Origin of the sequence: Streptomyces sp. NPDC006476, from assembly GCF_040612015.1 — a bacterium.
Taxonomy (GTDB): domain Bacteria; phylum Actinomycetota; class Actinomycetes; order Streptomycetales; family Streptomycetaceae; genus Streptomyces; species Streptomyces griseorubiginosus_B.
In genome coordinates this window covers 112,946-274,507 of sequence record NZ_JBEXPK010000006.1, presented here as the reverse complement: position 1 = coordinate 274,507, position 161,562 = coordinate 112,946, and the positions used below count along the sequence as shown (strand labels likewise).

Annotated in this window: 142 protein-coding genes, 7 pseudogenes and 1 riboswitch (1 of these 150 running past the window's edge); of the genes and pseudogenes, 73 read left to right on the top strand and 76 right to left on the bottom strand. The window is 70.7% G+C overall.

What is annotated here, in order from left to right; all coding sequences use genetic code 11:
- Nucleotides 1-91: 91 nt before the first annotated feature.
- The 12 genes and pseudogenes from ABZZ74_RS09650 to ABZZ74_RS09595 all read right to left on the bottom strand — a co-directional run bounded on the left by ABZZ74_RS09650 (nt 92) and on the right by ABZZ74_RS09595 (nt 10,182).
- Nucleotides 92-2,281 carry an MMPL family transporter gene (locus ABZZ74_RS09650; protein ID WP_356762864.1) on the bottom strand — a complete coding sequence of 730 codons (2,190 nt, stop codon included), beginning with the start codon at nt 2,279-2,281 and terminating at the stop codon, nt 92-94.
- 121 nt (nt 2,282-2,402) lie between these two features.
- A pseudogene (locus tag ABZZ74_RS09645) lies at nt 2,403-3,022 on the bottom strand (hypothetical protein).
- Nucleotides 2,968-3,195: pseudogene (locus tag ABZZ74_RS09640) on the bottom strand (VOC family protein); the annotation flags it as partial. The pseudogenes ABZZ74_RS09645 and ABZZ74_RS09640, both read right to left, overlap by 55 nt.
- Before the next feature lie 54 nt (nt 3,196-3,249).
- Nucleotides 3,250-4,215 carry an alpha/beta hydrolase gene (locus tag ABZZ74_RS09635; RefSeq protein WP_356762862.1) on the bottom strand — a complete coding sequence of 322 codons (966 nt, stop codon included), beginning with the start codon at nt 4,213-4,215 and terminating at the stop codon, nt 3,250-3,252.
- Nucleotides 4,216-4,354: 139 nt separating this feature from the next.
- A complete protein-coding gene (locus ABZZ74_RS09630; RefSeq protein WP_356762860.1) occupies nt 4,355-4,783 on the bottom strand; it encodes a hypothetical protein in 429 nt (142 codons plus the stop codon).
- Nucleotides 4,768-5,214 carry an MFS transporter gene (locus ABZZ74_RS09625; protein WP_356762878.1) on the bottom strand — a complete coding sequence of 149 codons (447 nt, stop codon included), beginning with the start codon at nt 5,212-5,214 and terminating at the stop codon, nt 4,768-4,770. The genes ABZZ74_RS09630 and ABZZ74_RS09625 overlap by 16 nt, the downstream gene beginning before the upstream one ends.
- A 74-nt stretch (nt 5,215-5,288) precedes the next feature.
- Nucleotides 5,289-5,885, bottom strand: a complete 597-nt coding sequence (locus tag ABZZ74_RS09620) for a hypothetical protein (RefSeq protein WP_356762858.1) — start codon at nt 5,883-5,885, stop codon at nt 5,289-5,291.
- Nucleotides 5,882-7,192: a hypothetical protein gene (locus ABZZ74_RS09615; protein ID WP_356762856.1), complete on the bottom strand. Its 1,311-nt coding sequence runs from the start codon at nt 7,190-7,192 to the stop codon at nt 5,882-5,884. Before ABZZ74_RS09615 ends, ABZZ74_RS09620 begins: the two co-directional genes overlap by 4 nt.
- Nucleotides 7,189-7,983: an ABC transporter ATP-binding protein gene (locus ABZZ74_RS09610; RefSeq protein WP_356762854.1), complete on the bottom strand. Its 795-nt coding sequence runs from the start codon at nt 7,981-7,983 to the stop codon at nt 7,189-7,191. Before ABZZ74_RS09610 ends, ABZZ74_RS09615 begins: the two co-directional genes overlap by 4 nt.
- A 49-nt stretch (nt 7,984-8,032) precedes the next feature.
- Nucleotides 8,033-8,833, bottom strand: a complete 801-nt coding sequence (locus tag ABZZ74_RS09605) for a hypothetical protein (protein WP_356762852.1) — start codon at nt 8,831-8,833, stop codon at nt 8,033-8,035.
- Nucleotides 8,830-9,369, bottom strand: a complete 540-nt coding sequence (locus tag ABZZ74_RS09600; RefSeq protein WP_356762850.1) for an RNA polymerase sigma factor — start codon at nt 9,367-9,369, stop codon at nt 8,830-8,832. Before ABZZ74_RS09600 ends, ABZZ74_RS09605 begins: the two co-directional genes overlap by 4 nt.
- A 111-nt stretch (nt 9,370-9,480) precedes the next feature.
- Nucleotides 9,481-10,182 (bottom strand): NTP transferase domain-containing protein, encoded by a 702-nt coding sequence (locus ABZZ74_RS09595; RefSeq protein ID WP_356762848.1) that lies wholly within the window; start codon nt 10,180-10,182, stop codon nt 9,481-9,483.
- Nucleotides 10,183-10,432: 250 nt separating this feature from the next.
- On the opposite strand from ABZZ74_RS09595, the gene ABZZ74_RS09590 reads away from it, so the two are divergent.
- The 5 genes from ABZZ74_RS09590 to ABZZ74_RS09570 all read left to right on the top strand — a co-directional run bounded on the left by ABZZ74_RS09590 (nt 10,433) and on the right by ABZZ74_RS09570 (nt 26,556).
- Entirely contained in the window at nt 10,433-11,638 is a 1,206-nt protein-coding gene (locus tag ABZZ74_RS09590; RefSeq protein WP_356762846.1) for a glycosyltransferase, read from the top strand.
- 77 nt (nt 11,639-11,715) lie between these two features.
- On the top strand, nt 11,716-12,105 hold the full coding sequence (locus ABZZ74_RS09585) for a signal peptidase I (RefSeq protein WP_356762844.1): 390 nt from the start codon (nt 11,716-11,718) through the stop codon (nt 12,103-12,105).
- A 249-nt stretch (nt 12,106-12,354) separates the two neighbouring features.
- Nucleotides 12,355-16,338 (top strand): amino acid adenylation domain-containing protein, encoded by a 3,984-nt coding sequence (locus ABZZ74_RS09580; protein WP_356762842.1) that lies wholly within the window; start codon nt 12,355-12,357, stop codon nt 16,336-16,338.
- A 29-nt stretch (nt 16,339-16,367) separates the two neighbouring features.
- The gene (locus ABZZ74_RS09575; protein ID WP_356762840.1) at nt 16,368-25,643 is read left to right on the top strand and encodes an amino acid adenylation domain-containing protein; all 9,276 of its coding nucleotides are present in this window, start codon (nt 16,368-16,370) and stop codon (nt 25,641-25,643) included.
- Nucleotides 25,644-25,683: 40 nt separating this feature from the next.
- Complete coding sequence (locus tag ABZZ74_RS09570) at nt 25,684-26,556, top strand: TauD/TfdA family dioxygenase (RefSeq protein ID WP_356762838.1); 873 nt, start codon at nt 25,684-25,686, stop codon at nt 26,554-26,556.
- 81 nt (nt 26,557-26,637) lie between these two features.
- Here the strand turns inward: ABZZ74_RS09570 and ABZZ74_RS09565 are convergent, their stop codons facing one another.
- Nucleotides 26,638-27,567, bottom strand: coding sequence for an NADP-dependent oxidoreductase (locus tag ABZZ74_RS09565; protein ID WP_356762836.1), 930 nt, complete (start codon nt 27,565-27,567; stop codon nt 26,638-26,640).
- A gap of 90 nt (nt 27,568-27,657) precedes the next feature.
- Between ABZZ74_RS09565 and ABZZ74_RS09560 the strand changes: the two genes are divergently transcribed.
- A complete protein-coding gene (locus ABZZ74_RS09560) occupies nt 27,658-28,038 on the top strand; it encodes a helix-turn-helix domain-containing protein (RefSeq protein WP_356762834.1) in 381 nt (126 codons plus the stop codon).
- An 85-nt stretch (nt 28,039-28,123) separates the two neighbouring features.
- On the opposite strand, the gene ABZZ74_RS09555 is transcribed toward ABZZ74_RS09560, so the two are convergent.
- From ABZZ74_RS09555 to ABZZ74_RS09515, 9 genes are all read right to left on the bottom strand, one after another.
- Nucleotides 28,124-30,460 (bottom strand): glycosyltransferase family 39 protein, encoded by a 2,337-nt coding sequence (locus tag ABZZ74_RS09555; RefSeq protein ID WP_356762832.1) that lies wholly within the window; start codon nt 30,458-30,460, stop codon nt 28,124-28,126.
- Between the two features lie 165 nt (nt 30,461-30,625).
- Complete coding sequence (locus ABZZ74_RS09550) at nt 30,626-31,318, bottom strand: VOC family protein (RefSeq protein ID WP_356762829.1); 693 nt, start codon at nt 31,316-31,318, stop codon at nt 30,626-30,628.
- A 36-nt stretch (nt 31,319-31,354) separates the two neighbouring features.
- Entirely contained in the window at nt 31,355-31,525 is a 171-nt protein-coding gene (locus tag ABZZ74_RS09545; RefSeq protein WP_356762827.1) for a hypothetical protein, read from the bottom strand.
- Nucleotides 31,501-31,911, bottom strand: coding sequence for an ATP-binding cassette domain-containing protein (locus tag ABZZ74_RS09540; RefSeq protein WP_356762825.1), 411 nt, complete (start codon nt 31,909-31,911; stop codon nt 31,501-31,503). The genes ABZZ74_RS09545 and ABZZ74_RS09540 overlap by 25 nt, the downstream gene beginning before the upstream one ends.
- Nucleotides 31,904-33,232, bottom strand: coding sequence for an LLM class flavin-dependent oxidoreductase (locus ABZZ74_RS09535; RefSeq protein ID WP_356762823.1), 1,329 nt, complete (start codon nt 33,230-33,232; stop codon nt 31,904-31,906). The genes ABZZ74_RS09540 and ABZZ74_RS09535 overlap by 8 nt, the downstream gene beginning before the upstream one ends.
- The gene (locus ABZZ74_RS09530) at nt 33,229-34,284 is read right to left on the bottom strand and encodes an aliphatic sulfonate ABC transporter substrate-binding protein (protein WP_356762821.1); all 1,056 of its coding nucleotides are present in this window, start codon (nt 34,282-34,284) and stop codon (nt 33,229-33,231) included. The genes ABZZ74_RS09535 and ABZZ74_RS09530 overlap by 4 nt, the downstream gene beginning before the upstream one ends.
- A gap of 43 nt (nt 34,285-34,327) precedes the next feature.
- Nucleotides 34,328-35,059, bottom strand: a complete 732-nt coding sequence (locus ABZZ74_RS09525) for an ABC transporter ATP-binding protein (protein ID WP_356762819.1) — start codon at nt 35,057-35,059, stop codon at nt 34,328-34,330.
- Nucleotides 35,056-35,952, bottom strand: a complete 897-nt coding sequence (locus ABZZ74_RS09520) for an ABC transporter permease (protein ID WP_356762817.1) — start codon at nt 35,950-35,952, stop codon at nt 35,056-35,058. Before ABZZ74_RS09520 ends, ABZZ74_RS09525 begins: the two co-directional genes overlap by 4 nt.
- Entirely contained in the window at nt 35,949-36,845 is an 897-nt protein-coding gene (locus ABZZ74_RS09515; protein WP_356762815.1) for a TauD/TfdA family dioxygenase, read from the bottom strand. The genes ABZZ74_RS09520 and ABZZ74_RS09515 overlap by 4 nt, the downstream gene beginning before the upstream one ends.
- Before the next feature lie 731 nt (nt 36,846-37,576).
- Here ABZZ74_RS09515 and ABZZ74_RS09510 point away from each other — a divergent pair.
- The 10 genes from ABZZ74_RS09510 (at nt 37,577) to ABZZ74_RS09465 (ending at nt 48,740) form a co-directional block, all read left to right on the top strand.
- Entirely contained in the window at nt 37,577-38,683 is a 1,107-nt protein-coding gene (locus tag ABZZ74_RS09510) for an LLM class flavin-dependent oxidoreductase (RefSeq protein WP_356762813.1), read from the top strand.
- Nucleotides 38,680-40,080, top strand: coding sequence for an NtaA/DmoA family FMN-dependent monooxygenase (locus tag ABZZ74_RS09505; protein WP_356762811.1), 1,401 nt, complete (start codon nt 38,680-38,682; stop codon nt 40,078-40,080). The genes ABZZ74_RS09510 and ABZZ74_RS09505 overlap by 4 nt, the downstream gene beginning before the upstream one ends.
- Nucleotides 40,081-40,172: 92 nt before the next feature.
- Nucleotides 40,173-41,096: an LLM class F420-dependent oxidoreductase gene (locus ABZZ74_RS09500; protein WP_356762809.1), complete on the top strand. Its 924-nt coding sequence runs from the start codon at nt 40,173-40,175 to the stop codon at nt 41,094-41,096.
- A gap of 44 nt (nt 41,097-41,140) precedes the next feature.
- Nucleotides 41,141-41,965 carry a DUF1684 domain-containing protein gene (locus tag ABZZ74_RS09495; RefSeq protein WP_356762807.1) on the top strand — a complete coding sequence of 275 codons (825 nt, stop codon included), beginning with the start codon at nt 41,141-41,143 and terminating at the stop codon, nt 41,963-41,965.
- A gap of 51 nt (nt 41,966-42,016) precedes the next feature.
- Nucleotides 42,017-42,129: riboswitch (SAM riboswitch) on the top strand.
- A 34-nt stretch (nt 42,130-42,163) separates the two neighbouring features.
- Complete coding sequence (locus ABZZ74_RS09490) at nt 42,164-42,280, top strand: putative leader peptide (RefSeq protein ID WP_023551189.1); 117 nt, start codon at nt 42,164-42,166, stop codon at nt 42,278-42,280.
- Nucleotides 42,281-42,506: 226 nt separating this feature from the next.
- Complete coding sequence (locus ABZZ74_RS09485) at nt 42,507-44,126, top strand: ABC transporter substrate-binding protein (protein WP_356762805.1); 1,620 nt, start codon at nt 42,507-42,509, stop codon at nt 44,124-44,126.
- A 3-nt stretch (nt 44,127-44,129) separates the two neighbouring features.
- Complete coding sequence (locus tag ABZZ74_RS09480; protein WP_356762803.1) at nt 44,130-45,089, top strand: ABC transporter permease; 960 nt, start codon at nt 44,130-44,132, stop codon at nt 45,087-45,089.
- Nucleotides 45,086-46,000: an ABC transporter permease gene (locus ABZZ74_RS09475; protein WP_356762801.1), complete on the top strand. Its 915-nt coding sequence runs from the start codon at nt 45,086-45,088 to the stop codon at nt 45,998-46,000. Before ABZZ74_RS09480 ends, ABZZ74_RS09475 begins: the two co-directional genes overlap by 4 nt.
- The gene (locus ABZZ74_RS09470; protein ID WP_356762799.1) at nt 45,997-47,685 is read left to right on the top strand and encodes an ABC transporter ATP-binding protein; all 1,689 of its coding nucleotides are present in this window, start codon (nt 45,997-45,999) and stop codon (nt 47,683-47,685) included. The genes ABZZ74_RS09475 and ABZZ74_RS09470 overlap by 4 nt, the downstream gene beginning before the upstream one ends.
- Complete coding sequence (locus ABZZ74_RS09465; protein ID WP_356762797.1) at nt 47,682-48,740, top strand: LLM class flavin-dependent oxidoreductase; 1,059 nt, start codon at nt 47,682-47,684, stop codon at nt 48,738-48,740. The genes ABZZ74_RS09470 and ABZZ74_RS09465 overlap by 4 nt, the downstream gene beginning before the upstream one ends.
- Here ABZZ74_RS09465 and ABZZ74_RS09460 read toward each other — a convergent pair.
- Entirely contained in the window at nt 48,722-49,780 is a 1,059-nt protein-coding gene (locus tag ABZZ74_RS09460) for an NADP-dependent oxidoreductase (RefSeq protein WP_356762795.1), read from the bottom strand. The genes ABZZ74_RS09465 and ABZZ74_RS09460 overlap by 19 nt on opposite strands.
- A gap of 100 nt (nt 49,781-49,880) precedes the next feature.
- Here ABZZ74_RS09460 and ABZZ74_RS09455 point away from each other — a divergent pair, with 100 nt between their 5' ends.
- The 6 genes and pseudogenes from ABZZ74_RS09455 (at nt 49,881) to ABZZ74_RS09430 (ending at nt 56,481) form a co-directional block, all read left to right on the top strand.
- Nucleotides 49,881-50,783 carry a LysR family transcriptional regulator gene (locus ABZZ74_RS09455; protein WP_356762793.1) on the top strand — a complete coding sequence of 301 codons (903 nt, stop codon included), beginning with the start codon at nt 49,881-49,883 and terminating at the stop codon, nt 50,781-50,783.
- A 102-nt stretch (nt 50,784-50,885) separates the two neighbouring features.
- A complete protein-coding gene (locus ABZZ74_RS09450; RefSeq protein WP_356762791.1) occupies nt 50,886-53,774 on the top strand; it encodes an AAA family ATPase in 2,889 nt (962 codons plus the stop codon).
- A 70-nt stretch (nt 53,775-53,844) separates the two neighbouring features.
- Nucleotides 53,845-54,399 (top strand): annotated as a pseudogene (locus ABZZ74_RS09445) (protease pro-enzyme activation domain-containing protein); the annotation flags it as partial.
- A gap of 278 nt (nt 54,400-54,677) precedes the next feature.
- Nucleotides 54,678-55,520, top strand: a complete 843-nt coding sequence (locus ABZZ74_RS09440; protein WP_356762880.1) for a S53 family peptidase — start codon at nt 54,678-54,680, stop codon at nt 55,518-55,520.
- 180 nt (nt 55,521-55,700) lie between these two features.
- Nucleotides 55,701-55,838, top strand: a complete 138-nt coding sequence (locus ABZZ74_RS09435) for a hypothetical protein (protein ID WP_356762789.1) — start codon at nt 55,701-55,703, stop codon at nt 55,836-55,838.
- Between the two features lie 142 nt (nt 55,839-55,980).
- Nucleotides 55,981-56,481 carry a MarR family transcriptional regulator gene (locus ABZZ74_RS09430; protein WP_356762787.1) on the top strand — a complete coding sequence of 167 codons (501 nt, stop codon included), beginning with the start codon at nt 55,981-55,983 and terminating at the stop codon, nt 56,479-56,481.
- 4 nt (nt 56,482-56,485) lie between these two features.
- On the opposite strand, the gene ABZZ74_RS09425 is transcribed toward ABZZ74_RS09430, so the two are convergent.
- From ABZZ74_RS09425 to ABZZ74_RS09405, 5 genes are all read right to left on the bottom strand, one after another.
- Complete coding sequence (locus ABZZ74_RS09425; protein WP_356762785.1) at nt 56,486-57,619, bottom strand: PP2C family protein-serine/threonine phosphatase; 1,134 nt, start codon at nt 57,617-57,619, stop codon at nt 56,486-56,488.
- 108 nt (nt 57,620-57,727) lie between these two features.
- Nucleotides 57,728-58,171: an anti-sigma regulatory factor gene (locus ABZZ74_RS09420; protein ID WP_356762783.1), complete on the bottom strand. Its 444-nt coding sequence runs from the start codon at nt 58,169-58,171 to the stop codon at nt 57,728-57,730.
- Entirely contained in the window at nt 58,171-58,473 is a 303-nt protein-coding gene (locus tag ABZZ74_RS09415) for a hypothetical protein (RefSeq protein WP_356762781.1), read from the bottom strand. The genes ABZZ74_RS09420 and ABZZ74_RS09415 overlap by 1 nt, the downstream gene beginning before the upstream one ends.
- Nucleotides 58,470-59,366 carry an STAS domain-containing protein gene (locus tag ABZZ74_RS09410; protein ID WP_356762779.1) on the bottom strand — a complete coding sequence of 299 codons (897 nt, stop codon included), beginning with the start codon at nt 59,364-59,366 and terminating at the stop codon, nt 58,470-58,472. Before ABZZ74_RS09410 ends, ABZZ74_RS09415 begins: the two co-directional genes overlap by 4 nt.
- Nucleotides 59,367-59,498: 132 nt before the next feature.
- Nucleotides 59,499-60,668, bottom strand: coding sequence for a PP2C family protein-serine/threonine phosphatase (locus ABZZ74_RS09405; protein WP_356762777.1), 1,170 nt, complete (start codon nt 60,666-60,668; stop codon nt 59,499-59,501).
- A 197-nt stretch (nt 60,669-60,865) separates the two neighbouring features.
- On the opposite strand from ABZZ74_RS09405, the gene ABZZ74_RS09400 reads away from it, so the two are divergent.
- Nucleotides 60,866-61,300, top strand: a complete 435-nt coding sequence (locus ABZZ74_RS09400; protein ID WP_208778237.1) for a MarR family transcriptional regulator — start codon at nt 60,866-60,868, stop codon at nt 61,298-61,300.
- Between the two features lie 439 nt (nt 61,301-61,739).
- Complete coding sequence (locus ABZZ74_RS09395) at nt 61,740-64,937, top strand: alpha-L-rhamnosidase (protein ID WP_356762775.1); 3,198 nt, start codon at nt 61,740-61,742, stop codon at nt 64,935-64,937.
- A gap of 445 nt (nt 64,938-65,382) precedes the next feature.
- Here ABZZ74_RS09395 and ABZZ74_RS09390 read toward each other — a convergent pair whose 3' ends face one another.
- On the bottom strand, nt 65,383-65,679 hold the full coding sequence (locus ABZZ74_RS09390; RefSeq protein WP_356762773.1) for a hypothetical protein: 297 nt from the start codon (nt 65,677-65,679) through the stop codon (nt 65,383-65,385).
- 36 nt (nt 65,680-65,715) lie between these two features.
- Entirely contained in the window at nt 65,716-65,853 is a 138-nt protein-coding gene (locus ABZZ74_RS09385; RefSeq protein ID WP_356762771.1) for a hypothetical protein, read from the bottom strand.
- A 182-nt stretch (nt 65,854-66,035) separates the two neighbouring features.
- On the opposite strand from ABZZ74_RS09385, the gene ABZZ74_RS09380 reads away from it, so the two are divergent.
- Complete coding sequence (locus ABZZ74_RS09380; RefSeq protein WP_356762769.1) at nt 66,036-67,115, top strand: right-handed parallel beta-helix repeat-containing protein; 1,080 nt, start codon at nt 66,036-66,038, stop codon at nt 67,113-67,115.
- A 63-nt stretch (nt 67,116-67,178) separates the two neighbouring features.
- Here the strand turns inward: ABZZ74_RS09380 and ABZZ74_RS09375 are convergent, their stop codons facing one another.
- Together ABZZ74_RS09375 and ABZZ74_RS09370 are read right to left on the bottom strand one after the other, a co-directional pair.
- Nucleotides 67,179-67,445, bottom strand: a complete 267-nt coding sequence (locus ABZZ74_RS09375; protein ID WP_356762875.1) for a hypothetical protein — start codon at nt 67,443-67,445, stop codon at nt 67,179-67,181.
- A 57-nt stretch (nt 67,446-67,502) separates the two neighbouring features.
- A complete protein-coding gene (locus ABZZ74_RS09370) occupies nt 67,503-68,378 on the bottom strand; it encodes an alpha/beta hydrolase (protein WP_356762767.1) in 876 nt (291 codons plus the stop codon).
- Between the two features lie 200 nt (nt 68,379-68,578).
- On the opposite strand from ABZZ74_RS09370, the gene ABZZ74_RS09365 reads away from it, so the two are divergent.
- The 4 genes from ABZZ74_RS09365 (at nt 68,579) to ABZZ74_RS09350 (ending at nt 72,563) form a co-directional block, all read left to right on the top strand.
- Complete coding sequence (locus tag ABZZ74_RS09365) at nt 68,579-70,078, top strand: MFS transporter (protein WP_356762765.1); 1,500 nt, start codon at nt 68,579-68,581, stop codon at nt 70,076-70,078.
- A gap of 119 nt (nt 70,079-70,197) precedes the next feature.
- On the top strand, nt 70,198-70,767 hold the full coding sequence (locus tag ABZZ74_RS09360) for a TetR/AcrR family transcriptional regulator (protein ID WP_356762763.1): 570 nt from the start codon (nt 70,198-70,200) through the stop codon (nt 70,765-70,767).
- 181 nt (nt 70,768-70,948) lie between these two features.
- On the top strand, nt 70,949-72,073 hold the full coding sequence (locus ABZZ74_RS09355; RefSeq protein ID WP_356762761.1) for a 4Fe-4S binding protein: 1,125 nt from the start codon (nt 70,949-70,951) through the stop codon (nt 72,071-72,073).
- Between the two features lie 112 nt (nt 72,074-72,185).
- Nucleotides 72,186-72,563 (top strand): hypothetical protein, encoded by a 378-nt coding sequence (locus tag ABZZ74_RS09350; RefSeq protein WP_356762759.1) that lies wholly within the window; start codon nt 72,186-72,188, stop codon nt 72,561-72,563.
- An 18-nt stretch (nt 72,564-72,581) separates the two neighbouring features.
- On the opposite strand, the gene ABZZ74_RS09345 is transcribed toward ABZZ74_RS09350, so the two are convergent.
- Both ABZZ74_RS09345 and ABZZ74_RS09340 read right to left on the bottom strand, forming a co-directional pair.
- Nucleotides 72,582-73,406, bottom strand: a complete 825-nt coding sequence (locus ABZZ74_RS09345) for an SAM-dependent methyltransferase (protein WP_356762757.1) — start codon at nt 73,404-73,406, stop codon at nt 72,582-72,584.
- A 51-nt stretch (nt 73,407-73,457) separates the two neighbouring features.
- A pseudogene (locus ABZZ74_RS09340) lies at nt 73,458-74,437 on the bottom strand (DJ-1/PfpI family protein).
- Nucleotides 74,438-74,572: 135 nt separating this feature from the next.
- On the opposite strand from ABZZ74_RS09340, the gene ABZZ74_RS09335 reads away from it, so the two are divergent.
- Both ABZZ74_RS09335 and ABZZ74_RS09330 read left to right on the top strand, forming a co-directional pair.
- On the top strand, nt 74,573-75,211 hold the full coding sequence (locus ABZZ74_RS09335; protein ID WP_356762755.1) for an HD domain-containing protein: 639 nt from the start codon (nt 74,573-74,575) through the stop codon (nt 75,209-75,211).
- A 52-nt stretch (nt 75,212-75,263) separates the two neighbouring features.
- Nucleotides 75,264-76,184: an NADP-dependent oxidoreductase gene (locus ABZZ74_RS09330; protein WP_356762753.1), complete on the top strand. Its 921-nt coding sequence runs from the start codon at nt 75,264-75,266 to the stop codon at nt 76,182-76,184.
- A 316-nt stretch (nt 76,185-76,500) separates the two neighbouring features.
- On the opposite strand, the gene ABZZ74_RS09325 is transcribed toward ABZZ74_RS09330, so the two are convergent.
- Both ABZZ74_RS09325 and ABZZ74_RS09320 read right to left on the bottom strand, forming a co-directional pair.
- The gene (locus ABZZ74_RS09325) at nt 76,501-77,490 is read right to left on the bottom strand and encodes an aldo/keto reductase (protein WP_356762751.1); all 990 of its coding nucleotides are present in this window, start codon (nt 77,488-77,490) and stop codon (nt 76,501-76,503) included.
- A gap of 113 nt (nt 77,491-77,603) precedes the next feature.
- Complete coding sequence (locus ABZZ74_RS09320) at nt 77,604-79,067, bottom strand: carboxylesterase family protein (RefSeq protein ID WP_356762749.1); 1,464 nt, start codon at nt 79,065-79,067, stop codon at nt 77,604-77,606.
- Nucleotides 79,068-79,241: 174 nt separating this feature from the next.
- Here ABZZ74_RS09320 and ABZZ74_RS09315 point away from each other — a divergent pair, with 174 nt between their 5' ends.
- Both ABZZ74_RS09315 and ABZZ74_RS09310 read left to right on the top strand, forming a co-directional pair.
- Entirely contained in the window at nt 79,242-79,868 is a 627-nt protein-coding gene (locus ABZZ74_RS09315; RefSeq protein WP_356762747.1) for a SigE family RNA polymerase sigma factor, read from the top strand.
- 17 nt (nt 79,869-79,885) lie between these two features.
- Nucleotides 79,886-80,584: a hypothetical protein gene (locus ABZZ74_RS09310; RefSeq protein WP_356762745.1), complete on the top strand. Its 699-nt coding sequence runs from the start codon at nt 79,886-79,888 to the stop codon at nt 80,582-80,584.
- Between the two features lie 43 nt (nt 80,585-80,627).
- Here ABZZ74_RS09310 and ABZZ74_RS09305 read toward each other — a convergent pair whose 3' ends face one another.
- Nucleotides 80,628-81,191 (bottom strand): MBL fold metallo-hydrolase, encoded by a 564-nt coding sequence (locus ABZZ74_RS09305; RefSeq protein WP_356762743.1) that lies wholly within the window; start codon nt 81,189-81,191, stop codon nt 80,628-80,630.
- Between the two features lie 218 nt (nt 81,192-81,409).
- Between ABZZ74_RS09305 and ABZZ74_RS09300 the strand changes: the two genes are divergently transcribed.
- Together ABZZ74_RS09300 and ABZZ74_RS09295 are read left to right on the top strand one after the other, a co-directional pair.
- Nucleotides 81,410-82,426, top strand: a complete 1,017-nt coding sequence (locus ABZZ74_RS09300) for a winged helix-turn-helix domain-containing protein (protein ID WP_356762741.1) — start codon at nt 81,410-81,412, stop codon at nt 82,424-82,426.
- 201 nt (nt 82,427-82,627) lie between these two features.
- Nucleotides 82,628-83,188 carry a hypothetical protein gene (locus ABZZ74_RS09295; RefSeq protein ID WP_356762739.1) on the top strand — a complete coding sequence of 187 codons (561 nt, stop codon included), beginning with the start codon at nt 82,628-82,630 and terminating at the stop codon, nt 83,186-83,188.
- 21 nt (nt 83,189-83,209) lie between these two features.
- Here ABZZ74_RS09295 and ABZZ74_RS09290 read toward each other — a convergent pair whose 3' ends face one another.
- A complete protein-coding gene (locus ABZZ74_RS09290) occupies nt 83,210-83,494 on the bottom strand; it encodes a hypothetical protein (protein ID WP_356762737.1) in 285 nt (94 codons plus the stop codon).
- Nucleotides 83,495-83,754: 260 nt separating this feature from the next.
- Here ABZZ74_RS09290 and ABZZ74_RS09285 point away from each other — a divergent pair.
- From ABZZ74_RS09285 to ABZZ74_RS09270, 4 genes and pseudogenes are all read left to right on the top strand, one after another.
- Nucleotides 83,755-84,345 (top strand): annotated as a pseudogene (locus tag ABZZ74_RS09285) (ATP-binding protein); the annotation flags it as partial.
- Nucleotides 84,346-84,356: 11 nt separating this feature from the next.
- Nucleotides 84,357-84,497 (top strand): annotated as a pseudogene (locus ABZZ74_RS09280) (hypothetical protein); the annotation flags it as partial.
- A gap of 101 nt (nt 84,498-84,598) precedes the next feature.
- Nucleotides 84,599-84,823, top strand: a complete 225-nt coding sequence (locus ABZZ74_RS09275) for a hypothetical protein (RefSeq protein WP_356762735.1) — start codon at nt 84,599-84,601, stop codon at nt 84,821-84,823.
- Between the two features lie 232 nt (nt 84,824-85,055).
- A complete protein-coding gene (locus tag ABZZ74_RS09270; protein ID WP_356762733.1) occupies nt 85,056-85,604 on the top strand; it encodes an N-acetyltransferase in 549 nt (182 codons plus the stop codon).
- Nucleotides 85,605-85,636: 32 nt separating this feature from the next.
- On the opposite strand, the gene ABZZ74_RS09265 is transcribed toward ABZZ74_RS09270, so the two are convergent.
- Entirely contained in the window at nt 85,637-86,998 is a 1,362-nt protein-coding gene (locus ABZZ74_RS09265) for a serine/threonine-protein kinase (RefSeq protein WP_356762873.1), read from the bottom strand.
- A gap of 417 nt (nt 86,999-87,415) precedes the next feature.
- On the opposite strand from ABZZ74_RS09265, the gene ABZZ74_RS09260 reads away from it, so the two are divergent.
- The 4 genes from ABZZ74_RS09260 to ABZZ74_RS09245 are packed head-to-tail and all read left to right on the top strand — an operon-like array spanning nt 87,416 to nt 90,421.
- Nucleotides 87,416-88,762 (top strand): GH25 family lysozyme, encoded by a 1,347-nt coding sequence (locus ABZZ74_RS09260; RefSeq protein ID WP_356762730.1) that lies wholly within the window; start codon nt 87,416-87,418, stop codon nt 88,760-88,762.
- Between the two features lie 25 nt (nt 88,763-88,787).
- Nucleotides 88,788-89,183 (top strand): hypothetical protein, encoded by a 396-nt coding sequence (locus tag ABZZ74_RS09255; protein WP_356762728.1) that lies wholly within the window; start codon nt 88,788-88,790, stop codon nt 89,181-89,183.
- 24 nt (nt 89,184-89,207) lie between these two features.
- Entirely contained in the window at nt 89,208-89,630 is a 423-nt protein-coding gene (locus ABZZ74_RS09250) for a hypothetical protein (protein ID WP_356762726.1), read from the top strand.
- Nucleotides 89,631-89,671: 41 nt separating this feature from the next.
- The gene (locus tag ABZZ74_RS09245) at nt 89,672-90,421 is read left to right on the top strand and encodes a D-Ala-D-Ala carboxypeptidase family metallohydrolase (RefSeq protein ID WP_356762724.1); all 750 of its coding nucleotides are present in this window, start codon (nt 89,672-89,674) and stop codon (nt 90,419-90,421) included.
- Between the two features lie 61 nt (nt 90,422-90,482).
- Here ABZZ74_RS09245 and ABZZ74_RS09240 read toward each other — a convergent pair whose 3' ends face one another.
- The 3 genes from ABZZ74_RS09240 to ABZZ74_RS09230 all read right to left on the bottom strand — a co-directional run bounded on the left by ABZZ74_RS09240 (nt 90,483) and on the right by ABZZ74_RS09230 (nt 95,663).
- Nucleotides 90,483-91,511, bottom strand: coding sequence for a helix-turn-helix domain-containing protein (locus tag ABZZ74_RS09240; protein ID WP_356762722.1), 1,029 nt, complete (start codon nt 91,509-91,511; stop codon nt 90,483-90,485).
- A 125-nt stretch (nt 91,512-91,636) separates the two neighbouring features.
- Nucleotides 91,637-94,963, bottom strand: coding sequence for a TIM-barrel domain-containing protein (locus tag ABZZ74_RS09235; protein WP_356762720.1), 3,327 nt, complete (start codon nt 94,961-94,963; stop codon nt 91,637-91,639).
- 136 nt (nt 94,964-95,099) lie between these two features.
- Nucleotides 95,100-95,663, bottom strand: a complete 564-nt coding sequence (locus tag ABZZ74_RS09230; protein WP_356762717.1) for a dihydrofolate reductase family protein — start codon at nt 95,661-95,663, stop codon at nt 95,100-95,102.
- Between the two features lie 239 nt (nt 95,664-95,902).
- Here ABZZ74_RS09230 and ABZZ74_RS09225 point away from each other — a divergent pair, with 239 nt between their 5' ends.
- The gene (locus tag ABZZ74_RS09225) at nt 95,903-98,080 is read left to right on the top strand and encodes an ATP-binding SpoIIE family protein phosphatase (protein ID WP_356762715.1); all 2,178 of its coding nucleotides are present in this window, start codon (nt 95,903-95,905) and stop codon (nt 98,078-98,080) included.
- 42 nt (nt 98,081-98,122) lie between these two features.
- Here the strand turns inward: ABZZ74_RS09225 and ABZZ74_RS09220 are convergent, their stop codons facing one another.
- From ABZZ74_RS09220 to ABZZ74_RS09210, 3 genes are all read right to left on the bottom strand, one after another.
- Complete coding sequence (locus tag ABZZ74_RS09220) at nt 98,123-99,307, bottom strand: type III polyketide synthase (RefSeq protein ID WP_356762713.1); 1,185 nt, start codon at nt 99,305-99,307, stop codon at nt 98,123-98,125.
- Nucleotides 99,308-99,542: 235 nt separating this feature from the next.
- Nucleotides 99,543-99,821, bottom strand: a complete 279-nt coding sequence (locus ABZZ74_RS09215) for a GlsB/YeaQ/YmgE family stress response membrane protein (protein WP_356762711.1) — start codon at nt 99,819-99,821, stop codon at nt 99,543-99,545.
- A gap of 84 nt (nt 99,822-99,905) precedes the next feature.
- A complete protein-coding gene (locus ABZZ74_RS09210) occupies nt 99,906-100,196 on the bottom strand; it encodes a hypothetical protein (protein WP_356762709.1) in 291 nt (96 codons plus the stop codon).
- 153 nt (nt 100,197-100,349) lie between these two features.
- Between ABZZ74_RS09210 and ABZZ74_RS09205 the strand changes: the two genes are divergently transcribed.
- Both ABZZ74_RS09205 and ABZZ74_RS09200 read left to right on the top strand, forming a co-directional pair.
- The gene (locus tag ABZZ74_RS09205; RefSeq protein ID WP_165954836.1) at nt 100,350-100,496 is read left to right on the top strand and encodes a hypothetical protein; all 147 of its coding nucleotides are present in this window, start codon (nt 100,350-100,352) and stop codon (nt 100,494-100,496) included.
- 92 nt (nt 100,497-100,588) lie between these two features.
- The gene (locus tag ABZZ74_RS09200; RefSeq protein ID WP_356762707.1) at nt 100,589-101,074 is read left to right on the top strand and encodes an ATP-binding protein; all 486 of its coding nucleotides are present in this window, start codon (nt 100,589-100,591) and stop codon (nt 101,072-101,074) included.
- A gap of 81 nt (nt 101,075-101,155) precedes the next feature.
- On the opposite strand, the gene ABZZ74_RS09195 is transcribed toward ABZZ74_RS09200, so the two are convergent.
- Both ABZZ74_RS09195 and ABZZ74_RS09190 read right to left on the bottom strand, forming a co-directional pair.
- The gene (locus ABZZ74_RS09195) at nt 101,156-104,506 is read right to left on the bottom strand and encodes a lectin (protein ID WP_356762705.1); all 3,351 of its coding nucleotides are present in this window, start codon (nt 104,504-104,506) and stop codon (nt 101,156-101,158) included.
- A 285-nt stretch (nt 104,507-104,791) separates the two neighbouring features.
- The gene (locus tag ABZZ74_RS09190) at nt 104,792-105,175 is read right to left on the bottom strand and encodes a helix-turn-helix domain-containing protein (protein WP_356762703.1); all 384 of its coding nucleotides are present in this window, start codon (nt 105,173-105,175) and stop codon (nt 104,792-104,794) included.
- 97 nt (nt 105,176-105,272) lie between these two features.
- Between ABZZ74_RS09190 and ABZZ74_RS09185 the strand changes: the two genes are divergently transcribed.
- On the top strand, nt 105,273-106,100 hold the full coding sequence (locus tag ABZZ74_RS09185; protein WP_356762701.1) for an NAD(P)H-binding protein: 828 nt from the start codon (nt 105,273-105,275) through the stop codon (nt 106,098-106,100).
- A gap of 113 nt (nt 106,101-106,213) precedes the next feature.
- On the opposite strand, the gene ABZZ74_RS09180 is transcribed toward ABZZ74_RS09185, so the two are convergent.
- Nucleotides 106,214-107,782, bottom strand: a complete 1,569-nt coding sequence (locus ABZZ74_RS09180; RefSeq protein ID WP_356762699.1) for an MFS transporter — start codon at nt 107,780-107,782, stop codon at nt 106,214-106,216.
- A gap of 248 nt (nt 107,783-108,030) precedes the next feature.
- Between ABZZ74_RS09180 and ABZZ74_RS09175 the strand changes: the two genes are divergently transcribed.
- Nucleotides 108,031-108,327, top strand: coding sequence for a hypothetical protein (locus ABZZ74_RS09175; RefSeq protein ID WP_356762697.1), 297 nt, complete (start codon nt 108,031-108,033; stop codon nt 108,325-108,327).
- Nucleotides 108,328-108,420: 93 nt separating this feature from the next.
- On the opposite strand, the gene ABZZ74_RS09170 is transcribed toward ABZZ74_RS09175, so the two are convergent.
- Nucleotides 108,421-108,738 (bottom strand): hypothetical protein, encoded by a 318-nt coding sequence (locus tag ABZZ74_RS09170; RefSeq protein WP_208783661.1) that lies wholly within the window; start codon nt 108,736-108,738, stop codon nt 108,421-108,423.
- Nucleotides 108,739-108,799: 61 nt separating this feature from the next.
- Nucleotides 108,800-109,807 (bottom strand): YihY/virulence factor BrkB family protein, encoded by a 1,008-nt coding sequence (locus tag ABZZ74_RS09165; RefSeq protein WP_356762694.1) that lies wholly within the window; start codon nt 109,805-109,807, stop codon nt 108,800-108,802.
- A gap of 267 nt (nt 109,808-110,074) precedes the next feature.
- Here ABZZ74_RS09165 and ABZZ74_RS09160 point away from each other — a divergent pair, with 267 nt between their 5' ends.
- Together ABZZ74_RS09160 and ABZZ74_RS09155 are read left to right on the top strand one after the other, a co-directional pair.
- The gene (locus ABZZ74_RS09160; protein WP_356762692.1) at nt 110,075-110,683 is read left to right on the top strand and encodes a hypothetical protein; all 609 of its coding nucleotides are present in this window, start codon (nt 110,075-110,077) and stop codon (nt 110,681-110,683) included.
- Nucleotides 110,680-111,474, top strand: a complete 795-nt coding sequence (locus ABZZ74_RS09155; RefSeq protein ID WP_356762690.1) for a fibronectin type III domain-containing protein — start codon at nt 110,680-110,682, stop codon at nt 111,472-111,474. Before ABZZ74_RS09160 ends, ABZZ74_RS09155 begins: the two co-directional genes overlap by 4 nt.
- A 17-nt stretch (nt 111,475-111,491) precedes the next feature.
- Here the strand turns inward: ABZZ74_RS09155 and ABZZ74_RS09150 are convergent, their stop codons facing one another.
- From ABZZ74_RS09150 to ABZZ74_RS09130, 5 genes are all read right to left on the bottom strand, one after another.
- Nucleotides 111,492-112,406 (bottom strand): hypothetical protein, encoded by a 915-nt coding sequence (locus ABZZ74_RS09150; RefSeq protein WP_356762688.1) that lies wholly within the window; start codon nt 112,404-112,406, stop codon nt 111,492-111,494.
- A 4-nt stretch (nt 112,407-112,410) separates the two neighbouring features.
- Nucleotides 112,411-113,469, bottom strand: a complete 1,059-nt coding sequence (locus tag ABZZ74_RS09145; RefSeq protein ID WP_356762686.1) for an NlpC/P60 family protein — start codon at nt 113,467-113,469, stop codon at nt 112,411-112,413.
- Nucleotides 113,470-113,745: 276 nt separating this feature from the next.
- Nucleotides 113,746-115,344: a hypothetical protein gene (locus ABZZ74_RS09140; RefSeq protein ID WP_356762684.1), complete on the bottom strand. Its 1,599-nt coding sequence runs from the start codon at nt 115,342-115,344 to the stop codon at nt 113,746-113,748.
- Between the two features lie 235 nt (nt 115,345-115,579).
- Complete coding sequence (locus ABZZ74_RS09135; protein ID WP_356762682.1) at nt 115,580-116,278, bottom strand: NAD(P)H-binding protein; 699 nt, start codon at nt 116,276-116,278, stop codon at nt 115,580-115,582.
- 62 nt (nt 116,279-116,340) lie between these two features.
- Nucleotides 116,341-117,084, bottom strand: coding sequence for a helix-turn-helix domain-containing protein (locus ABZZ74_RS09130; RefSeq protein WP_356762680.1), 744 nt, complete (start codon nt 117,082-117,084; stop codon nt 116,341-116,343).
- A gap of 300 nt (nt 117,085-117,384) precedes the next feature.
- Here ABZZ74_RS09130 and ABZZ74_RS09125 point away from each other — a divergent pair, with 300 nt between their 5' ends.
- Complete coding sequence (locus ABZZ74_RS09125) at nt 117,385-118,047, top strand: Tat pathway signal sequence domain protein (RefSeq protein WP_356762678.1); 663 nt, start codon at nt 117,385-117,387, stop codon at nt 118,045-118,047.
- A gap of 231 nt (nt 118,048-118,278) precedes the next feature.
- Here ABZZ74_RS09125 and htpG read toward each other — a convergent pair whose 3' ends face one another.
- From htpG to ABZZ74_RS09110, 3 genes are all read right to left on the bottom strand, one after another.
- The gene (gene htpG, locus ABZZ74_RS09120; RefSeq protein WP_356762676.1) at nt 118,279-120,186 is read right to left on the bottom strand and encodes a molecular chaperone HtpG; all 1,908 of its coding nucleotides are present in this window, start codon (nt 120,184-120,186) and stop codon (nt 118,279-118,281) included.
- A 258-nt stretch (nt 120,187-120,444) separates the two neighbouring features.
- Complete coding sequence (locus ABZZ74_RS09115; protein WP_356762674.1) at nt 120,445-121,113, bottom strand: hypothetical protein; 669 nt, start codon at nt 121,111-121,113, stop codon at nt 120,445-120,447.
- A 142-nt stretch (nt 121,114-121,255) separates the two neighbouring features.
- On the bottom strand, nt 121,256-121,474 hold the full coding sequence (locus tag ABZZ74_RS09110; RefSeq protein WP_356762672.1) for a hypothetical protein: 219 nt from the start codon (nt 121,472-121,474) through the stop codon (nt 121,256-121,258).
- A 205-nt stretch (nt 121,475-121,679) separates the two neighbouring features.
- On the opposite strand from ABZZ74_RS09110, the gene ABZZ74_RS09105 reads away from it, so the two are divergent.
- From ABZZ74_RS09105 to ABZZ74_RS09095, 3 genes are all read left to right on the top strand, one after another.
- Nucleotides 121,680-121,901: a hypothetical protein gene (locus ABZZ74_RS09105; RefSeq protein ID WP_356762670.1), complete on the top strand. Its 222-nt coding sequence runs from the start codon at nt 121,680-121,682 to the stop codon at nt 121,899-121,901.
- An 86-nt stretch (nt 121,902-121,987) separates the two neighbouring features.
- The gene (locus ABZZ74_RS09100; protein WP_356762668.1) at nt 121,988-123,640 is read left to right on the top strand and encodes a serine/threonine-protein kinase; all 1,653 of its coding nucleotides are present in this window, start codon (nt 121,988-121,990) and stop codon (nt 123,638-123,640) included.
- Between the two features lie 87 nt (nt 123,641-123,727).
- Nucleotides 123,728-124,129: an OsmC family protein gene (locus ABZZ74_RS09095; protein WP_356762666.1), complete on the top strand. Its 402-nt coding sequence runs from the start codon at nt 123,728-123,730 to the stop codon at nt 124,127-124,129.
- 9 nt (nt 124,130-124,138) lie between these two features.
- Here ABZZ74_RS09095 and ABZZ74_RS09090 read toward each other — a convergent pair whose 3' ends face one another.
- Both ABZZ74_RS09090 and ABZZ74_RS09085 read right to left on the bottom strand, forming a co-directional pair.
- Nucleotides 124,139-125,191, bottom strand: coding sequence for a DUF6745 domain-containing protein (locus tag ABZZ74_RS09090; protein WP_356762664.1), 1,053 nt, complete (start codon nt 125,189-125,191; stop codon nt 124,139-124,141).
- Nucleotides 125,192-125,213: 22 nt separating this feature from the next.
- On the bottom strand, nt 125,214-125,540 hold the full coding sequence (locus tag ABZZ74_RS09085) for a hypothetical protein (RefSeq protein ID WP_356762662.1): 327 nt from the start codon (nt 125,538-125,540) through the stop codon (nt 125,214-125,216).
- Between the two features lie 171 nt (nt 125,541-125,711).
- Here ABZZ74_RS09085 and ABZZ74_RS09080 point away from each other — a divergent pair, with 171 nt between their 5' ends.
- From ABZZ74_RS09080 to ABZZ74_RS09060, 5 genes are read left to right on the top strand one after another with little or no spacing between them, the layout of a single operon-like run.
- Nucleotides 125,712-126,671, top strand: coding sequence for an STM4015 family protein (locus tag ABZZ74_RS09080; protein WP_356762660.1), 960 nt, complete (start codon nt 125,712-125,714; stop codon nt 126,669-126,671).
- Nucleotides 126,672-126,679: 8 nt separating this feature from the next.
- Nucleotides 126,680-127,834, top strand: coding sequence for an STM4014 family protein (locus ABZZ74_RS09075; protein ID WP_356762658.1), 1,155 nt, complete (start codon nt 126,680-126,682; stop codon nt 127,832-127,834).
- Nucleotides 127,831-128,646, top strand: coding sequence for an STM4013/SEN3800 family hydrolase (locus tag ABZZ74_RS09070; RefSeq protein ID WP_356762871.1), 816 nt, complete (start codon nt 127,831-127,833; stop codon nt 128,644-128,646). Before ABZZ74_RS09075 ends, ABZZ74_RS09070 begins: the two co-directional genes overlap by 4 nt.
- The gene (locus ABZZ74_RS09065) at nt 128,643-129,980 is read left to right on the top strand and encodes an STM4012 family radical SAM protein (protein WP_356762656.1); all 1,338 of its coding nucleotides are present in this window, start codon (nt 128,643-128,645) and stop codon (nt 129,978-129,980) included. Before ABZZ74_RS09070 ends, ABZZ74_RS09065 begins: the two co-directional genes overlap by 4 nt.
- 10 nt (nt 129,981-129,990) lie before the next feature.
- Nucleotides 129,991-130,851 (top strand): STM4011 family radical SAM protein, encoded by an 861-nt coding sequence (locus ABZZ74_RS09060; protein ID WP_356762654.1) that lies wholly within the window; start codon nt 129,991-129,993, stop codon nt 130,849-130,851.
- On the opposite strand, the gene ABZZ74_RS09055 is transcribed toward ABZZ74_RS09060, so the two are convergent.
- Nucleotides 130,843-131,388 (bottom strand): hypothetical protein, encoded by a 546-nt coding sequence (locus ABZZ74_RS09055; RefSeq protein WP_356762652.1) that lies wholly within the window; start codon nt 131,386-131,388, stop codon nt 130,843-130,845. The genes ABZZ74_RS09060 and ABZZ74_RS09055 overlap by 9 nt on opposite strands.
- A complete protein-coding gene (locus ABZZ74_RS09050; RefSeq protein WP_356762650.1) occupies nt 131,385-131,915 on the bottom strand; it encodes an ATP-binding protein in 531 nt (176 codons plus the stop codon). The genes ABZZ74_RS09055 and ABZZ74_RS09050 overlap by 4 nt, the downstream gene beginning before the upstream one ends.
- A gap of 197 nt (nt 131,916-132,112) precedes the next feature.
- On the opposite strand from ABZZ74_RS09050, the gene ABZZ74_RS09045 reads away from it, so the two are divergent.
- On the top strand, nt 132,113-132,343 hold the full coding sequence (locus ABZZ74_RS09045) for a DUF397 domain-containing protein (RefSeq protein WP_133043820.1): 231 nt from the start codon (nt 132,113-132,115) through the stop codon (nt 132,341-132,343).
- 99 nt (nt 132,344-132,442) lie between these two features.
- Nucleotides 132,443-133,363: pseudogene (locus ABZZ74_RS09040) on the top strand (helix-turn-helix transcriptional regulator).
- Between the two features lie 12 nt (nt 133,364-133,375).
- On the opposite strand, the gene ABZZ74_RS09035 reads toward ABZZ74_RS09040, so the two are convergent.
- Nucleotides 133,376-134,194 carry an SAM-dependent methyltransferase gene (locus ABZZ74_RS09035; protein WP_356762647.1) on the bottom strand — a complete coding sequence of 273 codons (819 nt, stop codon included), beginning with the start codon at nt 134,192-134,194 and terminating at the stop codon, nt 133,376-133,378.
- Nucleotides 134,195-134,401: 207 nt separating this feature from the next.
- Here ABZZ74_RS09035 and ABZZ74_RS09030 point away from each other — a divergent pair, with 207 nt between their 5' ends.
- Nucleotides 134,402-136,546 (top strand): serine/threonine-protein kinase, encoded by a 2,145-nt coding sequence (locus ABZZ74_RS09030; RefSeq protein ID WP_356762645.1) that lies wholly within the window; start codon nt 134,402-134,404, stop codon nt 136,544-136,546.
- Here the strand turns inward: ABZZ74_RS09030 and ABZZ74_RS09025 are convergent, their stop codons facing one another.
- The 5 genes from ABZZ74_RS09025 to ABZZ74_RS09005 all read right to left on the bottom strand — a co-directional run bounded on the left by ABZZ74_RS09025 (nt 136,547) and on the right by ABZZ74_RS09005 (nt 142,672).
- On the bottom strand, nt 136,547-137,119 hold the full coding sequence (locus ABZZ74_RS09025; RefSeq protein WP_356762643.1) for a phosphatase PAP2 family protein: 573 nt from the start codon (nt 137,117-137,119) through the stop codon (nt 136,547-136,549).
- The gene (locus tag ABZZ74_RS09020) at nt 137,112-138,470 is read right to left on the bottom strand and encodes a diacylglycerol kinase family protein (protein WP_356762641.1); all 1,359 of its coding nucleotides are present in this window, start codon (nt 138,468-138,470) and stop codon (nt 137,112-137,114) included. The genes ABZZ74_RS09025 and ABZZ74_RS09020 overlap by 8 nt, the downstream gene beginning before the upstream one ends.
- Nucleotides 138,471-138,621: 151 nt before the next feature.
- Entirely contained in the window at nt 138,622-140,181 is a 1,560-nt protein-coding gene (locus ABZZ74_RS09015) for an APC family permease (RefSeq protein ID WP_356762639.1), read from the bottom strand.
- Nucleotides 140,182-140,344: 163 nt separating this feature from the next.
- Nucleotides 140,345-141,820, bottom strand: a complete 1,476-nt coding sequence (locus ABZZ74_RS09010; protein ID WP_356762637.1) for an MFS transporter — start codon at nt 141,818-141,820, stop codon at nt 140,345-140,347.
- A 117-nt stretch (nt 141,821-141,937) separates the two neighbouring features.
- Complete coding sequence (locus ABZZ74_RS09005; protein ID WP_356762634.1) at nt 141,938-142,672, bottom strand: DUF4097 family beta strand repeat-containing protein; 735 nt, start codon at nt 142,670-142,672, stop codon at nt 141,938-141,940.
- A gap of 395 nt (nt 142,673-143,067) precedes the next feature.
- Here ABZZ74_RS09005 and ABZZ74_RS09000 point away from each other — a divergent pair, with 395 nt between their 5' ends.
- On the top strand, nt 143,068-144,270 hold the full coding sequence (locus ABZZ74_RS09000) for a carbohydrate-binding protein (RefSeq protein WP_356762632.1): 1,203 nt from the start codon (nt 143,068-143,070) through the stop codon (nt 144,268-144,270).
- A 70-nt stretch (nt 144,271-144,340) separates the two neighbouring features.
- Here the strand turns inward: ABZZ74_RS09000 and ABZZ74_RS08995 are convergent, their stop codons facing one another.
- Both ABZZ74_RS08995 and ABZZ74_RS08990 read right to left on the bottom strand, forming a co-directional pair.
- Nucleotides 144,341-144,769, bottom strand: coding sequence for a hypothetical protein (locus tag ABZZ74_RS08995; protein WP_356762630.1), 429 nt, complete (start codon nt 144,767-144,769; stop codon nt 144,341-144,343).
- Nucleotides 144,770-144,823: 54 nt separating this feature from the next.
- Nucleotides 144,824-145,720: a PfkB family carbohydrate kinase gene (locus ABZZ74_RS08990; RefSeq protein ID WP_356762628.1), complete on the bottom strand. Its 897-nt coding sequence runs from the start codon at nt 145,718-145,720 to the stop codon at nt 144,824-144,826.
- A 76-nt stretch (nt 145,721-145,796) separates the two neighbouring features.
- Here ABZZ74_RS08990 and ABZZ74_RS08985 point away from each other — a divergent pair, with 76 nt between their 5' ends.
- Together ABZZ74_RS08985 and ABZZ74_RS08980 are read left to right on the top strand one after the other, a co-directional pair.
- Nucleotides 145,797-146,264: a MarR family transcriptional regulator gene (locus ABZZ74_RS08985; RefSeq protein ID WP_356762626.1), complete on the top strand. Its 468-nt coding sequence runs from the start codon at nt 145,797-145,799 to the stop codon at nt 146,262-146,264.
- A complete protein-coding gene (locus ABZZ74_RS08980) occupies nt 146,261-148,006 on the top strand; it encodes an MFS transporter (RefSeq protein ID WP_356762624.1) in 1,746 nt (581 codons plus the stop codon). The genes ABZZ74_RS08985 and ABZZ74_RS08980 overlap by 4 nt, the downstream gene beginning before the upstream one ends.
- A 4-nt stretch (nt 148,007-148,010) precedes the next feature.
- Here ABZZ74_RS08980 and ABZZ74_RS08975 read toward each other — a convergent pair whose 3' ends face one another.
- From ABZZ74_RS08975 to ABZZ74_RS08965, 3 genes are all read right to left on the bottom strand, one after another.
- On the bottom strand, nt 148,011-148,859 hold the full coding sequence (locus ABZZ74_RS08975) for a lysozyme (protein ID WP_356762622.1): 849 nt from the start codon (nt 148,857-148,859) through the stop codon (nt 148,011-148,013).
- Nucleotides 148,860-148,920: 61 nt separating this feature from the next.
- Nucleotides 148,921-149,091, bottom strand: a complete 171-nt coding sequence (locus ABZZ74_RS08970; protein WP_208778614.1) for a hypothetical protein — start codon at nt 149,089-149,091, stop codon at nt 148,921-148,923.
- A 90-nt stretch (nt 149,092-149,181) separates the two neighbouring features.
- Nucleotides 149,182-150,099 carry an SGNH/GDSL hydrolase family protein gene (locus tag ABZZ74_RS08965; protein WP_356762620.1) on the bottom strand — a complete coding sequence of 306 codons (918 nt, stop codon included), beginning with the start codon at nt 150,097-150,099 and terminating at the stop codon, nt 149,182-149,184.
- Nucleotides 150,100-150,507: 408 nt separating this feature from the next.
- Between ABZZ74_RS08965 and ABZZ74_RS08960 the strand changes: the two genes are divergently transcribed.
- The 4 genes from ABZZ74_RS08960 (at nt 150,508) to ABZZ74_RS08945 (ending at nt 154,868) form a co-directional block, all read left to right on the top strand.
- Nucleotides 150,508-150,942, top strand: a complete 435-nt coding sequence (locus tag ABZZ74_RS08960) for a DUF485 domain-containing protein (protein WP_356762619.1) — start codon at nt 150,508-150,510, stop codon at nt 150,940-150,942.
- The gene (locus tag ABZZ74_RS08955; RefSeq protein ID WP_356762618.1) at nt 150,939-152,549 is read left to right on the top strand and encodes a cation acetate symporter; all 1,611 of its coding nucleotides are present in this window, start codon (nt 150,939-150,941) and stop codon (nt 152,547-152,549) included. The genes ABZZ74_RS08960 and ABZZ74_RS08955 overlap by 4 nt, the downstream gene beginning before the upstream one ends.
- Before the next feature lie 230 nt (nt 152,550-152,779).
- Nucleotides 152,780-153,331, top strand: coding sequence for a hypothetical protein (locus ABZZ74_RS08950; protein WP_356762616.1), 552 nt, complete (start codon nt 152,780-152,782; stop codon nt 153,329-153,331).
- Between the two features lie 211 nt (nt 153,332-153,542).
- Nucleotides 153,543-154,868 (top strand): alpha/beta fold hydrolase, encoded by a 1,326-nt coding sequence (locus ABZZ74_RS08945; protein ID WP_356762615.1) that lies wholly within the window; start codon nt 153,543-153,545, stop codon nt 154,866-154,868.
- Between the two features lie 22 nt (nt 154,869-154,890).
- On the opposite strand, the gene ABZZ74_RS08940 is transcribed toward ABZZ74_RS08945, so the two are convergent.
- Entirely contained in the window at nt 154,891-155,571 is a 681-nt protein-coding gene (locus ABZZ74_RS08940) for an alpha/beta fold hydrolase (protein WP_356762614.1), read from the bottom strand.
- Nucleotides 155,572-155,729: 158 nt separating this feature from the next.
- Between ABZZ74_RS08940 and ABZZ74_RS08935 the strand changes: the two genes are divergently transcribed.
- Entirely contained in the window at nt 155,730-156,452 is a 723-nt protein-coding gene (locus tag ABZZ74_RS08935; protein ID WP_356762613.1) for an FAD binding domain-containing protein, read from the top strand.
- Between the two features lie 5 nt (nt 156,453-156,457).
- Here ABZZ74_RS08935 and ABZZ74_RS08930 read toward each other — a convergent pair whose 3' ends face one another.
- Nucleotides 156,458-156,976, bottom strand: coding sequence for an AAA family ATPase (locus ABZZ74_RS08930; protein WP_356762612.1), 519 nt, complete (start codon nt 156,974-156,976; stop codon nt 156,458-156,460).
- A gap of 85 nt (nt 156,977-157,061) precedes the next feature.
- Between ABZZ74_RS08930 and ABZZ74_RS08925 the strand changes: the two genes are divergently transcribed.
- Nucleotides 157,062-158,834: an MOSC and FAD-binding oxidoreductase domain-containing protein gene (locus tag ABZZ74_RS08925; RefSeq protein WP_356762611.1), complete on the top strand. Its 1,773-nt coding sequence runs from the start codon at nt 157,062-157,064 to the stop codon at nt 158,832-158,834.
- Nucleotides 158,835-158,837: 3 nt separating this feature from the next.
- On the opposite strand, the gene ABZZ74_RS08920 is transcribed toward ABZZ74_RS08925, so the two are convergent.
- A complete protein-coding gene (locus ABZZ74_RS08920; RefSeq protein ID WP_356762610.1) occupies nt 158,838-159,578 on the bottom strand; it encodes a GntR family transcriptional regulator in 741 nt (246 codons plus the stop codon).
- Nucleotides 159,579-159,787: 209 nt separating this feature from the next.
- Between ABZZ74_RS08920 and ABZZ74_RS08915 the strand changes: the two genes are divergently transcribed.
- On the top strand, nt 159,788-160,939 hold the full coding sequence (locus ABZZ74_RS08915; RefSeq protein ID WP_356762609.1) for an extracellular solute-binding protein: 1,152 nt from the start codon (nt 159,788-159,790) through the stop codon (nt 160,937-160,939).
- On the top strand, nt 160,936-161,562 hold the 5' portion of the coding sequence (locus ABZZ74_RS08910) for an ABC transporter permease subunit (protein ID WP_356762608.1). The gene runs 276 nt beyond the window's last position; 627 of the gene's 903 nt are visible here — the first part of the coding sequence; the start codon lies at nt 160,936-160,938; its stop codon lies off the right edge, out of view. The genes ABZZ74_RS08915 and ABZZ74_RS08910 overlap by 4 nt, the downstream gene beginning before the upstream one ends.

The following is a 161,562-nucleotide window of genomic DNA, read 5'->3' as shown; positions in this document are numbered from 1 at the left end:
ATCCACCGCCATCGGGATACCTCATTCCCCCGGCATAGCGCGGCCCACGACAACCGTCACGACCCGACGTAACCCACACCGTTAAAGATCTCTAGCTACGGCGTCCGGCCGGGTCGTGGGCGACGGTGTCTCCACTGGCGGCGGACTCCGGTCCGGCATCGATGGATCCGGTGTCCGGGACGGCGCCTTCCTGCGCCCGGTCGGCGTGCCCCGGCCACCAGGCCGCGTGTCCGATCAGGGCGGTGAGGCTGGGCGTGAAGAACATCGCCATCACGAAGGCGGCGACCGCGATGCCGAAGGAGACCGCGAAGCCCATCTCCGTCAGCAGCGAGTTGCCGGCCAGCATCATCGTGGCGAAGGTCGCCGCCAGGATGAACCCGGCCGCGGCCACCGTCGGCCCGGCGTGCCGGAGTGCCATGCCGGCCGCCTCCCGGGGTTCGCGGCCCTCGCGGGCCTCCTCCCTGAGCCGGGCGATCATGAGGATGTTGTAGTCGGTGCCGATCGCGACCACGAACAAATACATGATCACCGGGAGCATGAACATCAGGCCGGACTTGCCCTGTGCCTCCTGGAAGATCCACACGGTGGCACCGAGGGTGGCACCGAAGCCCAGACCCACCGAGGCGATCAGGTACCAGGGCGCGACCACGCTGCGCAGCAGCAGCCCCAGGATGACCATGATCAGAACGGCGGCGACGGGGAAGACGGTCCGGTAGTCGTGGTTGACCGCCGTGTCGATGTCCTTGTAGATCGAGGACATGCCACCGACCAGTGCCTTGGTGCCGTCCGGAGCGTTGGTGTGGGCGACGTCGCGCACCTCGCTGACGGCGTCAATCGCCTTGTCCGTGGACGCCTCGTACTTGAGGGTGACCGTGAAGTCGGCGGTCGTGCCGTCCTTGTTCAACTGGTTCATCCGCGCGGAGGCGACACCGTCCACCGCGCCGAGCTTCTGCGCGTAGGCGGTGAAGACGGACTTGTCCAGCGGCTTGCCGTCGGTGCTGGACAGGTAGACGTCCGTCGGCGCGGCGGCACCCGCCGAGTATGCCTTCTGCATCTGGTCCTGGACGACCATCGACTCCTTGGTCTTGGGCATGGAGCCCGAGGCCAGGTCGAAGGTGGCGTGGAAGCCGAGGATGCCGGACGACAGGGCGAGCAGGATCAGACCCGAGAGGGCGGCGGTCAGCGCCGGGCGGCGCTGCACCCCCCGGCCCAGGGCCGCGAACCGGGCGTTGTCCGGCTCCCGTCGCCAGGACTTGGAGGGCCAGAACACCTTTGGCCCGATCAGCGAGACCACGGCCGGGATCAGGGTCAGGCCGGCGATCAGCGTGACGGTGACCGCGATGGCCAGGGCTGGGCCCATCTGCTTGAGGAAGCCCAGCGTGGACAGCGCCAGCGCGAGGAAGGCGATGATGACCGCGCCGGCGGCGGAGGCGATGGCCTCACCGACCCGCCCGACCGCGTTGACCATGGCCTGCTTGGGTTCGTCACCGGCGCGCAGGCGTTCTCGGTAGCGGAACATCAGGAACAGGAAGTAGTCCGTGCCCACGCCGAACAGCACCACGATGAGGATCGACGAGATGGAGCTGTTGGCCTGCAGATCGAACAGCTTGGTGGCATAGGCGATCAGACCGTTGGCGATCGCCGACACCAGGCCGATGGTGATCAGCGGCAGGATGGCGAGGATCGGCGCACGAAAGATGATCAGCAGCGTGACCAGGATGATCACGAACGTGCCGATGCCGATCAGCGCCTCACCGCGCTTGGAGGAGTCCTGCTGGTCGAGGGCCTGTGCCGCCGACCCGCCGAGCTTCACCTCCAGGTTGGTGCCTTTCGCCAGCTGTTTGACGTCGTCGCGTAACACCTTGGCGGCGTCGGCCTGTTTGGGCTGGCCGGCGTTCTTGCTGTCCATCTGGACCAGGGTCAGGTCATACCTGCCGTCCTTGGACGGCTGGCCGGGGACGACCTTCTGCACCTGGTCGATGTGCTTGTTGCCCAGCTCGGTGGTGATCCGGGCGACGTCCTGCTTGTCTTCGGCGGTCAGCTTTCCGCCGTCGGTGCGCTGGTAGAGCGCGATCGCGGACGGGGTGAAGGCGCTGGGGAACGCCTTCTCCTGCAGGTCCGCGGCCTTGATGGACTCGTAACTCTTGGGCAGGAAACTGCTCTCGTCGCTGTTCGAGGGCAGACTTGGAGCGGTGGCGACGATGGCCACCGCGGCGATCAGCCATGCCACGATCGTCCAGACGGGATGTCGGACGACCGCGGTGCCAATACGTCGGAACATGCGGAAGGTCCTCCTGGGGCAGGAAGATCACCGCAGCCCGGGGAGCGGACCCTGGCATCGGCGACCCCGACCGGCACGCAGGGCACTCCCCCCAGTGCACCGGTCGCTCGGTTGTCTTCGGTCACATCGTAGTGACCTTGGAGAAAGATCTCTCGTGGGATTCGGCCGCGTTGTGAGTGCGGCGGAAGGCGCCCGGGCTCGTGCCCGTGTGGCTGGGGCGATGACGGCGACCGGCTCGTCGGTGTGGGCGAGCAGGCGCCGCGCCTGGAGGGCGACACGGGTGTCGATGACCTGTTTGACGGGCTGTCCGGTGGCCGTGTGGAAGGCGCGGGAGCGTAGACCTCGCCGCCCGCGTGCGGATCACCCTCGTTCCCCTGCTGCGGCAGCCGGTCGATGTGCGACAGGACGGTGGCGAGCAGGAGTTGGAGGATCTCCTGGGACACGGTGCCGTCCGGGCGGGTGAACTCGAAGCGCATCCTGCTCAGCAGGGCGGACAGGTTGGCGTAAGAGCACGTGGGTGCCGAGCAGTGTGCCCGGGCGGCAGGGGTGGGTGACGAAGTCGACGGCGTGTTCCCCGCTGCCTTCGGTGATGAGGGTGACGGTGTGAAAGTCGACCCGGTGGACGCGCTGAAGGCCGCCGTCGGCCATCCGCTCGTGCAGGCTCGTCAACTCGGTCAGCTGCGCACTTCTTCGACTCGCCCGCTGAAAGGTCGCGGGCCGACACCGGTGGGGTCGGTGCAGGCGAACGCCGTTCCCTGACGCTCGGGCGGCAGCGAACGGTCGAAGTCGCCCCAGGAGGCGAACCCTTCGGGCGGCGGCGGCACGACGTACCCCAGCACCTCGCACCAGAAGCGGGCCACGCGTCCGGGATCCGCACAGTCGAAGGTCACCTGGAACTTCTTGATCGAAGACATCGGCGCACCACAGCAGGACCTTCGGACCGCCGTGATCAGAGGACGACGAGGGTGTCACTCGCCCAGCAGCCGGCGCAGCCACCGCAGTCGTGCCGCTTTCGCGTCCCGGGAGAGCGCGGCCTGCGGGACCATGCCGTCGAAACCATGGAATCCGCCGGGCCATACATGCAGTTCGGCGATGCCGCCCGCCTGCCAGATGCGGCTCGCGTAGGCGACGTCCTCGTCTCGGAACGTCTCGGCCGAGCCGACGTCGATGAAGGCCGGAGGCAGCCCGGACAGGTCGTCCGCCCGGGCGGGCGCGGCGTACGGGGAGACATCGGCGCCACCCCGCGCCTCGCCCAGCAGCGCTCCCCACCCCGTCTCGTTGGACGTGCGGTCCCACACGCCCACACCTGCCATCTGGTGGGCCGAGGGGGTGTCGTTGCGGTCGTCGAGCATCGGGCACATCAGTACTTGCCCGATCGCCTGCGGTCCGTTGCGGTCGCGGGCGAGCAGCGCCACGGCCGCAGTGAGCCCTCCTCCGGCACTGCCGCCCGCCAGGATGACGCGGTCCGCGTCTCCGCCGATCTCCTTGGCGTGCTCGGCCGTCCACAGCAACCCCGCATAGCAGTCCTCCACCGGGGCCGGGTGCGGGTGTTCGGGAGCGAGCCGGTACTCCACGGACACCACGACCAGATCCAGTTCCTCCGCCCAGTCGAGCGGTATGCCCAGCCGGTGGGAGCCCGCCACCATCCCGCCGCCATGGATGGTGTAGACGATCGGCCGTGGTTCGGTCGCGGTGGTGGGCCGGCAGATCAGCAGTGGCACCTCCGGCGCGCCCGGCGGACCAGGGACCGTGCGTTCCTCGACCTCGAAGCGTCCGCCGCAGGCCAGCTCCTCGTTGGTCGGCGGCGGGAACGGGCCGTCCGTGCGCCGTCCGGCCTCGATCATGTCCAGCGTCACCGTGGGTGGCAGCCAGGCGCGGATCGCCTCGAGCTCAGGGGCGAGTTCGCGGTCGAAGGGCGGGCGGCGCATGACCATCGGAGGTCCTCCTCATGGCGGGTACGGTGCCGCGGTGATCGCGGGCTTCCGACGCGGCCCGGGTGATGTCGTCGTGGCGGCGACAGCGTCCAGGGCCACGTCGACGACTGCCCCCGATCGTTGCGAGCAGGCCGACGAGTCAGGCGGCTGAAGCGGTCGGCTCGGCAGGGAGGGCGTCGGCGAGCGGCGAGGGCTCCGCCGTTGACACGGGCTTCTGCCCGAAACCTGGAGCCTTGGGCAGCCGTGGCACCCAGGCCAGGCCGATCACCGCCGCGAGCAGCATGAAGCCGAACAGCAGGCCGAAGAAGAGCCGGGTGTGGCCCAGGGCGAAGGCGGGCGTACCCAGTGCGGTGAGTCCGGTGACGGCCCGGGTGAAGGCCATGGTCACGCCGGTGGCGGTGGCGCGCAGGAGGGTGGGGAACAGCTCCTGGGTCCAGACCTTGTAGACAGACTCACCGGCGAAGGCGTTGCCGAGACCGGACAGGAGCATCACGGCGATCAGCGTGAACCTGTCGGCGCCGAACACGGCAGGCAGCGCCCACGCGATGACGATCAACGCCGAGCCCACGGCGAACCAGGTGTGGCGAGCGGGCTTGTCGACGACCGCCGGTCGCGAGCAGGGGCCAGCACGACGACCGCCACGAGGAGCAGGTGGGCGAAGAGGATCCGGCCGCCCGCAAGGCCCCGTGCCCCCATGATGGAGCTCAGGGCGAGTACGGCCACGATCCCCGCGAGCCAGAGCATGCCGGAGAACACCACCATGGTGGCCTTCCTGCCCGGCGGTGCCGCATCGTTGGCGAGCGCGAGAGACACGGGCAGGTCGGCACCGATGGCCACGCCCGTGGCCAGGACGCCGGCGTACAGGAGAGCCGGTCCCGCCGCAATGAGGAGCAGCAGGACGCCGACGGCGTCGAGCAGGAGGGAGGAGGTGAAGATCTTCCGGCGGCCGAACAGGTCGCCCGGCCGGCCCCCGAAGAGCGCGCCGGCCGCGAACGCCAGGGTCTGCAGGCCCAGCAGGGTCCCGACGGTCCCGGGACCGAGCCGGAGAGGAGCCGGCCTCGAACGGGCTCTGCTCAGACGGGTTCCGGCGATGTTCGGTGGCGTGGGCCTCGGCTGACGTAGGCGGCGGTTCCTGCGGTGGCGAGAAGGGCCGCGACCATGGCCGCCGGTCGGCTGTCGGAGGCCTGCGTCTGCCAGGTCAGCGTCTCCCCCACCGTGCCCATGCCCGGGAACACCACCGCGCCGAGTGTCCACCCGAGGGGCAGGAGCCATGACTGGGCGGTGCCGACCGCTGCCGCCCCCAGGGCGGTCAGTCCCAGCAGGCCGGCCGCGTCACGGAACACACATCCAACGGGACCGAACCGCGTGCCGGTCAGCAGCGTGACCAGCAGGAGCATGAGTACGCAGGTCAGGGCGCCGGCCAGGTGGGACATCCGCAGACTTGCCCATGGCCTCGCCGCCGTACGGTCCAGGGTGTCGTCGGGGCCGCCCAGGGTGGTGGTGACGACGGAGACCAGGAGCAGGACCGTCAGAACGAGTACGGTCCGCCCGACCTCGCCCTGGCCGCCGAAGACGGTTGCCAGCAGCCATGCGATGACGGTGCTCGCGGTCGCCGCGCCGAGCGCCGCCGGCACCTGGCGTGAGCGGACGTAGAGCTTCAGCCCTCTCATCGGGCACCTCGGGTCAGAAGGTCCGTCGTAACCCGGCATTTCTGGGCAGCCTGATAGACGGCGCTCACCCGGGCTCCGGCTTCGGCCCGCGGCAGGGTCCGCAGTGCCGTCCAGAGCTTGACGGCGTCCGGGTCGACGTATTCGAGGCCGTCGGGACCGGCGGTCGGCTTCCGGTCGAGCAGCCAGAAGGCCGCGGCGGTGGCGACTGGAAAGTTCGATCTGTCACCGCAACTGCGTGGGCCGGTGAACGCTCCTGTGAGCATGGTCTGTTCGAGCCGGCCCGGGTGGGCGAGGTGGCCGTGCTGGTCCACCGTGATCCTCATCAGCACGGTGTCGGCCCGCGACTTCGGTGAGGTGGGAGGGAAGAGTGTGCTGGTGTCCTCGTGCGCCTCGACGGCCGATGTCCTCGAAAGGAGGGCCAAGGCGCGCCGTGCCACTGGGGCGACCTCGGAAAGCAACGCTTCGTGCGCCCTGCTGAGACAGACCCGTGGGGCGTCGGCGGTGCAGACCAGTTCCTGGGCCACGGGGTCGAGCCTCCCGCGCTCGTAGGCATCGCCGGTCGGGACGACCAGGGCCGCGGCGGTCGCCCCGATGGCCAGCGGCACCAGGGCGGTGAACGCGAGCCTACGGTTCTGGACGGCGAAGAGCACGACGGCCGCCCCCGCGATCGCGGCCATCCAGAGCCCCTGACCGGCGCTGACTTGGTCGTCGACGGTGTCGTAGTCGCTGAAAATGCTCATTCCCATGCTCGGGGAGAACGCCGCCGTCATCCCGCCGTCCGGAAGGGCATGGGGGGCGAGGATGAGCAGTGCGAAGCCGATCACGGCGAGCGCGGGCGCGGTGGCGAGCGCCGGCACCTGGCGTCCGACGGCGAGCCCCAGCCAGACGGAGGCCATCATCGCGACCAGCCCGACGGCTACGACGACATACGCGGCCGGCGGCAGGTAGCGTGCCGTGTCGGCGATCCGTGGTGCCGCCGCGAGGAGCGTGACCAGGTACGCGACGATCACCGCCAGGCCGGTCGTGACCAGGATCGGCACCATGCGCTGCGGTCGCGGGCGGGACGCGCTGGCGAACAGTTCGTCGACGTTGGCCCGGTGCACGCGATAGGACTGCCAGGCGCCGGCGGCCATCGCGAGGGGCGAGAGCAGCGCGAGGTATTCGCGCTGCGTCATGGCCAGCGCCATCCAGCCGGTGGACCAGCGTGATGTGGTCGCCTGGAGGAGGATCGTACCGGCGACGGTGATCAGGAACGCTGCGCCGAGAGCGGCGGACCGCCGGAACTCGATGCCGAGGATACGGTTCATGCGTTGCTCCGGTGCCGGCGCAGGAGGGCGGAGTAGCCGCGTTCCGCCGGGCTGTCGCCCGCGTCGCCCTCTCCACCTCGGGCGATCAGGTCGTCGGGGGTGCCCTGGAAGAGAAGACGGCCTTCGTTCATGAGGATGACGTCGGTGCAGGCGGCGACGACATCCTCGACGAGGTGGGTGGAGACCAGCACACAGCTGTCAGTGCCCAGGTCACGCAGCAGGTCACGGAAGTCGAGACGCTGTTCGGGGTCGAGTCCGACGGTCGGCTCGTCGAGGAGCAGCAGCTCGGGGTCGTTCACGATGGCCTGGGCGATGCCGGCCCGGCGCACCATGCCGCCGGACAGTGTCTTCATCTTCTTGTCGGCCTTGGCCGTCAAACCCACTCGGTCGATCGCGCGTTGCACGGCGTCGGGGATCGCTGTCTTCGGCATTTCCTTGAGCCAGGCCATGTACGCAACGAACTCGCGGACGGTGAAGCGCGGGTAGAAGCCGAACTGCTGCGGCAGATACCCCAGTCTGCGGCGTATCCCGCGCAGGTCGGCACGGCCCTCGGCCTGCGCGCCGAGCAGCGCCAGCGAGCCGGCGGCGGGCTTGACGACGGTGGACAACGCGCGCATCAGTGTGGTCTTGCCGGCGCCGTTCGGGCCGAGCACACCATGCACTCCGGTGCTCAACGCCAAGTCGAGTCCGTCGACGGCCAGATGCCGGCCGGCCCGGACCCGCAGGCCTTTCGCGTGGACTGGCCAAGGATGAAGGGTGGGGGCCGTTTCGGCAGCACTCATCGGCCGCATGGGTTTCTCCTGTTGGTCCTGTTGGTTCTGTGATTTTGTTGACGGAAAGTCAGTTGCCGCTGCGCAGGCGGCGGAAGGGGGAGGCAGCGAGCGGGGTGAACGCGGCAAGAGCCACGGTCGTCACCGCCCAGACGACGGTGCTGCCCGGCTGCAGTACCGGTGACAGGGACCGCGCCGCCACGCTCGGCAGCAGGACTGCCGCGCACCAGGTCAACGCAAGGGCCATCGCCGCGCGTTGTACACCGATGAGGGCGCCGAGCACGAGGGTGGCTGCCGTGAACGCCAGGCACGGCAGGAGGGTGAGAGCCAGCGAGGTTCCGGTACTCGCCCCCGCCACCAGCAACGCCGGAAGCACGACGAGGAGCACCGCGAGTGTCCGCCGCAGAACCATGGCCAGGCCGGCCGCGGGTGTGGCGGCGATCAGTTCCCAGGCCGGATCGGTCCGACGGCTCCAGGCCACCGCGACGCCGGGCAGCGGGGCCACCGGAGCCAGCAGCAGCACGAGCGACGGCAGGCTCGGTTCGGCGGCGTCGAGGAGAACGCCGCAGCCCAGCACCGCGGCGGTCACCGCGAGCCATGGCAGCAGCGTCCAGGCGAGCCAACGTCGGTGGACGGCCCCTGCGCGGGTACGTCGCCGGGCCGGCGACGGGCTCGCTTCGAGCGCCCGGTCGAGCGAGACGGCGACACGATCGAGCAGATCCCTCGTGGCAGGGGTGGCGTGGGCGGCCAGTTGCGCACGGCAGTCGGCGCACACGTCGAGATGGACCTCGATCGACCAGAGCGCGGCGTCGTCGAGCCCCGAGCCGCCGTCCGCGTAGCGGGCCAGAAGCATGGTGGTGGGATGAGTCATGACAGCGCCTCCCGCAACGCGATCCGGGCCCGACGTGCGCGGGTCTTGACCGTGCCCTCCGGCACGCTGAGCAGCACCGCCGTCTGTCGCACCGACAGGTCGTCCAGCACCATGGCCTGCAGCACCTGCCGCAACTCCGGCGGCAGCCGCAGCAGCGCCTGTTCGAAGTTCTGGTCGACGCGGGTCGCCATCACCTCGTCCTCGGCGGCCGGAACGGTCGTCTCGAGCAAGGAGACGGTCGGCACCCGCTCCTGACGGGCGCGCCGACGGAAGGCGTCGACGAGTCGGTTCGCAGCGATCGTCCAGAGCCAGCCGACGGCATTGCCCTCGGTCACTGAGCCCGCATAGCTGCCGGCCGCGCGCCACACCGCCAGATAGGTCTCCTGGAGCACGTCGGCGACGACGTCCTCGTCCGCGCAGCGACGGCGCAGCCGCACCGCCAGCCAGGGTGAGGTACGCCGATACAGCTCGTCGAACGCCGCCCGGTCACCGTCGGCGACGCGACGCACGAGTTCCGCCTCTTCGAGGCCTGTCATGCCTTTCACGATCAGGGAGACGAAACGATCTTCCATTCAGGTTCTCGCACGCCTCGCCGCTGAAGAGACGCGCCCATCACGGAACCAAGCCCTCGCTACGCGACAGCCAGGTCAGCCCGCGGGAGTGTTGTAGTTGACGATTCCCTCGACCATGAGAGCGACCGCACCTGCCAACGGGTTCGTTCCTGTGCCCACGACGTCGGGCAGCCTGTGCGCCTCGCTCTCCGTGACGGCCACCATGCCCCAGAACGCGTTGAAGCCCGAGGGATCGGCCGGCTTGTCGGTGGCCGCCCCCACGGTCAGCACCCCGCCCGCCTCGGCCACCGCCAACGCGCCCATCTGCCGCAGCGTGTCGTGATCCCGTTCCTCGGCGGCCACCACGCTCCAGCCCGCCACCTCCACCTGCCGTAAGGCGTCGAGGAGTTTGCCCGGCGTGTCCGACCCGGCGACAACGATGTCGGGCAGGACGAGGGCCACCGGTCCCTGGGTCATCGGCAGTGCGGAGCGGATCGCCCCGTCGAGACCGGGCCCGAATGACTCGTCCTGGTAGACGAAGACCATCTGGAAGGTGCCGGCATAGCGGGCGAGATAACTCACCGTCTCCAGCTTGTGCGTTGCGAACACGACGACCAGGCGTACGTTGAGTCCGCTCTTGGCGAGTTCCACCACGGCTTCCAGGCTGCGGTCCAGCACGGTGACCCCGGGAGCCAGACAGTGCAGTTCCTTCGGATAGGGAGCCCCGAAACGCGTTCCGTATCCGGCACAGGGCAGGATGACCGAAACATCGGGTACGGATGGGGACGAACTCTGCATCGCGTAGCACTCCGGTCGTGTGGACGATGGGTGACCTTGCACAACTCGCCGAGCACAGACTGCCCAGGGCCGACCGACGCCGAACCTCAGGCATCACATGCACCGGCACGCGACCGCAGCCACCGAGACGTCGGCTCCCGGTAACTCCCGAAGGTCCAACTGTGAGGCAGAATCGTCGAGTTGACCGGAGCGATCAAGCGCGATGAGGTGAGGTGACCACCGCGGAAGACCCGACGAAAGAGGACTCTCCATGCGGGTGCTGTTGTCCACATACGGGACACGGGGCGATGTCGAACCGCTGCTGGCCCTAGCGGTGCGGTTACGGGCGTTGGGCGTGGCGGTGCGGATGTGCGCCCCGCCGGACGAGGAGTTCGCCCAGCGGCTGGCGGGTATCGGGGTGGAGTCCGTGCCGGTCGGGCCACCTGTCCGGGAGTTGATGCGCGGCAAGACCCTGCCGTCGGCGACGGATCTGACCCGCTACCGGAACGAGTTGGTCGAGACCCAGTTCGCCGCCTTCCCTGCGGCCTTCGACGGATGTGACGTGGTGGTGGCGGCGGGCCTGGGGCAGGTCGGCGCGCGGTCCGTGGCCGAGGCCGCGGGGATCTCCTACGTGTACGTCAGCTACGCGGCGGTCCACCTGCCGTCGCCGCACCATGCGCCGCCGCCGCGGCCGGGCTGGCCGGAGCCCGAGGTCGCCGACAACCGGACCCTGTGGGAGGTGGACGCCCAGAACGTCAACGCGCAGTTCGGCGAGGCGCTCAACCGCCACCGGGCGGCGCTCGGTCTGCCGCCGGTGGACAACGTGCGCGATCACATCCTCACCGACCGTCCGTGGCTCGCGGCCGATCCCGTACTGGGGTTGTGGCCGGAGACCCCCGGCCTCGATGTCGTACAGACGGGTGCATGGACGCTCCCTGACGAACGCCCCCTCCCGGCGGACCTGGTGAGGTTTCTGGACGCGGGCAGTCCGCCGGTCTATGTGGGCTTCGGCAGCCTGTCCCCGGCCGAGGGCATCGGCGGCATGGCCGTCGAGGCGATCCGTGCTCTGGGGTACCGCGTGCTTGTGTCCCGGGGCTGGGCGGGCCTGGATCTCGTCGACGACGGGGACGACTGCTTCACCATCGGCGAGGTCAGCCATCAGAGTCTGTTCGGCAGGGTGGCGGCCGTGGTCCACCACGGGGGCGCGGGTACCACGCTGACGGCGGCGCGGGCGGGCGCGCCGCAAGTGGTGATACCGCTGCAGCTGTCGGACAACCCGTACTGGGCCGGCCGGGTGGCGGCACTGGATCTCGGTGCGGCCCTCGACGGTGTGGCCACGACCGTCGAGTCGCTGGGCATCGCGCTCAAAAGCGCTCTGTCGCCGGAGACCCGGGCGCGAGCGGAGTCCTTGGGGAGCCGTATCCGCAAGGACGGAGCGGAGGTGGCCGCACATCGGTTGGTCGACCGGTGGCGGTGACCGGCACGGGTCTGCTGGTGCGCGGTTGATCACTCCGAGCGCCGGGACAGCGCCCTCGATTGCTAGCGTTCGCGTTCATGGACGACGGTGTGTATGTAGGCAGTGCGGGCAAAGACGCGGCGATGGACCGGGGGTGGCTGCTCGGGCACTTCAAGGAGCAGGGCGATCCCCGGCACAGTGACGCGGTCGAGGTGAAATGGGGCGTCCATGCGCGCGGCGAGCAACGCGCGCAGTGGGTGAAGGGCGAGATGCGGACAGCTCTGCTGGTCCTCATCACGGGACGCTTTCGTCTGGAGTTCCCCGGCCGCAGCGTGGTGCTGGAACGGCAGGGCGACTACGTCGTGTGGGGCCAGGGGGTGGACCACTCCTGGTTCGCCGAGGAGGACTCCGTGGTGATCACCGTGCGATGGCCTTCCGTGGCTGGATACGCCGTCCCCGACGGAAAGAGCGAGGAACGACCGAAGTGAACCATTGGCCGCGTGTGGTCCGCTATCCCATGCAAACCCCTTAATGTCGCTTGCCGAGCGCAAACAGGGTTCCATCGGTTATTGGTTGTGGCGTTGGTCACCGTTGACCGCTTAATCGGAGCACATTTAGCATCACGGAAATGATCCCGTCTGCTGAGGCTGCAACGCCTTCATTCCGGACGTCAGCCTGATACTCCGGTAACGCCGCGACCGACGTCCGTCGCGTTCTCTTCTCGTGAAGGGTAATCCGTGAATTTACCCCGAATCGCAGTCAGTAATCGTTCCGGCGAAGAGACAGAATCCGCGCCATTGTCGCTGGCGCAGGAGCGTCTGTGGGTCATGGCGCGCATGGACGGAGACGCCAGCGCCGCCTACAACGAGCCGATGCCGTTCGACATCCGGGGACCGCTGGACCGGGACCTGCTCATCAAGGCCCTTCATCTGCTCGCGGCCCGGCACGAGGCCCTGCGCACCCGACTGGTCCCCTCCGAGGGTTCGGCTCTCCAGGTCGTCGATCCGCCGGACACGGGGTTCCCGGTGACCTTCGAGGATCTGACCGAACTGCCCGACGCGGCCGAACAGTTCACGCGCATACGGCTGGAGGTGGAGGGCACCCCGTTCCGCCTGGGCGAGGAACCCATGGCGCGCGGCTGCCTGATCGCGCTCCAACCGAAGCATCACGTACTGATCCTGACGGCACATCACATCATCTTCGACGGCTGGTCCCGGTCCCTGCTGCTGAAGGAGCTGGGCCTTGTGTACGACGCCCTTCAGCGGGGGCAGGCCGTCTCGCTGCCCGAACTGACCTGGCAGTACAGCGATTACACGCGGTGGCAGTGGGAGTGGATGTCGGGAGACGAGCCCACCTCACAGGCCGACTACTGGACCGCCGCGCTGGCTGACAGCCCGGCCGTGATCGCTCTTCCCACCGATCGACCCCGCCCGCCCGAACAGGACTTCCACGGCGCCCGGTTGCCCGTGATTGTCGACGAGGACCTGACGCGGGCCCTGCGCGCGCTGTCGTCCGACAACGATGTCTCCCTCTACGCAACCGTCCTGACCGGCTGGTCCGTGCTGCTGTCCCTGCTCTCCGGGCAGGACGACATCGTGGTCGGCGCTCCCACGTCGAACCGGCGACGCGGGGACGTCGAGGGTCTGATCGGCTTCTTCGTCAACACCCTCGCCCTGCGCGCGGACCTCTCCGGCTCCCCCACCGTCAGGGACGCCCTGAAGCGGGTGAACGAGCGGATCCGTGACGCCCTCAAGCACGTCGACCTCCCCTTCGAGCGAGTCGTCGAACTGGTCAACCCACCGCGGAGCCCCGCCTGCACGGCCCTGTTCCAGACGATGTTCGCCTGGGTCCCCTCCATGCGGAAGGAACTCGAACTCCCGGGTCTGGAGGTCGAGTTACGAGAAGACGCCGCCCACGTTCCCGCGAAGTTCGACATGGTCCTGGCCCTGGCCGACGAGGGCCGGCAGCTCACCGGCGAGATCGACTACGCGGTGGCGCTCTTCGACCGGGCGACGATCGAACGGTATGTACGTCAATTCCAGCGCGTGCTGCGGCTGATGACCGAGCGGCCCGATGCCGAGATCGCCGACCTGACACTGCTCGACGAGAACGAGCAGCGGGCACTCCTCGCCACCTTCAGCACCGGGCCCGCCGTGACCGGCCCGGCATCGGCGGGTGTGCTGGAGCGCTTCGCCGCGCAGGTCCGTGAACGACCGGGCCAGTGTGCGACGGTGGCCGGTGGCGTCGAGCTGGACTACGCGACACTCGACCGCCGAGCCAACCGTCTCGCCCACGCGCTGATCGCCCGCGGTGCCGGTCCTGACCGTGTGGTGGGCCTGCACTCCGGACGCACCACCAACCTCGTCGTCGGTGTGCTCGGGATCCTCAAGTCCGGAGCCGCTTACCTGCCCCTCGACCCCGGCCAGCCCCCAGAGCGGCTCGCGGCCATGGTCAGCGACGCGGCACCGGTCCTCGTGCTGACCGACCGGAAGAGCGCCGTGGACGACGGACAGTTGTGGGAGCGCCTGGCGACCGTAGAAGCCGAGGGGGCCCACGACGATGCGCCCGCCATCGGCACGGACGCGGCGCGGCTCGCCTACGTCATCTACACCTCGGGATCGACCGGCAGGCCCAAGGGTGTGGCGGTGACCCACGGAAGCGTCGTCAATCTCTTCGACCACTGGCGCGACCTCATGGGGGACGCCCCCGGCGAGGCCTCGTCGGCCTGGTCCAGCATCGGCTTCGACGCGTCGGTGCACGAACTCCTCGTCCCGCTGACCACCGGCGCCGTCCTCCACCTGGTCCCCGACGAACTCCGCGGAGACCCCGGGGCGTTGCTGGCGTGGATGCGCGAACGCAAGGTCACCCAGGCGTTCCTGCCTCCGTCCTACGTCCAGTGGATCGGCGAGGACCCGAGCGCGCGCCTCGCCGGATCGAGCCTGCGTCAGCTCCTCACCGGTGTGGAGTCCCTGCCGGAGACCACCCTGCACCGCATGCGTGAGCTGCTGCCCGGCCTGCGCATCTGCTTCGGCTACGGCCCGACCGAGGCCACCCTCTACTCCACCGCCTACACCGACCCCCAGCCGTACGAGCGGTCGTGTCCCATCGGGCGGCCGCTGCGCGGCACTCGTCTGTACCTGCTCGACGACCGGATGCGTCCGGTACCCGTGGGAGTCACCGGAGAGGTCTACCTCGGTGGAGCGAGTCTGGCCCGCGGCTATCTCAACCGCCCCGACCTCACCGACGAGCTCTTCGTGCCCGACCCCTTCGTCCCCGGTGAACGCCTGTACCGGACCGGGGACTTGGCACGGTGGCTGCCGGACGGCAACGCCGAGTACGTCGGCCGCCGGGACGACCAGCTCAAGCTACGCGGATTCCGCATCGAACCGGGAGAGGTCGAAGCGGCGCTGCTGGCGGTCCCCGGGGTGCGGGAGGCCGTCGTTCTGGCCGATCGTGACACGCCGGGTGGTCCTCGCCTGGTCGCCGGCGTGGGATGTGACGCCGAGCGCACGCGGATGCCGCACGAGTGGCGTGCGGCCCTCAAGGACCGCCTGCCGGACTACATGATCCCCGCCGCCGTGGCCGAGTTCCCGCGGCTGCCGTTGAACAACAGCGGCAAGGTGGACCGGACGGCGGTGCTGCGCGCCGCTACGGAGGCCAACGCGGGCCGGGTCAACACGGCCGCGCCCCGCGACCACGTCGAAATGGCCCTGTACCGGGTGTGGCGGCGGATCCTGCTGCATCCCGACATCGGTATCGGTGACAACTTCTTCGAGCTGGGCGGCACTTCGATCTCGGCGATCAAGATGGCGTCCGCCGTCCACGAGGAGCTCGGTGTCGCCCTGCCCGTCCGGGACGTCATGCTGCACCCGACCATCGAGGCGCTCGCCGAGCGCGTGCGCGCCGACGGCGGCGACGCCGCGCAGTCCGCTGAGCTCAGCAGCCTGGTCGAATTCCGCGCGGGCGGCGGGCGAGAGCGCGTGGTGTGCGTACACCCCGCGGGCGGCACCGCCTTCTGTTACCTGCCCCTGTCCGCGGAACTGGCCGACGACATAGGCGTCGTGGGGCTCCAGGCTCCCGGCATCAACCCCGGCGAGTCCACCCTGCCCGGCGTCGAGGCCATGGCCGAGGAGTATCTGCGGCTGGTCGGACCCCGCACCGACGAGGCACTGGTGCTGTGCGGGCTCTCCTACGGCGGTCTGATCGCGTACGAGATGGGCCGCCGCCTGGTGACGGCCGGACACGACAAGGTGAGCGTGGTCCTCCTCGACACCCACGGCGCCCAGGACGACGAACAGCGCGCCGCGATCGCGCCGGTCGGCATGGCGGAGTTCCGGGAGAAGCTGGTGCGCTTCAACGGCATGTACCCGGGCATCGACGACGAGCAGGTGGCCCGGTACCTGAACGTCTACAACCACCACCGTGAGACGGGGCGCGACTACGTCGTACCCGCGTCGCCCGCCCGTGTCGTGCTGTTGCAGGCGACTGCCGTGGAGGACGAAGAGGCGGACGTCGAGCATGCCGCCGCTCGTCTACGCGCGTTCTGGCGGCAGCGCGTCAACGGTGAGTTCGTGGTCGAGCCGGTCGCCTGCGGTCACTGGGACATGTTGGAGAGCGACGAACTGCCCCGCGTCGCAGCCGTCCTGGCCGCCGAACTGGACCGGCTGGCCGCCGTCCCCGGCCCGGGCGCCCCTTCAGGCACGTCGGAGGATGCACGATGAAACCGCGCGTCGAAACGTCCCCCACTGACGTGTCCGAGCACCTGAGCGATCCGACCGGGTTGGCGCTCGAGATTCACCGCCGTGCCCTGCGCACGCCACACGCGGAGGCCGTCGTCGACGGCGACGTCCAGCTCGACTACGCGGCGTTGAACGGGGGAGCCGCCACCGTCGCCCGGGAGCTGGCGCGTCTGGGAGTCACCGCGGGTCAGGCCGTGGCGGTGGCGCTGCCGCGGTCGTGGCGGCTGGTCTGCGTGATGCTGGGCATTCTGCGGCTGGGGGCGCAGGTCGTGCCCCTCGACACGCAGAGCCCCGCCGAGCGCCGTCACTTCATTCTCGAGGACTCCGCCGCGGTCGCCCTGGTGCATGAAACCGCCGAGAGCTTCACCGAGCTCCCGACGGACATCAAAGCGCTCGGCGCGGACACGCTTCTGCCCGAACTGCCTGACGCAGCCGTCTCCTTGGAGGCTCCGGCCGCCCCGGGCGAGGTGTCCTTCCTGTTCTACACCTCCGGAACGACCGGACGCCCGAAGGGCGTTGAGATCCGTGACGCCGGGATCCGGCGCCTGGCCCAGCCCGGCTACATCCGCATCGCGCCCGACCTGCGCTATGCCTGTCTGGCCAATCCCGCGTTCGACGCGCTGAGCTTCGAAGTATGGGTGCCCCTGCTGACCGGCGGCTGCTGTGTGATCCTGAGCGACGCGGACGTACAGGCGCCCGAGCGGCTCGCCGCGGCACTACGGCACGGACGCGTGGACACCGTCTTCGTCACCACGGCCCTGTTCAACGCGATGGTCACGGCTGTGCCGGACTGCTTCGCCGCAGCCGGACAGGTTCTGGTGGGCGGTGAGCAGCTCAACGCACAGGTGATGCGCCGCTGGTACCGGGACAACGCCGACAGTGGCACCCGCCTGTTCAACATCTACGGACCCACGGAGTCCACCACCTTCGCCCTGTGCCATCCCATCCCGCGGGACTTCGACGGGGACGTGGTGCCGATCGGCCGGCCCCTGCCGCAGACCGGTGCGGTTACGGTCGTACCGGGCCAGGAGCGGGTGACCGCGCCGGGTGAGGTCGGCGAACTCCTGTTGAGCGGAGCCGGACTCGCCGTCGGATACCGCAACCTTTCCGACGAGACGGAGCGGCGCTTCGTGCGCCTGCCGTGGCTCGACGGCGGCGAGGAGACGTACTACCGCACCGGTGACCTCGTTCGTGCCGACGGCGGGGGCCTGGTGGAATACGTGGGCCGAACCGACCGCCAGGTCAAGGTCCGTGGCTTCAGGATCGAGCCCGGCGAGGTGGAACGGCGCGTCCTGACCCACCCGGCGGTCCAGCGGGCCCATGTGTGCACGCGCCCCGCGGGCCGGGAGGGGCCCAATGAACTCCTGGCGTTTGTCGTCCTCGGCCAGGAACTGTCCTACGAGGAGTTCGACGGCCACCTGGCGGCACAGCTGCCGGCCTACATGCGCCCCCACCGGATCCATCTCGTGGCCGACCTCCCCCTCAACGCCAACGGCAAGGTCGACCAGCGCGCCCTGCTGGAGCAGACCGCCCCGCCATGGCGGTCCACCGCCGCCGACTCCGACGCCCCGGCCACCACGGAGACGGAGCGCCAAGTCATCGAGCTGGCCGAGGAGATACTCGGCACCACCGGCCTCCGGCTCGGCGACCGGTGGATCGCCGTCGGCGGTGACTCGCTGAAGGCGCTGCGGTTCTGTTTCGCCGTACGTCAGCGCTGGGGCCGCGAGCTGACCCAGTCGGCCGTCCTGCAGGGCGACCTGGCCGCCGTCGCCCGGTCGCTCGCCACGGCCGGTCCCGGCGAGGAGAGCGCCTTGCCGACACCGGTGGTCTCCGGTGCCCGCTCGGCGCCCGCCACCAGCGAACAGCAGCGGCTGTGGCTGATACAGCGCCGCAGTCCCGACTCCCGGGCGTACTCCGTCAACCAGGCCTTCCGCGTGGACGGACCCGTCGACACCGCCGCACTCCGGCGGGCGCTGCGCAGCCTCGTGGCACGACACGCGGCGCTGCGGACGGGCTTCCACCTCGGGCCGGAGGGCCTGGAGCAGACCGTCGGCGAACCGTACGACCCCTGGCACGAGCCAGGTCCCCGCCAGGTCTGGGAGGAGGAAGAAGCGCACGCCTTCGCCGACACCTTCTTCGCCGAACCCTTCGACCTCGCCGTCCCCCGCATGCTCCGAGCCTGCTGGCTACCGCGTGACGGCGGCGGCACGCTCCTGCTGCACCTGCACCACATCGCCGTGGACGGCTGGTCGTTGAGCGTCCTGCTGCACGACCTGTCGGCCGACTACGCCGGAAGCGACCGGCCCGAGGCACCCTCTCCGACCCCGCTGGACTTCGCCGTCTGGCAGCGCGACCGCTTCGCGAGCGCGGCCTACCGGACCCAGCGCGATGAACTCCTCGCGTTCTACCGCGGTTTGAAGGAGCCGCTGGAGGCGCTGCCCATGCAGGACGCGAGTACGGCACCGCGGGCACGCCTGCTGCACACGTCCCTCGACGTCGTTCGGCGGGCCCAAGTCGACCAGCTGTGCTCCGAGTTCGGGCTGACCCGGTTCCAGGTTCTGCTGAGTGTGTTCTCCTGGTGCCTGTACGGCGTGACCGGCCTGGTCCGCCCGCGCATCGCCGCCCCGGTCGCGGGCCGCCCGGTGCGCGAGTTGGAGAACAGCGCGGGCATGATGGCGAACACCGTGCTGCTGCCCCTGACCGTCGCGCCCGGCGAGGATCTGCGCTCACATCTCGCCCGCACGGGAAACGACACCGGGCAGGTGTTGAGGCGTCAGGACGTGGCGTTCACCGACGTGCTGACCGGCTGGGAGGGCGTCGGCGACACCACTCCGTTCGACTTCCTGTTCGTGCTGGAGAACACCGACTTCGGGGCGTTGCGGCTGTCCGGCTGCGCCCAGCGCCCCCTGTGGTGGGCGGCGCCGGAGGCCAAGTGCCCGATGACGGTCTCCGTGGTCGAGCATGCGGACGCGCTCGACGTGCTGTGGGAGTACGCCGAGGACCGGTTCACCGGCGAGGACGTGGAGGCGATGGCGGAGCTGTTGCGGCGGGGCGTGGACGCGCTCGCGTCCGGTGGCCGCCGTACCGCCCGTGAACTCGTCCTCCCCTACCGGGACTCCCTTCCGCGGCACGGGCGCGGGCCCGCCCGGGAACCCGGCTTCACCACGATCGCCGAAGGCTTCAGCCGTCAGGTCGCCCGCACTCCGCACGCCCCCGCCGTCGTCACGGCCGACGGCGAGACCGTGAGCTATGCGGAGCTCGACGCCCGTGCGGCAGCACTCGCCGCGGAGCTGGCCGACCGCTACCCGATCCCGGCCGACGACAGCCCGTGCCGGGCGGCCCTGTACCTGGAGCCGTCCGCCGAACACGTGGTGGCGCTGCTGGCGCTGGCCAGGCTGAACGTCACCGCCGTCCCCCTCGACCCCTCCTACCCGGCCGACGTGCTGCGCCGCGTCCTGGAACGGATCGACCCCCTGTGCGTCCTGACCAGACGGGACGGCTCGCCGGCGCTGGACACGCTGCTCCCGGACGGTGTGGCCCGCCACCTCGTCGTACCGAAGGCGGGCTCGGAGCCGAGAGCAGGCGACGGCACGGGGGCTTCGTACGCCGGGGACACCCGACGCACGGTCGGTGCGCCGGTCCACAGCGGCGCTCGCCCCCTGTACACGCTGTTCACCTCCGGCTCCACCGGCGTCCCCAAGGGCGTGCAGATCCAGGACCGCACCCTGTGCGATCTGATCAGGTGGCAGTCCGGTGCCGGCGGCCTGACCGCCCCCGCCGCCACCCAGCAGTTCTCGATGCTGTCGTTCGACGTGTCCTTCCAGGAGATCTTCGGGACCCTGTGCACGGGCGGCAGCCTCCAGCTCATCCGTCCCGAGTGGCGTCAGGACGTGCCCGCGCTCCTGGACCGGCTGGACTCCGCGGGCGCCGAGCGGATCTTCATGCCCTACGTGGCTCTGCACCTGCTCGCCGAGTACGCCGTCCGCCTGAACAGGTATCCGTCCCGGTTGCGTGAAGTGGTCACCGCGGGCGAGCAGTTGGTGTGCACCGACAGCATCCGGCGCTGGTTCGCCGGGCTTCCCGGCGCGCGGCTGTTCAACCACTACGGGCCGACGGAGACCCATGTGGTCAGCGCCCTGTGCCTGGAGGGAGATCCCGGGCACTGGCCGGAGCGGCCCGCCATCGGACGTCCGGTGACCGGGGCCGACCTGCGGGTGGTGGACGCCCAGGGCGACCCGGTCCCGGCCGGGTGCACCGGCGAACTGTTGATCGGCGGCACCATGACCACCCGCTGCTACCTCGACGAACCGGAACTCGACGACACCCGCTTCGTCGAACTCCCCGGCGCCGCGGGCCTGTTCTACCGCAGCGGCGACCGGGCGTTCTTCGACCGCGAGGGCCTGCTGCACTACGCGGGCCGCGATGACCAGCAGATCAAACTGAGCGGGCACCGGCTCGAACTCGGTTCCGTCGAGGCGGCGCTGCTGCGCCATCCGGCGGTGGTCAACGCCGCCGTCGCCCGTGACGGGGACCGGCTCACGGCCGGTCTGGAGATCCGTGGCGAAGCACCTTCCGCCGACGAGCTGACCGCGCATCTGTCCGCCCTGCTGCCCTCGTACGTACGTGTGGAGCGATTCCGCAGGCTGGATCGACTGCCCCGCACCCCCAGCGGCAAGCTCGACCGGCAGGCCGTGCTCGGGGCACCGGGGGAAGAGTTACGTCGTTCGGCCACTGCCCGCACGGGCCTGTCGGCCGAGGAGGAGCGCCTCACCGCTGCCTTCGAGGAGGTCACCGGGTCGGTGATCGCACCGGACCAGACCTTCTTCGAGGCAGGTGCCTCCAGTCTCGCCCTGATGCGCTTCCACCTGCGCTGCACCACGGCACTCGGTCTGCGCTTCAGTGTCGCGGACCTCTTCGAGCACGTCACCGTCCGCTCCCTGGCCCGGCACCTCACCGCCCCGCGGCCCGAGACCACACCGGCCGTGCAGAACGAGGGGTCGTGGGCACCCGGCGAGCCGATCGCGGTCGTCGGTATGGCGGTGCGGGTGCCCGGTGCCCCGGACCTGGCCGCCTTCTGGGAGCTGGTGGTCTCCGGCGGCACCGGAATCCGCCGCGTCGACGCGCCGGAAGGATTGGTCGGCGTGCACAGCACGCTCGACGGCATGCTCGACTTCGACCCGGGCCACTTCGGCATCAGCCCCCAGGAGGCACGGCTGATGGACCCCCAGCAGCGTCACCTGCTGATGGCCGGCGTGCAGGCCCTGGCACACGCCGGAGTGGCGGACACCTCGGCCGCACGGGTCGGCCTGGTGGCGGGTGCGGGAGAGAACACGTACTTCCAGTCCCTGCTGCGCGAGGGGGACCCCGACCGGCTGCCCGACGGCTTCCAACTCGCCCTGCACCATGACAAGGACTTCCTGGCCACCAAGGTCGCCTACCATCTCGGGCTGACCGGACCCGCCTTCAGCGCCCAGACGGCCTGCTCCAGCTCCCTGGTCGCCGTGCACCTCGCCGCCGGTCTGCTCCGGCAGGGCGAAGCCGACGTGATGCTGGCCGGAGGAGTCCTCATCGACCCTGGGCTGACCGGCGGCTATCGCTACCGTCCGCAGCACATCTTCTCCGCGGACGGCGACTGCCGTCCCTTCAGCGACGACGCCACGGGCACGGTCGGCGCGAGCGGTGTCGGCGTCGTGGTCCTCAAGACGCTGCGGCAGGCACGGCGGGACGGCGACACCGTCTACGCACTCATCACCGGCTCCGCGATCAACAACGACGGTGCGCAGAAGATGAGTTACACCGCGCCGTCCCTGGCAGGACAGCGGGAGGTGATCCGCACCGCCCTGTCCCGCGCCGGACGCACAGGCGCCGATGTCGGCTATGTGGAGGCCCACGGCACCGGCACCCGGCTCGGCGACCCGATCGAAGTGGGGGCGCTACGGCAGGCGTTCGACGTCACTGAGTCCGGCCGCTGCGCTCTGAGCTCCGTCAAGAGCCAGCTCGGCCACCTCGGCGCGGCCGCCGGAGTGGTGGGGCTCGTCCGCGCGGTCCTCGCCGTGCACCACGGGACGCTCCCGCCCAACCTCAACTTCCGTGCCTTCAACCCGGAGATCGGGCCCGATCCCACTCCGTTCCACATCCCGACCGAAGCCACACCCTGGCCCGAGGGACGCCACCGGGTGGCCGCTGTCAGCAGCTTCGGCATCGGCGGCACCAACGCCCACGCCATCGTCGAACAGGCCACCACGCCCGACCCGGCAGCGACCTACGAGGTCCCCGCCTGCCTCGTGCTGTCGGCCTCCAGCCCAGACGCCCTGGCCGCCGACGCCGCCCGCATCGCCGACTACCTCCAACTCCACCCCGAGCGCCACGAGTCAGTGCTGCGCCATCTGCAGGCCGGGCGGGTCGTTCACCAACTGCGGGCCGCGGCACTGGTCGCGGACGCCGCCGCGGCCGAGCGCTGGCTGCGCGCGGTGGCTGCGGGAGCGGTGCCGCCCGGTACCGCGGACCCGGACGCCGTGCCGGTCTCCGCGGCCGGCCGCACGGCCCACGACCTCGCCGCGGACTGGGCCGCAGGACGCCCGGTCGACTGGGCGGCCGCGGGCTCCGCTCCGGCGCCCTGGGACTTCCCTCCCCCGTCCTTCTGTCTCGCGACATACGACTTCGACCGGCGATCCGAGAATCCGCGCGAAGCCCGGGCCGTCACACCCCGGCGGCTGCCCCGGGAGAACTGGCTGCACCAGCCGCACTGGGTGCGCCTGCGCCGTGCCACCCTCGCGGACACCACCGTGCCGAACGGGAAAGCGTCCGCCGTGGTCGTCGTAGCCTCCCAGAACACTCCGCCGGCAGCGCTGGCGCCCTTCAGAGCCGTGGCGCCACGAGTGATACAGGTCCGTCCGGCCGACAGCTTCGCCCGCACAGGAGCTGACTCCTACGCCGTGGACCCGGCCGATCCGGCAGCTGTGCGCCGGCTGCTCGATGCGCTGTCCGAGGACGGTGTCCCGCCCTCCCTCGACATTGAGTGGGTGCACGCCCTGCCCCTGGGCGTGACAGGGCCGGTCGGTCCTGGCACCTTGGAACGCGCCAGGCACGCCTGCCTGGACAGCACGGCGGCCCTGGCCCAGGCGCTGGCCGGGCGCAGCGACTCCCCACGCGTGTGGTGGCTGTCGTACGGCGCCCGGCCCGTGACGGGAACGGTGGACCGACCCGAACTGGCCCTCCTGGCCGGGCCGGTCGAGGTCTCCCATCAGGAGTCGGCCCTGAACGGCCACTGGCTCGACCTCCCCGACGGCGACCTCACCCGCTGGGCCGGGCACGTGGCCTCGGTCATCGCCGAGACACCTGAGGCCGGTCATCCGGACGGACCGGCCCTCCCCCGCCGACTCGCACTGCGGGAGGGTTACTGGTGGCGGCCCGGCACGGTACCCGTACCGGCGCCGGAGGGTGTGCACTCCCGGGTACCGGCCGCATCCGACACCGTGCACCTGGTGCTCGGCGGCACGGGCGGCATGGGCCGGGCCATCGCCGCCTGGCTGCTCGAACACACCCGCGGCAAGGTGCTGTTGCTGTCGAGGAACCCGCGCCTGCCCGAGGAACTGAACGGGTGGGCCGACCGTATCGGCCTCATCCCGGCGGATCTTGCGACCATGTCCGTTCACGACGTGGCCGCGGCCGTCGCGGAGCACACGTCACGGCTGGACGGCGTCGTCCACGCGGCCGGTCTCGGACATGGCGGGCTGCTCGTACGACGTGACGCCACCGCGATGCGCGAGGCCGCGGCGGTGCGCGAAAGGGGCGCACTCGTCGTCGAGCACCTCATCGGCGCCTTCCGCCCGGAGATCGCGGTCTACTGCTCCTCGATGTCCGCCGAGCTCGGCGGTGTCGGCCAGAGCGACTACGCGGCGGGCGCGAGCCTCCTCGACGGCTTCGCCCACCACCGGGCCACCGAGACGGAGACGACCGTCAGGATCGGCATTGACTGGGACATCTGGCGGGAGACCGGCATGGCGACGAGGGTCCCGGCCCCGGACAGCCGCCATCAGGCCCACCTCGCCGTCGGCCTGAGCGTCGAGGAGGGCAAAGCGGTCTTCGGCCATGCCCTCGCCCTGCAACTGCCTCAACTCCTCGTGTCCACAACCGATATCGAGGCCTCCCGAACCTTCTACGCTCCTGCCGGGATCACGGATCGCTCCTCACCGGCGCGCGTGGCAAACGCGCAGAAGGAAGTCCCCCACTCAGGAGGTACCCGAGAGCGGGCGGACGCCATGGCCCGGACGATCAAGGAGCTGCTCGGCGTGGACGAACTGGACCCCGAGGACTCCCTCTACGACCTGGGCGCCGACTCCCTGACCCTGATCAGCGTGATCGCCCAGATCGAGGACGACTACGGCGTCGAGTTCGACCTGGCCTCCTTCAGCCACCGCGTCAGTCTCACGGAGATCCTCAAACACATCGAGGCCGCCCTCACGTCCACCGAGCCCACCGCCGGGACGGCGGCCATGACCTCCACCGTCGTCCTCGACATCTGGCAGGAAGGAACCGGTCCGGACGTCCTGTGCCTGATCCACCCCGTGGGCGGAGACATCCAGGCCTACCGCCCCCTCGTGGCAGCGCTCGGACCCGCCCCGACGGTGTGCCTCATCGCCGACCCGGCACTCCGCGACGCCGGCATGCCCGCATGGTCACTGGCCGAGCGAGCCCATCACTACGGCGCGGCGTTGCGCGGCCACTTCGGCCCAGGACGCGACCACCGGCTCCATCTGGCCGGATGGTCCTACGGCGCCCGTGTGGCGATGGAGATGGCGGCCCTCGCCGAGGCGGCCGGCCGGCCACCGCACTCGCTCCACCTCCTCGATCCGCCACCGCCCCAGGCAGAAGCGCTGGTGTCCGCCTATGACGAGACCCAGCTGGAAAAGGTGTTCGCCGCCGAACTCGGCGCCGGCGCCGCCTCGTTGCCGACCGAGCACGCGCAGGCGTACGCCGAGAGGCTGGCCCGCTGCTGCCGCGCGAACCTGCGCAGCCTCGGGGAACATCGCGTACGGCCGCTCGTCTCCGTCCCCACCTGTCTCTGGTTGGCCGAACACCCCACCGCGGGCATGCCCACCCCCGTGGCCCCTCAGGAGGCGGAGCGGCAGTGGAACACCTGCCTGCCCCCGTCCGCCGTACGCAGGTATCTGCCCACGGACCACTACGGCATCGTGGCGGCACCCCACGTGGACACGGTGGCCGAGACCATCAGGGCGACGCTGTCCTCCCTGGATGCCCTTACCCACCGCACCGCCGACCTGTAAATCGCCCCGCGTAAATCCCCCCGCGCCCCTGGAGGACGACATGGAATCGTACGAGCTCGAAGCACTGGAAGCGGTGACCACGCGTCCCACACACCCCTACCGCACGATCACCGTCGAAAGAATCACCCCCGTCCTGGGAGCGGAGGTCTCCGGCGTCGACCTCTCGCAGGAGATCCCGCCCGAGCAACTGCGGGACATCCGAGCCGCCTTCCGCGACCACCATGTCCTCGTCTTCCGCGACCAGACCATCACCGCCGAGCACCACAAGCGTTTCGCCGCCGCCTTCGGCGAACTGCGCCCGGTCAACCCGCCTCCGCCCGAGGGCGATCCGTACATCCTGGAGATCCGGACGACCTCGGCCGCGGCGGACGTGGCCGGCAACGGCTGGCACGCGGATGGCACCGCCGACGCCGAACCGTCACTGGGGTCGATGCTCTACATCACCGAGACACCGGAGCCGGGGTGCGGCGGCGACACCCTCTTCGCCAACATGCACCTCGCCTACGACATGCTCTCCCCGGCCATGCGTGCCCTGCTGGACACGCTGACCGCGATACACGACGGCGCGCAGGCCCTGGCCGGCTACACACCGCCGCCGGACTACGTCATCCCGAAGAGCGAACACCCGGTCGTCGCCCGGCACCCCGAGACCGACCGCAAACTCCTGTACGTCAACAAGGCCTACACCAGCCGCATCCCGCAGCTCTCGGCCGACGAGAGCCGCGCCCTGCTCGAGGTCCTCTTCGACATCATTGCCCGCAGGCCGGTCCTGCACTGCCGCGTCCGCTGGACCCCGGGCACCCTGGTCTTCTGGGACAACCGCTGCGTCCAGCACCACGCGACCTACGACTACTACCCCTACGCCCGCTACGGCCAGCGCGTCGCCATCAACGGCGGCCCGGTCAAGGGCTGATGTGTGTGCTCGCCGCCGAGCAAGGGCGAGATGTCCCAGCGTTGAGTCGAGTACCCGCTCGGGTTCGGCCCCGCGCGGGGATCAGAGGGTGAGGACGAGCTTGCCCTGGAGGTGACCGCCGTCGAGCAGTCGGTGCGCGTCGGCGACGCGCTCGAACGGGAACGTCTCCTGCACGTGGACCCGGAGCCTGCCCTGTTCGACGAGTTCGACGAGACCTCGCAGGGCGACCGGATCGGGTTCGACCGCGATGCCGCTGAAGCGCATGCCGGCCGCCTCGTACCTGGCGATGAGCTCCGAATCCTCCTCGGCGACCGCCGTCACCAGGTGACCGCCCGGGCGGAGCACTTCGAGCGACCGCTCGACGGTGTCGCCGCCGATCGTGTCGAGCACGACGTCGATGTCGCGGACTGCCTCGGTGAAGTCGACCGCCGTGTAGTCGATCACCTCGTCGGCGCCGAGGTCCTCGACGAACTTCCGCTTGCTCTCGCCGGCGGTCGTGATCACGTACGCACCGAGCGCTTTGGCGATCTGGATCGCGACGTGGCCGACGCCGCCGCCTCCGCCGTGGACCAGGACGCGGTGACCCTCGGTCACGCCGGCGAGGTCGACGAGGCCCTGCCACGCCGTCAGCCCGACGACCGGCAGCGCAGACGCCTCCACGTGCGAGAGCCGCGCCGGCTTGTGTGCCAGGTGCAGCGCAGGCGCGGACACGACCTCGGCGTAGGCGTTCGCCGGCCGCGGGAACAGCGGCATCCCGAACACCTCGTCGCCGGGCCTCAACCGCCACGTCCCCGGTGCCTCCTCGACCACGCCGCTGATGTCCCAGCCCAGAATGAACGGCGGCTGGCCGATCAGCGGGAACTCGCCGGCGCGCAGGCGCGCCTCCAGCGGGTTCAGCCCGATTGCCTTGACGCGGACGAGAACCTCGGTCGGCAGCGGCTGGGGCTCGGGAGCGTCCACGATGGTGAGCACCTCGGGACCGCCGAGCATCTGTTGGGTGATGACGCGCATGACTCTCCTGGCTCGAAGGGGGGTTGGGAAAGCCAGGCTAGGTTTCCGACAGGAACCAGCAGGTTCCTGTCGCGCGGGTACCTTGGCGCCATGTGCGGTTTCGGTACCGGTGATGTCTTCCTCGCCGACTGTCCGGCTCGTCTGGCGGTCGAGCTGATCGCCGACAAGTGGACGGTGGTCGTGCTCTCCGGCCTCAGCAGGGGCCCAGTGCGCCACGGCGAGCTGGTCGGGCTGATCGGTGGCATCTCCCGCAAGATGCTCACCCAGACCCTCCGACGGCTCGAGGCGCACGGGCTCATCCGCCGCCACGCCTACGCGGAGGTGCCGCCCCGCGTCGAGTACGAACTCACGCCGCTCGGGGCGACGCTGATCGATCCGATCCACACGCTGACCGAGTGGGCGAGGGCGAACGGCGACGCCGTACTCGACGCCCTCGACGCCCATGCCGAAGCGGTCACTCCCGGCGACTGAGCCTCCCGCAACGTTGAGCATGGTCTCGTCCGCGCCCGAGATCGGCCCGGCCGCCCCCAGTTGCGGGAGCGGCCGGGCGCTTGTTCTATTTTCCTGGCTCGCACAGGTAGAGGGTCTGCCCGGTGGCCGTGGTCACCGCGGCCCGTTCCGACAGGGCCGGGCTCCCGGCCGTGGCAGCCGAGCCCCCGTACGCCGAGGCCGGGACCTTGGTGCAGGTGGCCTGTACCCAGGTGGTGATCTGCGCGGCCGCCGTCTGCTCCGTCGCCCCGGTCCCGGCCGCCGTCCCGTCACCGGTGACGCCCGGCACGGCGCCGGCGCCACTCCCCCGTCCGCCGCCACCGAGCAGTACGTAGCGCACCTTGCCGCTGTCGACCAGCTGGCGGAACCGGTTCTCGGTCGGGGACGGCACCCGGCCACTGAAGCCGCCGACCGGCAGGACCTTCGCGCCGGTCGCCAGAATGTACGGCGACGCCGTGCTCCAGCTGGTGGTGGCGAACACATAGGCCGCCGAGCCGTCATGGGCGCGCGTGTAGGCGAGCAGCCGCCGCTGTGCGGGGGTCAGCGCACCGCCCGAGGCCGCGCCACCGAAACCGCCCATGCCACCGGCGGTCCGGGTCCGCCCAGCGCCGCCCGCGCCGCTGCGGGCCACTTGCCTTGACGTCGCGCCGCCGGCCCAGGCCATGTGCCCGAAGCGGGCCGACCCGGGCCATGTCGTTCCGAAACCGCGGCCGGTGCCCGACGGACCGACCGCGCCCATCACGCTGGTGCGGTACGACGGGGCGAAGACCTGCACCGCCCACGCGCTCGGCGCCAGGAGAAGAGCCGCCAGTGCGGCGGCGAGACCGCCGAGCGCCAGTCTGCCGCCGGCCCGGCGCCCGCCCGGACGCGCCATCAGAAGCAGGGCCAGTGCCGCGACGGCGAGCACCACCACCGCGGGCGCCAACCACGGTGCGAAGGACGTGAACTGGTCGGCGAGATGCACCGCCCAGGCCGCGGTCACCGACACCGCGCCCGGCAGCACCCAGGCGCGCGGTCCACCGGCCCGGAAGGCGCGCCACATCAGCACCGTCCCGGCACCGGTGAGCGCGGCGAGCGGTACGGCGATGACGCCCATGTAGTACGTGTGCCCGGCGACGCTGCCGGCGCTGAAGACCAGGAAGTACACGGCGAGCCAGGAGGCCCACAGAAGGTATCCGGCGCGCAGCCGATCGGTGCGCGGCCGACCCCGCGCCCACAGCAGCCCGCACATCGCGGCGATGGCCGCGATCGGGTAGAACCAGCCGGTCTGAGAGGCGAGCGACGTGCCGAACATCTTCGACCAGCCGTTGTCGTCACCACCGAACCCGCCACCGCCGCCACTCCGAGGAGCAGCCGCGCCGAGGGCACGATCGCCGCCGTAGGTGTGGAGACCGGCGTGAGCGCGGGAGCCGCTTCCGGCACCGGGGGCGCCGTACGCTCCCGGGCCGGCCGACGAGGCCGATCCCCGGCCCGTGTCCTGGCCGGAGGTGCGCACATGACCGTTGCCTCCACCCTGGGAGGCGGAAACGCTGCCCGTGGAGGCCGCGCTGATACCCAGGGAGGAGAAGCGGGACAGGAAGTTGTAGCCGACCACCATGCTGAACGCCGAGTTGTTGGTGGTGCCGTCCACATAGGGCCGGTCCTTGGCCGGGGTGAGGGTGACGGCGAGGATCCACGACGCCGACACAGCCGTCGTGACCAGGGCAGCGACGCCGAGGTGGGCCAGCCGTCGGCGCAGCGTGAGCGGTGCCGAGATCAGATACACGACGGCGAGCGCCGGCAGTACGGCCCATGACTCGAGCATCTTTGCCTGGAAGCCGATGCCGACCCAGACTCCGGCCATGACCAGCGGCCGGAGCCGGCCGTCGCGCGCGGCCCGCTGAGTCGCCTCGGCCGCGAGCAGCAGGCACAGCGTGAACATCGGGTCCTCGACGGAGGTACGGAACAGCCCGACCGCGACGGGGGTCACCAGAAACACCGCGCCGGCGATCACAGCAGCGTGCGCGCCCGCCCAGCGAGTGACGATGCGATGGAGAACAAGCAGGCTCGCGACGCCTTCCAGAACCTGCGGAAGGGTCAGCACCCACGCATGGAATCCGAAGACCCGCGCGGACAGCGCCTGCGGCCAAAGGAACCCCGGCAATTTGTCGAGCGTGATGGAATTTCCGGGATCGAAGGACCCGTAGAAGAAAGCCTTCCAGCTCTCCGTCATGCTGCGGGCCGCACTCGCGTAGAACGTGTGGTACTCGCTGCGGTCGATACCCCAGGCATAGAGCACGACGGCGAGCACGACGAGAACCAGCAGCGCAGGGCGTGCGTACGCAGGCTCACCCTCGGGTGATCGCCATGGCGGGCGACGGTATGAGCCGACGGGCGGGGTTGCGTTGAGGACGTTCGAGGCCATGCGCAGCAGTTTTGGTCACGGCATCTCCCCGCACCGCCGACACCGCCCCGTTTCAAGGAAACTCTCACCGCGACAAGGGGAATTCTTTAAGCGCATTGCACGGAAATGACACCGGTCGAGTGAAGCCCTTACTCGCAAGGGAACCAGTTCTCATCTGACAGGGGCTCAGCCCTCTCTGCCCTGCCATGTGGTCACGCAGGCCTCGTTCCCCTCCGCGTCGGAAAGGACCCAGAAGGCCGGGGCACGGGCTGCGGACACCAGTCGGCCGCCCGCCGCCAGCGCGGCGTCGACCCGCAGGGACGCCTCGTCGTGCGGGACGCTGACGTCCAGGTGGACCCGGTTGCGCTGTGGGCGTGCTCGGTCCATCTGCTGGAACCAGACCGCGGGCCCCACCCGGAACGGGTCGACGAGCGGATCTTCCGGTCCTGCGCCGCCCAGTTCGTCGGCGTAGCCCAGGATCGCCTTCCAGAAGGGCCGAATCCGGGCGATGTCCAGCGCATCGATCGCGATCTCCACGAGCTGGACGGACCGCTGTGCGCCGGTCCCGATCCCGGGCTCTGTCCGCAGCCCGGCTTCGCGAACCGTCGCGGAGATCCGATGGGCGAGTTCGACGTCCCGGTCGGTCACCGCCGCGTGGGTCCGGGACTGCAGGGTGAGCACGACCAGATCGGGGCGGGCATCGAGGAGGAGATGCCGGTCGGCAGCGTCACCGCACACTGCCACGACGTCCGACGTCACACTGATTCCCTGGGCCAGGGACCGGACCGGGACGGACGTCTGCAGGGTGCCCAGGATGTAGCGCCAGCCGTCGTCGTGCACTGCTTCTGACGCTTTCCGTCGGCTCAGTCGTTGCTCCACCACGCCATCCTCGCAGGTCAGGCCGGCCCGGGCCGGTCAGTCCGGGTACTCCGGTCCGATAGCCGTGAGGGCGCCGAGCGTCCTGCCCCTGCCCCAGCCGAGTTCGCGCCGGTATCCGCCGAGCAGCCCCGAACCCTCCAGATCGGTCACATCGCGGAAGCGCGAGTCGGCGGCGACCGCGGTCACCAGCGGCGCGACGCGTACCATCCAGTCCCGGTCGGCCAGATGACCACCGAGTGCCTCGCGGCTCGCATGAACCGGTCGACGTTGATCTCCTGCGCGGCCAGGCCGAGGAGCCTGCGGGCCTGACGGCTGCGGTGGTCGTGGCCGAAGACGGAGAGGCTGCCGGCCGTGGGGCGGACGATGTTGCACACCGAGCCGATCAGGGTGGTCTTCCCGGCGCCGTTCGGGCCGAGCAGCCCGAAGAACGCGCCGTCGGGTATCTCCAGGTCGAGCCCGGACACGGCGGTGAAGCCGCCCTCGTAGGTCTTGCGCAGACCCTCCACCCGCAGGGCGGGCGGGTTCCCGCCGCTCCGGGAAGACGGAGCGGCGGGAGGCGCGAGCGGGGCGGGCCCGCCAAGCGGGTCAACCATGGAACTGGTTGGCGGGGACCGGGAGCCCGTAGTGCTCACGCAGGGTCGTGCCCTCGTACTCCTCACGGAACAGGCCCTTGCCGCGCAGGATGGGCAGCACGTGCTCGACGAAGGCCGCCAGGCCGGACGGCAGGGCGGGGGCCATGATGTTGAACCCGTCCGCAGCACCGCCCTCGAACCAGGCGATGATCGTGTCCGCGACCTGCTCGGGCGTGCCCACGAACTCGAAGTGGCCGCGCCCGCCGCCGAGCCGGGAGATGATCTGCCGGACCGTCAACTGCTCACGCACCGCGAGCTCGATGATCAGGTCGGAACGGCTCTGCGAGCCCTCCAGCTTCGGCCTGGCCAGGATGAAGTCCGGTAGCGGAGCGTCGAGTTGGAAGACCGACGGCTCGGTCTCGAACACGGCGGCCAGCTGACGCAGCCCGTACTCCGGGACGCGCAGTTCGTCGAACTGCCGCGCCAACGCCCGAGCTTCCTCCTCGGTCGACCCGATGTAGGGGACGATGCCCGGCAGGACGATCACGCCGTCCGGGTCGCGGCCCGCCGCCACGGTCCGTGCCTTGATGTCCGCGTAGAAGGCGGCCGCGCGCTCGTACGTCGTGTGGGCTGTGAAGATGGCCTCGGCGTGGCGGGCGGCGAAGTCCTTGCCGTCCTCCGAGGACCCCGCCTGGACGAGCAGCGGGTAACCCTGCGGTGGACGCTCGACGTTGAGGGGGCCCGCGACCTTGAAGTACCGGCCCTGGTGGTCGAGTCGGTGCAGCAGCGTGGGGTCGGCGTACCGCCCGGTGTTCTTGTCCGCGGCGACGGCCTCGGACTCCCAGCTGTCCCACAGCGCCTTGGCGACCTTCAGGAACTCGTCGGCGCGGGCGTAGCGTTCGGCGTGGCCGGGACGGTCGTCGAGGCCGAAGTTGGCCGCCTCGTCCGCCCCTGCCGAGGTGACGATGTTCCAGCCGGCGCGGCCGCCGCTGACGTGGTCGACTGAGGCGAGGCGACGGGCGAGGTTGTACGGCTCGTTGTATGTCGACGACACCGTGGCGATGAGGCCGATCCTGCTGGTCGCCTGGGACAGCGCGGTGAGCAGGGTCAGGGGTTCGAGCTGGCCCGGGGGCCGGAACTCGCCGGTGCCTATGAGGGCCGGGCCGTCCGCGAGGAACAGCGAGTCGAACTTGGCGCTCTCGGCGAGCTGCGCGAGCTCGATCCAGTGCCGCAGGTCGAAGTCGGCGCGGGGGTTGCTGTGCGGGAGCCGCCAGGCCGCCTCGTGGTGGCCCGCCTCCATGAGGAAGGCGTTGAGGTGGAGTTGACGTTGTGGCGCGCTCATGAGCCGACCTTCAGCTTGGAGCTGTCGTAGCCGGCCGGAAGAAGGTTGTCGGTGATCGACTTCACGTCGACCGTCTTGGTGATCTGGCCTGCCTCCAGGAAGGCGTCAGCGAGCTTCTGCTCGGCCGCGATGTCGGCCGCCTCCACCGGTGTCACGCGGGTCTCGAATGCCTTGACGGAGGCCTTGGCGTCGTCCAGCGGGATGCCCTCCTCCTTGGACAGTGCCTCGGCGTACTTGTCCTCGTGCTTGATCGCCCAGGCGAACTCGCCGGCCAGCCGCTTCAGGACGTCCGTGAGCGCCGCCCGCTTGGTCTTGTCGTTGAGCGACTTCTCGCTGGCGACGTAGTAGCTGCTGGTCTGGTCGATCGGCGGCAGGCCCTTCGCCAGAATGCGCGCGCCGTTCCTGACCGCGATCGCGGACTGGGGATTCCAGATCGACCAGGCGTCCACCTTGCCGGTGTTGAACGCCGTGGCGCCGGCCGCCGGGTCGAGGAAGACGAGGTGCACGTCCTTGGGGCCGAGGCCGACGCTCTTGAGCGCGTTGAGGGCCAGGCCGTGGGCCGAACTGCCCTGCGGGACGGCGATCTTCTTCCCCTTGAGGTCCTTGAGCGACTTCAGCGGCGATCCCTTGGGAACGATGATGTTCTCGTTGGACTGGGTGGGCGCGAGCGAGCGGTTGACCGCGACGACCTTGAAGCCGTACTCCTTCGCGGCGCCGGTGATCGGCGGCACGTCGCCGACGCTGCCGAGGTCGATGTCGCCCGAGGCGGCGGCCTGCACGAGCGGCGGGCCGTAGGTGAAGCGGGCGAACTTCACCTTGTAGGACGCGTTGTCGAACGCGCCGGTGATCCGCGCCAGTTCCTGGCTGCCGTCACCGCCGTTGTCGCCGATGGTGAAGGTGTACTTGCTCCACTCCGGGTGCTTGGCGTCGCTCGCGTCGACGGCTTTGCTCAGCGGCGGGGTGGAGTCCGAGGAGGATCCGCAGGCGGCGAGAGCACCCGCCAGGGCGAGCGAACCGACGGCGCCGATGAGTCTGGTCGTTCTCTTTCGCATGGGTTGCCGTGCTTTCTGTGCTGGGTGAGGGTTTCGGGAAAGGTCAGTGCTGGCCGGCGAGGCCGAGGTCGTCCAGGAGCCGGGCGCGGAGTTCCTCCCGGGCGACGCTCGCCTCTCGGTCCGCGGCGGCGAGGCTCACCGTGTGCGAGCTGCCGATGCGTCCGTTGCTCATGACGACGATGCGGTCCGCCAGGGCGATCGCCTCGTCGACGTCGTGGGTGACCAGGAGCATGGCCGCGTGGTGCTTGCTGCGCAGCGCGCGTACGAGGTCGTGCATGCGCAGTCGGGTAATGGCGTCCAGGGCCGCGAACGGCTCGTCGAGCAACACCAGTTCGGGCTCGGAGACCAGTGCCCGCGCGAGCGACACCCGCTGGGCCTCGCCACCGGAGAGCTCCTTGGGCCAGGCCTTCTCGCGGCCCGAGAGTCCGACCTCGGCGAGCACCTCGCGGGCCCGCTGGTCGGCGTCGGGGCCGTGCAGGCCGAGCGTGACGTTGCGCAGCACCCGCTGCCAGGGCAGCAGCCGGTCGGCCTGGAAGACGATCGCGCGCCGTGCCGGGACCTCCACGCGTCCGCCGTCGGGCCGGTCGAGGCCGGCGAGCAGCCGCAGCAGGGTGCTCTTGCCGCAGCCCGAGGGGCCGAGCAGGATCACCAACTCCTCTTCCTCGATGGTCAGATCGAGGCGGTCGAGGACTCGCCGGTCACCGAACTGCCGTACCACCTGCTCGACGACGACCCCGGTCCGACGGCGGGGCTCCGTCGTGATCGTGCTGCTCATGACGCCTCATAACTGGGTCGCCACCGCAGCAGCACCCGCTCGAGAGCCCGGACGAACTGGTCGGCGACCAGACCGAGGAGCGAGTAGATCACCAGCCCCACAAAGACCTGGTTGGTCTGGAGATACGTCTGCCCCTGCGTGATGAGGAAGCCAAGTCCCTTGTCCGCGTTGACCGTTTCGGCGGCGACCAGTCCCAGGACGCTGTACGCGAGGGAGAACCGGAGGCCGACCAGGAACCCCGGCAGGGCTCCGGGCACCAGTACGCGCGTGACCAGGCGCCAGGTGCCGGCGCCCGTCGTGCGCGCCATCTCGATCAGCCGCTGGTCGACGCCCCGTATCGCGGCGAACAGGTTGAGGTACATCGGGACGCCGGCGCCGAAGGAGATCAGCAGGACCTTGGTGAGTTCGTCGATGCCGAACCACACGATCATCAGCGGCAGCACGGCGAGGAGGGGGATCGTGTTGAGTACCTGCACGAGCCCGTTGAAGAGGTACTCGCCGCTGCGCAGCAGCCCGCCGAGGACGCCGGTGACGACGCCCACCGTGAGACCGATCGCCAGGCCGATGCCGGCCCGCTGCAGCGATATGGCCAGGTCGGGCCCGAGGACGCCCTGTTGCCACAGGTCGACGGCCGACTTCACGATCGAGGTGGGCGCCGGGGCATAGGTCTTGGACACCACGCCTGCCCGGGCCAGCGCCTCCCAGGCGACGAGGATCACGACCGGAGTCGTGTAGATGCCCAGCGGCCAGCGCAGGCGCTCGCGGAGTGTGCGCAGCGGTGTCCGTCGGCGGGCGTCGCGCGGGAGGAACACCTCGCGTTCCCGCGCGTTGGTCGTCGTCGCCGCGTCCAGGCCCTTCACGACAGCCGGTGCCGGGATGCGGATCTCGGTCATGCCGCCACCGCCAGTACGCTGCTGTAGTGCGAGGCGTCGCCGAGGAGTTGCTCGCTGCGGCGGCCGTCGACTCCGGCGGGCACTTCCCCGGCGACGGTCACCCGGTTGAGGCGGCGCGGGTGGTCGTCGTAGTTGTCCACGCCGTAGTGCTGGGTGATCCGGTTGTCGAAGATCAGCAGCTGGTTCGGGGACCAGGTCCAGCGCAGGACGTTCTCCGGGCGGGTGACGTACGACTGCAGGATGCGCAGCAGATCCGCCGAGTCACTGCCCGACAGGCCGACGATCCGCTTGGCGAACCCGCCGATGAACAGCCCGCGTTCCCCGGTCAGCGGATGCACCCGCACGACCGGGTGCTCGGCCTCGTAGGGCGTCGAGACGAAGGCGCGGTCATACGCCCGCCGTTCGGCGGTGGTGGGCTCGGGGCGCGCGTAGTCGTACTGATTGGTGTGCACGACGCGCAGGGTGTCGGCGAGGCCGCGCAGTGGTTCGGGCAGGTCGCGGTAGGCCGCGGCGGCGTTGGCGATGAGTGTCTCGCCGCCGTAGGGCGGGATCTGGATGGACCGGAGCGTGGTCACCTGAGGCGGGTTGACCACGAAGGTGACGTCCGTGTGCCATTCGTTGGCCTTGGACGTCTCGCTGTCGACGGCGAGCACGTTCGTCGTGCCGTCGGCGGCCGGCACATTGGGGTGGGCGGTCGTCAGCTCGCCGAACCAGCGGGCCACACGCTCCTGGCCGGCGTTGTCGAGCCGCACGTCGTCGAACACGATCGCCTTGTGCTCGTTGAGGGCGTCGCGCAGCGTCGTGACCGTCGCGAGGTCGGGGGGCGCCGTGAGATCGACGCCCTCGACGACGGCGCCGATGCGGCTGGTGAGCTTACGGATGGACGGAGGCATGAGGGGGTCCCTCCCGGACAGACGGGCACACGCGAACGGGCGCAGGGGATGACGTAACGGGGGTGAAGGGGAAAACGCGTGGTCGCAGGGCCGCCACAGGCGCGTTCTCAGCGACCGTGTCGGCGTACGCGAACAGGCTCCCGACTCATGCGAGAAGGAGAGGAGACGGGGAGCCCTCAGGAGGTGAGTACGACGGTCCTGCGGGGAGAGACATCACGGTGTGGGCGGCTCAACGCCGCTTCACGCCGACGCGCACCGAATGCGCGCGAGGCTGTCGCCGGGGACCACTTGCCGGGTCAGCGACAACAAAACGCGCTGGAGACGTGCGCCAGATCGATGTGGCGCCGCCGAGTGAGGTCCACGCGCGGGTTCATGAGACGGGAGTTCAGCAGAAGCCACCACGGTGGTCAATAACTTCCCGGACGGGTCTTGCATTGCGGACACGGGGACCTTCTCCGCTTCTTTCCGACCTTGACATCCGCGGGGACGGGCGACGTACGTTGAGGCGGAGAGTTCCTGATGGGTGGAGGCTTCCATGCACGTACCGAGCGCGCCCTCGCGCCGTGCGTGCACCGGTGCGCGGCTGATCACCCGGCGGCATGTCGACTACTGCCGTACCTCCTCCGCGGTCTGTCCTTCCGTATCCGTCTGATCCCCTGCCGGCCCTTCCCGCCGGCTCTCGCGCCGTGGCCCGTCGGCCGCGCATCGTCGTGTTTCCCGGAAGGAACCCCATGTCCGGCCCTGCCCTGCAGCTCGCCGTCGAGATCGACGGCGACGGCGCCCACCCCGCGGCCTGGCGCCGCGCCGCCCACTCCCCCGATCAGTTGCTCACCCCGCGCCGCGTGGCCGGTGTCGCCGCCGTCGCCGAGAACGCCGGGTTCACCCTGGTCACCCTGGACGACGGCGCGCTGCCCCCCGGCGCGGCACCGGATCCGGTCGGCCGTATCGGCGCGGTGGAGCGGGCGGCTTTCATCGCGGCGTCCACGAGCACCGTAGGGGTCGCGCCCGTCGTGTCGGTCACGTATGCCGAACCCTTCCACGTCTCTAGTCAGTTGGCGTCCCTGGACCACATCTCCGCAGGTCGCGCCGGGTGGGTGGTGGCGGAGGACGAACGTCCCGAGGCGGCCCGTGCCTGGGGGCGCCCACCGGTCGCCGACGCCGAAGCGCGGGCCCGGGAGTCCCGTGACGGTATCGAGGTGGCCCGCGCTCTGTGGGACTCATGGGAGGACGACGCGGTCATCCGGTCCGTGGCCACCAGCCGCTACCTCGACCGCGACCGGCTGCACTACATCGACTTCACCGGCGAGACGTACGCCGTCAAGGGCCCCGCGATCGTGCCACGCCCGCCCCAGGGGCAGCTCGTCGTCCTGGGCCGGACGGACCGGGTTCCCGCCGCACAGCTCGACGTCGGGCTCGTCGAAGGGCGCGATATGGCGTCCGTCGCCAGGGCAGCTGCCGTCGCCGGTACGCCCCGCGTCTTCGCCGAGGTCGAGGTGGCACTGGACACCCCGGGCGCCACGGCCGCCGAGCGCGTCGCGGACCTCGAACGGCACGCGGCATGGAGCGACCGCGGGCGACTGCGGCACATCGGTAACGCCGACCAACTCGTCGCTCTGCTCGGCGAGTTGAGCCATCACGTCGACGGGGTACGGCTGCATCCGCTCGTGCTGGACGAGGACCTGTCCGTCCTCTCCCGACTCGTCCTGCCGGCCCTGTCCGAGCGACGCCTCGTCGCCCGTCCGCTGCCCGGTACGTCCCTACGCTCGACCCTGGGTCTGGAGCGCCCCGCCAACCGCTACGCCGTCGCGGCCCCCGCCGCCCAGGAGGACGCACGATGACCCGCACCGACCCCCTCGACGTCCCCCGGCCGCACGCCCAGCTGCACTTCGGCGTCTTCTTCCAGGGCGTCAACCACTGGACCATCTGGTCCGCCCCCGACAGCGGCTCCCAGATCGACCCCGCCTCCTTCCGCAAGGTCGCCCAGACCGCCGAACGCGGCCTGTTCGACGCCTTCTTCCTCGGCGAGGGCCTGCGGCTGCGCGAGGTCGACGGCCGGATCCACGATCTGGACGTGGCCGGACGGCCGGACGCCATCACCCAGCTGGCGGCGCTGGCCGCGGTCACCCGCCGGATCGGCCTGGTCTCGACCTCCAACTCCACCTTCAACGAGCCCGCCGACCTGGCCCGCCGCCTCTCCGGCCTCGACCTCCTCTCCGAGGGCCGCGCCGGCTGGAACGTGGTCACCACGGACAATGCCTGGACCGGCGCGAACTTCCGCCGCGGCGGCTACCTCGACCACGCCGACCGCTACCGGCGCGCCGAGGAGTTCCTCACCGTGGCCCGTGCCCTCTGGGACGGCTGGGAGGACGGCGCCGTCGCCGACTCCGCGACCGCCCGCGCCTGGTCGGCCCCCGGCTCCGTGCATCAAGTGCGCCACAAGGGCCCGCAGTTCGACGTCGACCTCGCCCCCACCCTGCCCCGCAGCGCCCAGGGTCACCCGGTGATCTTCCAGGCCGGTGACTCCGGCGAGGGACGCGACTTCGCCGCCCGCAACGCCGACGTCATCTTCTCCGCGCACGGCAACGACTTCGACGACGCCCTGGGCTTTGCCGATGACCTCCGACGGCGGCTGCGCGCGGTCGGGCGTCCCGACGACGATCTGCGGATCCTGCCCGGCACCGAGATCATCATCGGCGCGACGGAAAAGGAGGCCCAGGAGAAGAAGCAGTGGATCCGGCTGCAACAGGTCACCCCGGCCACCGCGTTGGGGATCGCCGGGCTGCTGTGGGGCATCGACCTCTCCGACCGTGACGCCGACGGGCCGCTGCCGAAGGAGGACCCGGTCGTCACCGAGAACGACGGCTCCTTCGGCGCCCGCCGGATCGCCGACCCGCGTGCGGTCGTCGCGGAGTGGCGGGCGAAGGCCGAGGCGCACGGCTGGTCGCTGCGTGAGACCGTCATCGCGCTGGGCCCACAGCGCGGGCACGTCGGTACGCCGTCCGGCCTCGCCGACAAGTTCGCCCACTTCGTACGGCACGGCGCGGTCGACGGCTTCAACGTCACGCCGTACCTGATTCCCGACGGCCTCGACGACATCGTCGACCTGCTCGTCCCGGAACTGCAGGAACGCGGGGTCTACCGCACCGAGTACAGCGGGACCACGCTGCGCGAGAACCTCGGCCTGCGTGAACCGCTCACCCACCGGTCCGCCCCGGACCGGCGGCAGGCGGGCTGAGCCCCCACGCCGGGTCTCGTACACATGACTGACAAGAAGCTGTCACACATGAACCGGAATGCGATTCCGGCCGACACCCGTTCTGAACCGACATGACGGTTGGAGTAGTACTCACCGCGTCCGACGCGCCGAACCAGGTCGACGCCGCCGTACGACTGGCCCATGAGGCAGCGGAGTCCGGTGTCACATCGGCCTGGTTCGGGCAGACCTTCGGCGCGGACTCGCCCCAACTTGCGGCGATCGTCGGGCGCGAGGTGCCCGCACTGCAGGTCGGCACCTCCGCGATCCCCGTCTTCGGCCGCCACCCGCTGCTCGTCTCCAGCCAGGCCCAGACCGCCCAGGTCGCGACCCACGGCCGCTACCACCTCGGTCTGGCCCTGGGCACGAAACTGCTGACGGAGACCGCCTTCGGCCTGCCCTTCGAGCGGCCCATCGCCCGGCTGCGCGAATTCCTCACCGCACTGCGGCAGTTGACCGAGACCGGCACGGCCGACTTCCACGGTGAACTGCTGACCGCCACCACCCCGCTCCCGGCGCGGGTACCGGGTGCCGAGAGAGGTGTCCCCCTGCTGGTCGCCGCGATGGGTCCGCAGGCGCTGCGGGTCAGCGGTGAACTGGCGGACGGGATCCTGCCGTACCTGGCGGGACCGCGCGCCCTGGCGGACCACATCGTGCCCGCCCTGACCACCGCCGCGGAGGCCGCCGGCCGCCCCGCGCCCAGGATCGTCGCCCTGGTGCCGGGCGTGGTCACCGACGACGTGGAGCCAGTACGGGCCAAGGCGACCGAGAACCTCGCCTTCTACGAAGACATCCCGTCCTACGCGCGGGTCATCGAACTCTCCGGCGCCCGACGAGCCGCCGACCTCGCCGTGATCGGCGACGAGCGTGCCGTCGAGGCCGAGGTGCGCCGTTACCGCGACGCGGGCGCCACCGAGGTCGTGTTCTCGGGCACCGAGATCGCCGGAGAGGCCGACCGCCGACGCACCTGGCGACTCCTCGGCGAACTCGCCCGCTGAACCAACCCGAAGACCCGACAGCCCCCTGCACGAAGGAGATTCCTTTGACCACCGAGGCCACCACGACCGACCTCCACACCTTCACCGAGACCTGGCTGGAGTGGTACCGGGCCCAGGAGGCCCGACTCTCCGCCCCGCACGGGTTTCTGGCGATCACCGGCCAACACTGGCTCGACGACCGCCCCCAGCGTTTCCCGGACGCCCCCGGCGCCTGGCACACCGGCCCCGACGGGGTCGTCGTCACCCTCGACGACGGCGAGGAACTGGTCGTCGACGGAACCACGGTGCGCGGTGAACACCGCTTCGGCGTGCTGCCCGAGCGCGGCGGCGTCAACGCGGTGTGGGGAGACGCCGTCATCGAGGTCGCCAAGCGCGGCGGCCACGACATCGTGCGCCCCCGACACCCGGACGCGCCCCGGCGTACGGCCTTCACCGGAACGCCGGCCTACGCACCCGACCCGCGTTGGGCCGTGACCGGCCGCTACGTCCCCTTCAACACACCCCGGCCGACCACCGTGGGAGCGGCCGTCGAGGGCCTGGAGCACGTCTACGACGCTCCGGGCAGGATCGACTTCGAGCTGGACGGACGCCAGCTGTCCCTCACCGCGTTCCCCGGCGCCGGCGAGGGCCGGCTGCTGGTGCTGTTCACCGACGCCACCTCCGGGGTCACCACGTACGCCGCCAACCGGGCCCTGTGGCTGGAGCCGCCCGCCGCCGACGGCCGGGTCGTCCTGGACTTCAACCGCGCCACGAACCTGCCGTGCGCCTACACGGACCTGGCCACGTGCCCGCTGCCCCCGGCCGAGAACCGGCTGCCGGTGGCGATCGAGGCCGGTCAGAAGATCCCCCGCGAGCGCGGCGGTTCGTGAGCCGGGCCCGGCCATTGACCAACGGCAAGATCTCTCCGTACGATCACGAGTGGCATTGAGTGTCAGCGTCAAGCCCTGGCTCGCTGACCGGCAACCCTCCCACGCGGTGGGGTGCTCCAGGTGAAAGCCCGGCGGGATCACCGATGATCCCGCAAGCGCGTGGCCCCGTGACCGGGGCCGGACAGGTGGAGGACCGACATGCGGCACGGTGGTGACCTCAGCGCCCGTTTCGCCGGCGCCACTGTGTTCTCCCGGCTCTCGCGTCGGCGCCACATCGATCTCAAGCGCTCGACCAGCTGTCTCTGTCAGGCCTGACGCGCCTTTTCCGCGCTGGTCGCCGTCCGGCACCAGTCGCCGCCGCATCCGTCTGCGCCTGATCCCCGTACTTCGTTTCCGCTGATCCCCGTTCTTCCTTTCCGCTGATCCCTGTCTGCCCAGCGCTCCCCGACATCGGCATCACGCCGATCGGGTCCGCACGCCCCCGCACGGCCGAGTCCCGTACCACCGCCGTGCCTGGTGACACGAGTAGGAGAAGCCCTCCGTGATCGCACTTCCCCATGTCAGAACCTCTCGGTGGGCGGCACTGACCGCCCTTGTGACCACCGGCGCCCTGCTGACCGCCTGCGGATCGGGCGGCGGCGACGGCGGCAGCGGCACCGGACAGCCCAGGTCCGGCGGCACCCTGACCTTCGCGGTGGGATCGGACTCCGGCTGCGTGGATCCGCAGCAGGTCGCCAGCAACGAGACCATCTACTCGGTACGCCAGATCGTGGACTCCCTGACGGACCAGGACCCGAAGACCGGCAAGATCGTGCCGTGGCTGGCGAAGAGCTGGGACGTCAGTCCCGACACCACGACCTTCACCTTCCATCTGCGTTCCGGAGTGACCTTCAGCGACGGCTCGAAGCTGACCGCGCAGGTGGTCAAGGACAACTTCGACGCGGTGCCGAAGCTCGGCGCCCTGGGCACGCTCGCCGAGGGCTACCTGAGCGGCGTCAAGAGCACCACCGTGGTCGACCCGCTCACCGTGAAGGTGACCTTCAGCCAGCCCAACGCCCAGTTCCTGCAGGCCACTTCAACGCACTCGCTCGGCATCGAGTCCTCGGCCAGCGTGAAGAAGACCCCGCAGCAGAAGTGCAGCGAGGGGGTGACCGGCTCCGGACCGTTCGTGCTGAAGCAGTACGTGCAGAACCAGTCCCTCACACTCGCCAGGCGCACCGGATACGCCTGGGGATCATCACTGTGGTCCAAGAAGGGCGAGGCATATCTCGACAAGCTGGTGTTCAAGGTCGTGCCGGAGGCGGGTGTGCGGGCCGGCAGCCTGCAGTCCGGTCAGGTGGACGCCGTCTCCAGCGTCGGCAAGGCCAACGAGGCGGCCCTCAAGGGCGGTCAGGTCACCCTCCAGCGACGGGCCAACCCCGGGGTGGTGTTCGGTCTCGGCCTGAACAACTCCCGGCCACTGCTCAAGGACGCCAAGGTACGCCAGGCGATCCTCCACGCCATCGACCGGCAGCAGATCGCCGACACCGTGTTCCCGACCGGCACCCGGCCGGCCACCAGCATCCTCGCGCACACCACACCCGACTACACCGACCTCGCCTCCGGCCTGACCTTCGACGTCACCAAGGCCAAGTCCCTGCTGGACGCGGCCGGCTGGAAGACCGGAAGCGACGGCATCCGCGCCAAGGGCGGCCAGAAGCTGAGTCTGACGATCAAGTGGTTCCCCAACGCGGCCACCAACCAGCCCGCGCTGGAACTCATTCAGCAGCAGCTCAAGACCGTCGGTGTCGATGTGGCCCTCAAGCAACTCCAGGTCACGCAGTTCGCGCCGACACTCCAGTCGGGCGACTACGACGCGGTGTGGGGGAACGTGACCCGCGCCGACCCCGACATCCTGCGCAGCTCCTTCTCCACCAAGCTGGCCAACTTCTACCACCTTTCCCCGAGTTCCCTGGACACGGCACTGTCCGAGCAGGCCGCTACCGTCGACCCGGCCAAGCGCGGGCAACTGGTCACCGAGGCACAGCAGTTGATCGTGCAGAACGCCTACTACGCTCCGGTGGTGGAGCTCCAGACCCAGCTGGGCGTGTCGAAGAAGGTGCACGACCTGGACTTCGACGCCTCCAGCCGGCTCCAGCTGCACGACACCTGGATCGGCTGACGCATGCGCCGCTATGTGGTCAAACGGCTCGCGCAGGCGGTCGGCGTGCTGTGGGCGGCGTACACGGTCTCGTTCCTGGTGCTGGACTACCTGCCGGGCGACCCGGTCACGGCGATGGCCAGTGCCGGGATGGACTCGGGGCAGGTCGACCCGAAGAAGATCGCCGCCCTGCGGCACGAGTACGGCTTCGACAAGCCGGTGCTGGTGCAGTACGCCGAGTACCTGGGCCGGGCGGTGCGCGGGGACTTCGGCGACTCGGTGTCCACCGGTCGTGCGGTGACCTCGACGCTGGCCGACGCCCTGCCGCAGACCCTGCAGTTGACCGGCGCGGCCCTGCTGCTCGCGGTGCTCCTCGGCGGCGGTCTGGCGGTGGTGGCGACGTACACCACTCAGCGCGGGCTGCGGCAGCTGCTGCTGTCGCTGCCGCCGCTGGGGGTGTCCGTCCCGACGTTCTGGGTGGGGCTGCTGCTGGTCGAGTTGTTCTCCTTCCGGCTGCACTGGTTTCCCGCGTTCGGCAACGACGGCCTGCGGGGGCTGGTGCTGCCGGCCCTGACGCTGGCGGTGCCGACCGGGGCGCAGGTCGCCCAGGTGCTCGCCAAGAGCCTGCTCACCGCACTGGACCAGGCGTACATCGAGACAGCGCGGGCCAAGGGCGCCGACCGGTGGCGGGTTCATCTGCGGCACGCCCTGCGCAACGCGTCCTTGCCGGCGCTGACCGTCGTCGGCCTGCTCGTGGGGCAACTGATCGCCGGTTCGGTGGTGGTGGAGACCGTTTTCTCCCGCGACGGCCTCGGCCGCGTCACCGCGGCGGCGGTCACGGCCCAGGACATCCCGCTCGTGCAAGGGGTCGTGGTGTTCGGAGCGCTGATCTTCGTGACGACGAACCTGGTCATCGACCTGGTCTACCCACTCCTCGATCCACGGATCGTGGTGGCCTCGGACGGAAGGGCGGCCCTCGCATGAGCCAGAGCCTCGTCGACGACACCGCCCTCGGCCTGGCCCGGCCGGTCGACACGGCCCCCGGCCCCGAGCCGGGGAGCCGCGGCGACGTACGACGTGTGCTGCGGTTCCTGGCCCGCCGACCGGGCCTGCTGCTGTCGGTCGTCGTCCTCGTCCTGGTGGTGCTGGCCTCGTTCTGGCCGGGACTGTTCACCTCTCAGGACCCGCTGAAGGGCGTCCCCGCACAGAACTTCCGCGGCCCGAGCGCACATCACTGGTTCGGCACGGACGAGTTGGGCCGCGACGTGTTCTCCCGAGTCGTCCACGGCGCCCAACTGTCCCTCAAGGCGACGCTGATCGCCGTCCTGGTCGCGTTCGTGGTCGGCGGACTGCTCGGGGTGGTCGCCGGGTTCGTGGGCCGCTGGGTGGACGACGTCCTCATGCGCTTCGTCGACGTACTCCTGTCCATCCCCGCGCTGTTCATGTCCCTCGCGCTGGTCACCGCGCTGGGCTACGGCACGGTGAAGGTGGCGGTCGCGGTCGGCATCGCCAGCGTCGCCTCGTTCGCGCGGGTGGCGCGCGCGGAGGTGCTGCGGGTGCGGCAGGCGGTGTTCGTGGAGGCCTCGCGGGCGAGCGGGGCGCGCTGGTACTCGGCGCTGGGCCGGCATGTGCTGCCCAACGCGGCGGGCCCGGTGATCGTCCTGGCCACCCTCGACTTCGGCTCCTCCATCCTGGCCGTCTCCGCCCTCAGCTTCCTCGGTTACGGCGCTCCCCCGCCCGCCCCGGAGTGGGGCACGTTGATCTCCGACGGCCGCAACTACCTCGCCAACGCCTGGTGGCTGACCGCGCTGCCCGGACTGGCCATCGCCGCGACCGTACTGGCAACCAACCGCATCGCCCGCGCGCTGGACGGCGAATGGTCCCGACAGCCATGACCGACGAACGTGAGGACGGCGAGGACGTGACCACACCACTGCTGGAGATACGCGGTCTGTCGGTGTCGTACCGCACCCGGGGCGGCACGGTCGAGGCCGTCCGGGGCGTGGATCTCGACGTGTGGCCGGGACAGGTGACCGCGGTGGTCGGCGAGTCAGGCTCCGGGAAGAGCACGACCGCGCACGCGATCACCCGGCTGCTGTCGGCGAACGGCCGGATCGACGCGGGCACCATCCGCTTCGGCCGGCACGACCTCGCCACCCTCTCCGAGGCCGAACTGCGCACCGTCCGCGGGGCACGCATCGGGCTGGTGCCGCAGGATCCGACGGTCTCCCTCAACCCGGTGAGGCGGATCGGTGACCAGGTCGCCGAGGTGCTGCGCATCCACGGTCTGGCGACCCGCCGATCGGCTCCCGCCGAGGCGGTCGAGGTCCTGGACCGGGCCGGGCTGCCCGACGCGGCCGTACGGGCGCGGCAGTACCCGCACGAACTGTCCGGCGGGATGCGGCAACGCGCCCTGATCGCCATCGCCATCGCGGCGCAGCCCGAGCTGATCATCGCCGACGAGCCCACCAGCGCGCTCGACGTCACCGTGCAACGGGTCATCCTGGACCATCTTCAGACCCTGACCCAGGAACTGGGCACCGCGGTCCTGCTGGTGACGCATGACCTCGGGGTCGCCGCGGACCGGGCCCAGCGGCTGGTGGTGATGTCCCGGGGCGAGGTCGTCGAGGCCGGCCCCACCGGTGACATCCTGGCCGGCCCGCGGGACCCCTACACCCGGCACCTGCTGGCCAGCGCCCCGAGCCTGACGACCGCCCGACCCCGCACCCCGGTCTCCGCCCCCGTGGCGGAGACGGCACCGCTGCTCGAAGTACGCAACCTCGTCAAGGAGTACAGGCTGCCCCGCGCCGGTGACGGGCCCCGAACCCTGCGCGCCGTGGACGACGTCAGCCTCACCCTCCGACGCGGCCGGACCCTCGCCCTGGTCGGCGAGTCGGGCTCGGGCAAGTCCACCACCGCCCGCCTGGTGCTGCGCCTCACCGACGCGACCGCCGGACAGATCCTCCTCGACGGCACCGACGTCACCGCCGCCAAGGGCGCACAGGCCAGGCGGTTGCGCCGCCGCGCCCAGCTCGTCTACCAGAACCCCTACGCCTCCCTCGACCGCCGCTTCTCCATCGCCGAGGTGATCACCGAACCGCTGCGCGCCTTCAAGGTCGGCGACCGTGCCTCCCGGCTCGACCGGGCCCGCGAGCTCCTCGACCGGGTGGCCCTGCCCGCCGCCACGCTGGAGCGCCGGCCGGCGGAACTCTCCGGGGGACAACGCCAGCGCGTGGCGATCGCCCGGGCCCTCGCCCTCTCCCCCGACCTCGTGGTCTGCGACGAGCCGGTCTCCGCGCTCGACGTGTCCGTCCAGGCCCAAGTCCTCGACCTGCTCGCCGAATTGCAGGCCGACACGGGGGTGGCGTACCTGTTCATCTCGCACGACCTGGCCGTCGTACGCCAGATCGCCCACCAGGTCGCGGTCATGCGGACCGGCCGGATCGTCGAGACCGGACCGCCCGAGAAGCTCTTCACCGACCCCCGCCACGAGTACACCCGAGAACTCCTTTCCGCCATCCCCGGCGGCCGGCTCCCCTCCCCCGCCGAGACCGCCACGAGCCGAGGAGCAGCGTCATGAGCACTCCCGCCATCACCTCCTTGGCCTTCCTCACCCCCGGCAACTTCGCCGACGACGACCCCTACACCGGCCTGGAGGAGACCCTCCAGCTCTTCGAGTACGGCGAACGGCTCGGCTACGACGGGGCCTGGATCCGCCAGCGCCACCTCGAACACGGCGTCGGCTCCGCCGCGGTGTTCCTCGCCGCGGCCGGCCAGCGCACCGAGCGGGTCGAGCTGGGGACCGCGGTCATCCCCATCGGTTACGAGAGCCCCTTCCGCCTGGCCGAGGACCTCGCCCTGGCCGACGTCCTGTCCCGCGGCCGCCTCCAGGTCGGCTTCAGCACCGGTATGCCGCACGCCGAACTCCTCGGCGACCTGGTGTACGACGGCGACTGGCGCGGCTTCGACCTGTCGTACGGCAGGATCGCCCGCCTGGTCGACCACCTGCACGGCGATTACCTCGGCGGCCCGGACACCGTGATCCACTCGCCCGGCAACGTCCAGCGGCCGCGGCTGCAGCCCCACAGCCCCGGTATGGTCCAGCGGATCTGGTACGGCGGAGGCAGCCTGCGCTCGGTCCGCTGGGCCGCCGAGAACGGCCTCAGCCTGCTGTCCGGCAACATCGTCTCCGGCGAGGACACCGACGACTTCACCACCGCCCAGGCGAACCTGCTCGCCGAGTACCGGCGCACCCTCGGCGACGACCGGCGGACGACACGCGTGGCACTGGGGCGGGTGATCGTGCCGTACGACAGCGCCGACGCGGCCACCCGGACCCGCTACCGCGACTACGCGGCCAGTCGGCACGCGCGCACCCTGAAGCCGCAGACCGTCGCCGCGCTGGGAGGGAAGCGGATCCTGTTCGCCCCTGACGTGGTCGGCACCGCGGAGCAGATCCTGGAGCAGCTGACGGCCGATCCCGTCCTCGCGCAGGTGTCGGAACTGCGCCTGGAGCTGCCGTACGAGTTCCACCGGGAGGAGTACGAGCAGATCCTGCACGACGTACGGCACCTGATCGCCCCTGAGTTGGGCTGGCGCGCCACTGTCCCCGCGGTTCAGGAGGCGAGCCGGTGAGCCCTGGCCCCTTGCGCCCGGTCCGCCTGCAGGTGCACTCCCGTATCCCGCACGATGGTCTTGCCGGTGTTCCGGCCGCGCAGCATGTCCAGGAACGCCTGCACGATGTGCTCGAAGCCGTCCACCACCGTCTCGTCCAACGCGAGCCGGCCGCTCTGCAGGTGGGGAACCGCGAAGTCGTACAACTCCTCCTGCAGATCGAGGTAGTTGCTGACCAGGAAGCCCTCCATCCGAAGGCTTTTCTCCACGAGGTCCGCGTAGTTGAAGCGCAGCGGCGGCACTTCGGGGGTGTTGTACTGGCCGATCGTGCCGATGCGGACGATGCGTCCGAACGGGCGCAGCGCTCCCACAGCCGCGGCCAGTTGCTCCCCGCCGACGTTGTCGACGAACACGTCGATGCCGTCCGGTGCGGCCTTGGCGAGCAGGTCGGCGGCGGGTCCGTCGTGGTAGTCGAAGGCGGCGTCGTAGCCGACTTCCCGGGTGAGGTGCCGGGCCTTCGCCGCCGATCCGGCACTGCCCACGAGCCGTCCGGCACCGAGCAGCCGGGCGAATCGCCCGGTCGCCGTGCCGACCCCGCCCGCCGCCGCCGTCACGAACAGGTCCTCGCCCTCCTGGAGCCGGGCGACGCGGGTCAGGCCCGCATAGGCGGTCAGGCCGGTACCCCCGAGAACGCTCAGGTACGCGGTCAGGGGCACCCCCTCGAAGCGGGGCAGACGGCGTGTCTCCTCGGGAGTGACCACGGAGTGCGTGCGCCAGCCCCGCCGGTGGAACACGATCTCGCCCTCGGTCAACCCGGGGGTGCGCGAGGCGATGACCCGTCCGATGGTGCGGCCCTCCAGCGGCGCGTGGAGCGCGAAGCCTCCGGGCACGTCGTCCATCATCTCGCGGTGGTAGGGGTCGACGGACCAGTAGAGGTTTTCCACCAGTGCGCTGCCGGCCGCCGGTTCGGGAGGCGGGGACTCGACGAAGGTGAAGTGCTCGGCGGTGGGAAAGCCGTGCGGGCGGGCGGTCTGGTGCACGGTGAGCGCGGTCTCGTTCATGACCGGACCGTAGGGCGGGAATGCGCCTGGTGGGCAGCAGGTTGAGCTCATGCGACGCCCCGTTCCATGAGCAGTTCTCATACGGTGAGGTGAGCGCCCCGTGGCCCGCACGACCGACTCCGATCTCGCCCCGCACGAACTGCGCGTGCTGGTGGCGATCGCGGACACCGGCGCCTTCTCGGCCGCGGCCGGGGCACTCGGGCTCACGCAGTCCGCGGTCTCCCACTCGGTGCGCGGCAGCGAGCGCAAGATCGGTGCGGTGCTCTTCGAACGCGGCCGCGGCGGCGCCCGCCCCACCCCGGCCGGGCAGAGAGCCGTCGCACACGCCCGCCGCGTCCTGCGTCTGCTGGACGTCCTGACCGCCGAAGCGCGCGGTGCCGCCCGCTCCGACGCGGCGCGGGGGCAACTGCGCATCGCGGCCTTCCGCAGTGCGGCTCTCCATCTGCTGCCGCCCGTCCTCGAGCGGCTGCGCGCCCGGCATCCGTGGATCGAGCCGCGGGTGCGGATCGTCCGCGAGGTGGGGCGCGGCACCGCGGGCGAAGTGGCCGACGGGAAAGCCGACTTGGCCCTCGCCACGCTGGGCGGCTCCGTCGCGCTCGAGCCCGGCCTCGTCACGAGCGGGCTCTTCGAGGAGCCGTACGCCCTGGTGCACGCGGCGGGTCACGTCGCCCCGCGTTCACTGCCACTGGTCGACTGGGCCGAGAACTGCGGCTCGTACACCCGCGACTGGTGGACCGCACAGGACTGGATCCCGGAGGCGACCGTCGTGGCCGAGGACGACGGAGCGGTTCTCTCCCTGGTGAGCGCGGGGCACGGAATGGCGATCATGCCCGCGCTCTCCCTGTCCGGCGCACCGGACTCGGTCAGGATCACCGAACTCGGTCCCACGCGCCCGACGCGCCGGGTCGGCTACGTCACCACCCCCGAACTGGCCAGGTCGGCCGTCGTGCGCGCGCTGGTGAGGGAACTGCGGGCCGCCGTCCCCCAAGGAGCGGGTGTTTGATCGGGCCGGGGCGGCGGCCTCGTGATCGACGGGCGTGACAGAGGTCATTGACAAGCGGAATCGGTGAGGTTGTCATGAACACATGATTCGAGGTCGTGAGATGTGCGGGACAGCCGGTGGGCGAGCTCCGCGGCGGCGCGGTCACTGACCTTGCGCTCCGAACTGCTCGACGCCGCCCGGGCCGGGTTGTCGGCCCGCTCCGGCGTCCTCTTCCACGGTCCCGCAGGAATCGGCAAGTCCGTCCTCGTGTCGGCGCTGACCACGGACGCGGTCGGCACGGTTCTGCGCTGCTCGCCCGCCCAGGAGGACAGCGAGCTGCCGTTCGCCGGGCTTGCCGACCTTTTCGCACCGGTGCCGCGCAGCCACCTGGACGCGCTCGCGCCCGAGCTCCGGCGTGCACTGGACGCGGCCCTGTTGCGCGGACCGGAACCGCGGGACGGGCGCGGCCGGCTCGCGGTGCGCGCCGCCGTCCTGGAGGTGCTGCGGACCCTGGCCGACGCCGACCCGGTCGTCCTCGTCGTGGACGGTCTGCAGTGGCTCGACGAGCCGACCGCCGAGGCGCTCGCCTTCGCCGTACGGCGCCTGGAGCGCCTGGATGTAAGGATGGTGGCCGCCGAGCGGGTGGCCGAGGGTGAACAGCCCGAGTGGCTGCGCTGCTGCCCGCCGGGCACCGCCGAACTCTCGGTGCCGCCGCTGACGGACGAGGAAGTGGCCGACCTCGTCCGGGACGGTACCGGTGCCGATCTGCCGCCGGCGATACTGCGGGCCATCCAGGACACGGTCGTCGGAAACCCCTTGTACGCACTGGAGTTGGCGCGGGCCGCCCTGCTCGGACCGGCGCGCGACGGCTTCGGGCTGCCGCTGCGCGTGCCCCGAAGGCTGCGCACCCTGCTGGTGGGGCAGACACGTACCCTGCCGGAGCCCGTGCGACGCACTCTCCTCGTCGCCGCCACCGCCGCTCACCCCAGCCTCACGCTGCTGCGTGCGGCAGGTCTCCCCGGCCCCGCCGAGGCTCTCGCGGACGCCGAACGGCTCGGCATCGCGACGGCGGACGCGGAAGGCACCGTACGGTTCGGCCATCCCCTGATCCGGACCGCTGTCCACGCCGACGCGACAGAGAGCGCGCGCCGACAAGCGCACGCCCTGCTGGCCCGCGCGGTCACCGAGCCCGTGGAGCGGGCCCGCCATCTCGCCCACGCCCACCCGCACGAGGACGAGACCACCGCCCTGGTCCTGATGACCGCCGCAGAGTCCGCGCGACTCGACGGAGCCCTCGGAGCGGCCTGCGAACTGGCCGGCCTCGCCGCCCGCCGCACCCCCGGCGACCGGCCCGCGGACCGGGCCGAACGGCTTCTGGCAGTGGCCGACTTCGCGTGTGACGCAGGGCAGTCGGAGAAGGCGGGCCAGGCGGCGGAGACCGTTCTCGCTGTGGGCTCGGCCCGGCAGCGGGTCCGGGCCCGCCTGATCCTGCTGCGTAGCGCCGGGCAGGCACTGGAGGGTACCCGCACCCTGATCGAAGAGGGTCTGCGGGACGCCTACGGCGACCCGGAGGCCGAGGCATGGCTGCACCACTGGGCGGCCGTACGAGGCCTGTTGTGCGGGGAGTTGGAGAAGGCAGCCGGTCATGCCCGGCACGCCGCTCGGCAGGCCGGCACGGCGGGTGACACGGAGACCCGCATCGGGGCGCTCGCCACGCTGGCCAGGGTGCGCTCCCTGGCGGGCGACCCGCTCGCCGCCGACGTCGCGTTGCAGGAGGCGCTCGCCCTGGCCGGGGGTGCGGAAGGCGGCCCGCAGAGCTGGCGGCTGATCCGGATGCGGGCGATCCTGGCCCTGGACTCCGACCGGGTGACCGAGGCCCGCAAGCAGGTCGGCGAACTCCTGAACAGAATCGCGGAGTTGGCGGGCGTCGAGGAGGTCATGGCGACCTTGGTGGCGCTGACCCGGATCCAGGTGCGCGCCGGACTGTGCCGCGAGGCCGTGGACACCGCGGCCCGCTGCTCGCAGGTCATGGCCCAGTCGGCCCCAGCGCTGTACGCCGCCGCGCTCGCGGCCACCGCGGGCGGCCCCGTCGAGGAGGCCCGGCGCCTGGCCGCACAGGCGGTGGCCGCCTCCGAGGCCGACGGTGACCGGCTGTTCCTGCTGCGCGCGCTGGCCGCGCTCGGGCAGGCGCAGCTCCTCGGCGGCGACCCGCACGGGGCGGCGGCCGCGGTGGAGGCGTTGCGGCGCGTCAGACAGCTGGGCACGGCCATGGGCGCCGCCGATCCGCCCCTGCTGCACTGGTACGCCGACCTGGCCGAAGCCCTCGTCGTGCTGGGCGAGACGGACGAGGCCGGGGCGGTGCTCCGCGAAGCCCGTGCGCGCGTCTCACCCCGCATGCCCGCCAGCGTGTGGGCAGCTCTGGAGCGGTCGGAGGGACTGCGCGAGGCCGGCCTGGGCCGGCCGAAGGAGGGCGCGGCGCGACTGGGTGCGGCCGCGGACCGGCTGCGTCAACTTTCCCTGCCGGTCGACCTGGTGCGCACTCTCGTCGCGCTCGGCACGGTCGAGCGCCGTTCCCGTCGCCGGAGCGCCGCTCGCACCGCCCTCGGTGAGGCGCTGGAGGTCGCCACCCGTGTCGGCGCCGCTCCCCTGGCAGCCCGGGCGAGGGACGAACTCGCCCGCGTGGACGCCTCGAGCCGTGAGACGGGGCCCGACCTGACGCCCACCGAGGCCAGGATCGCAGAACTGGTGGGCGGCGGGGCCACCAACCGGGAGGTCGCGGCCGAACTGTTCATCAGCGTCAAGACCGTTGAAGGGACCCTGTCGCGGGTCTACCGCAAGGTCGGGGTCCGCTCGCGCACCGCGCTCGCCCACGCGATGGCGGTCGCCGTCATCGCCTCCGGGGCCGCTGTGAACACCAGCGACGACGGGCAAGTGGAGCGCCGGGAAAGGGCAGTGACGGTTGCTCAGCCCACCGGCGCACAGGGTCGTCGCGCTGTGGACATACACCGTTGACATGACATCCGCCGTTAACACGTAACGCAAGGGTTCCCCCGCTTATGAGGGTGGGGCCAGAGTTCCTACGGTGAAGCCGTTCCGCTTCCGGGACAACTCCCCCACTTTCCGGAGGACTTCAGTGAAGTCTCGTCTGAAACTGCTCGGGCTGCTCGCCGCGCCGGCCCTCGTCACCGCAGTCGTCCCCGCCGCCTACGCCGCGAACGCCCCGCACACCACGCGTGCCGCCATCGCCGGAGACGTTCTGCCGGGCCTGAAGCAGAACGCGGACCGCACCGGGAACGTCGTGGCCGGGAAGCGCATATCGGTGGCCATCAGCCTGACACCCAGAGGCGGCAGCGCTCTCGACACGTTCGTGGCCAAGGTCAGCGACCCGCACTCCGCCTCCTACGGTCACTACCTCACCAAGAGCCGGTTCGCGGCGCGCTTCGGTCGCACCGACGCGGAGATCGGGCAGCTCAAGGACTACCTCCACGCGCAGGGCCTCACCATCGGCAAGGTCCACTCGGGCAACCTGCTGATCGACGCGAGCGGCACCGCCGCGCAACTGGAGAAGGCCTTCGGCACCAAGCTGTCGACCTGGAAGGACGCCAGGTCGGGGCGCTCCTTCTACGCCAACGACAGCGCGCCGACACTGCCGTCCGGTCTCGCCCACCTGGTCAGCGACGTGGCCGGCCTCAACAACCGCGTGCAGCTCCACCACCAGGCGATCACCCGGACCGTCTCCCCGCACAACGGCCCCGGCGGCGGCTACACACCGGCCCAGCTCAACGTGGGTACAACGTCTCCGGCAGCTACACCGGAAGCGGCCAGAAGATCGCCCTGCTGGAGTTCGACGGCTTCCAGCAGTCCAACATCACCAAGTACGACACCAACTACGGCCTGGGCTCGCCCACCCCGACCGTGCAGAAGGTCGACGGCGGCTCCGGCGCTCTCGGCGACGGGCAGGTCGAGGTCGAGCTGGACATCGAGGTGCTGCACGCCATCGCCCCGAAGGCGAACGTCACCGTCTTCGAGGGCCCGAACTCCGACGCCGGCGAGGTCGACACCTACCAGGCCATCGTCGACAGCGGCATCTCGACCACCTCGATCAGTTGGGGTGCCGCCGAAAGCGCCCGCACCACGTCCAACATCAACGCGGTGGACGCCGTCTTCAAGGCGGGCGCGGCCCAGGGCCTCGGCTTCTACGCCGCCTCCGGTGACGACGGCTCCGACGACGCGGGCGACGGTGGCACGTCCGTGGACTACCCCGCCAGCGACCCGTACGTCACCGGTGTCGGCGGCACCAAGCTGACCGTCACCTCCGCCAACGCCTGGAGCAAGGAGGTCGCCTGGTCCGGTGGTGGCGGCGGCAAGTCCTCCGTCTTCAAGATCCCGAGCTGGCAGACAGCGGTCCAGAAGAGCGCCGGCGGCGGCTACCGTCAGGTGCCGGACGTCTCCGCGCACGCCAACCCCAGCCCCGGTGTGTCCATCTACTCGCAGGGCTCCTGGTCCTCGGTCGGCGGCACCAGCGCGGCGGCCCCCGAGTGGGCGGCGTTCGCCGCCCTGTACAACCAGCAGGCCGCCGCCGCGGGCAAGGCCAACCTCGGCTTCGCCAACCCGGCCCTGTACTCGGCGAGCGGCACCGGTTTCCATGACATCACCAGTGGCAGCAACGGCGCCTACTCCGCGTCCACCGGCTGGGACTTCACCACCGGCTGGGGCTCGTACAACGCCGCGACTCTGGCGAGCAAGCTGCTCGGCTGACATCGAACGTCCGACACACAGCGCGGGCCCGCCCCGGCCCCGGCCGCGCCGTCGTCCCTGCCGAAACTCGTCGACCTCGTCCGCGAACACCTGGCCGGCCAGCAGGAGCCTCGCTCCGCCGCCGAAGTCGCCACCGCACTGCAACAACAGCACCCCGAGCGGGACATCAAGACCAAGATCGTGCGCCTCACCCTTGAGGGACTGGTGGCCAGGAACCACGCCCAGCGCACCAAGCAAGGCCGCTCCGTCTTCTACACCACCCCGGAAACCGACGAGCCCGCCCCGCAGAACGAGCCGGAGACCTCCCAGCCCGCCTGACAGCCACTGCCCCGCAGAGCCCTGCGTATGTGCGGAAGCAGCAAGAGACGATCAGGAGGTGCTTGCTCGACGGCTCTTCGGGTACCGCGTTCAGTGAGGGTGGCATCCGCACGGGCAGGTGGTTACTGAAAGTGATGTGGGCGTGACTCGTCTCAGTGGCTCGGGAGACGACCGGTCGAACGGATCAGGAGAGGATCCCCGGTCCGTCGCGCTGGAGATCGCGGATGCCGTGGACGCTCTCGCGGACCTGTGGTCGGTGGCCGCCCAGGGAGCCAGCCTGCGGCTGTCGCCGCACCAGTTGCGGGCCCTGCGGATCCTGGAATCGGAACCGGGGCTCAATCTCACCGCTCTGGCCGAGGGCATGGACATAGGGCCGCCCACCGCCAGCCGGCTCTGTGACCGGCTGGAGGCGGCCGGCCTGCTGGAGCGTCTGCTGCATCCGCACAAACGACGCGAGGTGCAACTGGTCCTCACGAACCGGGGCCGGCAGGTGCTCGCCGAAGTGGCCGCGCGCAGATCCCAGGCGCTCGCCATGGTTCTCGCGGCCATGGACCTCGGCGAGCGGACGGCGCTGAGCCGGGGTATCCGGGCCTTCCTGACGGCTCGGGACCGCGCCGACAAGGAAGGCGACGGCTCCCCGTGAGACCTCAGTTGCGGGGGCCGTTCCAGTCGAGACAGACCACCGCGGCATCCGTGGCCAGATCGCTGCTGCCGTAGTGCTCGACCAGCCCGGCGACGATCGCGCGTGCCGTCTCGTGCGGTGCCGTCGGGCGGGTGGCACTCAGGATCTGGCGCAGGGCACGTTCGCCGAAGAGATCGCCCATGGCGGAACGCGTACCGTGCACCCCGGTGCTGACGGCGATGAGGCGGTCTCCGGGCCGGACCTGGAACGTCTGCTCCTCGTAGAGGGTCTCCTCGAACATCCCCAGCGGCAGCTGGGCCGTCAGTTCGATCTGCTCGGTGCGCCCGTCACGCTGGCGGAACAGCTGGGGCGAGCCCGCGTCGACCGCGCACACGGTGCCGGTGGCCAGCTCGAACCGCAGCAGCAGTGTGGAGGCGTAGACCTTGCCGCCGTACTGGGCGTAGACGGCCTGGTCGGCCAGGCACGCCTGGTCGGCGAGGGCGATGTCGGCGCGGCGGGCGTTGCGCAGGGCACCGACCGCGAGACTGGTGAGCAGAGAGGCGTCGATCCCCTGTCCCATACCGTCGGTCATGGTGAGGACGAGATGGTCCGCGCCGGCGGACCAGTCGAAGTTGTCGCCACCGATGGCGTAGGCGGGTTCGAGGTGGGCGCCGATGACGTACTCCTCGCGGGCGCAGCCCCCTCCGGGGAGGAGTTGCCACTGCATCTCGGCGGCCAGCGTGAGCCGGCGGGTGCGGCGGGCCTGGAGGTAGACGTCGGTGTCACGGCCGGCGGTGATGACCTCATGGCCGAGCGCGGTGGCGAAGTCACCCAGCTGAAGCACCGTGTCCGGATCGGGGGCCCCGGCGGGCAGTCGTACGGAGAGGACACCCAGACGGTCCCCGCGCACCGTGATGGGCAGGTGTGCCACATGGCCCGTCGGCTCCTGCGCGACTTCCAGCACCGGTTTCTGGGTGCGGAAGGCGCTGCCCGCGGGCCCTTCGTGAGCGGGGACGGGGCGGTGGGTGTGCGGCAGGTGGGAGACCGCTTGCAGGACCGTCAGGCCGTAATCCGCGAGGAGCAGTGTCACCTCCTGGGCGCCGACCCGCTCGGCGAGGAGGCGGCGTGCGGTGGCCACCAGCGCATGGGGGGCTGCCATACGCAATGCGGCTTCCGCTGAGGGAAGCGGTTCAGGCGTTCTCACGGTGTCCACCCTCTCGCCTCGTCATCTCCACGCTATCGCGCGATGTCGCGCTTCCCACCTTGTTCACGCCCCACCAAGGCGGGGTGCGGGCAGGCCGGGGACCCAGGTGGTGATGGTGACGGTGGTGCCCTCGCCGGGGCGGCTGTCGAGGGTGAACTCCTGCACCAGCCGCTCTGCTCCGCTCAGTCCCAGACCCAGGCCGCCGCTGGTGGTGTAGCCGTCGGTCATGGCCTGGTCGACGTCCCGGATACCGGGGCCGGTGTCGACGAAGCTGAGCCGCAGTCCGCGCCGGGGGGCGTCCTCGAGCACCGCGATCTCCAGCCGGCCCCCACCGCCGTGGACGAGGGTGTTCCGGGCCAGTTCGCTGGCCGCGGTCACCAGCTTGGTCTGCTGGACCAGGTCGAACCCGAGGCCGACGGCCGCGCGGCGCACCTGCTGACGCACCCACGCCAGATCCGCGTCCGAGCGGATCGGCAGAGGCGTGGAGGAGGCGGGTGGGGCATGCATCACGCACCCTCTTCCGGGTGGGCGGACGGAGCTGCCGCGCACGTGACCGCCGACGACCGGGCGTGCGCGGCCGTCCTGGCCCGAACAGGCTTGTGGGAGGAGGCGCCGGCGCCCCGGCCGATGATGCCGCTGATGTCGAGCAGGCCCACGTCCATCACAACCGGACCGCACCCCCGGGGACGGACGCCTTGGCGCGGGAGTTGTCCGGCCATCCCGTGGCACGGCTCGTCAGGGGTGGCCGACAGGACGTCCCCGGGCACCGCCTGCGGCACCGGGCCCGCACGGGTGGCGGCGCCGGTCACTGCGGGCTCGCTCCCGCGAGGGAGTGTCGGGAGACGACGACACCCTGCTCGGTGAGGGCGTGGGCCAGGGCGTCGGCGAGACCGGCCCGCGTGACGACCGTCCCGAGGTCGATGCCCAGATGGACGATGGTCTGCGCGATGGCCGGACGGATGCCGGACACGATGCACTCCGCGCCCATCAGACGGGCCGCGGCGATCGTCTTCATGAGGTGCTGTGCCACGAGCGAGTCGACGGTCGGCACGCCGGTGATTTCGAGGATGGCGTACGCGGCCCCGTGCTCGACGATCGCCTCCAGCAGACTCTCCATCACCACCTGGCTGCAGGCGCTGTCCAGGATGCCGATCAACGGGACGGCGACGACGCCCTCCCACAGCTTGATCACCGGGGTGGCGGCCTCGAGCAGCTGCTGGTGCTGCCGGGCGATCACCTGCTCGCCCTCACTCACCGTCGTCTCCAACACCACCAGGCGGAGCGTGCCCATCAGGGCCGTCAGCGCGAGGGCGCAGTCATGTGCGGGCCCCTCCGCGGAAGCGTCGAACTCGGCTCGCAGCAGGGCGATGACCGGCGCGCGCAGGCCGGCGACCTCGCTGTCGATCTGTGCGGGGGTGAATCCGGCCCGGCCTCGGGAGGCGGACATCCGGCCGAGCTGCTCTCTGACGGCGGTGAACCCCGGAGCCGCGAGATCCTCCAGCCGTCCGGAGCCGGCCACCTCGGCCAGTGCGTCCACGACGGCCCCGGACGCATCGACCGCCTCGTCCCGGGCGACGGTGAACACCGTACGGAACAAGGCCGCGTCGGCCCATCGCTGGGCGATCTGCTCCCGGCGCCGCCGCAGAAAGTCAGCCAGTCCGCCCGCCGCATCGGAAGCCGTGTTCTGCTCCGCCACCTGCATCGTCTCCCTGCTGCGAGGCTGCGACCCGCCGAGCGGCCGACCATCCGGCAATTGTTGCCGCATGACAAACATTAGCGGGCGTGTACGCGCCCCACAACACCGCCTGCCGCCGCCGGGCGGTCCGGTGGACCGTCAATCCAGCGCCCTGCCGCGCCAGTCCAGGCATACGACCAGTGCGTCATCGTCCGGCACGGCTCCGCCGCGGTGGCCGGTCAGCTCCCGCAGGATCGCGCGCGGCACCTCGGCGGCAGGCAGCAGCCGGGTGGCCTGAACGGCCCGGGCGAGAGCCTCGTCGCCGTACGTCTCCCCCTTCGGCGAGGCGACGGCATGGACGCCGTCGCTGACGAAGACGAGCCGGTCACCAGGCTCGACGTGGAAGTCCTGCGCCACGTAGTCGGTCTCCTCGAACATGCCCAGGGGCAGCTGGGCGTCGAAGTCGACGGGCTCCACGCTGCCGTTGCGCAGCCGCAGCAGCCTCGGGGAACCCGCGTCCACGACGACGGTACGGCCCGTGGTCAGGTCGAAGTCGAACATCAGCACCGACAGATAGCAACGCCCTTGGTAGTGCGCGTAGATGGCCTGGTCGGCCAGGGCCGCCTGGTCGGCGATGGAGATGCCCGCGCGGCGGGCGTTGCGCAGTGCGTTGATGGCCAGGTTCGTCAGCAGGGAGGCCTCTATGCCCTCGCCCATACCGTTGGTGACGTACAGCATCAGGTGGTCGGCGGAGACCGACCAGTCGAAGTTGTCCCCGAAGATGGCGTAGGCGGGCTCCAGTTGGGCCGCGAGGTCGTACTCCGGCCGGGAACACGAACGGCCGGGCAGGAGCTGCCACTGCATCTCGGCGGCCAGGGTCAGCCGGTCCTTGCGCCGCGCCTGCAGGTACAGGTCGGTGTCGCGCTCGGCCACGATCAGTTCGTGTCCCAGCACATTGGCGATCTCGGCGAGTTCGGGTTCCCACTGGCGGGCGACATCACTGCCGGACAGGGTCACGGACAGCACGCCGAGCCGGTCGCCGCGCACACTGACCGGCAGATGCAGGCGGGTCCGTCCGTTCCGCCCTTCCTCCAGATACGGCCGCTGCGACCCGAAGGCCCGGCCGGCCGGGCTGTTGTGCACCGACACCGGCTCCGGCGTGTGCGGCAGGACCGATACGGGCCGCAGCACGGTCAGTCCGTAGTCGGCCATGTACAACTCGACGCTCTGCGCGTCGTACTGCTCGAGCAGCGCGGCGCGTACGGCGTCGAGCAACTCGTGGGGCGCCGCTGTACGCAGAGCGCGTTCAGCGGCCACAAATCTCTTCATGATGAGGGAAACACCAATCCTTCGCCGGACGACCTGGTTCACGCGCAAGGCCGAGCTGCCGGGTGCGCCACGTCGGGCGGACCGTTGTCTCGGTGGCCGGGGCGCGTGGCTAGTACGCTGACAGGCACCCCAGTGCCTGCGAGAGAGTGATCGTGACTGCCTTCCGCCGCCCCCCGGAGCCCGATGAGGTCGCGCGTGTGACCACCACGGCCGTTGAGCTGCTGGAGGTCGTGTGGGGCCGGGCCTCGACGGCGCCCACCTCCGCGTCCCAGCTGCGGGTGCTGCACATCCTGGAGCACCAGGACGGCATCAGGCTGCGCACACTCGCCGAGTCCCTCGCCTCCACCCCGCCATCCACCAGCCGGCTGTGCGACCGGCTGGTGGCCGCCGGGTTCGTCGAGCGGGAGGTGAGCGCGGAGGACCGGCGCGAGGTGCGGCTGCACCTGAGCAACCGGGGCCGCGCCTTCCTCGCCGACCTGCGCGCCCGCCGGGAGAGGGAGCTGCAGACGGTGCTGCGGGATATGCCCGCCGCCAAGCGGGTCGCGCTGCTGGAGGGGCTGGAAGCGTTCTGTGCCGCCGCGGCGACGCAGATACACGACGACGTCGCGGATTCGGGCAGCCGAACCGCCTGAACCGTCGTTCGCGACGCATGTGTCACCGTCGGCTTTCGACGTCGGTGACCAGCACACGGAGTGGCCTCCGTCCACCGGAGCATTCCAGGTCCTTCCCGCGTACGTCCGACCCGCTTACTTTGTTGCCTCACGGCTACTATTGTCAAACAGCAACAATGCGCCGGAGGGCTCCTACGCGAACTCGGATACCCCGACTTGGGGGAGTTCTGCCACGGTTGTGCTCTATGTCTCTCGAACGAGTGGACGGACCGACGGATTGAAACCGTTCAACTGCCCGGTCCGTCACCCATCCCGTCGCTGACGCCGTGCGGCACCTCGAAATGCCCACGTGTGAAAAAGCGTTGCACGACGATTGACCCTCACCTCACCCGGCTCTAGGTTTGCCACGCCTCATCCATTTGAATCGATTCATTCCTTTGCCTGTGTGTGAGGAGTCGTGGTGATCAGCAGGAGGAACATTCTCGCGACCGCCGCCGCGGTGGTCGCTGCGGCGGCGGTCGACAGCGGTTCGGCCATGGCCGCGCCGGGGTCCGGACCGGCACGGAGCGCCGGCCCGCGTGTCACCGGACCCAGCGTCGAGTACGTCCGGCACCCCCTGGGCATCGACACCCCGCGCCCGCGCCTCAGTTGGCCGCTGGCCGCCGAGGGCACAGGGGTGCGGCAGAGCGCCTACCAGGTCCGGGTCGCCACCAGCCCCTCGGGGCTGGCCCGTCCGGACGTCTGGGACAGCGGGAAGGTCGACTCCGCCGACTCGGTGCTCGTGCCGTACGCGGGACCGGCCCTGAAGCCCCGTACCCGCTACCACTGGTCCGTGCGGGTCTGGGACGGCGACGGCCGGGTCTCCGCCTGGAGCGAGCCCTCGTGGTGGGAGACCGGGCTCATGGACACCAGGCAGTGGACCGCCGACTGGATCTCCGCCCCGGCGAGCCTCACCGACGCGCCGTCCTTCGAGGGCGGTTCCTGGATCTGGTTCCCCGAGGGCGACCCGACGAGCAGCGTGCCGGCGGCCACCCGCTGGTTCCGCGGCAGAGCCGACCTGCCCGACGCCATCACATCGGCGACGCTCGCCATTACCGCCGACAACGTCTACGCCGTCTGTGTCAACGGCGTCGAGGTGGCCCACACCGACCTCGACACCGACAACGAGGACTGGCGCCGCCCGGCCGTCGTCGACGTGATCGACCAGGTGCGAGCCGGGGAAAACGTTGTCGCCGTCTCCGCCACCAACGCGACCGTGGGCCCGGCAGGGTTGCTCGCCGTCCTCGTGGTCCGCACCGCCTCCGGTGAGCAGAAGGTGTTCACCGACGGCTCGTGGAAGGCCACCGACCAGCAACCGGCGGACGGATGGCAGCAGTTGGGCTTCGACGACAGCACCTGGCCGGCGGCCGGGGTGGCGGCGGCCTGGGGTTCCGGCCCGTGGGGGCGGGTCGTCCCGGTGTCGTACGCCGTCACCCAGCTGCGGCACACCTTCCACCTCCCGCGCAAGAAGGTCGTCCGCGCGCGTCTGTACGCCACGGCGCTCGGGCTCTACGAGGCCCACCTCAACGGCAGCCGGGTGGGCACCGACCAGCTCGCCCCCGGCTGGACCGACTACCGCACGCGGGTGCAGTACCAGACGTACGACGTCACCGAGTTGCTCAGACCGGGCGCCAACGCCATCGGCGCCTACCTCGCCCCCGGCTGGTACGCAGGCAACGTGGGCATGTTCGGGCCCGGCCAGTACGGCCCGCACCCGGCGCTGCTGGCGCAGTTGGAGGTCGAGTACGCGGACGGGACCAGTGGCCGCGTCACCTCCGGCACCGACTGGCGGGCCGCCGCCGGTCCGATCGTCGCCGCCGACCTGCTGAACGGCGAGACGTACGACGCGCGCAAGGAGACCCCCGGCTGGACCTCGCCCGGCTTCGACGACGGGAGTTGGCTCGCGGTCCGCGGCGAGGGCGACATCGGACCGGGTCTGATCGTCGCCCAGGTCGACGGACCGGTGCGTGTGGAACGGGAGTTGACGCCCAAGGCGGTGACCCGGCCCAGGCCCGGCGTCTTCGTCTTCGACCTGGGGCAGAACATGGTCGGCTCGGTACGGCTGCGGGTCTCCGGTGCCGCGGGGACGACCGTCCGGCTGCGGCACGCCGAGGTCCTCAACCCCGACGGCACCGTCTACACCGCGAACCTGCGCAGCGCGGCGGCGACGGACACCTACACCCTCAAAGGCCGCGGCGAGGAGGTCTACGAACCCCGCTTCACCTCCCACGGGTTCCGGTACGTGGAGGTGACGGGGTTCCCCGGCACCCCCACCGCGAAGACCGTCACGGGTCGGGTCATGCACACGGACGCCCCCTTCACCCTCGACTTCGAGACCGACGTCCCGATGCTGAACCAGCTGCACCGCAACATCACCTGGGGGCAGCGCGGAAACTTCCTGTCCGTGCCCACCGACACCCCGGCGCGCGACGAACGGCTCGGCTGGACCGGCGACATCAACGTCTTCTCGCCGACCGCCGCCTACACCATGGAGTCGGCGCGGTTCCTGTCCAAGTGGCTCGTCGACCTGCGGGACTCGCGGACCCCGGCGGGCGCCTTCCCGGACGTGGCCCCCGCGGTCGGCACCCTCGGCAGCGGTACGGCTGGCTGGGGCGACGCCGGTGTCACCGTCCCCTGGGCCCTCTACCAGGCCTATGGCGACCGGCAGGTCCTCGCCGACGCCTGGCCGTCCGTCCGGGCCTGGCTCACCTACCTGGAGCAGCACAGCACCGGCCTGCTGCGCCCGGCCGAGGGCTACGGCGACTGGCTGAACCTGGACGACGACACTCCCAAGGACGTGATCGCCACCGCGTACTTCGCCCACAGCGCGGACCTCGCGGCCCGGATGGCCACCGAACTCGGCGAGGACTCCCAGCCGTACCGCGATCTCTTCGGACGGATACGAACGGCCTTCCAGAACGCCTACGTCAGCTCCGACGGCCGGGTGCGCGGCGACACCCAGACGGCGTACGTCCTGGCCCTCTCGATGGACCTGCTGCCGGACGCGTCCCGCAAGGCGGCGGCCGACCGGCTGGTGGCACTGATCGAGGGCCGGGACTGGCACCTGTCCACCGGGTTCCTCGGTACGCCGCGGCTGCTGCCCGTCCTCACCGACACGGGACACACCGACGTCGCCTACCGCCTGCTCCAGCAGCGCTCCTACCCCAGCTGGGGCTACCAGATCGACCAGGGCGCGACCACCATGTGGGAGCGCTGGGACTCCATCCGGCCCGACGGCAGCTTCCAGGACGCGGGCATGAACTCCTTCAACCACTACGCCTACGGCTCGGTGGGCGAGTGGATGTACACGAACATCGCCGGCATCGCTCCGGGCCGGCCCGGCTACCGGGAGATCGTCGTCCACCCGCGACCGGGCGGCGCGGTCACCTTCGCCCGCGCCACCTTCACCTCGGTCCACGGCCCCGTCTCCACCCGGTGGCGGTTGCGGTCCGGCCGCTTCACCCTGACCTGCGAGGTGCCCCCGAACACGACCGCGGAGGTCTGGATCCCGACCTCCGGCCCGGCGAAGGTCACTCACACCCACGGCAGGTTCCTGCGCCGGGAGGACGGCTGTGCCGTGTACCGGGTCGGCTCCGGTACCCACACGTTCACCGCCTGAACAGCCGTCCTGAGTACGGGGGTTGACTCTGGCGGTTCCGTCGGCGGCGCGGATGTCAGCAGGTCGCCGACGGAACCGCATCATTGGTCCGATGTATCTACGCCACAGTCATTGACCTCTCACCCCCCTGCCCCTACCTTTCCTGCATGTTTTTGACAAGAGAACAGACGCATGCCGCGAGATCCGCCGGACCCCTGGTCTTATTCATCGGGTCTTATCGAGTCCTTGCGGCCTTCTTCTGCGCAGTCCTGTCCCTTGGAGCGCTCACCGCACCCGCGCACGCCGCGACCGCGGTCACCTACTTCGTCTCGCCCAGCGGCAGTGACAGCAATCCGGGGACCAGCGCCGACGCCCCCTTCCGCACCCTCACCAAGGCTCAGACGGTGGTCCGGTCGATCGACAAGTCGACGTCAGGTCCGATCACCGTGACGCTGGCCGGAGGCGTTTACCGGCTGGCCAAGACACTCACCTTCAGCTCCGCGGACTCCGGCGGAGGCACGGCCGGCACCGTCTGGTGGAAGGCGGCAGCCGGGCAGAGTCCGGTCATCAGCGGCGGTGTCCAGGTCACCGGCTGGACGCGGACCAGCGCCGACAGCAGCGTCTGGTCGGCCCCGGCCCCCAGCGACCTGGACACCAGGCAGCTGTACGTGAACGGCGTACGCGCCCAGCGCGCCACCGGCTCTCTGCCGGTGTCGGTGAAGCAGACGGCGACCGGGTACACCACGGCGTCCGGCGACCCCATGGCCGGCTGGCGCAATCGGTCGGCGATCGAGTTCGTCTACCGGGGCGGGCTCGGACTGTGGACCGAGCCGCGCTGCCCGGTCGCCTCGGTCACCAGTACCGTCATCACCATGGCCCAGCCCTGCTGGAACAACTCCACCCAGCGGGTCATGCGCACCGACGACTCGGGCCGCACCTACAACCTCGTCGGCCGCAAGTCGATCACCGAGGCGCCGACCGCGGTGGAGAACGCCTACGAACTCCTCGACAAGCCCGGCGAGTTCTATCTGGACAAGACCGAGCACCGCTTCTACTACATCCCGCGTTCCGGGCAGAACCTGACGACCGCGGACGTCGAGGCACTCGCTGGACACACTCGTGGCGACCTCCGGAAAGGCCTCGGACGAACCCAGTCACATCGGCTTCCAGGGCATCCAGTTCAGCTACGCGAACTACACGACCTCCAACACCGGCACGGGCTTCTCCGAAATACAGGCGACGTACCAGGTCACCGGCACCACGGGCTACGCCACCCAGGGGCTGTGCACGTTCGTGTCGGGCGGCACCTGCCCGTACGGCAACTGGACGAAGATGCCCGGCGCCGTGCGGTTCACCTACGACAGCAGCATCCACTTCGACCACGACTACTTCGTCCATCTCGGCGCGGCCGGACTGGACCTCGGCAACGGTTCGCAGAACGACACCGTCACCGCCTGCGTGTTCACCGACATCTCCGGCAACGGCCTCGACCTGGGTGGCGTGGACATCCCCCAGCCCAGCAGTGCGGCACAGCACACCAGCGGAATCACCGTGAAGGACAGCCACTTCTACGACACCGCCACCGAGTACCACGGCGGGGTCGCCATCGACGCCGGATACATCGAGACGTCGACCATCACCCACAACCAGATCGATCATGTGCCCTACACGGCCATCTCCATCGGCTGGGGCGGCTGGCCGGACAAGGTGAGCCTGCCCGCACAGCCCAACTACTCGAACAACAACACGATCTCGTACAACCTGATCCACGACCACATGTCGCTGCTCGGCGACGGCGGCGCCGTCTACACGAACGGCATCACCGGCACCTCGATGGCGAACGGCGAGAAGGTCGTCGGCAACGTCGTCCACGACCAGCTCAACACCTCGGGCGGCCATGTCCTGTACACCGACAACGGCGCCACCTATGTCTCGATCCTCGGTAACGCGGTGTGGAACATCAACGTCTCGCCGTGGGGCAGCAAGCACGTGAACTACACGGCGGGCGACGGCACGTACGACCCCACGGACATCGAGGGCAACTACTGGCCGAACGGTCCGTCCGACTACGACAACAAGAAGGTCCTGATCAAGAACAACCACGCTGTCACCGGGTCGGCGCAGGTTCCGTCGAGCATCATCGCGGCGGGCGGCATCGAGTCTCAGTACCAGGCGATCCTCTCCTGGCAGCCGGCCTGACAGGAAGAGACCGGCGAAGAAGCATGGGCCTGCCCCGGAGAGCGCGGGGCAGGCCCACCACGGTCAGCGGTGGGCGGCGCGGTTCATCTCGACGACGTCCTCCAGGGTCAGTTCGGTGCAGTAGACGGGGCCCATCGACAGCTGACGCCAGGAGCCGGCCGGCGCTCCCGCGTCATCCTTGACGGCGTCGTCAAGTGCCACGGCGCGGGCGCCGGTCTCCAGCACGCCGGGCGCGACGGCGTCCGGCCCATGGGCGCCGGCCACCTGGACGTCGTGACCGGCCGCGCCGAGCTTGCCCGCGAGGTTGCCCCCGATCGCTCCGGCGCCGATGACAGATATTTACATTGATTTATACCTTTCAAAGACGTACGGCATTCACAGCGACGGTCAGGCCACCGTGTTCAGCAGGTCGGCCACTACGTCCGGGCGTTCCAGAGCGATGAAGTGGCCTGCCTTCGGCACCTGGATGAAGTCGGCGGCCGGCAGCAGCTGTCGGTTTGCCTCGCGGTCCGAGGGGCGGGACCAGTCCTTCTCGCCGTAGACGAAGTGCACGGGCGCCTTGACCCCGGGGTAGCGCGAGCGGGCCGCGATGAGGCTGGGCAGGGCCTCGTACACGCCCCGGGCGACGGTGGGGTAGCCGGGGCGGCGGCCCACCTGGAGGAGTTCGTCCACGTAGTCCCCCCGCAGTGCGCTCTTGTCGCCGAGGCCCCCTTGGAGGATGGCGCGCAGGGCAGGCTTGGGTTCCACCCCGGCGATCACCGGGCCCACTCCGGGTGTGAGGACGCCGCTGACCACGACGCGGGCGAGGAGGCTCGAGCGGGCGATTCCGCCGCGGAAGTCGTAGGTGTTCACGGCGACGACGCGGCGCACCCGCTCCGGCAGATCGGCCGCGGTGGTCAGGGCGAGCACCGCACCCATGGACTCTCCCACCAACGTCACGTCGTGCAGGTCGAGTTCGGTCAGGAGCCGCTCGACGCCCGCGCGCATGGCCGGCTCGTCGTACGACGCTCCGGGCACGACCTCGGAGTAGCCCATGCCCGGCAGGTCCAGGGCGTGGACGGTGTACCGGTCCGCGATCAGTGGGATGAGGTGGCGGAAATGCTCGGCCTGCGTGCGCACGGTGTGCAGCAGGACCAACGGGGCACCGCTGCCCGCCTTGAGGTAGCGCAGGGTTCCCTCGCCGCCGCGCCCCGCGCGCGGAGCGATGGTGTGGCTCGTGGTCCCCGGGATCTGGATCGAGGGACGTGACTCGTGGACGGCCATCTCGCGGACTCCTTGTGGCGGGAAACCGATCAGTTCCAAGAAGGTAAACCGATCGGTTTCCGTGCGCAAGTCCAGCAGGGTGCTCTGGTATCGCCGGAGCGTGCCGCACTTGCGCCGAGGAAACCGATCTGTTTACCTGAGCGGAAACCGATCGGTTTCCGACCCGCGGGTCGGCCATCAGCCAGCAACCAAGGGGAACAGTGAGTACCACCTACGACCGCGGGGCACCCGCCTCCGGGACATCAGACTCGGGCCGGCGCGGCTCACATGCCGTGCGCTGGTGGGTGCTTGTCGTGCTGGGCACGGCGCAGCTCATGGTCACGCTCGACGCGACCGTCGTGAACATCGCGCTGCCCGCGGCGCAACATGACCTCGGCTTCAGCGACGGCAGCCGGCAGTGGGTCATCACGGGCTACGCCCTGGCCTTTGGCAGCCTGCTGCTGATCGGCGGCCGACTCGGTGATCTGCTCGGCCGACGGACCACCTTCGTGACCGGCCTGATCGGTTTCGCGGGCGCATCCGTCCTGGGCGGTGCGGCCGGCAACTTCGGCATCCTCGTCACGGCACGGGTGGCCCAGGGACTCTTCGCCGCGTTGCTCGCGCCCGCGGCACTCTCGCTGCTCAGCGTGACCTTCACCGACCCGGCCGAGCGGCCGAAGGCCTTCGGCATCTTCAGCGCGCTGGCCGGTGCCGGCGGCGCGGTGGGGCTGCTGCTCGGCGGCATGCTCACCGAATGGGCGTCGTGGCGCTGGGTCATGTACGTCAACGTCGCCTTCGCGGCGATCGCACTGGTCGGCGCGGTGCTGCTGCTGGCCAAGCCCGCGGTGACCGAGCGGCCCAGACTCGACATTCCCGGCACCGCCGCCGTGAGCGCGGCCCTGTTCGCCATCGTCTACGGCTTCGCACACGTCGAATCCACGAGCTGGACCAACCCGGTCACCCTCGGCTCCATGATCACCGGTGGGGTGCTGCTCGCGGTGTTCGTGTGGCTGGAGTCCCGGGTCGCCCATCCGCTGCTGCCGCTGCGGCTCGTGCTGGACCGGACCCGCGGTGGTTCGTTCCTGGCGGTGTTCGTCATCGGCATGGGGATGTTCTCGATCTTCCTGTTCCTGACCTATTACCTCGAGGCCGGCATCGGCTACTCGCCGATCAAGACCGGTCTGGCATTCCTGCCGATGGTCGCGAGCATCGTCGCCGCCTCGACCACGGCGCCTTCACTGCTGCTGCCCCGGGTCGGTCCGAAGATCGTGATCAGCGCGAGCTTCCTGGTCGCCGCATCCGGTATGGCCCTGCTGACCCGGCTCGCACTGGACAGCACCTACGTCGCCCACATCATGCCCGGCATGGTCCTGCTGGGGCTCGGCCTGGGCGGAGTGATGACCACCGCGTTCCAGGGCGCGACCGCGGGCATCCACCACGAGGACTCGGGCGTCGCCTCGGCGCTGATCAACACCGGCCAGCAGGTGGGCGGTTCGATCAGCACGGCACTGCTGACCACCGTCGCCTCATCGGCCACGGCCGACTACCTGTCCTCGCACAAGCCGGGCGCACTGACCGTGGCCCGGGCCGGGGTCGAGGGCTATACGGCCACCCTGGCCTGGGGCGCCGGGTTCTTCGTGATCGGTGCTGTCCTTGCAGCCCTCCTGATACCGAGTGCGCCGCTGGCGCCGTCGGAGGGCGAACCGGTGGTCGCCCACTGAGCCCGGATCCGCAGGTGAGACATGCCCTGTGCTGATGGGTGCCGCGCTCCCAAGGCACCCATCAGCAAGGCGTAAACCGATCGGTTTTCAATGGGGCGGAATCGAGTTAACCTCGCACCATGACCACCGAGGCGAAGTCAAGCTCCCGAGAGCGGCTGCTGGAGGCAGCAGCCAGGCTCACCTACCGAGACGGCGTCAACATCGGCGTCGACGCGCTGTGCAAGGCGGCGGGCGTGTCGAAGCGCTCCATGTACCAGCTGTTCGAGAGCAAGGACGAGCTCCTGACGGCGAGCCTGGAGGAAAGGGCCGCCTCCTACGTGGCGACGCTCCTTCCCGCGGCGGACGACGACCGTCCACCCCGCGAGCGGATCCTGCACGTCTTCGAACAGGCGGAATCACAGGCAGGCGCACCCGACTTCCGGGGCTGCCGGTACCTCGCCGTGCAGATCGAGCTCAAGGACCAGAGCCACCCCGCGAGCCGGGTGGCCCACCGGGTCAAGGAGAACCTGACCTCCTTCTTCCGCACCGAGGCCGAACGGGGCGGGGCGAGCGATCCGGACCTGCTGGCCCGGCAGCTCAGCCTGGTCTTCGACGGTGCCAGCGCCCGTGCGGGAATCAGGGCCGACACCGCGGCAGGGCTCGTCGTCCCCACGGTGACCACGCTGCTCGATGCGGCAGGCATGCGCTGACGCGGACGCCCGGCCGGTGCACGACCTCCGGAGCCCGCCGAGCCTGCCCCTCCCGAGAGGCAAGGAGACCCACGTAGGGCTTGCACGCGAAAACCGATCAGTTTACGTTGAGTGAAACCGAACGGTTTCCCACCGTGGGGCGGGGACTCGACCTCGCGACGAGATGCACGAGGAGCGTCGGATGACGACCACCGCGCACGATGCCGAGGGACAGTCGGCGCAGCCGAGGCTTCCGGCGAAGCTGGCCGCCCACCCATCGGTGCGGGCCGTACTCACCCGGCGCGCAGCCGGTGACGCGGACGGCCCGCCGCGGGTGATCGACGCGGCCTGGCTGCGCGCGCTGTGCCTGGCGGCCGGCGCGGACGACGCCGCCGCGGTCAGTCTGGACCACCCGGACCTGGCCGGAGAGCGCGAGCACGTACAGGCCGCGCTGCCCGGCACCCGCAGCCTGATCGCGATGGCGGTCCGGATGAACCGCGACAACTGCCGCTCCCCGGCGCGCAGCGTGGCCAACCAGGAGTTCCACCAGACCGACGAACAGGCCAACCACGCCGCCCGCAGCGTCACTCGGGCCCTCCAGGACGCCGGTTACCGCGCACTCAACCCCTCCGTCGGCTTCCCGCAGGAAATGGACCGCTTTCCTCGTGAGCGGATCTGGGTGGTGGCGCACAAGACGGTCGCGGTGGCCGCCGGACTCGGCGTGATGGGCCTGCACCGCAACGTCATCCACCCGACGTTCGGCAGCTTCGTGTTGCTGGTCACCGTCCTGGTCGACGCCGAGGTGAGCGAGTACGGCCACGCACTGGACTACAACCCCTGTATCGACTGCAAGTTGTGCGTCGCCGCCTGCCCGGTCGGTGCGATCGCCAAGGACGGCGCCTTCGACGCACTGGCCTGCACCACGCACAACTACCGCGAGTTCATGAGCGGTTTCACCGACTGGGCGCAGACCCTGGCCGACAGCGAGGACGCCGCCGACTACCGCTCCCGCGTCACCGATTCCGAGAACGCCTCCCTGTGGCAGAGCCTGTCCTCACCACCCGGCTACAAGTCCGGCTACTGCCTGGCCGTCTGCCCCGCCGGCGAGGACGTCCTCGGCCCCTACCTGGACGACCGCAAGGCCTTCATGGACACGGTGCTGCGCCCGCTCCAGGACAAGAAGGAAACCCTGTACGTCCTGCCGGGCTCCCCCGCGCAGGAGTACGCCCGGCGCCGCTTCCCCCACAAGCCGGTCAAGGAAGTCACCGGCGGCTGGCAGCCCCCGGCGAAACGCGCGGTGTCCACCGACCGGGACACACGTACGTGACCACCCTGCTGGACGCGGAAGTCATGGGCCGCCGAGTCCCCCGCCCAGAACACTCGCGGTCCCGTCGACAGCGGTACCCGGGGCCGTGTGCACGAGCGAGTATCGTCCGCACATGGACACCACGGCTCAACCCCGCGTCCTCGTCATCGGCCTTGATCCCTACCGCGTGCCGGGGCCGTGGGATCCCGAACCAGTGGCCAAGGCGATCGAAGTGGGACTGGCCAAGTTCGCCGAACACGGCGTGGGCGTGGAGACCTGCCTGGTCGGCCTGGACGGAAGTGACGACGTGACCGCGGTCGTCGAGAACGCGCTGCGAGCCCGTCGGTGGGAGTGCGTCGTCATCGGCGGTGGCCTCCGGCACTCGGACGATCAGGCCGAACTCCTCGAGCAGGTGATCAACCTGGTCAGGCGGCACGCACCCGACGCGGCCATCGCCTTCAACAGCACCCCGGCCACCACTTACGAGGCCGCCGCCCGTTGGATCGGGTGACGGCATCACCTCCGGCGATCACCGCTGGGCCTTGCGGGCCAGTCCCGCCGCGATGAGGTGTTCCCAGACCGTGAGCTCGCGTTGGCCGTCACCGTTCCACGGGCTGTCGTTCTCGTCGGGTCGCCACAGGGACGCGGGGACGATGCCGGGGTCGAGGATCTCCAGGCCGTCCAGCAGAGCTGCGATCTCCTCGTCGGTGCGCCAGCGGCCCCGGCCGAACGTCTGCTGGAGGACCTTCTCGGCCTCCACCGTCTCCGCGTTGTTGCCGGAGCGGAAGTGGCTGACGAAGAAGTAGCTTCCCGAGGGCACCTGTTCGCGCCAGTAGCGGACGATGCCGGCCGGGTCCTCGTCGTCGTTGACGTGGTGGAGGATGGCGCTGAGGATGACCGCGACGGGCTGGTTGAAGTCGATCAGTTCCAGGGTGTCGGGGTGGGTGCGGATACCTTCGGGGTCGCGCACGTCGACCGCGACGACGCGGGTCCGTTCGTTGTTCTCCAGCAGTGCGCGACCGTGGACGAGCACCTGGGGGTCGATGTCGACGTACACGACCCGGGACTCGGGCGCGTTGCGCTGCGCGACCTGGTGGACGTTGTCGGCGGTCGGCAGACCACTGCCCAGGTCGATGAACTGCCGTACGTCCGTGGTCCTCGCGATCTCCCTGACCGCCCGGGTCAGGGCCGCGCGGTTGGCGAAGGCGATGGCCACCGAGCCGGGCAGGTCGCGCTTGAACACGTCGCCGATCTCCCGGTCCACGGCGTAGTTGTCCTTGCCGCCCAACAGGTAGTCGTAGACGCGGGCGATGCTGGGCTTGGTCGGGTCGATGGAGGAGCCTTCGTGGGTCATGACGGCCATTCTTCCCGCAACTTCGCCTGCTCACAGCCGTTTTGCTGCGAACTACTCGGCCCGCTGCTCGGGGCGCCGTGCGGTGACGAACCGGCGCTGGTAGGCCGCGGGGCTGATGGACATCTCCCGCGCGAAGACCCGGCGAAGGCTTTCGTAGCTCGGGAAGCCGGCCAGGGATGCCGCCTGGGTCGCGGTGTGCCCCTGGACGAGCAGTGCCTTCGCGATGCCGAACCGGATCGACTCGACGTACCGCGCCGGGGTGGTGTCGAGCTCCTCACGGAACAGCCTCGTTAGGTGGCGCGTACTGACATTCAGACGGGCGGCGAGTTCGGCGAGGGAGTAGTGGCCGGCCGGATCCGCCGTGACCATGTCCACCACCCTGCGCAGAGCGGGCGAGCGGGGCGGAGAACCCTGCAGGGGCGCGGAGAACTGGGACTGGCCTCCCGGCCGTTGCAGGTAGACCACCAGGGAACGGGCCACCGCACGGCTGACGTCCGGGCCGTGGTCCTCCTCGACCAGGGCCAGGGCGAGGTCGATGCCCGCGGTGACACCCGCGGAGGTGTACACCGTGCCGTCGCGCACGTAGATCGCGTCGGGTTCGACCCGGGCCTGCGGACACCGGACGGCGAGTTCACCGGCGATCTTCCAGTGGGTGGTCGCCCGCCGGCCGTCCAGAAGTCCGCTCGCGCCGAGCACGAAGGCACCGGAGCACACGGAGGCGAGGCGGCCGGAACGGGCCGCCAGGTCCCTGGTCGCATCGACCAGATCGCGTGTGACCGGCGTCCGGGGATAGACGTCTCCGCCCGGTCCAGGAACGTGTCGGGGTCCGGTTGCGTGACGGCGGCGCCGTCGACGGTGATCCTCATCCCGATCGAGGAGGTGACGTCGGAGCCCGTCGTCGACACCAGGAAGGTCCGGTAGTCGGCACCGAGCAGATTCGCTTCACCGAACACCTCGGCGGGGCCGACGACGTCGAGCAGTTTCACGCCGTCGTAGACGAGGATCGCCACCCGATGCGTGCCGGAGCTCACCGGCCCATCCTGGGATGACCTGATTCGAGTGGTTCATGGCCGGACCGAGGCGGCGCGGGGGGCCAGGGGGTCGGCACCGTGAAGAACGGACGCACGGTCCACTCGGAGCACATCGCACAGGAAAGCACGGACACCATGACCGACATCATCGCAGGGGTGGAAATCCCCGAGACCTCCGCCGTCGCGGAGGCCACGGATTTTCTGCGCGAGAAGACGAATCCCCTGATCTTCCACCACTCTCGGCGTGTATTCCTCTTCGGTTCCCTCCACGCGCGTGAGCTGGACCTCCGGCCCGACCCCGAGTTGCTCTACATCTCGGCGATGTTCCATGACGCGGGCCTTCTGATTCCGTTCTCGGACAAAGAGCAGCGTTTCGAGCTCGACGGCGCCGACCACGCGCGGAGGTTTCTGAGCGATCGCGGCTTCTCGCAGAGTGCCGCCGAGGTGGTCTGGACGGCGATCGCCCTGCACACGACACCCGGGATTCCCGGTCGGATGGGCCCCGAGACGGCTGCCACCAACTACGGCGTGCTGACCGACGCGATCGGCTGGGGGCTGGACCGGCTGGCAGAGGACGAGGTGGAGGAAATCGTCGCTGCTCATCCGCGTGGTGAATTCAAGAAGGAGTTTCTGCAGGCTTTCGTCGACGGCCTCAAACACCGCCCGGACACCACGTACGGCACGGTCAACGCGGATGTCCTGGAGCATTTCGTTCCCGGATTCCGCCGTACGTCCATGGTCGAGCGCATCATGGACGCGCCCTGGCCGCACTGACCCTGCCCTTTCCACCTCCCGTTTCCCGTCCCGCACCACGAAAGGAATGCTCGTGCGAGCCATCACCGTCCAAAACCGCGAAGCCGGGGTCACAGGGCTGACCCTGGCGGACCTTCCCCACCCTCACGCGGCCGAGAACGACGTCATCGTGCTCGTGCACGCCGCGGGCTTCACCCGGGGAGAACTCGACTGGCCGGCGACCTGGACCGACCGGGCCGGCCGCGACCGCACCCCGAGCGTGCCCGGACACGAGGTCTCGGGGGTGGTGACGGATCTCGGATACGGAACGACCGGCCTCACCGTCGGTCAGCGCGTCTTCGGGCTCACCGACTGGGCCCGCAACGGATCGCTCGCCGAGTACGTCGCCGTGGAAGCCCGCAATCTCGCCCCGCTGCCAGCCGACGTCGACCATACGGTGGCGGCCGCCCTGCCGATCTCCGGACTGACCGCCTGGCAGGGTCTGTTCACCCACGCGCGTGTCGTCGCCGGCCAGACCGTGCTGATCCACGGCGCCGCCGGAGCTGTCGGCTCGATCGCCGTCCAGCTCGCCCGCGAAGTGGGAGCCCGCGTGGTCGGCACGGGCCGCGCCGCCGACCGGGAAACGGTGCTCGACCTGGGCGCGCACGCGTTTCTCGACCTGGGGACCGACCAGTGGCAGGACGCCGGGCAGGTCGACGTCGTGTTCGACGTGATCGGCGGCGCCGTCCTGGACCGCTCGGCTCGGCTGGTGCGCCCCGGCGGCACGCTGGTCACCATCGCCCATCCGCCCACCGTGCGGCCGGACGACGGGCGGGCCGTCTTCTTCGTCGTGGAACCGGACCGCGGCCTCCTCGCCGAGCTTGCCGAGCGGCTGCGCGACGGCCGGCTCCGGGTGCGGGTGGGCGCGGTTCGGCCGCTGGCCGAGGCAGCCGCCGCGTTCACCCCGCACCAACGCGTCCCGGGCCGCACCATCATCCGGATCGCTGAGGACTGAGGACGCCAGGGCACCCCGGCCGGACGAGGGCGGAAGTGGTGCTGGTCACAATTCAACTATTCCCACGTTCGGTCGGGTTAGGAATCCGAGAGCGGGGCAGGCGCGTGACGAGTGGCACGGCGACCGCACCTCCCCCCTGGTGACGGAGCCGGTCACCTCACGCGCGGTTTCGCGGCACTCCCCCCCCGCCGCGGAAACCGCGCGCCGGAGGTCCTTGCGGCACACGGCACGAGAGGCTCCCCCACCTCTACTCCAGCCGCAAGGACCTCCCACCGCGCCCGGTCCGGACATCCAACTGGCGCCCGGGGTCCACGGGTCAGCGATTGACGGACCGCATCCCCGCCTCGTCGTACCGCTCTCCCGCCGCCTCGGGCAGCTCCGCCTCGATACGAGCCAGGTCGTCCTTGGTCAGGGCGATGTCGACCGCGGCGGCGTTCTGCTCCAGGTAGGTGCGCCGCTTGGTGCCCGGGATCGGCACCAGGTCCTCACCCTGGGCCAGTACCCAGGCGATGGCGAGCTGGGCCGGTGTGACGTCCTTCTCGGCGGCGATCTCCTTCACCTTGGCCGCCAGCCGGAGGTTGGCCTCCAGGTTGGCGTCCTGGAAGCGGGGGTTCTGGCGACGCCAGTCGTTCACGTCCAGATCGTCCGGCGAGGTGAACCGCCCGGCGAGGAACCCGCGTCCGAGCGGCGAGTACGGTACGAAGCCGATGCCCAGCTCGCGGCAGGCGGGCAGCACCTCGGCCTCCACGTCTCGCGACCACAGCGAGTACTCGCTCTGCACGGCGGTGACCGGGTGCACGGCGTGGGCCCGCCGGATGGTCTGCGCGCTCGCCTCGCTCAGCCCGATGAAGCGCACCTTGCCCTCGGCCACCAGTTCGCCGAGCGCGCCGACCGTCTCCTCGATGGGCACGTTCGGGTCGACCCGGTGCTGGTAGTACAGGTCGATGTGGTCGGTCCCGAGCCGCTTCAGTGAGCCGTGGACCGAACTGCGGACGTGCTCGGCCGAGCCGTCCTGCGGCCCGACCGTGCTGATGTCGCCCGGTACGGCGTCGTCCATGCGGTAGTTGAACTTCGTCGCCAGCACGTACTCGTCACGGTGCCCCCGGATGGCCTCGCCGACCAGGGACTCGTTGGTGAGCGGTCCGTACATCTGCGCCGTGTCGAGGAAGGTCACCCCCAGATCGAGGGCCCGTCGGATGGTCGCGATCCCCTCCTCCTGGTCGGTGGACCCGTAGAAGGCGGACATGCCCATGCATCCCAGGCCGATGGCCGATACCCGCAACTCCCGCAGACTGCGCTTCTGCATGCTGTGGTCCAGCCTTTCCTGCACTCGTTCGAGCGTGGTTCAAAGGACACGAGAAGGCGCCCCGGTGAGACAACCCGCCGGCACCGGCCTCGTGCGCCGCTGTGTCTTCGACGCTACGACTTGGAGCGCACTCCAGGGCAAGTCCGCCGGGGATGGTCCTGCCATATGCGCCTCGAATCCCCCAGCGGGTACGGCACGTCGCTGGGCGGCGCGTCCCAGACCCGGGTGGTGGGGCTGTCGGGGGTGAAGCGGGGCCAACCCGGATCGCCGGTGGCGGCGAAGGACGTCCACGCCGTGCGGATGCGTTCGGACAGTACCGCGCATTCGGTGGGCGGCGGGGAGCCCAGCAGGCGGGCCGCCGGGCGGGTCGCCGTCGTACCGAAGACGAACGGGATGTCGACCCCGTGGGCGGCCCCCAGGGTGGGCCCCTGCCAGGCGAAGTCGTAGAGCCAGGTTCGCCCGCCGCTGCGTGCGTGGGCCTCGGCCACCCATGTGGTGGGCATCCTGACGAGGGCGTCGGAGAGCATCACCGTGAACAGGTCCGGATCACTCAGGTGGGGATGGGCCCGGCGGTAGTCGTCGGCCGACTGCTTCTCCAGCCCGATCGCCTCCGCCACGACCGCCAGGTCGACGTCCGGCGGGGGCGGCGCGCCCTGACCCCGGAATTCCTCGTGGGTGAAACCGCAGACGAGCTCCACGTCCTGGCCCGCGCCCTCCCGCAGCGCCGCCCATACGGGCCCGGTCACGAGGTCACCGTCGACGACCGGCGCGAACGCGGTCAGCCCGTCCCGCTCGCGCAACGGCTCGTCCTGGACGGCCAGGACGGTCTCGGGTGGCGCGGCGGCGAAAGCCTCTCGGGTGGCCGGGATGCCTGCGGCCCGAGCGATCGTCGTGGTGACCGCTTCGGCCTCGGCGACGGTACGGACACCGGCGGGGATGCTCTGGGCGATCGCCCGCCGGAACAGGCCCCGCGCGGCCGGGGCGCCCATGAGCAGGGCGATGGAGGCCGCACCGGCGGACTGGCCGAAGAGCGTGACGTTGGCGGCATCACCCCCGAACGCGGCGATGTTCTGCGCCACCCATTCCAGGGCCGCGATCTGGTCACGCAGCCCCCGGTTGTCCTCGGTGCCGGGCAGGTGCCCGAAACCCTCGAAGCCGACACGGTAGTTGAAGGTCACGACCACGACACCGGAGGCGGCCAGGGTGGCGCCGTCGTAGTGGGGCATGCTCGCCGCGCCGTGCTTCCACAGACCGCCGTAGATCCACACCATGACCGGCAGCCCGGCGGAGCAGGGGGCGGGCGTCCACACGTTCACCGTCAGGCAGTCCAGGCCGTCACCGGGCCGCCACATCGACGGAGCGCGAGGGGTCGGCGCCACTTGTGGAGGCGCGGCACCGAACGCGACGGCGTCCCTCACCCCGTCCCAGTGAGGTGCGGGCACCGGGGACCGGAATCGCAGGGGTCCTTCGGGCGCGGCGGCGAAGGGCACGCCGAGGAAACGTGTGATCCCGTCCTGGACCGCTCCCCTGACCTTGCCGGCCGCGGTCACCCCGACCGGCCCCGCCGAACGCTCCATCACAACGCCTCCCGTGACCCCGCGGGCAACGGAGGCGATTGTACGGAGCGATGCCGCCGACTCGGTCGGCGTGCAACCCCCGTGCTCCCCCAGCGGTGTTACTGGATGGAGTTCGTGTGCTCCATCGACCTGCGCGCGAACAGTGGAAGGAAACGGGGTAACGGGGTGTGCGCGATGACTGGCGCCTGGACGCCTGCCGCGTCCGGAAGAGGAACGGCCCGGGGTTCGCACCGGGACGCGGACGACAGCACGGACGCGGATCACGGGAAGGACCTGCCCGAGGACGGCCCGGACGACTTCGAGACCTACGCGGCCGCCCGCTGGCCCCGGTTGCTGCGTACCGCCTATCTCCTGACCAACGGTGACCACCACGAGGCGGAGGACCTGGTCCAGGTCACCCTCGCCAAGGTCTATCTGCGCTGGCATCACATACGCACCCTGGACGCACCCGACCAGTACGTCCGGCGCGCACTGATCAACAACAACAACACCCGGCACCGCAAACGGCGCGTCGTACAGCTGCTGACTCCCCACCTGCCCGAGCAGCGGACCCCGGCGGACGGCGCCGGCGGCCAGGACAGCTACGACACCCGCAGCGAGCTCCTCACCGCGCTCGCCACGCTCCCGCCCCGTCAACGGGCCGTCGTCGTGCTGCGCTACTGGGAATGCCTCAGCGAACAGGAGACGGCGCAGGTCCTCGGCTGCTCCGTCGGCAACGTCAAGAGCCAGGCCAGCCGCGCGCTGAAGAAGCTCCGTGACTGCTCGGCGCTGTCGGACTACGCCGCCGCGGCACAACGGTGAGAGGGAACGGCACAGACATGAAGACCGACTTGTCACCGCAGCCGCCGGTGCCGGAGCTGTGGCAGGCACTGGACGAAGCCACACGAGAATGCGCCGGCACCGCGTTCCCGCGGGAGCGGATCGTCCGGCGCGGAGAGACTCTCAGACGACGGCGACGGCTGACCGTGGTCACCCTCAGCGCGCTGCTGCTGGTTCCGCTGGGCATCGGAATCGCCTCGCTGCCGGCATCCTCCGGCTCGGACGCCGTCACCGGTGACGCGGTGCAGCCGCACGAGTCCGCGAGCAGCGGCCCGGGCGTGCGCGTCGTACGACCCGGAGAGCGGATCGAGGCGGGACTGGGCGTGTGGTACATGCTGAAACCGCGCGAGATGTGCGACGCCCGCGCAGGCGACGAGAAACCCGACTGCGTCGGTCCGCTCGACGTGGAACAGCCGGACGCGGTACCGATCACCCACGACTGGTACCCCCTCGAGCGGGGGGTGGTGCACATCCTCGCCTACACCGGGAAGAAACCCGCGGCCCGGATCACGATGACGGAGAGCGGCCGGACCACCGACCTCCCCATCGTGCGGCTGGCCGGACGTCCCGCCTACGTCACGGCGTACGCCGTCAGCGCACCTCAGCACGGCAGCACCGGGGCCGTTCAGCTCACCGGCGGCCCCACCTTCCGTGTCCTCGACGCCGCCGGCACGGAACTGGCGAGATGGGACCGATGAGCGGCGTACCGCGTGACCGGCGACGGGTGCCTGCGCCGACTCCTCAGACGGGTGTCGACGCCGACGGCGTGAACGGTGCCCCGTGCCCCGGCACGATCAGCGCCGGGCCGAGGGCGAGGACCTTCTCCCTGGCAGCCCGCAACTGCTCGCGGTCCGGGGCGAAGGGATCGTCCGCCGGCCCCTCGGCGGTCCACCACAGATGGGTCAGGACCACGAGGCCCTCGTCGGTCGTGACGACGGTGCTGATGTCCTGCGGGGTGTGTCCGGGCGTCGTCATGAGCTTGATCGACGGGGAGAGGTGGTAACCGTCCGCGTCCCGGTCCTCCCAGATGTCGTCGCGGTAGATGGCCATGTGGTCGTGGAAGCGGGCTGCCGGAAACAGGGCGGCGTTCAGCGTGTGGTCCGGGTGGTGGTGGCTGAAGACGACGTCGGTGACGTCCTCGGGGCTCAGTCCGTGGTCCCTCAGCGGATCCAGGATGAGCCGGCGGTCGGCGACCATGCCGGGATCGACGACCACGACGGTCGCGCCGTCGACGAGCAGGCTGACCGTGCCGGCCACGCGCGTGTCGGCGTATCCGGTGGTCAGTAGTCGGAAGGCTGCGGGCATGAGGCGCTCCTCGGAGAATGGGCCTGACAGGCAGTATGCAGCCGCGATTGCTGCAGGGAAGGAACGCTCGACCGCCGCCCAGCACCCGGACCGGAACCAGAGGTTCCGCACGAGGCGGCGCCGCAGTCAACCAAGGGCACTGGCCACTCGTCCCCCTTGATGGACCCGTATCACGCATCGCCTCGACCAACCCCCCACCACCATGAAATGAGGCCTGCATGCTCCGCATCCACTTCACGTCCCTCGACTTACAGAGCATCCGCGTGGCCCGTCGCCCCGATCCGCTGTGGGAACTCGTCTGCGCCGCCTGCCGACTGGTCACCCAACAGGGGCCGCTCGAGTTCGGCGCGTGGCGCCGCGGTGTCCTGCAGCGGACGGCCCGCGATCCGGAGGCGCGCCGCGCCCTGCATCTGCTGGGGACGCTCGTCCCGCCCGTCGGCTACATCCCCGACTTCCTCACCCCGTCCGTCTCGGACGAGGGTCTGCCCGCAGCTCTGGAACAGGTGCGGGCCACACCCCGCGCCCGGCTCCAACAGGAGCTGGCCATTCTCGCCGGGGCCCGCCCGCTTCCGGCGTGGACCGCGACGCTCGGCAGGCCGGGAGACCGAGGCATGGGTTCCCTGGTCAAGGCGTTGGAGGTCTCTTCCAAGGCCCTGCTCGAACCGCGGTGGGGCCTGGTTCGCCGAGCCGTGCACGCCGAGGTCGATCTGCGGGCCCGTACCCTCCTCGACGGCGGAGTCCGTGCTCTGTTGGAGAGTCTGCGGCCGTTCGCCCGGTGGAACCCACCGGTTCTGGAGGTTGACTATCCCGCCGACCGGGACCTGCATCTGGACGGCCGGGGTCTGCTGCTGCTCCCTTCCTACTTCTGCTGGCGCAGGCCCACCGCGCTCGCCGATCCGACGCTCGGCCCGCTGCTCGTCCTTCCGCTCACCGCCCGGCCGTTCGACACGGTCGCCCTCAACGGTGGCGGTCTGGAGCGCCTGTTGGGTCGTACCCGGGCCTCCGTGCTGGCCCAGGTGGCACGCGGCCGCACCCGCACAACCTCCGAGGTGGCGGAAGCGGTGGGCATCGCCCTCCCCAGCGCCAGCTACCAGCTCGCCGTCCTGCGGGACGGAGGACTGGTGGCGAGCCAACGGGAGGGCCAGTTCGTACGGCATTCCGCGACGGCCATGGGCCACCAACTGCTGGACACGGACGCACGCTCGTTGACGGGAACGGATCCGGCCCACCCCTGACGGGCGCGGAAAACACCGGCCTTTCGGGGGTTGCGTTCCGCCGTGATCCGGCAGCGAACACCGGCAAGTGATTCGCCAGGGTCCGCCACCCCTTCCGCCAGGTGGAAATATCTACCAGCATGAATATGCCGGGCCTGGCCGTCCCGGCTGTGTGGGAGGAGTCTGTCCGCTTGCGCGGGCAACGGGAAGCCGGAGGACACCATGCAGACCGCCATGCGGCAGGCCACCGAGTGGCTCGCGGCCGCTGCGAACGATCCACGCGAGTGCAAGCGGCAGTGGCACAGCGAGTCGGGTATCGCGGTGCTCGCGTGCGGCCGGTTCTGGGACGTGCTCAGCGTGCCCGAGGAACTGGCCATGCCCGCCCTGGACGCCCTGCTGGGCATCCCGCAGCCACCCGGTCCCGCGCTCGCGGACGTGTGTGCCCGCCGGGTGGCGTTCTTCCTGCCGCCCGATCCCACGGGCCGCTGGATCGGTTCGGGCATCCGCTACTCGGGCAAGGGAGCGTGGGTGGCGGTCCCGGCGCCGTACCGTGCCGTCGGACGTCTGCGCTGGGTGATTCCGCCGAACGGGAGCGGCGCACTGTTCGTGCCGGCCGCCGTGGAACTGGCCCTGCAGCTGGCCCTGGGCCGGCTCTCCTCGCAGGCCCGGTGGCGACGACGGTGCCCCACGTGCGGGGCGACGACCCCCGACGGCCTTTTTTCGGCCGTCGACGGGACCGTCGGTCATCCGCGGAGCACCACGCCGGACGCCGCGAGGCCGTGAACGCACCGCTGTGAGGCTGCGTCAGCGTGCGGGCATCTGATCAGCGGGCTGCTCCGCTCGCAGTTCGGCGTCGCGTTCCCAGCGCGCCGCACGCACCGGGCCCGATTGGTGCGCCGTGATCGCGGGAGTGATGGCCGTGAGCAGCGTCCACTGGGGATCACGAGCCCCGGGTACCGTGCGGTCGCGAGCCCGCCACTCCCTGATCAGCGCGGCGTAGATGGGCGGATCCTCCTGCGGCGCCGCGAGGCAGGTGCCGTACGACGTCTGCTGTTCCTCGTCCTCCGGGACGAGGAGCCCGGTGCTCACGGTGCGGTCCATGCTGGAGGCAACGCGCCCGCGTACGCAGGTGGTACGTCTTCGCTCCGCTATGGCCCCATCGGATGAGGCCGGGTCCTTCGATAGGGGCGATGTACTTGTCCGACGAGATCACCATCAACTCCCGTGGAGCGACTCAACGGCCCCTGTCCGCCCCGCAGTTCGGCCACTCGCTGGCGTGACGGTTTGTCGGCTTGTTCGGTTTCGAGAGGACTGTGGTGGGGCAACACCTAGCGACTAGGGGGAAGCCCATGCGGCAACGCTCACCTCAGACTCTGCAAGTCGCGGTCCTGGTCTCCGCCGCGTTTCTGGAAGTCGCGGCCAACTTCGCCGCGAACGCGGTCCAGTCGCCGGTCGTGCGCTCCCTCGACCGGCTCGCGCCGTTCGTGGTGATCGTCCTGCTGGGTGTGGTCGTCGTGGGCCAGGTGGTGGTCCACCGGCAGACGCATCCCGCCGCGCCGCAGCCGGCCTGGGATCCGCAGGACACCCCCTATCCGGGGCTCGCGGCCTTCGGCCGGTCGGAGGCGGCCGTGTTCTTCGGGCGGGACGAGGAGGTCACGCAGATCGTCCGACGGCTGAACACGTCCGCGCCCGATCCGCAGGAGCGGTTCGTGTGTGTCACGGGGATGTCGGGAAGCGGGAAGAGTTCGCTGGTGCATGCCGGGGTGCTGCCGCGTCTGTTGCGCTCGCGGTGGACCGTCCTGCCGATGATGGTGCCCGGCGCCGAGCCGCTGCAGCACCTCGCCGGCAGTCTCGGGACTCGTACCCCTGGCGGCGTGCTCCCCGGCCGCACGCTGCTGGTGATCGACCAGCTCGAGGAACTGATCACCGACTCCCGGAAGCCGTCGACGCGATCACCTGGTCTCCCGACGGCACCCGGCTCGCCACCAGCTCCGCCGACTGGACCGTACGCGTCTGGGACACCGCCACCGGCACCCTCCTGCACCTCCTCGGGGGCCATGACGCCCGCGTCCGCGGCCTCGCCTGGTCCCCGGACGGCAGCCGCATCGCCACCTGCTCGGACGACCGCACGGTGGGTCTGTGGAATCCGTCGCTCGGCGGGGACAGCAGGGTGATCGGCATCCACCGCGACCGATGCACCTCCGTCGCCTGGCTGCCGGACAGCCGCCGGGCTCCGCCGCCGAGGACCGTACGATCCGGATCTGGGCCGCCGAAAGGGACATCGCCTGCCTCCTGTCGGCCGCTCGTGATCGGATCTTCCGCTCCCTGACACCGGAAGAACGCCGAGCCCACCTGCTCTCCGAACCCACCTCGGCCCTCACGAACGCGGGACTCCCCGCCACGACGACCACGACGTAGCCCACAGGAGACGACCGGGCGTGGCGTGGTCGTCATGTCCCGGGACGGCTGTTGAGAGGGAGCTGACCCCGCCCGACGGCGAACAGTGCGTGGCCGGACGGACCTACCAGGCGCAGCGCGGTCACCCCGCTCTACACAGCACGATCCACTCCTACGGAAGGCGTCGGGCCGCGTGTCGTTCCTGCTCCAAAACCGTGTGCGAGCCGCCCCGAGGGGCCTTTACCCTCCGGGCATGGATCTTCGCGCAGAACTTCCGACCGACAGACCGGCCGTACGGAACGTTCACCTGCGGGCGTTCGGTGACCATGGCCTCGTCGTGGCCGACCTGGTCGACACCCTGCGGAGCACCGTCACGCCCGAGGACGGTCTCTCGCTGGTCGCCGTGGAGGGCGGACAGGTCGTCGGGCACGTGATGTTCACCCGCAGTCTTCTCGATGCCCCTCGCCGGCTGGTGGACGTGCACGTCCTCAGTCCGCTGGCCGTCACGCCGGAGTTCCAGCGGCGCGGTATCGGCTCGGCCCTGGTCCGGCACGGACTGGAGGTCCTCGCCGAACGGGCCGTTCCCCTCGTCTTTCTGGAGGGCGATCCGGGCTACTACTCGCGTTTCGGCTTCGTGCCCGGCGGTGGCCTGGGCTTCCGCAAGCCGTCCCTGCGTATACCGGACGCTGCCTTTCAGGTCATCAGGTTCCCGGAGCACGAGCCATGGATGACGGGGACGCTGGTCTACGCGGAGCCGTTCTGGCGGCATGACGCAGTCGGCCTGCGCGACCCCGAGGCGTAGGGTCGCGAGCGCCCGAGGACGGGGACGGCCCACTAGCGATCTCCATACGCGCGGTTGTCCTTCTTGCCCTTCCCCCCTTTGCCCTGCCCGGGCAGATCACTCGGGGACTTCTTCTTGCCCCGTGCCGTGGCATCGACTGGCGTGCCCTTGCCGGATGCCGATGCGGCGCGGTCGCCCGGATGGCGGCCCGGGCCGCCATCCGACGAGGGGTGAGCGCCGCCGCCCGGGGCCCCGTCCCGAATCGGGTGGGCCGAGAAGGACGGGGTCGACGAGCGCGTCGGTGTGGCGGGGCTGTGGTCATCGCCTGTGGGAGTGCCGGGGGATGACGGCACGGCCGGACTGCTGGCCGACGGAGCCGCTTCGCCGGTGGCGCCGTGCTGCGAGAGGCCGTCGGTGACGACGAGACCCGCGGTGACGACGGCGGCCAGTGCGGCCGCGGATCCGCACATCCCGAGGCGGCTGCGGGCGAAGGCGGGCCGAAGTGCCGCCCAGGAGAGGCCGAGCGGCTTCGCGTCAGGCAGGAGGCCGTGGTGGGTACCCCCGGCGTCTGCGTACTCCGCGGCCGCAGGCACGACGCTGCTCACGGCCGCGCACACAGTCCGTTCCGCGGCGTGCGGCACCGCAGTCGGCTGAGCCAGGATTCGTGCGCAGTCGTGTGCCGTGGGGCGGGTCTCTTCGTCCAGGGCCGTCATCTGACGCAGCAGGGTGGCCAGTTCGGCGGGCAGGAAGTCCGGAATGGCGGGCGGGCGATGCACCCGGGCTATGGCCGCCTCCAGGGGCGTGCCGTCGTATTCGAGCCTGCCGGTGAGGCATTCCAGGAGGACCAGGCCGAGCGCGTAGACGTCGGCGGGGCGCCCCACGGGCCGGCCGAGTACCTGCTCAGGGGACAGATAGGCCGCCGTGCCGACCAGGGTGCCGGTGGCGGTCCGGGTGGTGGCGTCCAGGCGCCGGGAGATCCCGAAGTCGGTCAGATGAGGTCGGCCGGAGGCGTCCAGAAGGATGTTGGACGGTTTGACGTCCCGGTGGATGATCCCCTCTTCATGGGCGTGCGCGAGGGCGTCGGCGAGTTCGGCACCGAGCGCTGCGGTCGCCTCACTCGACAGAGGGCTCTGCGCGAGGCGGGCTTTGAGGGTGGGGCCGTCGACGAGTTGCATGACCAGGAACGCCTCGCCGTCGTGGCGTCCGGCGTCGTACGCCGTCACCAGCCCCGGATGGTGCAGCCGGGCCAGAATGACCGCCTCGCTGCGGAAGTCCTCCTCCGTGTCGAAGCCGGTGCCGGCGCGGAAGATCTTGACGGCCACCGGTCGTCGCAACCGCAGGTCGAACCCCCGGTGGACGTCCGCCGCGCCTCCCGAGCCGATCAGCGCGTCCAGACGGTAACGGCCCGCCAGAATCCGGGCGAAGCGCCCGGACGGCCGGGCGCCGTGCGCCTCACGCAACCCCACCTCGATCTCCCCCTGCCTCACAGAACAGCACCGCCGGACACGGCCGCCGACCGGCCGCCAGTCGCAGGTACCCCTCCAGCTCCCGCTTGCACAGAGAAGACACATCTTCTGTCGCTCGACGGAACCCGCGAGAACCCGATGGACCGTTTCCGTCAGCGCGGGTGACCGATCGCGACGGAAATCCGGCGTCTTTTGTCTCCGTCGGCGTCCCACATTCGTCCCACCGCGGACCCTTCTTCGCAGGTCACACCCCTGAGACCATCCCGGCGTCCCAATCCGGGGGTGACGGGGTCCGGTTGGGGACGGGCGCTGCCAGCATGATCCGCGCCGGGGGCTCCCGGCCACTCATCAGAGGGGGAACACCAGATGGGACGAAGGACGCTTCTGCGGGGTCTGACCCTCGCCGTGGCAGCGGTCCTGCCCCTGTGCGGCACGGCGGTCGTGCAGGCGGCAGGGTCCGCCGCCACCGCGATCGCGGTCTGCGGGCACACGAGCGAACAGCCCACACTGCAGCGGGGATCGACGGGGGACGCGGCGGTCGAGGCGCAGTGCGAACTCAACCTGGCGACGAAACCGAGCCGGTACACGCCGATCGCGGCGGACGGCTCGTTCGGGCCGGCGACGGAGACGCGGGTCAAGGAGTTCCAGCGGTGCGCCGGGCTGGGCGTGGACGGTGTCCTCGGCCCGCAGACCTGGGCGGCGCTGAACACCTGGGCCGCCGGACCGCACACCTGCGCCACCCAGGGCACGGCGAGTACGGCGCAGTCGACCGTGTGCGGCCACACCGACACGCGGCCGACGCTGCGCAAGGGCGCGAACGGGGCCGAGGTCAAGGAGGTGCAGTGCCGGCTGAACCTGGCCATGGAGCCGTACCACTATCCGCCGCTGACCATCGACGGCGACTTCGGGGGCGGGACCGAGGGCCGGGTCATCGAGCTCCAGCACTGCGCCGGCCTCAGTGCCGACGGCGTCGTGGGACCCAACACCTGGGCCAAGCTGGTGGATTGGTCCAGCCGTAACACGTACTGCACTCCCCCGCGCCCGGCCGGCTACTCCATCGACGGCCTGGACACGGCCAAGTACCAGCACCCGGGCGGTGCGCCGATCGACTGGAAGGCCGTGCGGGCCTCGGGTGTCGAGTTCGCGACGGTGAAGGCGACCCGGGGCATGAACGTCACCGACGAGTACCTCGCCACCGACCTCCCGGCGGCCAGGGCGGCCGGGCTGGCCGTCGCGCCGTACCACTTCTACACGGGCAGTGCGCCGGACACGGGTGCCGCGCAGGCCGACCGGTTCATCGCCGCCGTACGCGCGACCGGCTACACCGGGCAGCGGGCGGGCGACCTGCCCCCGATCTTCGACCTGGAACGCATGGACGACGGCACCGGACGCTGCCCCGTCTACGGCACGGTCGCCGACCTCAAGGCCTGGCTCGACCGGGTCGAGGCCGCCTTCGGCCGCACTCCGATCATCTACACCCAGAAGTCCTTCCTGGACGACTGCCTGGGCTCGACGACCGCCTTCGCCCGCTATCCGATGCAACTCGCGGACTACCGCCAGTCGATCACCCAGCCGCCGCTGCCGAACGGCTCCACGACCTGGACGATGTGGCAGTACACCGACGCCGCACTGTTCCCGGGCATCCAGGCACCCGCGACCGCGGACGTGTTCAACGGCACCCAGGCCGATCTGGACCGTCTGGCCAATCGCTGACCCCGCCCGCGACAGGAGAACCCGCATGACCACCCGGTTCGCACGCGCGCTTCCGGTCGCGCTGCTCGTGGCCCTGGGCCTCACCGCACCGACGACCGCCTCCGCCTCGGCCGCTCCGGCCGCCGCAGCGACCTCCTGCTACGGCGGGGCGGTCACCGTGCACTACGGGGACGCACTCGAGTTCGGCCCCTACTGGACCACGAGCCGCTGCAACGACATCAACATGCGCGTCATCGGCGGAACCGCCGACTACGTCAACGCCTGCGTGAAGTTCGCGAAGTACGGCACCTGCAACCACTGGACCAGGGTCGGCCGTAGCTGGACGACCATCGCCACCGACGTCCTGGACGACACCAAGTTCACGGTGCCCGCCGGCGTGCCCCTGGAGGGCGACGACGCCGTCATGCAGATCGCCTACTGACCCCCCTCATCCACGGAGACCACCATGATCAGCACAAGGACGTTCGCCTCGGCCCTGTTCACCACGGCCGCGCTGCTGACGGCGGGCGTCGCGCCCGCGTCGGCGCAGCCCTCGGCCGCTGCCGCCACCAGCTGCTACGGCGGGGCCAAGACCCTGACGTACCACTACCAGGCGGCCGCCAAGGAGTACGGCACCTACACCACGACCTCGCGGTGCAACGACATCAACATGCGCCTCCTCACGGACGGGCCGCAGGGCATCTACCTGGACGCCTGTGTGGTGTTCGTCGACCACACCAGCAAGTGCAACAACGACGACGCGTACACCACGCACGGCACCGAGTGGGCCACCGTCGCCACCGACGTCAAGGACGGCACCCACTTCGTCCTGCGCGTGCACGCCTACGACATCGACGCGCAGAACGTCACCTTCCAGATCGCCTACTGACCGCTCGCCCCTTACCGCTCACCGTTCCCGAAAGGACGACCATGGCTTCCTCCTTCCGTCCCATGAACCGCCGCACCATGCTGCGGGGCACGCTGGCCGCCGGCGCCGGCGTCGCGTTCGGCCAGCTGTTGTTCTCCGGCACCGCGCAGGCCTATTCGTGGTCGCGCACCCTGAACCAGGGCGACAGCGGCGCGGACGTGACCGAGCTGCAGATCCGGGTCGCCGGCTGGGCGGCGGACAGCGCCAGCCACAGCCGGGTCAGCATCGACGGCGACTTCGGCCCCGGTACGGCGGCGGCCGTGCGCCGGTTCCAGGCGGCGTACGGCCTCTCCGTCGACGGCAGTGTCGGGCCCAACACCCAGGCCAAGCTCAACTCGCTGGAGCAGTCGGACGGTTCGACGCTCCACTTCAACTGGAGCGAGTTCGTCAACCAGTCGGACGGCACCTTCAACGGCGGCAAGCTCAGCGCCTCGCAGGTGAAGGAGAACGTCCGCCGCTGCATGTACAAGCTGGAGGCGCTGCGCAAGAAGCTGGGCGACAAGCCGATCACCGTCAACTCCGGCTTCCGCAGCATCGCGCACAACGCCGAGATCGGCGGCGCCAGCGACAGCATGCACCTGTACGGCACCGCGGCCGACCTCGACGTGCCCGGCGTGGCCAACAAGACCGTCTACCAAAAGGCGGAGACCTGCGGGTTCTCCGGGCTGGAGACGTACAACACCGACCACCAGCACGTCGACAGCCGGGCCGACCTCGGCCGTGACTGGTGGTGGGAGGACGGCACGGTCTGACGCCGCTGTCGGGGGAGTGGAGCTCCGGATGTCGCCGCGGCGGCGCCCGGAGCTCCACGCTTCAGCTCTTCGGCGTGTTCTTGAGGGCCGCCTGGCAGGAGGGCCAGTCATGGAAGTCGTGCCGTACGGCCCACAGCCGGTGGGCGGCCTTGATGTTCCAGTCCGGGTCGAACGCCCGCAGCGGTGTGCCGCCGAGCTCGCGCAGGCGGGCGTCGGATATCTGGAAGACGCCCCAGTTGCGGCTGCCGTTGGTGTTGGGCAGGACGTACAGGGGGTCGAGGAAGGAGGCGCAGCGGGCGATGGCCACGGCGGTGTCGGGGTCTTCGACGAACACCTCCCGGATCCGCTTCGCCACCCGGTCCGGCGACCAGGTCACCATGCTCACCTTCTGCGCGTACAGCGCCTTCTTGGTGTCCTCGTCGACCACGCCCCTGGCCGTCACGCCCGCCAGCACCTGGAAGGCGGTCACCCTGCGCAGGGTCTCCGGCCCGAAGTCACTGTCGACAGCGAGCTTTCCCTTGGCCCGCACCAGCAGGCTCTGCACCTCGCGCACGCACTCGTCGTGCTCCCCCATGCTCACCGTCGCGCATCCCGGGGAGTCCAGCACCCTGTCCCCGGTCGGAGCGTCACCGGCAGTGTTCTCGGAGGGTAGCCACACGAAACCGGCCACCAGCATCACCGCGACGACGGCGGCCAGGATCGCCCATCGGGGCGACAGCTTGCGGGGCAGCCAGGACCGTCGCGACACCACGTCCTGATCGAGGGTGATCTGCGGCGGCGTGACGTCCTCCGGTGCGGGGCCAGTCTGCACCTCCTCCTCGGCAGTGGGCTCCGGCGTGTCCCGTTCGCTGTCCGCCAGAGCCCACAACCGGTGCAGCTCGCGCAGCTCCTCCGCACTCGCACCGCACACCTTGGCGAAGGCGTGCACCACCCGGTAGTCCGCCGGGACGCTGAGGCCGGAGCAGTACCGATGCAGGCTGGAACCGCTGACGCCCGCCTCCTTGCCGAGGCGGTCGTATCCCCGGCCACTGCGCTCTTTCAGCATCCGCAGGTATGCGGCGAATTTCTCGGTTCGCGGAGAGGCAGCCACAGATCCACCCTTGTTCAAGCCCCTACTGACGGGTAGAAGTTACACCGCGGAAGGGAAGTGGCGAGTCTTTTCCTGTGAGGCGCCTGTCTGCAATTCCCTTGTAAATGACACCGTTTGAAAAAGCGTCAACCCCTCTCTCCCCTCGCGGAAAGGGATTTCGCAACCGAGTCCTGGTAGGTGACGCTGATCGGGCCGTGGACGGTGTGCCGGGGAAGGGTGATCGTAAGTGTTCCGGTGGAGCCGTCCCAGCGGTAGTCGCGCGGGGTCAGCCGCACTCCGGTCGCGCTCACCTTGGTCGGCGCATGGGTGGTGCCCAGGACGGACAGGGTCCAGCGGCGGCTTTGCACCTGATCGTGGAAGGAGCCCCGCGCCGGGCCGATCGACACGGTGTGGCGCGTGCCCTTGTCCTCGTACCGCACGGTCGTGGTGGCGCTGTGTCCCTTCCGCCCGGTGGCTCCGTCGTCCTCGTACAGGCGGTACGAGCCCGACGCGCCGGAGGCGACGGTCAGGGTGACGTCGGTGAGCGGGTTGCGGTCGTTGTCGGTGACGTCATGGGTGCGGGTCGGCAGGATGCCGCCGGCCCTGACGAACACCGGCATGGTGTCCAGGCCGGTGGTGATGGTCTGGGTGGTGCCGCCCTGGTAGGTCCTGCCGGTGAAGTAGTCGGTCCACCGGCCGGGCGGGAACCACACGCTGGTGGTCGCCGTCGCGCCCGGTGTCGTCACCGGGGCGACCAGGACGTCGGAGCCGTAGAAGTACTCGCTGGTGGCCGTCTCGTAGGCCCGTGCCTCGTCCGGATACTCCAGGTAGGTCGGACGGACGATCGGCACACCGGTCCGGTTCGCCTCCGCGGCCAGTGCGTATGTGTACGGCACCAGGTTCTCGCGGAGGTTGAGGAACCTGTCGGCCGACTTCCGTGCCTGTGTGCCGTACTGCCAGGGCAGCCGGTCGCTGTGGTTGCTGTGCAGCCGGTCGATCGGCTGGAAGGCGCCGAACTGCACCCAGCGCGCGTACAGGTCGTCCGGGAGCTTGTGCGTGGTACGGGTCTGGCCGCCGTCGGTGTAGGTCTCCGAGCCGGTCAGCCCTGTCGTGTCGTTGTGCCCGCCGATGTCATGGGTGATGGCCGCCGTCCCGGTCGCGGCGGACTCCCCCGGCGTGTAGCCGACCTCCAGCTTCAGCGTGCCCCAGGTGGAGGCGGTGTCGCCGGTGAAGTGCACGGTGGTGCGCTTGTCAGCCCAGGGTCCGGTCGGCAGCGCCTGCTGGCCGCTGTAACCGCCCGCCTGGAGGGAGCCGTAGGCGCGGGAAAGGACGAATCCGCGGCTGTTGGTCTCCCCGGTGAGTCCGGCGTACTGCTGGTTGATCCAGGCGTCCGGTGTGACGCCCCGCAGTGACGACTGGGAGGAGTCGCAGCACCAGTCGAGCCACCAGAAGTCGTTGCCCTGCTCGTCCAGGGTCCGGTGCAGGTCCAGGTACGCCTTGAGTTGGTCGGGGTCACCGAAGTCGAAGGTGTAGCAGTTGTCGTCGACCGAGGCTGCCGAGGCGCAACCGCCCTTCGTGAGCTTGCCCTTGGCCGTGGCCTGCGCCCGGGCGAACTGCGGGTCGGAGGCGAGGATGCTCGGGTGCACGTTGAGGGTGTTGTGCAGCCCCTGCGCGGCCGACCAGTCGAAGAAGCCCTTCGGGTCGGGGAACTTGGCCGGGTCCATCTCCCAACCGCTCCAGGTGTTCACGGCCTTGAAGTCCGTGTCGGTCACCAGCACGTCGAGCGGTACGTGTTCGGACCGGAAGGCAGGAAGGATCGTGTGCTCGTAGTCCGCCGCGGTGCGGTCGATGTACTCCGAGTACCACACGCCGTATGCCCACTGCGGCAGCAGCTGGGGTGGGCCGGTCAGGGTGGCCAGGTCGGTGAGTGCCTGCTTGTAGGCGTGGCCGTAGCCGAAGAGGTAGCCGTCCTGATAGGGCGAACCGCCGTGCGAGGGCCGCGAGGTGGCCTTCTTGGAGGCGGTGTCGTAGAGCGCCGAGGGGGTGTCGTCCAGCAGGTACCAGCCGTCCCGGTGCAGCAGACCGGGGGTGGTGACCGGGGCACTGCCGTCGCCGTTCACGCCGTCCAGACCCCGGCGGTAGCCGCCGAGGGCGAGGTGCGGCGCTGGTGCGGCCTGCTGCGGGGCGGCCACGGAGACGGTGTCGAGGTTGACGTGGCAGCTCGCCGCCTCGGGGCAGTCGAGGGTGACGTCGTTGTCGCCCGCCTTCAGGGCCATGGGTACCGACGCGGTCGCCCAGGTGTCCCAGTCCTGTGTCGCCGGCAGTGTCAGGGGGGCGGTGGCGCTGCCGGCGGAGACCGAGGCCGTACGGGTCTGGTGGAGGCCGTCGCCGCCGGTGCCGTTGGCGTAGCGCACCCGCAGGGTGTAGGTGCCGTCGGCCGGAACGCCGACCACATGGGTGGTCAGGCTCGAGCCCTTGTTGAGCTCCGCGACGAAGCCGTTGCCCGCGTATCCCGTGTGGTCGGTGGCGCTGACGGCGCTGCCGCCGGTCCTTCCGGCTTCCGCCTCGCAGCTCGTGCCGAGCGGGCAGTCGGTGATCGCCGTGCTGTCGACCGGCGGATAGGCGTCACCGGGGTGGACCAGGGCGACGCTGTCGACGTTGACGTCGCCGCTGTCCGAGGCGGTCCGGGTCAGGGCGATCGTGTGGTGGCCGGCGGTCAGGTCGAGGTGCGCGGTGGCCAGGCTCCAGGTGTCCCAGTCGGCCGTGGTCGGCAGGGTGACCGTCCGGGGCTCGCCGCCGTCCACCGAGAGGGTCAGCGTACGGGTGCGGGTCTGGCCGTCCGCGCCACGGGAGTTGGCGTACCGCAGGCCGAACTGGTAGGCACCGGCCTGCTTGACATCGATGTCAGCGGATGCCGAGCTGCCGGTGCCCTCGAAGCCCGCGGCGAAGCCGATGCCGGTGTGACCGGCGTGGTCGGCCGCCACGGACAGCCCGTTCAGCTGAAGGCTCTCCGCCTCGCACAGCGCGCCGACCTCGCAGGTCAGCCGCTGCCACGGGGTGGCGGTCACCGGGGTACCGCCGGCAGTCAGGTGAACGGACAGGTTACGGGCGTTGAAGGGCCCGGAGCCCACCTGATAGCGCAGGGTCAGCGCCCTCGTCCTGATGGTCAGCCAACCTCCGGACGTGGTGGCCGTGTAGGCGGCCGGGTCGAAGCCGCCGCGGCCGATCGCGTTGAAGGTCGGGGCATCGGTGAACGCGCCGTCGCCCGCGTACTCGGTGCGGATCAGCGTCGGCGAGAGGATCTCGAACCGCGCGTCCCCCGACCTGACGGTCGGAATGCGATGCCCCTGCGAACTCCCGGCCGACGCCGGCGGGGCCCCTGCCAGCGTCGCGGCGGCGATGGCGAGAGCGGCGGCCGCGCCCACCCGCCGCCGTATGGATCCGAGCCGTCGTCTCTTCGATGCGGCTGCCATGTCAACTCCGTTTCCCTGCAAGCCGGATGACACCTACGTGCTCGCGTTGGGTGTGCGAGTGGCGCGAGGGTATGTCGTTGACAGCGGTGCTGATAAGACCCCTGCACGTCGATGTCGGACGGGACGGGGACGGCGGCTAGCGCACCACCCGGTGGCGCAGGTGGACGAACCGGGAGCTGAAGGTGCGGGTCTCGACCAGTTCGAGGTCCACCCGGCGCTCGTGCCGGGGGAAGTATGGAATGCCTCCGCCGACCAGTACCGGGTAGAGGATGGTCCGGTACTCGTCGATCAGACCCGCGGCGGCCACTTCGGCGGCAAGGGTGGCGCCTCCGATCGCGATCTCGCCCTCGCCGGGCTCGTTGCGCAGTCGTTCGATCTCCTCCGCCACGCTGCCGGAAGCCAGGCGGGCGTTTCCCTGCACCTCGTGCAGTGTGGAGGAGAACACCACCTTGGGAAGCGGCTTCCACAGCGCGGTCCACTCCAGCTCCGCCTCGCCGAGCGACGGATCCTGGTCGGCCGTCTCCCAGTACAGCATCGTCTCGTACAGCCGTCGTCCCATCAGGTGGACGCCGACGTCTCGGATCTCCTCGATCCAGAAGCGGAAGACGTCCGGGTCCGGCGCCGTCCAGTCGAAACGGCCGTCCGGTCCGACGATGTAGCCGTCGAGCGACATGCTCATCGAATAGGTCACGCTGCGCATCAGAAGCCCTCCTCGGTGACGGGACCGAGACTAGGGCCGCCAGGAGATCATTTCCTTGAGAGACATCAGGGCGTGCGCGTTTTCCCGGCCCGGGCTCCTTCGCCGGCGGCTCCCCCTACGGTCAGGACGGCGTTCTGTGCTATCCAAGAGGTGTGCGGTGAGGGATCTCGGGGCTCGATCGCACGTACTCGGGAATGCCTCTCCGGCGTGTGCCGGAGTCAGCGAGCTGAGTGAGCCGCATGGACCCCACATCCCCCTCTTCGCCCGACTCGCCGTTCGACATGGTCAGCGGCGCCCTGGCGGACTACGTCCCCCGGGCGGGAGCCAGTGCGGCCCGGGACCCCGCCGGTGCGCAGAGCGCCCGCCGTGGCCAGGGATCCGCAGGTGAGGGGCGTGAGGGTGGAGGTCAGGAACAGATCCTAGCGGTGGTCAACCTCGACCGGAATCTGACGATCACCAGCTGCAATCTGGACGCGGCCCCTTTCGCCGGTGTCACCGCCGCGCCGGGCACGGCCTTCTCCGCGCTGCTGCCTCCCGAGGACGTACCGACCGTCACCCAGAGGCTGCAGAACGTCATCGAGACGCAGGAGGCGCACGTCGCCCGGGTGCAACGCCTGCGGCGGGACGACGGCACCGACCTGGTGGTCTCGATGAGCATCCTGCCCGCCGCGGCGTCACAGGGCGGGCTGACGGTCTCCCTGATCGCCATGGCCAGACGGCTGCATCTGTACGCCTCCGCCGCCGCGATCGGGACGTCCCTGGACATCGGCGAGACGGCGCAGTCCCTGGCCCAGTCCCTGTTGGCCTGGGGTGACGTGGCCGCCGTGGACTTCGATTTCGCCGTGTGGACGGGAGAGGCGGTCATCGAGCAGGCGCACGAGCGCATCCGGCTGCGTCGGGCGGCCCTGGCGCCGGACCGGGCCTGGCCCGAGGGGTATCTGACGCGCGGGGACAACCTTCCCCGCGAGGCGAGCCGTCTGCTGGTGGGCGCGGTGACGCGCGACGACGTGCCGCAGGCCATCGTCATTCCCGACCGTGCGGCGATCGAGCGGGTGCTCGGCGATCCCCGGCTGGTGCGCGCCTTGGTGCCCGGCAACCTGCCCGCGAGCGTGGCGTGCATACCGCTGGTGGTCAGAGGGCCGGAAGGCACTCCGGGACCCATCGTGCTGGGGGTGACGGAGGTCTGGCGCCGGCCGGAGCATCCCTTCCGTGACAGCGAGCTGCTGGACCTGCAGGAACTCGTGGCCAAGACCGCCCGGCACGTGGATCTGGCCCGCCAGCATCAGCGGGAGCACGCCCAGGTCCTGGCGTTGCAGCGCCGACTGCTGCCGCGGACCGGCAGCGACACCATCGAGGTCGCCAGCGTCTACCAGCCCACCACCCCCGACAGCGCGGGCGTCGGCGGGGACTGGGTGAACAGCTTCCCGCTGCCGGGCGACCGTACCGCGCTGGTGGTCGGCGACGTGGTCGGGCACGGTCTGGGGGCCGCGGCCGCCATGGGCCAGCTGAGCATGGAGGCCCGCGCGCTGCTGTCGGCGGGGCTGGGCCCGGACGAGGTCCTGGAGCGTCTCGACGAGACGGTCACGCTCCTCGACGACACGGACGCGGGCCTGGCGGCCGGCTACAGCGCGCTGGGCTCGACGTGCTGCATCGCGGTCTACGATCCCGTCGACCACCGCGTCGTCATGTCCAACGCGGGGCACCTGCCCCCGATCCTCGTTCACCCGGACGGCTCAGCCACCACCGTCACCGCACAGCCGCACCCCGGGCTGGGTGCCGAGTTCGCGGTGCGGGAGCCGTTCGACCTGCAGTCGTTCGCCGCACCGCCCGGTTCGCTCCTCGCCCTGTACACCGACGGTCTGGTGGAGGACCCGGTGGCCTCCATCGATGAGGGAATCGGGCGGCTGGGGGAAGCGGTGCGTGAGGTGCACCCCTGGGACGATCTGCAGCAGGCCGCGCGTCGCGTGGTCGCCGAGCTGGCCCCGCAGGGTCGCCTGCGCGACGACGTGACCCTGCTGCTCGCCCGTACGACCGGCCGGCGCAGCCGGGACACGGCGACCTGGCGGCTGCCCGCCGCCGACGACACCGCCGCCCGCGCCCGCGCTCTGGTCGCCGCCCTGCTGCGGCGATGGCGCATCAGCGACCAGGGCCGGGACAGCGCGCTGCTGGTGATCAGCGAGCTGGTCACCAACGCCGTCCTCTTCGGCACCGGGCCCGTCACGATACGGCTGGTCAGAGCCGGCCACCGCCTCACGTGCGAGGTCGGCGACGCGGGCAACGGCCGGCCGCGTCTGCGCCGCGCCGAGTTGCTCGGTGACAGCGGGCGCGGCCTGCACGTGGTCCACAAGCTCACCACGCGCTGGGGCGTGCGGTGGACCGATGCCGGAAAGGTCGTCTGGGCGGAACTCGACGTGTAGGGCGGCTGCCGGGACGAGCGGGGCGGGTCCCCGGTCACCGCCTCACAGCCACTCCCCCTCCACGGCCGTGGCGGTCAGTCCGGGCGCGGCCGCGTAGAGCACGGTGCGACTGCCGGATTTCTGGCCGGCGTCGTACGCGCGCCGCAGGATGTCGAGTACGGCGGCGCCGCCGCGGTTGCCCGTGGTGTAGCCGGCCCGGCTGTAGGCCAGCAGTCCCCCGGGCCAGCCGTCGGGCATCGTCTGTTCCATGTACTCCAGCACCCGGGTCCCGCCGGGATGGGCGAGCAGGAGATCGGGGTGCCACGGGTGCCGGTCGTCCTGGTGGCGTACGCGCAGCCATGCCCACATCGCGGCGACCGTCTCCTGGACGGCACGCGGTCCTCGGCGGTCCATGACGAAGTGGGTCCCGTCGGCCCGGGTGTCCAGGCGGTGCAGGTCCGTGGTCCCGGGCAGGGTGTGATGCCAGGCCGCATCCAGGCGCAGGATCGATTCTGCTCGGGGGCGGCCGGTAACCACCGCGGCAACGGCGGTGTCCGCGAACAGCAGCCGGACGATGAGGGATTCCAGCGTGTCGTCGGCTGGCTGGTAGGTGGTGCTCAGCGCCTCCGATATCACCACCAGCACCGCCCGGTCGGGGTCCGCGCCGACGAGATCGGCGGCCAGCGCCAGCGATCGGGTCCCGGCGATGCAGGCCCACTGGGTGGCCGGCAGCAGTAACACGTCCCTGCGCAGCGGGAGGCGGTTGAGCAACGACAGGTCGAGCCCTGGCAGGGCCGGGGTGGTGGAGTTACTGGTGATCAGGCAGTCGACCTCGGCGGGTTGCAGTCCAGCGGTCTCCAGTGCCTCGCGGGCTGCCCGCTCGCCGTAGGCCTGCACCGCCGCCCAGGCCGGTGCGGTGCGCTCCTCGACGGTCTGCTGCGCCGGTATCGCCTCCAGGGCGGCGATCACCCGGTTCACTTCCCGGTCGCTGAACCCGTCGCGGGCCAGCGCCGCGCGGGCGGGCTCGACTCCCGGTGTCCGCAGACCGCTTCCACCGCTCGGCGCGATGGCCGTCTCGAGCGGCAGCATCCATCCACGGGAGGCGATCCCCGTGCTCGCTGCGATGCCGTCGATGCGCGACAGCCAGGGCGCATGCGGATGTCGGCCGCGCACCTCCGCCAGGATCTGACCGGTCTCCACGGCGTGTTCACCGTGCAGCACGGCGGGAGAACACAGATAGGCGCTCATATACGCCCCTTTCTCCGCACATCTTCACGGCGTTGGGCAGCAGAACCCACCCAGATCGTCAACCCCGAGGGCCAAGACGCCGTGAGGGCACTCTACTTCGCCCCGGCGATCCATTGGCCGTAAACGAGGCAAAGGTGCCAACTCGGGAACTCCTGCCAAAAACGCGACAGCTCCTGCCCTTTCGTCAAGGGAAGGAGCTGTCGCGTTGCGCCCGGACAGGGACGTCACCAGCGCGTCATGCGTGACGGTGCGAATGCCGGTTGCCCGTGACGAGGCGGTAGAGGGCCAGCAGGATCAGGGAGCCGACGATCGCGGCGACCCAGGTGGAGAGGTCGAAGAATCCGTCGATGGAGTCCACCCCGAAGATCACCTTGCCGAGCCAGCCGCCCAACAGGCCGCCCACGATCCCGATGAGCATGGTGACGATGATGCCCCCGGGGTCCTTGCCCGGCATCAGGGCCTTGGCTATGGCGCCGGCGAGCAGGCCGATGAGGATCCACGCGATGATGCCCACAGTGCGTCTCCGATTCGTCGCATGTAAAGGTTGTGTCAGCTCTCCGTGTGCACCGTCCACGCTCGAACAAACATCTCATCCACATCACGGCTCGTCAGTTCCCCGCAGCGGACCGGTCCCTGAGAACGAGACGCCGCGGGATGCCGGCTCGGCGGACTCCACACGCCGCAGCCACCAACTGGCCGTCGCGAGAAGTCCGGCGAAGACCGCCAGCAGCAGCAAGGACGTCCACATCGGCCGACTGCCGGGAGACACCCACCCGGTCCAGGCACTCGAAGCCGCCCACAACATCACGCCCGCCGCGTACAGGGTCCGCATTCGCCGCAACTGCCGGGCAACCGGCCAGGGGGTGAAGGACTCAGTGTGCATCGCCATGCGGCGCCCAGTACCCCGGCCGACCCGCCCTGCACCTGTGTCTCGGCCGGCGGTTCCGGCCGGGTGACTCGTGTGCCAGGGCTGAGCCGCGCCGTCGGGGGTAACCGAGCCGACAGAACAGAAAGGGACAAGACCCCCGCGGGAAGGAGCGTCATGCCCGGCATGATGGAGCGCATCAAACAGTTCGCCAGGAGCCCTCAGGGCCGACGCGTGACCGAACAGGCACGGCGGGCCGCCGCCGATCCGCGGCGCCGGGCCCAGGCGCAGCGCCTGCTGGGCAGGCTTCGTGGCCACCGTTGACCGGGTTCGGCGCGATCCCCTCAGCACGGACATGCGTCGCGCACACCCCCCGGGAAAGTGGCGCACACCCCCAGGAAAGAGGAAGGGCAACGGTGGAAGGTTCCTCGCTCCGAGCAGTGGGCTGGGCCCGCTCGCTGCCCATGTCCAGCGAAGTGAAGGCCGCCCGGGACTGGGCACGCGATCATCTCAGGACACTGGGGTGGACCGCCTCCGCCCCGGAGACGGTGGACGCCGTACTGCTGACGGTCTCCGAACTGGTCACCAACGCGCACGTGCACGCGCACAGCAGCGCCCAGTTGGTCATGACCTGGGACGAACAGTGTCTGCACATCAGCGTCCATGACGGTTCGAGCGATCCGCCGACCCCGCGCACCGCGAGCACCGAGCGCCTGGGCGGACGCGGCATGTTCCTCGTGGACGCCCTGGCCGACGAGTGGGAGTTCCGGCCCTGCCGGCACGGCAAGTCGGTCATCGCCTGCTTTCGATCGCCCACGGACACCGCGGACGGGCATGCGGGCCGGCGCCCTGACGACACGGAGAACCACGCCCCTGGGCGGCACGTCACCCGCGAGCCGTGAGACGCGCTGGAACCGCGCCTGGCCGAGCCGGTTCCCGGGCGTCCGGGAACCGGCTCGGCATGACGGGTCTCGCCGGTGCCCCTACTGTCCGAAACCGTAGGCGAACAGGTGGTCGGTGCCCGTCGAGCCCGTCACCGGCAGCGTGATCGACGCCACCTGCTTCGACGGATCCAGCGCGACCTTCGTGGCGAAGACGTAGGTCTTCACGCCGTCCCGGCCTCCGCTTCCGGTGTCGCGGTAGGCCGTGGTGACGGCCGTGGTGTCACCCGCGATCGGCTTGCTGGAGCCGCCGTTGAGCGTCCAGTCCGAGAACCCGACCGTCGCCTTCGACGTGGTGCCGTCCGTGTAGGTGACGGTCACGGTGCCGGAGACACCGTCGGTCGGCGCGTTGGTCGCCGCGCCCAGCAGACCCAGCGAGGCACCCGACGTACCGGCCGGCATCGGGATGGTCTGGCCGGCCATCTCCAGGTTGTCCAGCTGACCGGAGGTCACCGTCGGCCAGGTGTAGGAGATGCCGTCGACGGTGAGGGTCGAGCCGCTCGTGACGCCCGCCGCCGACAGCGCGTTCTGGGAGTACGCCCAGCCGCCGTTGTCGAAGCCGCCGGAGAAGGTGGCTCCGTCGGGATAGACGCCCTCGTTGGTGTTGTACGGCCACAGCGCGCCGGCCTTGGCGACCGCCACGCGAAGGGTCGCCCCGCTCAGGGTCGCGCCGGTGCCGTGGTCGGTCAGCGCGAAGGTCACCGGGTAGGTCCCCTCGCTCGTGCCCGCCGTCACATGGACCTTCGTCTCGGCGCTGCCCGCGGCCGGCACGGTGAGCGAGCCGGACGCCGGATCCGGGGTGACGCCGGTGGGCGCCGTGGCCTTCCAGTCGACCGTGACGGCCTGGCTGCCGAGGTTGGTCAGATCCAGGGTGGCGTCACCGGACGCGCCGGGCTGGAGCACCAGCCCGTCGCTGGAGGGGCCGGTCGCGGCGAGCACCCGGTTGCCGCCCGTGGTGTCCGACGGCGGTGCCGCCGACGGGTCCGACGCCCAGGAGGTGTTGGGCTGGGTGCCGAGCGTGAAGTCGAGGCTGCCCGCCCCCTTGAACTGCCCGTACGTCAGCCACGCGTTCTTCCATGCCTTGCCCTTGACGTTCAGCGACTGCACGTAAGGCGCGTTCGGTGCGGCCTGCGGTGCGTTGATCCGGACGGTCTTGCCGCCCGCCAGGGTCGCCTGGGCCACCGGGAAGACCGGGCTGCCGAGCGCCAGCGTGTCCGTGCCCGGGGTCTCGGGGTACATGCCGAGCTCGGACCAGACGTACCAGGAGCTCATGGCGCCGAGGTCGTCGTTGCCGAAGGAACCGACGGGAGCGTTGAAGTACAGGTCCTGCTGGGCCTGGCGGACCGCCGCCTGGGTCTTCCACGGCCGGCCCGTGTAGTCGTACTCCCAGGGGATCTCCACGCTGGGCTCGTTGCTGAGGTCGGCGTCGGTGTTGCCGGGGTTGGTGATGTCGTCGAGCAGGCTGTCCAGGTAGGACGAGTACGCCTGGTCACCGCCGCGTGCCTGGATGAGCTGCTTGAGGTTGAAGGGGACCATCGGCGTGTACTGGGCGGAGGTGCCCTCCACGAAACCGTTGGAGGTGCCGGGGGTGAAGCCGCCCGCGAACTGGCCGTCCTTGTTCTTGGCCTGCAGGTAGCCGGTCTGCGGGTTGAAGACGTTCATCCAGTCCTGGGCGCGGGTGGCGAACTTCGTGTAGACGTCCGTCCTGCCCAGGGACTTGGCGAACGCGGCCAGCGCGTAGTCGGCCGAGTCGTACTCCAGCTGCGTGGAGACGGGGCCGTAGAAGTTGCAGCAGCCGTAGTCGTTCTCGTCCAGCGGGAGATAGCCCTTCGCGTCCCGTACCGACTCCCCCGGCCGGTCGTTGTTGCGGACGGTGGCCTCGTGCTGGAGGGCGGCGAGGGCCTTGCCGGTGTCGAAGTCCGTGGCGCCGAAGGCGTACGCGTCGGTGATGATGCCGGCGGCCGGGTCACCGACCATCACATAGCTCTCGCCGTTGTTCGAGGCCCACTTGGGCAGCAGACCCGTCTGGTCGTAGCCGTTGAGCATCGAGGTGACGACGTCGCCGGCCACCTTGGGCTCGACCATCGCCATCAGCTGGGTCTGGGAGCGGTAGGTGTCCCAGCCGGAGTAGTTGGCGTACTGGGCCTGCTGGCCCTTGGCCAGCTTGTGGACCTGGTTGTCCATGCCCATGTACTGGCCGTTGGCGTCCGAGAAGACGTTCGGGTGCAACAGCGCGTGGTAGAGCGCGGTGTAGAACTGCGTCTGCTGGTCGGAGGTGCCGCCGCCGATCTGGAGCTTGTTCAGCACGGTGTTCCAGGCCGTGTGGTTGGCCTGTTCGACGGTGTCGAGGTTCCAGGTCCTGATCTCGGAGGCGAGGTTGGACGCCGCGTTGGCGTCACTCGTGTACGAGATGCCGACCTTCGCGTTCACCGTGGGGTTGGCGGAGGTGTCGAAGGTGAGGTACATGCCGTTCGCGCCCGTGGTGGGGGGCTGGGCGGCGTCGGCCGTGGCCGAGGAGCGGGGGGCGGTGCCGGCGCTGGGCGTCGGGGACGGCGTGCCGGACGTCTTGGCGGTGCTCCCGTGGAGGGTGGGGGCGGGCTTCGCCGGGACGGTGAAGTGCTTCTCCTTCAGCGGCGCCGTCCTGGCCGCCTGCGGGGTCTGCCGGACCTTGCCCGCCTTGAGCGACTTCGCGTCGGGGTTGATGGTGCTGCCGACCCAGGTGCCGCTCTCGGTGAACGGCCGGTCGAACTTGATGTCGAAGTGCAGCGTGTACCTGTTGTCGGCGCCGCAGAAGTGACCGCTGTCGATCGCGCCGCTGATCTCCTTGTCGCTCACCACCTGGACACGGGTTCCGTCCACCTGGGTGGCGGCGCCGCTGAGCTTGAACAGCAGGTTCGCCTGCCGACCGGCCGGGAAGGTGAAGCGGCCCAGACCGGCCCGGGTGGTATCGGTCAGCTCGGTCTTGACACCGCTCGCGTCGGTGACCCGGTAGTAGCCGATGCCCGCCTGCTCGTCGCTGTGGCTGAAGCCGACGGAGGTGTCGCCCAGGCTGCCCGACAGGGCGCCGGTCACCGGCAGGATCGGCAGGTCGCCGGCGACGGGGCAGCCGGGGCCGGAGACGTGCGTGAGGCTGTAGCCGGAGATCTTGCTGTCGTTGTACTCGTAGCCGCCGCCGTCGGGGCGGTGGGGCGAGGTGTCGGGGCCCCACTGCACCATGCCGGCAGGCATGTCCGGGCCGGGGAAGGTGTCCACGGCGCCGGACGTGCCGATGAGGGGATTGACCAGGGACGCGGGATCCTTCACGAAGGCCGGCGTCGCGGTGCCCGCGGCATGGGCGCTCTCCATGGCCGTGAGCGGGAGGGCCGCCATGCCCAGGACGCAGAGAACCGCCATCCGTCGGCGGAGCCTTCTTCGGTCGCGTGGTGCAGCTGAACGTCGGGGTCTCACCATCGGTTGCCTCCGCAGCAGTTCGTGCTCGCACATCGGTCGCCGGCGCCGTGAGAACGCGGCGCCGGCGACAGGCAACGATTCCGGTCACCCGGCCTGACAACGTTGCCATTCACGAGTGTCGAGTGAAACGCCTGCGCTTGCGGCATGTCAACGAGGCCAACACGAGTTTCTGGGTCAGGAGTTGGCAAATACGTCGGCGTAGCAGCCGGACGACGCCCCGGCCTGGGCTTATTGCCTGGCGTCGTAGGCCCGGCGGGCCCGCTCGACGTGGTCCAGGTTGGGCGACCATTCGGAGAGTGCCGCGAACAACGGCGCCAGACTGCGGCCGAGTTCGGAGATCTCGTACTCCACCCGGGGCGGGACCTCGGCGTGATAGGTCCTCAGGACGAGCCCGTCGCGCTCCAGTTGACGCAGCCGCTGGGTCAGCACCTTGGGCGTGATGGTGGCGATCCGGCGTTCGAGCTCCACGAACCGCTGCCGGCCGTACTCGTTGAGGGTCCACAGGATCGGAGTGGTCCACCGGCTGAAGACCAGGTCGACCACCGGCGCGATCGGACACGCGCTGTTCGGCGAGACCTCGGCCCGGTCCTGTCCTGTTGTGCTCTCGGTCACATCCGCCCCCTCGGCCCAATACTTTCCTCTAGGTACCTACTGACCTCGCGATAGTAGCGTCGCCGTGCACCTCAAGGACTCGCAAACGGGAGAGAACATGATCGTGGTGACCGGCGCAACGGGTAATGTCGGGCGGCCGCTTGTGCGGGCGCTCGCCGCGGCGGGCGAGCAGGTGACGGCGGTGTCCCGGCGGATCCCGCCCGTACCCCTGCCGGCAGGGGTACGGCATCATCAGGCCGACCTGACCGAGCCGCAGAACCTCAAGCCCGCCCTCGACGGAGCCGGGACGCTGTTTCTGCTCACCTCCGGCGACTTCATGGCGGCCGGCGGCGACCTCGGCAGCGTCCTCGAGGCCGTGCGCGACGGTGGCGTCCAGCGGATCGTCCTGCTGTCCTCCCAGGCCGTCGGCACCGGAGAGCTCCCCTCCGACATGGAGGACGCCGTCCGGCAGTCGGGCCTTGAGTGGACCGTCCTGCGGCCGGGGAGCTTCCACTCCAACACCCTGCAGTGGGCGGAGGCGGTGCGTGGGCGGCGGACGGTGACGGCGCCGTTCGGGGATGTGGCACTGCCGACCGTCGACCCGGGCGACATCGCCGAGGTCGCCGCCGTCGCGTTGCGGGATGCCGCGCACGCGGGCAGCGTCTACGAACTGACCGGACCGGCGGCGGTCTCCCCCCGCGAGCAAGCCGCCGCGATCGGGGACGCGTTGGGCGAGCCGGTGAGCTTCGTCGAGCAGAGCCGGTCGGAGGCCAGGGCGGCGATGGTGCGGTTCATGCCCGAACCCGTCGTGGAACGCACCCTCGACATCCTCGGCGCACCCTCAGCCGGTCTGCGCCGGGTCAGCCCGGACGTCGAGCGGCTCCTGGGCCGCCCGCCCCGCACCTTCGCCCAGTGGGCGGCCGGCAACATCGCGGCCTTCCGGTGACGCGCGGCCGGCGATCCGACCGCCGACGTGCATGAGTTCGGCCGTGCCGGGCAACCGGGGGACATGGCCTTGCCGCACCGTTCCCCCGTGGTGCGGCAAGGCCCTTCTCGGGTTCAGCGCATACGCGGCTGAGCGGACGGCGTCGAGCGCTCGGCCCGCGGGCGGCGCGACGCGACGCCGTACAACTCCTTCGAGGTGGAGATCAGTTCCTGCTGCTCCTCGCGCGAGCCGACCATGGGCCGGGATCCGTTCAGCGGGACCTGCGCCGTCTCGGGCAGGTACTTGACGGTCACCAGGCCGATCGCGCCCGCCAGCATCAGGTAGTACGCGGGCATCAGGTCGTCGCCGGTGAGGTTGACCAGCGCCTCGGTCACCAGCGGGGTCGTACCGCCGAAGGCCGCGACCGCGATGTTGAAGCCGATCCCCATGGCCGCGTAGCGCACGGCGGTCGGGAAGAGGGCTGGCAAGGTGGCGGCGCTCGGTGCGGCGAAGCAGGCCAGCAGCGTGGAGAGGATCAGCACGCCGAGGATCGGCGGCCAGGTCCCGTGCATCTTGATGAGCTGGAAGGACGGAACCGCCAGCACGATCATCGCGGCCGCGGAGACACCGTAGACGGGCCGGCGTCCGATCCGGTCGCTGAAGCGGCCGATGAAGGTGATCAGCAGGACGATCCACACCATGCCGATCAGCACCAGCAGATCGGCCGAACCGCTGGACCGGTGCAGGGTCTCCGTCTGATAGGTCGGCAGGAACCCGGTCACCATGTAGTTGGTGACGTTGTACAGCAGCACCAGACCCATGCAGATCAGCAGCGGACGCCAGTGCCGCGTGACGATGGCCTTGAACTCGCTGCCGGCCGACTCCTGGGCGAGACCCTTCTCGTGCTCGTCCAGTTGCTGCTGGAAGGCGGGCGACTCCTCCAGCTTCAACCGCATGTACAGACCGATCACACCCAGCGGGCCCGCGATCAGGAACGGCACGCGCCAGCCCCAGCTGAGCATCTGATCGTCGCTCAGCGCAAGGTTCAGCAGCGTGACCAGGGCGGAGCCCAGGGCGTATCCGACGAAGGTGCCGAAGTCGAGCCAGCTGGAGAGGAATCCGCGTCGCCGGTCGGGCGAGTACTCGGCGACGAACGTGGTCGCGCCGCCGTACTCGCCCCCGGTGGAGAACCCCTGCACCATGCGGGCCAGGAGCAGCAGGATCGGCGCGGCGATGCCGATCGTCGCGTAGCTGGGGATGAGGCCGATGGCGAACGTGCCGACCGCCATCATGATCATGGTGGTGGCGAGCACCTTCTGCCGGCCGAGGCGGTCACCGAGCGGTCCGAAGACGAGCCCGCCCAGGGGCCGTACGACGAACGCCGCGGCGAAGGTGGCGAACGAGGAGACGACTTGGGCTCCCGGGGACGCGCCGGGGAAGAAGACCTTGCCGATGGTCGCGGCCAGGTAGCTGTAGACGCCGAAATCGAACCACTCCATGCAGTTGCCGAGCGCTGAGGCGCCGACCGCGCGCCGCAGCAGAGGGGGTTCGACCACCTGAACATCGTCCGGACGGAAGGCCCGTTTGTTCCGCCTCAGTCGGCGGGCGAGTTCGTCGCGGACCTGTCGGGGCAGTTCCGCGACCGCCTTCCGCCTTGTCACCGGACCCGCTTCGGACGCTTCGTCGGGTAGGGCCTCGGCCACGCTGTCACCTTCTTCCGGGCCGTACTTTTCGCGGCAGCGAATGCGGCGGGGGGAGTGAGGGCGCCGCACACCCCGCTGTTGCCCCTGATCACGCGTGTCACACGCGCCTCGTCTGCGATCGCAACGAAGATGACCGCGGTGTGAAGATGCGTCACCCCTCGCGATTTCCTCGCGGAAGCCGGGTATCGGACTGTCCAGAGTCCCGACAAGGCGGTGCCATGCGATCGTCCAGACCACACCCTCGTTTCGTGGAGTTGCGGCCCCACGACCCGGCCGCCGGCGGAGGGTTGGAGCAGTTGGAGCTGGCACGGCTCCGGCGCGCTCTCGCCGCGCGCTCCACCATCCATATGGCGGAAGGCGCGCTGGCCGTTCTCGGGCCGCTGCCGATCGAGGACGCCGGGGAGGTCCTGGCCGACGTCGCCCTTCGTCTCGGCGTCGACGCGCTGGTGGTGGCCCACCATGTGCTGAACCTGGTCCAGGGAGTGGGCGTACCGCAGTCCGTGGCCGACGCACTGCGGCAGGTGCTGGCGCGTCGGCGGGTATGACGGCCGGACTCGACCGGCCCGGGGCCTTCGGAGATGGTTCTCGGCGGCGAGAACCCACGGCCCTGGACCGGCCGGCGCTCAGCCGGTCAGCGCTCAGCCCTCGGAGTCGATGCCCGTGACGGCTGCCGGCCCCAGCGGGGCGCTGCCCTCGTCCAGGCCTACGGCGTTCAGCGCGGACTCCGCGTAGCTTCGGGCCGCCCGTTCGGCCTCGGGAGCGCTGTCCGCGTCGATCCTGAGCCGGACGGTGAAGGTGCCGTCGTCGTTGACGGTGAGGGCGTCGAGATCTTCCTCGTTCCCCATGTGAGTCTGGTGCGGGTCCACCGGCCGCAGGGCCCGGGCGAGCTCGCTCTGCGTCTCCTGCCCTGCTGCGCCGGTGAACGTGCCCGGCACCGAGATGACGTACGTCGTCATGGCGTTCCTCCCTCGGTCCCCCCTCGACTACCCCGGTTCACCGCCAAGATCCCGGCCGGCGTCAGAGCGGTCCCTTGTCACCCACGGGCGGCGGCGGGGGTTCACCGAAACGGACGGAGATCTTCTCGAATCCTTTGAACGACTCGGCGTTCGCGTAGAAGCGGTAGGCGCGCAGGTCACCGGCCGCGAGGTGGACGTGGTCGGTGAAGGGCGTCATCAGGCTGCGCGGCCACAGCCGCAGGTGTCGCACGGCGACGACCTCCGCCGTGGCCAGGTAGACCACCGCGGCCAGGTAGATCCAGGCGAGCAGTCCGAGGACGATCCCGAACATGCCGTACGTCGCCGTGGCACCCCGCAGCACATGCCCGATGTAGTACGAGCCTCCCCACTGCAGTACCTGCCAGGCGCATGCCGCTGCCAGAGCCGGGCCGCGCATCGAGCGCAGCGGCAGTCGGCGCCGGGTCATGAGGCGGAAGCTCAGCAGGAGCAGGGCGGCGTCGACGACGATGCCCGCCACTCCGACGGCGATACGCAGGCCGATCGCCAGGTGCGTGCCGAAGGCGCCGGTCGCGGATTCCGCGGCCGACAGCGCCGTGGTCACGCCGAGTCCGGCCGCGAGCAGCAGGAGGAAGGACAGGCCCCTCAGGCGCGAGCGCAGCGGATCGGGCCGGGCATGCCGCGGCACCGCGAAGATCTTGTTCAGTGCGTGCTGGACGGCTTGGGAGACGCCGAGGGCGCCGTAGACGCTGCCCGTGACACCTACCGCCACGGCGGCACCGCTGCCGTGGAAGGAGTGGATGTTGTGGCCGAGCTGGTCGCCGATCACCGGGAACTCACCGAGGGCCGAGTGGAGCACGGAGTGCTGCAGCTGCGGATTGCCGTGCAGGGCGGCGCTGAGGATCGCCACCAGGAACAGCAGCAGCGGGAAGAGGGAGACGAAGCCGTAGTACGCCAGGAGCGCGGCCAGGTACGTGGCCTGGTCGTCGAAGAACTTGTACACGACCGCGAGCGGCATGCCCGCTCGTCGGTGGCGTCGCTGGTATCGGTCCAGTCGGGCCAGCACGTCCATGTGCCCTCCCACCCCGTCGCGGGCGGACCCGCCCCTCGGCGGACACCGCAGCATTCCTCTGCCCCGTCCGGCCGCGTTGTCACACTCCGGAAACTGCCTCGTCGTAGTGCCGGGACATGTCGCACTCGTTCCGTCATGAGAACTTCAGTCATGGATATGGACAGCTCTTGATCCCACTCGTACCGTGGCCTCTGGTCCGGACCAACGGGTTCCGGCTTGCCCTCCGCCTCGAGCGAGAGGGAGCCAGACGCAGAGGAAGTGGGAGCCATGCCGAACAAGTACCAGCTGGCCGGAGGGTTATCGGCCGCCTGCGCATTACTGCTGGCCGCACCGGGTGCCGCGCACGCCGAGGTCGAGCCCGGGGGCTGGACCTCCGAATCGCCCTCCTACACCGTTCAGGAACGCGGATGCGGCCAGGTCGACGGCCTGACCTTCAAGCTGACCTGTTCCAGCGGCAGCGGCGACCAGCGCGCCGAGCGCCGCTACGCCACGTACAGCGGCGGCACCCACCAGTTCGAGGGATACTTCCGCATCACGAGCATGAGCGGCACCCGCATCAGCCTCAAGCAGACGTTCAACGACACCAGCGGACACGCCGGCCCCTACTTCATGCTGGCGGTCGAACGCGGCGGCAGGCTCTACGACGTACACGACGGCGACACGATCGCGAACGTCGCCACGATCGGCACCACCGTCCGTGTCAACACCGTGCATCAGGTCGGCAAGGAGCACCGGACCTACATCAACGGCTCCCTCAAGCACACGGACGACAGTCCCGGCGGCAGCTTCTACGACAAGATCGGCGCCTACCGCACCGGCAGCGGGAGCGGGCCGGCGACCGTCGTGTGGAGCGACGTGAAGTTCTGGAAGAAATGAACGGCCTGGTCCCGGTCCGTACGCTGGCGGTGGCGCTCCTCGTCGCCGCCGGTGTCACCGCCTGCTCCTCCCCCACCGCCGACAGTTCCGCATCGCACGGTACGGCGACGAAGGCGCGCCCCGCCTCCGACCGTGCCCGCACCGAGCTCACCGGGTCGCTGGCCTCGCCCGTGGACGTCGTACTGACCTGGACGGGCCAGGAACCCCGCGCCGCCGGGCATGTCGTCGAGTTCGCGACGGACCCGAAAGGGCCCTACACCATCCTCGGCTACCTGCCGCCGGGCCGGCACAGCTACCACCACCCCGATCTCATGCCGCACACATCCTTCTACTACCGCGTCCGCCCCTATTACGGCCCGGCGTCCCGGCCGATCGAGGTCGACCTGCCCGACGGGGCCCGAACAGCGCGCGAGCGAACACGCGACCCCTCCTGGGCCACTCCGCGCACCCTCCCAGGCCAACCGGTCACCACCGCCTCGATCCGCAGTACGTCCGGCACCGACGCGGCCGCGCCGACCGATCTGCGGGCCACCGTCATGCAGGCCAACGGCATCCGGTTCACCTGGCACGATCACGCCGACGACGAACAGGGCTACCTGCTGGAGGACCGACCGCGGGGCAGCCACGGCTTCCTCCCCGTCGCCGCGCTGGACCCCGACGTCACCTCCTTCGGTCTGATCACCCTGCCCAGCGAGAAACAGGCGTCGTACCGGGTGCGGCCCTACTACTTCGGACAGCGTTCCAACGTGGTGCACTTCCTGACCGGCACGCCCCCGGACGACCACCGATAGGTCCCGTGTCTCGTGGTCTAGGGCGAGGGCTCCGCGGACCGGCCGGCCCGGCGGGTGAAACGCCGCAGCCCCCGTCGCGTGGGCTTGAGGGGCTTGTCCTCAGGGGCGACCGGGCCCCGGCCCGCGGTCAGGGCCGGCGTCGAGGCAGGGGGCGAAACGGACTGGCTGCCTCGTTCGAGCCGGCTCCGCACCGCCTGCGCCATGGCCTGATGGGACGGTTCCTGCAGCAGCCCCTCGGCGGACAGGCGCTCCCACATGTGCAGCAACTCCTGTCCCCGGGTGGCCACTTGACGGTCGTCCTCAAGCCGTTGCCAGGCCGCCGTCGCGCGGGCCACCTCGGGCGCCGCCCGGTTCAGATCGGTGCGGCAACGGATGCGGGCGACGGTCAGCGCCAGGACGGTGGAGAGCATGTAGTCGCCCCGCAGATAGGCGAGGTAGGCCTCGATCGCCCGTGCCTCCAGCGAGAGTTCGTCCTCCGCGCCCCTGCGCAGCGTGAGGTGCTCGCGCAGCGCCCTGGCGAGGACGTACGCCGCGTGCATCTCCTCGCGCTGCGCGTGCTGGATGATCCGCTCGACCCGGGCCAGCGGAGGGAACGCCTCCTCCTCGGCGGCGGTACGCTCGCGCCCCGGCGGCAGATCCTCCTCGTCGCCGATGGTCCGGCTCGAGCCGTCCGGGTACACCCGCAACCGTGCCACCTGCTGCACGGTGCGGTCGATCACCGTGGCCGCCACCGGGGCCCCCAGCGTGCGGGCGAACATGGCGATGGCATCGAGGATCGCCTCGTTGGGCTGTCGCGTACCGGCCATCTCCAGCAGATGACCGTTGACCACCGTCGACCCGTCCTCGGCCACGTAGGCGTCGAGACGGATCAGCGGCGGTGCGCTGAGCACGGGCAGGTTCCCCTGGTCACGGGGTGTCAGTGAGTGGGACATCCGCTCAGGCTCCGGGTCGGACGACACCGAGGATGGGCATGGACGCGGCCGGCGCGGTCGTGACCGTGCGTCCGGGCCGCGGGGCGTGGACGATCTGGCCGCCCCCGATGTACATGGCCACGTGGGTGGCGTCGCTGAAGTAGATGATCAGGTCTCCGGGCTGCGCGGATGACAGGCTGACCCGGGTCAGTCCCTGCCACTGCGCCTGCGAGGTACGGGGTATGGGGTGTCCGGCGGCCGCCCACGCCGTGGAGGTGAGTCCCGAGCAGTCGTACGAGGACGGGCCGACGGCGCCCCACACGTACGGTTTGCCGATCTGCGCCATGGCGAAGTCGACCGCCTTCGCGGCCGCTCCGGTCGCCTTGGTCCTGCCGCCGGAGGAATCGGGGCCCGTCCACTTGGACTTGGCCTTCTGCGTCTCCTCCTTCTCCAACTGGTCGAGCTTGCGGGTCTGTTCCTTCTTCAGTCCCGCCTCGATCCGCTCGGCCGCGGCGATCTTTTCCTCGATCTTCTGTTTCGCGGCGGCCTTGTCGGCGCGGCTGCTCTTCAGCTCTCGCAGCTTCCGGGCGGCGGCGTCGGTCTGCCGACTCAGCTCGGCTCGGGCGGTTTTCTGGCTCTCGGAGACGTTGACCAGGTTCCGCAAGGCCTGGCGGGCCTGGGACGCCTCGTCCAAGGCCTGGTCGGGATGGTCGCCGAGCAGTAGCTGGATGCCCGTGGCATCCAGGTCTCCTCCGCGGTACTGGGTCCGGGCGGCCGCGCCGGCGAGGTCGTGCAGGTCGTCGACCCGGCTCTCCGTGCGGGCCAGGTCCTTGCGGAGCGAGCTCAGCCGCTTCGTCTGCTCGGTGGCCTTCTCGTCGGCGGTGTTGTACGCCTCGGTGGCCACCTCCGCCGCGCGGTAGAGGCCGTTCAGTTCGGTGTGGATGTCCTCGATCGACTTGTCGTTCTGCGGGTCGGGTTCACTCGGTGCGGCGTAACTCGGGCTCGGTAACAGGGTGATCGCGCAGACGAGGGCCGCTGACGCGGCCCGGCTCCGCAGCTGTCTGCCGCCGGTCGACACGTTCATCAACTCCATGTTCAGAGGTCGCGTGCAGGCGGCTCAGACGGACGACACGCCCCTCGCGATCCCCAAACCGGTTCCTGCGCGGGGCCGTTCGAGCCTCGAACACATTACCTTCCCCAGAAACTCTGACCTCGTGGATCCCCGGCGTGTCAGCCTTCCCCATGGCGAGAATGCGTCGAGCCGCCGTACCGGCAGGTGACCGGTATCGACGGCTCTTCGCGCACTGCGGTTCCTGGGGGACAACCCCCATCACCCTGTACGGGAACGGCGACCGTACAACTAATGAACGTTCACCGATGAAGACGGCGTCACCGGAGTGAGCGAGGGGCTCGGGAGCGTCGAACTCGGCGAAGATGAGCCATCGTTGGCGGTGGGCGTCGGCGAGGAAGTGGGCGTGCTCGTGACCGGCGTCGCCGGGGCTTGGCTCGCGGAAGGTGACGCAGTACTCGGCGCCGCGGCCGGGGACGGGCTGTCGGCGGCGCTGCTCGACGGCGGCGTCTGGCCGAGCGGCACGAGCACGGCGTCGGTCACCAGACCCTCCGCGTCCGTCGTGAGACCGACGGGGTTCGCGACGCCGAGGAGCCGGTCGCAGCCGAGGTTGGTGAAGGACTGGTTCGCCCGTGAGGCCAGGAATCCGAAGAGGTTCGGGGCGGTTCCCGGGTCGGGTGAGGGCGCGTTCGCGAAGAGCGCCTTGTCCTTGAAGACCCGCTGGACTCCGGCGGGGTCGCCGAAGAGGGTGCTGCAGAAGGCCTTTCCGTCGCCGCCGTGGCCGGCGCCGACCGGGGGCATGTCGACGCCGGCGCGATAACGGTCGGTCTTGCTGACGCTGGTGTGGTCGTCCACGAGCGTCATGGGGTCGTTCTCCGGGACGAGCGCGATCGGGGCCCGCTGACGGGCCGCGGCGGACAGCTCGTCGAGGGGCAGGGCCGACGAGGCCTGGCTGTCGCTGGACTGGTTGGGCGCGGTGAACGGGGTGCAGCCCAGGGCCGGGTCGATGAAGTGGGTCAGCAGGAGGTTGTCGCTGCCGTTGGTCAGGTCCGTGAACGACGCGCCGCCCGACTGCGCGGCCTTGCGCAGGGCCGCCCTGCTCGCGGCGTTGTTCTGGGCGATGCGGCCCTGTGCGTCGGCGAGGTAGTGGGTGACCACGTTGTCGCTTCCGTCCTGGTCCACGACCGAGAAGTCCCGGGTGGTCGGACAGGGCCGCCCGTCCCTGGCGGTCCCGAGCGCAGGGATCCGGATGTGCTTCTTGGCCGTCTGGGCGTTGGCGGCGCGGAAGAAGGCGGGGGCGTTGCAGTAGGCGAACTGGCCGAAGACGGATCCGGGCACGCCGTTGACGCACCTGCCCTGGGCGAGGCTGCCGCCGCTCGACTTGAGGGTGAGCTGGTCGCCGTTGAAGCCGAACCACACGCCGACCGTGGATCCCTTCGGCACGGTGGGCCGGACGGTGGGTGCGGCCGGCTTCGTCCCCTTGTCGATCACCAGCGGGTCATAGACGGTCAGTTTGCCGCTTCTGGTCACGATGGCCGCTTCGACGAAGGCCGCCTGGTCGGGATTGGCCTCGTGGCAGGGGCCCTTGCCGGGGTCCGTGGCGACGAGCTTGTAGGGCGTGGCCAGGCCTCGGGCGGTGAGCGGGTGGCGAGGAACCACCAGGGTGCAGTTCGGATCGGGCGCGGCGTCCTGCGCCGGTTGTGCGGCCGGCTGCCCACCGGCCTGCGCCTGCTGGTGGTGGCCGGCACCCGCCGCGAACACCGATCCGGCTACGACGGCCAGGATCACCGGCCCACCGATGACGGCGAGCGACCACTTCGACCGGGCTCTACGCCGGGCGTGCTCACGCCGTGCGGTACGCGGTGACGGTATCGGGTTCTTCGAGGGCACAAGCCTGCTCCTTGCGTTCCGGATCGGGCGCCAGAGACGTTAACAGCGGCCTGCTGGACAACTCACAGCACTTTGCCAACGAAATTCCTGCTCGCAATGATCAGCAGGTATTCGACTGCGGCTTGATTGCATCAGTGAGTAAGGAGGTTGAGCTGGTGCTGCCGGGGGATTTCATGAGTGGCCCAATGAGGCAAGGATCACGAAATTTGCGAAAGCAAACTTCCGCTACCTGTATTCATCTCCTTCCGCCGAACGCCTCCTTCCGGATCATGTCGAGAATGCGGGGAACGCCTTCCGTGGTGCGGACATCGACGAATGCGCGCGGATGAAGGTCACCGGTGGCCTCGCGCAGGAGCGCGTCGCCCAGGTCCGCACGCGAGGTGAACCGGCCGGGCAGGCGGGAGGTGGCGACCCGGTAGTCGCTGACGGCTTCCGCGTCGAAGAGGCCCGCGGGCCGGAGGACCGTCCATGCGCGATCGCTGTCGCACACGATCCGCTCCATGCGCCGCATGTCGTCGTACACCGTGCGTCCGACGGTGCGCGCGATGAGGGGCTCGAGCACCTTGCGGAAGAAGAAGGTCTCGCCGGGTGCGGGCACGTCGAAGAGTACGGTCGAGCTCACGCAGACCAGGCGCCGGATGCCGTGCTTCGTCATGGCCTGGGTGATGTGGGTGATGCCGTCCGAGTACACACTGACCGGATCACGGGTGTACGGCGTCCCGAGCACCGATATCACCACCTCCTGCCCCTCCACCGCCCGCTCGACGGCGACGGGGTCGAGTACGTCCGCTCCGCGGACCCGCACGGACGGATGGCCCAGCGGGAAGTCCGCCGGGTGCCTGGTGACCGCGGTGACGGTGTGCCCTTCGGTGAGCGCCTGCTCGGTCACCTGCCGCCCGGTCGGTCCGTTCGCACCGAATACGACGATATTCACGTTCGTTCCCCTTTCCTCTCACCTAAGAGGAGTTCGGGGCGGCGAATGTGACGTCCCGGCGGTCAGGCTTCCGGAGCGAGACAGGCCGGACGAGGACCGGCCGTCGGGGGCGGATCGGCGAGGCAGGCGGCGGCGCGTTCCGGGCCGACGAAGGGGGCCAGGACGGAGTACGTCAGGCCGGGCAGCAGGGCGGGCAGTTCGGCGGTCCGGCCGGCCGCGATCCGCCGGTATATCGCGGAGTACACCCCGCCGACGACCATGTCGATCAACTCCTCGGTGGGAACCGGGAGTTCGAGTTCGGGCAGGTCGGCGAAGAAGTGCCGGAAGCGGGCCAGGAGCGCCTCGCGCGCCTCCCGGCCGGCGGGGCCGACCGCGTCGATCTCCACGATGGCCATGGCGGCGAAAGCGGGTGCCCCGGCGAGGATTCCGAGCAGGGCGCCGAGCCCGGCGCGTACCCGGTTGGGCCAGTCCGCGCCCTGGGCGTGCGCCTCCTCCATGGCGGAGAAGACCAGGGAGGTGCCGTGGTGGTGGGCGGCCAGGAAGGCGTCCTCCTTGCCCTTGAACAGTTCGTAGAAGACCGGCCGGGTCACGCCCGCCGCCGTACAGATGTCGCTGACCCGGGTGCGGGCATAGCCGACCTGGGCGACGGTGCGGACGAAGCCGTCCAGGAGCCGGTCACGCTGGTTGGCGGCGACCACCTCGGGCGCGGCACGACGCGGCCCCCGCCGCAGCGAGCGCTCGGGGTCGCGTCCCGTACGGGTACCGGGCAGCACCAGCGTGGGCGGCACCGACGGCGCTTCTGCCATGCCACGTCCTTCCTCGCGAACTTCCGTGCACCACCTTGACGTTGAATACCCGTCAGGTTTACAACCTTCACAGGTTTTCCACTCACGCGGACCTGCGGTGCAGACCGCTGGAGCCGTCAGTCTCACGCACCCGCAAGGCCGCAACAAGAGCCCCGGCACTCCTGCGCCGGGTCAGCACCCGCACCGGTCCGCCGTTCCCTCCCTCCGGGAGCGGTCATGCGCGGGTCGTCGCCTCCGCATCCCCATGGCGGAGGCGACGACCCGCTCTCTTCGCCACCCCCCAGTACCAGAGGACCTGCCATGCGCAGACACACCGTCGTCGCCATAGCCGCCACCGCCGCCCTCGCGGGCCTGACGTTCCTCCCGACCACCGCCGCCTCCGCGGACAGCGCCGTGCTCACCTACGGCAGCGCGGGCGGCAACGCCGTCGCCGTCGGCGATGTCATCACCGGCTCACTGGCCGGCGGCACCAAGGCCTCCCTCGCCACCAGCAGCGGCGGCAGCACGGGCATCACGTGCACCGGCTCGACGCTCACCGCCACCGTGACCGACAACCCGGCCGCCCCCGGCACCGCCACCGAGTCCGCGACGGCCCAGACCTTCACCGGCTGCACCAGCAACGTCTTCGGCGTCACCGGGGTGCGCAGCATCACCGTCAACGGCCTGCCCTACACCACCTCCGCGGCCTCCGACGGCAGCGTCACCGTGACCCCGGCCGCGGGCGGCAGCATCCAGACCACGGTGGTCCTCTCCACCCTGCTGGGCTCCGTCACCTGCGTCTACCAGGCCCCCAGCCTCTCCGCGGTGAGCTCCAACGGCACCAACAGCCTGACCTTCACCAACCAGGCGTTCACCAAGGTGTCCGGGTCCGGCCTGTGCAACGCCAACGGCTACTTCTCGGCCTCCTACGCCCCCCTGGTCGACAGCAGCGTCAGCGGCTCCCCCGCCATCTACACCAACTGACCGAGGTCGAGGGGGCTCGCCGGTCCGGGCCGGCGAGCCCCCCTCCTCCGCCCTGCTGGGCCACCTCGGCGGTCACGTCGACCGTCTGCGCCGCCGGGGGCGCGGCCACCCCCTGCACGACCTGCGCCGATGACTGCCCGGCCGGTCCCGGGGAGGCAGCCTTCAGGGTGTTCACCGTCGTGCCGACCAGGGGCCCGGCAACGCGTCCCAGGCCCCTGGCACGCAGCCGCGTCACCGCAGGGAACGCTCCAGCCGCTCCGCCACCAGCTTCACAAAACGCGCCGGCTCCTTCGGCCGCCCGCCCTCCGCGAGGACGGCCAGGCCGTGCAACAGGTCGGCGGATTCGGCGAGTTCGCTCCGGTCCTCGCTTCCCTGGAACGCCTGGTTCATCCCCTGCACGAGCGGATGAGTCGGGTTGAGTTCGAGGATCCGCTTCGTCGGCGGCACCTCCTGGCCCATCGCCCGGTACATCTCCTCCAGCGCGGGGGTCAGATCGTGGGCGTCGGAGACGACACAGGCCGGGGACACCGTCAGCCGCGCCGACAGCCGGACGTCCTTCACGTCGTCCGCCAGTTGCTCCTTCATCCAGCCCAGCAGCCCGGCGTACTCCTCGGCCTGCTTCTCCCGCTCCTTCTCGGCCTGCTCCTCGCCCTGTCCGTCGAGGTCGATCTCCCCCTTGGCGACGGACCGCAGCCGCTTGCCCTCGAACTCCCCGACGGCGTCGACCCACACCTCGTCGACGGGGTCGGTCAGCAGCAGCACCTCGACACCGCGGGCGCGGAACGCCTCCATGTGCGGGGAGTTCTCCAGGCTCTGCCGCGACTCGCCGGTCAGGTAGTAGATGTCGTCCTGGCCGTCCTTCATCCGCTCCACGTACTCCTGGAGCGTGGTCGCCCCCTCCTCGGCGTGCGTGCTGGCGAACGAGGCGACGGCGAGCAGGGCGTCGCGATTGTCGGGATCGCCGAACAGTCCCTCCTTCAGCACAGCGCCGAACTCGCGCCAGAACGTGGCGTACTTCTCGGGAGCGTTGGCCTTCATCTCCTTGACCGAGGACAGCACCTTCTTCGTCAGCCGGCGCTGGATCATCCGGATGTGCCGGTCCTGCTGGAGGATCTCGCGGGAGACGTTGAGCGAGAGGTCCTGAGCGTCGACGACCCCCTTGACGAAACGGAGGTACGGCGGCAGCAGCGCCTCGCAGTCGTCCATGATCAGCACACGCTTGACGTACAACTGCAGACCGCGCCGGAAGTCCCGGGTGAACAGGTCGTGCGGAGCGTGCTCCGGCAGGAACAGCAGGGCCTGGTACTCGAAGGTGCCCTCGGCCTGGAGGCGAATCGTCTCCAGGGGGTCGCGCCAGTCATGGCTGACGTGCTTGTACAGCTCGTGGTACTCGTCCTCGGAGACCTCGTCCTTCGAACGGGCCCACAGCGCCTTCATCGAGTTCAGCGTCTCGGGCTCGGACCTGTCCGCACCGTCGTCGTCCGCCGGCCTCGACACGAGCCGGATCGGCCAGGTGATGAAGTCCGAGTACCGCTTGACGATCTCCTTGATCTTCCACACCGAGGTGTAGTCGTGCAGCTGGTTCTCGGGATCGGCCGGCTTGAGGTGGAGAGTGACAGCAGTCCCCTGCGTCGCGTCCTCCACGGTCTCCAGGGTGTACGTCCCCTCACCGCGCGACGACCAGCGCGTACCAGTGTTCTCCCCCGCGTGCCGGGTCACCAGGGTCATCTCGTCGGCCACCATGAAGCCGGAGTAGAAGCCGACGCCGAACTGCCCGATGAGCCCCTCGGCGCCCGCCGCGTCCTGTGCCTCCTTGAGCTCCTCCAGGAAGGCGGCCGTACCCGAATTGGCGATGGTGCCGATGAGGCGGCCGACCTCGTCGTACGACATTCCGATGCCGTTGTCCCGGACGGTGAGCGTGCGCGCGTCCGGGTCGACCTCGATCTCGATGTGCGGGTCGCTCGTGTCCGCCCCGAGGCTGTCGTCCCGCAGCGCGGCCAGACGCAGCTTGTCCAGCGCGTCGGAGGCGTTGGAGACCAACTCCCTCAGGAAGACGTCCTTGTTCGAGTAGACCGAGTGAATCATCAGCTGCAGCAGCTGACGGGCCTCAACCTGGAACTCAAACGTTTCGGTCGGCATGGTTCGCGTATCCCTCGCAGGTCCCTGGTCACCGATGCGGACGAGAGCCACTGTGACGCGCCCCCGGCCTGAGGTCCAGGAACTCCGGCCCGGGTCGTCCGGCCCTTCGATGCCTTCCTGCTCCACCGCGCGGCACGGGCACGCATGCCCGTCCTGTCGGCGCGCCCCAGGCGTTCGGCGACCCCACCCGTCCGACGGCGACGATTCGGTGTCCTTCCGGGAAGATCTTACGTGCTGCGTCGGGGCCGCGGCTGTGCCTTACGAGGCATGGGACGCCGGTGCTGCCACGAGCCGCTCGTCCCGGCCGGCCGCCTTCCGCGTCACCCGGTCCCGGGTGGCCAACCGTAGAGGCCGTCGCCCACCGGTGGCGGCTCCGGGATGTCGAGAGGACAGACTCCCCAGTGCCGGGCGATGGCCATGACGTGCCTCTCGTCCGGCATGGCTGCATGCCAGGCATCCCAGTCGGACTCGTCCCACCTGTGCCGGCCCTCCTCCAGCCACCTGTCCGATGCCCAGTCGGCGCTCGATGTCGGTGGGCTCACCGAGCCGCAGGGGCACCTCACCGCGAGAGGCGTCATAGCAGTAGGCCCGGACGATGCGGCCGGCCTCGGCTCGCGCCCAGCCGTGGCGCTCGCCGATGCGATCGGTGCAGAAGTACTGGAAGTCGCCCAGGCGCTGACCAAGTGACCGAAGCCAGGAAAAGAGGGCGGGACCGTCGTCCTCGACGCCGCCGGTGAGATCGATCCGGCTGTGAGCCGGCGTCCAGCCGTCCACCGGAGAGGCCACGAAGACACCCCGCCGGTACGCCGCCTGTGTTCCCGCGGCCCAGTCCATGGTCAACAGCCCGTGCAGCCCGAGGGCATCGGCGACTTCCCCGCTGCCGACGCCCGGCACCCCCGGCCAGGACGTCTTGTAGCCGATTCCCACGGCACTCTCCTCCCCCACACGTGTCGCATCCTGCCGCATCGCCACGCTCCGCGAAGAGGGCCTCGGCGGGGCGGGCACCGACAGCGGGGAGCGCCGCCGAAGTTGATCGGAATGGCCTGTCGGCCCGTGCGGTCGGGAGCCGTCAGGGGAGCTTCTTCATCAGGCGCAGTCCGATCCAGTACGCGAGGACCGCGACCGCGAGGCCGGCGAGGAAAGCAGCCTCATACGTGTAGTCCCGGGTCAGTCGCTTCGCCGTTTCAATGGCCGGTCCGAGAGCGAAGAAGTAGCCGGTCGTGGCCGCCAGGGCGGCTCCGGCCCTGTCCTTGGTCCATCGCGCCTTCGGCGCGGACTCGCTTGTCACCGGACGGTTGTATCGGGGACGCGGACCGTGCGCAAGATCGAGGTGACCAGGAGAGAGCGCACGGGTGCCCGAATCCCGGATCCGCGGACCAGTTTCGTCGCACTCGGTCTCGAAACCCCAGGTCAGTCGGCTGCTGCCGTTCGTGTCGGCCATGGTTGTGCCGATGGCCACAGCGAGGGGGACCCGCGGTGGCGCATACTGAACCATGACCAAATCCGCGTCACCGAAGCGTCATCTGCCCACCAGCCCCTTCAAAGCCCCGGTCGTACCGGCTCCGAAGCACTTCGCCGTGGGTGACCAGGTCACGCACGACATGTACGGCCTCGGCCGGGTCATCGGCATCGAGGACGGCATCGCAGCGCTCGTGGACTTCGGCTCGTCGCAAATGCGGATTCTGAGCCCGTACGCGAAGATGACCAAGCTTTAGCACCCCTATGCGCCCAGTCGCGGCCCGCCTGGCACCATCGTCGTCGACGTGTACAGGCGGGGCGATGCGTGACGGGGAGGACGGGCGTGCAGCCACTCGAGGCCACGGATCCGGGCATGGTCGGCGGTTTTCCGTTGCTGGCGCGGCTCGGTGCGGGAGGAATGGGGCGGGTGTATCTGGCCCGTACGCCGGCCGGACGTCCACTCGCCGTCAAGACCATCCTCCCGGACGTCGCCGCCGCGGCGGACTTCGAGCAGCGCTTCGCCCGCGAGATCCGCAACAGTGACCGGGTCCGCTCGCCATGGACCGTGTCCGTCGTGGACTTCAGCCCTCCGGGGCACCGCCCGCCCTGGCTGGCGACCGAGTACGTCGCCGCGCCGTCCCTCGCCGACTGGGTCACCGCACACGGCCCGCTCCCCGCCCCTGCTCTGCTGGCGCTCGCCGGGGAACTGGCCGCGGCCCTGGCCGCCGTACACGCCTGCGATCTGACCCATCGGGACGTCAAGCCGTCCAACGTACTGCTCGCCCGTGAGCGGCCGATGCTCATCGACTTCGGGATCGCCCGCGCCACCGACGACTCCCGGCACACCCGCACCGGCGGGGTGATCGGCTCCCCCGGTTACCTCGCACCCGAACAGGCGTTGCGCGGAGCCGCAGGCGCGCCCGGGGACGTCTTCTCCCTCGGTGCCGTGCTCGTGTTCGCGGCGACCGGCCATGGACCCTTCGAGCAGCCGGGCGAGGCGCTGTCCGCTGCCTCCCTCATGTACCGGATCGTCCATGAGACGCCTCGCCTCGACGGTGTCCCCGGTGAACTGCTTCCCGTCGTACGCCGATGCCTGGCCAAGGAGCCGGACCAACGGCCCGTCGGCGCCGAACTCACCGCCCTGCTCCCCCGGTTGGCGGCGGACGCCGGGTGGCAGTCGAGTCTGCCCTCCGGACTCGCCGAGGACATCGCCGCCCGTGCGGTCGAGGCCGGTGAGCTGATCGCCGCCGCAGCGGCCGCTCCCACCCACGGGGCCGTTCCGGTTCCCGGTGGTCAAGGCCCCGTGTTCCCCACGTCGCAGCCGTCCTTGGCCCCCGCCCCGACCAGCCCCGGGGCCTTCGGGCCGCCGCCCGCCCCCGTCGGGTTCCGTCCGTACACCCTGGCGCCCGACGGACGGGCCACCACGTCCAGCAGGCGCAGACCATGGATCATCGGTGCCGTCGCTGTCGCAGCCGCCGGGGCGCTGACCGCCGTCCTGCTGAATGCGCTCGGCGACACCAACGACGGGTCCGGTGGCACGGGCGGGAACCGTGGCTCGGCGGTGTCGCCCACCGTCTCCACCGCCTCGGAACGTCTGCCGGCGACATGGGCGGGCGTGTGGACCGGTTCCGGGCCCGGCACCCCCAAAGCAGACGGGCAACTCCAGCCCCGTACCACCTCGTTCAAGGTCACCTTGACCCTTCACACGGCAACCCGTGGAAACCTCGCCGGCAAACAGGTCAGCAACGTCACCGAGGCCGGCACCGGACGCGAGGTCGGCTGCACCGAAGCCCTCGAACTGCGCGGCATCCAGGGCACGACGGCCACCTTCGAGGCGGTCACCAGCCACCCCACCGACCGGTCGGCCGGCACCCTGCTGTGCGAGAAGGGGCATGTCTACGTCGTCCGTCTCACCGACGCCGACACCATCGCCCTCGGCGACGAAGGTGCCCAGTCCGCGGGCGCCCCCTCCGAACTGCACCGCAGCCGCAGCTGAGTTCAAAGGCGGTCCAGGTTCTGGTTGAATTCCACGCCATCGCGGTCGGAGCCTCCTGACCGCCTCCATCTGGCCGAAGGACCTCCCATGGCTGACGGATTCGGCGTCGTGGTCGGTGCCGGCACCCTGCGTTCCGAGAGCGGGGACTCGATCCGCTTTCCGCATCGCTGGACGCCGGAAGGGGCCAGCGTCGAGGCCGACTTCACCGGGGCGCATCTGCTGCATCCGGCGGCCGCCGGGTGCGTCCTGAACGACCTGTACCGCGAGGCGGAGGGCATGGGAATCGCGCTGGACGGTGTGCGCGTCAGCGCGACCGGCGGGTTCGACACCGGTAGTTGGGCGTCCACGGGGATCAGCTATGCGGTCACGCTCGACTCGGCCGCGCCCCGCGCCGACCTGGACCGGCTGATCGAGCACGTGGACGCCGTCGCCGAGATCCCCAAGGCGCTCCGTGCCGGCGCTCGCGTCACCCGCGGCGCCGACAGGTGACCGGCTCCCTCACGTCTCCCGCACCGGTGCGTAGACGTCGGCCTCCAGGCCGAACGTCCAGGCGACGCCCGCCCTGGCCGTCCGCGTCGACGGCGGAACGCGCAGCCAGTAGGTGCGCCGGGTGCCGTCGGGCTCCGGGGTGGAGTTGAGCACCTCGACCATCACCACCGGCTCGTCGTCGGGCAGTTCGATGCGCCAGAGGGTTCCTGTCTCGTCCCGGTGCACCGGGCGGGCCCCGGAATCGGCGAGGTAGCGGTCGTAGCCGTAGTACTCCAGCATCACCCGGCGCAGCTCGGCGTTCTCCTCGGCGCGGATGCGTTCCGGTGTCAGGGTGGGCAGTTCGGCTATGAACGTGGACGGTACGGGCATGCCGCGCCAGGCGTGCAGGGCGAAGCCGTCGGGGTAGGCGAGGGCCGGGCCGTCGCCGTTGTCGAGGCGGCCCGCCTCGTCGCGGTGCAGGGCCACGGGCCGTTCCGACGCCACGGCGATGCGAGCGAAGGGCCACCACCAGCCGGCGCTGCGGCACACCTCGGCCAGGGCGCCGAGCGGGCCGTCGTGTGTCGGGAACGCGGCGAGCCAGGGGGCGTCGTGCTGGCCGAGCACGGCGTCCAGCAGGAGCAGGCGGACCTCGGCCGCTTCCTTGCCGGTGTCGCGGCCCACGAGGTCCTCCAGGACGCCGGTGGCGATCCGGTCGACGAGGGGCTGGGTGGAGGCCCACAGGCGTGCGCCGGTCGCCGCCCAGTGCGCGGCCCAGCCCTCGGCGCCGAGTTCGGCGTGCAGCCGCCGTCTCTCCAGCGCCCAGGGAGCGGTGCGCAGCACCTCGCGCACGCTGGGGCCCTGGTCGGTGAGCTGTCGTATCAGTGTCACGGCCGCGCGCGGGGAGTCGGCCCACATCACCTGCTCCGGTTCGGGCAGTCCCGCCTCTCGGTAGGCCCGCCGGATGCCGTGCTCGGCGGTCACACGGTCGGCGGGAGCGGTCGCCGAGGCGTACGCGCGCCATGTCGACAGGTCGGGGGCGGTGCTCGCCCGGGTCAGGGGCTCTTCGGTGTCCGTGCTGGTCATGTGCTGTGCTCCTCTGTGCTGTTCAGTCGGCGACGACGCGGACGGACCCGGGCACGTACTCCCGCTGTCTGATCACCCGGTACCAGCCCTTGGGCAGCGCGATCGCGGCGTGTTCCTCGTGCACCACCCGGCCGCCCTGGGGAAGGTGCAGCAGCAGCGGGCCGAACGGCCCCGGCTCCCGCACCAGTTCGCCCGGCCCCACGACCGCGTGGGCGTGTCCGGTGACCTCGCCCAGCGCCAGCACGAGGCGGCCCCGCCCGTCCCGTCGCTCCCTGGGCGCGTGGGCCACATGCGCCGGGACCGCCTGCTCCGTCACCGGCACGATCAGCACGTCTCCCTGCCTGAACACGGCTCTCCCCTCACCGCCGGGTGCACCACGCACCGGCCTCATGACCAAGACCGTAGGGGCCGCCACTGACAACGCCCCCGAATCCCGCCCCGCCGAGGGGGGTTGTCAGTGGCTGTTGGTAGAACTGCCGACATCACATCCCGCGCACTCTTTCTCCTCAGGAGCAGCCGAATGACCATCCACGACCATCTCGACGCGATGTACCGGCTGCCCGCGCACACCTTTCCCGGCCCCGCCGCGCCGACGGACGGCCTGCCCGACGCGGACTCCGTGGCCTGGCGGATCACGTCGGACGTGTACGACGCCGACGAGGACTGGGAGGACGCCTTCGCCCGTTTCTGTGCCGCCGTGGACACCACCCGGGTGCGGGCCCTGATCGTGGGCGCCTGGCAGGAGGCGTACGACACCGACCCCTCCCCCGTGATCGCCGCCCTGCTCGGGGCGCGGGACCGCTTCCCCGCGCTGCGTGCGCTGTTCCTCGGGGACATGGTGATGGAGGAGTGCGAGATCTCCTGGATCAACCAGACCGACGTCAGCGGGCTGTTGACCGGTTTTCCGGCGCTGGAGGAGTTCGGTGTGCGGGGTGGCTCGGGGCTGGGGTTCACCGCCCTGAGCCATGGTGCGCTGCGCCGGCTCGTCGTGGAGACGGGCGGGTTGCCCGCCGCGGTGGTGCGCGGTGTCGGCGCCAGTGATCTGCCCGCGCTGGAGCACCTGGACCTGTGGCTGGGCACTCCGGACTACGGCGGTGACAGCGAGGTCGGTGACCTGGAGGGCATCCTGTCCGGCGCGCGGTTGCCGCGTCTGCGTCATCTGGCCCTGCGCAACAGCGAGATGCAGGACGCCGTGGCCGCGGCCGTCGCCGCAGCTCCCGTCGTCGCCCGCCTGGAGGTGCTGGACCTGTCCATGGGCGTGCTGACCGACGAGGGCGCCGGCGCACTGCTCGGCGGACAGCCGCTCACCCATCTCAAGAAGCTCGATCTCCACCATCACTACCTGAGCGAGCCCTTCGTGGAGCGGGTCCGCCGGACGCTGGAGTCGGCGGGCGTGGAGGTCGATCTCGACCGCGGTGACGCGGACGAGGACACCGGGGACGACGGCACGGTCTGGCGCTATGTCGCCGTGGGCGAGTGAGTGCCCGCTTGGTGAGCCCAGCAGCGTCTCTGCCGCGTTTCGCCGTGGTCGGGAACCCGGGCAACCGGCGGGTTTCCCTCTTCGCCGACGCGGTGCGTGCGGCCGGTCTGTCCGGGCCGCGTCTGGTGCCGTGGGCGGACGTCCTGCGCGAGGGGGGTGCGGACTTCGACGCGGACGAGATCGTGCGCGTCGACTCTCCCGGCGAGGATCCCGAGGTCGACCGTCTCTTGCGGGGCGTCTCGGATCCCACTCGGGTGGAGGGGTCGGCGCGTTGGTACGCGGGGTTGACCGCCGCGTTGCGGTCGCTGCGCGGTGGTGTCCGGCTGGACGATCCCGACGAGCTCGCGGTGCTGTTCGACAAGCGCCGTTGTCACGCCGTACTGGATGCGGCGGGGGTTCCGGTGCCGTTCTCGCCGACGTCGGGTCTGGAGGGCGCGGCGGTGCGGGGCTGGGACGATGTGCGGACGCTGATGCGGGAGCACCGTATGCCGCGGCTGTTCGTCAAGCCCGCTCATGGGTCTTCCGCTTCCGGGGTTCTGGCCGTGGAGGCGGGCGGGGGTGGGCGGATCCGGGCGACGACCTCGGTGGAGCTCGCCGCGGACGGCCGTCTGTACAACTCCCTCAAGGTGCGACGGTACGAGCGCGAGCGGGACATCGCCGCCGTCGTCGACGCGCTGGCGCCCGAGGGGCTGCATCTCGAGCGCTGGGTGCCCAAGGCCTCCCTGCAGGGACGCGCGGCGGATCTGAGAGTGGTCGTGGTCGCCGGCCGGGCCACCCACGCGGTGGTCCGCACGAGTCGTACACCGCTGACCAACCTCCATCTCGGCGGCAGCCGGGGCGACCTGGAGGCCGCCCGCGAGGCCGTGGAGGCGTCAGGGTGCCGTTGGGTGGACGTGCTGGAGGTGTGCGAGCGGGCGGCGGCCTGTTTTCCGCGCACGCTGTGCGTCGGCGTCGATCTGCTGCCGGCCGTCGGGTGGCGCAGAGCCTTCGTCGGCGAGGTCAACGCCTTCGGTGATCTGCTGCCCCGGCTGACCGGTCTGCCCGGTAGCGGCGCCGAGGGACGGGACACCTATGCCGCGCAGGTGGCGGCCGCCCTGCTCATCCACACGCGGCCCGCACCGCCCGTACAGAACAGGAACAGCGCATGTCCGAGCCCGACATGAACGAGATCGTCGGCCGCGACGACCTTCTCCTCGTCACCCTCGACACACTCCGCCACGACGTGGCCGTCGAGCTGGCGGCCGAGGGCCGCATCCCCAATCTCGCCGGTCACCTTCCAGGCGGCGCCTGGGAGGAGCGCCACGCGCCGGGCAGTTTCACCTACGCCTCCCATCAGGCGATCTTCGCGGGTTTCCTGCCGACCCCGGCCTCACCGGGGCCGCATCCGCGGCTGTTCGCGGCGAGTTTCGCCGGCAGCGAGACCACCGCCGACGGCACCTTCGTCTACGACACCCCCGACCTGGTGTCCGGACTGGCCAAGGCGGGCTATCACACCGTGTGCATCGGGGGCGTCGGCTTCTTCAACAAGCAGGGCCCGCTCGGGTCGGTCCTGCCCGGCCTCTTCGAGGAGTCCCACTGGGAGACCGGCTTCGGCGTCACCTCGCCCCGGTCCTTCGAGAACCAGATCGCCCGAGCCGAGCGGATCGTTGCCCAACTCCCCGCAGAGCAGCGGCTGTTTCTCTTCGTGAACGTCTCCGCGCTGCACCAGCCCAACTGGTTCCATCTGCCCGGCGCGACCCGCGAGGCCGGGGACAGCCGCGCCACGCACGCCGCCGCGCTGGAGTACGTCGACCGGCACATCGGCCGCCTCTTCGCCGCCGCAAGCTCCCGGCGCCGCTGTTTCGCGATCGTCTGCTCCGACCACGGCACCGCCTACGGCGACGACGGCTACACCGGCCACCGCCTCGGCCACGAGTCCGTGTGGACCGTGCCCTACGCCCAGTTCTTCCTCGACCCCGCCGAGGCCGCCAGATGACCACAGCGCAGCTCACCAGCCCCTACCAGCACTACGTGTACGCCTATCCGCACAAGACCGCCTACCGCGGGCTGCCCGACCGGCCCGCGCTGCGGTCGCTGTGGGTGGGCGAGGACAAGAGCGCTCTCTCCCTCTATCTGCACATACCGTTCTGCGAGGTGCGCTGCGGGTTCTGCAACCTGTTCACGCGCATCGGGGCGCCCGACGGGTTGACCGGTGCCTACCTGGACGCCCTGGAGCGGCAGGCCGACGCGGTGCGCGAGGCACTCGGCGACACGGGCGACGTCCGTTTCGCCACCGCGGCCTTCGGCGGCGGCACGCCCACCTTCCTGACCGCGGCCGAACTGGCGCGCCTGTGCGACATCGCCGAGCGGCGCATGGGCGCCGATCTGCGGGCGATCCCGCTGTCCGTCGAGGCCTCGCCCGCCACGGCCACCGCCGACCGTCTCGCCGTGCTGACGGAGCGCGGCACGACCCGACTGAGCCTGGGCGTGCAGAGCTTCGTCGAGGCCGAGGCCCGGGCCGCCGTACGCCCGCAGCGCCGCGCCGACGTCGAGGCCGCCCTGGGCCGCGTCCGGGACGCCGGCATCCCGGTCCTCAACATCGACCTCATCTACGGCATCGACGGCCAGAGCGAGCGGAGTTGGCGGCACTCACTGGACGCGGCCCTGGCCTGGCGTCCGGAGGAGCTGTACCTCTATCCGCTCTACGTCCGCCCCCTGACCGGTCTCGACCGCCACCGCGGCGAGTCGGGCACCGACCCGGCCTGGGACGAGCAGCGGCTGCGCCTGTACCGCGCGGGCCGTGACCATCTTCTGGCGCAGGGGTACGTCCAGCAGTCCATGCGGATGTTCCGCCGCGCGGACGCTCCACCGCAGGGTGCCGACGACTACGCCTGCCAGACCGACGGCATGATCGGCCTCGGGTGCGGGGCGCGTTCGTACACCCGGGAGTTGCACTACTCCTTCGACTACGCGGTGGGCATGCACGAGATCCGCGGCATCATCGACGACTACGTCCAAGCCGCAGACTTCGCCCACGCCGAGGTCGGCTACCGGATGGACGCCGACGAGGCCCGTCGACGGCATCTCCTGCAGTCCCTGTTGCAGGCGGAGGGCCTGGAGCTCGCCGACTACTGTGCCCGGTTCGGAAGTTCTCCCGGCGACGACTTCGCCGCCGAGATCGAGGGGCTGGCCGAGCGAGGCTGGCTGGCCGACTCCGGGTCCGCGCGCCTGCGTCTGAGTCCGGAGGGGCTCGCCCACTCCGACGCGATCGGCCCGGAGTTGTTCTCACCGGCCGTGCGGGCGGCGATGGCCGCGTACGAGAGGAAGTGACCGGCCGTCCATGGACCTGACGATCCTTTACCGGGGGCCCCTCGCCTCCTGTGACTACGACTGTCCCTACTGCCCTTTCGCCAAGCGGCGCGATTCCACCGCGCAACTGCGTGCCGACCGGGCCGCCCTGGAACGCTTCGCGGAGTGGGCCGCTGCCCGCAGCGGTGATCGTCTGTCGCTGCTGTTCACTCCGTGGGGTGAGGGTCTGGTGCGCTCCTGGTACCGGCGGACCCTCGTACGGCTGTCCCGTCTGCCGCACATCTGCCGGGTCGCCATCCAGACCAACCTCAGCTGCCGCACCGACTGGCTCGCGGAGGCCGATCTGGACACCCTGGCCCTGTGGTGCACCTACCACCCCGGGCAGACGCCGTACGACCGCTTCCTCGGAAAGTGCGGTGAACTCGCCGACATCGGCGTCCGTTTCAGCGTCGGTGTGGTGGGGTTGCCCGAGCATCTGGAGGCCGCGCGCCGTCTGCGGGCCGACCTGCCCGGTCATGTCTATCTGTGGGTCAACGCGGCCGAGGGGCACACCTATCAGGACGCCGAGGCCGACCGGTGGACCGCGCTCGACCCCCTGTTCCCCTACAGCCGCCACCCTCACAGCAGCGCCGGCCTGCCCTGCCGTACCGGTGAGTCCGTGATCTCGGTCGACGGTGACGGCACCGTGCGGCGCTGCCATTTCGTCCGTGCCGAACTGGGCAATCTCTACGACGGCTCCTACCGCGCCGCCCTGCGTCCCCGGCCGTGTCCACTGGCCGTGTGCGACTGCCACATCGGCTATGTGCATCTGGAGACCCTGCCCTTGTACGACGTGTTCGCCGGCGGGGTTCTGGAGCGGATCCCGGCCGCGGTGCCGCTCCGGTCAGGGTGAGCGTGTGCTCGACCACCCGGCGGGGCTCCCGCCCTCCGGGGCGGCCAGTGCGGTGGCCAGTTCCTCGGTGGCGTCGACCAGTTCGGCGTCCGGTTCGCTCAGCAGTCGCGGGATGGCGTCGCTGTGGGCGCGGACGGCGCGGCGGGCGGCGTGCTCCCACGCGATGTGGTCGCCGTGGCGGTGGCGCAGTTTGGGGTAGGCGGCGGCCGTGGTCTCCCACTGGCGGGCGCCGGCGATGTTGCGGAGCAGGTGCAGGATCTGGGCGCGGCAGGTGACCTGGGGGCGCTGGGCGAGGTCCCACAGGAACGGGACGGTGACGGCGGTGGCCTGGTCGACGAGGAAGCCGTGGCGGCAGATGCGGTTGCGCAGGCCCGCCAGGGCGGTGTGGGCGGCGCCGGCGTCGCCCGAGGCGAGGGCGGCGAGCAGGTAGGGGATGGCTGCGGCGGACCCGGTGGTGTCCTTGATCTCGCGCCATGGCACCCGTGTGACGTCGCCGAGGGTGGCGGGCGGCTGGTCGTTCCGGATGGGGGCGTTCATCGCTTCGGGCTCTCGCCGTCTCCCCCGTCCAGGATGCGGCGCCGTGTGGGCAGCATGGCCCAGACGGTCTTGCCCGCGAGGGCTCGGCGGGTCCAGCCCCAGTGTTCGGACAGGGCGTCGACGATGCGCAGGCCGCGGCCGTTCTCGTCCAGGTCGTCGGAGGCCGGCCGACACGTCGGTACGGCGCTGTCGGGATCGCTGACGGCACAGACGAGGTGACTGGTGCGCAGGGTCAGTCTGAGCCACACCTCGTGCTCGGCCGCCGGGTCGGGCCGGGCGTGGGTGAGGGCGTTGGCGACGAGTTCGGAGACGATGCTCAGCGCGTCGTCACGGCAGTGGTCCAACCGCCAGTGTCCGAGCGTGTGTTCGGTGAAGGCGCGGGCCTGGGCGCTTCCCCTGCCGGTGCCGGACAGGCACAGGGCGGCGGTCCGGGGAGCGCGGCGCGCGGGTGCGGCGAGGAGCGGGGGGAGGTCCTCCGAGCGCGCGGGCGGGCCGAACAGGGCTGCTGGGTGCGCGGGCGACGACACAGCACCTCCTGAGAGGACGACAGGACGGGCGCCAGCGGGGGCGGTTGACGCCCTGGTTATTATCCACGCTGAGAGCATGTTCGTGCAATTTCACGGAAAATTGCATGCGTTGAACGATGCAGCCGACGCCACGGGCGGCCCTCCACCGGTGCGGTGGCAGGCCACTGATGTGGCGCAACACGAGCAAGGAGAGTGCCGTGCCGTCAGTTCGTAACGGGGTGCGGGCCAGCGCGCTGGGCGTGGACTGGATCAAGAGCCGTCACAGCAACGCCGAGGGCAACTGCGTCGAAGTCGCCGCCCTGCCCGAAGGGGGCGTCGCCGTGCGCAACTCCCGCGACCCGCACGGTCCCGCGCTGGTCTACACACCGGCCGAGGTGGCCGCCTTCATCGCCGGCGCGAAGGACGGGGAGTTCGACCACCTCGTATGATCCCGCGGTCTCCCGGACGCCACTTCCGGCGACACAGGCGCCGAGAGGCAGAACAGTGCGATAATGCGCCCTGTTGTCGTCTGCGTACCGGGAGTCAGGATGTCGTCCGAGTCACCGCGCGTCTCCCGCCTCGAACCGTATCTGGACCGCACCGAACCGGCCCCTACCCTGCTGAAGATGCTGGTCGGGGTGCAGCTGGCGGGTTTCCGCGAGGACGTCGGCCTCTCTCAGGAACAGGCCGCTCGGGCCGTGGGGTTCAGCCCGGCGAAGCTGTCGCGCATCGAGGCGGGCAAGGGACGCAGGCCGCCCACCGAGGATGATGTCCGGGCGCTGCTGGAGCTGTACAAGACGGACGACCACGAGACGTCGGTCCTGCTGCAGCTGCTGCGGCGCGCCGGGGAACCGGGCTGGTGGCAGCGCTTCGACAAGCGTCTGATGCCCGAGTGATTCGACCGGCTCGTCGGACTGCAGGAGGCGGCCGAGGCGATCCGTACCTTCGAGATCCAGTACGTTCCCGGACTGCTGCAGACCCCGGCCTACACCCGTGCCGTGGTGGAGCGCGGCTTGCCCTCGGCGCCGGCCCGCGAGGTGGAGCGGCGGGTGGAACTGCGCACGCGGCGACGTGAGTTGCTTCAGCGCTCGGACCCGCCGCAGCTGTGGGCGGTGGTCGACGAGTCGGTGCTGTGGCGCGTCCTGGGCAGCCGCGAGGTGATGCGGGAACAGCTCGAGTACCTGGTCAAGATGGCTCAACTCCCCCACGTGACCGTGCAGATCGTCCCCCTGGACGTGACGAACGCCTCTGCGCCGGCCATCCCCGTCACCTATCTGCGCTTCGGCGGCTTCGAACTGCCGGACGTGGTCTACCTCGAGCACATCAGGAGCGCGACGTTCCTGGAGGACCGCGACGAGACGGAGGAGTACCGGGTGACCCTCGACCGACTGGCGGACGAGGCCCTCAACCCCCGCGAGTCCCTGGCCCTCCTGCGGGAGACGGCCGAAGGGCGGTACGGGGCCCGGTGACCCGGGCCGCCGCTACCGGAGGCGGCCCACCCCGCCGAACTCGATCCACTCCTGGGTGAGCTGACGCGGCGCCACCTCGTTGTCCGGGCGCCACGTGGACACCTCCACCAGGCCCGGCTCCAGGACGTCCATCCCCTCGAACCACTCGGCGACGTCCTTCTCCTGGCGCACCCGTCCCCAGTGGCCCTGGGTCGCCTGGTCCATGAAGTTCGTGACGAACTCCCGCACTTCGGCGTCCTCGCTCACCAGCTGGCACATCACCAGGTAGCTGCCGGGCACGAGCCGTTCGGCCACCCGGCCCACCACCGCGAGCGGACCGTCGGTGTCGCTGTCGGGGATGCAGTGGAAGACCGAGTTGAACAGCACCGCCACCGGCTGCGAGAAGTCGATCAGCCGCTCGGTGTCGGGATGGGAGAAGATCATGTCGGTGTCGCGCAGGTCCGCCTGGATGACGGCGGTGCGGTCGTTCTGGTCCAGCAGGGCGCGGCCGTGCACCAGGACCATCGGGTCGTTGTCGACGTAGACCACCCGCGTCTCAGGATCGACCCGCTGCGCGACCTGGTGCACGTTGTTCTGCGTGGGCAGACCGGAGCCGTGGTCGAGGAACTGGCGCACGCCGTACTCCTGCGCGAGCGTCCGCACCACCCGCTGCAGAAAGCGCCGGTTGTTCTGCGCCAGCGCGCGCGTGCTCGGAACCACCTTGTCGAGTTCCTCGCAGGCGGCCCGGTCGACGGCGTAGTTGTCCTTGCCGCCCAGATAGTGGTCGTACATGCGCGCGGCCGTGGGCACCGTCGCATCGATCTTCGTGGACAACTGCTTCCCGGACTCCATCGTCTCCCCCACTCCCGCACCGGACCCGGCGCACCCGAACGCCAGGCAATACATCCTAGGGACAACGCACTTGACGCAACCACCCACTTGATCGAACCACCCGCAACCGGTGCCGTGCCGGGCCGTCGGACGCACCGTTAGAGTGAACGGTCCATGCCACACGACCCGTACTCGTTCATGGAGGCCCCACCCGGTGAAGGAGCTCAGGTGACCCTGCGCGAGGACGATCCCCGGTCGGTGGGGGGATACCGGATCGAGGCGCGCATCGGGACCGGCGGCATGGGTGTCGTCTACCTCGGGCGGTCGGTGTCGGGACGGGCCGTCGCCATCAAGGTGATCCACGCCCGGTACGCGGACGACGCCGAGTTCCGGGCCCGGTTCCGGCAGGAGGTCGCGGCGGCCCGGCAGGTCAGCGGGGCGTTCACCGCGCCGGTCGTGGACGCCGATCCGGAGGCGGCCCGGCCGTGGATGGCCACCGCCTTCGTCCCCGGACGCACCCTCACCGACCGCGTCGCCGAGTCGGGTCCGCTGGACTGGCCCTCCCTGCGCCGACTGGGCACCGAACTCGCCGAGGCGCTGCGGGAGATCCACCGGGCCGGGGTGGTGCACCGGGATCTCAAGCCCAGCAACGTGCTGCTGCTGGACGCGGACGGCGAGGACGGGGCGGTGCGCGTCATCGACTTCGGCATATCGCGCGCCGCCGGCAGCGACGTCCGTACCCAGACCGGCGTCGTGATGGGCTCGCCGCCGTTCATGGCCCCGGAGCAGTTCAGCCGGCCGCGCGACGTGGGGCCGGCGGTCGACGTGTTCTCCATGGGCGCGGTGCTCGTGTACGCGGCCACCGGGCGCAGCCCCTTCGAGGCGGAGAACGCCTATCTTGCCGCGTACACCACCGTCCACGGCGAGCCCGACCTGGGCCGGCTCCCGCGGCCGCTGCGCCCGCTGGTGACGGCCTGTCTGACCAAGGACCCGGCCGGCAGACCCACCTCCGGCGAGGTCCTGAAGGCCCTGGCGGCCCTGCCCGAGGAACTGCCCGACGAAGAGCTCGCCGACCGGCCGTCACCGGGCCCGGTGACCGCGCTCACCGACACGGCGAAGGTGCCGGCCCCGCCGAAGCGGCGCAGCCGGCGGATGCGGACCGCGGTCGCGGGAGCGGCGGTCCTCGCCGTCGCGGCCACGGCCGTCACCGCCTCCGTGCTCGCATCGAGCGACACCTCCGATCGAGCCGTCGTACGGGCCGCCCATCCGTCGGCTTCGACACCGGCCGGCTGGAAACCGTGGCACAACGCGCTCGAGTCGGACGACAAGACGATGGACATGAAGCCCGCGTGCACACCGGACGCGCTCGGTGTCTTCTGCTCCTCCCCGCAGGTCGCGCTGATGCGGCTGAGTCCCGCCACCGGCCGGGTGGACTGGACGAGGCCCATGAGCGAGAAGAAGGTCAGCAGCTTCTCGCTGAGCGAGCCCGTCGTGCACGACGGCGTGGTCTACGTCAACAGCGCCGACCGGTCCGAGGGCCTGGACGCCTACGACGGCCGGACCGGGAAGCGGCTGTGGCACCTGAACGGCCCGCTGGGCGGCTTCTCCGCACTGGGCGGTGTGCTGCTGGTCCGCCTGGACCCCCTCGGGACCTCCCGCACCGCCCGCTACGCGGCCCACGAGCCCCGCACGGGCGAGGAGTTGTGGCGACGGACGCTGACCGGCAACTCCGCCCAGCCGTTCTACGAGGGCTCCAAAGGTCTGCTCTACGCCGATCTGCGCGGCGGCAGCGGAGGGATCGCCCGTGTCGACGCCCGCACCGGCAGGAATGTGGGCGTCGTCGACGCGCCCAAGGGGGACCTGTGGCTGGCCACGGTGCACGACGGCACGGCCTACTACGCCCGCTGGGAGAACGGCAGTGGTGTCTCCGCCGCCTTCTTCATCCAGGACCTGCGCAGCGGCAGGACCCGCCGCATCGACTTCCCCTGGAGCGTCGCCCCGGAGGCCCCGCCGCTGGTGCACGGCGACGCCATGTACATCTTCGACTACGACCACGAGACGCTGCTCGCCCTGGACCTCCGGCACGGCAAACCGCTGTGGACCAGCGACCGCGACCTGCGCGTCTTCAGCGAACCGTCCCTGCACGACGGCCGGTTGTACGTCACCATGCCGGACACCAGCGTCCTCGCCCTCGACCCGCGCACCGGCAGGGAGATCGGACGCACCGGACGCTCCTTCGACACGACGGGACAGTCCTTCGAGGAACTGTCGCCGAGCGCCGTACCACCCCTGCTGGTCGGCAGCGTGCTGTACGGCGTCAGCGGGCCGGGCGTCTTCTCGGTGCGCGACGTCACCCGCCCTGCCGAGCCGTAGCTAGAGGTGGCGGGCGGCGGCCAGGACCGTGGCCGCGGCTCCGGTGCCCAGGACCGCGCCGGCGATGACGTCGCCCGGGTAGTGCACCCCGGTGTGGACGCGCGAGTAGCCCACGGCGACGGCCAGCAGGCCCAGGGGCACCGTCGCGACGGGCAGCGCGGGGCCGACCGCTGCGGCGAAGGCGACGGCCGAGGCGGTGTGCCCGGAGGGGAACGACGCGGACGCGGGCATCGGCACGTGCCGCCCCGGGAACGGCGAGTCCACGGCGCGGTGGGGGCGTGGCCGTCGGACGAGCCGCTTGCCCAGCAGGTTGGCCGTGGCCGATGCGACGCCGATCGCCGCGACACCGAGGGCGGCGGCGCGGCGCGACCGGCCGGGGCTCAGCGCGAGTGCCCCGGCGACGGCGACGGAGATCTTGGAGTGGTCGGCCGCCGCGGACAGCCGGCGCAGCGCGGAATCCAGCGCGGGTGTGCTGGTGACCGTCACGGCCTCGTACAGCGCCTGGTCGAGGGCGGCGAGATCACGCAGCAGGCCTCGCGGTACAGGTTGTTCCCGCGGGGTGCGGTCAGCCATCGCTGTGCTCCTGGTTCTTCTCTCGTGGGTCGGGTGCCCGGTGGAACGCCAGGCGCACGATACGCCGCCAGTCGACGGACGGTGCGACGTACGGGGCGCCCGGTCTGTGTCTGGGCACACGTACCCGCAGTGCGCCGGGACGTATCGTGCACACGACGGGTGTGGGCAGGGTCAGTGCCTCACCGTCCACGGCCACCGGGATGAGCTCCGCCTCGGACTCGACGACCACACGGCGGGGCGTGAGGGTCGTGATGCCGCTGGCCCGCTCCCCCAGCAGCGCCACCTCGGCGGCCTGGGCCGCGCCCTCCACCCGGACCGCGATCACGCCGAGTCTGCCCGAGTCGAGCCGTGCCCTGCGCGCCCCTCCCAGGGGGTCGGCCCGGACGTAGGGGTTGTTGCTGACCAGTACCGCCTGCGGGGCCTGAAGTCGCTCCTCGTCGGCCCGGGCCGTCAGCGCGGTGCTCGCCTCACCGGTCAGCAGGTCCGGCAGCTGGTCGAGGGCGGTGGCCGCCTTGGCCTCGCGGTAGTCGGGGCTCTGCACGATGTGCGCGTAGGTGCCGAACGAGGCCGTGTTGACGAACGGCCGGCCCGCCACGTCCCCGAGGTCGACGCGGAGTTCCACCCCGTCGGTGAGGGCGTCCAGGCTGCGCGTGGGGTCGTCGCGGTCGAGACCGAGGTCCAGGGCGAAGTGGTTGCGGGTGCCGGCGGTCACCACCATGAACGGCAGGCCGTGTTCGGCGGCCACACCGGCCACCAGGGCCTGGGTGCCGTCACCGCCGGCCACCCCCAGCAGGTCGGCGCCCTCGGCCACGGCCTGCCGGGCCAGCGCCACCGGGTCCGGAGAGGTGTCCAGGTCGAGCAGGATCACCCGGGCGCCGAGGGCTTCGGCCCGCTCCACCAGGCCGTACTTGCCGACTTTTCCGCCGCCGGAGCGCGGGTTCATGATCAGTACGGGGCGGCGGGGTCTGCGCGTGCTGCGGGAATGCATTCCGTGAGGCTTGCGCTGCCTGCGCAGCGCGCTCCGCGCGCAGGCGAGCGCGGCGGTCCAGGCGGCCACGGCCCCCACCGCCACCAGCCACAGGCCCGACACCGCGAAGAGCACCAGAACGGCCATCGGCGCCACGACCGCCAGCAGGGCGCCGACGAAACGGGCGATGCCGCGGTGCGCAAGGGCCCACCAGATACCGGCCCCGGCCACGGCGAGTCCCACCAGGCCCAGCAGCAGGATCAGCGACTTCCCGGCGCCCGCGACCACCGCGGCCACGGCACCGGCGACGCACACCAGGGAGAGCCGGGCCAGCAGTCGTGCCGCGCCCGGCTCCGCCTCAGCTGTCCTTCGAGTCGCGTGCATGATGCGTCGGGCAGTCCCCGGGGTCCATGGTCCGCGTGCTCGACGCCATCGGTCTCCTCGGTGCTCCGGGTGCTGCCCAGCCCTCCTCCCCATGGTGGCCGCGGCCCGCGGCTCCGGCATCCCGGCGATCCGCGGTGCGGACCGTGAGCGTCTACCCCGTGATGCCCGCGTTCAAGTCGTCGGGCTTCGCCGCGGCGGCCGCCGCGGCGCGGGTCGGCGCGCCCAGGGCCCAGAACAGGACACCGAGGAGGATGAAGACGGCCAGCGGAACGGCCTCCGTGAGGAGGTACTTGACGCGCTCGCCGTGGCTCCAGCCGTCCGGGGCGTAGGCCGAGCCGAACCAGTGGTCGCCGGCGCCGGGAGCGATCAGCTGCACGGTCGCGAACAGGATCAGCACGGTCAGGACGATGCTGATGGCGAGGGGGAAGGGCGCCTTGTAGGGGCGGGGGACGTCGGGGGCCTTGCGGCGCAGGACCGGCAGGGCCGGGAAGATGCCCAGATAGCTGACGAGCGTGGTGGAGACGGCGAGGCCGAGGACGGCACCGAAGAGCTTCGCGGCGCTGCCGTGGGTGAGCTCGTGGGCCAGGACCAGGACGAGGGTGGAGACCAGCCCGCTGAGGATGTTGACGCGTACCGGGGTGCCGAAGCGGCTGGAGATCACGCCGAGGAAGCGGGGGGCCGCGCCGTCGTAGCCGGAGACGGCCAGGGCGCGGTCGGAGCCCATGACCCAGGTGACGCCGGAGGAGAGCACCGTGAGGATGAACATGATCGCGGCCAGGTCGCCGAGGACGCTGCCGGCGCCACTGAGCGTGGCGCTGCCGTCGGCGGAGACGTGGCCGCCGTAGACGGTGAAGACCTGCCGCATCGCGTCGATGAAGCCGCCGAGACCCGTGATGGCCTTGACCGGCAGGACGAGCAGGATGCCGAGGATCGGCAGGGCGTAGAGCAGGACGGAGAGGACAGCGCTGCGGAAGATGGCGAAGGGGACGTCCTTCTGGGCGTCGGTCATCTCCTCGCCGGCGGTGTTGGGCAGTTCGAAGCCGACGTAGTTGAACATCAGGACGGGCACCAGGGCGACGAATCCGGCGTACGTCGGGGAGAAGTCGCCGCCCCCGAAGCCGTGCAGGCCGTGCTTGATGCCGTAGATCACGACGGTGAGAGTGAACAGGCCGAGGAGCACGAAGCGGCTCCAGGCACCGAGGGTGGGGATCCACTTGCCGATGTCGAAGGAGAGGATCGCGGCGAGCACGCCCACCCAGACGAACAGCAGGGTGAAGACGTAGAAGGCAGGGGTGCTCAGGTCCTTTCCGTCGTTGAAGAAGGTGGTGTAGGCCGTGACGGCGGAGACGGACAGGGTGCCGCCGAGCCACACCGGGTTGGTGATCCAGTACAGGAAGTTGTTGACGGCTCCGGCGAGGCGTCCGAAGGCGCGGCTGGTCCATATGTAGGGGCCGCCCTCCTCGGGGAAGGCGGCACCGAGTTCGGCGGTGAGCAGGGCGGAGGGGATGAAGAAGACGGCGGCCAGCACGAGGAGCCAGGTGAACGCCTCGGCACCATTGGAGGCGACGCTGCCGATGGTGTCGACGCCGACGATGGTGCACAACAGGAAGAAGAGGATGTCGAAGCGGCCGAAGTGCTTGCGCAGCTTCTGCCGTTCGGTCTGGGCCGCCGGCGGCGGGGCCGGCTCGAAGGTGGTGGGGCCAGCAGTCACCGGGGCTCCTGTGTGCTCGTACCGAGAGGCGAGATTTGGCCAATGATCTGGCGGTATCGGACGGCCCACAAGCGGTCATGGACAACTCTTGACCATCGATTCTCCGGGTGGACGCACCGGTAACCGCGGCGAAACAGGGGAGCGCGGCACGTGCGCCGCTGGTTCAGCCGTGGCCGGCGTGCAGATGGCTGTGGGAGACCTCGGGGGGACAGGGCTCTCGCTTCGGGCGGCGGTTGCGGCGCCAGTCGTGGACGGCGAGGGTCAGGCCGGCGAGGACGGGCAGGACGCCGAGGCCCACGGCGGTGGCGACGGCGGTCCGGTAGTCGTGGTGGGCGGCGCTCAGGACCAGGTAGAAGACGCCGGGCAGGGCCGCCGTGCCGATGGCGCCGCCCAGGCGCTGTCCGGTCTGCAGGGCGCCGCCGGCGGCCCCGGCCATGCGAACGGGTACGTCCCGCAGGGTCATGGTCACGTTGGGAGAGATCACGCAGCCGCTGCCCACACCGCCGACGAAGAGGACGGGGATGGTGAGCCAGGTCGCGACGTCGGCCGGAGCGAGGCGCAGGACCAGGGCGGTGCCGCCGAGGCCGAGGGTGACGCCGACGAGGCCGCAGACGGTGAGCAGCCTGCCCAGCCGTTCGACCAGGCGCCCCGCGATCGCGGCGGCGAGGGCGGAGCCGAGGGCGAAGGGGGTCACCGCGAGCCCCGAGCGCAGCGGCGAGTAGTCCAGGCCGTTCTGGAAGAAGAGGGCGAAGACCAGCCATACGCCGCTGAAGCCGATGAAGTACAGGGTGGCGATGCCCGCGCCGATGGCGTATCCGCGGACGGTGGTGACGAGGCGGGGGTCCAGCAGCGGCTGGCCCTCGCGGGCCAGGACGCGCCGCTCCCAGTGCGCGAAGACGGCGAGCAGGGCCAGGCCCAGCGGGAAGAGCCACCACAGCCGTCGTACGCCGCCGGACTCGGCCAGGACGAGGGGGAGCATCAGGGCGAGGACGCCGGTGCCGAGGAGGGCGACGCCGCCCAGGTCGAGGCGTTCCCGGTGGCCCGGGGCCGTGCTGGGGAGCAGTCGCATGCCCAGCAGCAGGGCGGCCATGCCGATGGGCACGTTGACGTAGAAGATCCAGCGCCAGCCCTGGGGGCCGTCGGCCAGGGTCAGGATGAGACCGCCGACGACGGGGCCGACGGCGCTGGAGATGCCGACGGTGGCCCCGAACAGGCCGAAGGCGCGGCCGCGTTCGGCTCCGCGGAACATCTGCTGGATGAACGCGGAGTTCTGGGGGGCGAGGCAGCCCGCGGCGACGCCCTGGGCGAGGCGGGCGGCGACGAGCAGGGCGATCGAGGGGGCGGCGCCGGCGGCGGCACTGCACACGACGAACGCGGTCAGCGCCAGGAGGTAGATGCGGCGCCTGCCGATCGCGTCGCCGACGCGGCCCGCGGTGACCAGGACCAGGGCGAAGGCGAGTGCGTAGCCGGAGACGACCCACTGGATGGCGGGGGCGGAGGCGTGCAGGTCGCGCTGCATGGAGGGGAGCGCCACGGCGACGATCGTGACGTCGAGCAGGCTCATGAACCCGGCCACCAGAGTGACCCACAGCGCCTTCCAGCGTCGTGGGTCCGGTGTGTCGTTCGCCTGCGTCGGCACTGCTCCTCCTTCGCGGACCGGGTGACCGGTGCGGGGCGCGGTCACGTCCGCGCCGGGTACCCGGGGACGCGGGAGTCTCCCGTGACGTGGTGCGGAGAGTGGGCGGCGGACGCGAGTTCACTCCTGGTGGGCGTCGATGTCGCCGTTGACCGTGGTCAGCGTCATGGTAGGGCCGGTGCGGGCGTTGCGCGTGGGCACGTCGACCGAGGTACGGCCGTTCTGCGTCCCGGCCGCCACGGCGTAGGCAGGAGGGTCGTGCGGGACGGTGACGTCGACGGAGCCGTTGGTGGTCGTCGCGGAGACACCCGAGGGGGCCGTGGTGCAGGCGAGCGTCACGTCGCCGTTGACGGTGCTCGCGTGCAGCCGGTCCGCGGCGAGTCCGTCGGCGCGCACCGAGCCGTTGCGGGTGGTCAGGCGCAGCGTGGCGGTGTCGTCTCCGGCGCGGGTGACGGTCACGTCGCCGTTGACGGTGGTCAGGTCCAGCGCGGCCGCGATCCCCGCCGCGTCGATGCCGGCGTTGCGGGCGCCGACCGTGACGCTCAGGCCGTCGGGGACCTTGACGTAGGGCATGCGGGGGCACGGGCCCGAGCACGACAGGTCGAGGGTCCAGGTGTGGTCGCGGTGGGACCAGGCGGTGTGGACGTGGTCGTCGACGGTGACGCGGTGTCCGTCGGCCGGACGCAGGCGCAGGCCGTTGTCGGTGGTGATGACGAGGTGGTCGCCGGATGCCGGGCGCGCGGAGGTCGCGGCGGCCGAGGTCCGGGACGCCTCGTGTGCGTCGTCGCCGCACGCCGTGGTCGCCGCGAGGAGCGGCAGGACCGCCGCGAGCAACAGCACGGGTCTTGAGGGCATCGCCTTCATGGGCGTACGAGTGCCCCGTGTCGGCGTCCGTATGACGGGGTGTCGGGGGGCAACGAAAGGGCCCCGCACCGGGATTGCCGGAGCGGGGCCCACAAGAGCGCCGGGCAGGCCTTGCACCTGCATTTCCCCGCAGGAAGCGGGGCGTCTTTCCTTGGACCACCAACGCACGATCGAGTGGCGGGAGTTCCCCGGCCGCTCGCTCTGCGTTCATCCTATCGCACCTCAACCGCCCCGCTCGCCACACCTGTTGACGCCCGCAACACACCGTCAACAGTAAAGCGAAAGTATGGTCTAGACCAAAACGCGCTTTGGTCTAGACCGAGGTATGGACGCGGTCCGTGGCACGACCCGAAGCTGGGGCACCCCCACTTCACAGGAGGCACACCGTGAAACGCCTTCGCGCATGTCTCGGCGCGGCCACCGGCGTCATGCTGACCGCCGCCGGAACCACGGCCCTGGTCGCGGGCCACGCCTCGGGTGCGACCACCGCACTCGACAACCGCTGGTACGCGGCGGCCCCGTACCTCATGCCGCTCGACAACGACCCGCCCGACCCGGCCGCCATCATGGACGACACCGGCCTCAAGGCCTTCCAGCTCGCCTTCGTCCTCGCCCCCAACGGCGGCGGCTGCTCCCCCACTTGGGGCGGTACGGCACCGGTCTCCTCGGACACCGCCGTGCAGTCCGTCATCAACACCATCCGCGCCAAGGGCGGCGACGTCTCGATCTCCGTCGGCGGCTACGGCGGCACGAAGCTCGGCCAGACCTGCTCGGACGCCGCCGCGACGGCAGCCGCCTACCAGCAGGTCATCACCAAGTACGGGCTGCACGCGATCGACTTCGACCTGGAGGAGCCGGAGTACGAGAACACCGCGGCGATCAGGAACGAGATCGGGGCGGCGAAGATACTCCAGCAGAACAATCCGGGCCTGTACGTCTCCGTGACCACCGCCGGCACCGCCGACGGCACGGGCTGGTTCGGCAAGCAGATGCTGCTGGAGGCGAAGTCGCAGGGGTTCACGCCGAACAACTTCTCCATCATGCCCTTCGACGGCGGCTTCAACGGGGCGGCCTCGCAGACGAGCGCGCTCACCAACTTCAACGCCGTCCTTCAGTCCACCTTCGGCTGGGACCAGGCGACGGCGTACGCCCATGAGGGCTTCTCCGGCATGAACGGGCGCAGCGACTCCGGGGAGATCTTCACCCAGGCCGACTTCCAGACCGTGCTGGACTACGCCACGGCCCACAACATGGACCGCTTCACCTTCTGGTCGCTCAACCGGGACCGCCAGTGCAGCCCGGTCGACAACGGCGGCCGTACCTCCGGCACCTGCTCCAGCGTGGCGCAGAACTCCTGGGACTTCGCGAAGTACTCGGTGAAGTTCGCGGGTGCCACACCGCCGTCCACGACGCCCACGCCCCCTCCGCCGCCCACCGGGTGCAAGACCACCTGGAGTTCGAGCGCGGTGTACACCGCCGGGGACGAGGTGTCGTACAACCGGCACAACTGGAAGGCCAAGTGGTGGACGCAGAACGAGGTGCCCACCGCCTCCGACTGGGGCGTCTGGCAGGACGAGGGGGCCTGCTGACGGACCGGGAAGGGCCGGGCACGGATCCGGTCGCGAACCGACCGCTCCGTGCCCGGTCGCTCGTCGCGCGTCAGATACGGCCGCCGGTCAGACGAGTGATCGGGCCGAGGGAGCGACGACCGGCGCGGCGGCCCGCCGCGTACGTCGTGGCGCCGAGCGCCGTCAGGCCCGCTCCCACGCCCGCCGCGAGGGCCTTGCGGTGGGCGATCGCCACCCACGCCGTCTTGGCGACGGCCGCGGCCTGACCGGAGGCGGCGATGACGGCCTGGCGGCCCGCTTCGACGCGCTCGGTCGCGGCGCGGGCGACCGCGGCGGTCGTCCCGGCCGCACGCTCGGTCGTGTCCGCGGCGGTCGACGCCACGTCAGCGGTCTTCTCGGCGGCCTTGTCCGCGGCCTTGGAGGCCGGAGCGGTCGCCTTCGCGGTGGTCCGCCGGGCCTTGGCGGCCGTGCTGCGCGCGGATCCGGAATCTCGATGCGTGTCGTTGTTCGATGGGCTCATGGAATCCGCGTTGCCGCTCGATGCGACGGCAAACACGTTCCGGCCCACACAGTGTCACGCTCCGCGCATCCAGGCGCGGGTGCCGAAGGAGGCGCAGGCCCGCGAGGCCACGGCGGCCGCCTGACGCAGGGCGTCGGCGAAGGTCCGTGACGTCAAGTCGCCCGGTCCGGCCAGGTGATGGGCGAGGGCGCCGTGCAGGACGTCACCCGCGCCCAGTGTGTCCGCGACCGGCACCGCGGGCACCTCCACCGTTCCGGAGCCGTCGGGCCCGGCCCACTCGATGGGCCCCGCTCCCCCGCTGACGGCCGACCAGGTGACGCCGTGTTCCCGCAGGTACCGCAGCGTGTCGGCCGGCGTGCGGGTGCCGGGCGGGTGGAAGTCGGCCGAGCAGACGGCGACGTCGACCAACCGCAGCAGCTCCTGTGTCCCGTCCTTCCAGCTGCCCCCGTCGAGGAGGGTCCTACGGCCGGCGGAGCGCGCCGCGCGTGCGGCGGCCAGGGCGAGTTTCCCGTGGTGTCCGTCGAGTTCGACGATGTCGCAGGCCGCCACCAGGGCGTCGAGGTCGGCGGGCGGGGCCAGGCGGTGGCGGGTCGCGTTGGTCGAGGCGACCGCCCGCTCACCGGTGGAGGCGGTGACCAGGACGGAGGAGACGGCGGGCGGTTCGGTCGACTCCGCCGCCAGGTCGGTCACCGTCACGCTCAGCTGTCGCAGATCCGCCGTGACGGCACGGCCCAGGGGGTGCGAGCCGATCGCCGTGAGCAGACGCGCCCTGCCGCCCAGGTGGGTGAAGGCCACGGCCGCGTTCGCCGCCGGGCCGCCCGCGGCGATGGTCTGGTCGCGCGAGGTGAGCTTCTCGTCGGAGCCGGGGACGTGATCCACCAACTGGATGACGTCGAGGGTGCACAGGCCGACGAAGAGCCCGGCGGGGTGTGTGCGTGTCGTCGGTTCCACGCGTCCAGCATGCCCTGGCGGCATTTACTAACAATTGATTGAGCAGTCCAGCCTGATAAGCCTAGTGTTACTACCTGTGACGACGCGGACAGAGGCATCCGCCGGAGGCGGACGCGAGGCGCGGGACAGCGTCCGGCTCGCCTCCGACCTGCGGCTGGCGGTGGGACGCGTGACCCGGCGGCTGCGGCAGGCCCACGCCGTGGGGGACGTGTCGCTGTCCGGCGTGTCGGTGCTGGCCCGGCTCGCGGCCGACGGCCCCGACTCGCCGACCTCGCTCGCCGAGACGGAACGCGTCCGGCCCCAGGCGATGGCCGGCACGCTCGCGCTGCTCGAACAACGCGGCCTGGTGCGCCGTACCCCCAACGCCACGGACGGCAGGCGCAGCATCGTGGCCGTCACCGACGAGGGGCGGGCCATGCTGGCCGAGCGGCGGTCGGAGTCGGTGGACCGGCTGGGCGCCGTCCTGGAGGGCTTCAGCGCCGAGGAGCGCGCCACGCTCGCCGCGGCGCTGCCCCTGCTCGACCGGCTGGCGGAGCGGCTGTGATCGCGCGACGCAAGGACGCCCCGGCCGGGACCGGCTACAAATGGGTCGCGCTGTCGAACACCACGCTCGGCGTGCTGATCGCCACGATGGACGCCTCCATCGTGATCATCTCGCTGCCCGCGATCTTCCGCGGGATCGGCCTCGACCCGCTGGCGCCGGGCAACATCGGCTATCTGCTGTGGATGATCCTGGGCTATCTGCTGGTCTCGGCCGTGCTGGTCGTCGTGCTCGGCCGGCTGGGTGACATGTTCGGCCGGGTCAGGATCTACAACCTCGGCTTCCTCATCTTCGCGTGTGCCTCGGTGGCGCTCTCACTGGATCCGTTCCGGGCCGGGGCGGGGGCGCTGTGGCTGATCCTGTGGCGGATCGTGCAGGCCTTCGGCGGCTCCATGCTGACCGCCAACTCGGCCGCCATCCTCACCGACGCCTTCCCGGCCCGGCAGCGCGGCATGGCGCTGGGCATCAACCAGATCACCGCGCTCGCCGGCCAGTTCCTCGGCCTGCTCGCGGGCGGTCTGCTCGCCGCCGTCGACTGGCGGGCGGTGTTCTGGGTGAGCGTCCCGGTCAGTGTCACCGGGACCGTCTGGTCGTACCTGAGCCTGCGTGAGACCGCGTCGGGCCGGCGCGGCCGCGTCGACTGGCTGGGCAATCTCACCTTCGCGGCCGGCGCCGGAATCCTGCTGGCCGGCATCACCTACGGCATCCAGCCCTACGGCGACAGCGCCACGGGCTGGGCGAATCCCTGGGTCCTCGCCGGCCTGATCGGCGGCGTGACCCTGCTGCTGGCGTTCTGCCTCATCGAGACCCGGGTCGCCGAACCCATGTTCCACCTGGCTCTGTTCAAGGTGCGCGCCTTCACGGCGGGGAACCTGGCCGCGCTGCTGACGGCGATCGCACGCGGCGGGCTGCAGTTCATGCTGATCATCTGGCTGCAGGGCATCTGGCTGCCGCTGCACGGCTACGACTTCGAGGACACCCCGCTGTGGGCCGGCATCTTCATGCTCCCGCTCACCCTGGGTTTCCTGCTCGCGGGACCCGTGTCCGGCTATCTGTCCGACCGGTTCGGCGCGCGGCTGTTCTCCACCGCCGGTCTGTGTCTGGTCGCGTGCTCGTTCCTCGGTCTGCTCGCGCTGCCGGTCGACTTCGCATACGGCCCGTTCGCGGCGCTGTTGCTGCTCAACGGGCTGGGCCAAGGCATGTTCTCCTCGCCCAACACATCCTCGATCATGGGCAGTGTGCCGCCCGAGCACCGCGGGGTGGCCTCGGGCATGCGGTCCACGTTCCAGAACTCCGGGACCGCCCTGTCCATCGGCGTGTTCTTCTCCCTGATGGTGTCCGGGCTCGCCTCCTCGCTGCCCGCCACGCTCACCAGCGGTCTTCAGGCCCACGGCGTGCCGGCCGGCGCGGCCGAGCACGCCGCCTCGCTGCCGCCGGTGAGCACGCTGTTCGCGACGTTCCTCGGCGACAACCCCATCGAGCATCTGCTCGGATCGGGCGGCGTCCTCGACCAGGTCACCGCGAGCGAGCGCGCCGCCCTGACGGGCCACACGTTCTTCCCGCGGCTGGTGTCGGGGCCGTTCCACCACGGTCTGACCATCGTGTTCGGCGTCGCGGCGGGCATGGCCCTGGTCTCGGCGCTGGCCTCCGCGCTGCGCGGGGCCCACCACGCGGAGTACGAGCGTCCCACCGCGGCCGCCGACGGCCAGGAGGCGGCACAGCCCCGCCACAACACGCCGTCGTGAACGGTCAGCCGGCCGCGAAGTCGCGCAGCGCGTCCTTGCCGCCGTTGAACCGGTCGTGGTCGCCGACCGTGGGGCCGGAGGAGGTGTACTGCCACATCGTGTACGAGGACCAGCCGGCCGGGAGCGCGCCCGCCGAGGAGGCGTAGCGGGCCACCCACAGGGGGTTGGTGGATCCGAAGGCGGCCGAGTCGCCCGTGCAGGTGCTCCACCAGCTGGTGGCCGTGTAGATGACGGCGGCGCGCCCGGTGCGGGCCTTGTAGCGGTTCACGAAGTCCCGGATCCAGGACACCATGCCGCTCTTGGACTTGCCGTAGCAGGAGTCGCCGTAGGGGTTCCACTCGATGTCGAGAGCGCCGGGCAGCGTCCTTCCGTCGCCGGACCAGCCGCCGCCGTGGTCGACGAAGTAGTCGGCCTGGGCGGTGCCGCTGCCGGTGTCGGGGGTGGCGAAGTGGTAGGCGCCGCGCACCATGCCGGTGTCGTAGGAGCCGCCGTACTGCTGGGCGAAGTACGGGTTGCGGTAGGAGGTGCCCTCGGTGGCCTTGACGTAGGCCCATCCGACGCCGCTGCTCCACAGGGTGGACCAGGAGGCGTTGCCCTGGTAGCTGGAGACGTCGACGCCCTCGGTCTGGGCGGAGCGGGTCAGCGGGGCGGCGTCCGTCCGGGTGTCGGCGCCGTCGTGGGCGAGGACGCCCATGCCCATGTACGCGCTGCCGCGCACGGGTATGGGTATGGACTCGGCCGACGCGGACGCGATCGGCAGGGCGGACAGGGCCAGGAGGAGACCGGCCGTGGCGGCGGTCGGGCGTATGCGCGCGCGGGCGCGCCTGCGGGTGTTTGGTTGCACATCAGCCATCTGACCCGCAGTCGCGCCGGCTCGCACGTCATGCTCCGCCCAACGAAGCAACGATCCGCCGTCAGCGTCTGCGCCAGTTCCACCCGCTGCCGATGCCCGCCACGTGCAGGGCCAGCGCCGTCAGCCCGAGGAGCATGACGTTGGTCGAGGTGAAGGTGTCGTTGGTGGAGATGTCGGCCGCGTTGATGAGGAACGCGATGAAGAACAGGACCGCGGAGAGGATCGCCAGCATGATGTCCGTCCAGTCGGTGGGTCGGGGGTCTCGTACCGTGTGGGGTCCGAATGCCCCCGACTCACCGGCTCACGCCGACGGCTCGCCGCGTCAGCGGCCGTGCTCCCTGTCCAGCCGTTCGAGCACCGCGCCCGCCATCGCCGCCTCGCCCTTGGCGTTGGGATGGGCGGGAGCGGCCGGGGAGGCCGGCCGCAGGGGTTCGATCCAGCGGTCGGCGGGCACCTTGCACATGTCGTGGTCCCGGGTGGGCGCATAGGTGTCGACGTACTCCGCCTGGTTGAACGCGGCCGTGAGACGGAGCATCAGGTTGAGCCGCTTCTCCGTGTCGCGCAGATAGGGGAAGTCCTTGGCGGCGAAGGGCACCGAGGGGTAGCAGCCGCTGCCGTCGTCGGGCAGCAGGTCGGGGTAGCCGACGACCACGACACGCGCGTGCGGCGCCCTGTGGTGCACTGCCCTGAGCACCCGGGCGACCTTCGGCGCGGTCTGCAGCACCGCGAGGGTCAGTTGGTCGACGCCGGAGGCGGTGTAGTGGCGTTGGCAGGGGTTGCCCGTCAGGTCCTGGGCGGAGAGCTGGGCGCAGGTGGCGATGATGGAGCCGAAGCCGATGTCGTTGCCGCCGATCTGGACGGTCACCAGGTCGGTTCCGCGCCCCACCGCGTCGAGTTGGGGTCCGTTGGTGCCCTGCGGCTTCCACATCTCCTCGGTCGTCGCGCCGGCACAGCTGACGTCGTCGAGGGCCGTGCCCTGTCGCTGGGCGGTGACCAGCGAGGGGTAGTTGTGGTCGGAGCGGGCGCAGTTGGCGTCGACCTGGGTGGGGATCACGGGACCCGAGGTGTAGGAGTCGCCGAGCGCCACGTACTCCGTCTTCTTGTGTCCGCCGGGCGAGCCGTGCGCGGTGGCCGGGGTACCGGCGGCCAGGACGAGGGCGCAACTGCCGACGGCTGCCGCAACTGCCGTGGCGCCGCGGCGTCTTGACGCCGATACGGCCGGCTGCGTGTCACGCTTCATGGAGACCTCCTGGTCCGAGCCGTCAGGGCGGAACGCGGCAGCGCGCGGTCGTCGCACGTTCAACTGGGCTTGTATACCGGTGAGTAGAGCCTGTCGGCCAGGGGCGTACAGCGACGAATTCAGGCGATTGCGGTGCGGAACAGGCCAGTCCGCCTGCCGCGGGCCGCGCACCCGCCACGCAAACCAGTTCGACGGGCCCTTGTCCGGCCGAGCACTCCGATGGCCAGACGCCACACCTGTCACAGACGCAACATCCGAGGTCAGCGGCCGGATGGGCCTTCACCAGGGAGTTCGCCCGAAGTCGCTGCGCGCGGTCCGTCGCCCGCATAGCGTGCGGTATCCCGAACCGCTCCCCCACGTCCCCGCGGTCCGCACCTCTTGGGCCCTGACCCACCAGGAGATCTTGGGATGTCCTCCGACAGCTCCGAGTTATACCCGGCGCAACACCGGCCCGGCCGGCACGCCTTCGTCTCCCCCGCTGCCCACTCCCCCGCTCCGCGTGAGGTCCGGCGGCTGCCGGTGCGCACCCGCTCGTGGACCGGCCCGCACCGGGACCTGCGGCTGCTGCGCCGGGCGGCGCGCCGACTGCGCCGCGTGGCCACGTTCGCCGCCCTCGGCTACTTCGCCGCCTTCCTCACCCTGACCGTCGCCCGCCCGTCCCTCATGACCCGCCCCGCGCCCGGCGGCCTGCCCACCGGACTGCTGCTCGCCCTGGTCCAACTCCCGGTCACCTGGCTGGCGGTGCTCGTGTACGAGTTCACCGCGCGCCGGTACGTCGACCCGCTGGCCCGGCAGGTGCGCCGGCACGCCTACGGCACCGCCGAAGGGGAGCCGCGGCCGTGACCGACTTCAACGGCACCGCGCAAGCCTGGTCGCTGGTGGCGTTCTCCACGGTCGTCACCCTCACGCTGCTGCTGTGCGTGCTCACCGGCCCCGACCGCGACGACCTCGACGAGTTCTACACCGGCTACCGCTCCCTGTCGCCGCTGCGCAACGGCCTGGCCATCGCCGGCGACTACATCTCCGCCGCCACCGTCCTCACCATCGGCGGGGTCATCGCGCTGTGCGGCTACGACGGGGTCGTGCTGGCCCTGAGCACCCTGCTGTCGCTGCTGCTCCTGATGGTCCTGCTGGCCGAACCCCTGCACCACACGGGCCGGTTCACCATGGGAGACGCGCTGGGCCGGCGTCTGCCCGGGCGCGCGGTGCGCATCACGGCGTGCGCGGTGACGCTGGCCGCGCTCGTGCCGATGATGGTCGTCCAACTGGCGGGCGTGGGGCAGCTGCTGGCGTTCATCCTCGGCTTCCACGACAGCGCGATGCGCACCGGCTGTGTCGTCGGGGCCGGGGCGCTGATGATCACGTACGCGGCGATCGGCGGGATGCGGGGCACCGCGCTGATCCAGATCCTCAAGACGGTGGTGCTGCTCGGGTCCGGGCTGATCGTCGCCGCGCTGGTGCTGCACACCTTCGGCTGGAGTCCGCGCACCCTGTTCCAGGCGGCGGCTCGGGGCAGCGGGGCAGGCGACGGCTTCCTGCGCTACGGCCTGCAGTTCGCGAGCGGCCCGCACCGCGGCCTGGACATGGTCAGCACCCAGTGCGCCATCGTGCTGGGCGGGGCCTGTCTGCCGCATGTCACCATGCGCATGTACACCGCCGGCAGCGCGCGGCAGGTGCGGCGCGCGATGTCCTGGGCGGTGTCGACGGTCACCCTGTTCATCGCCGTCATCACCGTGGTCGCCGTCGGAGCCACGGCCCTCATCGGGCGCACGGGCGTCGCCGCCGCCGATCCGCGCGGCAACACCGCCTATCTGCTGGGCGCGCGGGCCGCGTTCGGGATGCGCCTGTCGCGCGCGGAGAGCCTGGTGTTCACCGCGGTCACCACGGCGATCTTCCTGACGCTGCTGGCCTCGGTGGCCAGCATGACCCTGGCCTGCGCCAACTCCCTGGCCCACGACGTCGTCGCCACCCGCCGGCCCACCCCACCGCAGCGCGAGACGGCCCTGGCCCGGCTGGCCGCCCTGGCCGTGGGTCTCCCGGTGATCGCGCTGGCCGTGCTCGCCCAGCACCGCAGCCTCCAGCCGCTGGCCACCCTCTCCTTCTGCCTGGGCGCCTCGGCCATCGCGCCCGCACTCGTCTACAGCCTCTTCTGGCGGCGCTACACCCGCGCCGGGCTGCTGTGCACGCTGATCGGCGGCAGCGTGAGCGTGCTCGTCCTGATCACCGGCACCAACCTGGTCTCCGGGACACCTCAATCAGCCTTTCCCGACGTCGACTTCAACTGGTTCCCCTTCACCACGACGGCCCTGGTCTCGGTACCCGCGGGCTTCCTGTGCGGCCTGTTCGGCACCCTCCTGTCCGGCAGAAGGGCGACCGCGCGGGAGCGGGAGCGCTACGAGGCCATGGAGCACCTGCTGCTCGCCGGTCCCGCACGCCCCAAAAGCGGATGACGGCAGGTCATGGCACGTGGCCGGATTCCCTCCCCCGGCCCGGCGAGCCACCGCGCGCTGGGTATTCCTGCAGAGGTCGAGGCAGGCGGCGTTGGGGGGCTGACACTGTGGCACGCCGATGGTGGACTTCCGGGCCCTTCTCATCGCGTCACCCACAGAGACGTCAGCCGGTACGCGCCCCGCGGGCCGACGCACCCGACGGCCCCCGCTTCCGTGACGTCCTGCCGGCGTTGGCGGGACTGGTCGTGGTGGTGTGCACGATGGTCGCCGTGCTGGCCCTGGGGTATCGGGCCGCGGGGATCGGGGTTCCGCTGGCCGGTGTGGTCGTCCTGGCCATCGCGGTAACGGTCGCCGTGCGGCGCCAGGGCCCGGTCATGCGCCGGCGTCTCGGGTACTACACGCCCGAGGAACTCCTCGAACTCGACACCCAGGGGCTCGCGTTGGCAGTGGCGCGGATGCTGCGCCGGGACGGGTGGCGGGTAAGGCTGCTGCCGGCCGCCGACCGGCCGCGGCTGTGCGCCCTGGACAGCAGCGGACGCCGGCTGGACGTCGCGTTCAGGCCGGTCGCCGAGCCCCTGCCCGACGAGGACCTGCCCCATCCGCACGCCCACCGGGAGAACGGCCCGTCGCCGCTCCACCTGGTGGTGCACCGGGGCTCGTTCGGCGCGCGCGACGTCCGGTGGGCGCGGCGGCAGGGCCGGACCTGTCTGCTGGACGGTTCCCTGCTCAGGCGTTGGGGACAGGGCACGCGGCTGAACGAACTGCTGCCCACAGGCTTGTGACATCCCGTGGACGCCTATATTACTGAAACGTAACCTACTCGGGGGTACCGCCGGTAACACCCCGGCGGGTACGGTCCTGACACTTCGTCTAAGAGTGCGCGAGGTGCGGTGGGACGACCGCGCCTCGTGCCGTCGGCCCCTGCCCCACCGGGCCGCAAGACGCCCGAGCCGCAGATCGAGGCTCGGCCTCCCCCCACTTCGGAGGTCCGTCATGCCCGTTTCCGCACGTCTGCTCGCCGTGGCCGTCACGACCGCCACCTGTCTCGGAGCCACCGTCGTACCCGCAGCCGCAGCGTCGTCCACCGACGCCGTGGTCTCCCGCGGTGTCACGATCCCGGAGTTCTACAACCCGCCCGCCACCCTCCCCTCGGCCGACGGCGCCCTGGTGCGCAGCGAACCGCTGCCCCTCGCGCTGAGCCTGCCCGGCGTCAACGGCCCCCTGCCCGGCACCGCCACCCGCCTGATGTACAAGTCGACCGACTCGCGCGGCGAGGCGATGGCCGTCACCGGCGCCTACATCGAACCGACCACCGCCTGGAAGGGCACCGGCGACCGGCCGCTGGTCGCCGTCGCACCCGGCACCATGGGACAGGGCGACCAGTGCGCCGCCTCCCTCGGCCTCGAGCACCCGCTCACGGCCAACGGGCAGACGGTGTCCATCGGTTACGAGGACCTGGCGATCTACCGTCTGCTCGCCGAGGGCGTCGCCGTCGTCGTCACCGACTACGCCGGCCTCGGCACCACGGACCGGCTGCACACCTACGTCAACCGCGTCGACGAGGCCCACGCCGTCCTCGACGCCGTCCGCGCCGCACGCTCACTGCCCGGAACGTCCCTCACCCGCACCTCGAAGGTGGCCCTCTTCGGCTACAGCCAGGGCGGCGGGGCGACCGCGGCCGCCGCCGAACTCCAGCCGGCCTACGCCCCGGACGTCACCCTCGCCGGAACCTCCGCGGGCGCCCCGCCCGCCGACCTGGTCGAGGTCACCAAGGCCATCGACGGCAGTGAACTGGCCGGCGCGCTGGGCTGGTCCGTCAACGGCTTCCTGCAGTCCGACCCCGCCCTGAAGCCGATCGCCGAGGCACACCTCAACGCGGCGGGCAAGGCGGCCCTCGCGGACCTCTCCACCATGTGCGTGGGCGACGCCCTGTTCGCATACAACGGCAAGCACAGCACCGGTTGGACCACCGACGGCCGCTCCATCAGCGACATCATCCAGTCGGAGCCGGCACTCACGGCCTTCCTCGACCAGCAACGCATCGGCAGGATCGAACCGTCCTCGCCGGTCCGCGTGTCCACCGGCACCAGCGACAACCTGGTACCGCACGCGCAGGCCCGGCGACTCGCCGTGGACTGGTGCGCCAAGGGCGCCGACGTGACGTACAAGCCCATCGCGCTGCCGAACCTGGGCAGCGCGCTGATCAACCACTTCACGCCGCTGCTGACCGACCAGGGCGCCGCGATCGCGTGGCTGACCGACCGGCTGGACGGCAAGGCCGCCACCTCCAACTGCGGTGACCTGTCCGGCCTTTCCTGACACCGCCACAGCTCCGACACCGCTACAGCTGTACGGCGCCCTCCGCCGCGCAGGCCTCGGCGGCCAGCCCGTCGGCCACCGGATCCGGCCGCAGCATCTGGGTCACCACCTCGGCGGTGGCCCGGTGCCAGTCGCCGCTGCGCCGGATCATCCCGTGGTCCCCGCCCCGTACCGCCACCAGGCCCGCCGCCATTCCGGCAGCGCGGGCCCGGTGGACGTAGTCGACCGAGTCGGCGTAGGCCGTCACCCGGTCGCGGTCGCCGTGCAGGAGCACGGTCCGGACGTGGCCGAGCTGGTCGACGGGGTCCTCGGGCGGACACCACGGGGCGAGCGCCACCACGCCCCGCACCGTCCGGTGGGCCGCGGCGCGCAGGGCGGCCCGGGCGCCCATCGAGTGGCCCACCAGGACGACGGGCGCACCGGCCGTCAGCTCCTGGAGATCGTCGAGGGCGCGCAGGGCGTCCTCGGCGGGATCACCGTCGTTCCAGCCCCGGTAGCGGTAGCGGACCTGCCCCAGCAGGACGTCCTGCGCTGCCGTCGCCGCGGCGGCCCGCAGCACCGGCTGCATCCGGAGCGCGGCGAGCTGCCAGGGGCGCGCCGTGCGACGGCTCTCCTCCTGGCCGCCGTGCAGGGTGAGGACCGCCGCGGTCGCGCTCCGCAGCGGGGCATGGCGCACGATCAGTGCGGACGTGTTGCGCTCCACGCCCCCATCCTGCCTCATGCCGACGACACCCCCGGTCGCCCACCGCCCCGGTGGGGGGGCGCACGCGGTGAACCAGTGAGCCCTGTACGCGCCTCCACCCGGGCGGGGACGATGCGCTGTGTCGGTGCTCAACCCGTCGTGAAAGCAGGTCGGCTCCCGTGCTGTTGCGTCTTCCCGAGTCCGTGTCCGAAGCGCAGGAGTGCATGGCTGAGGGAGCGGTGCCCGTCGGCGGGGCCACGCTGGTGTGGGCCGGCTGGCAACGGGACGGGTTCCCCGAGCAGGCGATGTCTTTGCGCAACGTCCCGGAGGCCACCGTGATCGCGCCCGGCACCCTGGGCGGCGCCGTGGTGCTCAACCGGATCGACGAGCGCGTCCCCGAGGTCCTCCGCGAGGCGGCGGCCTCCGTCGGCACCGGCGCGGTACGCCGCACCGCGACCGTCGGCGGCAACCTCGTCGGCAGCACCCTTCGCTGTCTGCTGCCCGCCGCCCTGGTGCTCGACGCCCGGGCAACGGTCCTGGAGCCGGAGGGGGCGCGGGAGACGGACCTCGCCGAAGTCCTGGCCAAGCAGCACCTGTTGCTGAGCCTGCACTGGTCCGACCCCGTCACCAGCGCCTATCGCAAACTGGCCGGTGAGGCGGGCGGCCCGCCGCCGTTCGTCGTGGCCGGCGCCGTGCACCGCGGTCCGGACGGGCACCACCGCCTGCGTCTCGCCGTACGCGACGGCTACGAGGTCCTCGCCGGTGCGGCCGTCTGCGACGCCGGGCCCGAGGAGGCCCTCACCGCGCTGCGCGACACGGCCGTCGGCACGCTGAACGACGACCACTGGGAGGTCGTACGACGGCACGCCACCGACCTACTGGCGCGTCCTGCCGTGCGCTGACCCGCCTACAGGGCCGCCAGCCAGGCGGCCGCGTCGCGTGGGTGGCGCAGTCTCACCGTGTCGAGGGGCGCGAAGCGCCCGTCCGCGGAGCGGCGGGCGATCTCCTGATGGCGTGAGGTGTGCTGCGTCCACGCCCACCAGGCCGGGTGCTCCCTGCTCAGCCAGCCCGACCAGGTCTCGCGGTTGCCGCCGAAGAGCACCTCGCGGGTGAGTGAACGCCGCAGCGAACGGCGCAGGATGCGCGGCATGACGACCCGGCGCGGATAGTCCAGCCACACCACCGTGTCCGCCCGGTCCCACAACAGGTCGCGGACCTCGGGATATCCCAGGGAGTCCACGATCCACCGGGGTTGCGCCGCCATCCGGGACACCGTCTCCACCAGCTCGCCGTTGACGGCCCACCCGGGACCGGTGAAGTACATCGCGTCCATTTCGTGGTACGGCAGATCCAGGCGCCGGCTCAGGGCATGAGCCAGCGTGGACTTGCCCGCGCCCGTGACACCAACCACCAAGATCCGTTCCACCGGTACACCGTACGGGACATGTCCTGCGGACACCGGCGTGAGGTGGAACGATGGGGGCACTGCGCGGGCAGGAGGGAGCAGACCCTTGGCCACTCTGGTCGCCGTGAACGTCGGCATGCCCCGGGATGTCCCCTGGCACGGGACGACCGTCCGGACCGGGGTGTGGAAGCAGGCCGTCACCGGCCCCCGAATGGTGCGTCGGCTCAACGTGGACGGCGACGGACAGGGCGATCTCGGCGGACACGGCGGTGAGCAACGGGCCGTGCTGGTCTACCAGTTGGAGTCCTACCGGTACTGGCAGGAACATCTGGGCCGCAAGGACTTCGTCCACGGGCAGTTCGGGGAGAACTTCACCGTCGAGGGCCTGTCCGACCGGGAGGTGTGCATCGGCGACCGCTACCGGATCGGCGGAGCGGTCCTCGAGGTCACCCAGCCCCGGGTGACCTGCTACCGGGTGGGGCTGCGGATGGACGAACCGCGGATGGCGGCACTGCTGGTCGCCCACGGCCGTCCCGGCTTCTACCTGCGGGTGATCACCGAGGGCGAGGTGGAGGCCGGCGACGACATCGTCAAGATCTCCACCGGTCCCGAGGCCATGACGGTCGCGGAGATGGACGCCCTGCTCTACCTCCCCGGCCATCCCCGCGAGCAACTGCTGCGCGGGCTGCGCATCCCCGCGCTGAGTCCGGGCTGGCAGGGTTCCCTGCGGGCTCTGCTCGACGGCGGCGACGGCGAGGGTTCCGGAGGAGGCAACCGGGGGCTGACGGCGGCCGCGACGAGTCCGCCACCGGCCTGGCCGGGATTCCGGCCGCTCGAGGTCACCCGCATCGACAGCGAGAGCCGCAGCGTCTTCTCCCTCACCCTCGCCTCGGACGACGGCCGCCCCCTTCCGCCGGCGCGGCCGGGACAGTTCCTCACCGTGCGCCTGCGCCCCGACCCCGAGGGGCCGCCGGTGATCCGCAGCTACTCCCTGTCCGGACGCCCGGGTGCGCCCACGTACCGGATCAGCGTGAAGCAGGAGCCGCACGGGCTCGCCAGCACGCATCTGCACGGCCACGCGCGGGTGGGAGACGTACTCGATGTCGCGGCGCCGCGCGGCACCTTCGTCCTCGCCGACGGCAAGACCCCCGTCGTCCTGGTGTCCGCCGGCGTGGGAGCCACCCCGGTGCTGTCCATGCTGCACGCGCTGGCCGAGGCCGGCCCGTCCCGCCCGGTGTGGTGGCTGCACGGAGCCCGGAACGGACACGACCACGCCTTCGCCCGCGAGGTGCGCGACCTGGTCGACCGCCTGCCGTCCGCCCGCGCCTGCATCGCCTACAGCCGCCCGGGCGAGGACGACCGGCTCGGCGTGGACTACACGGAGGCGGGCCGTCTCTCCGCCGAGCTGATCCACGGCCTGGACCTGCCCGCGGACGCCGACGCGTACGTCTGCGGACCGGCCGGGTTCATGCGGGACGTCTCGGGCGCCCTGACCGAGGCGGGCATCGCGCAGGCCCGTGTCCACACCGAGCCCTTCAGCGCCCTGGAGGCGATCCGACCGGGTCTCCTTCCCGCCTCAGCCCGGACCCCGCACGTCCCGGCCCGTCCGCTGGGCGACGGAACCGGGCCGACGGTCTCCTTCGCCCGCAGCGGCATCACCGTGCCCTGGGACTCCGGCTACGGAACGCTGCTGGAGCTGGCCGAGGCCTGTGACGTCCCCACCCGCTGGTCCTGCCGCACCGGCGTCTGCCACACCTGCGAGACCGCCCTTCTCCAGGGCCGGGTCGTCTACACGCCGGACCCCCTCGACGAACCCGCCGAGGGAAACGCCCTCATCTGCTGCTCGCGGCCGTCGCGGGACCTGGTCCTGGATCTGTGACGTTCAGTCCGCGGTCTTGCGGGCCAGCGCGTTGTTGTCGATCGAGTTGTGCACACTGAAGCTCACGGCGTCCGAGCGGTAGCGGTCGTCCGACCACTCCACCGGGCGCCCCTCGCGGGTGGTGGTCACCCGGCGGACGCGCAGGAGGGGGCTGGTACGGCGGATGCCGAGCAGTTCGGCGTCCTGGGCGCCGGCCGCGACCGCGTCGATGACGTGCTCGCCGTAGGCGAAGACCAGACCGGTGCTCTCGTACAGGCGTTGGGTGACCGAGGGGGCGTCGGGGTCGATGGTCTCGACGGCGGGCGCTATCCAGTCGGCGTACACCGTGCGCTCCAGCAGCACCGGCTCACCGTCCAGACCGCGCACCCGCAGCACGTGCAACACCGGTGTCCCCTCGCGCAGTTGGAGGCGGGCGGAGTCCTGCGGGGTGGCGGGGAGGTACTCCTGGGCGACGACATGACCGGTGGCCACGCGGCCCATGGCGTGGGCCCACTGGGCGAAGCTGCGCAGTTCGGCGAAGCTCTGGCTGCGGCGGCTGGCCAGCACGACCCGGCGCGCTCCCTGCCGGGAGCCGATCAGACCCTCCGCGGTCAGCGCGGCGACGGCCTGGCGCACGGTGCCGCGCGAGACGTCGAACCGGGCGGCGAGTTCGGTCTCGGAGGGCAGCCTGGCGCCCACCGTGTACTCCTCGCGGTCGATCGCCCGACGCAGCTCGTCGGCGATCTCCTCGTGTCGCGTCGGCACTTTCCCTCCGAGTCGGCAGCTGTGCACAGCGTGACCACCCTAATCGAGACCGGCGCGTGACTGCGCTTGCCCCGAACTGTGCAGGGATTGGGAGGTCACAATTTCGCCACTGTTTACCGACACGTCACCACAGGCAGTATTACTGGGGCCAACTTGTTCAGACAAGTTCTCCCCTCTTGCGCGTCCCTGCTCCCCCTTCTGGAGTCCCCGTGTCCCAGTCGAGAACAGCCGTCCTGACCGGCTCCCTCGCCGTCGTCGCCGCGCTCGCCCTGAGCGCCTGCGGCGCCGCTCCCGACAACGCGTCGACGACCGCCGACGGCAAGAACGCCGCCACCGCCACCTCCGCGGCCGACTTCGGCGGTCTGGACGCGCTGGTGAAGGCGGCCAAGAAGGAGGGCACGCTGCACGCCATCGCGCTGCCCCGCGACTGGGCCAACTACGGCGCCCTGATCGACGGCTTCACCAAGAAGTACGGCATCAAGATCCAGGTCGAGAACCCCGACGGCTCCAGCCAGGACGAGATCAACGCCGTCACCTCCCGCAAGGGCCAGGACCGGGCGCCCGACGTCCTCGACCTGGGCTCCTCCTTCGCCCTGAGCGCCGCCCAGCAGGGCCTGCTCGCGCCCTACAAGGTGACCTCCTACGCCGACATCCCGGCCGGCCAGAAGGACCCGCAGGCCCGCTGGTACAACGACTACGGCGGCTACATCTCGATCGGCTGCGACGCCAAGCGCGTCAAGGTCTGCCCCACCACGTTCGCGGACCTCCTCAAGCCCCAGTACAAGGGGCAGGTCGCCCTCAACGGCAACCCCACCAAGTCGGGTTCGGCCTTCGGCGGTGTGTACGCGGCCGCGCTCGCGAGCGGCGGCTCCTTCGACGACATCCAGCCCGGCCTGGACTTCTTCGCCAAGCTGAAGAAGAACGGCAACTACACGCCCGTGGAGTCGACTCCGGCGACCGTCGAGAAGGGCGAGACGCCGATCAGCATCGACTGGGACTACCTCAACGCCGGTTACGCCGACGAGTTCAAGTCCAAGGGCGTCGACTGGAAGGTGGCCATCCCCTCCGACGGCCAGTACGCGCAGTACTACTCCCAGGCCATCAACAAGGGCGCCCCGCATCCGGCGGCCGCCCGGCTGTGGCAGGAGTACCTCTACAGCGCCGAGGGCCAGAACCTGTGGCTCAAGGGCTACGCCCGGCCCGCCCTGATGACGGCGATGGAGAAGGCCGGCACCCTCGACAAGGAGGCCGCCGCCAAGCTGCCGAAGGTCACCGGTACGCCGTCCTTCCCGTCCGAGGCCCAGCAGAGCAAGGCCAAGACGGTCATCGCGCAGGGCTGGGCGAAGGCCGTCTCCGGATGACGGCCACCCTCACGGGCGTGGACGTGGCGCCGCCGGTCACCTCGGTGAAGCGGCGGCGCCGGGTCCCCGGCTGGCTGGCCGTCGTCCCGCTCCTCGTGTTCACCGCGATCGCCTTCGGGCTGCCGGCGGTGGCCATGCTGAACGGCGCATTCAGCATCAAGGACCAGGCCACGGGCGCCACTTCGTACGGCACCGGGAACCTGACGACCTCGCTGCACGGCGCCTACCTGACCGCGCTGCTCGGCAGCGTCAAGCTGTCCGCCGTCTCGGCCGGTCTCGGTACCCTGCTCGGGCTGCCGCTCGCGCAGGTCGTGGTCACCTCCCGCTTCCGCGCGCTGCGCGAGGCGGTGCTGACCGCGTCCGGGGTGCTGGCGAACTTCGGCGGTGTCCCGCTGGCGTTCGCCTTCGTGGCCACCCTGGGCAACGCCGGTGTGCTGACCCGGCACCTGGGGCTGACCGACAAGGGCTGGGACCTGTACAGCTTCTGGGGCCTGGTCATCGTCTACCTGTACTTCCTGATCCCGCTGATGGTGCTGACCATCACGCCCGCGCTGGAGGGCCTGCGCTCGCAGTGGCGGGAGGCGGCGCAGAACAACGGCGCCACGGCCGTGCAGTACTGGCGT

Excerpts from the sequence above, each read along its gene's own strand:
- ABZZ74_RS09650 (WP_356762864.1), bottom strand. The coding sequence starts at position 2,281 with ATGTTCCGACGTATTGGCACCGCGGTCGTCCGACATCCCGTCTGGACG.
- ABZZ74_RS09635 (WP_356762862.1), bottom strand. The coding sequence starts at position 4,215 with ATGGTCATGCGCCGCCCGCCCTTCGACCGCGAACTCGCCCCTGAGCTC.
- ABZZ74_RS09620 (WP_356762858.1), bottom strand. The coding sequence starts at position 5,885 with ATGAGAGGGCTGAAGCTCTACGTCCGCTCACGCCAGGTGCCGGCGGCG.
- ABZZ74_RS09615 (WP_356762856.1), bottom strand. The coding sequence starts at position 7,192 with ATGAACCGTATCCTCGGCATCGAGTTCCGGCGGTCCGCCGCTCTCGGC.
- ABZZ74_RS09610 (WP_356762854.1), bottom strand. The coding sequence starts at position 7,983 with ATGCGGCCGATGAGTGCTGCCGAAACGGCCCCCACCCTTCATCCTTGG.
- ABZZ74_RS09605 (WP_356762852.1), bottom strand. The coding sequence starts at position 8,833 with ATGACTCATCCCACCACCATGCTTCTGGCCCGCTACGCGGACGGCGGC.
- ABZZ74_RS09600 (WP_356762850.1), bottom strand. The coding sequence starts at position 9,369 with ATGACAGGCCTCGAAGAGGCGGAACTCGTGCGTCGCGTCGCCGACGGT.
- ABZZ74_RS09595 (WP_356762848.1), bottom strand. The coding sequence starts at position 10,182 with ATGCAGAGTTCGTCCCCATCCGTACCCGATGTTTCGGTCATCCTGCCC.
- ABZZ74_RS09590 (WP_356762846.1), top strand. The coding sequence starts at position 10,433 with ATGCGGGTGCTGTTGTCCACATACGGGACACGGGGCGATGTCGAACCG.
- ABZZ74_RS09585 (WP_356762844.1), top strand. The coding sequence starts at position 11,716 with ATGGACGACGGTGTGTATGTAGGCAGTGCGGGCAAAGACGCGGCGATG.
- ABZZ74_RS09570 (WP_356762838.1), top strand. The coding sequence starts at position 25,684 with ATGGAATCGTACGAGCTCGAAGCACTGGAAGCGGTGACCACGCGTCCC.
- ABZZ74_RS09565 (WP_356762836.1), bottom strand. The coding sequence starts at position 27,567 with ATGCGCGTCATCACCCAACAGATGCTCGGCGGTCCCGAGGTGCTCACC.
- ABZZ74_RS09560 (WP_356762834.1), top strand. The coding sequence starts at position 27,658 with ATGTGCGGTTTCGGTACCGGTGATGTCTTCCTCGCCGACTGTCCGGCT.
- ABZZ74_RS09555 (WP_356762832.1), bottom strand. The coding sequence starts at position 30,460 with ATGGCCTCGAACGTCCTCAACGCAACCCCGCCCGTCGGCTCATACCGT.
- ABZZ74_RS09545 (WP_356762827.1), bottom strand. The coding sequence starts at position 31,525 with ATGGTACGCGTCGCGCCGCTGGTGACCGCGGTCGCCGCCGACTCGCGC.
- ABZZ74_RS09540 (WP_356762825.1), bottom strand. The coding sequence starts at position 31,911 with ATGGTTGACCCGCTTGGCGGGCCCGCCCCGCTCGCGCCTCCCGCCGCT.
- ABZZ74_RS09535 (WP_356762823.1), bottom strand. The coding sequence starts at position 33,232 with ATGAGCGCGCCACAACGTCAACTCCACCTCAACGCCTTCCTCATGGAG.
- ABZZ74_RS09530 (WP_356762821.1), bottom strand. The coding sequence starts at position 34,284 with ATGCGAAAGAGAACGACCAGACTCATCGGCGCCGTCGGTTCGCTCGCC.
- ABZZ74_RS09525 (WP_356762819.1), bottom strand. The coding sequence starts at position 35,059 with ATGAGCAGCACGATCACGACGGAGCCCCGCCGTCGGACCGGGGTCGTC.
- ABZZ74_RS09520 (WP_356762817.1), bottom strand. The coding sequence starts at position 35,952 with ATGACCGAGATCCGCATCCCGGCACCGGCTGTCGTGAAGGGCCTGGAC.
- ABZZ74_RS09515 (WP_356762815.1), bottom strand. The coding sequence starts at position 36,845 with ATGCCTCCGTCCATCCGTAAGCTCACCAGCCGCATCGGCGCCGTCGTC.
- ABZZ74_RS09510 (WP_356762813.1), top strand. The coding sequence starts at position 37,577 with ATGTCCGGCCCTGCCCTGCAGCTCGCCGTCGAGATCGACGGCGACGGC.
- ABZZ74_RS09505 (WP_356762811.1), top strand. The coding sequence starts at position 38,680 with ATGACCCGCACCGACCCCCTCGACGTCCCCCGGCCGCACGCCCAGCTG.
- ABZZ74_RS09500 (WP_356762809.1), top strand. The coding sequence starts at position 40,173 with ATGACGGTTGGAGTAGTACTCACCGCGTCCGACGCGCCGAACCAGGTC.
- ABZZ74_RS09490 (WP_023551189.1), top strand. The coding sequence starts at position 42,164 with ATGCGGCACGGTGGTGACCTCAGCGCCCGTTTCGCCGGCGCCACTGTG.
- ABZZ74_RS09480 (WP_356762803.1), top strand. The coding sequence starts at position 44,130 with ATGCGCCGCTATGTGGTCAAACGGCTCGCGCAGGCGGTCGGCGTGCTG.
- ABZZ74_RS09475 (WP_356762801.1), top strand. The coding sequence starts at position 45,086 with ATGAGCCAGAGCCTCGTCGACGACACCGCCCTCGGCCTGGCCCGGCCG.
- ABZZ74_RS09470 (WP_356762799.1), top strand. The coding sequence starts at position 45,997 with ATGACCGACGAACGTGAGGACGGCGAGGACGTGACCACACCACTGCTG.
- ABZZ74_RS09465 (WP_356762797.1), top strand. The coding sequence starts at position 47,682 with ATGAGCACTCCCGCCATCACCTCCTTGGCCTTCCTCACCCCCGGCAAC.
- ABZZ74_RS09460 (WP_356762795.1), bottom strand. The coding sequence starts at position 49,780 with ATGAACGAGACCGCGCTCACCGTGCACCAGACCGCCCGCCCGCACGGC.
- ABZZ74_RS09425 (WP_356762785.1), bottom strand. The coding sequence starts at position 57,619 with ATGGCAGCCCCCCATGCGCTGGTGGCCACCGCACGCCGCCTCCTCGCC.
- ABZZ74_RS09420 (WP_356762783.1), bottom strand. The coding sequence starts at position 58,171 with ATGCATGCCCCACCCGCCTCCTCCACGCCTCTGCCGATCCGCTCGGAC.
- ABZZ74_RS09410 (WP_356762779.1), bottom strand. The coding sequence starts at position 59,366 with ATGCAGGTGGCGGAGCAGAACACGGCTTCCGATGCGGCGGGCGGACTG.
- ABZZ74_RS09405 (WP_356762777.1), bottom strand. The coding sequence starts at position 60,668 with ATGAAGAGATTTGTGGCCGCTGAACGCGCTCTGCGTACAGCGGCGCCC.
- ABZZ74_RS09390 (WP_356762773.1), bottom strand. The coding sequence starts at position 65,679 with ATGGGGTCGCCGGACGCCGTGGTGTACCCGGTCGCCGTCTGCTTCACC.
- ABZZ74_RS09370 (WP_356762767.1), bottom strand. The coding sequence starts at position 68,378 with ATGGCCGTCCACGAGTCACGTCCCTCGATCCAGATCCCGGGGACCACG.
- ABZZ74_RS09360 (WP_356762763.1), top strand. The coding sequence starts at position 70,198 with ATGACCACCGAGGCGAAGTCAAGCTCCCGAGAGCGGCTGCTGGAGGCA.
- ABZZ74_RS09355 (WP_356762761.1), top strand. The coding sequence starts at position 70,949 with ATGACGACCACCGCGCACGATGCCGAGGGACAGTCGGCGCAGCCGAGG.
- ABZZ74_RS09350 (WP_356762759.1), top strand. The coding sequence starts at position 72,186 with ATGGACACCACGGCTCAACCCCGCGTCCTCGTCATCGGCCTTGATCCC.
- ABZZ74_RS09345 (WP_356762757.1), bottom strand. The coding sequence starts at position 73,406 with ATGACCCACGAAGGCTCCTCCATCGACCCGACCAAGCCCAGCATCGCC.
- ABZZ74_RS09335 (WP_356762755.1), top strand. The coding sequence starts at position 74,573 with ATGACCGACATCATCGCAGGGGTGGAAATCCCCGAGACCTCCGCCGTC.
- ABZZ74_RS09325 (WP_356762751.1), bottom strand. The coding sequence starts at position 77,490 with ATGCAGAAGCGCAGTCTGCGGGAGTTGCGGGTATCGGCCATCGGCCTG.
- ABZZ74_RS09320 (WP_356762749.1), bottom strand. The coding sequence starts at position 79,067 with ATGGAGCGTTCGGCGGGGCCGGTCGGGGTGACCGCGGCCGGCAAGGTC.
- ABZZ74_RS09315 (WP_356762747.1), top strand. The coding sequence starts at position 79,242 with ATGACTGGCGCCTGGACGCCTGCCGCGTCCGGAAGAGGAACGGCCCGG.
- ABZZ74_RS09310 (WP_356762745.1), top strand. The coding sequence starts at position 79,886 with ATGAAGACCGACTTGTCACCGCAGCCGCCGGTGCCGGAGCTGTGGCAG.
- ABZZ74_RS09305 (WP_356762743.1), bottom strand. The coding sequence starts at position 81,191 with ATGCCCGCAGCCTTCCGACTACTGACCACCGGATACGCCGACACGCGC.
- ABZZ74_RS09300 (WP_356762741.1), top strand. The coding sequence starts at position 81,410 with ATGCTCCGCATCCACTTCACGTCCCTCGACTTACAGAGCATCCGCGTG.
- ABZZ74_RS09295 (WP_356762739.1), top strand. The coding sequence starts at position 82,628 with ATGCAGACCGCCATGCGGCAGGCCACCGAGTGGCTCGCGGCCGCTGCG.
- ABZZ74_RS09275 (WP_356762735.1), top strand. The coding sequence starts at position 84,599 with ATGCACCTCCGTCGCCTGGCTGCCGGACAGCCGCCGGGCTCCGCCGCC.
- ABZZ74_RS09270 (WP_356762733.1), top strand. The coding sequence starts at position 85,056 with ATGGATCTTCGCGCAGAACTTCCGACCGACAGACCGGCCGTACGGAAC.
- ABZZ74_RS09260 (WP_356762730.1), top strand. The coding sequence starts at position 87,416 with ATGGGACGAAGGACGCTTCTGCGGGGTCTGACCCTCGCCGTGGCAGCG.
- ABZZ74_RS09255 (WP_356762728.1), top strand. The coding sequence starts at position 88,788 with ATGACCACCCGGTTCGCACGCGCGCTTCCGGTCGCGCTGCTCGTGGCC.
- ABZZ74_RS09250 (WP_356762726.1), top strand. The coding sequence starts at position 89,208 with ATGATCAGCACAAGGACGTTCGCCTCGGCCCTGTTCACCACGGCCGCG.
- ABZZ74_RS09245 (WP_356762724.1), top strand. The coding sequence starts at position 89,672 with ATGGCTTCCTCCTTCCGTCCCATGAACCGCCGCACCATGCTGCGGGGC.
- ABZZ74_RS09235 (WP_356762720.1), bottom strand. The coding sequence starts at position 94,963 with ATGGCAGCCGCATCGAAGAGACGACGGCTCGGATCCATACGGCGGCGG.
- ABZZ74_RS09230 (WP_356762717.1), bottom strand. The coding sequence starts at position 95,663 with ATGCGCAGCGTGACCTATTCGATGAGCATGTCGCTCGACGGCTACATC.
- ABZZ74_RS09225 (WP_356762715.1), top strand. The coding sequence starts at position 95,903 with ATGGACCCCACATCCCCCTCTTCGCCCGACTCGCCGTTCGACATGGTC.
- ABZZ74_RS09220 (WP_356762713.1), bottom strand. The coding sequence starts at position 99,307 with ATGAGCGCCTATCTGTGTTCTCCCGCCGTGCTGCACGGTGAACACGCC.
- ABZZ74_RS09210 (WP_356762709.1), bottom strand. The coding sequence starts at position 100,196 with ATGGCGATGCACACTGAGTCCTTCACCCCCTGGCCGGTTGCCCGGCAG.
- ABZZ74_RS09205 (WP_165954836.1), top strand. The coding sequence starts at position 100,350 with ATGCCCGGCATGATGGAGCGCATCAAACAGTTCGCCAGGAGCCCTCAG.
- ABZZ74_RS09195 (WP_356762705.1), bottom strand. The coding sequence starts at position 104,506 with ATGGCGGTTCTCTGCGTCCTGGGCATGGCGGCCCTCCCGCTCACGGCC.
- ABZZ74_RS09185 (WP_356762701.1), top strand. The coding sequence starts at position 105,273 with ATGATCGTGGTGACCGGCGCAACGGGTAATGTCGGGCGGCCGCTTGTG.
- ABZZ74_RS09170 (WP_208783661.1), bottom strand. The coding sequence starts at position 108,738 with ATGACGACGTACGTCATCTCGGTGCCGGGCACGTTCACCGGCGCAGCA.
- ABZZ74_RS09165 (WP_356762694.1), bottom strand. The coding sequence starts at position 109,807 with ATGGACGTGCTGGCCCGACTGGACCGATACCAGCGACGCCACCGACGA.
- ABZZ74_RS09160 (WP_356762692.1), top strand. The coding sequence starts at position 110,075 with ATGCCGAACAAGTACCAGCTGGCCGGAGGGTTATCGGCCGCCTGCGCA.
- ABZZ74_RS09155 (WP_356762690.1), top strand. The coding sequence starts at position 110,680 with ATGAACGGCCTGGTCCCGGTCCGTACGCTGGCGGTGGCGCTCCTCGTC.
- ABZZ74_RS09150 (WP_356762688.1), bottom strand. The coding sequence starts at position 112,406 with ATGTCCCACTCACTGACACCCCGTGACCAGGGGAACCTGCCCGTGCTC.
- ABZZ74_RS09145 (WP_356762686.1), bottom strand. The coding sequence starts at position 113,469 with ATGAACGTGTCGACCGGCGGCAGACAGCTGCGGAGCCGGGCCGCGTCA.
- ABZZ74_RS09130 (WP_356762680.1), bottom strand. The coding sequence starts at position 117,084 with ATGGCAGAAGCGCCGTCGGTGCCGCCCACGCTGGTGCTGCCCGGTACC.
- ABZZ74_RS09125 (WP_356762678.1), top strand. The coding sequence starts at position 117,385 with ATGCGCAGACACACCGTCGTCGCCATAGCCGCCACCGCCGCCCTCGCG.
- htpG (WP_356762676.1), bottom strand. The coding sequence starts at position 120,186 with ATGCCGACCGAAACGTTTGAGTTCCAGGTTGAGGCCCGTCAGCTGCTG.
- ABZZ74_RS09105 (WP_356762670.1), top strand. The coding sequence starts at position 121,680 with ATGACCAAATCCGCGTCACCGAAGCGTCATCTGCCCACCAGCCCCTTC.
- ABZZ74_RS09095 (WP_356762666.1), top strand. The coding sequence starts at position 123,728 with ATGGCTGACGGATTCGGCGTCGTGGTCGGTGCCGGCACCCTGCGTTCC.
- ABZZ74_RS09090 (WP_356762664.1), bottom strand. The coding sequence starts at position 125,191 with ATGACCAGCACGGACACCGAAGAGCCCCTGACCCGGGCGAGCACCGCC.
- ABZZ74_RS09080 (WP_356762660.1), top strand. The coding sequence starts at position 125,712 with ATGACCATCCACGACCATCTCGACGCGATGTACCGGCTGCCCGCGCAC.
- ABZZ74_RS09070 (WP_356762871.1), top strand. The coding sequence starts at position 127,831 with ATGAACGAGATCGTCGGCCGCGACGACCTTCTCCTCGTCACCCTCGAC.
- ABZZ74_RS09065 (WP_356762656.1), top strand. The coding sequence starts at position 128,643 with ATGACCACAGCGCAGCTCACCAGCCCCTACCAGCACTACGTGTACGCC.
- ABZZ74_RS09060 (WP_356762654.1), top strand. The coding sequence starts at position 129,991 with ATGGACCTGACGATCCTTTACCGGGGGCCCCTCGCCTCCTGTGACTAC.
- ABZZ74_RS09055 (WP_356762652.1), bottom strand. The coding sequence starts at position 131,388 with ATGAACGCCCCCATCCGGAACGACCAGCCGCCCGCCACCCTCGGCGAC.
- ABZZ74_RS09035 (WP_356762647.1), bottom strand. The coding sequence starts at position 134,194 with ATGGAGTCCGGGAAGCAGTTGTCCACGAAGATCGATGCGACGGTGCCC.
- ABZZ74_RS09025 (WP_356762643.1), bottom strand. The coding sequence starts at position 137,119 with ATGGCTGACCGCACCCCGCGGGAACAACCTGTACCGCGAGGCCTGCTG.
- ABZZ74_RS09020 (WP_356762641.1), bottom strand. The coding sequence starts at position 138,470 with ATGCACGCGACTCGAAGGACAGCTGAGGCGGAGCCGGGCGCGGCACGA.
- ABZZ74_RS09005 (WP_356762634.1), bottom strand. The coding sequence starts at position 142,672 with ATGCCCTCAAGACCCGTGCTGTTGCTCGCGGCGGTCCTGCCGCTCCTC.
- ABZZ74_RS08995 (WP_356762630.1), bottom strand. The coding sequence starts at position 144,769 with ATGAGCCCATCGAACAACGACACGCATCGAGATTCCGGATCCGCGCGC.
- ABZZ74_RS08975 (WP_356762622.1), bottom strand. The coding sequence starts at position 148,859 with ATGGCTGATGTGCAACCAAACACCCGCAGGCGCGCCCGCGCGCGCATA.
- ABZZ74_RS08970 (WP_208778614.1), bottom strand. The coding sequence starts at position 149,091 with ATGCTGGCGATCCTCTCCGCGGTCCTGTTCTTCATCGCGTTCCTCATC.
- ABZZ74_RS08965 (WP_356762620.1), bottom strand. The coding sequence starts at position 150,099 with ATGAAGCGTGACACGCAGCCGGCCGTATCGGCGTCAAGACGCCGCGGC.
- ABZZ74_RS08960 (WP_356762619.1), top strand. The coding sequence starts at position 150,508 with ATGTCCTCCGACAGCTCCGAGTTATACCCGGCGCAACACCGGCCCGGC.
- ABZZ74_RS08945 (WP_356762615.1), top strand. The coding sequence starts at position 153,543 with ATGCCCGTTTCCGCACGTCTGCTCGCCGTGGCCGTCACGACCGCCACC.